Origin of the sequence: Roseomonas sp. KE2513, assembly GCF_016107305.1 — a bacterium.
Taxonomy (GTDB): Bacteria; Pseudomonadota; Alphaproteobacteria; order Acetobacterales; family Acetobacteraceae; genus Roseomonas.
Genome location: NZ_RCVR01000001.1, coordinates 1 through 222,030, shown reverse-complemented (window position 1 = coordinate 222,030; position 222,030 = coordinate 1). Strand labels below are relative to the sequence as shown.

General features: G+C 71.0%; 221 protein-coding genes and 1 other RNA gene (1 of these 222 only partly in view). 124 read left to right on the top strand and 98 right to left on the bottom strand.

The window, feature by feature from the left end; translation table 11 throughout:
• The 14 genes from D9599_RS01110 to D9599_RS01045 form a co-directional block, all read left to right on the top strand.
• Positions 1–346 carry the 3' portion of a hypothetical protein gene (locus tag D9599_RS01110; RefSeq protein ID WP_198379354.1) on the top strand. The gene continues 5 nt to the left of window position 1, outside the view, so 346 of the gene's 351 nt are visible here — the last part of the coding sequence; its start codon lies off the left edge, out of view; its stop codon occupies positions 344–346.
• A 279-nt stretch (positions 347–625) separates the two neighbouring features.
• A complete protein-coding gene (locus D9599_RS01105) occupies positions 626–994 on the top strand; it encodes a hypothetical protein (RefSeq protein ID WP_198379353.1) in 369 nt (122 codons plus the stop codon).
• Between the two features lie 333 nt (positions 995–1,327).
• Positions 1,328–3,361 (top strand): methyl-accepting chemotaxis protein, encoded by a 2,034-nt coding sequence (locus D9599_RS01100; protein WP_198379352.1) that lies wholly within the window; start codon positions 1,328–1,330, stop codon positions 3,359–3,361.
• Between the two features lie 209 nt (positions 3,362–3,570).
• On the top strand, positions 3,571–3,699 hold the full coding sequence (locus D9599_RS32380; RefSeq protein ID WP_198379351.1) for a DDE-type integrase/transposase/recombinase: 129 nt from the start codon (positions 3,571–3,573) through the stop codon (positions 3,697–3,699).
• 361 nt (positions 3,700–4,060) lie between these two features.
• Positions 4,061–4,321 carry a hypothetical protein gene (locus D9599_RS01090; protein ID WP_198379350.1) on the top strand — a complete coding sequence of 87 codons (261 nt, stop codon included), beginning with the start codon at positions 4,061–4,063 and terminating at the stop codon, positions 4,319–4,321.
• 47 nt (positions 4,322–4,368) lie between these two features.
• A complete protein-coding gene (locus tag D9599_RS01085) occupies positions 4,369–4,929 on the top strand; it encodes a hypothetical protein (protein WP_198379349.1) in 561 nt (186 codons plus the stop codon).
• A complete protein-coding gene (locus D9599_RS01080) occupies positions 4,926–5,378 on the top strand; it encodes a hypothetical protein (RefSeq protein WP_198379348.1) in 453 nt (150 codons plus the stop codon). The genes D9599_RS01085 and D9599_RS01080 overlap by 4 nt, the downstream gene beginning before the upstream one ends.
• Positions 5,379–5,542: 164 nt before the next feature.
• Positions 5,543–6,364: an aspartyl protease family protein gene (locus tag D9599_RS01075; RefSeq protein ID WP_309228504.1), complete on the top strand. Its 822-nt coding sequence runs from the start codon at positions 5,543–5,545 to the stop codon at positions 6,362–6,364.
• Between the two features lie 255 nt (positions 6,365–6,619).
• Positions 6,620–8,251 (top strand): sensor histidine kinase, encoded by a 1,632-nt coding sequence (locus D9599_RS32190; protein WP_198379346.1) that lies wholly within the window; start codon positions 6,620–6,622, stop codon positions 8,249–8,251.
• A gap of 10 nt (positions 8,252–8,261) precedes the next feature.
• Positions 8,262–8,885: a response regulator transcription factor gene (locus tag D9599_RS01065; RefSeq protein ID WP_232480007.1), complete on the top strand. Its 624-nt coding sequence runs from the start codon at positions 8,262–8,264 to the stop codon at positions 8,883–8,885.
• A gap of 103 nt (positions 8,886–8,988) precedes the next feature.
• Positions 8,989–9,477, top strand: a complete 489-nt coding sequence (locus tag D9599_RS01060; protein WP_198379345.1) for a heme-binding protein — start codon at positions 8,989–8,991, stop codon at positions 9,475–9,477.
• Positions 9,478–10,810: 1,333 nt separating this feature from the next.
• Entirely contained in the window at positions 10,811–12,700 is a 1,890-nt protein-coding gene (locus D9599_RS01055; RefSeq protein ID WP_198379344.1) for an ABC transporter ATP-binding protein/permease, read from the top strand.
• Between the two features lie 709 nt (positions 12,701–13,409).
• On the top strand, positions 13,410–14,135 hold the full coding sequence (locus D9599_RS01050) for a DUF2270 domain-containing protein (RefSeq protein ID WP_198379343.1): 726 nt from the start codon (positions 13,410–13,412) through the stop codon (positions 14,133–14,135).
• A gap of 517 nt (positions 14,136–14,652) precedes the next feature.
• Positions 14,653–15,657, top strand: coding sequence for an SDR family oxidoreductase (locus D9599_RS01045; protein ID WP_198379342.1), 1,005 nt, complete (start codon positions 14,653–14,655; stop codon positions 15,655–15,657).
• 129 nt (positions 15,658–15,786) lie between these two features.
• Here the strand turns inward: D9599_RS01045 and D9599_RS01040 are convergent, their stop codons facing one another.
• The 5 genes from D9599_RS01040 to purC form a co-directional block, all read right to left on the bottom strand.
• Positions 15,787–16,866 (bottom strand): SMP-30/gluconolactonase/LRE family protein, encoded by a 1,080-nt coding sequence (locus tag D9599_RS01040; RefSeq protein ID WP_198379341.1) that lies wholly within the window; start codon positions 16,864–16,866, stop codon positions 15,787–15,789.
• A gap of 144 nt (positions 16,867–17,010) precedes the next feature.
• Complete coding sequence (purQ, locus tag D9599_RS01035; RefSeq protein WP_198379340.1) at positions 17,011–17,685, bottom strand: phosphoribosylformylglycinamidine synthase subunit PurQ; 675 nt, start codon at positions 17,683–17,685, stop codon at positions 17,011–17,013.
• Complete coding sequence (locus tag D9599_RS01030; protein ID WP_232480006.1) at positions 17,682–17,915, bottom strand: hypothetical protein; 234 nt, start codon at positions 17,913–17,915, stop codon at positions 17,682–17,684. The genes purQ and D9599_RS01030 overlap by 4 nt, the downstream gene beginning before the upstream one ends.
• Before the next feature lie 40 nt (positions 17,916–17,955).
• The gene (gene purS, locus D9599_RS01025; RefSeq protein WP_198379338.1) at positions 17,956–18,201 is read right to left on the bottom strand and encodes a phosphoribosylformylglycinamidine synthase subunit PurS; all 246 of its coding nucleotides are present in this window, start codon (positions 18,199–18,201) and stop codon (positions 17,956–17,958) included.
• A complete protein-coding gene (gene purC, locus D9599_RS01020) occupies positions 18,198–18,962 on the bottom strand; it encodes a phosphoribosylaminoimidazolesuccinocarboxamide synthase (protein ID WP_043829083.1) in 765 nt (254 codons plus the stop codon). The genes purS and purC overlap by 4 nt, the downstream gene beginning before the upstream one ends.
• Before the next feature lie 293 nt (positions 18,963–19,255).
• Between purC and D9599_RS01015 the strand changes: the two genes are divergently transcribed.
• Together D9599_RS01015 and D9599_RS01010 are read left to right on the top strand one after the other, a co-directional pair.
• Positions 19,256–19,786: a hypothetical protein gene (locus D9599_RS01015; protein ID WP_198379337.1), complete on the top strand. Its 531-nt coding sequence runs from the start codon at positions 19,256–19,258 to the stop codon at positions 19,784–19,786.
• A gap of 145 nt (positions 19,787–19,931) precedes the next feature.
• A complete protein-coding gene (locus D9599_RS01010; RefSeq protein ID WP_198379336.1) occupies positions 19,932–21,020 on the top strand; it encodes a general stress protein in 1,089 nt (362 codons plus the stop codon).
• Positions 21,021–21,336: 316 nt separating this feature from the next.
• On the opposite strand, the gene D9599_RS01005 is transcribed toward D9599_RS01010, so the two are convergent.
• The 3 genes from D9599_RS01005 to purB all read right to left on the bottom strand — a co-directional run bounded on the left by D9599_RS01005 (position 21,337) and on the right by purB (position 24,453).
• Positions 21,337–22,587, bottom strand: a complete 1,251-nt coding sequence (locus D9599_RS01005; protein ID WP_198379335.1) for a hypothetical protein — start codon at positions 22,585–22,587, stop codon at positions 21,337–21,339.
• A 52-nt stretch (positions 22,588–22,639) separates the two neighbouring features.
• Positions 22,640–22,942: a hypothetical protein gene (locus D9599_RS01000; protein WP_198379334.1), complete on the bottom strand. Its 303-nt coding sequence runs from the start codon at positions 22,940–22,942 to the stop codon at positions 22,640–22,642.
• Positions 22,943–23,097: 155 nt separating this feature from the next.
• Positions 23,098–24,453 (bottom strand): adenylosuccinate lyase, encoded by a 1,356-nt coding sequence (purB, locus tag D9599_RS00995; RefSeq protein WP_198379333.1) that lies wholly within the window; start codon positions 24,451–24,453, stop codon positions 23,098–23,100.
• 302 nt (positions 24,454–24,755) lie between these two features.
• Here purB and D9599_RS00990 point away from each other — a divergent pair, with 302 nt between their 5' ends.
• From D9599_RS00990 to D9599_RS00980, 3 genes are all read left to right on the top strand, one after another.
• Positions 24,756–25,406, top strand: coding sequence for a TerC family protein (locus D9599_RS00990; protein ID WP_198379332.1), 651 nt, complete (start codon positions 24,756–24,758; stop codon positions 25,404–25,406).
• Positions 25,407–25,622: 216 nt separating this feature from the next.
• Positions 25,623–26,264 (top strand): TerC family protein, encoded by a 642-nt coding sequence (locus tag D9599_RS00985; protein ID WP_198379331.1) that lies wholly within the window; start codon positions 25,623–25,625, stop codon positions 26,262–26,264.
• Positions 26,265–26,274: 10 nt separating this feature from the next.
• Positions 26,275–26,874: a hypothetical protein gene (locus D9599_RS00980; protein WP_198379330.1), complete on the top strand. Its 600-nt coding sequence runs from the start codon at positions 26,275–26,277 to the stop codon at positions 26,872–26,874.
• Positions 26,875–26,952: 78 nt separating this feature from the next.
• Here the strand turns inward: D9599_RS00980 and D9599_RS00975 are convergent, their stop codons facing one another.
• The 4 genes from D9599_RS00975 to D9599_RS00960 all read right to left on the bottom strand — a co-directional run bounded on the left by D9599_RS00975 (position 26,953) and on the right by D9599_RS00960 (position 30,553).
• The gene (locus D9599_RS00975) at positions 26,953–27,093 is read right to left on the bottom strand and encodes a hypothetical protein (RefSeq protein WP_198379329.1); all 141 of its coding nucleotides are present in this window, start codon (positions 27,091–27,093) and stop codon (positions 26,953–26,955) included.
• 97 nt (positions 27,094–27,190) lie between these two features.
• Entirely contained in the window at positions 27,191–28,171 is a 981-nt protein-coding gene (locus D9599_RS00970) for a S1C family serine protease (protein WP_198379328.1), read from the bottom strand.
• Positions 28,172–28,233: 62 nt separating this feature from the next.
• On the bottom strand, positions 28,234–28,959 hold the full coding sequence (radC, locus tag D9599_RS00965) for a RadC family protein (RefSeq protein ID WP_309228510.1): 726 nt from the start codon (positions 28,957–28,959) through the stop codon (positions 28,234–28,236).
• A gap of 211 nt (positions 28,960–29,170) precedes the next feature.
• Entirely contained in the window at positions 29,171–30,553 is a 1,383-nt protein-coding gene (locus tag D9599_RS00960) for a sensor histidine kinase (RefSeq protein ID WP_198379327.1), read from the bottom strand.
• Positions 30,554–30,801: 248 nt separating this feature from the next.
• On the opposite strand from D9599_RS00960, the gene D9599_RS00955 reads away from it, so the two are divergent.
• Positions 30,802–31,344 (top strand): DUF1003 domain-containing protein, encoded by a 543-nt coding sequence (locus D9599_RS00955; protein ID WP_198379326.1) that lies wholly within the window; start codon positions 30,802–30,804, stop codon positions 31,342–31,344.
• Between the two features lie 8 nt (positions 31,345–31,352).
• On the opposite strand, the gene D9599_RS00950 is transcribed toward D9599_RS00955, so the two are convergent.
• From D9599_RS00950 to D9599_RS00940, 3 genes are all read right to left on the bottom strand, one after another.
• Positions 31,353–32,021 carry a carbonic anhydrase gene (locus D9599_RS00950; RefSeq protein WP_198379325.1) on the bottom strand — a complete coding sequence of 223 codons (669 nt, stop codon included), beginning with the start codon at positions 32,019–32,021 and terminating at the stop codon, positions 31,353–31,355.
• Positions 32,018–32,824: a type I methionyl aminopeptidase gene (gene map, locus D9599_RS00945; protein ID WP_198379324.1), complete on the bottom strand. Its 807-nt coding sequence runs from the start codon at positions 32,822–32,824 to the stop codon at positions 32,018–32,020. Before map ends, D9599_RS00950 begins: the two co-directional genes overlap by 4 nt.
• Before the next feature lie 112 nt (positions 32,825–32,936).
• On the bottom strand, positions 32,937–33,548 hold the full coding sequence (locus tag D9599_RS00940; RefSeq protein WP_198379323.1) for a helix-turn-helix domain-containing protein: 612 nt from the start codon (positions 33,546–33,548) through the stop codon (positions 32,937–32,939).
• A gap of 76 nt (positions 33,549–33,624) precedes the next feature.
• On the opposite strand from D9599_RS00940, the gene bdcA reads away from it, so the two are divergent.
• The 5 genes from bdcA to D9599_RS00915 all read left to right on the top strand — a co-directional run bounded on the left by bdcA (position 33,625) and on the right by D9599_RS00915 (position 42,726).
• Positions 33,625–34,338 (top strand): SDR family oxidoreductase, encoded by a 714-nt coding sequence (bdcA, locus tag D9599_RS00935; protein ID WP_198379322.1) that lies wholly within the window; start codon positions 33,625–33,627, stop codon positions 34,336–34,338.
• 198 nt (positions 34,339–34,536) lie between these two features.
• Positions 34,537–35,994: an MFS transporter gene (locus D9599_RS00930; protein WP_232480004.1), complete on the top strand. Its 1,458-nt coding sequence runs from the start codon at positions 34,537–34,539 to the stop codon at positions 35,992–35,994.
• 97 nt (positions 35,995–36,091) lie between these two features.
• Positions 36,092–41,212 (top strand): alpha-2-macroglobulin, encoded by a 5,121-nt coding sequence (locus D9599_RS32100; protein WP_198379321.1) that lies wholly within the window; start codon positions 36,092–36,094, stop codon positions 41,210–41,212.
• A 16-nt stretch (positions 41,213–41,228) separates the two neighbouring features.
• Positions 41,229–41,744, top strand: coding sequence for a hypothetical protein (locus tag D9599_RS00920; protein WP_198379320.1), 516 nt, complete (start codon positions 41,229–41,231; stop codon positions 41,742–41,744).
• A 49-nt stretch (positions 41,745–41,793) separates the two neighbouring features.
• Positions 41,794–42,726 carry a fatty acid desaturase gene (locus D9599_RS00915; protein ID WP_198379319.1) on the top strand — a complete coding sequence of 311 codons (933 nt, stop codon included), beginning with the start codon at positions 41,794–41,796 and terminating at the stop codon, positions 42,724–42,726.
• Positions 42,727–43,281: 555 nt separating this feature from the next.
• Here D9599_RS00915 and D9599_RS00910 read toward each other — a convergent pair.
• Positions 43,282–43,581, bottom strand: a complete 300-nt coding sequence (locus D9599_RS00910) for a hypothetical protein (protein WP_198379318.1) — start codon at positions 43,579–43,581, stop codon at positions 43,282–43,284.
• Entirely contained in the window at positions 43,578–44,042 is a 465-nt protein-coding gene (locus D9599_RS00905; protein ID WP_198379317.1) for a hypothetical protein, read from the bottom strand. Before D9599_RS00905 ends, D9599_RS00910 begins: the two co-directional genes overlap by 4 nt.
• Positions 44,043–44,316: 274 nt before the next feature.
• Between D9599_RS00905 and D9599_RS00900 the strand changes: the two genes are divergently transcribed.
• A complete protein-coding gene (locus D9599_RS00900; RefSeq protein ID WP_198379316.1) occupies positions 44,317–44,787 on the top strand; it encodes a hypothetical protein in 471 nt (156 codons plus the stop codon).
• Between the two features lie 132 nt (positions 44,788–44,919).
• On the opposite strand, the gene D9599_RS00895 is transcribed toward D9599_RS00900, so the two are convergent.
• Positions 44,920–45,831 carry a DMT family transporter gene (locus tag D9599_RS00895; RefSeq protein WP_198379315.1) on the bottom strand — a complete coding sequence of 304 codons (912 nt, stop codon included), beginning with the start codon at positions 45,829–45,831 and terminating at the stop codon, positions 44,920–44,922.
• 322 nt (positions 45,832–46,153) lie between these two features.
• Positions 46,154–46,720: a TetR/AcrR family transcriptional regulator gene (locus D9599_RS00890; RefSeq protein WP_232480003.1), complete on the bottom strand. Its 567-nt coding sequence runs from the start codon at positions 46,718–46,720 to the stop codon at positions 46,154–46,156.
• A gap of 125 nt (positions 46,721–46,845) precedes the next feature.
• Here D9599_RS00890 and D9599_RS00885 point away from each other — a divergent pair, with 125 nt between their 5' ends.
• On the top strand, positions 46,846–47,523 hold the full coding sequence (locus D9599_RS00885) for an NAD(P)H-dependent oxidoreductase (protein WP_198379313.1): 678 nt from the start codon (positions 46,846–46,848) through the stop codon (positions 47,521–47,523).
• A 14-nt stretch (positions 47,524–47,537) separates the two neighbouring features.
• On the opposite strand, the gene D9599_RS00880 is transcribed toward D9599_RS00885, so the two are convergent.
• Together D9599_RS00880 and D9599_RS00875 are read right to left on the bottom strand one after the other, a co-directional pair.
• Positions 47,538–48,266, bottom strand: a complete 729-nt coding sequence (locus D9599_RS00880) for a hypothetical protein (RefSeq protein WP_198379312.1) — start codon at positions 48,264–48,266, stop codon at positions 47,538–47,540.
• Between the two features lie 9 nt (positions 48,267–48,275).
• Positions 48,276–48,695, bottom strand: coding sequence for a hypothetical protein (locus tag D9599_RS00875; protein WP_198379311.1), 420 nt, complete (start codon positions 48,693–48,695; stop codon positions 48,276–48,278).
• 103 nt (positions 48,696–48,798) lie between these two features.
• Between D9599_RS00875 and D9599_RS00870 the strand changes: the two genes are divergently transcribed.
• Together D9599_RS00870 and pbpC are read left to right on the top strand one after the other, a co-directional pair.
• Complete coding sequence (locus tag D9599_RS00870) at positions 48,799–49,584, top strand: class I SAM-dependent methyltransferase (RefSeq protein WP_198379310.1); 786 nt, start codon at positions 48,799–48,801, stop codon at positions 49,582–49,584.
• Positions 49,585–49,588: 4 nt separating this feature from the next.
• Complete coding sequence (gene pbpC / locus D9599_RS00865; protein WP_198379309.1) at positions 49,589–51,619, top strand: penicillin-binding protein 1C; 2,031 nt, start codon at positions 49,589–49,591, stop codon at positions 51,617–51,619.
• Positions 51,620–51,652: 33 nt separating this feature from the next.
• Here the strand turns inward: pbpC and D9599_RS00860 are convergent, their stop codons facing one another.
• The 6 genes from D9599_RS00860 to D9599_RS00835 all read right to left on the bottom strand — a co-directional run bounded on the left by D9599_RS00860 (position 51,653) and on the right by D9599_RS00835 (position 57,901).
• Positions 51,653–52,483, bottom strand: a complete 831-nt coding sequence (locus D9599_RS00860; protein ID WP_232480001.1) for a class I SAM-dependent methyltransferase — start codon at positions 52,481–52,483, stop codon at positions 51,653–51,655.
• A gap of 134 nt (positions 52,484–52,617) precedes the next feature.
• Positions 52,618–53,175, bottom strand: coding sequence for a cytochrome b (locus D9599_RS00855; RefSeq protein ID WP_232480000.1), 558 nt, complete (start codon positions 53,173–53,175; stop codon positions 52,618–52,620).
• Positions 53,176–53,257: 82 nt separating this feature from the next.
• Complete coding sequence (locus D9599_RS00850) at positions 53,258–53,926, bottom strand: glutathione S-transferase family protein (protein WP_198379308.1); 669 nt, start codon at positions 53,924–53,926, stop codon at positions 53,258–53,260.
• 14 nt (positions 53,927–53,940) lie between these two features.
• A complete protein-coding gene (locus D9599_RS00845; protein ID WP_198379307.1) occupies positions 53,941–54,972 on the bottom strand; it encodes a D-cysteine desulfhydrase in 1,032 nt (343 codons plus the stop codon).
• A gap of 94 nt (positions 54,973–55,066) precedes the next feature.
• Positions 55,067–57,079 (bottom strand): sensor histidine kinase, encoded by a 2,013-nt coding sequence (locus tag D9599_RS00840; RefSeq protein WP_198379306.1) that lies wholly within the window; start codon positions 57,077–57,079, stop codon positions 55,067–55,069.
• 75 nt (positions 57,080–57,154) lie between these two features.
• Entirely contained in the window at positions 57,155–57,901 is a 747-nt protein-coding gene (locus D9599_RS00835; protein WP_198379305.1) for an RluA family pseudouridine synthase, read from the bottom strand.
• On the opposite strand from D9599_RS00835, the gene D9599_RS00830 reads away from it, so the two are divergent.
• Together D9599_RS00830 and D9599_RS00825 are read left to right on the top strand one after the other, a co-directional pair.
• Entirely contained in the window at positions 57,900–58,877 is a 978-nt protein-coding gene (locus D9599_RS00830) for a PfkB family carbohydrate kinase (RefSeq protein ID WP_198379304.1), read from the top strand. The genes D9599_RS00835 and D9599_RS00830 overlap by 2 nt on opposite strands.
• Before the next feature lie 118 nt (positions 58,878–58,995).
• Positions 58,996–60,144 (top strand): 2OG-Fe(II) oxygenase, encoded by a 1,149-nt coding sequence (locus D9599_RS00825; RefSeq protein WP_198379303.1) that lies wholly within the window; start codon positions 58,996–58,998, stop codon positions 60,142–60,144.
• Positions 60,145–60,202: 58 nt separating this feature from the next.
• Here D9599_RS00825 and D9599_RS00820 read toward each other — a convergent pair whose 3' ends face one another.
• A complete protein-coding gene (locus tag D9599_RS00820) occupies positions 60,203–60,970 on the bottom strand; it encodes an SPFH domain-containing protein (RefSeq protein WP_198379302.1) in 768 nt (255 codons plus the stop codon).
• 186 nt (positions 60,971–61,156) lie between these two features.
• Here D9599_RS00820 and D9599_RS00815 point away from each other — a divergent pair, with 186 nt between their 5' ends.
• Positions 61,157–63,133: a hypothetical protein gene (locus tag D9599_RS00815; protein ID WP_198379301.1), complete on the top strand. Its 1,977-nt coding sequence runs from the start codon at positions 61,157–61,159 to the stop codon at positions 63,131–63,133.
• Positions 63,134–63,222: 89 nt separating this feature from the next.
• Here D9599_RS00815 and D9599_RS00810 read toward each other — a convergent pair whose 3' ends face one another.
• Positions 63,223–64,086, bottom strand: a complete 864-nt coding sequence (locus D9599_RS00810) for a branched-chain amino acid aminotransferase (RefSeq protein ID WP_198379300.1) — start codon at positions 64,084–64,086, stop codon at positions 63,223–63,225.
• A 74-nt stretch (positions 64,087–64,160) separates the two neighbouring features.
• On the bottom strand, positions 64,161–64,628 hold the full coding sequence (locus D9599_RS00805; protein WP_198379299.1) for a hypothetical protein: 468 nt from the start codon (positions 64,626–64,628) through the stop codon (positions 64,161–64,163).
• Between the two features lie 126 nt (positions 64,629–64,754).
• Between D9599_RS00805 and D9599_RS00800 the strand changes: the two genes are divergently transcribed.
• Complete coding sequence (locus D9599_RS00800) at positions 64,755–65,507, top strand: RNA methyltransferase (RefSeq protein WP_198379298.1); 753 nt, start codon at positions 64,755–64,757, stop codon at positions 65,505–65,507.
• Here D9599_RS00800 and D9599_RS00795 read toward each other — a convergent pair.
• Positions 65,504–65,737 carry a DUF1289 domain-containing protein gene (locus D9599_RS00795; RefSeq protein ID WP_198379297.1) on the bottom strand — a complete coding sequence of 78 codons (234 nt, stop codon included), beginning with the start codon at positions 65,735–65,737 and terminating at the stop codon, positions 65,504–65,506. The two genes, D9599_RS00800 and D9599_RS00795, sit on opposite strands and share 4 nt — an antisense overlap.
• Positions 65,738–65,845: 108 nt before the next feature.
• Between D9599_RS00795 and D9599_RS00790 the strand changes: the two genes are divergently transcribed.
• Positions 65,846–66,850 (top strand): tripartite tricarboxylate transporter substrate binding protein, encoded by a 1,005-nt coding sequence (locus tag D9599_RS00790; protein ID WP_198379296.1) that lies wholly within the window; start codon positions 65,846–65,848, stop codon positions 66,848–66,850.
• A 469-nt stretch (positions 66,851–67,319) separates the two neighbouring features.
• Here the strand turns inward: D9599_RS00790 and D9599_RS00785 are convergent, their stop codons facing one another.
• Positions 67,320–68,096: an SDR family NAD(P)-dependent oxidoreductase gene (locus tag D9599_RS00785; protein ID WP_198379295.1), complete on the bottom strand. Its 777-nt coding sequence runs from the start codon at positions 68,094–68,096 to the stop codon at positions 67,320–67,322.
• Between the two features lie 157 nt (positions 68,097–68,253).
• Here D9599_RS00785 and D9599_RS00780 point away from each other — a divergent pair, with 157 nt between their 5' ends.
• The 7 genes from D9599_RS00780 (at position 68,254) to D9599_RS00750 (ending at position 75,090) form a co-directional block, all read left to right on the top strand.
• Complete coding sequence (locus D9599_RS00780) at positions 68,254–69,246, top strand: tripartite tricarboxylate transporter substrate binding protein (RefSeq protein ID WP_198379294.1); 993 nt, start codon at positions 68,254–68,256, stop codon at positions 69,244–69,246.
• A gap of 83 nt (positions 69,247–69,329) precedes the next feature.
• On the top strand, positions 69,330–70,649 hold the full coding sequence (locus D9599_RS00775; RefSeq protein ID WP_198379293.1) for an NAD(P)/FAD-dependent oxidoreductase: 1,320 nt from the start codon (positions 69,330–69,332) through the stop codon (positions 70,647–70,649).
• Positions 70,646–71,833 (top strand): ABC transporter permease, encoded by a 1,188-nt coding sequence (locus D9599_RS00770; protein ID WP_309228503.1) that lies wholly within the window; start codon positions 70,646–70,648, stop codon positions 71,831–71,833. The genes D9599_RS00775 and D9599_RS00770 overlap by 4 nt, the downstream gene beginning before the upstream one ends.
• Positions 71,833–72,627, top strand: a complete 795-nt coding sequence (locus tag D9599_RS00765; RefSeq protein ID WP_198379566.1) for an ABC transporter ATP-binding protein — start codon at positions 71,833–71,835, stop codon at positions 72,625–72,627. Before D9599_RS00770 ends, D9599_RS00765 begins: the two co-directional genes overlap by 1 nt.
• On the top strand, positions 72,628–73,656 hold the full coding sequence (locus D9599_RS00760) for an MlaD family protein (protein ID WP_198379292.1): 1,029 nt from the start codon (positions 72,628–72,630) through the stop codon (positions 73,654–73,656). It abuts the gene before it with no gap.
• Positions 73,653–74,282, top strand: a complete 630-nt coding sequence (locus D9599_RS00755) for an ABC-type transport auxiliary lipoprotein family protein (RefSeq protein ID WP_198379291.1) — start codon at positions 73,653–73,655, stop codon at positions 74,280–74,282. Before D9599_RS00760 ends, D9599_RS00755 begins: the two co-directional genes overlap by 4 nt.
• 139 nt (positions 74,283–74,421) lie before the next feature.
• Positions 74,422–75,090 (top strand): hypothetical protein, encoded by a 669-nt coding sequence (locus D9599_RS00750; RefSeq protein WP_198379290.1) that lies wholly within the window; start codon positions 74,422–74,424, stop codon positions 75,088–75,090.
• 103 nt (positions 75,091–75,193) lie between these two features.
• Here the strand turns inward: D9599_RS00750 and D9599_RS00745 are convergent, their stop codons facing one another.
• From D9599_RS00745 to D9599_RS00730, 4 genes are all read right to left on the bottom strand, one after another.
• Positions 75,194–77,533 (bottom strand): xanthine dehydrogenase family protein molybdopterin-binding subunit, encoded by a 2,340-nt coding sequence (locus D9599_RS00745; RefSeq protein WP_198379289.1) that lies wholly within the window; start codon positions 77,531–77,533, stop codon positions 75,194–75,196.
• 70 nt (positions 77,534–77,603) lie between these two features.
• On the bottom strand, positions 77,604–79,544 hold the full coding sequence (locus D9599_RS00740; RefSeq protein WP_198379288.1) for a DUF4214 domain-containing protein: 1,941 nt from the start codon (positions 79,542–79,544) through the stop codon (positions 77,604–77,606).
• Between the two features lie 74 nt (positions 79,545–79,618).
• Complete coding sequence (locus D9599_RS00735) at positions 79,619–82,783, bottom strand: efflux RND transporter permease subunit (RefSeq protein WP_198379287.1); 3,165 nt, start codon at positions 82,781–82,783, stop codon at positions 79,619–79,621.
• A gap of 18 nt (positions 82,784–82,801) precedes the next feature.
• The gene (locus D9599_RS00730; protein WP_198379286.1) at positions 82,802–84,250 is read right to left on the bottom strand and encodes an efflux RND transporter periplasmic adaptor subunit; all 1,449 of its coding nucleotides are present in this window, start codon (positions 84,248–84,250) and stop codon (positions 82,802–82,804) included.
• Positions 84,251–84,524: 274 nt separating this feature from the next.
• On the opposite strand from D9599_RS00730, the gene D9599_RS00725 reads away from it, so the two are divergent.
• Together D9599_RS00725 and D9599_RS00720 are read left to right on the top strand one after the other, a co-directional pair.
• Positions 84,525–85,346: an IclR family transcriptional regulator gene (locus D9599_RS00725; protein WP_198379285.1), complete on the top strand. Its 822-nt coding sequence runs from the start codon at positions 84,525–84,527 to the stop codon at positions 85,344–85,346.
• Positions 85,347–85,456: 110 nt separating this feature from the next.
• Positions 85,457–85,615: a hypothetical protein gene (locus tag D9599_RS00720; protein ID WP_198379284.1), complete on the top strand. Its 159-nt coding sequence runs from the start codon at positions 85,457–85,459 to the stop codon at positions 85,613–85,615.
• Positions 85,616–85,719: 104 nt separating this feature from the next.
• On the opposite strand, the gene D9599_RS00715 is transcribed toward D9599_RS00720, so the two are convergent.
• Positions 85,720–86,958 (bottom strand): MFS transporter, encoded by a 1,239-nt coding sequence (locus D9599_RS00715; RefSeq protein WP_232479999.1) that lies wholly within the window; start codon positions 86,956–86,958, stop codon positions 85,720–85,722.
• Positions 86,959–87,028: 70 nt separating this feature from the next.
• The gene (locus D9599_RS00710; protein WP_198379283.1) at positions 87,029–88,420 is read right to left on the bottom strand and encodes an FAD-binding oxidoreductase; all 1,392 of its coding nucleotides are present in this window, start codon (positions 88,418–88,420) and stop codon (positions 87,029–87,031) included.
• A gap of 216 nt (positions 88,421–88,636) precedes the next feature.
• Between D9599_RS00710 and D9599_RS00705 the strand changes: the two genes are divergently transcribed.
• Positions 88,637–89,410, top strand: a complete 774-nt coding sequence (locus D9599_RS00705; RefSeq protein ID WP_198379282.1) for an HpcH/HpaI aldolase/citrate lyase family protein — start codon at positions 88,637–88,639, stop codon at positions 89,408–89,410.
• A gap of 385 nt (positions 89,411–89,795) precedes the next feature.
• On the opposite strand, the gene D9599_RS00700 is transcribed toward D9599_RS00705, so the two are convergent.
• The 5 genes from D9599_RS00700 to D9599_RS00680 all read right to left on the bottom strand — a co-directional run bounded on the left by D9599_RS00700 (position 89,796) and on the right by D9599_RS00680 (position 96,970).
• Positions 89,796–90,989 carry an acyltransferase gene (locus D9599_RS00700; RefSeq protein ID WP_198379281.1) on the bottom strand — a complete coding sequence of 398 codons (1,194 nt, stop codon included), beginning with the start codon at positions 90,987–90,989 and terminating at the stop codon, positions 89,796–89,798.
• 482 nt (positions 90,990–91,471) lie between these two features.
• Positions 91,472–93,052, bottom strand: a complete 1,581-nt coding sequence (locus D9599_RS00695) for a Na+/H+ antiporter (protein ID WP_198379280.1) — start codon at positions 93,050–93,052, stop codon at positions 91,472–91,474.
• Between the two features lie 229 nt (positions 93,053–93,281).
• Positions 93,282–94,703 carry a mannose-1-phosphate guanylyltransferase/mannose-6-phosphate isomerase gene (locus D9599_RS00690; protein WP_198379279.1) on the bottom strand — a complete coding sequence of 474 codons (1,422 nt, stop codon included), beginning with the start codon at positions 94,701–94,703 and terminating at the stop codon, positions 93,282–93,284.
• A gap of 116 nt (positions 94,704–94,819) precedes the next feature.
• On the bottom strand, positions 94,820–96,322 hold the full coding sequence (locus tag D9599_RS00685) for a tripartite tricarboxylate transporter permease (RefSeq protein WP_198379278.1): 1,503 nt from the start codon (positions 96,320–96,322) through the stop codon (positions 94,820–94,822).
• 30 nt (positions 96,323–96,352) lie between these two features.
• Entirely contained in the window at positions 96,353–96,970 is a 618-nt protein-coding gene (locus D9599_RS00680; RefSeq protein ID WP_198379277.1) for a tripartite tricarboxylate transporter TctB family protein, read from the bottom strand.
• 303 nt (positions 96,971–97,273) lie between these two features.
• Between D9599_RS00680 and D9599_RS00675 the strand changes: the two genes are divergently transcribed.
• The gene (locus D9599_RS00675) at positions 97,274–98,449 is read left to right on the top strand and encodes a M20 family metallopeptidase (RefSeq protein ID WP_232479998.1); all 1,176 of its coding nucleotides are present in this window, start codon (positions 97,274–97,276) and stop codon (positions 98,447–98,449) included.
• Entirely contained in the window at positions 98,446–99,432 is a 987-nt protein-coding gene (locus tag D9599_RS00670; protein ID WP_198379275.1) for a ketopantoate reductase family protein, read from the top strand. The genes D9599_RS00675 and D9599_RS00670 overlap by 4 nt, the downstream gene beginning before the upstream one ends.
• A 36-nt stretch (positions 99,433–99,468) precedes the next feature.
• Here D9599_RS00670 and D9599_RS00665 read toward each other — a convergent pair whose 3' ends face one another.
• The 3 genes from D9599_RS00665 to D9599_RS00655 form a co-directional block, all read right to left on the bottom strand.
• Positions 99,469–99,810: a hypothetical protein gene (locus D9599_RS00665; protein ID WP_375373023.1), complete on the bottom strand. Its 342-nt coding sequence runs from the start codon at positions 99,808–99,810 to the stop codon at positions 99,469–99,471.
• Positions 99,811–99,991: 181 nt separating this feature from the next.
• A complete protein-coding gene (locus tag D9599_RS00660) occupies positions 99,992–100,870 on the bottom strand; it encodes a hypothetical protein (protein WP_309228502.1) in 879 nt (292 codons plus the stop codon).
• A gap of 62 nt (positions 100,871–100,932) precedes the next feature.
• Positions 100,933–101,190, bottom strand: a complete 258-nt coding sequence (locus D9599_RS00655) for a hypothetical protein (RefSeq protein WP_043829164.1) — start codon at positions 101,188–101,190, stop codon at positions 100,933–100,935.
• A gap of 141 nt (positions 101,191–101,331) precedes the next feature.
• Here D9599_RS00655 and D9599_RS00650 point away from each other — a divergent pair, with 141 nt between their 5' ends.
• Complete coding sequence (locus D9599_RS00650) at positions 101,332–101,664, top strand: DUF1491 family protein (protein WP_198379274.1); 333 nt, start codon at positions 101,332–101,334, stop codon at positions 101,662–101,664.
• Positions 101,665–101,950: 286 nt separating this feature from the next.
• On the opposite strand, the gene D9599_RS00645 is transcribed toward D9599_RS00650, so the two are convergent.
• The 7 genes from D9599_RS00645 to D9599_RS00615 all read right to left on the bottom strand — a co-directional run bounded on the left by D9599_RS00645 (position 101,951) and on the right by D9599_RS00615 (position 109,841).
• Positions 101,951–103,648: a peptidoglycan -binding protein gene (locus tag D9599_RS00645; RefSeq protein ID WP_198379273.1), complete on the bottom strand. Its 1,698-nt coding sequence runs from the start codon at positions 103,646–103,648 to the stop codon at positions 101,951–101,953.
• 25 nt (positions 103,649–103,673) lie between these two features.
• The gene (locus D9599_RS00640) at positions 103,674–104,813 is read right to left on the bottom strand and encodes a MotA/TolQ/ExbB proton channel family protein (RefSeq protein ID WP_198379272.1); all 1,140 of its coding nucleotides are present in this window, start codon (positions 104,811–104,813) and stop codon (positions 103,674–103,676) included.
• The gene (locus D9599_RS00635) at positions 104,810–105,553 is read right to left on the bottom strand and encodes a hypothetical protein (protein WP_198379271.1); all 744 of its coding nucleotides are present in this window, start codon (positions 105,551–105,553) and stop codon (positions 104,810–104,812) included. Before D9599_RS00635 ends, D9599_RS00640 begins: the two co-directional genes overlap by 4 nt.
• A 186-nt stretch (positions 105,554–105,739) precedes the next feature.
• Positions 105,740–106,573, bottom strand: coding sequence for an inositol monophosphatase family protein (locus tag D9599_RS00630; RefSeq protein WP_198379563.1), 834 nt, complete (start codon positions 106,571–106,573; stop codon positions 105,740–105,742).
• Positions 106,574–106,634: 61 nt separating this feature from the next.
• A complete protein-coding gene (gene efp / locus D9599_RS00625) occupies positions 106,635–107,204 on the bottom strand; it encodes an elongation factor P (RefSeq protein WP_043829172.1) in 570 nt (189 codons plus the stop codon).
• A gap of 463 nt (positions 107,205–107,667) precedes the next feature.
• Positions 107,668–108,651 (bottom strand): tripartite tricarboxylate transporter substrate-binding protein, encoded by a 984-nt coding sequence (locus D9599_RS00620; protein WP_198379270.1) that lies wholly within the window; start codon positions 108,649–108,651, stop codon positions 107,668–107,670.
• 131 nt (positions 108,652–108,782) lie between these two features.
• Complete coding sequence (locus D9599_RS00615) at positions 108,783–109,841, bottom strand: lysine-2,3-aminomutase-like protein (RefSeq protein ID WP_198379269.1); 1,059 nt, start codon at positions 109,839–109,841, stop codon at positions 108,783–108,785.
• Positions 109,842–109,918: 77 nt separating this feature from the next.
• Here D9599_RS00615 and epmA point away from each other — a divergent pair, with 77 nt between their 5' ends.
• Together epmA and D9599_RS31045 are read left to right on the top strand one after the other, a co-directional pair.
• Positions 109,919–110,974: an EF-P lysine aminoacylase EpmA gene (gene epmA / locus D9599_RS00610; RefSeq protein ID WP_198379268.1), complete on the top strand. Its 1,056-nt coding sequence runs from the start codon at positions 109,919–109,921 to the stop codon at positions 110,972–110,974.
• Positions 110,975–111,028: 54 nt separating this feature from the next.
• Positions 111,029–112,288, top strand: coding sequence for a tellurite resistance TerB family protein (locus tag D9599_RS31045; RefSeq protein WP_232479997.1), 1,260 nt, complete (start codon positions 111,029–111,031; stop codon positions 112,286–112,288).
• A 1-nt stretch (position 112,289) separates the two neighbouring features.
• Here the strand turns inward: D9599_RS31045 and D9599_RS00600 are convergent, their stop codons facing one another.
• The gene (locus D9599_RS00600; protein ID WP_198379267.1) at positions 112,290–113,003 is read right to left on the bottom strand and encodes an FkbM family methyltransferase; all 714 of its coding nucleotides are present in this window, start codon (positions 113,001–113,003) and stop codon (positions 112,290–112,292) included.
• Between the two features lie 106 nt (positions 113,004–113,109).
• Here D9599_RS00600 and D9599_RS00595 point away from each other — a divergent pair, with 106 nt between their 5' ends.
• Together D9599_RS00595 and D9599_RS00590 are read left to right on the top strand one after the other, a co-directional pair.
• On the top strand, positions 113,110–113,589 hold the full coding sequence (locus tag D9599_RS00595; RefSeq protein ID WP_198379266.1) for a hypothetical protein: 480 nt from the start codon (positions 113,110–113,112) through the stop codon (positions 113,587–113,589).
• Positions 113,590–113,724: 135 nt separating this feature from the next.
• A complete protein-coding gene (locus D9599_RS00590) occupies positions 113,725–113,979 on the top strand; it encodes a hypothetical protein (protein WP_198379265.1) in 255 nt (84 codons plus the stop codon).
• Positions 113,980–113,983: 4 nt separating this feature from the next.
• Here the strand turns inward: D9599_RS00590 and thiE are convergent, their stop codons facing one another.
• The 3 genes from thiE to D9599_RS00575 form a co-directional block, all read right to left on the bottom strand.
• Positions 113,984–114,655, bottom strand: coding sequence for a thiamine phosphate synthase (gene thiE, locus D9599_RS00585; RefSeq protein ID WP_198379264.1), 672 nt, complete (start codon positions 114,653–114,655; stop codon positions 113,984–113,986).
• 46 nt (positions 114,656–114,701) lie between these two features.
• Positions 114,702–115,640, bottom strand: a complete 939-nt coding sequence (locus D9599_RS00580) for a class I fructose-bisphosphate aldolase (protein ID WP_198379263.1) — start codon at positions 115,638–115,640, stop codon at positions 114,702–114,704.
• Between the two features lie 79 nt (positions 115,641–115,719).
• Complete coding sequence (locus tag D9599_RS00575; RefSeq protein ID WP_198379262.1) at positions 115,720–116,157, bottom strand: hypothetical protein; 438 nt, start codon at positions 116,155–116,157, stop codon at positions 115,720–115,722.
• A 184-nt stretch (positions 116,158–116,341) separates the two neighbouring features.
• Between D9599_RS00575 and D9599_RS00570 the strand changes: the two genes are divergently transcribed.
• The 6 genes from D9599_RS00570 (at position 116,342) to D9599_RS00545 (ending at position 121,371) form a co-directional block, all read left to right on the top strand.
• Positions 116,342–116,707, top strand: a complete 366-nt coding sequence (locus D9599_RS00570) for a hypothetical protein (RefSeq protein ID WP_198379261.1) — start codon at positions 116,342–116,344, stop codon at positions 116,705–116,707.
• A 3-nt stretch (positions 116,708–116,710) separates the two neighbouring features.
• Positions 116,711–117,070, top strand: coding sequence for a cell division protein ZapA (locus D9599_RS00565; RefSeq protein WP_198379260.1), 360 nt, complete (start codon positions 116,711–116,713; stop codon positions 117,068–117,070).
• A gap of 61 nt (positions 117,071–117,131) precedes the next feature.
• Positions 117,132–117,286, top strand: a non-coding RNA gene (ssrS, locus tag D9599_RS00560) — 6S RNA.
• 36 nt (positions 117,287–117,322) lie between these two features.
• On the top strand, positions 117,323–117,898 hold the full coding sequence (locus tag D9599_RS00555) for a 5-formyltetrahydrofolate cyclo-ligase (RefSeq protein ID WP_198379259.1): 576 nt from the start codon (positions 117,323–117,325) through the stop codon (positions 117,896–117,898).
• A 37-nt stretch (positions 117,899–117,935) separates the two neighbouring features.
• A complete protein-coding gene (locus D9599_RS00550) occupies positions 117,936–118,757 on the top strand; it encodes a TIGR00282 family metallophosphoesterase (protein WP_198379258.1) in 822 nt (273 codons plus the stop codon).
• Positions 118,758–118,914: 157 nt separating this feature from the next.
• Positions 118,915–121,371, top strand: coding sequence for a mechanosensitive ion channel family protein (locus D9599_RS00545; RefSeq protein ID WP_198379257.1), 2,457 nt, complete (start codon positions 118,915–118,917; stop codon positions 121,369–121,371).
• A 37-nt stretch (positions 121,372–121,408) separates the two neighbouring features.
• Here the strand turns inward: D9599_RS00545 and D9599_RS00540 are convergent, their stop codons facing one another.
• The 4 genes from D9599_RS00540 to D9599_RS00525 form a co-directional block, all read right to left on the bottom strand.
• On the bottom strand, positions 121,409–121,972 hold the full coding sequence (locus D9599_RS00540; RefSeq protein ID WP_198379256.1) for a DUF4337 domain-containing protein: 564 nt from the start codon (positions 121,970–121,972) through the stop codon (positions 121,409–121,411).
• Between the two features lie 85 nt (positions 121,973–122,057).
• Positions 122,058–123,041 carry a tripartite tricarboxylate transporter substrate binding protein gene (locus D9599_RS00535; RefSeq protein ID WP_198379255.1) on the bottom strand — a complete coding sequence of 328 codons (984 nt, stop codon included), beginning with the start codon at positions 123,039–123,041 and terminating at the stop codon, positions 122,058–122,060.
• 220 nt (positions 123,042–123,261) lie between these two features.
• Positions 123,262–123,687, bottom strand: a complete 426-nt coding sequence (gene arfB, locus D9599_RS00530; RefSeq protein ID WP_198379254.1) for an alternative ribosome rescue aminoacyl-tRNA hydrolase ArfB — start codon at positions 123,685–123,687, stop codon at positions 123,262–123,264.
• A 1-nt stretch (position 123,688) separates the two neighbouring features.
• The gene (locus D9599_RS00525) at positions 123,689–124,345 is read right to left on the bottom strand and encodes an MSMEG_1061 family FMN-dependent PPOX-type flavoprotein (RefSeq protein ID WP_232479996.1); all 657 of its coding nucleotides are present in this window, start codon (positions 124,343–124,345) and stop codon (positions 123,689–123,691) included.
• A gap of 221 nt (positions 124,346–124,566) precedes the next feature.
• Here D9599_RS00525 and D9599_RS00520 point away from each other — a divergent pair, with 221 nt between their 5' ends.
• The 3 genes from D9599_RS00520 to ruvA are packed head-to-tail and all read left to right on the top strand — an operon-like array spanning position 124,567 to position 126,433.
• Positions 124,567–125,316, top strand: coding sequence for a YebC/PmpR family DNA-binding transcriptional regulator (locus D9599_RS00520; RefSeq protein ID WP_198379253.1), 750 nt, complete (start codon positions 124,567–124,569; stop codon positions 125,314–125,316).
• Positions 125,313–125,828, top strand: coding sequence for a crossover junction endodeoxyribonuclease RuvC (gene ruvC / locus D9599_RS00515; protein ID WP_198379252.1), 516 nt, complete (start codon positions 125,313–125,315; stop codon positions 125,826–125,828). The genes D9599_RS00520 and ruvC overlap by 4 nt, the downstream gene beginning before the upstream one ends.
• Positions 125,825–126,433 (top strand): Holliday junction branch migration protein RuvA, encoded by a 609-nt coding sequence (gene ruvA / locus D9599_RS00510; RefSeq protein ID WP_198379251.1) that lies wholly within the window; start codon positions 125,825–125,827, stop codon positions 126,431–126,433. The genes ruvC and ruvA overlap by 4 nt, the downstream gene beginning before the upstream one ends.
• A gap of 1 nt (position 126,434) precedes the next feature.
• Here ruvA and D9599_RS00505 read toward each other — a convergent pair whose 3' ends face one another.
• Positions 126,435–126,584 (bottom strand): hypothetical protein, encoded by a 150-nt coding sequence (locus D9599_RS00505; RefSeq protein ID WP_198379250.1) that lies wholly within the window; start codon positions 126,582–126,584, stop codon positions 126,435–126,437.
• Positions 126,585–126,742: 158 nt separating this feature from the next.
• Between D9599_RS00505 and ruvB the strand changes: the two genes are divergently transcribed.
• Complete coding sequence (gene ruvB / locus D9599_RS00500) at positions 126,743–127,795, top strand: Holliday junction branch migration DNA helicase RuvB (protein WP_198379249.1); 1,053 nt, start codon at positions 126,743–126,745, stop codon at positions 127,793–127,795.
• A 190-nt stretch (positions 127,796–127,985) separates the two neighbouring features.
• On the opposite strand, the gene D9599_RS00495 is transcribed toward ruvB, so the two are convergent.
• Positions 127,986–128,336, bottom strand: a complete 351-nt coding sequence (locus D9599_RS00495; RefSeq protein ID WP_198379248.1) for a hypothetical protein — start codon at positions 128,334–128,336, stop codon at positions 127,986–127,988.
• Between the two features lie 209 nt (positions 128,337–128,545).
• Here D9599_RS00495 and D9599_RS00490 point away from each other — a divergent pair, with 209 nt between their 5' ends.
• The 12 genes from D9599_RS00490 to thiD all read left to right on the top strand — a co-directional run bounded on the left by D9599_RS00490 (position 128,546) and on the right by thiD (position 141,736).
• Positions 128,546–128,977, top strand: a complete 432-nt coding sequence (locus D9599_RS00490; RefSeq protein ID WP_198379247.1) for a YbgC/FadM family acyl-CoA thioesterase — start codon at positions 128,546–128,548, stop codon at positions 128,975–128,977.
• 119 nt (positions 128,978–129,096) lie between these two features.
• A complete protein-coding gene (gene tolQ, locus D9599_RS00485; protein ID WP_198379246.1) occupies positions 129,097–129,870 on the top strand; it encodes a protein TolQ in 774 nt (257 codons plus the stop codon).
• Positions 129,871–129,874: 4 nt separating this feature from the next.
• Entirely contained in the window at positions 129,875–130,393 is a 519-nt protein-coding gene (gene tolR, locus D9599_RS00480; RefSeq protein ID WP_375373022.1) for a protein TolR, read from the top strand.
• A gap of 9 nt (positions 130,394–130,402) precedes the next feature.
• Complete coding sequence (locus D9599_RS00475; RefSeq protein WP_198379245.1) at positions 130,403–131,983, top strand: hypothetical protein; 1,581 nt, start codon at positions 130,403–130,405, stop codon at positions 131,981–131,983.
• 118 nt (positions 131,984–132,101) lie between these two features.
• Positions 132,102–133,436 (top strand): Tol-Pal system beta propeller repeat protein TolB, encoded by a 1,335-nt coding sequence (gene tolB / locus D9599_RS00470; protein WP_198379244.1) that lies wholly within the window; start codon positions 132,102–132,104, stop codon positions 133,434–133,436.
• Positions 133,437–133,479: 43 nt separating this feature from the next.
• A complete protein-coding gene (pal, locus tag D9599_RS00465) occupies positions 133,480–133,977 on the top strand; it encodes a peptidoglycan-associated lipoprotein Pal (RefSeq protein ID WP_198379243.1) in 498 nt (165 codons plus the stop codon).
• A gap of 98 nt (positions 133,978–134,075) precedes the next feature.
• On the top strand, positions 134,076–134,987 hold the full coding sequence (locus D9599_RS00460) for a hypothetical protein (RefSeq protein ID WP_232479995.1): 912 nt from the start codon (positions 134,076–134,078) through the stop codon (positions 134,985–134,987).
• Positions 134,988–135,008: 21 nt separating this feature from the next.
• The gene (gene tilS, locus D9599_RS00455) at positions 135,009–136,196 is read left to right on the top strand and encodes a tRNA lysidine(34) synthetase TilS (RefSeq protein ID WP_198379242.1); all 1,188 of its coding nucleotides are present in this window, start codon (positions 135,009–135,011) and stop codon (positions 136,194–136,196) included.
• A 91-nt stretch (positions 136,197–136,287) separates the two neighbouring features.
• Entirely contained in the window at positions 136,288–138,213 is a 1,926-nt protein-coding gene (gene ftsH, locus D9599_RS00450; protein WP_198379241.1) for an ATP-dependent zinc metalloprotease FtsH, read from the top strand.
• Between the two features lie 133 nt (positions 138,214–138,346).
• Positions 138,347–139,399: a dihydropteroate synthase gene (folP, locus tag D9599_RS00445; protein ID WP_198379240.1), complete on the top strand. Its 1,053-nt coding sequence runs from the start codon at positions 138,347–138,349 to the stop codon at positions 139,397–139,399.
• Positions 139,400–139,553: 154 nt separating this feature from the next.
• Positions 139,554–140,933 carry a phosphoglucosamine mutase gene (gene glmM / locus D9599_RS00440; RefSeq protein WP_198379239.1) on the top strand — a complete coding sequence of 460 codons (1,380 nt, stop codon included), beginning with the start codon at positions 139,554–139,556 and terminating at the stop codon, positions 140,931–140,933.
• Positions 140,930–141,736: a bifunctional hydroxymethylpyrimidine kinase/phosphomethylpyrimidine kinase gene (gene thiD / locus D9599_RS00435; protein ID WP_198379238.1), complete on the top strand. Its 807-nt coding sequence runs from the start codon at positions 140,930–140,932 to the stop codon at positions 141,734–141,736. Before glmM ends, thiD begins: the two co-directional genes overlap by 4 nt.
• Here thiD and D9599_RS00430 read toward each other — a convergent pair.
• Positions 141,733–142,764 (bottom strand): AI-2E family transporter, encoded by a 1,032-nt coding sequence (locus D9599_RS00430; RefSeq protein WP_198379237.1) that lies wholly within the window; start codon positions 142,762–142,764, stop codon positions 141,733–141,735. The two genes, thiD and D9599_RS00430, sit on opposite strands and share 4 nt — an antisense overlap.
• Positions 142,765–142,897: 133 nt before the next feature.
• Between D9599_RS00430 and D9599_RS00425 the strand changes: the two genes are divergently transcribed.
• A complete protein-coding gene (locus D9599_RS00425; protein WP_198379236.1) occupies positions 142,898–144,094 on the top strand; it encodes a phosphoserine transaminase in 1,197 nt (398 codons plus the stop codon).
• 63 nt (positions 144,095–144,157) lie between these two features.
• Positions 144,158–145,603 (top strand): MFS transporter, encoded by a 1,446-nt coding sequence (locus tag D9599_RS00420; RefSeq protein ID WP_198379235.1) that lies wholly within the window; start codon positions 144,158–144,160, stop codon positions 145,601–145,603.
• On the opposite strand, the gene D9599_RS00415 is transcribed toward D9599_RS00420, so the two are convergent.
• Both D9599_RS00415 and D9599_RS00410 read right to left on the bottom strand, forming a co-directional pair.
• Entirely contained in the window at positions 145,604–147,685 is a 2,082-nt protein-coding gene (locus D9599_RS00415) for a tetratricopeptide repeat protein (protein WP_198379234.1), read from the bottom strand.
• Between the two features lie 60 nt (positions 147,686–147,745).
• Entirely contained in the window at positions 147,746–148,264 is a 519-nt protein-coding gene (locus D9599_RS00410; RefSeq protein WP_198379233.1) for a hypothetical protein, read from the bottom strand.
• 165 nt (positions 148,265–148,429) lie between these two features.
• On the opposite strand from D9599_RS00410, the gene D9599_RS00405 reads away from it, so the two are divergent.
• Positions 148,430–149,596: an ATP phosphoribosyltransferase regulatory subunit gene (locus D9599_RS00405; protein ID WP_198379232.1), complete on the top strand. Its 1,167-nt coding sequence runs from the start codon at positions 148,430–148,432 to the stop codon at positions 149,594–149,596.
• Between the two features lie 4 nt (positions 149,597–149,600).
• Positions 149,601–150,890 (top strand): adenylosuccinate synthase, encoded by a 1,290-nt coding sequence (locus D9599_RS00400; RefSeq protein WP_198379231.1) that lies wholly within the window; start codon positions 149,601–149,603, stop codon positions 150,888–150,890.
• A 22-nt stretch (positions 150,891–150,912) separates the two neighbouring features.
• Here the strand turns inward: D9599_RS00400 and D9599_RS00395 are convergent, their stop codons facing one another.
• A complete protein-coding gene (locus D9599_RS00395; RefSeq protein WP_198379230.1) occupies positions 150,913–151,092 on the bottom strand; it encodes a hypothetical protein in 180 nt (59 codons plus the stop codon).
• A gap of 136 nt (positions 151,093–151,228) precedes the next feature.
• On the opposite strand from D9599_RS00395, the gene glcF reads away from it, so the two are divergent.
• The 4 genes from glcF to D9599_RS00375 all read left to right on the top strand — a co-directional run bounded on the left by glcF (position 151,229) and on the right by D9599_RS00375 (position 155,004).
• Positions 151,229–152,590: a glycolate oxidase subunit GlcF gene (gene glcF / locus D9599_RS00390; RefSeq protein WP_198379229.1), complete on the top strand. Its 1,362-nt coding sequence runs from the start codon at positions 151,229–151,231 to the stop codon at positions 152,588–152,590.
• Positions 152,591–152,595: 5 nt separating this feature from the next.
• A complete protein-coding gene (locus tag D9599_RS00385; RefSeq protein ID WP_232479994.1) occupies positions 152,596–153,213 on the top strand; it encodes a tetratricopeptide repeat protein in 618 nt (205 codons plus the stop codon).
• A gap of 58 nt (positions 153,214–153,271) precedes the next feature.
• Entirely contained in the window at positions 153,272–154,357 is a 1,086-nt protein-coding gene (locus D9599_RS00380) for a methylated-DNA--[protein]-cysteine S-methyltransferase (RefSeq protein WP_198379227.1), read from the top strand.
• Positions 154,358–154,749: 392 nt separating this feature from the next.
• Entirely contained in the window at positions 154,750–155,004 is a 255-nt protein-coding gene (locus tag D9599_RS00375; RefSeq protein WP_198379226.1) for a hypothetical protein, read from the top strand.
• 31 nt (positions 155,005–155,035) lie between these two features.
• On the opposite strand, the gene D9599_RS00370 is transcribed toward D9599_RS00375, so the two are convergent.
• The 5 genes from D9599_RS00370 to D9599_RS00350 all read right to left on the bottom strand — a co-directional run bounded on the left by D9599_RS00370 (position 155,036) and on the right by D9599_RS00350 (position 159,972).
• On the bottom strand, positions 155,036–155,422 hold the full coding sequence (locus D9599_RS00370; protein WP_198379225.1) for a hypothetical protein: 387 nt from the start codon (positions 155,420–155,422) through the stop codon (positions 155,036–155,038).
• A gap of 53 nt (positions 155,423–155,475) precedes the next feature.
• Complete coding sequence (gene pyk / locus D9599_RS00365; protein ID WP_375373021.1) at positions 155,476–157,107, bottom strand: pyruvate kinase; 1,632 nt, start codon at positions 157,105–157,107, stop codon at positions 155,476–155,478.
• A 134-nt stretch (positions 157,108–157,241) separates the two neighbouring features.
• Entirely contained in the window at positions 157,242–158,183 is a 942-nt protein-coding gene (locus tag D9599_RS00360) for a DUF4394 domain-containing protein (protein WP_198379556.1), read from the bottom strand.
• 195 nt (positions 158,184–158,378) lie between these two features.
• Positions 158,379–158,528 (bottom strand): hypothetical protein, encoded by a 150-nt coding sequence (locus D9599_RS00355; protein ID WP_198379224.1) that lies wholly within the window; start codon positions 158,526–158,528, stop codon positions 158,379–158,381.
• A 100-nt stretch (positions 158,529–158,628) separates the two neighbouring features.
• Positions 158,629–159,972 (bottom strand): glycerate kinase, encoded by a 1,344-nt coding sequence (locus D9599_RS00350; RefSeq protein WP_198379223.1) that lies wholly within the window; start codon positions 159,970–159,972, stop codon positions 158,629–158,631.
• Between the two features lie 160 nt (positions 159,973–160,132).
• On the opposite strand from D9599_RS00350, the gene D9599_RS00345 reads away from it, so the two are divergent.
• The 6 genes from D9599_RS00345 to D9599_RS00320 all read left to right on the top strand — a co-directional run bounded on the left by D9599_RS00345 (position 160,133) and on the right by D9599_RS00320 (position 164,228).
• On the top strand, positions 160,133–161,212 hold the full coding sequence (locus D9599_RS00345; RefSeq protein ID WP_198379222.1) for a tartrate dehydrogenase: 1,080 nt from the start codon (positions 160,133–160,135) through the stop codon (positions 161,210–161,212).
• A 72-nt stretch (positions 161,213–161,284) separates the two neighbouring features.
• On the top strand, positions 161,285–162,265 hold the full coding sequence (locus D9599_RS00340) for a tripartite tricarboxylate transporter substrate-binding protein (protein ID WP_198379221.1): 981 nt from the start codon (positions 161,285–161,287) through the stop codon (positions 162,263–162,265).
• Positions 162,255–162,683, top strand: coding sequence for a GFA family protein (locus D9599_RS00335; RefSeq protein ID WP_198379220.1), 429 nt, complete (start codon positions 162,255–162,257; stop codon positions 162,681–162,683). Before D9599_RS00340 ends, D9599_RS00335 begins: the two co-directional genes overlap by 11 nt.
• A 50-nt stretch (positions 162,684–162,733) precedes the next feature.
• Positions 162,734–163,039, top strand: a complete 306-nt coding sequence (locus D9599_RS00330; protein ID WP_198379219.1) for a DUF1244 domain-containing protein — start codon at positions 162,734–162,736, stop codon at positions 163,037–163,039.
• Between the two features lie 6 nt (positions 163,040–163,045).
• A complete protein-coding gene (locus D9599_RS00325) occupies positions 163,046–163,723 on the top strand; it encodes an EI24 domain-containing protein (RefSeq protein ID WP_198379218.1) in 678 nt (225 codons plus the stop codon).
• 193 nt (positions 163,724–163,916) lie between these two features.
• The gene (locus D9599_RS00320) at positions 163,917–164,228 is read left to right on the top strand and encodes a DUF2312 domain-containing protein (RefSeq protein ID WP_043829248.1); all 312 of its coding nucleotides are present in this window, start codon (positions 163,917–163,919) and stop codon (positions 164,226–164,228) included.
• Between the two features lie 256 nt (positions 164,229–164,484).
• Here D9599_RS00320 and D9599_RS00315 read toward each other — a convergent pair whose 3' ends face one another.
• Positions 164,485–166,164 (bottom strand): long-chain fatty acid--CoA ligase, encoded by a 1,680-nt coding sequence (locus tag D9599_RS00315; protein ID WP_232479993.1) that lies wholly within the window; start codon positions 166,162–166,164, stop codon positions 164,485–164,487.
• A 149-nt stretch (positions 166,165–166,313) separates the two neighbouring features.
• Between D9599_RS00315 and D9599_RS00310 the strand changes: the two genes are divergently transcribed.
• From D9599_RS00310 to D9599_RS31875, 3 genes are read left to right on the top strand one after another with little or no spacing between them, the layout of a single operon-like run.
• Positions 166,314–168,173 (top strand): M3 family oligoendopeptidase, encoded by a 1,860-nt coding sequence (locus D9599_RS00310; RefSeq protein ID WP_198379216.1) that lies wholly within the window; start codon positions 166,314–166,316, stop codon positions 168,171–168,173.
• Complete coding sequence (locus D9599_RS00305; RefSeq protein ID WP_198379215.1) at positions 168,166–169,533, top strand: AarF/ABC1/UbiB kinase family protein; 1,368 nt, start codon at positions 168,166–168,168, stop codon at positions 169,531–169,533. The genes D9599_RS00310 and D9599_RS00305 overlap by 8 nt, the downstream gene beginning before the upstream one ends.
• Positions 169,530–170,024: a GNAT family N-acetyltransferase gene (locus tag D9599_RS31875; RefSeq protein WP_198379214.1), complete on the top strand. Its 495-nt coding sequence runs from the start codon at positions 169,530–169,532 to the stop codon at positions 170,022–170,024. Before D9599_RS00305 ends, D9599_RS31875 begins: the two co-directional genes overlap by 4 nt.
• On the opposite strand, the gene D9599_RS00295 is transcribed toward D9599_RS31875, so the two are convergent.
• A complete protein-coding gene (locus D9599_RS00295; protein ID WP_198379213.1) occupies positions 170,011–170,778 on the bottom strand; it encodes a DUF3891 family protein in 768 nt (255 codons plus the stop codon). The genes D9599_RS31875 and D9599_RS00295 overlap by 14 nt on opposite strands.
• Before the next feature lie 179 nt (positions 170,779–170,957).
• Here D9599_RS00295 and D9599_RS00290 point away from each other — a divergent pair, with 179 nt between their 5' ends.
• Genes D9599_RS00290 through D9599_RS00280 form a run of 3 tightly spaced genes read left to right on the top strand, consistent with a single transcriptional unit; the run spans position 170,958 to position 173,941 of the window.
• On the top strand, positions 170,958–172,103 hold the full coding sequence (locus D9599_RS00290) for a Re/Si-specific NAD(P)(+) transhydrogenase subunit alpha (protein ID WP_198379212.1): 1,146 nt from the start codon (positions 170,958–170,960) through the stop codon (positions 172,101–172,103).
• A 13-nt stretch (positions 172,104–172,116) separates the two neighbouring features.
• Positions 172,117–172,521 (top strand): NAD(P) transhydrogenase subunit alpha, encoded by a 405-nt coding sequence (locus D9599_RS00285; protein WP_198379211.1) that lies wholly within the window; start codon positions 172,117–172,119, stop codon positions 172,519–172,521.
• Between the two features lie 4 nt (positions 172,522–172,525).
• The gene (locus tag D9599_RS00280; RefSeq protein WP_198379210.1) at positions 172,526–173,941 is read left to right on the top strand and encodes an NAD(P)(+) transhydrogenase (Re/Si-specific) subunit beta; all 1,416 of its coding nucleotides are present in this window, start codon (positions 172,526–172,528) and stop codon (positions 173,939–173,941) included.
• 67 nt (positions 173,942–174,008) lie between these two features.
• Here the strand turns inward: D9599_RS00280 and D9599_RS00275 are convergent, their stop codons facing one another.
• Positions 174,009–174,770, bottom strand: coding sequence for a gamma-glutamylcyclotransferase (locus D9599_RS00275; RefSeq protein ID WP_198379209.1), 762 nt, complete (start codon positions 174,768–174,770; stop codon positions 174,009–174,011).
• A 127-nt stretch (positions 174,771–174,897) separates the two neighbouring features.
• Between D9599_RS00275 and D9599_RS00270 the strand changes: the two genes are divergently transcribed.
• A complete protein-coding gene (locus D9599_RS00270; protein ID WP_198379208.1) occupies positions 174,898–176,481 on the top strand; it encodes an ABC transporter substrate-binding protein in 1,584 nt (527 codons plus the stop codon).
• Between the two features lie 91 nt (positions 176,482–176,572).
• Here the strand turns inward: D9599_RS00270 and rpsU are convergent, their stop codons facing one another.
• Positions 176,573–176,776 (bottom strand): 30S ribosomal protein S21, encoded by a 204-nt coding sequence (rpsU, locus tag D9599_RS00265; RefSeq protein ID WP_043829268.1) that lies wholly within the window; start codon positions 176,774–176,776, stop codon positions 176,573–176,575.
• 219 nt (positions 176,777–176,995) lie between these two features.
• Between rpsU and def the strand changes: the two genes are divergently transcribed.
• The 3 genes from def to D9599_RS00250 all read left to right on the top strand — a co-directional run bounded on the left by def (position 176,996) and on the right by D9599_RS00250 (position 178,817).
• The gene (gene def / locus D9599_RS00260; protein ID WP_198379207.1) at positions 176,996–177,523 is read left to right on the top strand and encodes a peptide deformylase; all 528 of its coding nucleotides are present in this window, start codon (positions 176,996–176,998) and stop codon (positions 177,521–177,523) included.
• Positions 177,520–178,101, top strand: a complete 582-nt coding sequence (locus D9599_RS00255) for a COQ9 family protein (protein WP_198379206.1) — start codon at positions 177,520–177,522, stop codon at positions 178,099–178,101. The genes def and D9599_RS00255 overlap by 4 nt, the downstream gene beginning before the upstream one ends.
• 173 nt (positions 178,102–178,274) lie before the next feature.
• Complete coding sequence (locus D9599_RS00250; RefSeq protein ID WP_198379205.1) at positions 178,275–178,817, top strand: hypothetical protein; 543 nt, start codon at positions 178,275–178,277, stop codon at positions 178,815–178,817.
• A gap of 155 nt (positions 178,818–178,972) precedes the next feature.
• On the opposite strand, the gene D9599_RS00245 is transcribed toward D9599_RS00250, so the two are convergent.
• From D9599_RS00245 to D9599_RS00230, 4 genes are all read right to left on the bottom strand, one after another.
• The gene (locus D9599_RS00245; protein ID WP_198379204.1) at positions 178,973–180,118 is read right to left on the bottom strand and encodes an OmpA family protein; all 1,146 of its coding nucleotides are present in this window, start codon (positions 180,116–180,118) and stop codon (positions 178,973–178,975) included.
• Positions 180,119–180,298: 180 nt separating this feature from the next.
• A complete protein-coding gene (locus D9599_RS00240; protein WP_198379203.1) occupies positions 180,299–181,432 on the bottom strand; it encodes a 5-(carboxyamino)imidazole ribonucleotide synthase in 1,134 nt (377 codons plus the stop codon).
• Positions 181,429–181,884, bottom strand: a complete 456-nt coding sequence (gene purE / locus D9599_RS00235; RefSeq protein ID WP_198379555.1) for a 5-(carboxyamino)imidazole ribonucleotide mutase — start codon at positions 181,882–181,884, stop codon at positions 181,429–181,431. The genes D9599_RS00240 and purE overlap by 4 nt, the downstream gene beginning before the upstream one ends.
• 44 nt (positions 181,885–181,928) lie before the next feature.
• A complete protein-coding gene (locus D9599_RS00230; protein WP_043829277.1) occupies positions 181,929–182,129 on the bottom strand; it encodes a YdcH family protein in 201 nt (66 codons plus the stop codon).
• Between the two features lie 169 nt (positions 182,130–182,298).
• On the opposite strand from D9599_RS00230, the gene D9599_RS00225 reads away from it, so the two are divergent.
• Positions 182,299–182,481 carry a YdcH family protein gene (locus D9599_RS00225; protein WP_043829279.1) on the top strand — a complete coding sequence of 61 codons (183 nt, stop codon included), beginning with the start codon at positions 182,299–182,301 and terminating at the stop codon, positions 182,479–182,481.
• Between the two features lie 88 nt (positions 182,482–182,569).
• Here D9599_RS00225 and D9599_RS00220 read toward each other — a convergent pair whose 3' ends face one another.
• Positions 182,570–183,124 (bottom strand): DUF1013 domain-containing protein, encoded by a 555-nt coding sequence (locus tag D9599_RS00220; RefSeq protein WP_198379202.1) that lies wholly within the window; start codon positions 183,122–183,124, stop codon positions 182,570–182,572.
• Positions 183,125–183,251: 127 nt separating this feature from the next.
• Here D9599_RS00220 and D9599_RS00215 point away from each other — a divergent pair, with 127 nt between their 5' ends.
• Positions 183,252–183,455 (top strand): DUF1192 family protein, encoded by a 204-nt coding sequence (locus D9599_RS00215; protein ID WP_198379201.1) that lies wholly within the window; start codon positions 183,252–183,254, stop codon positions 183,453–183,455.
• An 80-nt stretch (positions 183,456–183,535) separates the two neighbouring features.
• Here the strand turns inward: D9599_RS00215 and D9599_RS00210 are convergent, their stop codons facing one another.
• Both D9599_RS00210 and rpmE read right to left on the bottom strand, forming a co-directional pair.
• On the bottom strand, positions 183,536–184,027 hold the full coding sequence (locus tag D9599_RS00210; RefSeq protein WP_198379200.1) for an Hsp20 family protein: 492 nt from the start codon (positions 184,025–184,027) through the stop codon (positions 183,536–183,538).
• 217 nt (positions 184,028–184,244) lie between these two features.
• A complete protein-coding gene (gene rpmE, locus D9599_RS00205; RefSeq protein WP_043829287.1) occupies positions 184,245–184,472 on the bottom strand; it encodes a 50S ribosomal protein L31 in 228 nt (75 codons plus the stop codon).
• Between the two features lie 223 nt (positions 184,473–184,695).
• Between rpmE and D9599_RS00200 the strand changes: the two genes are divergently transcribed.
• From D9599_RS00200 to D9599_RS00180, 5 genes are all read left to right on the top strand, one after another.
• Positions 184,696–184,920, top strand: coding sequence for a hypothetical protein (locus D9599_RS00200; RefSeq protein ID WP_198379199.1), 225 nt, complete (start codon positions 184,696–184,698; stop codon positions 184,918–184,920).
• Between the two features lie 76 nt (positions 184,921–184,996).
• Positions 184,997–185,740 (top strand): glucose 1-dehydrogenase, encoded by a 744-nt coding sequence (locus D9599_RS00195; RefSeq protein WP_198379198.1) that lies wholly within the window; start codon positions 184,997–184,999, stop codon positions 185,738–185,740.
• A gap of 93 nt (positions 185,741–185,833) precedes the next feature.
• On the top strand, positions 185,834–186,682 hold the full coding sequence (pdxY, locus tag D9599_RS00190; protein WP_198379197.1) for a pyridoxal kinase PdxY: 849 nt from the start codon (positions 185,834–185,836) through the stop codon (positions 186,680–186,682).
• An 83-nt stretch (positions 186,683–186,765) separates the two neighbouring features.
• Complete coding sequence (locus tag D9599_RS00185) at positions 186,766–187,749, top strand: TAXI family TRAP transporter solute-binding subunit (RefSeq protein WP_198379196.1); 984 nt, start codon at positions 186,766–186,768, stop codon at positions 187,747–187,749.
• A 43-nt stretch (positions 187,750–187,792) separates the two neighbouring features.
• On the top strand, positions 187,793–189,646 hold the full coding sequence (locus tag D9599_RS00180; RefSeq protein ID WP_198379195.1) for a TRAP transporter fused permease subunit: 1,854 nt from the start codon (positions 187,793–187,795) through the stop codon (positions 189,644–189,646).
• Here the strand turns inward: D9599_RS00180 and D9599_RS00175 are convergent.
• Genes D9599_RS00175 through D9599_RS00160 form a run of 4 tightly spaced genes read right to left on the bottom strand, consistent with a single transcriptional unit; the run spans position 189,643 to position 192,179 of the window.
• Positions 189,643–190,062 carry a DUF3574 domain-containing protein gene (locus D9599_RS00175; RefSeq protein ID WP_198379194.1) on the bottom strand — a complete coding sequence of 140 codons (420 nt, stop codon included), beginning with the start codon at positions 190,060–190,062 and terminating at the stop codon, positions 189,643–189,645. The two genes, D9599_RS00180 and D9599_RS00175, sit on opposite strands and share 4 nt — an antisense overlap.
• A 7-nt stretch (positions 190,063–190,069) precedes the next feature.
• Positions 190,070–190,405, bottom strand: coding sequence for a multidrug transporter (locus D9599_RS00170; protein ID WP_198379193.1), 336 nt, complete (start codon positions 190,403–190,405; stop codon positions 190,070–190,072).
• Positions 190,402–191,439 (bottom strand): glycosyltransferase family 2 protein, encoded by a 1,038-nt coding sequence (locus D9599_RS00165; protein ID WP_198379192.1) that lies wholly within the window; start codon positions 191,437–191,439, stop codon positions 190,402–190,404. Before D9599_RS00165 ends, D9599_RS00170 begins: the two co-directional genes overlap by 4 nt.
• A 14-nt stretch (positions 191,440–191,453) precedes the next feature.
• Positions 191,454–192,179: a class I SAM-dependent methyltransferase gene (locus D9599_RS00160; protein WP_198379191.1), complete on the bottom strand. Its 726-nt coding sequence runs from the start codon at positions 192,177–192,179 to the stop codon at positions 191,454–191,456.
• A 200-nt stretch (positions 192,180–192,379) separates the two neighbouring features.
• On the opposite strand from D9599_RS00160, the gene D9599_RS00155 reads away from it, so the two are divergent.
• The 5 genes from D9599_RS00155 to D9599_RS00135 are packed head-to-tail and all read left to right on the top strand — an operon-like array spanning position 192,380 to position 197,623.
• Positions 192,380–194,050 carry a hypothetical protein gene (locus tag D9599_RS00155; protein WP_232479992.1) on the top strand — a complete coding sequence of 557 codons (1,671 nt, stop codon included), beginning with the start codon at positions 192,380–192,382 and terminating at the stop codon, positions 194,048–194,050.
• Positions 194,051–194,079: 29 nt separating this feature from the next.
• Complete coding sequence (locus D9599_RS00150) at positions 194,080–194,913, top strand: MaoC family dehydratase N-terminal domain-containing protein (RefSeq protein WP_198379190.1); 834 nt, start codon at positions 194,080–194,082, stop codon at positions 194,911–194,913.
• Positions 194,900–195,835, top strand: a complete 936-nt coding sequence (locus D9599_RS00145) for a DMT family transporter (protein WP_232479991.1) — start codon at positions 194,900–194,902, stop codon at positions 195,833–195,835. Before D9599_RS00150 ends, D9599_RS00145 begins: the two co-directional genes overlap by 14 nt.
• Positions 195,835–196,737 (top strand): DMT family transporter, encoded by a 903-nt coding sequence (locus tag D9599_RS00140; RefSeq protein ID WP_198379189.1) that lies wholly within the window; start codon positions 195,835–195,837, stop codon positions 196,735–196,737. Before D9599_RS00145 ends, D9599_RS00140 begins: the two co-directional genes overlap by 1 nt.
• Positions 196,727–197,623 carry an MBL fold metallo-hydrolase gene (locus tag D9599_RS00135; RefSeq protein WP_198379188.1) on the top strand — a complete coding sequence of 299 codons (897 nt, stop codon included), beginning with the start codon at positions 196,727–196,729 and terminating at the stop codon, positions 197,621–197,623. The genes D9599_RS00140 and D9599_RS00135 overlap by 11 nt, the downstream gene beginning before the upstream one ends.
• A gap of 21 nt (positions 197,624–197,644) precedes the next feature.
• Here D9599_RS00135 and D9599_RS00130 read toward each other — a convergent pair whose 3' ends face one another.
• Positions 197,645–198,322, bottom strand: coding sequence for an NUDIX domain-containing protein (locus D9599_RS00130; RefSeq protein WP_232479990.1), 678 nt, complete (start codon positions 198,320–198,322; stop codon positions 197,645–197,647).
• Positions 198,323–198,533: 211 nt separating this feature from the next.
• Between D9599_RS00130 and D9599_RS00125 the strand changes: the two genes are divergently transcribed.
• Genes D9599_RS00125 through D9599_RS00090 form a run of 8 tightly spaced genes read left to right on the top strand, consistent with a single transcriptional unit; the run spans position 198,534 to position 205,044 of the window.
• Complete coding sequence (locus D9599_RS00125) at positions 198,534–199,019, top strand: SUF system Fe-S cluster assembly regulator (protein WP_198379187.1); 486 nt, start codon at positions 198,534–198,536, stop codon at positions 199,017–199,019.
• A 10-nt stretch (positions 199,020–199,029) separates the two neighbouring features.
• Positions 199,030–200,529, top strand: coding sequence for a Fe-S cluster assembly protein SufB (gene sufB, locus D9599_RS00120; protein ID WP_198379186.1), 1,500 nt, complete (start codon positions 199,030–199,032; stop codon positions 200,527–200,529).
• Positions 200,530–200,554: 25 nt separating this feature from the next.
• The gene (gene sufC / locus D9599_RS00115) at positions 200,555–201,304 is read left to right on the top strand and encodes a Fe-S cluster assembly ATPase SufC (RefSeq protein WP_198379185.1); all 750 of its coding nucleotides are present in this window, start codon (positions 200,555–200,557) and stop codon (positions 201,302–201,304) included.
• Positions 201,301–202,590, top strand: coding sequence for a Fe-S cluster assembly protein SufD (sufD, locus tag D9599_RS00110; RefSeq protein WP_198379184.1), 1,290 nt, complete (start codon positions 201,301–201,303; stop codon positions 202,588–202,590). Before sufC ends, sufD begins: the two co-directional genes overlap by 4 nt.
• Positions 202,590–203,831 carry an aminotransferase class V-fold PLP-dependent enzyme gene (locus tag D9599_RS00105; RefSeq protein ID WP_198379183.1) on the top strand — a complete coding sequence of 414 codons (1,242 nt, stop codon included), beginning with the start codon at positions 202,590–202,592 and terminating at the stop codon, positions 203,829–203,831. Before sufD ends, D9599_RS00105 begins: the two co-directional genes overlap by 1 nt.
• Positions 203,831–204,292, top strand: coding sequence for a Fe-S cluster assembly sulfur transfer protein SufU (gene sufU, locus D9599_RS00100; protein ID WP_198379182.1), 462 nt, complete (start codon positions 203,831–203,833; stop codon positions 204,290–204,292). Before D9599_RS00105 ends, sufU begins: the two co-directional genes overlap by 1 nt.
• Positions 204,285–204,659 (top strand): SUF system Fe-S cluster assembly protein, encoded by a 375-nt coding sequence (locus D9599_RS00095; protein WP_198379181.1) that lies wholly within the window; start codon positions 204,285–204,287, stop codon positions 204,657–204,659. The genes sufU and D9599_RS00095 overlap by 8 nt, the downstream gene beginning before the upstream one ends.
• A 13-nt stretch (positions 204,660–204,672) precedes the next feature.
• Positions 204,673–205,044 carry an iron-sulfur cluster assembly accessory protein gene (locus tag D9599_RS00090; protein WP_198379180.1) on the top strand — a complete coding sequence of 124 codons (372 nt, stop codon included), beginning with the start codon at positions 204,673–204,675 and terminating at the stop codon, positions 205,042–205,044.
• Between the two features lie 19 nt (positions 205,045–205,063).
• On the opposite strand, the gene D9599_RS00085 is transcribed toward D9599_RS00090, so the two are convergent.
• The 6 genes from D9599_RS00085 to D9599_RS00060 all read right to left on the bottom strand — a co-directional run bounded on the left by D9599_RS00085 (position 205,064) and on the right by D9599_RS00060 (position 211,019).
• On the bottom strand, positions 205,064–206,032 hold the full coding sequence (locus D9599_RS00085; protein WP_198379179.1) for a tripartite tricarboxylate transporter substrate binding protein: 969 nt from the start codon (positions 206,030–206,032) through the stop codon (positions 205,064–205,066).
• Positions 206,029–206,631: a glutathione S-transferase family protein gene (locus D9599_RS00080; protein ID WP_198379178.1), complete on the bottom strand. Its 603-nt coding sequence runs from the start codon at positions 206,629–206,631 to the stop codon at positions 206,029–206,031. Before D9599_RS00080 ends, D9599_RS00085 begins: the two co-directional genes overlap by 4 nt.
• Before the next feature lie 10 nt (positions 206,632–206,641).
• Positions 206,642–207,028, bottom strand: coding sequence for a RidA family protein (locus tag D9599_RS00075; RefSeq protein ID WP_198379177.1), 387 nt, complete (start codon positions 207,026–207,028; stop codon positions 206,642–206,644).
• Positions 207,029–207,041: 13 nt separating this feature from the next.
• Complete coding sequence (locus D9599_RS00070) at positions 207,042–208,187, bottom strand: LVIVD repeat-containing protein (protein WP_198379176.1); 1,146 nt, start codon at positions 208,185–208,187, stop codon at positions 207,042–207,044.
• On the bottom strand, positions 208,180–209,331 hold the full coding sequence (locus D9599_RS00065) for a cupin domain-containing protein (RefSeq protein ID WP_198379175.1): 1,152 nt from the start codon (positions 209,329–209,331) through the stop codon (positions 208,180–208,182). Before D9599_RS00065 ends, D9599_RS00070 begins: the two co-directional genes overlap by 8 nt.
• 80 nt (positions 209,332–209,411) lie before the next feature.
• Positions 209,412–211,019 (bottom strand): GMC family oxidoreductase, encoded by a 1,608-nt coding sequence (locus tag D9599_RS00060; protein WP_198379174.1) that lies wholly within the window; start codon positions 211,017–211,019, stop codon positions 209,412–209,414.
• A 102-nt stretch (positions 211,020–211,121) separates the two neighbouring features.
• Between D9599_RS00060 and D9599_RS00055 the strand changes: the two genes are divergently transcribed.
• The 4 genes from D9599_RS00055 to D9599_RS00040 are packed head-to-tail and all read left to right on the top strand — an operon-like array spanning position 211,122 to position 214,602.
• Positions 211,122–211,778 (top strand): FadR/GntR family transcriptional regulator, encoded by a 657-nt coding sequence (locus D9599_RS00055; protein ID WP_198379173.1) that lies wholly within the window; start codon positions 211,122–211,124, stop codon positions 211,776–211,778.
• A 3-nt stretch (positions 211,779–211,781) separates the two neighbouring features.
• Complete coding sequence (locus D9599_RS00050; RefSeq protein WP_198379172.1) at positions 211,782–212,294, top strand: TRAP transporter small permease; 513 nt, start codon at positions 211,782–211,784, stop codon at positions 212,292–212,294.
• Complete coding sequence (locus D9599_RS00045; RefSeq protein ID WP_198379171.1) at positions 212,291–213,559, top strand: TRAP transporter large permease; 1,269 nt, start codon at positions 212,291–212,293, stop codon at positions 213,557–213,559. The genes D9599_RS00050 and D9599_RS00045 overlap by 4 nt, the downstream gene beginning before the upstream one ends.
• Positions 213,560–213,588: 29 nt before the next feature.
• Entirely contained in the window at positions 213,589–214,602 is a 1,014-nt protein-coding gene (locus tag D9599_RS00040; RefSeq protein ID WP_198379170.1) for a TRAP transporter substrate-binding protein, read from the top strand.
• A 158-nt stretch (positions 214,603–214,760) separates the two neighbouring features.
• Here the strand turns inward: D9599_RS00040 and D9599_RS00035 are convergent, their stop codons facing one another.
• A complete protein-coding gene (locus D9599_RS00035; RefSeq protein WP_198379169.1) occupies positions 214,761–216,299 on the bottom strand; it encodes an FAD-dependent monooxygenase in 1,539 nt (512 codons plus the stop codon).
• A gap of 255 nt (positions 216,300–216,554) precedes the next feature.
• On the opposite strand from D9599_RS00035, the gene D9599_RS00030 reads away from it, so the two are divergent.
• The 3 genes from D9599_RS00030 (at position 216,555) to D9599_RS00020 (ending at position 219,262) form a co-directional block, all read left to right on the top strand.
• Positions 216,555–217,187, top strand: coding sequence for a GNAT family N-acetyltransferase (locus D9599_RS00030; RefSeq protein WP_255531455.1), 633 nt, complete (start codon positions 216,555–216,557; stop codon positions 217,185–217,187).
• Between the two features lie 195 nt (positions 217,188–217,382).
• Positions 217,383–218,186, top strand: a complete 804-nt coding sequence (locus tag D9599_RS00025; RefSeq protein WP_198379167.1) for a class II aldolase/adducin family protein — start codon at positions 217,383–217,385, stop codon at positions 218,184–218,186.
• A gap of 62 nt (positions 218,187–218,248) precedes the next feature.
• Positions 218,249–219,262 carry a tripartite tricarboxylate transporter substrate binding protein gene (locus D9599_RS00020; RefSeq protein WP_198379166.1) on the top strand — a complete coding sequence of 338 codons (1,014 nt, stop codon included), beginning with the start codon at positions 218,249–218,251 and terminating at the stop codon, positions 219,260–219,262.
• A gap of 6 nt (positions 219,263–219,268) precedes the next feature.
• Here the strand turns inward: D9599_RS00020 and D9599_RS00015 are convergent, their stop codons facing one another.
• From D9599_RS00015 to D9599_RS00005, 3 genes are all read right to left on the bottom strand, one after another.
• Positions 219,269–220,369: an Ldh family oxidoreductase gene (locus D9599_RS00015; RefSeq protein ID WP_198379165.1), complete on the bottom strand. Its 1,101-nt coding sequence runs from the start codon at positions 220,367–220,369 to the stop codon at positions 219,269–219,271.
• Positions 220,359–221,291: an NAD(P)-dependent oxidoreductase gene (locus tag D9599_RS00010; protein WP_198379164.1), complete on the bottom strand. Its 933-nt coding sequence runs from the start codon at positions 221,289–221,291 to the stop codon at positions 220,359–220,361. The genes D9599_RS00015 and D9599_RS00010 overlap by 11 nt, the downstream gene beginning before the upstream one ends.
• A partial coding sequence (locus D9599_RS00005) for an HpcH/HpaI aldolase/citrate lyase family protein (RefSeq protein WP_198379163.1) occupies positions 221,288–222,030 on the bottom strand: 743 nt, incomplete at its 5' end. The genes D9599_RS00010 and D9599_RS00005, both read right to left, overlap by 4 nt.

Genomic DNA, 222,030 nt, shown 5'->3' with positions numbered 1-222,030 from the left:
GATCAGCGGACGCTACCGCCTGGAATACGACCCGGCGGATCCGAATGGTCGCAACATGCAGGCCTACTTCGGCGATGGCGCGGCGCAGTACTCCAATCGATCCCCGATCACCCATCTTCGCGGTGGCGCAAGGGTGCCAACATTTCTGGTTATCGCCGAGTACGACAATCCTGGCCTGGACGTGCGCGGCGCCGAGCTGCTGGCCGCCTTGTGCGAGCGCGACGGCGCCTGCCCTCGCTTCCTGCGCCTGATGGGCCATAACCACCTTTCGGAAGTTGCCGCCTTCAACACGCCTGACGAGCAGCTCGGCCGCGAGGTGCTGAGCTTTATGAGCCAAGGCCGGTAGCGGAATGCACCTGCTGGACTAGGTGCCTACACGCGCTGTTCCCTTTGTCGCAGGTGCGGAGTGCGCCGCTTATCTCCGCACGGTCCTGGATGATGTTGTAGCGCACGCCGGCATGGAGGGTGCTGGCGCTGAGCACCGCGGCGTTCCGCGTCATGTCTGTTTCGCGGCCGACGATGGTCTGTTGGCAACGCGACGCCTGGGATCCAGCGGCCTCCGCTTCCAGGTACAGGGGACGGGCCGCCACTCCCGTGGCGTGACCCGGCATGGCAAGCTGGCGGCATGATCGAGCCCACCCTGACCCGCTCTCTTCGTGTCCGCTCCTACCGGGAGGTGGTCCGCGATGCCGGTCGAACCTTCCGACTGGCACCCGGTGTCGACGTGCGGACCGGGCTGAAGCGGGCTGCCCTGGCGGCCGTCCCGAAGGTGGAGGGCTGGACCATGCGCGTCTTCACGGTCGAGCGGACTGGAGCGGGCGAGCGTGTCGCGACCTTGCTGGATCACCTCGCACGCCGGGAGATGGGCGGTCCTGATTTCACGGCCTCCCTGGCTGCAACCCTCGATGGAGCCTGTGCCGTCCTGGCGATCTCGGCGAAAGACGCCCGGCGCGTCGAACGGGTGAGTTCCGCGCTCAGCGGGGCGGGGGGATAGTCCAGTCCGACCTGGTACAAGCCGCAAGAAAGGCAGGGAGTCCGGCCCAAGGCCGGCCCTCCGGAGCATACTCACGCAGTATGAGCCCTCATTGGCGTGCCCAAGGGGAGGAGGCGGTTGCCACTCTCCTGGAGAACGACGGGCCGTCGCCCTCTCGGGATCCTCATCCACCCAGACCGTCAGCCGGACCCGCCGGATGTCAGGCCAGGAATTACCCGAGGGCGACGGTTGAACATGTTAAGCTGTTCTTAGAACGTGCATGACAAGCTGATGCCCTTGGCTCCCCCCTCGTCCGGGGTGCTTTGCAGCTCATCCAGCCAAAGGCTTTCCTGCATGCGCTACCTGGCACAGAGCCTCGGAAAGGCTCGTGATTACACGCGTCGCGTCGGCATCGTGCCGCGCCTGCTGGTGACGTCGTTGTTGGCCGTAGTGGTGGCGGTGGTGGCGGTGCAGGCCTGGACCCTGCGGGTGGCCTATGACGCACAAATGCAGGCGGTCCAGGGCGCCCTGCACACCAACCTGGCGGTGATGCGCAACGAGTTGAGTGCGATGGGCAGCGACTGGCGCCTGGCTGCAGACGGCAAGCTCTTCCTCGGAGGTCAGCCGCTCAGCGGGCGAGACGACCTCGTGGACAAGATCGGCCGCATGACGGGCGGCGTCGCCACGATCTTTGCCGGTGACACACGGGTCGCGACCAACGTCCGCGGGCCGGACGGCCGGAGGGCGGTCGGCACCAGGCTTGGCGCCGGGCCCGCGCGGGAGGCGGTAATCGGCCGGGGTGAGACGTACCAGGGCACGGCGGAGATCCTGGGCGCCCCGTACCTGACGATCTACGAACCCATCAAGGATGTGGCCGGCCAGCCCGCGGGCATCCTCTTCGTGGGTGTGCCCCTGACCAACCTTCAGGGTGCAGTGACGAGGATGGTACGTGAGGGGCTGCTGGCCGGACTGCTGGTGATCCTTGTCGTCGGGACCGTGCGCTGGCTGGCGCTCCGTTCCTCCATGCGCCCCCTCAGCGGGCTCGCTGCCAGCGTTCGGGACATCGCGGCCGGCAAGCTCGACCAGCCCGCCCCCTGCGCTGATCGTACCGACCAGCTCGGCCAGATCGGGCGTGCTATCGAGGTGCTCCGGGACGGGGCTCTGCGGGCGCGTCAGGCCGAGAAGGAGGCCGCGGCGGAGCGGGCGGCGAAGGACCGCCGAGGCGAGGCCATGGAGCGGCTGACCACGGACTTCGGCACCACAGTCTCGGGCGTCCTCGTCAAGCTGACCGGTTCGGCCGATGGCATGCGCTCTGCCGCCGCCGGCATGGCCGAGGCCGCCGAGAAGACCATGGTGGAAATGGAGAGTACCGTCTCCGATGCGAATGCCTCCTCGCAGAGCCTTGCGACCGTGGCGGCGGCCACGGAGCAGCTGACCGCCAGCGTGAGCGAGATCTCCCGTCAGGTGGGCCAGGCCGCAACTGCGGCTCAGGATGCGGTGGTGCAGGCGAAGAGCACCGACACGACGGTCGCCGGCTTGAGCGACGCGGCCGGCCAGATCAGCGAGGTGGTGCGGCTGATCTCGGACATCGCCGGGCAGACCAACCTGCTGGCGCTGAACGCGACCATCGAGGCGGCGCGTGCCGGGGACGCCGGCAAGGGCTTCGCGGTCGTGGCGGCGGAAGTTAAGCAACTCGCCAACCAGACGGCGCAGGCAACCAGCCGCATTGGCGCTCAGGTGAGTGCGATCCAGTCCGCAACCGGCGAGGCGGTGGAGGCAGTCCGCGGTGTCGCTGCGGCCATCGATCAGGTGAGCGAGATTGCGGGCGCCATCGCCGCCGCGGTCGAGCAGCAGGGCGCAGCCACGCGGGAGATCGCAATCCAGGTGCAGGCTGTCTCCAAGGTGACGGACAGTGCCACCCATGCCATGCGCGATGTGTGCGCGACGGCCGAGCAGTCCGGCACAATCAGCGGCAGGGTTCTTGAGGCGGCCGATCAGGTGGCCGGGCAGTCCGACGGGCTTCGCCAGGACGTGGACCACTTCCTCAACGCCATGCGTGCCGTCCAGGAGGGCGATGGCCGCGGCAGGTACGAGCGCATCCCCGCTGCTGGTGCGCCGGCAAGGCTAAAGTGCGCGACCTACGGCACCGGCTCAGCGATCCTGCGGGACATCTCGCTCGGCGGGGCCTCGCTCGCCTGCGACTGGCCCTGCGATGTCGGTGCTGAGGTCCTGGTCGGTCTTCCCGGGGAGAGCGACTTTGCCTGGGCGCGCATCGTCAACTCGCGAGGAGGGGTGCTGGACGTTGCCTTCCGGCAAGACGTGCCGACACAGGCACTCGTCACCCGCACCATGGAAGGCCTGGTGAACCGCTCGGGCAAGGCTGCCTGAGGCGGTTCCGCTTCTCGGCGGGTCAGCATCCACAGGTCTGCGTTACCGGAAGAGGGCTCTGTCTGGATGCCTCCTGACCTACTTCCGGGTGGCCGCCTGGTTGAGCCTCGCCCGCTGACCCGGAAGTGGCCTTGTCGGTCCTTCCTTGACGCTGCCGAGGGTTCTGTCAGCCCTCGCGCCAGGGAGGGGCTGGACGGCGTTCCTGGCCCTTGGACGACAGATATCTGAAGGTCCGCGGACGTTGGTGCATTCTCCAACGAGCCATCGGCCGCCGCGGTAACCTGGTCAGGGCCATGCTCAGCGAACACCGAGACATGCGGGTTCTTAGGTTAGGGTAAGTCGGTCAAGCGCATGACGTCCGAGCGGGTCACCGCGAGCAGTCAGCGCCCTATCCTGCAGGCGATCCGCTCGACGCTGAGCCGCCATGTGAAGGGCCGTACCAGCCGCCGCAGAAATCGCGGACTGGAGCAAGATCATCGCGGTATTGACCAGATCCTGCAGCAGGTTCTCCCGGCTGCATGAGGCCTGCAGCAGCAACGTTATGAGCGGGGCACCATTTCCACTCCAAGCCATTCCCCAGGTCAAATGATCATGCTATCCAAGTGCTCGCGTTTTCGTGAAAACAGGCCGGGTATGGTTCGACTTCTCTTGCTCACCGCGATCGCTGCGCTCACCTTTCCTCTTGGGGGATGCATCAGCATGCCCCTTACCGGGAGCAGCGGAAGCGGCTTCACGAGCGTCACCGAGGCCGGCGCCCGGCTCACCTCCGTCGAGGCTGGGAACACCGCGGCCTGCCAGCGTCTGGGGCAGGTCGAGGCTCACCCGCCTTACATGCTGCCGACCGACGCGCCGAACACGCTGCGCAACAGGGCGGCGGATCTCGGCGCCGATACCATCGTCTACACCAACCTGCTCGTCGGTACTGCAAAGGCTGACGCCTTTCGGTGCGGCGCACGGTGAGTGCCGCCGTCGATGGCCAAGCTGAACCGCTCTTAAGGAAACCGCTTGTGCTCACTCTCTTGCCGCGGATCGCCATGTGCACCGCATTGGTAATCTCCCTCTCCGGCTGTGGCGGAGCAAACGGCATCGCCATGCGAGGCAACCCGTCCGCGAGGGAGCTCGTCGAACGTCGCGAGCGGGAGACCCGCACGTACGCGCACAACGAGGCTGCTGTCCTGACTGCGGCGGGCCAGGTGGCCCAGGAAGATGGCTGCCAGATCGTCGTGGAGGAGCAGGCGATCGGGGTCGTGGGGGGGCTTAACCGTCGTGAGATGAGCGATGGGCAGATGGCAGGGCAGGTTGCCGCCGGAATTGCGCTCGCCGTTCTCCTCGGACCGGCAAGTGCCGGACCTGTCGTGGCTCGCACGGACCGGCGCTACACGATTGTCTCCACACCGCTGCCAGGCGGCGGAACACGTCTCCGCCTCACCGTGGAGGGCCGGGAGCAGCACACCAGCGGCAGTGAGCTCGTGATGATATCCGGCACAAACTCTGCGTACAGCAGCTTCTTCGACCGCGTCGCGGCACGGCTCGCTGCCCAACCAGCCCTCAACGGAGGACGCACATGAGCCGGACAATCCTCCGAAACGCCACGCTTCTCCTCGCACTGGCCGGTACAGCGTGCGTCATGCCACCGGCGGAAAGGGCGGCGCTTCCCGTCGAGCGCAGTACTGCTGACGTCAGCGGCATGCAGAACCGGCTTTTCGACACCTCCGACGCCACCCGGGTCATGCGCGGCATCGTGTCGACCTTGCAGGACCGCGGGTACCGCATCGCTGAGGTTGACCGGGCTCGTGGTCGGGTCACCGCCACGCGCGGTTCGGCCACTCGCCTTGTCGTCCAGCAGCAACCCGCGGGTGAGGGTCGTATCCGTGTCACAGCCGACAGCTATGCCCGCTGGGACGCGAAGGACCAGCAGGTGGATGCGGCCGAGTACTACGAGGTCAACCTCTTTGCTCCGCTCGGCGAAGCTCTAGGACTGCCCGCTTTGGGAGTGCCTGCCGGCGCCTCTTCCTGAGTGCATCGTTCATCGCGGTCAGGGTGCCAGTCGGGATGCGCATGAGGCGCTGTACCGAAGTGCCCCAGCAGGCACTCAGGCTGGCCGTCCTCGGTCACTTGGTTCTGCTGGGAGCTTGCTCGACCCCGGCGGATGGCGCGACGCGCCGGGTACAGCCGGAGTGCGTGTTCGATGAAAGCGCGACCGCCCCATTACAGGGTAGCTCAAGCCTGAATGTGGCGGACGAGATCAATGGTAAGCCGGTGGTCCTTGAGGTGAGTACCGGCCTCGGGCTGACCAGTCTTCTTCCCGACGTCGCCAAGCGGCTTGGATTACCGGAGGACCCGCGCCGGCAGTCCAGCTACCCGAGCCCTGGAGGGCCGGTAACCCAGCGGAACGTACTCAGCAGGAGCATCCTGGCGTTGGACCATGAGTGGTCCGGGCGCAGCTTGGCGGTGCGCCCCTTCTTCGGTCATGCCGGTGGGCGGCCCGGCTTTGACGGTGTTCTCGGCGCCGACCTGCTGCGGGAGGCGGAACTGGAGATTGATCTACCTGCCCACCGCATCGCGTTTCACCGGCCCCTGAACTGCCGCCCTGGCGCCCCGCCTTGGGCACCCGCAGCGAGCGCACCGGTAGAGCTCCGCGGCCTCGGGGTGCCGGTGATCACTGTCCGGGTGAATGGCCAACCTGTGAGTGCAAGGATCCAGTCAGGCGATAATGCCACCAGCATGACGGAGGCGCTCGCGAGCCGCCTAGCGCTGGGAAATGCAACTGGGCGTCGGACGCGTTCCTTCGGCTCCGATCCGGCCGGACGCGCAGGGCGCGAGTATCGTCTCGACGAGATCGCCGTTGGGGATGAGGTGCTGCGCGACCAGCTCGTCGTCGTCACTCCGGGCCTGGGAGGTTCAGAGGAGCAGATGATCCTCGGTCAGGACTGGCTGCAGCGCCGCAAGGTCTGGTTGTCATTCATCAACCGCTGGCTGTTTCTCGGGCCCGTCTCCAAGTGATGCTGGGTCTGGCAGGACCAGTTGCTGAACGCGGTCCTGCTCCGCGCTGCCAATCCGAGACCCAGCGAACCCGATAAACCAGGCCAGGCAAACCCGGTCGGCCGCTCCGCCTCCGGGCTGCTCTCGCGAGCACCCTCGTCGCTGGGCTGGAACTTGCTCCGGATGCAGGGATCGTGGTCACGTGGTCCTGGCCGTTTGGCGCTATTGTTCTTCACGCAGCAGCCGCCTGCCGATGGCATATGATGGAACGCTCCTGTGAATGACGCCGCCCATCCGCAGACCTTCCCGGACAGGCGGCTTGGAAGGAAGGCATCGCGGCCACGCCAGGCAGGTGCAGGTCGCGGCGCCGTTGGTCGTCTGCTTGCGTCCTGGCTGACCGTCCTCGCTGCAGGACTGGCGTTCACGGCAACGGCTTCCTACTCGCAGCTCTCCAGTAGCTTCGAGGCGGAGGCCCGGACGCTGCACCGCGTGGTGTCCCAGCGGGCCGATCAGCACGACGCCTTCCTGACCAGCTTCTCGGCCGTGCTGGTTTCCCCTGACGCCCCCCTTCAGGTCGCGCGCGCGGTCGCCGAAGCGGTTCAACGGTTCTACCCCCGCATCACGGCAGTCGGGGCCATCGCCTTCGCCGACGTGCCCCGCCACCTCTTCTCCACGCAGGAGGCCCTTTCGGGCAACCTCGTTCCCGGCACGGTCGCCGATGCGGTGCGGCCGCTCGCTCCGGGCCAGTCTGGCCTGGTCACGCCCGAATGTGGGGAGAGGGGACATTATACCCTCGTGAAGCGGCTCCCTCCAGCGGCCGGGGCGGATGCGCTGACGATGCGGGTGGATGCGGCGCGCCTGGTCGAACCGGAGGCGCCCTTTGCCGAGGGGACCGCGCTGACCCTCCGGGATCCGCAGGGCCGCCCCTGTTTCGAGGGGCAGGCGGGGGTGGCGAAGGCTTCGGGCTTGCCCCCATTCGTCTTCGAGAAGCCGCTCGGCAGCCGCTCGCAGCCGCTGGTGCTGCGCGTTACCCGTACGCCGTCCCTGGCCGAGCTCCTCTCGCCTGCGTCGCTTCTCCTGGTGGGGCTGGGTGGCACGGCGGCGGTTGGGGTTGCCGTGCTCGTCCTGCGAGCGCGGCGTCTGGCGCGTGAGGCGGTGCAGCGTGCCCAGTTGGGCGAGCATGAGGTGAGGCTCGCCCATGCCATGCGCGTGAACGCCGTGGGCGAGATGGCTTCGGGCATCGCGCATGAACTGGCGCAGCCGCTCACGGCCGTGCTGAGCCAGAGCCAGGCCGGGCTGCGGTTGGCCCGTGCCGCGCCGGAGACGCCCGAGGCGGTAACGGGGGTGCTGGAGGCCAATGTGCGTCATGCCAAGCGCGCCGGCGCCATCCTTTCCCGCCTGAGCGCCTATGTGTCGCGCCGGGAGCCGCAGGCACGGCCGATGATGGTCAATGCCTGCGCGCAGGGTGTTGCGGAACTCATTCGGCGCGATCTGGATGAGCGGGGCATCTCCCTTGTTCTGGAACTCAGCCTGGCGGAGCCCTGGTGCCTCGCCGATCCGATTTCCATCGAGCAGGTCGTGCATAATCTGGTCCGCAACGCCGCCGATGCCGTGCGGGATCTGCCGGAGGAGCGTCGGGTGATCCGCGTCTCGACCTCTACCGAGGGCCAGGAGGCGGTGATCCGCGTCGTGGATGGAGGGAAGGGCATCGCGCCCGAGCACCTGCCGCGCGTGTTTGAGCCGTTCTTTACGACGAGGCCCGATGGCATGGGGCTCGGCCTACCGCTCTGCGAAAGGCTGGTGGAAGCCGCGGGCGGGCGTATCGCGGCGGAAAGCCTGCCCGGCGCTGGCACGACGCTGACCGTTCGGCTGCCGTTGATCGCGCAGCCCGCCGAGGTCGTGGCGTGACGAGAAGAGGATGACGAAGCCGATGCGGCGCGTGTTTCTGGTCGACGACGATGACGACGTGCGCGATGCGCTCGGGCTGCTGCTGCGCACGGCCGGCTTCACGGTCGAGACCTATGCGAGCGCGCTTGCCTTCCTCGGGCGGCCCGACAGGAGCGCCCTGGGATGCCTTGTCGCCGATGTGCGGATGCCGGGCCTGTCCGGCTTGCAGCTCCTGGAGCGGCTGGCGGCCGAGGGAGACCGGCTGCCGACCGTGGTGATCACCGGCCATGGTGATATCAGCGCCTGCCGGCGCGCGTTTCGCAGCGGTGCCGTGGATTTCCTGACCAAGCCCGTTGACGAGCAGGCCCTGATCGAGGCCGTGGAGGCTGGTCTTGCGCGGCTTCAGGCGGAGCGCCCGGGCGGGGGGGGCGACGACGAGATGCAGGTGAGATTGCGGCAGGTGACGCCGCGCGAGCGGGAGGTTCTCGACATGGTTGCCGCCGGATGGAGCACCAAGGAGATTGCGCGCGCGCTTGAACTCTCCCCGCGCACCGTGGAAACCCATCGGGCCAATCTTGGCGCGAAGCTCGGCACAGGCTCGGTTGCGGAGATGGTGCGCATCGCGCTGGCCTATCCGGGGCCGGCCACTCCGTAGAACTACGGAGCGAAGCTACCGAGACGCACCGATGCCGCGCGGCCGCAGGGAACGGTATGAGGAGATCCCACGCCGGAACCAACCGGCCAGATCAGGGTGTCCCATGCTGAACATTCGGCTTGCTGTCGCCGCCGCGGCTGCTCTTTTCCCCGCCCTGGCAGGCGCACAGGCGCTTCAGGAACGCAACATGCCGCTGGCGGCCGCGCAGAGCATTGCGCAGGGTGCAGTCGAGGCTTGTGCCGCCAAGGGCTTCAACGTCGCCGCCGCGGTGGTGGACCGGGCCGGGGTGGTGCGCGCGCTGCTCCGCGCCGATCGCGCAGGGTCGCACACGCCGGACGCGGCTCGAGCCAAGGCCTTTACCTCCGCCTCGCTCCGCAACGGCACGGCGGCGGTCGCCGATGCCGTGGAGAAGAACCCCGCCCAGCGTAACCTCGGGCAGATCCAGGGCTTTCTGTTGCTTGGCGGCGGGCTGCCCATCCGGGTTGGGGACGAGGTGATCGGTGCAGTGGGCGTGGGCGGGGCGCCCAACGGGCAGCTTGACGAGGAATGCGCGAAGGCCGGGATCGACAAGGCCCAGGCAAGCCTCGGCTGAGGCAGCGGCATCAGCAGGGCCAGGGTTTTCGGCATCGCCGTCATCCTGGCCCTGGTGGCTGCCTGTCCCGCCGCCCGGCAGGGCAGAGTTGGATGCCCATCGGGGCTTGCGCGCTGCCGCAGCCAGGGATGACGCGGCGGAGATTGCGCGCCTTGCCGGGGCGGGCGTGGGTCTGGATGCTTGAGCCCCAGCCGGGCGAACGGCCCGATTGCTACCGCCTGAACGTCTCCCCGGGCCAGGCGATCATCCGCGACACGGCTTTGGTGCTCACCTGCGCCCTTTTGCGGCATGAGAAGGCGGATCCAGATTTACCGCGGGTTCCGCCACCGCTTGGCGGGTTCGGGCGTCGGCCTGGACGTGGTGGCCGGCGCCGGACTGAACCAGGGCACTCCTCGCTTCCAGGTCGCATGGGCTGTGCCGTGGGCGTTCAGCCAAGGCGGGCCGTGAGGACTAGGAGCGGCAAAGGGCCAGACGCCGAGCTAAGCCCCAAGGAAGGATACCGTACCCTCCCGGCATGCAGCTTGAGCTCTCCCGCTGCGTTCCCTAGTGCAACGAAGGTGGAGTGCCAGTGCCGTGGTCCTGTCGCTGAGGTGCGCCAATCCTGCGGCGGCCCGCTCATACGCAAGCCTGCCTGTGCTGTTGCTGTCGGTCATCGCACTGACCTGTGCGAGTGCTCCCTGCTTCGCGCAAGCCCGGCCCGACACAGGCAGCAGTGGTCAGTTGTGGTTCGATGCAACTCAGCTGCCCTCGTTCACAGGAGTCGTGGAGCGCTTCCTGGTGAACCCACGTGGCGAAGTGGATGCTCTGCTTCTTCGCGAAGGGCCACAAGTCTCCTTCCCCCCTGATGCGGCCGACGAACTCCGCCACGTCGCGGTACCGGGGCGCCCCCTGATAGTCTGGGGCGTCCGGGCCCGCAGCGCGCCCGTCATCACCATGCTTGCGTTCGCACCCAACGCCGAAACCACGCCGATGGTCCTCGAGCGCTTCTACTGGAGACGGTCTGGACCAGGGGTAAAGGAGGGGGCGACGCGCCTGTCAGTCGCTGGTGCTGTTCGCTCCCCCTACTATGCACCACAGGGGGAGGTCATTGGTGCGGTTCTTGAGGATGGAACGGTGGTGCTGTTGCCGCGCGGCGCCATGACGGCGGACATAGCTCGTCGGCTGTTCAAAACGGGTCTCCGTCTCGAAGCCGAAGGTTTGGGATACCAAGGCGAGGTTGGCCGTGCCGTGCTGGCGGATCGGCTGGGGGAGCCGGGCGCCGTGCAAGCTGTGCCTAGTGCCGAACCTGGGGCGGGTCCCGCCTCCGAGCCGCCCCAGATGAATCGTTGATGCCATGAGCGAGCGCGATAAAGCTCCGGGCGAGATGGAAGATGAGGAGGGTGTCAATCGGGAGGGCTTCATTCGGCGTTTCTGGCGTCTGGCTCGCGGCTACTACACAGGAGACGAGCGCCGTTCCGCCTGGTTGCTCACCGCAGGGGTCATCGGGCTGACGCTGCTGCAGATTGGCATCCAGGTCAGGTTCAATCTCTGGAACCGTGACTTCTTCAATGCCTTGGAGGCGCGCGACAGGTCCGCCTTCTACGGCCAGATGGGTACCTTCCTGCTGCTTACCACCGCCAGCATGGTGGTCGCCGTCTTTCAGCTCTACGTCCGCCAGATGTTGCAACTTCGCTGGCGGGAGTGGTTGGTCTTTCGCCTGCAGGCGCGCTGGCTGGCGGGTAGCCGCCACTACCAGATGAACTTCCTGCCGGGCAGCGCCGACAACCCCGACCAGCGGATCAGCGAGAACACGCGCTGGGCGACGGCCATGGCCGTCGACATGGCAGTGGGGCTCTTCCAGTCGGCGGTGATGCTCATCTCCTTCGTGGGCATTCTTTGGACGCTGTCCGGCCCGCTGATCGTCGCCTTCGGCAGCAATGAGTTTGCGATCCCGGGCTACATGGTGTTCGCCGCGCTCATCTATGCGCTGATCGGCTCGACCCTGACCTACTTCATGGGTCGGCCCATGGTGGACATCAACATCCGCCGTAACGAGGCGGAATCCGACCATCGCTTTGCCCTCATCCGCATTCGCGAGAACAGTGAAGGCGTCGCCCTCATTCGAGGGGAAGGAGACGAGGATCGCGGCCTGCGCCGGTCGTTCTCCCACGTCGTCTCGGTCATGAAGGACCTCATGCGAAGCGAGCGGCGGCTGATGTGGCTCACCTCGGCCTATGGCATGGTGGCCGGGGTGTTCCCGATCCTGGTCGCCAGCCCGCGCTACTTCGCCGGGGCGATCACGCTCGGTGTTCTTATGCAGATCGGTTCCGCGTTTGCGGAAGTGACGCGAGCCCTGAACTGGTTCGTCGACAACTTCCCGCGCATCGCTGACTGGCGATCCCACCTTGAGCGCGTGGTCGCGCTTGAGGACAGCCTCGATGCAGCCGACGTCCTGGACGCAGGGGAGGTTCGGATCAGCGTCATCGAGGGCCCTCTGCCGGATGGGCGAGAGGTTCTGGCCTTCCGTGATCTCCAGATCGCGCAGGCCGACGGCAACATCCTGGTCGGTGAGGCGAATGCGGAGATCCAGGCCGGCGAGAAGGTCCTGATTGTTGGGGAAAGCGGTACCGGCAAGTCGACCCTGTTCCGGGCCATCTCCGGCGTGTGGCCCTGGGGCTCCGGTGAAATCCGGGTGCCGCCGCGGAACCACATGATGTTCATGCCACAGCGTCCCTACCTGCCGCTCGGGACACTCCGCGGCGCCATCGCCTATCCTGCTGCCCCCAAGAAGTTCCCGGACGCGGCCGTGATAGCTGCCCTGGAGCGCTGTGGTCTGGCGCACCTGACAGGCCGCCTGGACGAGGACGAGCGGTGGGACCGGATGCTTTCTCTGGGTGAGCAGCAGCGGCTTGCCTTTGCCCGCCTGCTTCTCCATCGCCCGCGCTGGGTCTTCATGGACGAGGCCACGGCCGCGCTGGACGAAACCAACCAGGACGCGATGATGGGCCTGTTTCGGGAGGAGCTTTCCGGATGTGCCCTTGTCTCGATCGGCCACCGGCCGGGCCTTGATCTTTTCCACGACCGTACGCTGACCCTCATGCGGTCCCCCGATGGCGCCAGGCTGACGGCGCCGCAGCAACAGCGCATGGTCAGTGCACGCCGGCGGCGTGGCGGCGCGGGTCCGGTGACCGTGGCGCGCCGCGGAGTGGCACGCATCCTGAGAGGCCGCCCGCGGCGAACATGACCTTTCGGGAAGGCGAAGTTGCCTCTGCTCCAGGGCAAGGCAATTCCGTTTCTCCGATCGCCGGCGAGTGCTGGGTTTAGAGTGCTTTCGTCTCCTGACTCATATCGTGGCGTTGGAGCGGCCTACGCTCTTGCCGCGAGGTGGCTGCGGAAAGTGGCTTGCACCAATTTTCTGGGTGACGATGCAAGGAGGCGGCGCGGCGGAACTGTACCGCCCAGCGTCAACGGTGCTTGCTGATGGTATCGTGTCGCAATCTCGTTCCAGAGGTCCAGCATCAACGCTGGTGAGCTTCACCATGGAAAGGCTAGACCGGTACGCGCGGCCGTTCACCTCAGCGCGCACACCACGAGCGGTTGGCACCGTGCGTGCGACTGCACGACGCCGCATGGTCGTGACACCGGCGCCAGTCGGCTGGAAGCGAACCACTTCACGGTGCTTGAAGCGGTTGAGAATTTCGAGCCACGCAAGCGCACATAGTCGAGGGGTGACTGCACAACGGCTCGTGCGGTCGCTCACCGCCGCGTGGAGGCGTTCCAGGATTGCAGGGGTTAGTTGAAATGAGGGGCTGTGTTGCGTTGATCGGTTTGGCGGTCTGGGTGGGTCAGGTTCCTGGGGAGGCAACCCGTCCTCCTCCCGCACAGCGCTGCTCGCCGGTTCGGCCAAGCTGCCCCTCGCAACCTTGCTATTTGGCAACGTGGGGGAGAGAGTGATGGACAGTGTGCAAAACGGGCAGGGAGGCGCCGGGGATCCGGGGCGGCGCGCTCATCCGCCACTTCCCTCCACGCCCGGGGAACTTGTCACCGTCGTGGCCCACTTTCACCGGGCTGAGATCGCGCGGATGGCAGGGTGGAGGTCGCGCATCGACCTGACCACCAACTGGGCCATTACGGTCGTCGCAGGCATGCTCTCCGTCTCGCTCTCGACGCCGAACGCGCACCACGGCGTGCTCCTTTTCGCCATGGTGCTTGTTCTGCTGCTGCTCTCCATCGAGGCGCGGCGCTACCGCTTCTTCGACGTCTACAGGACGCGCGTGCGGCGGCTGGAGCGGAACTACTACGCGCAGGTCTTCGCTCCGCGGCCGGATGCGGAGGACGAGTGGGCGGGGCAGATTGGGGAGGACCTCCGCGAGCCACGCTTCCAGATCTCGCGCAGGACGGCGATGTCGCGCCGGCTCCGCCGGAACTACTTTCCGATGTTCCTGGTGCTGCTGGCCGCCTGGGTCCTGAAGATATCCTCCTCCTGGCTGTTGCAGGACGCAGCGCCGGTGGACCCGGCCAGACCCGTGCCAGGCTTCATCCAGAACCTGGCGCTCGGGCCAATCCCCGGCTGGGCGGTGCTTGCCGCGGTGGCCGCGTTCTACCTGTGGCTCACCCATGAAACCTTCCGGAGCGGGAGGAAATCCGGCGAGCTGCTGCATGGGGATGTGCATGTCTGACCCTGGACGCTCGTAATGCAGGCCCGCGCGCCCGCGGCAGTCTAGCGTCGCGACATGCGCGCGCGGGATCGCTCAGGAGGGGCGCACTGCCTCGCACCGATTGCTACGAGGCGCCGTCGTTGCCTCAGGATGTTTGTTGAGCGCATCCGGTGGAGGCGCGGGTTCAAGACCTTCCCCTCGGCCGAGCGCTTCTGTCGCTTCAACGACGAATGGAGCGACCAAATCCGTCCTCGCATCCGTCACGACCAGCATGTTCCTGCCAGCCGCCTTCGCATGCTTCATCTTCGTCGTGCGGCCACCGCGCTCGCCATCCTTGAGGCAGCCTGATCCGACAGCATCAGCCGGCGTGCGGATGCATCTCTGGTGCGAGCGCTTACAGGACCATCGGGAGACGTTCCTGGACGCTCGGGGTGCTCGTTCTGTCTTGTGGAACGATTGCGGCCGTTGGGAGTTTGATCGGCAGGAGCACCGAAGCCCGGGCTGCGGTCGGCGGGTTTCCTGGGTGGAGGGCGCGGGCATGGTGTGGCTGCGGTGGGCGGCGGTGGTGGTGCTGGGGGCGCTGATAGCAGGGTGTTCGGCGCCGCCCGACCTGCCGACGGGGGAGCGGGCGCTGGTCGCGGGACGGACCTATGTCGTCACGGGGGCGTCGAGCGGCCTCGGGCGCGGCGTGGCGGAGAAGCTCGGCACCTACGGGGCGAATGTCGTGCTGGCGGCACGGCGAGGGGCGGTGCTGGAGGAGGTGGCCGCGAATGTGAGGGTGGGGGGCGGGCAGGCCGTGGTGGTGCCGACGGATGTGAGCGACCCTGCGCAGGTGGAGCGGCTGGCGCGGGCGGCGCTGGATCGGTTCGGGCGGATCGATGTCTGGGTGAACAATGCGGCGGTGGCCTCGATCGGGCGGTTCGAGGAGGTGCCGCTGGCGGATCATGCGCGCGTGGTGGATGTGAACCTGAAGGGGTCGATCTACGGGAGTTACGCGGCGCTGCGGCAGTTCCGGGCGCAAGGGGCGGGGGTTCTGGTGAATGTCTCCTCGGTGGAGGGGCGGGTGCCGGTGGCCTATCACGCGAGTTACGCGGCGACGAAATCGGCGCTGATCGGGCTGGGGGCGGCGATCAACGAGGAGTTGCGGCAGGCCGGGTTGGACGGAGCCATCCGGGTTTCGACGGTGGAGCCCTGGGCGGTCGATACGCCGTTCTGGGACCATGCGGGGAACTACACGGGGCGGGCCTCTCGCATGACGATGATGGATGGGCCGGAGGCGGTGGTGGATTCGATCATCTGGATGTCGGTGCATCCGGAGGCGGAGTACCCCGTGGGGTGGAAGGCGCGGGGGGCGGTGCTGGGGAGCCGGGTTGCGCCACGGCTGGCGGAGCGGCTGGCGGGCGGGGTGGTGCGGCGGGCGCAGTTCGAGGAGGCGCCGGCCGCGCCGGTGGGGTCGGGGTCGGTGCATGAGCCGATGGCGGCGGGCACCGGCGTGGATGGGGGCGTGCGGGCGCGGATGGCGGTGGAGGGCAGGGGAAGGTAGGCAGCCTGCCGGCGGCGAGGGTTTCCCGAGGATTCGGATGGCGGCGCTGGCTTGGCTTCGCCGTCCTGGTTCTGGGGTGTCCGGCTTCGTGCGGTCGGTGGGGTAGCCGGGCTTGCGCCCGGCGCCCGGTCAGACTGCGCCGTGGGCCTCCACGTAGAGGGCGTAGAGGGAGTGGGAGGCCGTCATGTAGAGGCGGTTGCCCTTCGGGCCGCCGAAGCAGAGGTTGGCGCAGCGCTCGGGCAGGCGGATATGGGCCAGCGGCTTGCCCTGGGGGCTGAAGACGGTGACGCCGTCGAGTTCCTCGGGCTTGCCGCGGAGATTGTAGACGCTGCGGTTGCCCGTGCGGGTGGGCTCGGCCTCGAGGTTGCCGTCGCTGCCGTAGCCGACCCAAAGGTTGCCATCGCGGTCCACGCGGAAGCCGTCGAGGGCGGCGGAGTCGGTGGCGTCGATGAGCTTGACGCGGTTGGAGAGGGTGCCGTCCGGGCCGACGTCGTAGGCGAAGATGGAGCGGGCGGGGGCGGGGTTGCGTCCGACGACGTAGAGCTTCTTCTCGTCCGGGGAGAAGGCAAGGCCATTGGGCAGGGCGAGGTCGGTGATGACGGCGGTGAGCTGGCCGTCCGGCGTGAGGCGGTAGACGTTGGTGGTGGGCTGCTCGGGCGTGGCGCGGCTGCCTTCCCATTCGCCGGCGATGCCGAAGGTAGGGTCGGTGAACCAGATGCTGCTGTCGGATTTCACGACGATGTCGTTGGGGGCGTTGAGGCGCTTGCCTTCGAACTTGTCGGCGAGGACGGTGACGGAGCCGTCCTTTTCGGTGCGGGTGACGCGGCGGGTGACGGAATGCTCGCAGGTTACCAGGCGGCCTTGGCGGTCGCGGGCGTTGCCGTTGGCGAAGTTGGCGGGGTGGCGGAAGACGGTGCAGGTGCCGTCCTTCTCGCTGTATTTCATGATCCGGTTGTTTGGAATGTCGCTGAACAGGAGGTAGCCGCCGTCGTCTGGAAACCAGACGGGGCCCTCCGCCCAGCGGAAGCCTGTGGCGAGCTGTTCGACGGTGCTGCTGTAGAGGCGGTACTTCGCGAAGGACGGATCCAGGATCTGGATGGCGGGATCGGGGTAGCGCTGGTTCGGCGTGAAGGGGAAGGACTGGGCCGCGGCCTGGCCGGCGGCGGCGATGCCGGCGGCGCCCAGCAGGGCGCGTCGGGTGGTGGTCATGCGTGTTTCCTCTCTGGCGCAACGGGTCGGTGCGCCTGCGAGAGGAAGATGGGCATGGCGGGTGCGGGGTTCGCAAGCCCGTGGGCGGCGCAATGTGGCGCGCCGCGGCACGGATACTCGCGGGCGGGGCGCCCCGGCCGTGGGTCAGGCTGAGACGAGGGTCTCGGCGAGGGAGGTGAAGAGGGGGAGGCCGTCCTCGCCGCCCATGAGGGGGTCCACCAGGTCCTCGGGGTGGGGCATGAGGCCGAGGATCCGCAGGTTGGGGGAGAGGATGCCGGCGATGTCACGGGCGGCGCCGTTGCGGTTGGCGTCGGCGTAGCGGAAGGCGACGAGGCCCTCGCCCTCCAGGCGGTCCAGCGTCTCGTCGTCGGCGAAGTAGTTGCCGTCGCCGTGGGCCATGGGCGCGCGGAAGGTGGCGCCCTTCTGCCAGCGGGAGGTGAAGGGGGTGCCGGCGCGCTCGACCCGCAGGACGCAGTCCATGGAGAGGAAGCGGAGGTTGGCGTTCTGCAGGAGGGCGCCGGGGAGGAGGCCGGCCTCGCAGAGGATCTGGAAGCCGTTGCAGACGCCGAGGACGTGGCCGCCCTTCGCCGCGAAGTCGCGGACGGCGGGCATGATGGGGGACTGGGCGGCCATGGCGCCGCAGCGGAGGTAGTCGCCGTGCGAGAAGCCGCCGGGGAGGACGACGAGGTCGGTGCCGGGGGGCAGCTCGGTCTCGCGGTGGAAGGTGATGGAGGGCTTTCGGCCGGTCGCGCGCTGCAGGGCGATGGCCATGTCGCGCTCGCGGTTGGTGCCGGGGAAGAGGAGGATCGTGGCGTTCATCGCTGGAAGACCCTGAGCCAGTGGAGGCCGCCGAGGACGGCGATGGTGAGGATGGCCGCGATGGCGGCGGCGGTGACCCAGCGGTCGAGGCTGACCTTGCCGCGGGCGAGGAGGCCGGGGGGGCGCGCCGGGCGGCGGCCTTTCGCGGGCGGGGCCGCCGGCCGGGCCGCGGCGAGGCGGCGCTCCCGCCAGGAGAGGAGCATGGAGATCAGGACCGTCAGGACGGTCATGATCAGGAGGCTGGCCTTGATCACCGGCTGGGAGGGCTTTTCAGGCGATCTCGACGCGGAAGGACTCGATCACCGTGTTGGCGAGGAGCTTCTTCGCCATCGCCTCGGCCGCGGCCTTGGCGGCGACGGGGTCGGTTTCGGCGAGTTCCAACTCGATGACCTTGCCGGTACGGACCTCGCCCACGCCCTCGAAGCCGAGGGTGCCGAGGGCGTGGCCGATGGCCTTGCCCTGAGGGTCGAGGACGCCGTTCTTCGGCATGACGAAGACGCGGGCCTTGGTGGTCATTGCATCAGCTCCGGACCCTTGAGGTCGCGCACGCCGGCCTCGGGAAGGATGCCGAGGCGGCGGGCGACCTCCTGGTACCCCTCCTCGACCTTGCCGAGGTCGCGGCGGAAGCGGTCCTTGTCCATCTTCTCGCCGGTCTTGGCGTCCCAGAGGCGACAGTTGTCGGGGGAGATCTCGTCGGCCAGGACGATGCGCATCTCGTCGTTCTCGTAGAGGCGGCCGAATTCGAGCTTGAAATCGACGAGGGAGATGCCGACGCCGAGGAAGAGGCCGGTGAGGAAGTCGTTCACGCGCAGCGCCAGGGCGACGATGTCGTCGAGGTCCTGCGTCGAGGCCCAGCCGAAGCAGGTGATGTGCTCCTCGGAGACCATCGGGTCGCTGAGGGCGTCGTTCTTGTAGTAGTACTCGACGATGGAGCGGGGGAGGCGGGTGCCTTCCTGGATGCCGAGGCGGGTGGCGAGGCTGCCGGCGGCGATGTTGCGGATCACCACCTCGAGCGGGATGATCTCGACCTCGCGGATGAGCTGTTCCCGCATATTCAGGCGGCGGATGAAGTGCGTGGGGACGCCGATATCCGCCAGCTTCATCATCAGGTGCTCGCTGATGCGGTTGTTCAGCACGCCCTTGCCGGTGATGACGCCCTTCTTCGCGCCGTTCCCGGCCGTCGCGTCATCCTTGAAATACTGGACGAGGGTGCCGGGCTCCGGGCCTTCGAAGAGGACCTTCGCCTTGCCTTCGTAGAGCTGTCGCCTGCGGGCCATGAGGAGTTCCGAAACCTGTGCGGCCGCTTCGCGCACGGAACTCCCGTCCCGACCGCGGCGGCGATGAAGCGCCATATAACAGGGGGCGTGGGGCAGGGCCACCGCCGGACGCGCGGGGTTGCCGCGTAACATTCCGCAAGCTCACGGCTGCGTGAGGGAGCGCAGTCGTTTCGGCTTCCACGGCGTTAACCGATAGCAAGGCACGAAACGACCGGCCCAGCTTGGGCCGGAACCGCATCGAGCCTTCAGTCCGACGAGAGAACCCGGACAATCCATTCTTGGGAGCGATCGCGATGCGCACAAGTCTCGCCACCACCGTTGGCACCCTGGCCCTTGCCGCGACCCTGGTGGCTCCAGCCTTCGCCCAGCAGGGCAACACGAGCAACCCCGGTTCGCAGGGCACGACCGGCGGTGCGCCGGCCATGACCATGGCACCGGCCACCCAGGCCCCCGGCGGCACGGCCGCTCCGGGCACCACGACCGGCCCCGCTGCTTCGCAGACCCGCCCCGGCACGGCAACGCAGGGCAATGCCGGCGGCGTGCCGGGCGGTGCCACGATCGACACCAACCGCCAGTCCGCCACCCGCGGCGACAATTCCGGCAATGCGCCGGCCACGACGTCGACTCCTGCCCAGGGCGCGAACTCCTTCACCGAGGGTCAGGCGCGCAGCCGGATCGAGGCGGCGGGCTACACCGGCGTGCAGGAGCTAAAGAAGGACGAGTCCGGCGTGTGGCGTGGCCGCGCGATGCGCGGCGGCCAGACCGCGGATGTCGGCCTCGACTACCAGGGCAACGTGGTGACGGGCGCGGCGCCCGCGCGCTGAGCCTGCAGTGAAGGCGGCGGGCCTTTGGGCCCGCCGGATACCAGCGCCGAGGCCCGATCCTCTCTCCGGGCCGGAGCCTGACTCCCCTCAACGGCCGGCAGGCCGACGCCGCGAGAGCGGCGCACGAACAACAAGGACCGATCCGATGGCCATGCGTACGATTGCGCGCCTCTACGACAGCTACGCCGATGCGACGGCGGCGGTGAACGCGCTCGAGGCGGCGGGCTTCCGCCACGACGATGTCAGCATCGTCGCCAATGACGGCTCCTCCAACGCCGGCAGCGTGACCGGCCATACCATGGGCGCCACCACCGGCACGCCGACCGGCGCCATGACGAGCGGCACTATGGGCGCGGGCACCATGAGCACCGCGACCATGGGCGATGCTGCCGGCAGCGACATCCAGCCGACGGTCGATACCGACGAGGCCGCCAGCGGCGCCGGCACGGGTGCGACGATCGGCACCGTGCTGGGCGGCGGCGCGGGCCTGCTGGCCGGCATCGGCGCGCTGGCGATCCCGGGCCTCGGCCCTATCGTGGCGGCGGGCTGGCTGGTCGCGGCGCTGACCGGCGCGGGTGCCGGTGCGGCGGCGGGCGGCCTGCTGGGCAGCCTGACCGGCGCGGGCGTCGAGGAGCGCGACGCTCATGTGTACTCCGAGGGCGTTCGTCGCGGCGGCAGCCTGGTGACCGTGCGCACGGACGATGCGCGCGCCTCCGAGGCCGAGGCCATCATGGCGCGCTACAACCCCGTGGACGCGACCTCCCGCGAGGCCGACTACCGCGCCGGTGGCTGGACGACCTACCAGGGCGACGCCGTCGTGGGCGACGCGCCGGACGGCACGCCGGGCAACCCCCCGGGCACCATGGTCTCCCGCGGGCTCGACGAGGTGGCGGGCACCAACATCTCCGGCGCGCACCCGGAGAATGAGACGAGCCGCGCCGACACGACGGTCTATCCGAAGTCCGGCACGACGACGGGTGCGGGGCTGGGCTCGACCGCGGGCGCGGACATGTCCCGCAGCACGGGGATGAGCGCCGGCGCCGACGTAAACCCCCCTGGCACGGCCGCCAGCCGCGCCTTCGACAAGGCGGCGGGCACCAACGTCTCCGGCGCCTATCCGTCCCAGTCTGACGGCACGGCCGCCAACCCGCCGGGCACGGCGGCGGAGCGGGCGCTGGACAAGACGGTGGGCACCAATACTTCCGGCGCCAACCCGCTCCACAAGACGCTCTGAGCGATCCTTAGCGACCGGCGTGAACGGGGCGGCTCCTTCGGGGGCCGCCCTTTTTCTATTGCTGCCGACGCTGGTGGCGCCGGGGAGAGGAAGTAGGAAATCCTCCTCTCCCCAAGCTCCCCTCCATCATCCTCATTCTCAAGCTGGAGCTGTTCGGTGGCCGGTGCGCCTCGGGTCGCGGACCCGAGGCAAAGACATGTTCAGGAAGGTTACGGGATAGAAGGACGCGGCCAGGAGGGGCAGACCCGTTGCGGGACCGGATGAACACGGTGCGCTCAGCCGGGGAGGGCACCACTTCTAGGAGCCACAGAAGAATTCAGCGGCTGTTCCGGCCTCGTGCCGGGGTTGACGGCTTGCGCTTGGCCGCGGTCCGGGCGGTACGAGGCGCACTGCGGGCAGGGGCGGCATGGCGCGGCGGGGGACTGGCGCGCGGGACGGCAGGGGCAATGGCCGCGGGGCTGGCGGGCGCGATGTCCACGGGTGTGGCGGGGCAGCGGGCGAGGGTGGTGTTGAGAGTGACGCCGCGCTCGGCCAGGGCTGGGGGGATCGTGCCGGAGAGCCGGAGGGAGCCGTCCTGCAGCACCTCGATCACGCGGGGCTGGCCGCCGCGAGGGAGGAGATAGATGCGGTCCCCGTTGGTGCTCTCGGTGCCGTAGATCTCGTAGCCGGCCTCTCCGGGGACCGGCTGGTTGCCGATGAGCATGCCGCGGCCGAGCCAGGTGACCGTGGGCTCGGAGCAGGTGGTGACGGCGTAGTGGTCGGCGAGCACGGGCGGGAGGGTGGAGACCCAGAAGGCCTCGGGCGGCAGGCCGGAGGGGTTGCTGCGCGTGGGCGCGGCGGCCGGAGGTGCCGGGACTGTTTGCGGCGCCGGGGGCGGCGAGCGGGTGAGGAGGATGGCGGTCCGGTCGTCGATGAAGCCGCTGGGGGTGAGGCCGGCGCCGCGCTGAAGGGCGACGATGGCCTCGCGGCGGCGGGACGCCGGCTCGGCGGGAATGCCTCGGGCGGCGAGTGCGCGGGCGACGGCGGCAGTCTCGGCGGGGTCGCGGTCGGCTTCCTCGCGCGCCTCCGGGAGGAGCCAGCGGCGAAGATCCTCGCGCTTGGCCTCCTGGGCGCGGGTGAGGCAGGCGAGGTCGGGCGCGGGCTGGGCGCAGTTGGCGGCGAGGAACTCAGCGAAGGCGCGGGCGTCCGCTTCCAGCGCGGGGCGCTGGGCGGGGGGAAGCTGGTCGATGAGGGTGTCGTAGGCCTGTGCGCGGCGGCGATCGGCCAGGCGCGCACCGGGATCGGCGCAGGCGGCGGCGAGGAGGGCGTCGGGCGGCGGGTCGCAGGCCATGGCGGCGCCGGGCCGGGGACCGGGCGGCGAGGGGCGGAAGCTGGGTGGAGCGGCTGCGGCAGGCGGGGTCGCAGGGTGGAGCGGCGCGGCCCCGGGCGGTTGTTCCATTGCCGCCGCGGGCAGATCTTGCTGCGTGGTCGCGGGGGGACCCTCCTGCGCCGCCGCGGGCGGGGCCGGTGCGGCGGCGAGCAGCCCGAGAGCCATGGCGAGCAGAAGGCGCTGCGGACGGGTGCTCACCGCCAGGGTGTTCCGGCGGTGGCGCAAGGGGGCGGTCCGACCCGGTACGGTTTCAGTAGCGGTAGTACCTGTAGGGCCGTGGCGCGTAGTAGCGCGGCGGCGGGGGCGGCGGCGGCGCGAAATAGACCGGTGGCGGCCGGTGCCAGTAGCGCGGCCGATAGTAGGCGGGCGGTGGCGGGGGCGGCGGCGCGTAATAGCGCGGCGGCGGGTAGTAATAGTACTGCACCGCGAGCGCCGTGGGGGCGGCAGCCAGGGCCGGGTGAGGCGTGGCGGCCGAGGCCGGTGCCGCGAGGGCGAGGGTGGTGACCAGGGCCGCGGCGAGGGCGGCGGGCCCGGTCCGGGGGGAATGGGTCATGGTTCCGGCCTCCTTCGTGGGCCGATCCGCGGCGGGGCTTCAGGCGGCCTTCGGGGGAGAAGGCGGCGTCCCGCTCCCGCCGGGGGCCACCGGGAAGATGGGGGGTCATCCCGGCGGAACGGTGGCGGCGCGCGCCGCAATGCGGCGGAGGAGCTTCACGCTTGCGCGAAGACGCGGGCGAGGGTGTCCCGCACATGGGTGAAGTCGCGTTGCGGGTCCATCACGCCGTCCAGCGCATCGGGCGAGATGAGGCGGGTGACGGCGGGATCGGCCAGGAGGTTGTCGCGGAAGGAGCGGCCCTCGGGGGTGCCGAGGTTCTCCCAGGTGGCCATGGCGGAGCGCTGGACGGTGGCGTAGGCGTCCTCGCGCGACATGCCGGCCTGGGTGAGGGCGAGGAGCACCTTCTGGCTGTGCACGACGCCGCCGAGGCTCTCGAGGTTGGCGCGCATGCGGTCGGGGTAGATGACCAGCTTCTCGACCATGCCGGCGGCGCGGGCGAGGGCGAAATCCAGCGCGATGGTGGCGTCGGGGCCGATGACGCGCTCGACGCTGCTGTGACTGATGTCGCGCTCGTGCCAGAGGGCGACGTTCTCGAGGGCGGGCGTCGCGTAGCCGCGGACGAGGCGGGCGAGGCCGGTGAGGTTCTCGGACAGCACGGGATTGCGCTTGTGGGGCATGGCGCTGCTGCCCTTCTGCCCCGGGTGGAAGTACTCCTCGGCCTCGCGGACCTCGCTGCGCTGGAGGTGGCGGATTTCCACCGCCAGGCGCTCGATGCTGCTGGCGATGACGGCGAGCGCGCAGAAAAAGGCGGCGTGGCGGTCGCGGGGGATGACCTGGGTGGAGACGGGCTCGGGGCGGAGGCCGAGCTTCGCGGCGACGTGCGCCTCGACCGAGGGGGTGACGGAGGCGAAGGTGCCGACGGGGCCGGAGATGGCGGCCGTCGCCACTTCCTCGCGCGCGACGAGGAGACGGTTGCGGCCGCGGGCGAACTCGGCCCAGTGGCCGGCGAGCTTCAGGCCGAAGGTGGTGGGCTCGGCGTGGATGCCGTGGGAACGGCCGATGGTGGGGGTGAGGGCGTGTTCCTCGGCGCGGCGGCGGAGCGCGTCGAGCAGGGTGTCGAGGTCCTCGATGAGGAGGTCGGCGGCGCGGACGAGCTGGAGGTTGAGGGTGGTGTCCAGCACGTCAGAGCTGGTCATGCCCTGGTGCATGAAGCGGGCGTGCTCGCCCATGCCGCTGCCATCGGGGCGGGTTTCGCCGAGCCAGGTGAGGAAGGCGATAACGTCGTGGCGGGTGACGCGCTCGATCTCGTCGATGCGGGCGAGGTCGGCCTCGGTCATGGCCTCGATGCGGCGGCCGCCTTCCTGGCGGATGGCTTCCGCGGATTCGCGGGGAATGGTGCCGGCCTCGGCCATGGCTTCGGCCGCCAGGGCCTCGATCTCGAAGAGGGTGCGGAAGCGTGCCTCGGGGGACCAGATCGCCGCCATCTGGGGGCGGGTGTAGCGCGGGACCATCGGGGCCTCCTTCGGGGCGGGCGGTCGGGGAGACGCCGCGGCTCTTCGGTGCGGGCGGTATCCGGGGGGCGCGGGCGCGTCAACCGCCGTGGGCGCCGTGATCGCGGCGGCGTGCGCGCGATGCGCGAGGAAGGTCTCGCATCGTGTGTTGCCGCGGCATTGCCGATTGTTTATGCGCGGACTTCCCCGGCATGACGCCGGGCAGGCCGCGACGGCGCGGCCGGCGTTACTGTCCCCCGGGATCAGGGCGTCTTATCTATGGCCGCGACCCCCGAGGGGGCCGGCGGGGAGACTCATCGACGATGGGAGCGGATTGGTTCATCGCCCTTGGGCAGGTCCTGCTGATCGACCTCGTGCTCGCGGGTGACAACGCCATCGTGGTGGGCATGGCGGCGGCGGGGCTGCCCGCCGACCAGCGACGCAAGGCGATTCTCTGGGGGATCGGCGCCGCGACGCTCATGCGGATCGGTTTCGCGGCGATCACGACGCAGCTTCTGGCGATCGTCGGCCTGACCCTGATGGGTGGCCTGCTGCTGCTCTGGGTCTGCTGGAAGATGTACCGGGAGCTTCGCCAGCCGCACGGGCAGGCCCACGGCGTGGACGAGGTCACGGGCGAGACGGCCGACAGCCAGGGCGCGCCGAAGAAGACGCTTCGCCAGGCGATTCTGCAGATCCTGGTCGCCGACGTGTCCATGTCCCTCGACAACGTGCTGGCCGTCGCCGGCGCGGCGAAGGAGCACCTCGACGTGCTCGTCATCGGGCTTGCGATCTCGGTCGTGCTGATGGGCCTTGCCGCGACCTTCATCGCAAGGCTGCTGGAGAAGCACCGCTGGATCGCCTGGGTGGGCCTGCTGGTCATCCTGTACGTGGCCGCCGACATGATCTGGACGGGCTGGGGCGATGTCGGGGCTTGGTGGGCGGGGACGCCCACCGCGCCCGCCGCACCGCACTGAGGGGCTCCCCCGCCGGCTACATGGCGGGGGCGTTACCTCCTTGTCATTCAAGGTGTTTTCGCCGCCCGGGCAACCGGGCGGCGCTTTCGCGTTCAGGGGGGCGCGGCTAAGGGACCGAGAGCGCGCGGCGCCTGACAGGGGGCCGTGGACGCGCCCTTAGCAGAGATGAGGCCGTGCGGCGCCCGGTGGCAAAGCGACGGCCGGCCGGAGACGCCCATGGAATCGATCACCAGTTCGCTGCCGCAGCTCCTTGAGATCATGTGGCTCAACATCATCCTCTCGGGTGACAATGCGGTGGTGATCGGACTGGCGGCGGCGGGGCTGCCGGAGAGCCAGCGGAACAAGGCGGTGCTGTTCGGCATCGCCGCGGCGGCGGTGCTGCGGATCGTCTTCTCGCTCATCGCGCAGCAGCTTCTCGCGCTCTGGTGGATCGACATCGTGGGCGGCCTCGCGCTGCTCTACATCGCCGTCAACTTCCTCATCGAGCTGCGGAAGTCGCAGAAGGAGGAGGAGGCCGAGGGGCACTCGCACCACGACAAGACGCTGATGGCCGCGCTGTGGCAGATCATCGTGGCGGACGTTTCCATGAGCCTCGACAACGTGCTGGCGGTCGCCGCCGTCGCGCGCTCGAACGTCACGCTGCTGATCGTGGGCCTGGCGATCTCCATCGTGATGATGGGTCTTCTCGGCGGCCTGCTGGCGCGGGTGCTGGATCGCTACAAGTGGATCGCCTATCTCGGCGTGGCGCTGATCGCCTATATCGGTTTCGAGCTGCTCTGGGAGGGTCTGGTGATCTCGAACGCGACGCTTAACCTCGGGCTTCCGCTGCCCGCGCCGCACGCGGCGGCGCCGCATTGAGCGCGGCGGAATGAGGCCGCTGCCGGAAGCGGCGGCGCGCCCGCTCCTCGCCCTGCTGGGCTGCGCGGTGCTGCTCGGTCTCGCGGGTTGTGTTGCGCCCGAGGGGGCGGCGCCGGCCGCGCCGGTGCGTCCGCCCTCGGCCGAGGTGCTGGCGCGGTTGCCGGCCCAGGCGGCGGGCTTCGACCGCTTCGGCGTGCAGGACGTGGCGGCCGAGGATCCCGGTGCGGGGAAGGTGGTGGAATACGCCACCCCCCGGCGCGTCGCGGTGGCGCAGGTGTTCCTCTACGACCTTGGACAGCCGGTCGTGACGGCGGCGGACCTGCCGGCCGAGGCGGAGCGGGCGATCTCGGAGGCGACGGCGCTGCCGGTGGACCGGACGGGGCGGCAGCTCTCGGTCGCTTCGCGCTCCCCGCTGTTGGTGCCGGGGGGGGATTTCTCCTGCGCGGCGCTGAGCGGGACTTTCGGGCGCAACCAGGTGGAGCGGCAGGTCTGCCTCGGCGTCGTGGCCGGGCGCTTCATGCGGGTGCAGGTGACGATGCCAAGCCGCGGGGCGGCCCTGGCAGATCCGCGGGCCTTCGTGCAGGCCGTGGCGGGGGCAGCGCGCGGCTAGGCGGGCTTCCCGGCGGCCCTCCCGGGCGGCCGGTGGTGGTGAAGGGCGGTACGGCGGCGCTCTACGCGCGGGCCGCGGTCAGGATTGCACCTTGCTCGCGACCTGCCCGTGGTTCAGGGCGGCGACCGGGGTCGGGCCGCCGATGACGTTTCCGAGCAGCGTCGGCGTGAAGAAGCGCCTGAAGTAGTCAGCGGCACCCGCCTCGCCGGAGCCGGGCATCGGCCAGACCAGCAGCGCGGTCAGCCAGCCCGCGAAGATCCCTTTCAGAGCGGTGCTTCTGAAGGGAGGCCGTGCCGCGGCCGGCGCGGCGCGGGTGTTAGCCGAGGCAGCGCATGAAGAGGACGGAGGGGTGGACGGTCTCGCCGACCTCCACCGCCGTGTGCGGGGCGCCGCTGCTGGCGGTGCGGGGGCGGACGCGGTTCTCCCGCAGGAAGGCGAGAATCTCCTCGCCCTTTACCGCGAAGTTTACGTTCTGTGGGATGTCGCCGATGCGCTGGGCCACGCGCTGGGCGTTCAGCTTGCTGGTGATGATGCCGACGACGTTGCCGGAGAGGTCGAGCAGCGGGCCGCCGGAATTGCCGGGCTGCACGGGCGCGCTGATTTGGAAGTGCATGCGGTTGTTGGCAAGGCCGGCGAGCGCGGAGACGTCGCCGGTGGTCAGCGTCGGGTCGGAGGCGAGCATGCCGGCAAGGGGGAAGCCGTAGGTCATCACGGATTCGCCGCGGCGGACGTCGGGGCCGTTGCGGAAGGTGAGGGGCGGGCCGGCGGGCTCGCGGAATTCCAGCAGGGCGAGGTCGCGGTTGGCGTCGCGGGCGCGGACGGTGACGGCGATGTCGCGGCCCTCCGCGTTGCGGGCGCGGACGGTGCGGCACTCGCGCACGACGTGGTCGTTGGTCAGCGCCTGGCGCTCGCCGATGATGAAGCCGGTGCCGGTGGAGACCTCGCGCTGCGGGGCAGCGGGGGCCTCACCCGGGGCGAGCGGCGGGGGCTTGCCGGAGGGCACGCCCGCGGGCGGTGCGGGCTGCGGGCCGGGACGGGAGGGCGGGCCGGCGCGGCGCGGGGCCGGGTCCGGCATGTCGTAGAGCGGCGGGGGCTTGCCGGCGAGGCCGGGCTGGCCCGGCTGCGGTGTGGCGGGCTGGGTTGGCCCGACCTGCGCTCCAGCTCCCGGGGAGCCGCGAGGGCTGGCCTGGGGGGCGCCAGCGGCCGGTGGCTTGCCGGGGTCCGGCACCAGCTGGGCCATGACCGGTGCCGCGGCGAGGAGGAGGGCGGGGAGAACCACGGCGAGGGGGGCGCGCATACCGTTACGGTGGGATCGCGGGGCGGGGAGGTCAACCAACCCCTTCGCGAGGGGCCGCCGCGTCAGAGCAGGCCTTCGCGCCGAAAGGAGAGGTGGCGGCCGTTGCCGACGATGATGTGGTCGTGGACCGCGATGCCGAGGGTGGCGGCCCCGGAGGCGATCTCGGCCGTCATCTCGATATCGGCGCGCGACGGGGTGGGGTCGCCCGAGGGGTGGTTGTGGACGAGGATGAGGGCGGTGGCGCCGAGTTCGAGGGAGCGCTTGACCACCTCCCGCGGGTAGACCGGCGTGTGGTTGACCGTGCCGCGGGCGAGGGCCTCGTCGGCGAGGAGGCGGTTCTTGCTGTCGAGGAAGAGGACGCGGAACTGCTCCACCGTCTCGCGCGCGAGTGCGGCGGTGAGATAGGCGGTGAGGCGCTCGCCATTGCTGAGGATGGGGGCCTCGCGCACCTCCTCCGCGAGGAGGCGGATGGAGGCGGCCTGGACGAGGCGGAGGGCGGCGACGGCCGTTTCGCCGATGCCTTCCACCAGGCGCAGCTCGCTCTCGGGCGCGCTGATGGCGCCGGCGAAGCTGCCGAAGCGGGCGATCAGGCGCTTCGCATGGGGCTTGGTGTCCACCCGCGGCAGGGCGAGGAAGAGGAGCATCTCCAGCAGCTCGTAGTCCGCGAGGGCGTCGGGCCCGGCGCGGAGGAGCTTGTCGCGGAGGCGCTTGCGGTGTCCCTCGGGGCCAGGCGCGGCGGGCGGGTTCTCCGTCGTGGCGCGGGGGCGGGCGGTCCTGGCGCGGGGCACGCCTTCCCGCAGGGCCGCGCCCTTTGCGGGGCCGGCTGGGGACAGGCCGCCCTGTGAGGCGGCGTCGAAGAGGGAGGCGAAGGAACCGCTCGCTTCCTCGAGGCCTGAACCGGCGGCCAAGGGCGAATCCTTTTGTCGTGCCTGGGCAGGATGTGGCGCGGCACGGGGGATTGTCCACCGCGCGGTGGGTGGCGCTGCTGCCGCCGGTCCGTCAGGCCGGTTCGGCGGCCTGGGGGAGGACGGGCAGCTCGATCGTGCAGCGAACGCCGTCGGGCCCGAGGGTGAAGCTCGTGCACGCGCCGAGCTGATAGGGCAGGGCGCGCTCGATCAGCTCGCGCCCGTACCCTCCGTCGCGGGAGGGGGCGGGATCCTGCGGCATACGGACGCCGCTCTCGCGCCACTCTACCTTCAGGTGGGCGGCTTCGGATTCCGCTGGCGGGCTGTGGGTGCCTTGCGGGTGGAGGCGCCAGCGGATGGTGAGGCGGGCGGCGGGCTGACTGAGAGCGCCGTGCTTCACCGCGTTTGTCGCCAGCTCGTGCAGGACGAGAGCCAGGATCTGGACGGCATTCGCACCGAGCATGATGCCGGAGGGGCCACCCGTTTCCACCTGCGCGCTCCGGCCGTGGGCGTGGGCGGCAAGTTCGGCGGCGAGGATCTGGTCGAAGGCGGCATGGCCCTCGGGAGAGCGGGAGGCGAGCGCCTGGGCGCGGGCGAGGGCGTCGAGACGGCGGTGGAAATCCCGCTCGAAGACCTCGGTGGAGCGGCTGGCGCTGAGCGTCTTCCGCGCGAGGGAGCGGACGAGGGCGAGGAGGTTGCGGGTGCGGTGCTGCAGCTCCGACACCACAAGATCCTGAAGCTGCTGGCGCTGCTTCATCTCGTGGATGTCGGTGGTGGTGCCGACCCACTCGGCGAGGGCGCCGGCCTCGTCGTACAGGGGTGCGGCGCGGATCATGTGCCAAGCATGGCGGCCGTCTGCGGCGCGGCGGATGCGGAGTTCCACCTCCAGGCGGCCGGCGGCGGCGGCCTCCTCCCAGGCGCGGAGGGCGGCTGGGCGGTCCTCGGGGTGGACGGGGGCGAGCCAGCCCTCGCCGAGGCTTTCCGTCTCGGTCTGGCCGGTGAAGCGGGTCCATTGCGGGCCCGCCCAACTCCAGCGGCCATCGGCGCTGGCGCGCCAGACGAGGAGGGGAACGCCCTCTGCCACGGTGCGGAAGGCGGGATCCTCCGGGCGCGATGACGGTTCGGACCGGGTAGGGAGGAGGAGGACGAAGGCGGCGAGGACGGCGTCGGCCTCGTCGCGGAGCGGGCCGAGGCTGATGTCGAAGCGGCCTCCTGCCCCGCTCGGAACGGGAAAGGAGAAGTTCGGGAGGAGGACGGTCTCGCCGCCCAGGGCGCGGGTGAGGGCGGCGGCGAAAGGGGCGGGGAAGGGCGTGCCTTCGGGATCGGGGGCGAGCAGGCGGTGGAAGGGGGTGCTCATGGCGAGCAGGCTGGGGCCCCTCCCGACGAGGAGGGCGGGGAAGGCGAGGGAGCGGGTGATCGCGGAGGCGCCGAGAAGGTTTGGAGGCCAACCATCCGACCGCGTGGGGGGCGTTTCCACCGGGGGCAGCCACTTCGCCTCGCTTTTGGGAGGGCCCCGTGCAGGGCCGCCCAAGGGATCGACGGTCATTTCTCAGTAAGGCACCGTCGCAGGCGCGAGGTGTATTCACCGTTTCGTGCTGGCGCCGCGGCTGCTTCGAGGAGCGGAACGCGGGTGCCATGACGCGGTGCAGGGGGACCTTGGGGGAGGCCCGGGCGTTAGGTTTCCGTGAAAGGCCCGGGCGCGGGCCGGGCGGAGGGGAGATGGAGATGGTGGCCGAGGCAACGCCGACCTTGCCGAAACTGAATCCGAACAGCCTGAACAGGTCCCTTCGCCGCAACATCGCGGCCCTGGAGGAGCGGCGCCGGGCGGAGGCGGCGGCGGCAACGCGGGAGGAGCGGGTCGCGGGGGCGATCACCGCCTTCACCGGCAGCATGCGCTTCGTCTACCTGCACCTGGCCTTTTACGGGGCCTGGATCTCGGTGAATCTCGGGCTGGTGCCGGGGGTGCCGAAGTTCGACCCCTCCTTCGTAATCCTCGCGATGGAGGCGTCGGTGGAGGCGATCTTCCTCTCGACCTTTGTGCTGATCAGCCAGAACCGGATGGCGGCGGCGGCGGACAAGCGGGCGGACCTGGACCTGCAGATCAGCCTGCTGGCGGAGCACGAGCTAACGAAGCTGTCGGAGGTGGTGGTGAAGATTGCGGAACGGCTGGACGTGCGGGTGGCGGCCGACCCGGAGATCCAGGAGGTGGGGCGGAACGTCTCGCCGGAGGCGGTGCTGGACGAGATCGAGGCGCAGCAGGAGCGGTGACGCGCCCCTCAGACGGCGAGCGGGTCCTCGAGGGCGGTGAAGCCGCCGCTAGCCTCGTCCAGCACGCAGAGGGTGCCGTCGGCCACGTCGAACCAGAGGCCGTGGAGGGAGAGCTCGTCCGCGCCCTCGCGTGCCGCCAGCCAGGGGAAGGTGCGGAGGTTGGCGAGCGACTGGCGGATGGCGGCGCGCTCCATGGCCGTCTGGTCCTGCAGCGGGTCCACGCCGTCGCAGGTCAGGGCTAGGCGGGTGGCGGGGGCGGCGATTTCCATCCACTGGGCCACGAAGTCGCCGTCGCGGATGTCCACCCCGTTGAGGTGGTTCTGGCGGAAGGCGTTGATGCCGCCGCAGGAGGCGTGGCCGCAGACGACGATGTGCTGGACCTTGAGCTGGCGCACCGCGAATTCGATGGCGGCCGAGGTGCCGTGGTAGTTCGCGTCCGGCTGGTAGGGCGGGACGAGGTTGGCGACGTTGCGGACCACCAGCATCTCGCCGGGGTCGGCGTCGAAGACGACCTCTGGCGCCACGCGGCTGTCCACGCAGGCGATCATGAGCGTGGTGGGCTGCTGGCCGGCCTCGGCCAGGCGCGCGTAATGGTCGCGCTCCCGGCGGAAGCGGGTGTGGCGGAAGCCGCGGTAGCCCTCTGCGAGGCGGGAGGGAATAGCCTGCCGGCCGCTCATGCCGCGTAGGGCGGCTTGTGCAGGCCGGCGGGGGAGAGGGTGAAGATCTCGCAGCCGGTTTCGGTCACGCCGACCATGTGCTCGAACTGCGCGGAGAGGGAGCGGTCCCGCGTCACGGCCGTCCAGCCGTCGTCGAGCACCTTCACCTCGGGGCGGCCGGCATTCACCATCGGCTCGATCGTGAAGAACATGCCTGGCTTGAGGGTGGGGCCTTCGCCGGGGCGGCCGAAATGGAGGATGTTCGGCGGCGCGTGGAACTTGCGGCCGACGCCGTGGCCGCAGAAGTCGCGCACGACGGAGAAGCGGTGCTTCTCGACATAGGTCTGGATGGCGTGGCCGATGTCGCCGAGGGTATTGCCGGGCTTCACGGCGGCGATGCCGCGCATGAGGCTCTCGTAGGTCACGTCCATCAGCAGGCGCGCCTTCGTGGAGGGCGTGCCCGCCACGTACATGCGCGAGCTGTCGCCGTGCCAGCCGTCGAGCAGCGGGGTGACGTCGATGTTGAGGACATCGCCCTCCACCAGCATGCGGTCGCCGGGGATGCCATGGCAGACGACATGGTTGATGCTGATGCAGGAGGACTTCGTGTAGCCGCGGTAGCCGAGGGTAGCGGGCACGGCGCCGCGCTCCACCATGAAGTCGTGGCAGAGCTGGTCCAGCGCGCCGGTGGTGACGCCGGGGCGGACATGAGGGGTGATCATATCCAGGCACTCGGCCGCGAGGCGGCCGGCGCGGCGCATGCCCTCGAAATCCTCGGGCGCGTGGAGGGGGATGCGGCGGGATTCCCCGGCAGACTGGTCCATCGCCGGAAAATGCGCGCGCGATCCGGCGGTTGCAAGACGTGGCTGGCTCGCGCAGGGCGGGGTTGCACGCGGCGGGAACATGCGCGGCGCAAGGGTGCGCCGCGCGGACGCGTCAGGGTGTGAGGGCGGCCCTGACGGCCCGCTCCGCGAGCGCGGCGGTGGCGAGCAGTCGTTCGCGGCCATGCCCGGCGCGCGCGGCGGTGGAAAGGCCGGTCAGGACGGCCACGACGTAGTCGGTCAGCGCCTCGGCCTGCGCGGGATGGCGGGCGGCGATGAAGGCGCGGATGGCCTCGACCGCGGCGGCGTTCAGGGCGCTGGCGGCGTCGCGCGCGGTGGGGTCGTTGCAGCGCTGGCCTTCCAGCACGAGGCATCCCCCGGCGGCGGGGTTCGCGGCATCGGCGGCGTAGCGGTTGGCCGCGTCCTCGAGCAGCGCGGCGAGGGCTTCCTCCACCGGGCGGGCGGGGCTGAGGAGGGTGTCCAGCGGCAGCGCGTTGCAGCGGTTGTAGCGCTCCAGCACGCGGGCGAAGAGGCCGGCCTTGCTGCCGAAGGCGGCGTAGAAGCTGGGCGGGTTGATGCCGAGCGCCTCGGTGATGTCGGCGACGCCCAGGGCGTCGTAGCCGCGCGCCAGGAACAGGGCCTGCGCGGTGGCGACGGCCTGGTCAGGATCGAACTTGCGCGGGCGTCCCCTGCGGCGCGGCGGGGGACCCGACGAATTTGTAGTCATGGATACAAAATGCCTTGACGGCCGGGGGTGCCGCTTTATGTAGCGAACGGTACATTTGGTATCAAGGAGAAGGCCGATGGCGGGACTGGATGGCAAGCGCGCGCTGGTGCTCGGCGGAAGCCGGGGGATCGGGGCGGCGATCGTGCGGCGCCTGGTGGCGGATGGAGCGGCGGTGAGCTTCACCTTCTCCGGCTCACGCGAGGCGGCGGAGAAGATCGCGGCGGAGACCGGCGCGACGGCCGGGCAGACGGACAGCGCGGACCGCGAGGCGGTGGTCGCGCGGGTCCGGGAAAGCGGGCCGCTCGACGTGCTGGTGGTGAATGCCGGGGTGGCGATGTTCGGCGACCCGCTGGAGCAGGATGCCGACGAGGTGGACCGGATGTTCCGCATCAACGTCCACGCGCCCTATCACGCGGCGGTGGAAGCGGCGCGGCGGATGCCGGAGGGCGGGCGTATCGTCGTCATCGGCTCGGTGACCGGTGACCATGTGGGCTTCCCGGGGGTCGCGGCCTATGCGCTCACGAAGTCGGCCGTGCAGGGAATGGTCCGGGGCTTGGCGCGGGATTTCGGGCCTCGGGGGATCACGGTGAATGCGGTTCAGCCGGGGCCCGTGGACACGGACATGAACCCGGCGGACGGGCCGCTGCGGGACATGCTGTACGGCATGATGCCGATGAAGCGCCACGGGCGGCCGGAGGAGGTGGCGGCCATGGTGGCCTTCCTCACCGGGCCGGAGGCCGGCTTCGTGACCGGGGCGCTGCACACGATCGACGGCGGCTTCGGGGCCTGAGCCGGCCGGGCGGCCCGGGCGAGGGCGGGTTGGCGCGGGGCAGGCCGGGATGCCGGCGGCCCCGCGGGCTTTTTGTTGCCTGCCCCGCCCGTGCAGGGTTTCGCGCGGGCCCGACCGGGCGCAATACGGACGCGACAAGGGTTCGGCCAGGGCGCCGGCCGGGCGGCGTGCGGGGGCGACGGGGTGGCGGTTTCGGGGTTGGACGCGGCTGAAGGGGTGGCGGCCGCGGCGGGCGACCCGGTGCCGCGCCCGCCCGCGAACACGCGGCTGGTGGCGCTGATCGTCGCCTCGGCGCTGCTGATGCAGAACCTCGATTCGAGCGTTATCGCGACCGCGCTGCCGACCATGGCGCGGGAGCTGGGAACGGAGCCGCTGCATCTCTCGGCGGCCATCACCTCCTATCTTGTGGCGCTGACGGTGTTCATCCCCGTCTCGGGCTGGGTGGCGGACCGCTTCGGGGCGAAGCGGGTCTTTATGGCGGCGATCGCGGTGTTTGCCTTCGCCTCCATGCTCTGCGGCCTCTCGCGCGGGTTGGGGGAGCTGGTGGCGTCGCGCGTGCTTCAGGGGCTGGGCGGCGCGATGATGGTGCCGGTCGCGCGGCTGCTGCTGATGCGGCGGATCCGGCCGGAGGAGATGGTGCGGGCGACGACCTGGCTCTCGATGCCGGGGCTGCTGGGGCCGATCCTCGGGCCGCCGATCGGGGGGCTGCTGACGGACAACGTGTCCTGGCGGGCGGTGTTCTGGATCAACCTGCCGATCGCGGCGATCGGGCTGCTGATGGTCTGGCGCTTCGTGCCCGCCTCGGACGAGGCGCGGCCGCCGCGGCTGGACCTGGTGGGGGTGACGCTGATCGGGGCCTCGCTGGCGGCGCTGATGTTCGGGGCGGAGACGGTGGGGCGGGGGGTGGTGCCGGAATGGCTCTCGGTGCTCGGCTTCGCCCTCGGGGTGGCGCTGGGCTGGGCGGCGGTGCGCTGGGCGCGGCGGGCGCCGCATCCGGCGCTCGACCTCGGGCTCTTCTCCATCCCGACCTTCGCGGTGGGCGTGGGGGCGGGAAGCCTGTTCCGGGTGGGGGCGGGGGCGGCGCCGTTCCTGCTGCCGCTGTTCCTGCAGCTCGGCTTCGGGGCCTCGGCGACGGTGTCGGGCATGGTGACGCTGGCGACGGCGCTGGGCGCCTTCACGATGAAGCCGATGACGACCTCGGCGCTGCGGCACTTCGGCTTCCGCAACGTGCTGACCTGGAACGCGGTCGTGGTGGCGGTGACGCTGGCGGCCTGCTCGGCCTTCGATCCGTCCTGGCCGCTCGCGGCGGTGTTCGTCGTGCTGGCGGCCGGGGGGCTGGCGCGGAGCCTGCAGTTCACGGCCTCCAATGCCATGAGCTACGTGGATATCCCGGCGGGGAAGCTCTCGGCGGCGACCTCGATCGCGGGGACGGCGCAGCAGCTTTCCATGGCGCTGGGCGTGACCTGGGGGGCGTCCTGGCTCGCGGCCTCGGCGGCGCTGGCGGGGCGGGCGGAGCCGGGGGTGCCGGATTTCGCCATGGCCTTCCTCGGGGCGGCCTTGCCGCCGCTGCTGGCGGCGCCTTTCGCCGCACGGCTACCGCAGGATGCGGGCGCGGCGGCCTCGGGGCATGGGAGGGGCGGGGCGGCGCAGGGCTGAGGGGGCGCGCTGCGCCGATTTCTCCGCGAGGCCACTGAAACATTCGCGGATCCTGTGCGAGGCTCGGTGCGGAAACAGTCCGGACCGGGTGATGCCCATGCGCGTGCTTCGTCTTTTTGCGGTCCTGCTCGCGTTGGCGGGGGCGGTGCCGGGCCTGGCGGTGGCGCAGGACCTCGGGATGCCCGGGCTCTCGGCGGAGGCCTCGCGCTACGCCGCCTCGCTGTCGCGGCGTTTTCCGGCAGGGGGCACGCCGCAGCAGCGTGCGGCGGCGGAGGCGCGGGCGGCGCAGGCGGAGGGGCGGGGGGATTCGGCGGCCGCGGCCTCGGCCTGGGAGGAGCGGCTGGGCATGGGGAGCGTGCGGCCCGAGATGTGGCTGTCGCTCGCCCGCGCGATGATGGCGCGGGTGCCGCCCGACCCGGTGAAGGCGCTCTCGGCCGCGCGGATGAATTTCGACCTTGTCGGCGCGGGGGAGCCGGAGGTGCCCTCGCTGCGGGTGATGGCCGAGGCGCTGCGGGCGCAGGAGCGCTGGGCGCTGGCGATCGGCGTGCTGGAGGCGGTGGTGGAGCGGCTGCCGGGCGATGAGGCGGCGCGCACGCAGCTGGCGGATGTGCGGCGGGCGGCGGGGATGATGCTGCGGCGCGTGCGGACGGAGCCCGAGGCCGAGCCGGCGCGGGCCTGCCTTTCCTTCACCGTGGCGCCCCAGCGGGGCGGGCGCTGGCAGCCGGAGGACTGGGTGCGGACGGAGCCGCCGATCCCCGGGCTGGCGGTGACGCGGGAGGAGGACGGAATCTGCGTGGCTGGGCTGCCCTGGGGGCGGCGGACGCGGCTGGTGCTGCGCGCGGGGCTGCCGGGGGAGGACGGGGCGAATCTCCGGGCCGACCTGCCGGTGGAGGTGGCGATGCCGGATCGGGCGGAGCGGATCGCCTTCGACCAGCGCGCCTTTATCCTGCCGCGCGGGGCGGCGCCGCGGGTTTCGGTGGCCACGATGAACGTGGAGCGGCTGCAAATCCGCCTCGTGCGGGTGAGCGAGCGGAACCTCGTGCCGATGACGCGGGACACGCGGCTGGGCGAGGCGATGAGCGGGTACCAGGCGGAGGACCTGCCGGAATCGCGCGGGCGGGTGGTCTGGGAAGGGACGGCGGAGGTGCCGCGCTTCCAGCGCAACGCGACGCAGCGGACGGTGCTGCCGCTGCCCGAGGCGCTGACGGGCTCCGGCCCCGGGCTGTTCGTTCTGCTGGTGCGGAACGCGGCGGAGGCGAGCGGTTCCGGCAACTCCGTCGCGCTGCCGATCATGGCGACGGATATCGGGCTGACCGCCTGGCGCGGGAGCGAGGGGCTGGCGGTGCAGGCGCGGGGGCTGGGGGATGCGCGGCCTAAGCCGGGCGTGCGCGTCTCGCTGATCGCGCGGAACAACGACGTGCTGGCGGAGGCGGATTCGGACGCGGAGGGGGTGGTGCGCTTCGCGGGGCCCTTGCTGCGGGGCGAGGGCGGGGTGGCGCCGGTGGCGCTGCACGCGCAGCAGGGGGAGGACCTCGTTTCGCTGGACCTGGAGGCGGCCTCCTTCGACCTCTCGGACCGGGGGGTGACGGGGCGGGATTATCCAGGGCCGGTGGATGCCTTCATGTGGCTCGACCGCGGGGTGTACCGGCCGGGGGAGGTGGTCCGGCTCTCGCTGCTGCCGCGGGATTCCGCCGGGCGGGTGGTGGACCTGCCGATCCGGCTGCGGCTGAAGCGGCCGAACGGGCAGGTGGCGGCCGAGGCGGTGCCGGAGCGCGGGCCGGAGGGGGTGGTGCTCTGGGCGCCGCAGCTCTCGGCGGGGGCGCCGGCGGGGGGATGGACGATCGAGGCGCTGGTCGATCCGAACCGGCCGCCGATCGCGAGCATCGCCTTGCAGGTGGACGCCTTCGTGCCGGAGCGGCTGGAGGTGAAGGCGGGGCCGGCGCCGGGGCCGCTGGTGGCGGGGGCGCCGCTGGTGCTGCCGGTAGAGGCGCGGTTTCTCTACGGGGCGCCGGGGGCGGGGCTGACGGGAGCGGCGGAGATGCGGCTTTCCGTCGATCCCGAGCCCTTCGAGGCGTGGAAGGGATGGCGCTTCGGACTGGCGGAGGAGCCCTTCGACGGCGGGCTGCAGAGCTTCGATATCGGGGAGACGGACGCGCAGGGGCGGGGATCGGTCTCGCTGACGCTGCCGAACCTGCCGGATACGTCGCGGCCGCTGCGGGCGGAGGTGACGGTGACGATGGCCGAGCCGGGCGGGCGGGGGAGCAAGGCGGTGGCGGGGGTGCCCGTGCGCTCGGCCGCGCCCTTCGTGGCGCTGCGGCCCGCGTTCCGCGACGGGAGCGTGGATGACGGGGCGGAGGCGGCGGTGGAGGCGGCGCTGGTTTCCCCGACCGGGGCGGCGCTGTCCGGGCGGCTGCGGGCGCGGCTGGTGCGGGAGCGGCCGAGCTGGCGGCTGGCTGTCGTCAACGGGATGGCGCGCTACGAGACCGTCTGGCGAGACGAGGCGGTGGATGCGGCCGAGCTGACGGTGGCGCCGGGCCGGCCCGGGCGTTTCGCGCGGCGCGTGGGGTTCGGGCGGTATCGGCTGGAGGTCTCGCAGGAGGGCGGGCTGGCGATCGCCACGCTGCGCTTCCGCTCGGGCTGGACGGGCTCGGACGATCCGGCGGTGCCGGACAAGGTGGATGTGGCGGCGGACCGGCGGGCCTATGGCGCGGGGGAGGTGGCGCGGCTGCGGGTGAGCCCGCCCTTCGCGGGGCGGGCGAGCGTGGCGGTGCTGACGGACGGGGTGCTTTCCGTGCGGGACATCGACGTGCCGGCGGGCGGGGCGGAGGTTGAGGTGCCCGTCGAGGCCGGCTGGGGGCCGGGGGCCTGGGTGGCGGTGACGGTGTTCCGGCCGGGGGAGGGCGCGGCCCAGGGTGGCGCGCTGCCGCGGCGGGCGATCGGGCTGGCCTGGATCGGGCTCGACCCGGCGCCGCGGACGCTGGAGGTGGCGGTCGAGGGGGAGGCGCTGCTTCGGCCGGGGCGGCGGGTGGAGGTGCCGGTTCGGGTGGGGAATGCCGCCGGTTCCGCCTGGTTGACGCTGGCGGCGGTGGATGAGGGGATCCTGCGGCTGACGCGGTTCCGCTCGCCGGAGCCGGTGGCGCATTTCCTCGGGCGGCGGAAGCTGGGGCTGGATATCCGGGACGACTATGGGCGGCTGATCGGGCCGGCGGAGGGGGAGCCGACGCTGCTGCGGCAGGGCGGCGACGACAATTTCGACACCTCGGGGGTGCAGCCGCCGCAGCGGATCGTGGCGCTCTTCTCGGGCGTGGTGGCGGTGGGGGCGGATGGGCGCGCGGTGGTGCCGCTGGAGTTGCCGCCCTTCAACGGCGAGCTGCGGCTGATGGCGGTGGCCTGGTCGGGGGAGCGCGTCGGGTCGGCTTCAAGGCCGGTGACGGTGCGGGACCCGGTGGTGGCGGAGGCCTTGCTGCCGCGCTTCCTGGCGCCGGGGGACGAGGCGCGGCTGCCGGTGCTGCTGCACAACCTCGATCTCGGCGGGGGCGGCGTGCGGGCGACGGTGACGGTGGAGGGGCCGCTCTCGGTGGAGGGCGGGTCCGGGCTGGGCGGGGAACTGGCGCAGGGGCAGCGGGTGCTGCCCTTTGCCACGCTGCGGGCAACCGGGGCGGGCGAGGGGGTGGTGCGCGTGGCCGTTACAGGGCCCGGTGGGTACTCGGCTGATCATGAAAGCAGGATCACGCTGCGCTCGCCGCGGCCGCTGGCGCGGGAGGTGATGGTTTCCTCGCTGCCGGTGGGCGGGGCGGCGCAGGTGGGGCCGGACCTGTCGCGCTTCTTCGCGGGCACGGCGGTGGTGAGGGCGAGCTGGGGTCAGCCGGTGCGGTATGATCCGGCGGCGCTGATGCGGGCGAATGTGGATTTCCCCTTTGCCTGTTCGGAGCAGTCGGCAAGCCGGCTGCTGTCACTGGTCGGGTTTGAGGGGGAGCCGGAACGGGACGCGAAGTTGCAGCGCTCGGTGGCGCAGTTGCTGGACAAGCAGCGCTATGACGGGAGCCTCGGGCTCTGGTCGGCCAATGGGGAGGCGGATGCCTTCGTCACCGCCTATGGGGCGGAGGTGCTGCTGCGGGCGCGGGCGGCGGGGGTGACTGTGCCGGAGGCGCCGATGGAGGCCCTGCTGCGGAGCATCCGGGAGGAGGCGGACAATGCCTCCACCTCCGAGCCGATCGAGCGGGCGGCGCAGGCCTATCGGATGCACGTGCTGGCCATGGCCGGGCGCGGGTTGCCGGGGGCGGCGCGGCGGTTGTTCGAGAGCCTCGATCAATTGCCGACGCCGCTGGCCAAGGCGCAGCTCGGCGCGGCCTTCGCACGGATGGGGGATGTGGCGCGGGCGGAGGAGTCCTTTGCGGCGGCGCTGGCGGCGCCCTCGCGGCGGGTCTGGTACGCGGATTACGGCAGCGCGGCGCGGGATTCTCTCGCGGTGACGCTGCTGTTGAAGGAGAGCGGGGTTCTCGTGGGGCGGCTGGCGGAGGCGGTCGGGCGGGTGCCGGGGGCGGAGTTGACGCCGGAAGTGGCCTCCACGCAGGAGGCGGCCTGGGGGGTGGTGCTGGCCTCGGCGCTGGGACGGGACGGGCGGCCAGTTCGGCTCTCGCTGGCCGGGCGTCCGCTGAACGTGGCGCCGGTGGTTTCCGCCGTGGTCGAGGGGCGGGCGGAGGTGCGGAACCTCGGTGACCGGGTGGTGCCGCAGGCGGTTTCCGTCAGCGGGCTGCCGGTGCAGGCGCCCTCGGCCGGGCGGCAGGGGATGCGGATCGCGAGGCGGTTCTTCAACCCGGATGGGTCTGCGCTGAACCTCGACACGCTCAGGCAGAACCAGGTTTTCCTGATGCAGGTGGAGGCGCGGGCGGAAACGGGGGAGACGCACCGGTCGATGGTCCAGCAAGGGCTGCCGGCAGGCTGGGAGATCGTCGGGCGGCTGGCCGAGGGTGAGGTGGCGGGAATGCCGTTCCTCGGCGAGTTGACGGCGGCGGAGGCGTTTCCGGCACTGGACGACCGCTTTGCCGCCGCCGTGACCCTGACGCCCGAGGCGGCGGTGGCGCGGTTTGCCGTGCGGGTGCGGGCGGTGACGGCGGGGCGCTTCGAATTGCCGGGGGCGGAAGTGCGGGACATGTACCGCCCGTCGATCTTCGCGCGGCAGAATACGGGGCGGGTGGTGGTGGCGCCCGTGCCTTGAGGCGGGGCGGTGGCGCATGGACCTTGCCGGTATAGGAGAATGGGCCTGGGCCCGGCACCACAACGTGCTGAGCTGGTATGTGCGGCCACTGTTCCTCCTGCCCTTCTGCTTCTTCGCCTGGCGGCGGAGTGGCCTGGGTATCGCCGCTACGCTGGTTGCCCTCGCGACGAGCATGGCCTGGTTCCCGGTGCCGGCTGAGGTGTCGCCGGGGGTGAGGACGATGCTGGCGGCGGAGCGGGATTACCTGCTCGGGCCATGGGCGGCATGGAAGGTGGCCCTGGCGCTGCTTGTTCCGCTGACCCTTGCCGCGCTGGGTGCGGCCTTCTGGTGGCGTGCCTGGGGCCTGGGGCTTGCGGTGGTCAATGCCACGGTGCTTGCGAAGATCGGGTGGAGCTTCGCCTTCAGCCCCTTGGAGGGCGCGCTCGCACACCTTCCCCCCGCGTCGGTGGGGTTGGTCGTGGTCAATGTCGGGTTGCTGCTCGGCCTGCGGTTCCGGGGCTCGATGGGAACTGGCTACCAGGGCAGGGAGTAGCGCGGCGCGGCGTTTGCTTGCCGTTCCTCCGGCAGGGATGGAGGACGCGATGAGCGCGACGATGGCTGGGCCCGCGCTGCGGGATGGGGCGGCGCCGAAGCCGCGGGAGATGATGCATCTGAATACCCGCTCCGATGCGCGCGGGGCGGTGCGGGCGGCGGTGCATCTCGGGCTGATCGTGGCGAGTGGGGCACTGGTCGCGGTCTCGCCGTGGTGGCTGGTGGTGCCGGCGATGGTGCTGGCCGGGGTGGTGCAGGCGGCGCTCTTCGCGCCGCTGCACGAGACCTGCCATTACACGGCGTTCAAGTCGCGGCGGGCGAATGCCGTGGTGGGGTGGTTGGCGGCGCTGCCGGCGCTCCGGAACTGGCATTTCTACCAGCAGTTCCACCTTGCCCATCACAAGCACACGCAGAACCCGGAGCATGATCCGGAGCTGTCTCCGCCGCCGCCTGGGGATTTGGCGGCCTATGTCTATCGCGTTGTCGGGGTGCCCTATTGGGTGGCGCAGCTGACGGTGTGGGCGCGGGGGTGGCGGGGGGACCTCTCGGCCTATTGGTTTATTCATCCTGCCTCGGCGCCGCGCGTGGTGGCGAGCATCCGGGTGGGGTCGGCGCTGACGGTGGTGCTGGCGGTGGTGGCGGGACTGGTGTTCGGGTGGTCCTCAGTGCTGCTGTTCTGGGTGGGGCCGCAGCTTCTCGGGCAGCCGTTGCTGCGGCTGTATCTGCTCACGGAGCACACGGGCTGCACCGAGGATGCCAATGGGCTGACCAACACGCGCACGATGCTGACGGCAGCGCCGGTGCGGCTGTTGATGTGGGAGATGCCCTTCCATGCGGAGCATCACCTTTATCCGTTCATTCCTTTCCACCGGCTGCGGGACGCGCATGCGGTGCTGCGGGACCGGCTGGCGCATGTCGGGACCGGCTATGCGGCCTGGCACGTGGAGCACGTGCGGGAGTTGCGGCAGGCGCGGCGCGGCTAGGGCGTTTGCCGTGGCTCACCTCAGACCTTCAGCACCTTGCCTGAGAGCTTGGGCATTCCAACGATGCGGGAGAGGTCTCGTGATCGTCAGGAGGGAAGCAGTCAGGGAGGCTTGAACGCGCGCGGCAGCCGGCACGTAGCCTCTCCGAGGTTCGTGTTCAGTGAAGGAGGACGCGACTAGCTTCCTTACCGGAAGTCCGCCGCCAAAGGCTGGTTCTTGTGGGGAACAGCGCGCGTTCCGCAGGCGTGACCGCTTGCAAAGCAGGGTGCTGGGCCAAGCGGTTCCATGCTCGATCCACGTCGGCAGCAGTGCCCGGCCGTGACCTCGTGCGGGCGGCCCTGTCCCGCTCTCGCTCGGCTTTCAGTTGTTGGCGGCTGCACCATATTGCCTTGTGATTACTGAAGCGGTCGGTGCTCATGGCGACCCTCCTCGCCTATGTCGCTGCGGCCGTGGCGGGAGGCCTGCTGTGCAGGCGTCCCCGACCGAACGTCAGTGGACAACACGGACCGAGCCTGCTCGGCTTGGCTTGGCCGCTTTATCGAAGATGGGCTCGCTTTATTGCAGGGAGCCGGCTCGCGGCAGGATCTCAATGGCGATCTGCACGCGGGACCGCCCGTAGGCCGGGATCAGGCCCCGCACCCGCGCCGTGGCGAGGGCGCCGTTGTCGAGGAGGTCGGAGACCATCTGGGCATCCTCGGGCGGTAGCCATCCGAGCGGGTGCCCATCGGGTGTGCGGACCTCGACGCGGTTGCGCCCGTCAGGCTGCAGGCTCAACCGGGCGCCGACACGCATCGTGTCGAGGGACATGGGTTCCCGAACCGTGGTGCCCGAATAGAGCAGGAAGCTGTGGATCATGGGGTGGGCGCTCCGTCGGACCTGCTGCCGGCCAGCATGGCCGGGGCGCGCTTCAGAGCCTTGAAGGCTGCGCCGGATGCTGTCTGGGTGACCTCCAGCCCTGCACGGTAAGCCTCGGCGTAACCCACCATCATCCTCTTCCAGGAGGCATCTGGTTCCTGGGCACCACCGCCCGGCAGCTCAGCGGTGCAGGCGTCGAGAGTGGTCCGCGCGATGTTGAAGGTCATCTCCTGCTGGCGCCGGGCCGCATTGTAGAACGCCTCTGCTGCCACCTGATTGGCCATGAACAAGGTGCGGAAGGCCTGGAGTGCATGTTCTGCGGCACGCGATGTATCGGCGGAAACGGGAAAAGGCCAAAAACTGTTTGTCCATAAGTTGAGAAGGTCAGTCCCGTTCGGTGACGATACTTGTTTGTTATTGGAATAATTATCATCATTATTGCGAACGTCATGTGCATTCATCGGACTGCACTCTTTCCTTAATTTATGAGAACTATTGGCGTGGGGCGTTCTACTATCGACCGCGCACTTCTTCTTTATTCCCCTTCATTCACTTTGAACAAACATAATGTGTGCTGTCTTCTCGATCTAACAAGAAATTAATGGATGCGAGCGAGATATTAATGAAACCAAAACGTAGGCGGCTCGTCCGAGAGCGAGGGTAAGCTCGGCGGAAAGTCGGGTGCCGACGACGTGACTTTCCAAAAGCGCAGACTTGCCCATCTAAACCGCTGTCATGTCCGAAGCCGATCAACCATCCAGCCCCGGTGCTGCCGCAGGCCAGGCTTCGTCCGCGTCCGAAACTGTCGTTGCCCTGCACCTCGCGGCTCTTCGGCGTCAGTTCGCGGCCATTCGCGAGATCTTCGGGGTGGAACCACCTCACCGGTCCCGGGAGGCGCTTTGGGTTGGCCTTGAGGTGATCCAGGCCGAGCTGCGCGGCGAGTCAGTTGCTATACGGGATCTTGTCATCCGTGCCGAAGGGCTGCTGAGCGCGCCGACCCTGTCGCGGGTGGTGTCGGAACTGGAGCAGGGCGGGCTTCTCGTGTCCCAGTTGATTTCGTCTGAACAGGGACGCCTTAAGCTGCTGCGTCCCACTCAGCGCGCGCGGGATCTCCTTACGGCGCGTGCGGACGCCGCCCTCTCCGAGTTCACCGGGATCATCCGCCAGGGAGAAGCGGGCCGGACCCTGAATCTGGGTGAAGCCTGAACGCGCGGATTGTACCAGTTGAACCGACGTCGGCTTGCGCGGGCCCCGATTTGTCGCGTCCGGAAATTCTGTGGAAGCTTGGCCATGGCTTGGGGGGGGCGCAAACCTCCCGACGATAGGGGTCGGGCCTGACTAGCTGCGTTCCGGGGATCTGAGTGTCTGTGCCAGCACGCCGCCGCCGATGACAAGGAGGGCGCCGAAGAGGCTGCTGGGCGTCGGCGTGGCGTGCAGGACGATGGCATCGAGCGCCATGGCCCAGAGCAGCCCGGAGAACTGCCACGGCGCGAGGCGCGATGCCTCGCCCCGGTGCAGTGCCGCCGCGATGCTCGCCAGCGCGGCGGTCTGAACGGCGGTCACCAGCACGATCAGTCCGGCCGCCACGGTGCTGACAGGGTGCCAGTCCGCAGCGACCGGCACGGCCAGCAGGACGACCCCGACAAGGGCGACCTGCATGATCGTGTCGAGCGTGGTGGCGACGTCGCGGAGGCGGCGGATGAGGATCTGGTAAACGGCGTAGGTGAGCGCGCCGGCGAAGGCCGCCGCGATGCCGTACAGGCTGGCCTCCCCGCCTGGCTTCACGATCAGCAGCATGCCGGCGAAGCCGACCAACGTCCCGAGCCAGCGGCCGAGCGAGACCTTCTCCCGCAGGAAGAGGCCGCCGAGCAGGGCGAGCAGGAGGGGCGCGGTGAAGCCGAGAGCCGAGGCGGCGGTGACGGAAAGGAGGGTGTAGGCGAGCACCGCAAGCGCGTTCGAGACGACGAGCGCCGCCGCCGCCGCTCTCTGCTGCCACGCTCCCTCGGGCCGGAACAGGCGGCGCCACGTCATGCGGTTTCCAGGCCAGGCGGTTGCGGCCAGGCCGACGAGAAGGATCACGACGCAGCGGAGGAAGGTCACCTGCAGGGGGCTCAGGCTGTGATCGGTGACCAGGATCTTGGAGAGCGCGTAGCCGAGGACGTAGAGGAGCCCTGAAAGGACGGTGAGGCCGATGGCGGCCGAGGTCATCGAGCCCTGGTGGGTATTCGTGCCCGTCTTCAGCGCGTCCAAGCCATTCTCTCCACCTTTCCGGGACTGGCCCGTTGCTGCGCCGTCACGGCGGCACCCGTGGTTTGGATAAGTCCGGAGGGAATACCAGGTTGTCCGTTGCTTTCAGCCGGGCGCGGCCCCCCCCCCCCCCGGAGGGGGCGGCAAGCACTGTCGGAGGCGAATGGGATGGTTGCGCCCTCTCGCGGTGATGAGGCCTGGTCGGGGTTTGCTCTGGAGCGTGTTACGGACCTAATGAGCGGTTGTGCGGACGGCCAGCGGCAGGACCGCTTTGGGTGGGAAGCGTATCTACGAGCGTGCCGTCCATGCTGCCTTCGGAAAGGCGTCAGGCCCGGTGGCGATCCACCATGGAGATGATGTTGCGGCACAGTTCGTCCGTCGCCTCTCCCGCTCTGATCTCACCGCGCGCCGCTGCATCGGAGACGGCGTCCGCCGCTCCCAGCATCGCCCAGAGGCTTGCCAACGTAAGCCTTCCACCCCCAGCGAACGGCTCGAGCACGCGGCGGCACTTCGCGATGAAGTCCGTCTGGTAGCCTCGCTTCAGGGCATCCATCCCCGGGGCACCAGCCAGTGCGGCCGCCACGCCGGGGATCTCCTGTCCCTGCGTCAGGACGCATCTTACGTAGGCCGAGGCGATGACCTCCGCCCGCTCCGCCAGGCTGGGGCTGCAGGCCGCTAGCGCGGCGTCAAGGGCGGCATTCTGGAGGGCGTCGTAGTGGCGGTACAGCGCGACGAGGAGGCCATCGCGCGTGCCGAAGTGGTCGTAGACCACGGGCTTGGTCACGCCGGCCTCCTGAGCCAGCCGCCCCAGGGTCAGCGCATCCGTCCCTTCCTCCCGAACGAGGCGTTGGGCCGTATCGATCAGCTGTGCCTGCCGCTCCTCGCGGGACAAGCGGCGACGAGCCGGGGAGTGGGCGGTCCCGGTGTGTGACGTACTTGACATTTTATATACCATTAGTAGGTTACTTTTAGTATATCGAGCCGCCACCCCTTCGCAAACCTGTCCCGAGGCCTCTCATGCACGCCCTCATCGTCACCTCACACCCTGATGCCTCCTCCTTCACCCACGCGGTCGCGCACCAAGTGGCCAAGGGCTTCGGAGGGGAGTCGGGGCGTACGACGGAGATGGCCGATTTGGCGGCCGAGGGCTTCGACCCGCGCTTCAACGCGGCAGATCGCGCGTTCTTCAACGGCCACGTTCCCGCCGCGGCCGATATCCTGGCCGAACAACGTCGCATCGACCGGGCCGATCTGCTGGTGCTTGTTTATCCCGTCTACTGGTGGTCCATGCCCGGGCTGATGAAAGGGTGGATAGACCGCGTCTTCACCCAGGGCTGGGCCTACGACGACGCGTCCGAAGGGCCGACCGTGAAAAAGCTCGGCCGCTTATCCGTGCAACTCGTCGGCATCGGCGGTGCGGACGGGGGAACCTACGCCAGGCACGGCTACACGGATGCCATGCGGACGCAGATCGATCATGGGATCTTCGGCTATTGCGGCGCCCCCGTGGTAGGATCGGACATCCTGCTGAGCGTCGATGCCCCTGCCAGGGAGAAGGCGCTGCGCCGCGCCGCCGAGATCGGCAGAAACCTTGCTGCAGCCGTCTTCCCCCGCCCTGGCGCGTCGAACGGGTCAGGGTCGGTACCGGCGGGAGGGGGCGAAGCCACCTTTCGTCCTTCCGCAACCGCCGGTTAGGTCCGCAACACCCTCTAGGCCGGGCTGATCAGCGGGAGCCAGGCGGCGATGGCGGGGGGCGGGGTTCCGGCGTCGCGGATGTCGTAGAGGCCGGCGGCGCCGAGCTGGATGCGGCAGACGGTGAAGGCCTGGCGGGGCGCGCGGCTGTTGTCGGTGAGGATGGCGGCGTCGGCGACGCGGAGCGCCTCGGCGATGGCGCGCTGGGTGCGGGGGAAGCGGCGGCGTAGGGTGGGTTCGTCGATGCCGTGGCCACCCGCGGCGACGCGGGTTTGCACACGGAGGATGGAGAGGTCCGCGCTTTCAAGGCCGACGAAGATCAGCAGCACGAAGTAGCCGGCGCGCTGCATGTCGCGGATGAGGTCGATCTTGGAGGCGGTGGTGCCGTCCGGGCGCGGCTGCCAGTGGGAGAAGACGGTCTCCATGGCGAAGGGGACCTTGGCGCCCATGGCCTGAGCGACGAAGGCCTGCACTCCTTGCTGAGCCACGGCCATCCAGCCGCGGTCGGTGTCGCGCAGCGTCGCGGCCCAGGGCGTGAGGTGGCCGTCCGGCCCGGGTTCGGGGAGGATGGAGAGCATCAGGCGGTCGGCGTTGACCAGCGGAATGCGCAGGCGGTCGGCCAGCAAGCGGTACCACAGGGTGGACTTGCCGGAGCCGTTATGGCCGGCGAGGACGACGGCGAGCGGCTTCCTGGTCCGGGCCTGGGCGAGGCGGACGAGCTCGGTGGCGGCCCGAAGCGAGGTCAATCAGGCTCGTCAATCGGTGACGGTGAAGCGGCCGTTCTCGAGGATGCCGCGCTCGGTGCGGCCGTTCAGCCTGCGGAGGAAACCGCCGGGGCGGTCGGGGTCCGCCTCGAAGAGGGGGACGTTCTTGCGGGCGGGGAGGCGGATGCCGGGGCGGGCGAGGCGGTCGCCGGCGCGGCGAAGGGCCTCGGTACTGGCCTCGACGTTGTGCTCGACCTCGGCGCGGGCGGGCTTGCGGGTGGTGACGGTGGCGGTGCCGAAGGTGACGCGGGTGCCGCCGGGTTCGCGGCGGATATGCGTGGCGCGGGGCGGGCGCGGCGGGGCCTTCGCCGGCTTCGGCGTGGACGATGCTGCCTGGGGGTGCATGTCCGAGAGGGGCATGGCGGGAAAGATAGCGATCGGCGGGGCGCGGTGCCAGGGGCGTGGTGTCATGGCGATGTCGCGCGGAAATCTTTGCGGCGGCGGGGCGGCTGCGCGAGGCTGCGGGCGTGTATCGGCGCGGTGGGCGCCGCACGGTGCGGGAGGAAGGACGGCCATGGCCGAGAGCGCGATCCGCTTCGTGGACGGCGGTGCCTATGAGCGGTCCATGGGGGTGTGGAGCCGGATGGCGGGGGAGGTGTTCCTCGACTGGCTGGCGCCCGCGCAGGGGCTGGAATGGGTGGATGTCGGCTGCGGCAGCGGGGCCTTCACGGAGCTGATCGTGGAGCGATGCGCGCCCCTGGCGGTGGAAGGGGTGGATCCCTCGGAGGAGCAGCTTCTCTTCGCGCGGGGGCGGCCGGCGGGGCGGCTGGCGCGGTTCGGGCGGGCGGATGCGATGACCCTGCCTTTCGAGGATGCGCGCTTTGACGCGGCGGTCATGGCCCTCGTGATCTTCTTCGTGCCGGAGCCGGCGCAGGGGGTGGCGGAGATGGTGCGGGTGGTGCGGCCGGGCGGGCTGGTCGCGGCCTATGCCTGGGACATCCTCGGCGGCGGATTTCCCTACACGCCCGTGCAGGCGGCGCTGCGCGAGATCGGCGTCGTGCCGCCATTCCCGCCGAGCGTGGAGGCCGCGGGCACCGAAGCGCTGCGGGGCTTGTGGGAGCGGGCGGGGCTGGCCGGGGTGGAGACGCGGGAGATCCGCGTGCGGCAGAGCTTCGCGGATTTCGAGGCGTATTGGGCGACGGTGCTGATGGCAGGGAGCGTGGCGCAGCCGCTGGCGGGGCTGGGGGCGGCGGAGTTGGAGCGGGTGCGGCAGGGGGCGAGGGCGCGGCTGGTGGAGGCGGATGGAGGCCTTGTCTGGGAGGCGCAGGCCAACGCGGTTCGCGGGACCGTGCCGGGCTAGGCGCGTGGAGGAGGCGGAAGCGGCGGCCGGCGGCGGTGGCGCTGGGCGGGTAGGGCCTGCTCGGCGCATCGGGCCGCTTGGGCGGATCGGGCTGGGGTTGGGCGGAGCGTTGGCGCTGCTGCTCGGGGCGTTGCTGGTGCTCGACCGGGTGTTTCCACCGGATCTCTCGCGGCTGGAGGCGGTGGGGCGGGTGGTGGTGGACCGAGAGGGGCGGGTGCTCTCGGCCCTGCCGGCGCCGGGCGGGGTTTGGCGGCTGCCGGTCTCGGCAGAGGAGGTGCCGCGGATGCTGGTGGACCTGCTGGTGGCGGCGGAGGACCGGCGGTTCCGCTGGCACTTCGGCGTCGATCCGATCGCGGTCGCGCGGGCGGCGGTGGGGTGGGCGCGGGCGGGGCGGGTGGTCTCGGGCGGTTCCACGCTGTCCATGCAGGCGGCGCGATTGCTGGAGCCGCGGCCGCGGACGCTGCGGAGCAAGGCGATCGAAGCCTTCCGGGCAATGCAGCTGGAGTGGCGGCTGGGAAAATCCGGGGTGCTGCGGGCTTGGCTGACGCTGGCGCCGATGGGGGGGAACCTGGAGGGGGTTCGGGCGGGAGCGCTCGCCTGGTTCGGGCGGCCGGCTGAGCGTGTGGGGGTGGCGGAGGCGGCGCTGCTGGTGGCGGTGCCGCGGCGGCCGGAGGCGTTGCGGCCGGATCGGCAACCCTCCGAGGCGCTGGCGGCGCGGAATGCGGTGCTGCGGCGACGCGGGGCGGCGGCGCTGCCTGAGGTGGAGCGGGTGGCGGCGCTGGCGGAGGCGGCGCCCTCCGCCCGGCGGGCGATGCCGAGGCTGGCGCCGCATCTTTCGCGGGAGGTGGCGCGCGGGCCGGCCGAGGTGGTGCGGACGACCCTCGATGCGGGCTTGCAGCGGGGAATGGAGGGGCTGGCGGCGGAGGTGCTGGCCGGGCTGCCGGCGCGAGGGTCGGTGGCGATCTTGGTGGCGGACTTGCGGACGCGGGAGGTGCGGGCGCTGGTCGGCGGGGAGTGGCTGGCGGAGGGGCGAGCGGGGGCGATGGACCTGACGCGGGCGGTACGCTCGCCGGGTTCGGCGCTGAAGCCGCTGCTCTATGCCATGGCCTTCGAGCGGGGGCTGGCGCGGCCCTCCAGCGTCATGGAGGACCTGCCGCGGCGCTTCGGCGACTGGGCGCCGGAGAACTACGCGCGGGGCTTCTCGGGGCGGGTGACGGCGGCGGAGGCGCTGCGGCAGTCGCTGAACCTCCCGGCCGTCGCGCTGATGGAGGCGCTGGGGCCGATCCGCTTCGCCTCCTCACTGAAGGCGCTCGGCGCGGTGCCGCGGCTGCCGGCGGGTGCGGGGGCGGCGCTGCCGCTCGCGCTGGGTGGTGTCGGGATCACGCTGCGGGAGCTGGTGGGGGTGACGGCCGCGATGGGGGATGGGGGGCGAGCGGGGGCGTTGCGCGTGCTGCCGGGGGGAGGGACCGCCGCGGAGCCGGTGGTGCGGCCCTGGGCGGCGGAGATGGTGGCGAGGATTCTCGTGCAGGGGTTTCCGGGCGGCGGACCCTCCGGGGTGGGGTGGAAGACGGGGACCTCCTGGGGCGGACGGGATGCCTGGGCGGTGGGGTTCGACGCGCGGCACGTGGCGGGCGTCTGGGTAGGGCGGCCGGACGGGACGGCGATCCCGGGGGCAACGGGGCGGTCGCTCGCGCTGCCGGTGCTGGCACGGGTGTTCGGGGTGCTGCCCTCGGCACCGCGGGCGGGAGCGGAGGAGCGGGTGGGGGCCTCGGGCGGCGGGCCGCGGGCGGTGGACGGGCTGCGGCTGCTGTTCCCGCCGGCCGGTGCCGTGGTGGAGGAAGGGGCGGTGACGATCCGCGCCGCCGGGGGGCAGCGGCCGCTGGTCTTCCTCGTGGACGGCGTGCCGCTGGCCTCCGGCGCGGCACGGCGGGAGGCGGGCTGGGTGCCGCCGGGGCCGGGCTTCTACCGGGTGACGGTGCTGGACGCGACGGGGGCGGCGGTGAGCGCGCCGGTTCGGGTGCGGGCGGGGGAGTAGGCTTCGGGCCCTCTCCGCCCGCCCAGGCCGGGATCAGGAGTCGTGCGGAAGGCGGATGACCGCCTCGATGTAGTCGGAGGCGACGACGAGGCCTGTGCCGCCGCCCCGGTCGAAGCGGCCGAGCAGGTCGAACACGCCTTTCTCGAGCCGCGACTGCGCCTCGGGGTCGAGGGCCTGGAAGGCCTTGTGCAGGGGGCCGTAATAGCTGCGGAAGACCTCCAGCCAGTGGGCGGCCGAGCGGTAGCGGAAGTGGAAGATCCTCGGCGTGACCTCGACGGCTGCCCCGGGGAAGAGTTCCCGCAGCCGCTCCTCGGTGCCCCAGAGAGCGGGGGAGCGGACCCCGGCCGGGGGCGGGAGGAAGGTGCCGAGCAGCTTGAAGAGCTGGCCGACGAAGCCCGCGGGCGTCCAGTTAGCCAAGCCGATGCGGCCGCCGGGGCGGCAGACGCGGCGCATCTCCGCCGCGGCCTTCTCCTGGTCCGGCGTGAACATGACGCCGAAGGTGGAGAGCACCACGTCGAAGTGCGCGTCGGCGAAGGGCAGGGCCTCGGCATCGGCGACCTCGAAGCGGATGGGCAGGCGGTTCGCCTCGGCGCGCAGGCGGCCCTGGTCGAGCAGCTCGGGCACGTAGTCAGAGGAGGTGACGGTGGCGAAGCGGCGGGCGGCGGCGAGGCTCGCATTGCCGTTGCCGGAGGCGACATCGAGCACGCGCTCGCCGGCGCGGAGGTCGAGCGCCTCGCAGAGGCTCTCGCCGACGATCTGCAGGGTGGAGCCGATGAGGGCGTAGTCGCCGGAGGCCCAGGTGCCGCGCTGTCGTGCCTTCAGCGCGGCGAGGTCCGGGGTGGCGGGGGTGGGTTCGGTGGGCATGGGCAGGATCCAATCCATTTCGAGATTGTTACCGCTTAGCCATCTTGACATGTGGATCGGCTGTCAGGGTGACACGTTCCTGCGATTCGTCGGCCGTTCCCCAGTGTCGCCAAGCACTGCCCTGCGCCTCGGGTTCAGGTCATCCGGTCCAGCGTGCCGTCGCGGCGGACATACTGGTCATAGAGCGCGCCGGTGACGTGGAGCGCGATCATGCCGAGGAGGATCCAGCCGGCGACGGCATGGATGCGGGTGAGGATTTCCGCGAGCGGCACGTTCTTGCCGACGGGGTCGGGCAGGGGGATGAGGCCGTAGAGCTTTACGGGAAAGCCCCAGGCATTGGTCGCGACGAAGCCGACGACGGGCATGGCGAGGAGCCAGGCGTAGAAGGCGACGTGGTTGGCGCGGGCGAGGATGCGCATGGGGGCGGGCATGTCGGCGGGGAGCGGGGGCGCGGGGTGGCCGATGCGCCAGGCGAGGCGGAAGAGGGTGAGGGCCAGGATGGTCAGGCCGATGCTCTCGTGGATGTCGTAGAGGGTGTATTTCGTGGCCTCGTCCTTGGGGGCGGCGTGGGCGATGGCGAGGCCGAGGGCGGCGCCGGCGAGGACGAGGAGAGCAGTCAGCCAGTGGATGGCGCGTGACGTCGCGTCGTAGCGCACGGGGCGGAGGGGGCCTGAGGTCTGGCTCGCGGACATGGGGAGCTCCCTGGGCTCCCCTTCATGAGACGACGGCGTGGGCGGGTTCCTCAATCATTTCCCGCGGAGAATTCCGGCGGGCTCAGGTGAGGGGCGGGGCGATGAACTCCTGGAAGGCGGGGCGTTCCTCAAGGCGCGCGTACCAGGCGGCCATGCGCGGCAGGTGCGGGCGGTCCGGCACGTCGATGCCGTACCAGCGGCGGGCGTAGGAGCCGAGGGCGATGTCGGCGAGGGTGACGTTGGGGCCTTCGACGAAGGGCAGGTCGTGGGAGAGATAGCCGTCCACGATCGTCCAGAGCTTGCCGGTGGCCTCCGCGGAGGCGGCGATCGCGGCGGCGTTGCGCTTCTCGAGCGGGGTGCGGACGGTGCCCCAGAAGAGGTCGCGCTCGGCGGGCTGGAGGGTGGAGAGGGTCCAGTCGAGCCAGCGGTCCACGCGGGCGCGCTCCACCGCCGCCTCGGGATAGAGGAGGCCGGCGGCGGCGCGCGGGTCGGTCTCGATGCCGCGCAGCGCGAGGTAGCGCATGATGGAATTCGACTCCCAGAGGACGAAGTCGCCGTCCTGGAGGGTGGGCACGCGTCCGTTGGGGTTGAGGACACGGTAGGCGGGGGTGTCCACCTGGCCGTACTGCATCCCGGCGTCGATCCGGTCGAATGGGAGGCCGAGTTCCCGCGCGCACCAGAGGACCTTCTGCACGTTCACGGAGTTCGCGCGGCCCCAGATCTTGAGGCGCGCGGGTTTATGGCTGGGCATGGCTGCCTCCTCTCTCAGGCGGCGGCGTCCGCCGGCAGGTCGAAGGCCTCGGGGTAGCCGAAGAGGCCGACCGCGCCGCCGGTGTGGATGAAGACGACGTTCTCGCCGGGCTTGAAGTGGCCGCGGCGGACGAGATCGATCAGGCCGGCCATGCCCTTCCCGGAATAGACGGGGTCGAGGAGAATCCCCTCCTTTTCCGCAACGAGCTTCACGGCGTCGGCCATGCCCTGCGTGGGAATGCCGTAGCCCTGGCCGACGTAGTCGCAGTTGGCGCGCACGTGCTCGGCGCGGATCGTGCCGGGGGGAAGACCGAGCTGGTCGGCGGTGCGCTGTGCGAGGGCGAGGACGTTGGCCTCCTGCTTCTCGCGCGGGGCGCGGACGCCGATGCCGAGGACGGGGATGCCGCTGTTGAGGCCGACGAGGCCGGCGACGAGGCCAGCCTGGGTGCCCGCGCTGCCGGTGGCGTGGACGACGTGGTCGATGCGCAGGCCCATGTCGGAGGCTTGCGTCACGAGTTCCTGCGCCGCGTTGACGTAGCCGAGGGCGCCGATGGGGGTGGAGCCGCCGCCGGGGATGACATAGGGGCGGCGGCCTTCGGCGCGGTACTTATCGGCGAGCGCCTCCATCTCGGCCTGCATGTCGGCGCCGCCGGGGCGGCGGGAGACCTTCGCGCCGTGGAGCTTGTCCATCATGACGTTGGCGGATTGCGTGTAGGCAGCGTCGGTATAGCCGGTGCGGTCCTCCAGCAGGAGGTGGCACTCCAGGCCGAGCTTCGCGGCGGCGGCCGCGGTCTGGCGGGCGTGGTTGGACTGGGTGGCGCCCTGGGTGATGACGAGGTCGGCGCCCTGGTTGCGGGCGTCGGCCATCAGGAATTCGAGCTTGCGCGTCTTGTTGCCGCCGGTGGAGAGGCCGGTGCAGTCGTCGCGCTTGACCCAGAGGTTGGGGCCGCCATCGGGGCCGGCGAGCGCGCGGGAGAGGTTCTCCATCGGCTCCAGCGGCGTGGGCATGTGGCCGAGGCGGATGCGGGGGAAGCGGGCGAGGTTCATTCTTCGGTGGCCTTACCGGGACGTGCTGGCGGCAAGGGTAGGACGGATCGGCCGCCTCCGGGAGGCGGGGTGGGCAGGAAAGCCGCGCTCCGGGTCAGGGCTGGGGGAGGGCGAGCGGATCCTGCAATGCGCGCGGGGCGTCGTGCACGGGGCTCCATGCGATGACGAAGGCGGTGCCGGGGCCGGGCAGGCGCTCGATCCGAGCGTCGATGGAGCGGACCAGCGTGTCCACGACGGTCATGCCGAGGCCGCGGCGGCCCTCGGGCGCCATGCCGATGCCGTCGTCGGCGATGTGGAGGATGAAGCCGCCGGCCTCTCCGTCCCGGCGGAGCGTGATGCGCACGGATCCAGGGGGAGCGCTGACGAAGGCGTATTTGAGGGCGTTCGTCGCCAGCTCGTTGACGACGAGGGCGATCTTCACGGCGATGTCGGCCGGCACTTCCAGGGATTCGAGGTCGGTGATGACGCGGTTGCCGCCGCCCTCGGTCGTGTCGCGGGCCGCGAGGGCACGGGCGAAGCGCTCGAGCATCCCGTCGAGGGCGACGGTCTGGCCGGTACCGTCCTGCAGCAGCTCGTAGGTCATGCCGATGGCGACCATGCGGCCCTGGGCGGCGCGCAGCGCCTGGAGGGCCGCGTGATCGGAGAGCTGGCGCTCCTGCAGGCGGAGGAAGGAGGCGACGAGGGAGAGGTGGTTCTTGATGCGGTGGTGCGCTTCCCGCAGGAGGGTGTCGCGCAGGCGGATGGCCTCCTCGCGCGTCTCCCGGGTGGCGCCCAGGCGACGGATGAGGTCGGCGACGTCGGCAGCGCCGCTCTCGGCCCCACTGGCGGGCGGGGGGATGTCGCCGGCGGCCTCCAGCCGCTGCGTGGCGACCTCGAGCGGGGCCACGACGAAGCGCTGGGCGGACCAGAAGAGAGCGCCCATGCCGACGAGCAGCACGCCGACGAGGAGAAGCGGCGGAAGGATGATGTCGGCGCGGTTGCCGGCCTCGACCACGCCCGAGGGGATGGAGGCGAGGAGACTGAGGTCGTCGGTCGCGCGCACCTGGATCAGCAGGCGCCCGTTTTCGCTCGCGATGCCCGCATCGACGGGGATGGGGGCGAGGTAGGAGGCGTGGAGGTCGTCCGGTAGAGGGGGGGGCGGCGCGTCCGGGCCGACAAGGCTGGCGTTGCTGCCCGAGGCGTCCAGGAGCCAGACCCGCAGGCCGTCGATCTCCGGCAGGAGGTGCCTGCTGGCGTTGCGCAGGCCGTCGAGGGAGACGGTGGCCGCGACGACGCCGGCGGCAGTTCCGCCGAGCGGCATGCCGGGCGCTTCCCCCTGCGTTTCGCGGCCCCGCGGCCACTCGCGGCGAATCGGGTCGGCGAGTTCGATCATCTGGCCGGGGCCGAAGGCGCTGGTGCTCAGCGCGCCCGTGAGCCCGCGGCCGGTGAGCTCCGCAGTCAGAATGCTGAGCGAGGCGACCCGCTGGCCGACGGTCCCGGGAAGGGTGGAGCAGGCGATGATGCGGTCCGACCGCACGGCGAAGAGATGGCTGACGCTCGCGTCCATGCGCAGGTGGGCGGCGTTGAGGAGGGCGGTGCAGCCCTCTGGGCCGAGGGCGAGGGGATCGGCGGCGGCCAGGACGGCCGTACCCTGCCGGGCCTGGGCGAGTGCGCCGGCGACGCGGCCGGCCATGCGGCGAGTTTCGGCGAGGACGAGCTCGGTGTTGCGCGCCGAGAGGGCCGCGGCCTGCCACCAGGTGAAGATGCCGGCGCCGAGGAGGATGACGAGGGCGACGGCGCCGTAGACGAGGGCGAGGCGCTGGCGGAGGGTCCAGCGGCGGGGCTGCGCCTCGATGGAGGCGGGCTGGCCGTCACGGGCGCCCGGCTCCTCGTCGTGGGTGGTCGGATCGGCGCCGCAGCCGGCGCGTTCCTGGTTGCGGAAGGGCGGCGTTACCCCGCGTCCTCCAGTCGCTTCGGCGCGCCCGGCATGGATGCCGCCGCGGGCGCTCTGCGCGCCATGCGCATTGCGCCGGGCCTGTCGGCTGATCAGCGGCAGAGTGGGCAGCGTAAAGGAACTGCCGGTCCGCCCGGCGGGTAGCGCTCCCGGCGGACGATTCCCATCCAGCATGGCGTTGCATCCTCGATAACGAGGGTTTGGCAGGCCCGTGACTAGAAAGTCAAAGCTTTGTGAATGAACTCGAATTTATTCTCCTGTGTGCCGCGAGGCACCGGAGGCCCCGCAGAGCGCGAAGGCGGCAGCCATCGACTCCGGCACGGGCGCCGTGGCCAGCAGGGGCGGGTCGAGTGGCAGGGAGAGGGAGCGGGCGAGCAGGTGCATCACGCCGCCCGCCCGCCCGTTGCCGGAGGGCATGCCGCCATAGACGGGGTCGCCGAGGATGGGGCAGCCGAGCAGGGCGCAGTGGACACGGAGCTGGTGCGTCCGCCCCGTTTCCGGGCGCAGCTCGAGCCAGGAGAGGGTGTCGGCCCCGCTGCTGGCGGAACCGGCCAGGCGCCAGGCAGTGCGGGCGGGCTGGCCCTCGTGGTGGGTTTCGATGCGCCAGCCGCCCTCCCGCGTGCTCGTCTTGCGGAGCGGGGCGTCGAGGGTTCCGGCCTCCCCGTGCGGGCGGCCCACGACGACGGCCCAGTAGGTTTTCGCGGCGCGCTTCTCCGCGAAGAGGGCGCCGAGCGCGCCGAGGGAGGGGCGGGTGCGTCCGAGGAGGAGGCAGCCGGCCGTGTCGGTGTCCAGGCGGTGGATCGGTTGGGGCGGGTGGCGGCGGCCGAGCTGGAGGAGGGGCAACCAATCCTCGAGGCTGGGCTTGGGTGGACGGCCGGGCCGCGGGCGGCCGGGATCGACGGGCAGTCCGGCGGGCTTGTCGATCACCATGGCGTCGGGCCGGATGTGAAGGATTCGCGCGGCGAGCCAGCCGGGCAGGGAAGAGGGGTCGCGCATGGCGGTTGGGGGTGTTTCCGGTGGGGCTGGCGTGAAGGGGCGGGGTGGCGCGCTGGTGATCTGCGTGGGGCAGGTGGTGACGGACCATACCTTTCGCGTGGACGAGGTGGAGCCGCCGCCCTCCAAGACGACGGCGCGGGCCTATTCCATGAGCGTCGGCGGGATGGCGGCGAACGCGGCGATCGCGGTCGCGCGGCTCGGCGGGCGGGCGGTGTTCTGGGGCCGCGTGGGGCGGGACGAGGCAGGGGAGGAGTTGCGGCACGCGCTGGAGTCGGAGGGGGTGGATGCCTCCGGCCTGGTGATGGCGGAGGGGGCGCGGACGCCGCTCTCGGCCGTGATCGTGGACAAGATGGGGGAGCGGAGCATCGTGACCTATCGTGGGGAGCGGCTGCCCACCGACCCCTCCGCCCTGCCGCTGGAGCGCCTGGCGCAGGCGGGCTGCGTGCTCTGCGACCCCCGCTGGCCCGAGGCGGCGGAGCTGGTGTTCCGGCGCGCGAGGGAGACGGGGGTGCCGAGCGCGATGGATGCGGAGAAGAGCGAGGAGCGCATCCTGCGCCAGCTCGTGCCGCTGACCGACCACGCGATCTTCGCCAAGACCGGGCTGACCATCTTCGCGCCCGGCGTGCCGCCGGAGGAGGGGCTGGCGCGGGCGCTGCGGACGGGTCCGCTGAAGGTGGCCGCGGTGACGCTGGGGGAAAAGGGGACGCTCTGGCTTTCGCCGGGGATGGAGGCGCCGGTGCGGCGGCCGGCCTTTCCGGTGGATGCGACGAACACGACGGGGGCCGGGGACGTGTTCCATGGCGCCTTCGCCCTGGCCATCGCGGAGGGGCAGGGGATGGAGGAGGCGCTGCGCTTCGCCTCGGCGGCGGGGGCGCTGCGGGCCAGGGACGGGCGGACGCCGGACCGGGCGACGCTGGAGGAGCTGCTGGTGGGGGAAACGGACGTGCCGCCGGTCCGGGTGCGGCGGAAAGCCTGAGGGGCCTGCGCTCCCTCCGGCGTACCTTACGTTGGCCTTTCGAAAAGGGACCGTGTCGAAACGGCAGACGCGGGCTGGTATGGTCCGGCCTTCCGACGCCGATCGCAAAGTCTTGGACATGTCCGACGCCGAAGCCCTGCCGCGCCCTTCCCGCATCCCTCCCTTCGAGCGGTTCCGGCCGGGCGATCCGGTCCCGGTCTTCCGGGCGGCGACGGATGGGAACCCGCGCTACGCCTTCGACAGCGTGGCGGGGCGCTATGTGCTGCTCGCCTTCCTCGGGTCGCGGGCCCATCCGGCCTCGGCCGCGGGGTGGGAGGTGCTGCGGCGGGCGCGGTCGGCGGGGCTGCTGGACGATGCGCGGGCCTGTGCCTTCGCGGTGACGGCGGATCCCGGCGATGCGGCGCCGGCGATGGCGGATGCGCTGCCGGGGCTGCGGGTGATCCGCGACCATGATCTCGCGGTGAGCCGCGCCTACGCGGCCTTCGTCGCCGCGCCAGCGGGGGAGCGGCCGGGCTATGCGCCCTTCGCCCTGCTGCTGGACCCCTTGTTGCGGGTGCTGGATTCCGCGCCCATCGCGGAGATCGGGCGGCTGGTCGGGGTGCTGGAGGGGCTGCCGGCACCCGGGCTGCACGCGGGGATGGAGGTTCCGGCCCCTGTTCTGGTGCTGCCGAGGGTGCTGGAGCCGGAATTCTGCCGGGATCTGGTCGCGCTCTACGACCGGCTGGGGGGCAACGAGAGCGGCTTCATGCGGGAGGTGGGCGGGCGAACGGTGGCGATGCTGGACGCCCACCACAAGCGGCGGAAGGACCTCATCATCGGGGACGAGGGGGTGCGGGCGGCGCTGCGCGAGCGCCTGACGCGGCGGCTGGTGCCGGAGATCCACCGCGCCTTCCAGTTCCGGGCGACGCGGATCGAGCGCTACATCGTCGCCTGCTACGACGCGGCCGATGGCGGGCATTTCCGCGCGCATCGCGACAACACCACGCGGGGCACGGCGCATCGGCGCTTCGCGGTCAGCATCAACCTGAACGACGATTTCGATGGCGGGGACCTGTGGTTCCCCGAGTTTGGCACGCGCCGCTACCGGCCGCCGATGGGGGGCGCGGTGGTCTTCTCCTGCTCGCTGTTGCACGAGGCGGGGCGGGTGACGCGCGGGGTGCGCTACGCCACGCTTCCTTTCCTCTACGACGAGGCGGCGGCGAAGGTGCGGGAGGAGGGGCGCCGGTTCATCGGGGCCGCGGGGGAGGAGGCGGCCGCAGAGGGATGAGCGCGGCTTTGCGCGGTGGGGAGCCGCGCGGCCGGTCCCTCCCGCAAGGGCCAGCCGGTCAAGGCGCCGCGCGGGCGGGTAACTCCGGGATGACTCCGCGTCCGTCCCAGCGGCGGATGCGTTCCACCTCGACCGCGTTGGGGTTGTCCCCGGTGACGGCGGGCGACGCCGCGATGGCCGCGGCGCGGGCCCGGCCGAGCTCGCGTTCGGCGACGACCTGGCGATAGGTCTCGCCGGGGTCAAGGCGGGTGATGGCGAAGCTGGCGACCTCGATGCGCAGCAGGGCGCGGGCGCGGGCGCGGAGGTCGTCGGTAAGAGCGGCCTGGAGGGCGGCGGCGTCGCGAATGGCGGCCTCCATGGGGGTGCGGCCGAGGACGGCGGCAACGGAAGCGGCCATGAGGGGAGGCATGAGGTCGGCGTCGCCGCGGATATGGCTGAAGCGCCAGCGGAGGTCGGCTTCCTCGCCGTGGTGCCAGAACGCGGTGCCGTAGAGGGTGACGGGAAGGCCCTCGGCCGTGAGGGCGGGCATGCCGCGGTCGGGGGCGCTCCGGTCGGTGTTGGAGAGCGACATCTCGACCACCGCCCGGGTGTCGGTCCAGGGATTGGCGAAGCCGTGCTGGCCGGGTCCGTAGAGGGCAACAACCTCGCCGCCTCGGCTGACGATGATGCGCTGGGTGGCGCCGGGGCGGATGCTGATCGTGCGATCGGCAAACACGCCGAGGACGAGGAGGGCCGCGATGCCGAGGAGGATGGGCAGGGCGCGCGGGCGCCGCTTCGCCTGGTGGTCCGTGCTCGTGGTGGCGGGGTCGTGATTGTCCCGGGGCATGGCGGCGGCGCGCGCTCCAGTTGTCCGCACGGGTGATCGGTCCGGGCGGCGGGTCGGTTGAGGTACGTGGCATCAACCCCCGGCGAGAGGATGTGTTTCATGTATGCAATGAAAGCTGGCCGTAATGTTACGAAGAATTGGAGCGGGACGACTTTTTGAGCCATTGGGCAGGTGGTAGCGGGGTTCATGCGCCTCTGGCCCGAACCTTCCGGTCTCGCCCCCAGCGCGGTGAGGCCGGTCGTGCGGGGCGTCCCGCTCGCCGTGCCGCTCTTGCCGCAGCGGCTGGGCGTGCTGCTGCTCGACGCGGTGCTGCTTGCCTTTGCGCTGCTTCAGCTTTCCCCTTTTCTTGCTGCCTTCCACCAGACGGCGGACGACAATTTCTGGCAGTACGCGGTGCTCAGCAACGCCGGCCGCCCTGAGGCGCTGGGGGAGGCCATCCACCAGCTGGCGAAGGCCCAGGGGCGGATCGGGCTCTACCCGGCCATGCCACTGGTGATGCTCGGCGCGATGCTGCCGGAATATGCGTGGGGGCGGGTGCTGGTGGTTGGGCTCTTCGGCGGGCTGATGCTCGCCTTCGGCCATCTGCTCGCCCGGCGGCTGGGCGTGCCTCTCACGCGGGCGGGGCTGTTGATGGCGCTCTGCCTCGCCCCTGTCGCGGCTCACCACATGCCGCCGAACGCCTACCCGCTGATGCTCACCCTGCCGCTCGCGGCGCTGGTCGGGCTGCACATCTGGATGGGCGAGGTCAGGGCGCGGTCAGGCATGGCGCTGCTGGCCGGGGCGGGCGGCCTGGCCGCGCTGATGCTGATGCTCGAGTACAGTCTCGTTGCCGGGGCCGGCCTCGCCGCCCTGGTGGTGCTCTCGGCGCCGGAGGGGCAGCGCTGGCGGGCGGTGCGGCTGCACGCTCCTCCGATGCTGCTGGCCGCCCTGGCCTACGTCGCCTATCGCATGGTCCATCCGAGCGCCTATGGCGGCAACATGATGGCGTGGCCCGGGCTGTGGAATGTCGTCCGGCTGCAGGCGCTGCACGCTTTCCACGGGACGAGCCTTCCGGTGCTCGGCGCTCCCTGGCGCGGCTTCTCCGCGCTCGGGCGCAGGGACATGGCGATGGCGGTGGGCGTCCTTGCTTGCGGGACCTGGCTGGCGTGGCGGCTGCTGCCGGCCTTGGCGGCGAGGCTGACCGCGGGCCTGGCCGTCCGGGTGGTGCTGGCCTGCTTGGCCTGGGCCTGGCTGAACACGCTCCCGCACGCGTTGACCGAGAAGTATCAGAGCTGGTGCCGAGCCGGAGACTGCACCTACGTTGATTCGCGGATCGCTGCGCTAGGCGTGGGTGCGGCCGCGGCGGTGGGGCTCGCGGCTCTCCTGCGCGCCGTATGGGCAAGGCCGGGGGCGCGGCGGGCCGTCTCGCTCCTTTGCGCGCTGGGCGTGGGGGGGCTGGGGACCTTCAGTTTCCTGCAGAACCGGCTGGCGGCGCGTGAGATGTTTGTTCGGGAGCGGCCCTTCGCCCTGCTGCGGGAGGCTGCCTGCCAGCCCTCGGAGGGGCTGGGTACGAACGCGGTGGCGATGGCGATGCTTGGCCGGGAGATCTGGTGGCACCGGCCCCCAGCCACCGTTCTTCCGCCCGAGGTTTACCTGGCTGCGTACCGGGACGGCTTGGCGGCGTTCGGGCTGGCCTGCCGGCCGATGCCCTTCGCGCCGCCGGCTCGCTCGGTGGAGTTCCTGGGGTGGTCCGGGGCGGAGGAGCGGGGACGCTGGACGGTGGGACCGGGCGGATTGCTGGTGCTGGCAGGGCAAGAAGGGAGCCGGGGGATGGTGCTGACCCTCGCGGCCTATGTGCCCACCGCGGGTGGAGCGCAGCGCGTGGTGGCGCGACTGGGCGACGGCACGGCCTGCGAGATGCGGTTGGGCAGTGAGCCGCTAGACCTGCTGGTGCCCTGGGACGAGGGCGCCCTTGGGTGGGTGGGGTCCGGCGGCCGGGAGGCGGTGCTGGTCCTGGAGACGCCGGACGCGGTGAGCCCCCTGACGGCGGGAGTGAGCGAGGACCGGCGGCCGCTCGGCGTGCTGCTTTCCGCCGTCAGGTCCTGGCAGGCGGAGGGGGCGGTGCCGCGAGGGCTGGACATGCGCGAATGCGCGCGGGCAGGCGGGACGGCGCGGCCCGGGTGATGCGCCGCCCGGCCGACAAGGGCCGCGGTGGTGGGAATCCGGAGGCCGGGCGGACGCGGCGGAGGGAGGATCCTCCCCCCGCCGGGTGGTCAGGCAGCCTTGGGCAGAATGCGGGCGGTCTCGGCCCAGTCAAAGTAGAGGCGACGGGCCTCGGCGGCGACGGGGCCAGGCTGCATGTGGTTCTCGGCGTAGCGGGTGCAGGGCTGGACCTTGCCGAAGTTGCCGGTCGCGAAGATCTCGTCCGCCGTTTCGAGCATGGCCGTCGTGACCGTGCATTCGCGCACCTCGCGGCCGGATTTGCGCAGCAGGTCAATGATGCGGGCGCGCGTGATGCCGGCGAGGAAGGTGCCGTTGGCGGCGGGGGTCATCACCACGCCGTCCTTGACCATCATGATGTTGGCGGAGGCGAATTCCGCGACGTTGCCGGCCTCGTCCAGCACCACGGCCATGTCGAAGCCGTGCTTCTTGGCCCAGGCGGTGGCGCGGGCGGAGTTGGGATAGAGGGCGCTCGCCTTGCTGTCGGTCGGCGCCATGTCGGCGGCGGGGCGGCGGAAGGGGGCCGTGATGGCCGAGAAGCCGATCGCGGGCGGCAGGGGCGCGTCGTAGACCGAGAGGATGAACTCGGTGCTGTCGGGGTCGGGCTGGGCGGCGCCGAGTCCCTTCCTGACGAAGAACATGGGGCGGATGTAGAGCTCGGCGTCGGGGGGCATGCGGCGCACGCCCTCGCGGCAGAGTTCCTCGATTTCCTCGGCTGTCATGGTGGGTTCCATGAGCATGTTGCGCGCGGACTGGACGCAGCGGCGGCAGTGGAGGTCGAGGTCGGGTACGGTGCCGCGGATGGCGCGCGCGCCGTCGAAGATGACGGAGCCGAGCCAGAAGGCGTGGTCCATGGGGCCGAGGATCTTGGGCTCCTCGGTGGACCAGTTGCCGAGATGCCAGAAGACGCCCGCCATGTTCTCTTTCTCCGTGCCGCCAGAAGGGGGGGCGGAACCTGCCACGACGAGGGGTGGGCGGTGAACCCCGCCGTTCAGAGGAGGCCGAAGTTCTTGGCGGCGATGCCCGCGGCGACCACGAGGATGAGGGTGCATCCGGCGACCACGAGGGAGGCGGCCCAGGCGGGGAGGGCTGAGGCGGGGGCGACGGCCGTGTTCACGACGACGCGCTGGGTGGTGCGGGGGTTGAGGGACCGCGTCTCCTGTCTTGCGCGCGGCTGGTCCGGCAGCTCGGCGAGGGCGCCGTTGGCCTCGCAGGGGAGGACGATGCTGCGGGGGACGCCGACGAGGCGCGGCAGCATCGAGGTCTTCGCCTCGGAGTAGCCGGCGAGCTGGATGTCGAGGGCGCCGCTCGGTTCCGCGGCGACCGCGGTGACGCGGCCCCACTGGCCGGCGCGGCCCACGGCGCCCTCGCCGGCCTCGTCCACGCGCAGGCGGACGAGGTCGCCGACCTCGTAGCGGAAGACATAGGCCCTTTCGTTGGCATTGTGGCGGATCTTCACCTGTCCCCCCTTCCTGGCTGAATCGGCTTTGAGTCGCAGGATGGCGGAGCAAGCTTAAGGATCGGTTTTGCAAGGTGCCGTGCGCAGCGGCTTGACCGATGCCGGGGGGCGGTGTGGATGCGCGGGATGGATCGTCCGCCCCCTTCCTCCAGGCGGCCGCCGGAGCCGGACCGGCTCTGCGGCCTGGCTGCCGTCTCGGCCGTCTTCGCGCGGCGGCCGCGGGACGTGCTGCGGCTGTTCCACCTGCCCTCCCGCCGGCGGGAGGCGAATCCGTTCTGCGCGGTGCTGGCCGGGATGCGCCGTCCCTACCGCGAGGTGGGGGAGGAGGAGCTGGCGCGGGTGGCGGGCACCGTTCACCACGGGGGGATCGTGGCGGTCGCCACGCGGCGGAGGGTGCCGGAGCTGGTGCTGCCGCTGGCGCCGGCGCTGCGGGTGGCGCCCGTGCTGCCGGTGCTGGACGGAGTGTCCAACCCGCACAACCTGGGGGCCATCGCGCGCTCGGCGGCCTTCTTCGGCTGCATCGGGATGGTGCTTTCAGGCGATCCCCGAGGGGCGGGGCTCTCGGATGCGGCCTTCCGGACGAGCGAGGGAGGGCTGGAGGTCCTGAGCCTGTGGCGGGCGCCGGACCTTGTTTCCACGCTGCCGCGCCTCGGGGTGATGACGGTGGCGGCGGTGGCGGCGGGCGGGGTGGCGCCGGAGCGGCTGCCGGCGGCGGCCTGCCTCGCGCTGGTGCTCGGGAACGAGGAGGAGGGGGTTTCCGAGGCAGTGGCTGCCGCCTGCGACGCGCGGGTGACGCTGCCGGGCTCGGGGCGGGTGGAGAGCCTGAACGTCTCGGTCGCGGCGGCGGTGCTCATCCACGCGCTTTCGGCGCGGCGCTAGGCCTCGGCGGCTTCGCGGCGCTTGCCGCGGGCGGCGGCCAGGCCGGTGCGGTGACCCTCGGCCGCGAGAGCGAGGAGGCGGGCAGGCAGGGACTGGCGGATGGCAGCGCGGTAGCCGGGAAAGCGCTTCCAGGCCTTGCGCTCCGGCTTCGTCATGCCGCAGGCGAAGCACCAGCCGGTGGCGTTCTCGTACTCGCAGATCTTGATGCAGGGGCGCTCGTTCGGGTCCATCGGGGTGCTTCTGCCGGTTCGCGGAAGGAAGGCGCGACGGGGGCGGGGGTTGCCGCGGCCGACCCGTGGGGCGAAATGCGGGGCATCGAAGACCCGGAGTCCCGCCCCATGACGATCCGTCGCCGCAGCTTTCTCGGCGCGGCCGCCCTGCCGCTCGCCGTTCCGGCCCTGGCCCCCCACGCCCTGGCCCAGGCGCCCTATCCCAACCGTTCCCCCCGCCTCGTGGTGCCCTTCGCGCCGGGTGGGGCGGTAGACATCACTGGCCGGGTGCTGGCGGAGCGGCTGCAGCCGGCGCTCGGCCAGTCCGTGGTGGTGGACAACCGCGGCGGCGCCGGGGGGAACATCGGGGCGGAGTTCGTCGCGCGGTCGGAGAAGGACGGCTACACGCTGCTGCTCGCCGCCGTCTCGATCATGGCGGCGAACAAGTACCTCTATCGCCGCTCCATGCCGATCGACCCGGTGCGGGACCTCGCGCCCGTGACGCGGGTGACGACCGGGACGGTGCTGCTGGTGGTGAACTCGCAGCGGCCCTGGCAGAGTTTCGCCGATCTCGTCGCCGCGGCGAAGAAGGACCCGGGGAAGATCACCATGGGTTCCTCGGGCACCGGCACGGTGAGCCACCTGACGCTCTCCTCCGTCTGCCGGGCGGCGGGAATCGACATCACCCACGTGCCCTATCGTGGCGGCGGGCCGGCCATCTCGGACCTCGTCTCGGGCAATATCGACATGATGTTCGACGTGATCCCGGCGCTGATGCCGCATGTGCGCGAGGGGCGGTTCCGGGCGCTGGCGGTGGGAAGCGCCGAGCGCGTGGGCTACGTGCCGGAGCTGAAGGACGTGCCGGGCATGAAGGAGCTGCTGCCGGGCGCGGGGATCGACATGCAGAGCTGGTACGCCGTGAACGTCCCGACCGGCACGCCGGCCCCGGTGATCGAGCGGCTGCACACGGCGATCCTGCAGGTGGTCAAGTCGGACGACTTCCGCTCCCGCTTGGAGCCGCTTGGCTTCACGCCGGTCTGGGACGAAACGCCGGCGGCCTATGCGGCCTACCTCGCGCAGCAGGATGCGGTGTGGAAGGGGCTGGTGGAGGCCTCGGGGGCGACACTGGACTGAGAAGGCGCTGCCCGCCCCGCGCGTGGCGTGGCTTCGGGTCATCGGCCCGGGGCGCGCCGGCCGCGGGGTGATCCCGATTCGAAGAAGAGGTTGATGGTGAGGTGTCCGGGAGGGGGAGAGTTCTTCCTCCCTATTCCCGAAGTCGACGGCGCCGGCTGGTCAGCCGGGTCGAGAAGCTGCGGAGGAGGGTGGCCAGGGCGGTGTTGCCCTGGGTCTCCGCGCTATGAGCGAGATCGAGGACAATGCGGGCGGCGCGGCTGTTCTCGCCCGGTCCCCTGGAGGCCGGGCGGGAGGGTGCGCTCAGGGGGACGGACTCTCGCCGCGGCGGGCGAGACTCGCTGGGAGAGGCGTCGGGGCGAGCCTGTCCTCGCGATGTTTTGTTCATTCCTTCAGCGATAGACATTTCCCCTTGTCTTGACCAGCGGCAAACGGGCACCGGACAGAAAGATCTGTCTGGTGTGTGCGGGCGTTACGCACCCAGCAGCTGTCCGCCATCCACGATCAGGGTCTGGCCGGTGATCCAGCTCGCGCGTGGGGAGGCGAGGAAGAGGACGGCCTCGGCCACTTCCTCGGGCCGGCCCATGCGACCGAAGGGGATGGAGGCGAGGGTGGCGTCGTAGAGGGCGGGGTCCTCGGTGCGGCGGCGTTCCCAGGTGCCGCCAGGGAATTCAACGGAGCCGGGGGCGACGCAGTTGGCGCGGATGCCGCTCGCCGCGAGGATGCGGGCCTGGCTGGAGGTGTACTGCATCACCGCCGCCTTGGCGGCGCCATAGGGCGGGTTGCGCTTCGTGGCGCGCAGCGCCGAGATGGACGCGATGTTGACGATGCCGGTGCCACCCGCTTCGCGGGCCGGGGAGGCCTCGAGGTAGGGGCGGGCGGCGGCGCTGGCGCGGACGACGGCCAGGATGTCCACCGAGATGGAGGCGGCCCAGCTCTCCTCGTCGTCCCGGCGGCCGAAGCCGGAGGCGTTGTTGACGAGGATGTCGATGCCGCCGAGCGCCTCGGCCGCGGCGGGGACGTAGCGGGCGATGGCCTCGGCGTCCGCGAGGTCGCAGGGGGCGGCGTGGGTGAGGCCGCCGAGGGAAGCGATCTCGGCACGGGCGGCCTCCAGCGCGTCCGCGCCGCGGGCGCAGAGGGAGACGGCGGCGCCGGCCTTGGCGAGGGCGAGGGCGATGGAGCGGCCGATGCCGCGGCTGCCGCCCATGACGACGGCGCGGCGGCCGCTGAGTTCCCCGGTGGTGGCCATGGGTCGTTCCTTCTTCTGCCCGTGGATGATGGCGTAGGCGGGCGGCGGTGTCGCCCCGGCGGGACGCGGGTGGTCGCTCCGGGTGGGGGCGGCCGATTGGCATGGCGTGGCGCGCGCGTCCCGGCCAAGCTGGGCGCGGATGGTGATGGAGAGAGCGATGATGCGGCGCCGGGACCTGGTGGTGGGGCTGGCCGCGATGCCGGCGCTGCCAGCGATGGGGCAGCCCGTAGCCGGCGGCCGGGTCGTGCGGGTGGTGGTTCCCTTCCCGCCCGGCGGGGCGATCGACCTGCTGGGGCGGCTGGTGGCGGAGCGGCTGGGGCCGGTGCTGGGGCAGAACGTGGTGGTGGAGAACCGCGGAGGCGCGGGCGGCATCCTCGGCACCGACGCGGTGGCGAAGGGGACGCCGGACGGGACGGTGATCGGGGTGATCGGGGGGGTGACGATGACGGCCTATCCCACCCTGTACAATCGCCTGCCCTTCGACCCCGTGAAGGATCTCCAGCCGCTGAGCCTGATCACCTCGGGCGCGCTGATCTGCGTGGTGAACGCGGAGGTGGCGCAGCGGCGGGGCTGGACGGATTTCCGGGCGCTGGTCGCCTACTCGAAGGCGCACCCGGACGAGGTGAAGATGGGGTCCTCGGGGCCCGGGACCTCGTCGCACCTGGTGATCGGGGCGGTGAACGAGCTGGCGGGGGCGCGCATCCTGCACGTGCCCTATCGCGGGGGCGGGCCGGCGATCGCGGACCTTCTCTCGGGCACGATCGACATGATGTTTGACGTGACGCCAGCGCTGATGCCGCAGGTGGCGGCCGGGAAGTTCAAGCCGCTGGCGCTGTCCTCCCGCGCACGGATGGATTTTGCGCCGGATGTGCCGGGGATGGGGGAGTTCGCCGATCTCGGGCTGGGGGAACTCGACCTTCTCGCCTGGAACGCGCTGATGCTGCCCGCGGGCACGCTGGAGCCGGTGGTAGCGCGGCTGTTCCAGGCGGTGCGGCAGGTGGCGGCGGACCCGGTGCTGATCGAGAGGCTGCGGCCGCTGGGCTACGAGGTGATGGTGAGCGAGAGCCCGGCCGCGCTGGCCGAGCTGGTGGCGCGGGAGACGCCCGCCTGGAAGCGGCTGGTGGAGATGTCGGGCGTGAAGCTCGACTGATCGGGGCGATCCGACTTGCGTCGGAATGAAACAGTTGGGGGTGCGAGGTGGCAACCTACGCCGGGAGGACCCATTAGCACCGCATGAGCACGGGTGCGGTCGATCTTCTGGTGGTGGGCGCGGGGGCGGCGGGGATCGCCGCGGCGCGGGAGGCGCTCCTCCTCGGCCTGTCGGTGCGGGTGCTAGAGGCGCGGGGGCGGGTTGGCGGGCGCGCGGTGACGAGCCGCTCGCTGGGCGCGCCGATGGACCTCGGCGCCACCTGGCTGCATGCCGCGCAGTCCAACCCGCTGGTGCCGCTGGCCGAGGCGGTGGGGCTCGAGTTGTTCGACCATGACGCCGTGCGGAGTTCCCGCACCTGGATGGGCGGGCGCTGGGCGGATGGGGCGGAGATGGCTGCCTATGAGCAGGCGGAGCGGGCCTGGGGCATCGCGGTGCGCTTGGCGGCCGCGCGGGCGGAGGGGCGTGCGCTGAGCTTGGCCGATGCGGCGCCGCGCGGCGGGTTCTGGGATGCGACGCTGACGCATTGGGAGGGGCCTGTGATCGCGGCGACGGAGGCCGCCGAGGTCGATCTCGAGGACTATCTTTCCACCCTGCTGAACGGCTCGAACCTGCTGCCGCGCGAGGGCTGCGGGCATGTGCTTGAAAGGCTGGCGGAGGGCCTGCCCATCGTGCTGGGCGCGCCGGTCGAGCGGATCGACTGGGGCGGGGCGCGGGTGAGGGCGGAAGGGCCCTTCGGCGTGGTGGAGGCGCTGGGCGCGGTGGTGACGGTCTCGACCGGCGTGCTGGCCGGCGGCGGCATCGCCTTCTTCCCGGCGCTGCCGGTGGAGGTGGAGGGGGCGGCGCATGACCTGCCGCTGGGGCTGCTGGAGAAGGTGGGGCTGCCGGCCGCGGGCGCGGACCGGCTGGATTCGCTGGCTTTCGGCGGGATCGAACGGCGGCTGGAGGAGGGAGAGCGGGCAATGACCTTCGTCGCCTGGCCCTTCGGACGGGACCACCTGGAGGGCTTCGCCGGGGGCGCGCTGGCCTGGGACCTGTCGCGGGAGGGAGAGGCAGCGATGACCGATTTCGCGCTGTCCGAACTGCGGCGGATCTACGGCGCGCGGGCGGATCGCGCCATCCGGTGGGAGGGAGCGGTGGTTTCCTCCTGGGGGCGGGATCCCTGGGCGCGGGGTTCCTATTCGGCGGCGAGGCCGGGGCGGGCGGGGGCGCGGCGGCTGCTCTCGACGCCCGTGGGCGGGGGGCGGCTGCGGTTGGCGGGCGAGGCCTGCCATGTAAGCCTCGCCGGCACCCTGGCCGGGGCCTGGCTGAGCGGGGCCGAGGCGGCGCGGGAGGTGGCGGCCTCGCGCGGGTTGCTGCGGGCCGGTGCCCAGGCGCGGGGGGCCGGAGCCGGCGCTTCGGCGTGACGGGGGCGCGGGAGGCGCCGCTGGGCGGGGAGCCCGCGGCCGAGGCACCGGCGACGGGCGTGGAGACGCCGCCCCTGATTGCGAGACCGTCCGCGGCGCGGCCGACCGTGGCGCGGGATGGCGAGGTGCTGCGCTTCGCCGGCCGGCTGACGAGCATGGGCGCCGGGCGGATCTGGCGGGAGGCGCTGCGGGCGGCGGAGGGCGCGCGGCGGATCGACCTCTCGGGGCTGGAGGTGTTGGACACGAGCGGGGCGGCACTGGTTCTGGCGGCCCAGGCGGCGGCGGGCGCGGAGGTGCCGGTAGAGGGCGCCTCGCGCAAGGTTGGCGCGGTTCTCGAGCGGTCACGCGGGGCGGTGCGGTCCCCGGCGAAGCCCGGGCACGCGCTGCCGCGGTTGGGGCCGGTGCGGGCGGTGGGCGCCTGGGGCGTGGGGCGAATCGCGGCCATGGCTGGCGCGGCGGCGTTTCTCGGCGAGGCCTCGGCGACGATCGTGAACGCGGCACGGCGGCCGCGCGACCTGCGGGTGGCGGACGTGCTGCGGCACCTGGACGAGGTGGGCACGCGCGCCTTCGGGCTCACCCTGCTGCTGGGCGTGCTGATCGGCGTGATCCTTGCGTTCCAGTCCTCCATCCCGATGCGGCAGTTCGGGGCGGAGATCTTCATTCCGCGCCTCGTCGGCCTCTCGCTGCTGCGGGAGCTTGGGCCGCTGCTGGCAGGGGTGGTGCTGGCGGGGCGCACCGGCTCGGCCTATGCGGCGGAGCTGGGCACCATGACGGTGAACGAGGAGGTGAGCGCGTTGCGCATCATGGGCATCGACCCGATGGTGCTGCTCGTGCTGCCGCGGCTGGTTGCGGCGACGGTCGCGATGCCGGTTCTCGCGCTGCTGATGGACCTGGCGGGGCTGCTGGGTATGTCCGGCGTGATGCTGAGCCTCGGCTTTCCCGTGCAGCTCGTGCTCAACCAGCTCCATGTGGGGGTCGATCTCGGCGATCTTCTGGGGGGGCTGGGCAAGGCGGCGGTGTTCGGGCTGGTGATCGCGGGGCTGGGCTGCCGGGCGGGGCTTTCCGCGGGCAGCGGGCCGCGCGCGGTGGGCGATGCCGCCACCTCGGCCGTGGTGGGCGGGATCGTGGCACTGGTGGTTCTGGACGGGATTTTCGCGGTGCTGTTCTTCCGGTTGGGCTGGTGATGGGAACCGTTCTCGCGGATCGGACGGAGGCGCCCGCGGCGACGCGGCGCGAGGCGGTGATCGAGGTGCGCGACCTCGCGATGGGGTTCGGCGGACGCACGCTGTTCCGCCACGTGACCTTCGAGGTGTCGCAGGGCGAGGTCTTCGTGATCCTCGGCGGCTCGGGCTGCGGCAAGTCCACGCTGCTGAAGATCATGATCGGCCTCTACGAGCCAACGGCGGGGGAGGTGACCATCCTCGGGGGGCACCTGGCGCGCGCGTCCGGGGAGGCGCGGCGAGCGCTGCTGCGGCAGCTCGGGGTGATGTGGCAGTCGGGCGCGCTGTTCGGCTCGATGACCTTGCTGGAGAACGTGATGCTGCCGTTGGAGGCGCATACAGACCTGCCGCGCGAGGCGCGGGAGAGCGTGGCGCGGATGAAGCTCGGGCTCGTGGGGCTGGGGGACGCGGAGTCGCGGCTGCCCGCCGAGATCTCGGGCGGGATGGCCAAGCGGGCGGGGATCGCGCGGGCCATGGCGCTCGACCCGCCGGTGCTGTTCCTCGACGAGCCGAGCGCGGGGCTCGACCCCGTGACGTCGGCGGGGCTGGACCGGCTGATCCGCGACCTGGCGCGCGACCTCGGGACGACCTTCGTGGTGGTGACGCACGAGCTGCAATCGATCCTCGCGATCGGGGACCGCTGCGTGATGCTCGACAAGGAGGCGCAGGGAATGATCGCGCAGGGCGATCCGCGGGAACTTCGCGACCATCCGCCGAACGACACGGTGCGGCGCTTTTTCCGGCGGGAGGCGGAGTAGATGCCGGCGACGTCCCGCAGGCTCTATCTTCGCGTCGGGCTCCTCATCATCGTGGGGCTGGCGGTGGGGCTCGGCTTCATCCTCTTCTTCACGGCCGGCAAGCTCGGGCGGAACCGGCAGACTTTCGAGACCTATGTGCGCGAGAGCGTGACGGGGATGGATGTGGGCGCCGCCGTGCGCTTCCGCGGCGTGCAGCTCGGACAGGTGACGGAGATCAACCTCGTCGCGACCTCCTATCCACCGCCGAGCAACGATTTCACCGCGGCCTTCCAGCGGGTGATTGTGCGGTTCGCGCTCGATCTCTCGCGCCTGCGGGACACGCCGAACGTGCAGGGGGCGGTGGAGAACGGGCTGCGCGCGCGGCTGGCGACGACGGGCATCACGGGGGTCGGCTATCTCGAGCTCGACTTCGTGGACAAGGACCGGTTCCCCGCGGAGACGCCGCCCTGGAAACCGGATTACCCGGTGATCCCCTCCATTCCCAGCACGGTGGCGCAGGTGACCTCGGTCGCGGAGGCGCTGGCGCAGCGGGTGAGCGATCTTCCGATCGAGCAGATCCTGGGCGACATCTCGGGGCTGCTCTCGGATCTCCGGCGGCAGGTGAACGACGGCGACCTCGCGCGGACGGCGCGGGCGGCGACGGAGACGTTGGATACGGTGCAGCGGACGGTCGCGGAGCTGGACCTGCCGCGGCTTTCCGGCGAGCTGCGGGCGACGGTGGCCGAGGTGCGCGGGCTGGTCGGCGGGCCGGAGGTGCGGGGCGTGCTGCGCAACGCGAACGCGGCGATGGAGCGGCTGCAGCAGGGCATGCAGCGGCTGCCGGCGGCGGTGGCGCAGGTGGAGTCGGCGGCACGGTCGGTGACGAACACGGTCGGCGACATCAACGGCGATCTGGCGCCGACGCTCAGGGATCTGCGGGCGGCCTCGGGCAGCCTGCGGGAGACGACGGAAGGGCTGCGGCGTTCGCCGGGGGCGTCGCTGCTGGCGCCGCCGCCGCCGGTGCCGGAATGGGCGAGAGGGAGACGATGATGCGGCGTCGCGGATTGCTGGCGGCCCCCTTGTTGATGGCTGGGGTGCTCGGCGGCTGCTCGGTGGTGAACCAGAGCTATGTGGAGCCGCGGCGTTACCCGCTGCTGCCGGTGCGGCCGGCGGCGCTCCCGCGGCGGCGGGGGACGAAGACGCTGCTGATGCGGCTGACGCGCGCGGCGCCGGGGTTGGACGGGCGGCTGCTGCGGTCCATCCGCGCGGATGGGACGGAGGCTACCGAGTACTACGCTGAGTGGACGGCGCCACCCGCTGAGGCTGCGGAAGATGCGCTGCGCCGCTGGCTGATGGAGTCCGGCACCTTCGCGGCCGTGCTGGCGCCGGGGACGCGGGGGAATGCGGACCTGGTGATGGAGAGCGAACTGCTGGCCCTGCATGTCGATCTCGGCGCCGGGCAGGCGGTGGCGGCGATGAGCGCGCTGCTCATGCGCGAGACGAGCCAGTTTGGCACGCGGGTGGTGGCGCAGTTCAGCGAGCGGGCGATGGTGCCGGTGCCGGTGCCGGTGCCGGCCGACCGGCCGCTGGGGCCGGACGCGCAGGCGGCGGGGATGGTGGCAGCGCTCGGGCAGGTGCTCAGGCGGCTGGAGGCGGACCTCTCCCGTTACGGCTAAGGCAAGGGGAGGTCTCAAACAAAAGAGATCGTCTCACTAGTAGAGACATTAACCTTCCAGTGAGATTCATGCGGGCAGTCTCAAAACCAAGACGTGTCGCATTTTGCGAGCACGTCCCGGGTTTGATGGGACGAGCGCCATGGATGCTATTCGGCGGGCCGAGATTTGGGACGAGGTCTGGGCCGAGTACGACGCGCGACAGGCAGCGCAGTTCCGCCTGATGCCGCACGGGAGTGGCGGCCTCACGGAGACGGCCGCCAGGAACACGGTGGCGCGAAGGGTTAGGCCGGTCGTGCAGGTTTCAGTGGCGCTGGGCGCGGGGCTGCTGCTTCTGGGGCTCTGGCTCGCAGCCCCCTGGCTGCTGGCAATGCGGATCTCGGCGTCCATGGGGCAGGGCGACGCCCCGGCCCTTTTGCGGCAATTCGATTCACCTGTGGCCATGGCGAGCCTGCGGGCGGGCATGGAGGCGGAGATCGCGGCGGAGGAGGGGGGCAGTGCCCGCCGTTTCCTCTCGGGCATGGCGGACCGCATGACAGCTTCCTGGGAGCAGCCGGAGCGGGTGGCGGCCTGGATGCAGGCGCGGGCCCGCGGCGCGCGCGGGGAGGGAAGCCTGGTGGCGCTCTCCAGCTTGCGGGCGGCGCGGCCGCTGGGGCTGGCAGCCTTCCGGCTGGAATACGGGCCGGCGGGGGAGGAGGCCGGGGTTTCCTTCGACCTCGCCTGGCAGGGGGATGGATTCCGGGTGACGGCGCTGCGCTTCCTGGATGCGCCGGTCGCTTCGGGCGCCGGCACTGTGGTGGCGATGCGCTAAAGGAAGGGCCCGCGCCGGCGGAGATGCCGGGGCAGGCCCTTCTCTGTGCATCGGCGGAGGGACGGGGGCGGTTGCCGGGCGCGGGGGCCGCCCCCGGCCCGGTTCAGGCGGCCCGGGCGGTCTCGAGCGCCTTCCAAACGATCTCGGGGGTGGCGGGCATGTCGAGATGGGTGATGCCGTCGGCCGAGAGGGCGTCCACCAGCGCGTTCATCAGAGCGGGCGGCGAGCCGACCGCACCGGCCTCGCCCGCGCCCTTCACCCCCAGCGGGTTGGTCAGGCAGGGGATGGAGACGAGGGACACCTCGATGGGCGGGAGGTCGCCCGCGCGGGGAAGGGCGTAGTCCATGAAGGAGGCGGAGAGGAGCTGGCCGCTCTCCTTGTCGTAGACGGTGTTCTCCAGCATGGCCTGGCCGATCCCCTGGGCGACGCCGCCATGGACCTGGCCCATGACGATCATCGGGTTCAGGGCGTGGCCGACATCGTCCACCACGAGGTAGCGGGCGACGTCGATATGTCCGGTGTCGGGGTCCACCTCGACCTCCGCCACGTGGCAGCCATTGGGGAAGGTGTGGGCGGGGATGCCCGCGACCTCCGCGGCGTCGAGCAGGGTGACGGTCTCGCCGCGGGCGGCGCGGGCGTGCTGCTGCTGCGCGAGTTCGAGGATGCCGATGCCGCGGTCGGTGCCGGCGATGGCGAAGCGGCCGGCGGCGAACTCGATGTCGCCGGGTGAGGCTTCCAACGCCTCGGAGGCGGCCGTCTTGCCCTTGTCGATCACCGTCGCGGTGGTGGCGAGGATGGCCGTGCCCTCGGAGTAGAGGGAGCGGGCGCCGCCGGTGCCGCCGCCGGTCGGGATCTCGTCGGAATCGCCCTGGATGATGCGGATCTTCTCGACCGGAACGCCGAGCTCATTGGCCGTGATCATGGCGTAGGCGGTCTCGTGGCCCTGGCCGGTGGATTGGGTGCCGACCAGCACCTCCACCATGCCATCGGCGGCGAAGCGGACCTCCGCGCGCTCGCTGTCGGCGCCACCGGTGGCCTCGAGGTAGTAGGCGAGGCCGATGCCGCGGCGGCGGCCCTTCGCGGCGGAGGCGGCCCGGCGGGCGGAGAAGCCGGGCCAGTCGATGGCGGCGAGCGCGTGGTCGAGCACCTGGGTGAAGTCGCCGGAGTCGTAGGTCTGGCCCACCGGGGTGGTGTGCGGCATCGCGGAGGGCGGGACCATGTTGCGGCGGCGCAGCTCGACGCGGTCGATCCCGGTTTCGCGCGCGGCGGCGTCGATTAGGCGCTCCACCATGTAGTTCGATTCGGGACGGCCCGCGCCGCGATAGGCATCGACCGGCACCGTGTTGGTGGCGACGCCGATGACGTTCGCGTGGATGGCGCGGAAGCCATAGACGCTGGCGAGCACCTTCGTGCCCGCGGCGGTCGGGATGAAGGGCGCGTAGGTGGAGAGATAGGCGCCCATGTTCGCGATATTGCGCGTGCGAAGGGCGAGGAACTTGCCGTTCGCGTCGAGCGCGATCTCGCCGGTGGTGATGTTGTCGCGGCCGTGGGTGTCGGAGAGGAAGGCCTCCGTGCGCTCGCTCGTCCAGCGGACGGGGCGGTGCAGGCGGCGGGCGGCCATCATGCAGAGGGCGTATTCGGGGTAGGTGAAAATCTTCATCCCGAAGCCGCCGCCGACATCGTGGGTGACGACGCGGATCTTCTCGGGCGGGATGCCGAAGGTGGCGCCGGCCAGCGTGCTCTTCAGCGGCCAGGAGCCCTGGGTGCCGGCGTGGAGCGTGAAGCGCTCGGTCGCGGGGTCGTAGTCGGCCAGGGCGGCGCGGCCCTCCATGGAGGCGACGACGACGCGGTTGTTCACGATGGTCAGGCGCGTGACATGGGCGGCCGTCGCGAAGAGGCGCTCGGTCTCGGCGGGGTCGCCGGTTTCCCAGTCGAAGACGGTGTTGTTGGTGATCTCCGGCCAGACCTGAGGCTGGCCGGGGGCGGTGGCGGTCGCGAGGTCGGTGACGGAGGGGAGGGTTTCGTACTCGACCTCTACCGCCTCGGCCGCGTCGCGGGCGGCGTCGTAGGTCTCCGCGACGATGAAGGCGACGGGGTCGCCGACATGGCGGACGAAGCCGTCGGCCAGGGCGCCGCGGGGGGTGTTGCCGCGGGGCGAGCCGTCGCGGTTCTTCATGGGGACGGCGCAGGGGATCTCGCCCAGGCCTTCCTCCTTCCAGTCCGCACCGGTCAAGACGGCGAGGACGCCCGGAAGCGCCTTTGCCGCCGCCGTGTCGATCGACAGGATGCGGGCATGGGCGTGCGGGGAGCGGAGGATGTAGCCTCGCGCAGCGCCCGCCGCGACGCCGTGGGCGGGCAGGTCGTCCGTGTAGCGGCCGCCGCCGATGAGGAGGCGGGGATCCTCGATCCGCCGCAGGGGCTGGCTCAAGCCGAACTTCGCCATGGTCGCGTCCCTCTGATCCGCCGTTCGGCGCATCATGTGCGATGCGGCAGGGGATCGGGAAGGGGGGGCTTCAGGCGAAGACGATGCCGCCCTCGATCCAGCTCGCTGTCGTGGTCTTGAACTCGGTGCTCTCGGAGAAGGCGAGCACGAGGTCGGTGCGGGTCAGCGTGCCGGCGTCGATGCCGGCTTTCCAGTAATTGAAGCCTGTGGTGTCAGGCGCGCGGCCGAGGACGTTCACGTAGAGCTGGTTGATGAAGCCGGCATTGTCGGGGCTGCCGAAGCGCGCCGTGAACTCGTTGCTGGCGGTGAAGGCGCCGGCCATGTCGCGCAGCGAGAGCCCGTTGTCGAAGGCCGTGTCCCAGTAGCGCAGCCCGGTCTCGTCCGGGTGGCGGCCAAGGGTGGCCTGATAGAGGCGCGCGATGGAGGCGGCGTTCTCGTCCGCGTCCCAGAGGCCGTTCGGGAGGGTGGCGGCGACGCGGGCCTTGAACTCGGAGGATTCCGAGAAGTTGACGACCACGTCCTGCCGGGTGGCGCCGTGGGAGAGGTTGTTCAGCCAGTAGTTGAGGCCTGTCGCCTCGGGCGCGCGGCCGAGAACGTTCTTGTAGGTAAGGTTGACGAATCCGGTGTCGTCGAGCGCGCCGAAGCGGGCGGCGAACTCCGTGCTATTGACGAAGCCGGCGGCGACGTCGGCGAGGCTCTTGCCTGCCTGCAGCTCGGCCGTCCAGAAGTTCTGGCCGACGCTGTCGGGAGCACGGCCGAGGGCAGCCTGGTAGAAGCGATAGACCTGCATGGCGGGGTCGTTGGAGGCGTAGACGAGGCGACCGTCGAGGAAGGCGAAGTTCTCCACCGTGTAGAAGGTCGTCATCTCGTCGCCCGAGCGGATTGTTCCGCCGAAATAGGGCACGCGGCCGCCGTCGATGGTCTGCGTGCCACTGGCGCTCGGGGTGATTGTGATGGTGGTTGCGCGGCGGCCGTGCTCGACGGCCAGCGTGTCGATGCCGGCGCCGGCATTGACGGTGTTGATGCCGCTGCCGGCCGCCAGCCAGTCGTTGCTGGTGCCGCCGAAGAGCGTATCGTTCCCGGCGCCGCCGAAGAGGAAATTCCTCCCGTTGCCGCCGGTGATGCTGTCGTTGCCGTCCTCGCCGAAGAGGCGCTCGTCGCCGGCGCCGCCGAGGATCGTGTCGTTGCCGCCGCCGGCGAAGACGACAGAGCGGCGGTTGGTGTCCCAGATGATCTCGGCGCTCGCGTCGCCGGTCATGACGACGGAATCGGTGCCGGCGTCGTAGTGCGCGCTCGTCGCCCAGGCCGGTTCCTGCGCCTGCGAGCCGTAGATGTAGGAGATGGTCGCGAGGTCGAAGGGCTGAAGGCCGGTCGGGTTCGGGGAGGAACGGTCGTAGGACATGACCGTGTTCGCCAGTTTGTCGAGGGCGGCGGGCAGGACGGTCAGGTTGCCGGCGGTCATGTCGAAGGGGTGCTTCAGGCCCAGCGTGTGGCCGATCTCGTGCAACAGGACGAGGTAGCCGTAGGAGCCGGGCGCCATGCTGTCCGCGCCGTTGCCGTAGAGGGCGGAGGAGAGGCGGATCGTACCGCCCATCGGGTACTCGCCGGTGCCGGCGTAGGCGGAAGACATGTTCTCGTGCATGAAGCGGATGTCGATGCCGGCACCGCCGGCATGGTCGGGCACCTCGACGAATGTGAGGCCGGAGGCGCCGGCCCAGGCGCCGAGGGCGAGCCTGGCCGAGGCCATCTGACCGGCGCTGAGCGGGCTGAAGCCGTTGGCCGGGGTGCCCGCCTCCGGTGATTGGGCGAAGCTGAAGTTCACCACGCCGCCGCGCCCGATGGCGCCGTTCCAGCCGGGATTAGAGCTGGCCAGCAGGGCCTGGATCTCGACCGGAAGGGCAGCGGCCGCAGCTTCGTCCGGCGCGCCAGGCTCGCCGGGGCCGTTCTCGTCAGGGATGACGGAGCAGCCGAAGCCCGCGGCAAGTCTGGCAGGATCACACAAGGCGCACACGGGCCGACTCCAGGACTTACAGCGACGTTACGATGCTCGTCCGTTCTCCTGTGCGCAAGGACAATCCGCCGGCTCTACTCCGCCGGGCCCGTGCTGGGCACCGCAGCGGGCGTGCCCGGCGGCTTGGCGCCGAACCAGCCCTTCACGCGTTCCCGCGTGGCCTGGAAGACCACGTAGAGCATCGGGATCATGAAGATGCCGATGATGGAGGCCGCAAGCATGCCGCCGAAAACCGGCGTGCCCACCGCGCGGCGGGAGACGGCCGCCGCGCCCTCGGCCGTGACCAGCGGCACGAGGCCGAGGACGAAAGCGATGGAGGTCATCATCACCGCGCGGAACCTCAGGCGCGCGCCCTCGGCCGCGGCCTCGCGGATGGGCATGCCGCGCTCGCGCGCCTCCTTCGCGAACTCGATGATGAGGATGCCGTTCTTGGCGGCCAGCGCGATCAGCACGACGAGCCCGATCTGGGCGTAGATGTCGAGCGACAGGTTGGCGAGCAGGATGGCGCCGAAGGAGCCGAGCACGCCCACCGTGATGGAGAGGAGGACCGGGACGGGAATGGTCCAGCTCTCGTAGAGCGCGACGAGGAAGAGGTAGGCGAAGAGGACGGCCAGCGCGAGGATATAGGCCGTCTGCCCCGTGGCGAGCTTCTCCTGGTAGGCGGTGCCGGTCCAGGCATAGCCGTAGCCGCTGGGCAGCACGCGGTCGGAGAGCTGCTCCATGGCGGCGAGGGCTTGGCCGGAGGAGATGCCAGGCTTGGGCGCGCCGTTGATCGAGATGGCGCGGTAGTTGTTGTAGCGGAAGATCGTCTGCGGCCCGAGGACGGTGCGGATGTCGGCGAGGGCGCGGAGCGGCACCATCTCGCCGCTGTTGGAGCGGACCTGGATGCGCCAGATGTCGTCGATGTCGTTGCGGTCCGCTGCCTCGGCCTGGATGTTCACCTGCCAGACGCGGCCGTAAAGGTTGAAGTCGTTGACGTAGATGCCGCCCAGCGCCGCCTGGAGCGTGGAGAAGATGTTGGCGATGGGCACGCCGAGCGCCTGCGCCTTGTCGCGGTCCACGTCGAGGTAGAGGGACGGGTTGTTGGCGGCAAAGGTCGAGAAGACCGCCGTCAGGTTCGGGTCCTGGTTGGCGGGCACGATCAGGCCGAGCATGGCGGCGGAGAGGGCGTTGATGTCGCGGCCCTCGTAGTCCTGCAGGATGTACTCGAAGCCGCCGCCGGTGCCGAGGCCGATGATGGGCGGCAAGTTGAAGGCGAAGACGTTGGCCGTGCGGATCCCCTGCGTCGCGCCGAAGACGCGGCCGATGGCGGCCTGGACGGAGTTCGCCACGCCCTCGCGGTCCGCGAAGGGCTTCATGCGGATGACGAGGAAGGCGGAGTTGGACTGGGCGCCGCCGTCGATGAGCGAGAAGCCGACGATGCCGAGCGTGCCCTGTACGGAGGGAATGGGGCGGACGATGTCCTCGATCTGGCGCACCACTTCGCGCGTGCGGGAGACGCTGGCGCCGGGCGGGAGCTGGGCCTGGACGAAGAAGGCGCCCTGGTCCTCCTGGGGGAGGAAGCCAGTGGGGGTGACCTTGCTGATGGACCAGATGCCGAAGGCGAAGCCGGCGGTCAGCAGGAGCGAGAGGAAGGAGACGCGCACCAGGCGGCGGACGCCGCCGGCGTAGCGGTCCCGCGTCCAGTCGATGCCGCGCAGCACGTAGCCGATCGGGCCGCGGCGGGGGCCGTGGTGGGGCTTGAGGATGATGCCGCAGAGCGCGGGGGAGAGTGTGAGCGCGTTGATGGCCGAGATGACCATGGCGGCGGAGATCGTAACCGCGAACTGGCGGAACAACTCGCCCGAGAGGCCCGGGATAAAGGCAATGGGCACAAAGACCGATAGGAGGACGAGCGTGATGGCGATGATCGGCGCCGTGATCTCGCTCATCGCCTTCTTGGTGGCGTCCTTCGTCGATAGCTCCGGGTGGTCCTCCATCACGCGCTCGACGTTCTCGACCACCACGATGGCGTCGTCCACCACGATGCCGATGGCGAGAACCATGGCGAGGAGCGAGACGGTATTCGCGGAGTAGCCGAGGCCGAGCAGGATGATGAACGCGCCAATAAGCGAGACCGGCACGGCGATGGTCGGGATGATCGTCGCGCGCCAGCTGCCGAGGAAGAGGTAGACAACCACGACGACGAGGGCGAAGGCCTCGAGCAGGGTCTTGATGACCTCGTGGATCGTCTCGTTCACGAAGTCCGAGCTGTCGTAGAAGACGGTGTAGTCCACGCCCGCGGGGAAGCGGGTCTTCAGCTGCTCCAACTGGGCCTTCATGGCGTTGGAGACGGAGACCGCGTTGGCGCCTGGGGCGAGGTAGACGCCGAAGGCGATGGCGGGCTGACCGTTGAAGCGGTTCTCCGTGTCCATGTTGGCCGCGCCCATCTCGACGCGGGCGACGTCCCTCACGCGCAGCACGGAGCCGTCCTGGTTGGCGCGGACGACGATGTTGCCGAATTCCTCGGGCGTGGTGAGGCGGCCCTTTGTTTCGAGGTTAATCTGGAAGGACTGATCGTCGCCGATCGGACGGCCGCCGAGGCGGCCCACGGCGGCCTGGACGTTCTGCGCCTGGATGGCGGCGATGACGTCCTGCGGGGTCATGTTGAGGGAGATGAGGCGGTCCGTCTCGAACCAGACGCGCATGGAGTAGTCCTGCGCGCCGAAGACGTTCACCTGGCCGACGCCCTGCACGCGGGCGAGGTCGTCGAGCATGTTGATGGTGAAGTAGTTCGAGAGAAAGAGCGGGTCGAGGTTCGTGGTCGAGTAGACGAAGCCGAACATGAGCACGGCCGAGGACTGCTTGCGGACGACGACGCCGGTGCGCTGCACCTCCTGCGGCAGGCGGGCCAGCGCCGCCTGGACGCGGTTGTTGACGTTCACCGTGGCCAGGTCGGGGTCGGTGCCGAGGGAGAACGAGACGTTTAGCGTGTAGCTGCCGTCGTTGGCGGAGTTGGAGCGCATGTAGATCATACGATCCACGCCGTTGATCTGACCTTCCAGCGCCTGCCCCACGGTTGATTCCACCACGGCCGCGGAGGCGCCGGGGTAGCGGGCCGTGACCGAGACCTGGGGCGGGACGATGTTCGGGAACTGTGAGACAGGGATGCGCAGAAGCGAGATCGCGCCCGCGATGAGGGTCAGGATCGCGATGACGATCGCGAGCCGCGGGCGATCGACGAATGTGCCGGAGATCATGGTTTTCTACCCGGCTTTCTAACGGGCCGTGCCGGACTGGTTGGCGGGCGGATTGGCCGCCGAGGGCTGGCTGGTGCCAGGGTTGCCAGCCGAGGTCGCGGCCGGTGCGCCGGGGGGAGAGGCGCCGGCACCGCCGGGCGCGCCCTGGGCCCGGCCCTGGTTCGTCCCGCCGGGCGCGGCGGAGGCGGGGCTGTTGCCCGCGGCGGCGGGCCGGTCGCCGGCCGAGCTGCCCGAGGCGCTGCCGCCCGGGGCGGGGGCGCCGCCGCCGGGGGAGGAGCCGGGAGCGCCGGGCTGGCCGGGGCCGGGGGCGACAGCGGCGGCGTTCACCTGCTGGCCGGGGCGCACGCGCTGGATGCCCTCGACGATGACCTTGTCGCCGGGGTTGAGGCCTTCCTCGATCACCGCGACCTCGGGGGTGCTCTTGCCGAGCCGGAGGTTGCGGCGCTGGGCCTTGCTCTCGGCGTCCACGACGAAGACGTAGCTGCCCTGCTGGTCCTGCAGGACGGCGGCGCGGGGGATGGTGATGGCGAGCACCGGCTCCACGCCCTGGACGTAGACGTTGACGAACTGGCCGTCGATCAGGTCGCGGTCGCCCTCGTTCCCGGTGGGCGGGTTGGGAACGCGGGCGCGGATGAGGATGCTGTCGGTCGCGCGGTTGATCTGGTTGTCGATGAAGTCCACGCGGCCGATCTGGGGGGAGAGGCGGCCGTCGGTGGTGCGGAAGCGGATCTGCACGGCATCCGCCCCGCCGCGGGAGGCGTAGCGGTCCCTCAGCTCCAGCGCCTGGCGCTGGGAGACGGGGAAGGCGACGCGCATCGGGTCCTGGCTGACGATCGTGGCGAGCGTGCCCGTATTGGGGCCGACGACGTTTCCGACGGTGACGTTGGTGCGGCCGATCTTGCCGTCGATGGGCGAGGTGATCTCGGTGTAGGCGAGGTTGATCTCGGCCGAGCGGGCGGCGGCGCGGGCCGCGAGGAGCTGGGCGTTGGCCGTGCGCTCCTGGGCGGTCGCGTTGTCGAGCGTGACGCGGGTGCCGGCGCCGGTGCGCTGAAGTTCCTGCGCGCGGGAGAGGGCGACGCGGGCGTTGGTCAGCTCAGCCTCGGCGGAGGCGATGTTGGCCTGGGTGCGGGCGACCTCGGCCTCGAAGGTCTGGCGCTCGATCCGGTAAAGGACGTCGCCGCGCTTCACCTCCTGGCCCTCCCGGAACACCACCTCCTGGAGGAAGCCGGTGATGCGGGCGGCGATGTCCACGCGCTGCACCGCCTCCACCCGTCCGACAAACTCGGTGCTCTCGGTCACGGGGCGGCGGGCCGCCTCCTGGACGCCGACGGCCGGCGGTCCCTGCGGACCGAACTGCGCCAGGACGGGCGCGGGCGCGCCGCAGGCCAGGCCCAGCGCGACAGCCAGGAGGAGGGCGGGGGCGGCCGGCCGTGCCGGACGGATTGTGCGACGCGTCATGGCGCGCATGTGGCGGAGCCTTCCCGATGCTGCAAGCGGGCTGAACCGTTTAGTTCAGTGCTGAGCGCTCCCTATAGCGCCCTGAGGAACGTTTTCTGTCGACTGAGAATGCAACTAACGCGCGGTTCCGTATCGCGCTACAAATTTTCCTTCGCATATGTTTAAGTCACCTCTGCTAGTGTGATGTGCGGCCGTAGAATTATGGTGAGCTTGGCCTTGACGCGGGTTGAACCATTTCGGCTGGAATAACGGCGCGCTGGCGCCAGGAACGGGAGCTAAGCCTTTGGATTCGAATGTGCTGACCGACGAGGCGGCAACGATCCGGACGGATGTTTCCCCTCGGCCTGCAGCCTCGGGCGGGGATTGGGGGCGTTCCAAGGCACCCAAGGGACGCCTGCTGTCGCCGCCCTCCACCGCTTCGGGCGTGGCCGCGGTCGGGCGGGCGATGACGGTGCTCGGGGCCTTCCGCCCCGGCGACACGGCGCTGCCGCTGCGGGTGCTCGCGGCGCGGACGGGCCTCTACAAGAGCACGATCTTACGGCTGCTGGCCTCGCTGGAGCGGTACTGCTGCGTGCGCCGCAATGCCGACGGGTCCTGGTCTCCGGGGCCGATGCTGCTGCACTGGGGGTCGCTCTACGTGCGCGGGCTCGGGCTGGAGACGCTCGTGCAGCCGGTCCTCGACTCGCTGACCGAGGCGACAGGGCAGGGGGCGACCTTCTGGGTGAAGCTCGACGACGAGCGGCGGATCTGCCTCTACCGCGCGGCGCCGCCGCGGACGCTGCGGGTGGCGGTGCAGGCGGGCGACATGATGCCGCTCGGCTCGGCCGCGACAGGCCGGGTCTTCGCCGTGTGGGATCCCGCGGCCGGCGAGGCGGCGGAGGTAGCGCCGGAGGTGCCCGCAGGCGGCTACCCGGTGATCGCGACCCAGGGCAGCCGGGAACTCGATGCGGCCGCCGTCTCGGCACCGGTTTTCCAGCCGGGCCGCGTGCTTTGCGGGGCGCTGACGCTCTCGGGCTCCAATGAGCGGCTCTGGCCTGAGGTAGAGCGGGTGAAGCCGCTTGTGGCCGAGGCAGCGGCGGGGCTTACCCGGGCGTTGGGAGGGTAGGAGCGCTGCTGCCCCTCACCGTCAGCCAGTTGTAAGATTCGGGATCGTTCACAACTTGTTATTGCATTCGGCGGATAATCTTGCTCTCATTGTCGTGAGGGAGATCACTGATGTCGACTTCGATCACGAGCCTGAAGACCGAGATTGCGGATGCCGCGAACGCCACGCCTGAGCGGCTTCGGGTCGGGACGAGCGTCGCCGTGATCGGCCTGCTCTCCGGTGCGCTCTGGTACGGCATCTACGCCGCGGCGGCCTTTCTGTTCGACTGAACCCTCCCACACGGCCCATCCCGGACGGGTCGGGAGGGCTTCTCTGGATATCGGCGGGCCCCTGAGGTCCGCCGTTTGCGTTTACGGCACCCGGAGCCGCCGCGTCAGGCAGGGCGGCGGGTCAGCAGGATGAAGGCGGTCGTGCTGGCGACGATGGCCAGCGCGAAGAAGACGAGGCCGGAGCCGACTCCTCCGGCGGCCACCACCGGTCCGGAGGCGGCCTGCAGGAGTGCCGCGCCCGCGAAGAAGGCGAGGTTGATGGCCGACATGGCCTTGCCCGCGCTCTCCGCCGAGACCGCAGTTCGCGCCATCGCGAAGACGAGCGGCTGGACCGAGATCATCAGGTCGAAGCCGAGCAGCATGGCGCCGTCCCAGGCGGGGTGGAGGGTGCCGAAGGGACCGCCCGGGCCGCCGAGGGCGACGAGCGCCAGGCAGAGGGCGGCGCCCACATGGCCGGTGGTCAGCAGGGCGCGGCGGCGGCCCAGGCGCCGGTCCGCGATGCCCCAGAGCGCGGGTCCGACCACAAGGGCTGTGGTGGCGAGGAGGAGGATGTTGCCAGCCTCCACGCGGGGCAGGCCCTTCACCTCCATCAGCCAGGGCCCGCCCCAGAGGCCGCGCACGCCGATGACGGCGGCGAAGGAGGAGAAGGCGAGGATGGCCGCGCCGCGAAGGGGGCGGGAGGTCATGAAGCGAAGGACATCCCGCGCCTCGCGCAGGGGGCTTCGGCCCTGGGCCGCGGAGGGGCGGTCGTGGACGAGGAGCGCGACAAGAGCGATGGCCGCGAGGGCGAGGGCGGCGGAGGCCCAATAGCCGGCGCGCCAGCCGGCTGCCTCCACCAGCAGGGCGAGGGGGCTGGCCGAGAGAAGCATGCCGCTGTTCCCGATCGCCTGGATGAGGCCGGACCAGAGGCCGAAGCGGGCGGCGGAGAGGTTCTTCGCGGCGTAGGTGACGGGACAGATGAGCATGCCCGCGCAGCCCAGCCCGAGCACGACCTGGCCGAGCAGGAAGCCCGCCGCCCCGCCGGCGACCGCGGCGAGCACCGCGCCGAGGGCGATGACGGCGATGAGCACGAGGGCGGTGCGGCGTACGCCGAAGCGGTCCAGCGCGACGCCGATCGGGATCTGGGCGAGGGCGAAGGAGAGGTTGTAGGCGCCGGTAAGGGAGGCGAGTCCCTGGGCGGTCACCTGGAGGTCCCGGCCCAGCATGTCCGCGGTGATCGCGGGCAAGGTGCGGACGGTATTCGAGATCACGTGGCCGAGGGCGAGGGCGACGATCGGGGCGGTGAAGGCGAGTGAGGTTTCCCGGACGTCGGGTGACGCCAAGGGGGCACCGGATGAGGCCATGGGAAGCGTTCTCTCCGCGCCCCGCCCGGCGATGGGGCGGGGTCCTTTTGTTTTGTGAGTGCCCGGGAGACTAGTTCCGGAAAATCTTGCCAGGGTTGAGGATGCCCTTGGGGTCGAGGGTGGCCTTGATGCTGCGCATCACAGCCAGGGCCTCGGGACCGTGCTCGGTCTCGAGGAACTCGGCCTTGCCGATGCCGACACCGTGCTCGCCGGAGCAGGTGCCGCCGAGCGAGAGGCCACGGGCGACGATCTTGCGGTCGAGCGCCCAGGCCTGCTCGATGGCGGCGGGGTCGTCCACGTCCACGAGGATGACCGTGTGGAAGTTGCCGTCGCCGACATGGCCGACGGTCATGCAGGTGAGGCCGGAGGCGTCCACGTCCTCCTGCGCGCCGAGCAGGGCCTCGGCGAGGCGGGAGATGGGGACGCAGACATCGGTGGTGATGCCGCGGGAATTGGGCCGGCTGGCGATGGCCGCCCAGTAGGCGTTGTGGCGGGCGGTCCAGAGCTTGTTGCGGGTCTCCTGGTCGGCCGCCCAGGCGAAGCCGAGGCCGCCCATCTCGGTGGTGATGGCCTGGACCGACTCCGCCTGCTCCTTCACGCCGGCCTCGGTGCCGTGGAATTCGAGGAAGAGCGTGGGCAGCGGCTCCAGTCCCTCCAGCTTCGAGTAGGCGATGCAGGCGGTCATCTGGGCACGGTCGAGCAGCTCGATGCGGGCCACGGGGATGCCGAGCTGCATGACGGCGATGACGGATTCGACGCAGCCCTTGAGGTCGGGGAACTGGACGACGGCGGCCGAGGTGGCCTCGGGGATGCCGTAGAGGCGGAGGCGGATCTTGGTCACGATCCCCAGCGTGCCCTCGCTGCCGATGATGAGGCGCGTCAGGTCGTAGCCGTTGGCGGCCTTGCGGGTGCGGCTGCCGGTGTTGATGACGCGGCCGTCCGCGAGGACGACCTCGAGGCCCATGACGTTCTCGCGGATGGTGCCGTAGCGGACGGCGTTGGTGCCGGAGGCGCGGGTGGCCACCATGCCGCCGAGGGTGCAGTGGCTGCCGGGGTCCACGGGAAAGAAGAGGCCCTGGTCGCGCAGGTGGTCGTTGAGCTGGTGGCGGGTGACGCCGGGCTCCACGAGGCAGTCCATGTCCTCCTGGCTGACGTCGAGGATGGCGGTCATGCGCGAGAGGTCGAGGGTGATGCCGGCGCGGACAGGGGTGACGTGGCCCTCGAGGCTGGTGCCGGCGCCAAAGGCGGTGATGGGCACGCCGTGGCGGTGGCAGAGGGCGAGGAGCTGGGAGACCTCCTCAGTGGTCTCGGCGAAGGCGACGGCGTCGGGCTGGACGGGAGTGGTGGTGTCCTCGCCGCGCGAGTGCTGCTCGCGGATGGCCGCGTTGGTGGTGATCCGGTCGCCGAGGAAGGCGCGGGCCTGCGCGATGACGTGGTCGACGGGACGGGTTTCGGCGGTCATGGCGGTTGGCTCCGGCCGGGATGGTCTGGAAGGGTCGTAGGAGCTTCGCCGGGCGCTGGGAAGGAGGGGCCGCGCCGATCCCGAAGCCGTGCGGCGGCGCATTCCCGGTGTGGGGCGGATTGCGCCTGCGGGGCGGCGGGGGAAGGATGCCGACGCAGGCCGCGCCACTGATTCCCGTACCGGGAACGGGGGCGGGCTGGGATGGAGGAGCGCCGGATGGCGAACAAGCTCAAGGATGCCTGGAAGGCCGGGAAGAAGACGGTGAACGGCTGGCTGGCCTTTCCCACCGCCTTCTCGGCCGAGGTGATGGCCAGCCTGGGCTTCGACAGCCTGACGGTGGACCTCCAGCACGGGGTGCAGGACTACCAGTCCGCGGTCGCCTGCTTCCAGGGGATGCAGGGGCAGGGGCCGGCGGCCTCCCCCACCGCCATGGCGCGGGTGCCGTGGAATGAGCCGGGGATCATCGGCAAGCTGCTCGACGCGGGGGCGCAGGGGCTGATCTGCCCGATGGTGAACACGCGGGAGCAAGCGGAGGCCTTCGTCGCGGCCTGCCGCTACCCGCCGCACGGCACGCGCTCGAACGGGCCGATCCGGGCGGCGCTTTACGCGGAGCCGGGGCGGTACTTCTACAATGCCAACGACGAGGTGCTGTGCCTGCCGATGATCGAGACGAAGGAGGCGCTGGACAACCTCGACGCCATCCTCGACGTGCCCGGCGTGGACGGAATCTATATCGGGCCGAGCGACCTTGGCATCTCGCTGGGCATCCTGCCGCCGATTATGGACCGCGAGGAGCCGGAGATGCTGCGGACCTACGAGCGGCTGGTGCGTGCCGCGACCGACAAGGGACTCGCGATCGGCATCCATTGCACGACCGGCGCCTATGTGAAGCGCATGCACGGGATGGGCTTCACCTTCGGCACCATGGGCAGCGACATGACGAACATGGTGATCGGCGCGAAGGCGCAGATGGCGGCGCTGAAGGGCTGAGCGGGCAGGGCTCGTTTCGGGCTCTCGTCGCTTTTCTACTTGGGCAGGGGAAGAACGACTTCTTCCTCTGCCCACCCCTGACAATCACCTGTTTTCACCCGTCGGATCGCTTTGCGGCGGGAGGGCCTTGGGTCTGGAGCCGCGGTGGGACCTTCCGCCGCGGACGCCGCGCTGGCCTGCACCTCGCCTCGCGCCAATCGCCTTCGTTGTCTGGCTGTGTCCCCCCTCCGGGTTCTCTCCTTGCCGGGAAATCGGCCAGCGGTCTTTCTTGCCCATCCAAGCGCAGTGCCAGCAGGGCAGTCCACGCCTGGATTTACCTCAAAAATCATCATCTCGGCGGGCTATGGCGTTGTGCGTTCCGGATGGATCTCTCGGACGCCTCTCCTCAGCTGGTTCCAGTGGCCACCTGAGAGGCCGCAACAGGTACGGTGCGAGTTCCGTTGGAAGCGCGGCCTCCCTGCGCCCATCTCAGCACCGGACGCTCGATCTTCAGGTGAATGACCGCCGCCGCTGCGATGGAAGCGGTCAGCGTCCCGGCGGCCAGGACAGGAACTGGCACGTGTTCGATCATGCCGGATTTCGCCAACAGCCACAGCGTGTTCGCGATAACCGTCACATGGACCAGATAGAGTGCGTAGGACACGTCGCCGAGGAACATTGCAGTGCGCCCGACGCGTAGCCTGCCCGTCCGTTCAGCCGCGGCCAGACCGATGATGATGGCCATCGACGAGAACCCGTAGAGGAGCCGACCGGTAAGGTCGTTCACTTGAAAAAGCCCTGCGTTCTCTGTCCAGCCCGCACCAAGAAGTGCGCAGAACCCGCCAAGCGCCCAGAGCAAGGGACGTGAGACGCTGACGCGAAGCACGATGTGTGCTGTCAGCAGACCGATCATGAACAGCAGATTATAGTTCGACGCCAGGTGCCGCAGAATCAGGCCTTCAGGTGGGATGAAGGTGCCGGCTACGATGATGGCGAGCCACGTCAGGACCACCACTGATCCGACGCGGCGCGAGGCGATCCCGATCGCGAAGAGCACGTAGAACACGACCTCGTGGACAAGCGTCCAGCCGACGGTAAGGACCGGCTCGGTCGCCTGAGGTAGGAGGATCAGCGAGCCCAGAACGTGCTGAATGGGGAAGCGGTCGGTCCAGTGCGGGACGACAAGGGCTGTCGTCAGAATGACGAAAGCGGTGACGAGCCAGTAGGCCGGGTAGATGCGGGTCGCGCGGCGCCAGACAAACCGGGATAAGGCCGCAGGGACGCCGAGGTCGCGATGATGAACGTAGTAGATGATGAAGCCGCTTAGGACGAAAAAGAAGTCCACGCCGGCGTGCCCGAACCCGAAGACACCGTCGAAGGCCATTCGTCCCAGATACTGATCGGGCTGCGTCAGACGCTCCAGGTGGTAAATGGCGACGAGCATGGCAGCGAAGCCGCGGGCTGCCTGGATGCTCGTCAGTTTTCCTCCCAAGGGAGGTCGCAGTTCGCAGCCCTGCTCAACTCGTCGTCGCCATCGGAAGCCGGCCAAGCCCAAAGCCAGTAGGCCAGGAAGTACCAGGACCTCGTTACTGAGCATCATGACCTCAAACTATTCCGGATCAGTAATGCTAGTGTGAATGAGGTCTCAAGAGGAGAATTTTTCCAGATATTGAGACATAACTTTCGTAAAATAACCGTTACAATCGTTCCGTGATTCGAAGACGTTGTGACCGAAACAGAGTTCGCTTAGCGGGGAGCCACGAACAGGATCTCAACTGATGGCACGATAGTTCACGACACGGGCGAGCGTTACCGGGGCAAAGTAGATCCTAGCGCGGCGTTCGACATTGGCGGATCGGCGCTGACAGCGGGCAAGACAGGCGAAGTTGCGCCCCCTGTCCGGCGGGCACGGCCGAGTTGGGCGCTGCTCTCAGCCCTGCCATTGGCCATGCGGGGACGGCAGCGGCTCAGCCACCGTCCAGGCATCGCCAGCAGCGAAGAGCACCATCGCCACCCGCCACCCCGACTCGAGGCGGGTGCCAAGCCCCAAAGCGGCGCCGGACGATGCGCTGTTCCGTGGTGTCAGCGGGTTTGGGAAATCTGGCGCATCAGCCGCAGTTCCTCATGGTCGGTTTCCGCGAGGAGGCCGGCGAGCATTTCCTCGGAGGTGGTGCTCCCGGCCTCGTGCTCGATCAGGGCACGGCGGGCGCTGCGGATGGCGGCCAGGCGGATTTGAAGGCGGGCGAGCATTTCCGCCTGGGCGCCGCCGGCGGCCACGCCGGAGTAGACGCGGTCGATGTCGCGGAACTCGCCCACCAGGTCGCGGGCGATGGCGCCGTCGAGCGGGCTGTCGAGCCGGCCCTGCACCTCGCCGAGGGCGGCGCGGGCCATGGCGCGGCGGGCGGCGGCTTCTTCGCGGTCCATGCCGTCGCGGCCGGGGAGGGCGACCTTCAGCCGCATGATGACCCAGCCGAGGGTGGTGCCCTGGACCACGAGGGTCGCGAGGATGGCCACGAAGGCGAGGAAGACGAGCAATTCGCGGTGAGCGGTGTCGTTGGGCAGGGCGATGGCGGTGGCCAGCGAGACCACGCCGCGCATCCCGGCCCAGCCGATCACCACAGCTTCCCGCGGGAGGGGCAGGCCGTCCTTCGTGGCGATGAAGCGGGAGGTGGCGGGAAACAGGGCCGGCAGCAGCGCGAAGGGCATGACCCAGGCAAGGCGCGAGAGGATGAGCGTGGCCGAGAGGGCGGCGGCGGCGACGGCCAGGAAACCGGTAGAATAGGGGCCTAGCCGCTCCAGGATGCTGTTCAGCTGGAGCCCGACGAGGATGAAGACGAGGCTCGTGAGGGCGAACTCGACGAAGCCCCAGGTGGCGCGCGCCTCCGTCCGCGTGCGCGCGCTGAGCAGGTTGCGCTGACCGCGGACGAGGAGGATGCCGCAGGTGACGACAGCCATGACGCCCGAGACCTCGAGGGCCTCCGCCGCGAGATACGCGACATAGGCGGTGAGGAAGGTGAGAGCGACCTCCAGCAGGGTGTCGCCGAGGCGGGGCGTGAGGCGGCCGGCGACCCAGGCGACGGCCCAGCCGACCGCCATGCCGCCGAGGCCGACACCGAGGAAGGTGAGCGCGGCCAGCGCCGGGGAGACGCTGCCGGCCGCCAGTGCTCCGACCGCGAGGCGGAAGAGCACGAGGGCGGAAGCGTCGTTCATCAGGCTCTCTCCCTCCAGCACGGTGATCACGCGCTGGGGCAGGGGAAGGCGCTTGAGGATGGAGGCGGCGGCGACGGCATCGGGCGGCGCGACGACGGCGCCGAGCGCGATGGCGGCGGCCCAGGGCAGGTCCGGCAGCAGGAGGCGGGCGACGACGGCGACGCAGAGGGCGGTGAAGATCACGGCGCCGAAGGCGAGGAGGAGGATGGGCCTGATGGAGGCGCGGAACTGGCGCCAGTCCGTGCGCCAGGCGCTGGCCTGCAGGAGCGGGGGGAGAAAGGCGGCCAGCGCCAGTTCGGGGTCCAGCCGGAGATGCGGCAGGCCGGGGACGAAGGCGAGGCCCATGCCGCCGAGAACGAGGACCACCGCGTAAGGCAGGCGTGTGCGGCGGGCGAGGACCGCGAAGGCGACGCAAGCCGCCATCAGGGCCACGGTGATCTCGAGCAGGTGCATGGCCCCAGTGTGGGGCTGGCGGGCTGACGGCGGAAGCGGCGCGACTTGCGGGCGGGACGTGCGAGGACGACCACCACGAGGGCGATCAGGCCACCGGCGGCCATGCCCCGGACGACCATGAAGTTCTCCGCCTCACGCGAGGCGATGAAGAGGATGCCGAGCCGCGTGGTGATCGGCTGATCCCGCGCGTGAGGGGGCCGCCAACGGCGCCCTCCTAATGGCGTGCCGGTCAGGCCCGGCCGTAGGTGTCCTCAAAGCGGACGATGTCGTCCTCGCCGAGATAGGCGCCGGCCTGCACCTCGATGAGGGTGAGCGGGATCATGCCCGGATTCTCGAGGCGGTGGACGCAGCCAAGCGGGAGGTAGACGGACTCGTTCTCGCGCAGCAGCAGGCGCTCGGCATCGCGCTCGACGATGGCGGTGCCGTTCACCACCACCCAGTGCTCGGCGCGGTGATAGTGCTTCTGGAGAGAGAGCTTCTCGCCCGGACGGACGAGGATCTTCTTTACCTGGAAGCGGTCGCCCTGGATGAGGCCCTCGTAGTGGCCCCAGGGGCGGTACATGCGGCGATGGGCGCCAGCTTCCGGGCGCTTCTGGGCCTTAAGCTGGTCCACCAGCTTCTTCACGTCCTGGGCACGGTCGCGGTGGAGGGCGAGCACGGCGTCCTCGGTCGCGACCACGATCACGTCCTCAAGGCCGACGACGGTGGTGAGGATGCCCTCGGAGCGGACGTAGCAGTTCTTTGCATCAACCAGGGAGGTGGGGCCGTGGGTGGCGTTGCCCGCGGCATCCTTGGGCGAGACCTGCCAGAGCGCGTCCCAGGAGCCGACGTCGGACCAGCCCATGTCGGCGGGGACCACGGCGGCGTGGGCAGTGCGCTCCATCACGGCGTAGTCGATGGAGATGGAGGGGGCCTCGGCGAAGGCGGCGCCGAGGCGGACGAAGTCGAGATCGCGGCCGGCGGTCTCGACAGCGGCGCGAACGGCCGAAACGAGCTCGGGGGCGAGGCGCTCCAGCTCGGCGAGCAGGGTGCTGGCGCGGGCGACGAACATGCCGGCGTTCCAGAGGTGGCGGCCGCCGGCGAGGAATTCGGCTGCACGGGCGGCGTCGGGCTTCTCGACGAAGGAGGCGATGGCGGAGGCGCCCTCGAGGCCGGGCAGCGGGGCGCCGGCCTCCATGTAGCCGAAGCCGGTTTCGGGCGTGGTGGGGCGCATGCCGAAGGCGACGATGTGGCCGGCGCGCGCCGCGGCGGCAGCGCGGTCGAGGGCCGCGTGCAGCGCCGGCAGGTCCTTGATCGCGGCGTCAGCGGCCATGATCCAGAGGAGGGCTTGCGGGTTTTCCTCCACGGCCAGGATGGCGGCGGCGGCGATGGCCGGGGCCGAGTTGCGGGCCGCGGGCTCGAGCACGATGCGGCCGCCCGCGACGCCGGCCTCGCGCAGCTGCTCGGCGACGAGGAAGCGGTGCGCCTCCGCGCAGATAATCATCGGCGGGGCGAAGCCGGGGCCGGTGGCGCGGCCGACCGTCTCCTGAAGCATGGTGGAGGACCCGACCAGCGGCCAGAACTGCTTCGGGAATCCCTCGCGCGACAGTGGCCAGAGGCGCGTGCCGACACCGCCGGACAGGATCACGGGAACAACACGATCGTCGGACATGGGCTCTCTCTGCGGACGCGGGACAGGTAACGGAGAGGGGAGCAAAAGAAAAGCCGCCCTGGTTTCCCAGGGCGGCTTTGGCGGAGCCTGTTGTGGCCCGGCTACTCGGAAAGTTCCTACTCGGCCAGGGCCTTGTCCTTGCCCGAGCGCAGGCCCGGCAGGAGCATCGCGGCGAGCGCGATGAAGGCAATGCCGAGCAGGGTGGCGCTGATGGGCCGCTCGACGAAGACCGTAATGTCGCCGCGGGAGAGCAGCATGGCGCGGCGCAGATGCTCCTCCATCATCGGGCCAAGCACGAAGCCGATGAGGAGCGGCGCGGCCTCCATCTTAAGCTTGGAGAAGATGTAGCCGAGGATGCCGAAGAACAGGGTCTGATAGACGTCGAAAACCGAGTTGTTCAGCGAGTACACGCCGATCGCGCAGAATACGAGAATGGCGGGGTAGAGGTACTTGTAAGGCACCTGCAGCAGCTTCACCCACATGCCGATAAGCGGCAGGTTGATGACGAGCAGCATCAGGTTACCGACCCACATGGAGCAGATGAGGCCCCAGAAGAGGTCGGGCTGGGCTTCCACCATGCGCGGGCCCGGCTGGATGCCCTGGATGATCAGGGCGCCGACCATCAGCGCCATCACGGCGTTGGCCGGGATGCCGAGCGTGAGCAGCGGGATGAAGGAGGTCTGGGCAGCCGCGTTGTTGGCGGACTCCGGACCGGCCACGCCCTCAATGGCGCCCGTGCCGAACTCGTGGCGGTGGGACGAGACCTTGCTCTCGAGCATGTAGGAGCCGAAGGCCGCGAGGGAGGCGCCGCCACCGGGCAGGATGCCGAGGACGGAGCCGAGCAGCGTTCCACGAAGGACCGGCGCAACGCAGCGCTTGGCCTCTGCCCGGGTCAGCATGAGGCTGCCGACCTTGCCGGACATCACCGACCGCGCTTCAGGGCGCTCGAGGTTGAGGATGATCTCGCCGATGCCGAAGATACCCATGGCGATAGAGACGAAGCCGAGGCCGTCGGACAGTTCCGGCACGCCGAAGGTGAAGCGCTGCTGGCCGGTCTGCACGTCCGTTCCGACGAGGCCGAGGGTGACACCAAGCACCACCATGGCGATCGACTTCAGCACCGAGCCCTGCGCGAGCACGGCCGATATGACGAGGCCGAGCAGCATGAGGGAGAAGTAGTCGGCTGGGCCGAAGGAAAGCGCGACCTGCGTCAGTGCCGGACCGGAGGCCGCGACGAGCAGGGTGGAGAAGCTGCCAGCAATGAAAGAGCCGACGGCCGCGATGGTGAGCGCCGCGCCGGCCCGCCCGTTGCGGGCCATCTTGTAGCCCTCGAGCGTCGTGACGACCGAGGAGACCTCGCCGGGCAGGTTCAGCAGGATCGAGGTGGTCGAGCCGCCGTACTGCGCGCCGTAGTAGATGCCGGCGAGCATGATGATGGCGGTGGTCGCGGGCTGGCCGAAGGTGATCGGCAGCAGGAGCGAGATGGTGGCCACGGGGCCGATGCCCGGCAGCACGCCGATGGCGGTGCCGATCAGAGCGCCCAGCAGCGCGAAGAGCACATTGTTCAGCGTGAGAGCGACGCCGAATCCGTGTGCGAGGTTGGAGAGAAGCAGTTCCATGGTGTCTTGGCCCTTCCTATGCCCGTCGGTTCAGAAGCTACCCGGCCAAACCGGCACACGGATATCGAGCTCGTAGATGAAGACGAACCAGCAGAGGGCGCAAAGGAAGACGCACATGCCGGCAACGCCCAGCGGCCGATGTTCGCGGTCCGCGAGCGAGGCGATGAGGCAGAGAGCGACGATCGACACCATCAGGCCGAGCGGCTCGAGCAGGAGCCCGAATACGGCGAAGGAGCCGAGCACCATGCCGAGCGGCCGCCAGGCCGGGGAGATGGCGAGGAGGAGCAGGCCGATGAGGCAGGCAGCGCCCACCTGGATGTAGTTCGTGTTGTAGCCCGTGGCCTCCATCACCCGCCAGATGAGGATGCCCACCGCGATGGCGACGGCGAGGGTGACGAAGTCGAGCTTCTTCCAGTCCTCAAGGTCGTCCGGGCCGCCACGCAGGCCAAGGACAAAGACGAGCGCGCCGAGCGCCATTTGGAGCCAGAGCACCAGCATCGGCATGTAGCCGGGGCCCATGCGTCGGGCGGTGCCGAGGGTGTGCTGCTCGAGGCCGAGCCCGAGGAAACCGCCGTTGATCCACAGGCCGATGAAGGCCAGGAACATGAGCAGAAATCCGGCCCAGAGATCCTTCTGACTTATTTTCATGAACGCTCCACCCTTTGCAGGCCCTCGTCAGTTGCTGATCCGACCAGGCGGCGCGACGCGGGGGGGGGAGGTGAGGGCCATGCCGACGCCGACCGAGCACCCAAGGTGTCGGCCGCCACGTCGCCTGCTCTCCGTCCCTTCTTCCCTGACGCGCCTCCCAGTACGCGGAGTCCCGGCAAACTATGGGGCACGGCGCGGCTCCACAAGCGGCAGATTCGCTGCGGCCTTGTCATGGATGCTTCTTCACCTAGGTTGCGGCGCAACATACTTGCGATAACCAGGGGCATGGCGGAGCCTAACAGCATGAGAATCAATGATCCTGACCGCAAGATCGCCGAGGCCGCGGAAGCATTGGCGCCCGGGCTCGTCGCCATCCGCCGCGACATCCACGCCCATCCCGAACTCGCGATGGAGGAGGTGCGGACGGCCGGAATCGTTTCACGAGAACTGGAGCGGCTCGGCATCGCGCACCGCACGGGGCTCGGGCGGACCGGAATCATCGGCATGATCGAGGGCGGGCGCCCGGGCCCGACGCTCGCAATCCGAGCGGATATGGACGCGCTGCCGATCCACGAGGAGACGGGACTGCCCTTCGCGAGCACCGTGGACGGGAAGATGCATGCCTGCGGGCACGACATCCACACATCGACGCTGCTCGGCGTCGCCTCCGTGCTGAAGGATCTCGCGCCGATGCTCGCAGGGCGCGTGGCGCTCGTGTTCCAGCCGGCGGAGGAGACGCTGGAGGGCGCGGCCGCGATGATCGCGGACGGCGCGGCCGAGGGCTTCGACATGGCGCTCGGCTTCCACAACCATCCCGACATGCCCGTGGGCGAGACGGGTTTCGTGCGCGGCGCCTGCCTTGCGGCCTCTGACCGCTTCGACCTCGTGCTCCGCGGGAAGTCGGGACATGCGGCGCATCCGGAATCGGCCGTCGATCCGATCGTGGCGGCCGCGCATTTCGTCTCGCAGGCGCAGACGGTGGTGAGCCGCGAGGTTGATCCGTTGAAGCCTGCGGTGGTCACCATCGGCATGATGGCGGGCGGTGCAACCTACAACATCATCCCCGAGCGGGTGGCTCTGAAGGGAACGGTGCGGACGCTCGACGCTGGCACGCGCGACATCGCGGAGGGCGCGCTGCGCCGGCTCGTTGCGGGTCTCGAACTGGGATTCAGGGTGCAGGCGTCGCTCGATTACCGGCGCATGGTGCCGGCGCTGGTGAACGACGACGGCGTGCTGGAGCGGGTGGTGCCGGCGGTGGCCGCCCAGCTGGGCCGTGCGCCGGTGGAGGGACTGCCGAGCATGGGCAGCGAGGATTTCTCGGAGTTCGCGGCGCTCGTGCCGTCCATGCATCTGAGGGTCGGTTCCGGCGCGCCCGGCCGGGCGGACCGGCTGCACAATGCCGGCTACCAGCCGGACGAGGGCTGCATTTCCGTCGGCGTGCAGGCGCTGAGCCGGGCTGCTCTGGAGTTGCTCGCATGAAGGTCTGCGTTTTCGGGGCCGGGGCGATCGGCGGGCACGTGGCGGCGCGGCTCGTCCGCGGGGGCGCGGAGGTAAGCGTGGTGGCGCGCGGCGCGAACCTCGCGGCGATCCGCGAGCATGGGCTGACGGTGGTGGCGCGGGACGCGACCTTCACCGCGCGCCCGGCTGCGAGCGCCGACCCGGCGGAGTTGGGCCCGCAGGACGCGGTGGTGGTGACGGTGAAGGGGCACCAGCTCGGCGGTGTGGCGGAAGGGATCGCGCCGCTGCTGCGGCCGGACACACCCGTCGCCTTCGTGATGAATGGCATCCCCTGGTGGTATTTCGACCGGCACGGCGGCGCGCTGGACGGCACGGCGCTTCCGGCGCTGGATCGCGGCGGCGCGGTGCGGCGCGCGGTGGGCGTGGAGCGGACCGTGGGCGGCGTTGTCTACTCCGCCTGCACCATCACCGCGCCCGGACGGATCGAGGTGGAGAACGAGCGGAGCCGGGTGGTGCTCGGCGGGCTGGACGGCCAAGTGGGGGAGCCGGTGCGTGCCCTTTCCGCCGCGCTGGAGGCGGGAGGAATGGGCTGCCCGATCGTGCCGGACATCCGGCGCGAGGTTTGGGCGAAGCTCGTCTCGAACCTGTCGAACGGGCCGCTCTGCCTGCTGTCGCGCCAGGGGCTGGCGGCGACGCTGGTCGATCCCGCCATTCGCGAGGCGGCGCGGGCGGGATTGGCGGAGGGGGTTGCCATCGCGCGCGGGCTCGGGATCGAGCTCGATGTCGATCCGGCGGCACGTGTGGAGGCTTCGCGCTCGACCGTGCACAAGCCGTCGATCCTCCAGGACATGGAGGCGGGCAAGGCGATCGAAATAGAGGCGATGCTGTTGCAGCCGCTGGCCCTCGCGCGGATGGCGGGGGTGCCGACGCCGGTGCTGGACCTCGTGGTCGGGCTGGCGCGGAAGGCGGCGGAGGCGACGGGGCAGTACGTACCCGCCGCCTGAATTTATAGGGGCCGGTGTGTCCGGCCCCCGTTTCACTCAGTAGCGGTAGTAGGTCGGCGCCGGAGCGTAATAGGCGACCGGCGGCGGCGGCGCGTAGTAGGCGCGCGGCGGCGGGGCGTAGACGACCGGCGGTGGCGCGTAATAGGCCGCGGGTGGAGCGTAGTAGACGGGCGGCGGTGGCGGCGGGTAGTAGGCGGGAGGCGGGGCCGCGATGGCTGCGCCCGCGATGGCGCCGAGCGCGAGGCCGCCGATGATGCCGCCGGCGATCGCGCCGCCACTCGGGCCGCGCCGGTGCCAGCCCTGTGCCTCCGCGGGGACAGCGGCCATGAGGGCGGCGGCGGCGATGCCGCCCAGGACGAGACTGCGGAACCTGTTCATCGACTTGCCCTCCAGGGGCTGTTGAGACTTGTTCTGTCTCAGGGAAAGTATCGGGCGATCATCGCCGTATTGTGGCGGCGGCGGGGTCACATCGTGGCCGCTCCGCAGGCCGGAAGTCCACCGTGGAAAGCGCGCGGGCCCCGGTCCGATGCGTAACAAATGATGGCCCGTGGGCACCGGATCAAGCGGGGCGGGGCAGGGCGGTCTGGCCGAGGACCCAGCCCTCCCAGCGGCGGACCCAGGGGTCCTCGGGGATGAAGTCGGCGCGGGCGCCGTCGAGCACGGAGATGACGCAGAGGAGCCCGAGGAGGCTGTCGATCCGGTCCTCCCCGGCCGCATCGGGGCCGAAGCCGTCCTCAATGGATCTGGCCAGTGCGAGGGAGGGGGTGACGGAGAGGCGGTGCATCGCTTGGCGCAGGGCAGGGGCGGCGGCGCGGCGGGCGGGCTGGGCGCGCTTGCTGCCGGGGAAGCGGACGCCGAGGTGGCGCATGGCCTCGGCGGGGTAGGTTTCGGCGAGGGCGACGGTGCCCGGGGCGAGGAGGGTGGCGAGCGGGCCCTCGAAGGGCCAGAGGCGGAGCGGGGCGCCCGCGGCCAGGGCGGGCGCGATCCAGTCCCGCCAGGCGGCGATGGCGGCCTTGCCCGTCTGGTTCGCGCCGAGGGTCCAGAAGAGGGGCGCGCCGGCCGGCCGCTCGGCGGTCGCGCGGTCGCAAAGGCGGGAGAGGTCAGCAGGGCCCGCGAAGCCGAGGGCGGCGGCGTGGGCGGCGCGGGTCATGCCGCGCAACCCACGGGCAGGATAGAAGGGACGGTCGGGGGAGACGGTCTCCAGCGTTTCGCTCACCCGCAGGAAGTCGGGGTTGCCGGGCAGGGCGCGGAGGAAGGCGGGGAAGTCCGGTTCGGGACGCGAGGCGGCCCAGGCGCGGGGGAGGCCGAGCGGAAGGTCGAGACCCAGCGCGACCGGCGCGCCCTCCCCGACCAGGGCGGCCGCGAGGGTGGCGGGGTCGCCGACAGGCCGAGGGGCCTCGGCGCGCCATGCCCCGCCCTGCCGGCGGGCGATGCTCACCCAGCGCTTGGCGGGGTGGGCCGACCAGTCGGCATGGGCGGCGAGGAGCGCGCCTCGCGGGCTCAGCGGGAGGGCTTGAGCGGCTGTTGCGCGCGGTCCAGCAGGCGGCGGAAGAGGTTCGGCTTCTTCGGCGGGGCCACCTCGGCGGTGCGGCGGGCGGTCTCGGCCGTGGTGGCGCGGCGCTCCTCCTCGCGCTCCTTCTCCTTCAGGGCGAGCCACTTTTCGAGGCTCATGCCGTTCTTGGCGGCGCGCTTGGCCTCGTAGGCGCGCTGGGCGTCGGTCATGCGCGGGGCCGCGTTCGGCTTGGGGCTGGTGGCCATGGGAAATTCTCGCGGGCGTGTGAGGCGTGGTGAATGGCGCGGCGGGGCGCGGGCAGCAAGCCCCTGTTCAGATGCGCCCGCCAGCCGGCTCTTGCCAGGGCCGGCGCGCGGGGGCAGGGCAGCGCTGGAAGGGACGGTGGCATGGAAGCGCGGGTGAAGGCGGGGCTATGGGCCTCCATGGCGATCCGGATGGGGGACCAGGCCGGGCGGCCCGGTGTGGTCTTGCGGAAGGGCGACCCGGATAGCGGCGGCATCCTCTGCGTGCTGCGCGGGCGGGAAGGCCTCGTCGTGCTCTCCCAGACGCGGGACGCACGGGGACGGCCGGCCTGGATGCGCGGCACCGGGGCGGCGCCCGTGGACGACGCGGCGGCTGACGCCTACGTGGCTCGGCAGGTGAAGCGCGACCCCGACCTCTGGGTGCTGGAATTCGAGGCGCCGGACCTGCTGCCGCCCTTCGAGGCGGTGATCGTCTAGGGGACGGCGCGGGTGGCCCCGGAGAGGGCACCCCCCTCTCCGGACCTCGCCCGCCAAGGGCCTGAGGCCCTTGGATCGCCGTCTGGCTGTCGCGGCCTCAACGGCCAAGGCGGGTTCCGTGTCATGGCGCCCCTTCTGAGCGTGCAGTCGCCTCGGGTCCATGACCTGCGGCGCACCGGCCGCCAAGCAACTCAAATCGAAAGAAAAAGATGGTGGCGGGGGGGCTGGGTGGAGTAGGAATTCCTTCTTCCTCTCCCCAGGAGTCACCAGCACCGGCCCAGCAGGATCAGCGATCCGTCAGCCGCAGCTCAATCCGCCGGTTGCGGGCGCGCGCGGCCGGAGTGTCGGCCGTGTCGATGGGCTGAAATTCGCCGAAGGCGGTGGCGGCGACGCGGTTGGGTGGCAGGCCGTCCTGAATCATGAGTTGGGCGACGGCGATCGCGCGGGCGGCGGAGAGTTCCCAATTGCTGGCGAAGCGGGGATTGCCGCGGATGGGCAGGTTGTCGGCGTGGCCGTCCACGCGGAGGACCCAGTTCGTGCCCTCAGGGATGCGGCGGGCGATGTCGAGGAGGAGGTTGGTGACACTGGTCACCTGCTCCTTGCCGGCATCGGAGAGGTCGGCGCTGCCCTGGGGGAAGAGGACCTCGGATTGCAGGACGAAGCGGTCGCCGACGATGCGGATTTCGGGGCGGTCGCCGAGGACGTCGCGCAGGCGGCCGAAGAAGTCGGAGCGGTAGCGCTGGAGTTCCTCCACGCGGGCGGCAAGGGCGGCGTTGAGGCGGGTGCCGAGGGCGGCGATCTGGACGTCCTTCTCGCGGCCCGTGGCCTCCTGGGCATCGAGGGCTGCGGCGACGCGGCGGAGTTCGGCGCGGAGCGCGTCGAGCTGCTGGTTCAGAAGGGCGGCCTGGGCGCGGGCGCTTTCCGAGAGGCGCGCATAGGCGCCGGCGCCGGCCTGGAGTTCGGCCTCGGCGGCGCGCCGGGCCTCGGCCTCACGGGTGGCGTTGCGTGAGGCCTCGGCAGTGGCCGCTTCGGCGGCCTGGCGCGCGCGGGTGGCGTCGGCGGTGGCAGCCTCCGCGGTTTGGCGGGCGCGAGCGGCTTCGGTGGTGGCGGCCTCGGCGGCCTGGCGCGCGCGGGTGGCGTCGGCGGCGGCGGCTTCGGCCTCGCCGCGGCGGCGATCGGCGGCCTCTGCGCGGGCGAGGGCTTCCTGGGCGGACTTCTCAGCCTGATCGCGCAGGGCCGCGAGGGCGCGGAGCTGGTCGTTCAGGCGGGCGATGTCGGAGAGGCGGGCCTCGATGGTGCCGCGGTCCACCGCGACCTGCCGATCGAGGGCCGCAGTCTGCTGCTGGACGGCGGCGAGGTCGCGGCGGGCGGCCTCCAGGGCGGCGCGGGTTTCGGCGAGGTTCTGTTCCGCGCCCTGGCGGGCGGTCTGCTCGGTGGCCAGCGCCCGGCGGGTCTGGGTCAGGCCGCGGACGGTGCGGGCGGCGTCGGTGCCGGCGGCGTCGAGGCCGCCGAGGGCTTCGGTCAGGCGGGCTTCGAGGCCGGCGATGCGCTCGGCATTGCCGCGAGCGGCGAGGTCGGCGTCGGAGAGGCGGGCGGCGAGCCCGTCGCGCTCCTCCCGTAGGGCATCGCGGGCGGTGGCGGCGCGGGCGGCCTCGGTGCGCAGGCCGGCGAGGTCGCGGCGGGCGGCATCGCGCTCGGCGGCGGCGGTGCGGGCTTCCTCCTGGCTGCGGCCGAGATTGGCGCGCAGGTCCTCGGCGCCGGCGCGCTCGAGCGAGAGGAGTTCGGCCAGTTCGGCCACCTGTCGGTTCAGCCGGTCTAGCGCGCGGTCGCGGGATGAGAGGGCGACGGAGAGGAAGCCCTGCGCGAGCACGAAGACGAGGAGGACGAAGATGATGATGATGAGCAGTGTGGCGAGGGCGTCCACATAGCCCGGCCAAGCATTGGCGGACTCGCGCACGCCACGGCGGCCGTTCCCTAGCGCCATGGGCGGCCCCCTCGCGCGGTGTCGCTCATGGCGGGGGCGGGGCCTCGGCCAGGGCGGCGATGGTGCGGGCGAGCACCTTGATCTCCGAGCGGATCTCCTGGGTGGACTGGGCGCGGCCCTGCGCGGATTCCTCGAGCATGCGGGCGAGGTAGAGTTCCACATTGCGCATATGGGCGCGGGTGGCGGATTCGTGCTCGCCGGGCTCGGCCATGCGGTGGAGAAGGGGGGCGAGGCTCGCCTGGGCCTCGGCCACGCGCTGCATGAGGTGCTGGCTGGCCCGCATCTGGTCGGTGAGGACGGAGAGGCGTTCCGTCAACGTTTCCAGCGAGCGGGAGGAGTGGCCGCTGCGCTCCTCCCCGCGGGCGAGGAGGCGCTGGAGGCCCTCCAGGTTCTCGGCGGTCTGCTCCAGCAGGGCCTGGACATAGGCGGGGACGGAGCCGCCCTCCCCTGCGTCGCCCCCGAGGACGCCCGAGGAGAGGCGGGTGGAGCCGGCGAGCCACTCCTCCAACTCGTTGTAGAAGCGGGCCTGGGCCTGCCCGGCCGTGAGGTCGAGGAAGCCGAGGACAATGGAGCTGGCGAGGCCGAGCATCGAGGAGGAGAAGGCGACGCCCATGCCCTGGAGCGGCTGGGCGAGGCCGGACTTGAGCTGGTTGAACAGGTTCGTCACGTCGCCGGTGCCGACGGACATGTTCTGGATGACGTCCGAGACGGAGCCGATGGTGAGGATCAGGCCCCAGAAGGTGCCGAGCAGGCCGAGGAAGATCAGCAGGCCGGTCATGTAGCGGGACAGTTCCCGGTCCTCATCCAGGCGGGAGCCGATGCCGTCGAGCACGCTCCGCATCGCACCCGTGGAGAGGGAGAGGTGGTCCGTGCGGCGGCTGGCCAGCATGGAGGCCATGGGCGCGAGGAGGCGCGGCGGCGGCTGGGCGGGCTGGCCTGGCTTGGGGGAGCGGAAGGCGTTCAGCCAGGCGGCCTCGCGCTTCAGCAGGACGACCTGGCGGATGCACCAGGCGGTGCCGAGGGCGAGCACGGCGAGGATGAGGGAGTTCAGCACCGGGTTGACCGCGAAGGCGTGCTGCAACTCGCCGAAGAGGAGGGCCGCGACCAGCGCCACGAGAGCGAGGAAGAGGACCATCCGAAGGAGGTAGCGGGTCGGGTTCGTCATCGGCTCGGCCCTCCTCCTGGCCCGGCATTGGCGGGGGTGCTGGCAGGGCTATTCGCGCGGCGCTGGGCGGGCGCGGGGGCCGGCCTCGCCTGGGGCGAGCCGGCCCTTCCGGCGCGGGGCGCGGGCTCGGCGGGGGGCGGGGGGATCGGCGGCGGCTCCGGCGCGGGGGGTGGGGGTTCGTCCTTCGGTGGGCGGGCCGCGGGGGCGATGATGTCGAGCGCGTCCCGCCCTTCGGGCGTGCGGCCCAGGGGGCGGAGGTCGATGCGTGTGCCGGGCAGGCCGCCGCCGGTGAGAGCGGACTTCACGGTGATCGCACGGGCGAGGCTCGTGCGGCGGGCGATCGAGGGGTCGTCGGCCGGGCCGGAGACCTGGGCGATGACGGTGACGCGGCCGGTGGTCTGCTCCGCGAGGTAGCGGCCGATGGTCTCGATGGACATGCGCGCGCCGTGGTCGGCCTCGCCCTTGCCGGGGCGGCCGGTGATGCGCCAGCCGCCGATGGGCAGGCGCGCGAAGCTCGGGCCGAGCTGAAGGTCGGGGAGGACCGGGATGTTCGCGCGCAGCGGGCCGGTGGCGAGGCTCGCCGGAGCAGGGGCGGATTCGGCGGGGCCGGCGGGCGCCTCGGGCTCGGCGGCCGCAGTCGTTTCCTGAGCGCGCGCGGCGCCCGGCAGGGCCGCAGGCGCGGCGGCGAGCAGGAGAGCGAGAGCCGTTGCAGCGGCGCGTCGGATCGGGGGAAAGGTCACGCGGCGCAGGCTAGCCCAGGAAGGGCCCCCGTTGAAGCAAGCGGCGTCACGGGGGCGGGCGTTTCGTGGCGGGCGGGGCGGCCACGGCGGTGTCCCACGGGTTTGCGCAGGGAGGCGACGGCGGTGCCGAGGGCGTCGGTGCGGCGCACGGACGTGGTTCAGGCGGGACAGTGCCCGCGCGGCCCCTCAGGCCGGGCCCGCCGCCTCGGTGCCGGCGCGGCGGCCGGCGACATAGGTTATGCCTTCGGCCACCGCCTCGCGCAGCTTAGCGTGGAGGAAGGGGTTGGCGGCCACGATGTTGCCGGTGGCGTAGGGGTCCTCGTCGCCGGGGCCGGTGACGTAGCCGCCGGCCTCCTTGACCATGATGATCCCCGCCGCGCAGTCCCAGCGGTTCAGGCCGAGTTCCCAGTATCCCTCGTAGCGGCCGGCGGCGACCCAGGCGAGATCCAACGCCGCGGAGCCGAAGCGGCGGATGCCCGCGACCTGGGGCATGAGCTTCGCGAGCGTCGTCGAGAACTCCGCGCGGTGCGGCACCTTGGCGAAGGGAATGCCCGTCGCGAAGAGGGCCGCGTTCATGTCGCGGCGGCCGGAGACGCGGAGGCGCTTGTCATTGAGGAAGGCGCCACGGCCCTTCTCAGCCCAGAAGAGCTCGTCGGTCGCGGGGTTGTAGATGACCCCCGCGACGACCTCGGTCGTGGTGGGGCTGAGGCGGTGCTCGATGCCGACGGAGATGCACCATTGGGGGATGCCGTGGAGGAAGTTTGTCGTGCCGTCCAGCGGATCGACCACCCAGCGCCATTCCCAGTCCTCGTTCCCGCTCTGGCCGCTCTCCTCCATGAGGAAGGAGAAGCCGGGGCGGGCGCGGCGAAGTTCTTCGCGCAGCGTCTCCTCGGCGCGGAGATCCGCCTGGGAGACGAAGTCGCCCGGGCCCTTGCTGCTGACCTGGAGGTTCTCGACCTCCGCGAAGTCGCGCAGCAGGCGCCGGCCGGCCTTGCGGGCGGCGTTGACCACGACGGTCATCGCGGGGGAGAGACGCGAGGAGGGCTGGGCGCCGGACATGCTCGTTTTTCCTGGAAGGGCCTCAGCCCTTCGCCCGCTCCAGGTAGGTCGCGTCCTCGGTGCGGACGACGATCTTCTCGCCGGCGGTGATGAAGGGGGGGACCATGACCTTCACGCCGTTGGAGAGCACGGCGGGCTTGTAGGAGGAGGAGGCGGTCTGGCCCTTCACAACGGGGTCGGCCTCCACGACTTCGAGCACGACGGTGTCGGGCAGCTCCATGCCGACGGGCTCGCCCTCGATGAGGCGGACGTTGACGGTCATGTTCTCGACGAGGAAGGGCAGGCGGTCGCCGAGGATGGCGCCGGGAACGGTGGTCTGCTCGAAGGTCTCGGGGTCCATGAGCACGATGTTGTCGCCCTCGGCGTAGGAGTAGGTGAACTCCTTGTCCTCGGTGTTCAGGCGCTCCACCGTGTCGGCCGTGCGCCAGCGCTGGTCCTTCTTCGCGCCGGTCTTGATGTTGCGCATGTCGACCTGGATGATCGCGTTCCCCTTGCCGGGGATCATGATGTTCTGGCGCAGGATCGTGTAGCGCTGGCCCTCGAACTCGATGACCATGCCGGCGCGCATCTGGTTGGCCTGCATCTTCGCCATGGGCGGGGCGTCCTGTTCGTCTTCTGTGGGCGCGCCGTCGGGCGCGCCTGGGGAGCGCGCCGGGGGCGCGCCGGTGGGGCACGCCGAGGGCGTGCGGGAACTGGGGATTGGGCGCGGGCCATACACGCGCGGCGGGGGTTCTGGCAACCGTGCCGGGCGCCCGGTCTGACCTGCGGCTGGGCGGTGGGCTTCGCCGGTGGGCGGGGTTCCTCGCGCCTGCAACAAAATCCACAAGCTGCTCACGGCACTGGGAGGAAACTTGCGGGGAAAAGCTGTGGTTCAGGCTTCGGCCCGGCCGCTAAAAGATTGAGTTAAAGCACCTTTTTGGAAGTCAAGCCTGTGGAAAACCCTGTGAGGAACCTGTGTCCGCCCTGTGCCTTCATGGGGAAGTGGCTTGGCCGGAAGGTTATGCACTGTGCCTTTGAGGCAGGCGGCGCGGGGGCGGATCGCGCCCCCGGCGAGGTCAGTCGGCGTAGCTGTTCGTTGCCTCGATGATCGGCTTCCACTTCGCGATGTCGGCGGTCCAGAAGCGGCGGTGGGCCTCGGGTGTCGCGTCCTCCTGGGAGACGGGGGCGGTGCCGATTTCGGTGAAGCGCTGGACGATGCGGGGGTCGCGCAGTGCGGCCTGGAGGGCGGCTGTGAGGCGGGCGCAGACCGGCGCCGGGGTGCCCCGGGGCGCGTAGAGGCCGTGCCAGACCGTGATTTCGAAGCCGGGCAGCCCGGCCTCGGCGGTGGTGGGGATTTCGGGTAGGGTGGCGATGCGGCTGCGCGACGGGGTGGCGAAGACCCTCACCGCGCCGCCACGGATATATTCGGTGGTCTGCGTCGTCTGGTCGCAGAGGAGGTCCACGCGGCCGCCGAGGATTTCCTGCATGGCGGGGCCTGTGCCGCGGAAGGGCACGACGGTTGGCTTCGCGCCGATGGCGTTGGCGAGGAGGGCGCCACAGAGGGCGGAGGAGGAGCCGATCCCGGCATCGGCGAGGTTGAAGCGGTCGCCGCTCGACTTCATGAGGGCGACGAGTTCGGCGAGATTGGCCGCAGGGAGTTCCTTGCGGCCGACGAGGGTCATCGGCACCTCCGTCACCAGGCCCAGCGGTTCGAAGCCGTTGACGGGATCGTAGGCGAGGCGGCGGTACATGGTGGGGATCACCCCCATGCCGATGTGGTGGAGCAGGATGGCGTAGCCGTCCGGGCGGGCCGTTGCTACGCGCTGGGCGCCGAGGGTGCCGCCGGCGCCGGTGGTGTTCTCCACGACGACGGGCTGTCCGAGTTCGCGCGACATGCTCTCGGCCAGGAGGCGGCCGACGATGTCGGTGGGGCCACCCGCGGCGAAGGGGATGGTCATGGTGATCGGGCGATTCGGAAATCCGGCCTGGGCGCGCGCGGAACGGGCGGCAATGGCGGCGAGGCCGGCCGCCGCGAGGCTGCGGCGCGTCGTCTTGGACATGGATGGTCTCTCCCTGTGCGGCGCCCTTTTCGCGGGGCCGCTTGCCGGGAAGTCTGGCGTGCCCGCCGGCCGGCGGGAAGACGTTCCGTGGGCGCGCGGCTTCAGGGGGCGATGCGGCGTGGCAGAGGGGGCTACGCAGCCCCGTCCGGGTGGAAGTGGTCTCCGCCAAGAGGGCCGCGGACGTGCCAGCCGCCCTCACGGCGCTCGGCGAAGTCGGGGCCGATGGGGGCCTTGCCCTGGCCCTCCGGCAGGTCGAGCGCGTAGGTCGGCCAAGCGAGGCCGGTGACGCGGCCGCGCAGGCTTTCGAGCAGAGCGCGGCCCTCGGCGATGGGCACCTCGAAGCGGGCGGTGCCGGGCGCGCGGTCGAGCTGGTGGAGGTAGTAGGGCTTCACGCGGTGAGCGAGCATCGTGCGAAGCAGGTCCTCCATCGCCTCCGCCGTGTCGTTCACGCCGCGCAGGAGGACGGACTGGCCGAGGAGGGCGACGCCCGCGCGGGAGAGGCGGCGGAGGGCGGTCCGGGCTTCCCCGGTGAACTCGCGGGCGTGGTTGGCGTGGAGGCAGAGGAAAAGGGCGGTCTCGGTGTCGAGCGCTTCCGCCATTGCCTCGGTCACGCGGGAGGGGTCGGCGACGGGCACGCGGGTGTGCAGCCGGATGATCTCGATATGCGGCATGGCCGAGAGGCGGGCCACGATGTGCCGCAGCCGGCGCGGCGAGAGCATCAGCGGGTCGCCGCCCGTGAGGATGGCTTCGCGGACCGCCGGGTGGGCGGCGAACCAGTCGAGGGCGGTGTCCAACTCGGCCTCGGTCAGCACGCCGCCGGCGGGGCCGACCTGTTCGCGGCGGAAGCAGAAGCGGCAGTAGACGGGGCAGGCGAGGAGGGGCTTGAGCAGGGCGCGGTCGGGGTAGCGGTGGGTGACGCCCTTCACCGGCGTATGGGGGGCGTCGGCGATGGGGTCCTCGCGCTCCTGGGCCGTGGCGTCGAGTTCGGCTGCCTGGGGAACGTATTGCGCGGCGATGGGGTCCGCGGGGTCGGTGGGGTCGACCAGCGCGGCCATGGCCGGGGTGATGGAGACCGCGTAGCGGGCCGTGACCGCGCGCAGGGCGGGCAGGGCCTCGGGCGGGATCAGGCCGACGGCGGCCAGGGCATCGGCGTCGCGCAGCGGACGGGGGGAGAGGGAGCCATCGGGCATGGCGCGGCTGGTAGCCCCATCCGGGGCGTTGTGTCACGGAGCGGGCGATCCCGTCCCCCTTCCCGGAGGCCCCTGCGGTGCCGCACCAGCCGCTTCCCCCCTGGCATCCCGACGCGCTTTCCGCCCGGCTTCCCGCGCTGCGGCGGCGGGGGGCACTGGTGCGGGACACGCGCGCCTTCTGGGAGGCGCGGGGCTGCGCGGAGGTGGAGACGCCCTGCCTAGTGCCGGTGCCGGGGATGGAGGTGCACCTGCACGGCTTCGCCTCCCGCTTCGAGGCGCATCTCGGGCGGGGGGAAGGGATGGACCTCTGGCTGCGCACCTCGCCCGAGCTGGCAATCAAGCGGCTGCTGGTGGGCGGCGCGGGGAGCGTGTTTGAACTGGCACGGGTCTGGCGGAACGGGGAGGTCTCGCCCCGGCACGCGCCGGAATTCACGATGCTGGAGGTCTATCTGGCCGGCGAGGGGCTGGAGGCGCTGATGGATGCGGTGGAGGGCTATCTTCGCGCCGTACTGCCCCCCGTGGTGGCGCACGCGGGCGTGGAGACGGACCTCTCACCGCCCTTCGAGCGGGTGACGGTCGCGGAGGCCTTCGCGCGGGTGGGGGTGGACGTGCTGGCCTCTGTCGATGCGGCCACGGCGGAGGGGGACGGGGCGGCGCTGGCGGCCTCCGCGCACGCGGCGGGGCTCGCGGTACCGGCGGGGCTGGGCTGGGAGGACCTGTTCTTCCACCTGATGCTGGAGCATGTGGAGCCGCATCTTGGGCGCGGACGGGGCACCTTTCTCACGCATTGGCCGGCGCCCCAGGCGGCATTGGCGCGGCGTGACCCCCGGGAGCCGCGGGCGGCGCTGCGCTTTGAGGTTTTCGCGGCGGGGCTGGAACTGGGCAACGCCTTCGACGAGCTGCGCGACCCCGCGGAGCAGCGGGCGCGCTTCATCCGAGACGTGGCGGAGCGGGAGGCGCTGCACGGGCCGGGCTGGGGAGTGGACGAGGACTTCCTGGCGGCGCTGGACGAGGGAATGCCGGCCGTCTCCGGCATCGCAATGGGATTTGACCGGCTGGCGATGCTCGCGGCCGGGGTGCCGGACCTCGATGGGGTGCGCTGGCTCGGCGGCTGGCCCTTCGGGGGCAGCTAAGCGCATCGAAGCGGGCCAAGAGGCGTTGTGAGCGTTCCAAAGGAGGATACTCACATGGTCGATACGAGGTCGTTGCTGGAGGGTTTCCTGGGCGGTGGGTCGCGCGGCGGCGGGATCGGCAGCCTGGGTAGCGGATCGGGCGGGGGCGGCATCGGCAGCCTCGGCGGGGATGATCGGGGCAGCGGGGGCGGTGGCCTCTTCGGCGGCTCGGGCGGTGGAATCGGCAGCCTTGGCGGCGGCGGCGGCGGCGGGTCGCTGCGCGACGTGCTGGGGGGGCTCTTCGGCGGCTCGGGCGGGGGCATTGGCAGCCTCGGCGGTGGCAGCGGCGGCGGAGGAGGAATCTTCGGCGGGCCGATCGGTAGCCTGGGCGGCGGTGATCGCGGCGGCGGGGGCCTGTTTGGCGGCGGCGGGATCGGCAGCCTCGGCCGCGAAGGGACGGTCCAGCCGCCCTCGCAGGAGGATGACCGTGGCGGCGGCGGGCTCTTCGGTGGCGCGATCGGCAGCCCGGGCACGGGCGGCATGGGCGGGGGCGGCTTCGGCGGCGGCCTCGGCGGGATGCTGGGCGGTGGCCTTGGCGGCGGCCTGGGCTCGATGGCCGCGGGCGGCATCCTCGGCTCGCTGCTAGGCGGTGGGCGGCGGCGGAGCGGCGGCGGCAGCTTGATGCAAATGGGCGGGATGGCCGTGCTCGGTACGCTGGCTTACCGCGCCTGGCAGAAGTTCCAGGAGTCGCAGGGCGTGCCCGAATCGGCCCGCGCGGGTGCGGGCACCGCTCCCTCCGCGCCGCCGTCGTCCGGCCCCTGGGCCGGTGCGGCGCCGGCCGCCGCCGGGGCGCCGGTCGGCGCGCGGGGAGGCGTGCCTGACGCGAAGGAATTTGCGCAGGAGGAGGTTCCGGCCGCGGACGGGCAGCCCTTCGGGCTCTCTGTCATCAAGGCCATGATCTCGGCCGCGAAGGCGGACGGGCACATGGACAACGACGAGCGGAACCGGATCTTCGACGAGGTGGAGAAGCTCGGCCTCGACGCGGAGGCCAAGGGATTCGTCTTCCAGGCGATGGACGCACCGACCGATCCGGGCGCGATCGCGGCGCTGGCCCGGACGGACGCGCAGAAGGCGGAGATCTATCTCGTCTCCCGCATGGTGGCGGAGCCGGATACGGCGGCGGAGCGCGCCTATCTCGACGCGCTGGCGCACCGGCTGGGGCTGGCGGCAGGGCTGCGGCAGTCGCTGGATGCCCAGGCGGCCGAGGCGCATGAGTTGGTGCAGTCCGGCGCGCTGGAGTCGACCCAGCAGGGGGGCGCCACGCCGCAGCTCTGATCTAGTCGGGCAGGAGCGCGCGGGCCTCCGCCGCGCGCTCCACCGGCCAGGCGTAGAAGTTGAAGATATAGGGGTCCGACGCCTCGAAGACGGAGGGGTCGGGACTGGCGCGCTGCATCGTCGGGCGGTGAAGGGCGGGCATGGGGTTCCAGCGGCCGCCGTGCTCGAATGCCGTTTCGTAGCCGAGGGCGTCGAGGAAGGCGGGGACGGACCAGGTGCAGCCCTCCGCGTGGCGTTCCTCCAGTTCGAGGGTGATGATCGGGCGGCAGCGGGCGAGGGTGGCGCGGGCGCCGCGGAGAATGGCGTATTCGGCGCCTTCCGCGTCGATCTTGATGGCGGTGAGGTCGGGAAGGCCGAGGCTGTCGAGCGTGACGACGGGCACCGTCTCTCGCCGGACGGCGACGCGGGGCGATTCGTGTGCGGCGTAGGTCTTCGCGGTGCTCGCCCATTGCCACTGGGGCACGCCGTCGAGCAGGGGTAGGGAGAGGTCGAGCGTGCCGGGCGCGTCGCCGAGCGCCTCGGGGCGGAGGGTGATGGCGGGGTTGCCGGCGGCGGCGCGGGCGAGGGCCTCCCGCGCTTCGGCGAGCGGCTCGAAGGCGATGACATGGGCGCCGGGAAGGGCGGCGAGGGGCAGGGTGAGCAGCCCCTCATGCGCGCCGACATCGACGATGGTACCGGGGCGGTGGAGGGCGGTGAGGAAGGCGAGCTCGTCCATCGGGCCTCTCTGCCGGCGATTCGGGACCGGTCCGCTGGCTGTAGCCGCTGCGGCGGCAACCGGGCAGGGCGGGAGGGCGTTTCATCCGGCGCGAACGACACATCCGATGAGGCTTGCGATGCGGTTTATAACCCTTGCGGCAGCGATGGTGCTCGCCGCCACCCCGGCTTTCGCGAACCTGTATGACGGGCGCAGCTCGACCGGGCGCTCTCCCGGCGCGCCGCTGGACCGCGGGCCCTATTCCTCCGCCGCGGACGGCGCCTATGCCGGCGGCGGGCTGGTGCTGGAGGGCGCGCCCGGCGCCCCGGCGCCGGTACCCTACCAGACCGCGCCGGCGGGTTCGCTGATGCCGGATCGTGGCTTCCGTGACCGCGCGGCCTCGGGGATGCCTGAGCGGATGGATGACCGGACGGCCTCGCGCTCCCCCTACGGGGGTTACGGTGCCATGCCCTCGCGCCCGATGGAGCCTAGGTCGGCGCCTGGTCCCTATTCCGGGGGGATGAGCAGCGACATGACGAGCCGGGGCATGATGCAGGAGAGGATGCCTGGCGCTCAGCCGATGCCGATGCCCGTGCCGATGCGCTGAGCGGCGCGTCCCGAGGTTGGCGCCGCGGGCCGCGCCCTCTCCCGGGTGCGGCCCGCTTGCTTGAGGGGCTGCCCGCTGGCGCAACGGTCCGGCGGGCAGGCGCGTTTCCCCGGTGCAACGACACGGAGAGCCGCCATGCGTATCGCAACCCTTGCCGCCGCCCTGGCGCTCGTCGCCGCGCCGGCGTTCGCGGATTTGAACGATGGGGTGAGCACGACAGGCCGCTCGCCCGGACCGCCGCTGGATCGCGGGCCGACCTCCTCCGCGAGCGACCGCGCCTACTCGGGCGGTGGCGCCGTGCTGGAGGGGGCGCCGGGCGCGCCGGCGCCGGCGCCCCTGCCGACGGCGCCCGCCGGGTCCACGCGGCCGCAGGACATGCCGGCGCGCTGAGCGCCTAGCGCGCCGGGCGCGGGGCGGCGGCGATGGCGGCGTTCATCGCGCGTAAACCCGCGGCCGGGCCTTTCGGGTGGTTCCAGACGGCGCCGACGACCGCGAGGAAATCGGCGCCTGCCTCGACGAGCGGCGCGCAATTGGTCGCGTTGATGCCGCCGATGGCGACGCAGGGGATCTCGAAGATCGAAGACCACCACTCGAGGATCTCGGGATCCGGGTGGTGCTGCGCTTCTTTCGTGGTTGTCGGGAAGAAGGCGCCGAAGGCGACGTAGTCGGCGCCTAACTCGCCCGCGCGCATCGCGAGGTGGCGGCTGTCGTGGCAGGTGATGCCGAGCGTCGCGTCGCCGAGCAGGGCGCGGGCCTTCGCGTGGTCGCCGTCCTCCTGGCCGAGATGCGCGCCGTCGCACCCGGTCTCGGCCGCGAGCTGCGCGTCGTCGTTGAGGATGAAGGCGACGTCACGGGATTGCGCGACAGGGCGCAGCGCGTCGATCGCGCGGCGCACCTCGTCGCGCGGGGCGTCCTTCAGGCGGAGCTGGAGGCAGGCGCAGTCGCCGGCATCGAGGGCGCGGGCGAGCTCGTCCGGGAAGGTTGCGAGGTCGATGCGCGGCGGGGTGATGAGGTAGAGGCGGCAGTCATTCGCGCCGGGCGCGGCGTCGGGCGGCGTTCGGGCCAAGCTGGTGGTTCCTTCTGGTGGCCGGAGCGCGCCGCCCTGCGCCTGTTCAAGCAGGGTTCGCCGCGGCCTCGGCCTTGTAGGTCTCGATGATGTCGGAGAGCAGCGCCAGCGCCTCGGCTCTGGGGCGCTGAAAGGTGTTGCGGCCGATGATGGAGCCGTTGCCGCCGCCCTGGTGGATGCCGCGCGCCATGGCCATCATCGCCTCGTTCGTGCCGGCCTCTCCGCCGGAGAAGACGACGAGGCGGCGGCCGTTGAAGCATGCCTGGACGACGTGGCGGATGCGGCCGGCGAGCTCGGTGATGTCGGGGACGGGCGCCTTCTCGTAAGTCTTCTTCGCGGCGTCGAGGAAGATTGCTTCCGTCGGCGGCTTCACCTTGATGATGTGGGCGCCCATCAGTGCGGCCATGTGCGCGGCATAGGCGCAGATGTCGAGCGCGGTCTCGCCGACCTTGTCGAGCATCGGGCCGCGCGGGTAGCTCCAGACGACGACGGCGAGGCCGACGGACTTCGCCTCCTCCGCCATCTCGCGCAGCTCCTCCATCATCTCGAACTGGTATTCGGAGCCGGGATAGATGGTGAAGCCGATGGCCGAGCAGCCGAGGCGCAGCGCGTCCGACACCGATCCCGTCACCGCCTGGTCCTTGGTGGTGGAGAGGGAGTTGGAGGAGTTCACCTTCAGGATTGTCGGGATGGCGCCTGCGAAGGTCGAGGCGCCGGCTTCGATCATGCCGAGCGGCGCGGCATAGGCGTTCAGCCCGGCCTCGATCGCGAGCTCGAAGTGGTAGCGCGGGTCGTAGGCGGCGGGGTTGGGGGCGAAGGAGCGGGCGGGGCCGTGCTCGAAGCCCTGGTCCACCGGCAGGATGACCATGCGCCCCGTGCCGCCGAGGCGTCCCTGCATGAGGATGCGGGCGAGGTTGCCCTTCGTGCCGGGGTTGTCGCTCTCGTACCAGGAGAGGATTTCCCGGACCTTCGGCGTCAGCTGCATCGGCGTGCTCCCTCTTCTCCGGCCCCTGCCCTGGCGTCGCGGGGCCTTCCCCTGGAGGTAGCCGAGGGCGCCGCGGCTGTCACGGCTGCGGGGGCGTGCCGCGCAAGTGGCGGGCGAGGATGGCGCGGCCGCCGTGCTTGCGGAGATCGAGGGCGGAGAGGTCCAGGGCCGGGGGCGGGGCCGGGAGGAGGGTGGCGCCGGCCTCCGCCGCCGCGCCTGCGACAGCGGGGAAAGCGGGGTGGGCGCCGTCCAGCACCAGGAGGCGCCAGCCCTGGCGGAGGGCGTCGAGCGCGAGGCCGGGCGCGCTGCCGCAGTCGAGGGCGGCGGTGAAGGGGATGTCCGGGTGGCGTGCGGTGGCCTGGGCGAGCATGGCCGCGACCACGGCGGCGCCCGGCCAAGCGGCGGCTGCGGGGGCGGAGAGGAGGAGAAGCCCCCCCGGCGGCGGCGTGGCGGCCGCTTCCTCGAGCGCGGCGGCGGCCTCGGCGGCGCTAAGGAAAAGGATCGCGGCGGGCGTCACGGTTGACCCTCTTGCGGGTGGATGCGTAAAGCCCCCAGGTTCGCCGGTCGCGGAATGGGGTGCCCCTTGGGCCCTGGCTTCGGGCCGTCACAGCTTGGCACAGGTCGGGTCCCGCTGTTACGGCATGGGCGTGATGAAGGCGGAACGACCCCTGGGCAAGGGGACGGGCGGAGGTTGGCACGGCATGTCTGAGGGCCTTTCGGAGGCGATCGGAAAGCTCGAGGCGGCGGTGGAGCGCCTCGCGGAAGTCGCGCGCGGAGTCGCCGAGGAGCGGGCTGCCCGCGCGCGCGGCGACGTGGAGCCGGCCGGCGTGCCGCCCGCGGAGGTGGCCGCCCTCTCTGCCCGGCTGGAGGCGACCATCGCCCGCCTGCGCGCCGCGCTGCCCGAAGGGGCGGAGGCGGGTGCCGAGGTGGACGAGCTCGGGCTGCCGGAGGACGGGGCAGAGGACGGGACCGAGGATGGGGCGGACGACGCCCTGGACGAGAGCATCGACGAGACGGGCCGCGGAGGCACGGCTTCCGGCGCGCCGCGCGGCGCCGGGGAGGGTTGAGTCTTGGGACAGGTCACGGTTCGCGTCGGCGGATACAGCCATCCGGTCTCCTGCGAGGACGGGCAGGAGGCGCATCTCATCGCCCTGGCGGCGGAGGTGGACCGGCGGGTCGCCTCCGTGAAGACGATGGGCGGCAGCTACGGGGAGCCGCGGCTGCTGCTGCTGGCCGCCCTGCTGCTGGCGGACGAGGTTCACGACCTGAAGGTTGAGGTGGCGCAGGCCAGGGCGGGGATTCCCGCTTCTTCGGTGCCTGCGCCGGTGGCCGCGGCGCCGGCTCCCGCGGCGGACCCGATGCTGGCCGAGCGGCTGGCACGGGTGGCGGAGCGGATCGAGGGGATCGCGACCGATCTCGGCAAGGGCTGAATCCGGTCTCTTTGGCGGTCATCCACTGGTGCCGGGGGGTGGGAAGGCCTACATGGGTCGGGCGGGGCTGCCTTTCGCGCCAGGCAAATCATCCCCAGGGCCAATAAGCATCCTCCGGGAGCTGGCTCTGTCCGGACCCTGGTCCGGGTATCTGGCGCCCACCTGCGCTAGCAGGCCTTGGGAGGACGAATCGCCAGCGGTCATGGCGGCTCCGCACCCTTTCCCCTTGCGGCCGGATCGGCGACCCCGCGCATGAGCGGGGGCGGCGAGGATCCGCGCCTGCGCGCGGCCAAGGTGGTGGCGCGCGAGGAGGCGCAGGCGCGCCGGGCTTCCGCGCAGGCTGCAGGGACCGGGCCGGCGCTGTGTGCGCATGTTCTGCGCGAGGCGCCGCCGCCCGCGGGCGCGGTGGTGGCGGGCTTCTGGCCTATGGGGCACGAGATCGACATCCGGCCGCTGCTGCGGGCCCTGGAAGGGCGCGGGCACCGGCTCTGCCTGCCGCGCACGCCGAAGCGCGGCCTGCCGCTCGACTTCCGCGCCTTCGCTTTCGGGGACGCGATGGACAAGGGGCCCTTCGGCACTTTGCAGCCCTCGGCGGAGGCGGCACCTCTCACCCCTGGCTTCGTCATCGTGCCGCTGCTGGCCTTCGACCGGGCGGGGCGGCGGCTGGGCTATGGCGGCGGGTACTACGACCGGACCCTCGCCGCGCTGCCGGGGGTGCCGACGCTCGGCGTGGCCTTCGCTTGCCAGCAGATGGACGAGGTGCCGGCGGGACCGCTCGACGCGCCGCTGGACGCCGTTGCGACGGAAGCGGGGGTGATGCGGTTCTGATGAGGCGGGTGCTTGTGACTTCTGGAGGGTGTTCGGGTTGAGGATCCTGTTCCTGGGCGACGTGGTCGGGCGCACGGGCCGCGACGCGGTGGTGGAGCGCCTGCCGGACCTTAGGGCGGAGCTGCGCGCCGACCTCGTGGTGCTGAATGCCGAGAACGCCTCCCACGGCTTCGGCCTGGCGCCGGACATGGCGCGGGCCTTCCTCGCGGCCGGGGCGGATGTGCTGACGCTCGGCAACCACGCCTGGGATCGCAAGGAGATCATCCCCTATATCGAGGGCGAGCCGCGTCTGATCCGGCCGATGAACTACCCGCCGGGCACGCCGGGGCGCGGGGCGACCGTGGTGGAGGTGCCGGGCGGGCGCCGGGCGCTGGTGATGCAGGTGATGGGGCGGCTGTTCATGGAGCCGCTGGACGATCCCTTCCGCGCCGCCCAGGCGGAGCTGGCGCGGCACTCGCTGGGCGCGCACGGCTCCGTGCAGGCGGTGGTGGTGGACATCCACGCGGAGGCGACGAGCGAGAAGCTCGGCTTCGGCCACTCCTTCGACGGGCGGGTGAGCCTCGTGGCGGGCACGCACACCCATGTGCCGACGGCCGACCACCAGGTGCTGGAAGGTGGCACGGCCTATATTTCCGATGCCGGGATGTGCGGGGACTACGACAGCGTGATCGGCATGGCCAAGGCGGGCGCCTCGATCCGCTTCTGGCGGAAGGTGCCGGCCGAGCGGCTGGCGCCGGCGGAGGGGCCGGCGACGCTCTGCGGCGTGCTGGTGGAGACGGACGACGCGACGGGGCTCGCGCAGAGGATCGGGCCGCTGCGGGTGGGCGGGCAGCTCTCCGCGATGCTGCCAGGCTTCTAGCGGGCATCACGTCCGGGCGCGGGGGGAAACCACTCTGGCCGGGGACCGCTTCGGAGAGGGGGCTCGTGGAAGGCTGATGGCCGACCGCGCCTTCGGCTTTGGTGGCGCCGTGTCTACCAGGGACCGGTGAGCCCGCCAGCCCGGAGTACCCCGACGCATGCAGCAGCCCTGCCGTTCCGATGCCGCTCGCCCGTGGTCGCTCTTCGCGTGGCCAGCACGGGTCCTGCGCGGCGGCTGGCTGGCGGTGCTGCTGGCGGCCGCGCTGCTGGCAGGGCCCGCGCGGGCGCAGGACGCGGCCTCGCTGACGCCGGCGGAGGCGCGGCAGGCGCTCGAGGTGCTGCAGGATGCGGGGCGGAGGCGGCAGGTGATCGAGGTGCTGCGCGCGATCGCGGCGGCGGGGCCGGAGGAGGCGGCGGGGCGTGCGGCTCCGGCCACGGGCGCTGCCGCGCCGCCGGCCCGGACCGCCCCGGCGGCGGGCGCGGCGGCTCCGGCGGCGGAGACGGTCTCGCTGACTTCGGACAGCCTGCTCGGCGCCATCATCGCCTCCTCCTCCACCTGGCTCTCGGGGCTCTCTGGGGTGCTGGCGGCGGCGGGGAGCGTGATCGGCGGCGCGCCGCTCGTCTGGAACTGGCTGGCGCGGACGGCGACGAATCCCTTCGCGCAGTCCGCCGTGCTGGATGTCGCCTGGCGGCTGGTGGTGGTGGTCGGGCTGGCCTGGGTGCTGCGCTGGCTGCTGGCGCGCGCCCTGCGACGGGCCGTGCGGGCGCTGGAGCGGCGGGCCGAGGCCCGGCGGGCGCGGCGGCTCGCGTCGCCGGAGGTGGCGCCGGGCATCGCGAGCCGGCCGGAGCGCCGGCTGCTGCACCGGGTGCCGCTGGCGGCCCTCTGGCTGCTGCTGGAACTCGTGCCGCTCGCGGGATTCGCGGCGGCGGGGAACCTTCTTGTCACCACGCCGCTCGGGGGCACGGGGGGCGTCGCGCCGCTGATCATCCTCGTCGCGGTGAATGCCTTTGTCGTGCAGCAGGCAGTGATGGCGATCGGCCGGGCCGCGGTGTCGCCGGAGTCGCGGGAGCTGCGGTTGTTCCGGCTCTCCGACGAGAGCGCGGCCTATGTGGAGGTTTGGCTCGGCCGGGTTACGGGTGTCGCGATCTACGGGATGGCCGGGCTGGATGTGGCGCGGCTGCTCGGCCTCTATCCCGCGGCCTACGACTCCGCGGCCAAGCTGCTGATCCTGATGAACCACCTGCTGCTCGCGCTGGTAGTGATGCAGTGCCGGCACGCGGTGGCGGTGGCCATCGCGCCGGCAGGCCATGCGAGCGGGACCGTCGCGGTGCTGCGCCACTGGTTCGCGCGCATCTGGCACGTGGTCGCGATCTTCCTGCTCATCGCGGTCTGGTTCGTCTGGGCGCTGCGGATCGACAACGGCTACGCGCTGCTGCTGCGCTACGTGGGCGCGACGGTGGTGGTGCTGGTCCTCGCGCGCCTGGCGGCGGTGGCGGTGCTCGGGGCGCTGGACCGCGTCTTCCGCATCCGGGAGGCGACGACGCAGCGGCTGCCCTCTCTGGCGGGGCGGGCCAACCGCTACGTGCCGATCCTGCGGCACGCTGTCTCGGGCGTGATTGGGGTGCTGGCAGCGCTGGCGCTGCTGCAGGTCTGGGGGCTCGATGTCACGGGGTCCTTCCACGACGGCGGGCTCGGGCAGCGCGTCGCGGGCTCCGCCATCGTGCTTCTCGTCGCGGCCGTGCTGGGCGTCGTGATCTGGGAGGGCGTGGATAGCTGGATCAGCCGCAAGATCGCTGGCCTTACGGCATCCGGCGAGTACGCGCGCGCGGCCAGGCTGCGGACGCTGCTGCCGCTGCTGCACTCCACGCTGCTCGTCGCGATCGTGCTCGTGGTGGGCTTCACGGCGCTCTCGCAGCTCGGCGTCAACATCGCGCCGCTGCTGGCGGGGGCGGGGATCATCGGCGTCGCCGTCGGCTTCGGCTCGCAGAAGCTCGTGCAGGACGTGATCACCGGCATCTTCCTGCTGCTGGAGAACACGATGCAGGTGGGAGACTGGGTGACGGTCTCGGGCCTCTCGGGCTCCGTCGAGAACCTTTCCATCCGCACGATCCGTCTGCGCGCGGGCGACGGGTCGGTGCACGTGATCCCGTTCAGTTCCGTCAGCACCGTGACGAACACCAACCGTGGCATCGGGAACGCGGCCATCTCCGTCACCGTCGCCTTCTCGGAGGATCCGGACCGGGTCGGCTGGGTGCTGAAGGAAATTGGCGCGGAGATGCGGCGCGACCCGGCTTTCCGCGACCTCATCCTCGACGACTTCGCGCTCTGGGGCGTGGACAAGGTGGACGGCGCGACCTTCACCGTGCTCGGGCAGATGAAGTGCACCGATGTGGGGCGCTGGGGCGTGCAGCGGGAGTTCAACCGCCGCATCAAGGGTCGCTTCCAGGAGATGGGGATCGAGATCGCGCTTCCCGCGCAGTCGGTCATCCTTTCCCGCGCGCCGCGTCCGGGCGATGCGGGGGATGGGCACGCGGCGGAGGAGATGGTGACGGGCACGGCCTCCGGGGCGCAGCGCCACTCGCCGCCGACCGCGGCCCTGGGGAACACCCAGTAAGGGGCGCCCCTGCGCCTCGGCGCCCCTCCCCGTGGGTTCAGAGGTGGAGCAGTTCCGGCGCGAAGAAGCCAAGGCCGGCGAGAACGGTGCCCAGCACACCCAGCAGGGCGCCGCCGAGGGCAAGGAGGGGCACGCCGGTGACGATGCTGGCCGAGGCGATGACGATGGCGACCTGGAAGGCGGCGGAGCCGTACTCGTACATGTGGTAGGCGGCCATGGAGCGATCGCGGATGCGTTCGGCGGCCTTGGCGCGCTCGGCGAGTTCGCGGCGCCCCTCGCCGGTGGAGGGTTCGCTTTCGTAGCGCTGCGCGGTGGCCTGCCAGGCAGCTACCTGGCGGGAGTTGGTGGCGCGGCGGGTCTCGTCGCCGGTATCCGGCAGGAGGGCGGCGGTTTCGGCGGCGGTGCGGAGGGTGGTCTGGCGGATGGTGCGGGCCTGGAAGAAGGCCCAGAGATTCGACGCCTCCACGTTGCGCGAGAGGGCTTCGGTCTGCGCGCTCTTCGCGCCCGTCTCGGCAAGGGCGAGGAAGAGGGCGAGGACGGCGATGAGGAGCGCGACGCGCTTGTTCTCGCCGCTGTGGTCGACATGGCCGTGGCCGGTCATGAGGGATCCTCTGACATGAAAAATCCTCCATGCCATCGGCTCTCGGGGCTGTGAAGGGGCCCAGCCTGCCTTGATGACCCCCGCGCTATTCCGGCTTGATGCCCACCTCCGCGACGAGGCGTTCGTTCGCCGCTCGCTCGCTCTGCATGAGCGCCTCGAACCGCGCGGGCGTCTCGACGACGGGGCGAAGCCCGAGCTCCTGCATGCGGCGGGTGATCGCGGCGTCCTCGACGCCCAGGCGTATGGCCTCCGCAAGGCTGTCGCGCAGGCTCGGTGACATCCGCTTCGGTCCCCAGATGGCAAGCCAGTCCACATTGGACAGGCCGGGGAAGCCGCTTTCCGACAGCGTCGGCACGTCCGGCAGCGCGGGTAGACGCTCCGCTGTTGCCACGGCAAGCGCCTTCACCTGCCGGTTGCGGATCAGCTCGATCGCGGGAGCCATCGGCGCGACCATGAGGGCGATCGTTCCCGCGATAAGATCGCTCATGGCGGGGCCGGTGCCGCGATAGGCGATCGTCAGCGGCTCGATGCCGAGGCTCTTTCCCATCGACGCGGCGACGAGGTGGCTGACCGAGCCGAGGGAGGGATAGCCGAAGGCGTACCTTTCCGGGTTGCTCCGGAGGGCAGCGATCAGGGCGGCAACGTCGTTCGCTTCCACCGCCCGCGGATTGGCGATGAGGACGTAGGGTTCCTCGGCAAGCCGGGCGATGGGCGTGAAGTCGGCGTAGGGATCGTAGCTCACGGCCTTGATCACGTAGCGCGCCATCAGGTGGACCTTCGGGCTGATCAGCAGCACCTGCCCGTCCGGGGCCGCCTGCGACACGAACTCGCCGCCCACGACGCCGCTCGCCCCCGAGCGGTTCTCCACCACCCAGGTCTGGTTCAGGCGCTCCGACATCTTTGGCGTGATGAGGCGCGCCAGCGTGTCCGTGGTTCCACCGGGCGCGAAGGGGACCACGAGGCGGGCCGGGCCGCGCTGCGCGGTTTGCGCACGAAGCTCCGCGCCCGGCGGGAGGGCAGCGGCAGCACCGAGACCCAGCGCCAGCCTTCGCGTGATGACGTGACGCATCTGTAGGCGTGTCCTTCAGATTGCTCGACTTACGCGAGGTCGTTCTTCTTCGTGGCACGTGATGAAGGCACGCGCTGCCGACGAGGAAAACGCCTCTCCAGGAACTCTGGCAGGGCGGTCGGCCCGCTGCAACCGCATCGGGGACGCAGGGGGCGCCGCCTCTGCCGGTGGCCCGTGAGTGGGACCCTCGGCCCGCGCGGCGCCGTGCGGTTGCCTGCGGCTAGTCTTCGCTCACGCGGCCGCGGTTCCGCTTGATCCCGGAGCGCACGCCCTTGGCGGCGAGGCGCCGTTCCTGGCTACCCTTGGTGGGGCGCGTGGGGCGGCGGATCACGGGGGCGACGAGCGCGTCTCGCAGGAGCGTGGCGAGGCGCGCACGGGCGGCCTCGCGGTTGCGCTCCTGGGTGCGGTGCTCGCGGGAGATAAGGAGGAGCGCCCCCTCCTCGGTCATGCGGCGCCCGGCGAGCGCCCGTAAGCGGGCGAGGACCGGCTCTGTCAGGCCGGGGACGCGGGTGGTGTCGAGGCGGAGCTGCACCGCGGTTGCCACCTTGTTGACGTTCTGCCCGCCTGGGCCGGAGGCGGCGATGAAGCTCTCCTCCAGCGCCTCGGCGGGGATGGTCAGGCGGTGTGTGACGCGGATCGGGTCCAAGCTAGTAGAGTTCGGCCGCGCACTGCGGGGCGACGACGTTGTCGTAGTGGTTCCCGCTCAGGCGGCCGGCGGTGTGCTCGGCCAGCAGCTCGCCGCCCGTGGGCGCGCCCTCGGGGCGGGGGGCGCCGGACCAGAGGGCGCCGCGGAGAAGGGCGCGCGGGCACTGGATGTAGACCTCGGTGACGGAGACGACGAGGACCGTGGCGGGGGTGGTGCGGCCCATCATCAGCCGCTCGCGCAGGGAGGGATCGGTGGTGATGCGGGCGGTGCCGTGGACGCGCAGCGTCTCGTTTACGCCGGGCACGAAGAAGAGGAGGGCGACGCGGGGATCGTCGATCACGTCCCGCAGGGCGTCCAGGCGGTTGTTGCCGCGGCGATCGGGCAGGGCGAGGGTCCGCTCGTCCAGCAGGGCGACGAAGCCGGGGGCGTCGCCGCGCGGGGTGGCGTGGGGGCCGCGCCGGCCGATGGTCGAGAGAATGAAGAAGGGGGAATTGGCGATGAAGGCGGCGCTGCGGCCCTCGAGCCGGTCGCCCATCTTCGTCAGCACCCGTTCGGTGGGGGTGGGGTAGAGGGCGGACAGGGCCTCGTGCGTCGTGACGTCGAAGGGGTGGGCGGCGGGGTTGGCGTCCATCGCGGGCGGCTCCGGGTTCGAGGGCATGGTGGACTCAGGCAAGGGGCGCGCCAAGCGGTTCCGGACGCATCGCCGCGGGTGGCGCGGCCCGGCCCGGCCGATTATCATGATTCTCCCGAGCCCCGCCGCGAGGGCCGCCCCGGAACCCTCCGAGGCCTGGTCCCGGCGGGCCGGCGCGCGGCCTGCGGGCCCCTTCGGGGCATCCCGGCCGGCGTGCCGGGACCCGAGAAGGAACAGGAACGCCGACCATGGCCGGCCATTCGCACGCCAAGAACATCGCCCACCGCAAGGCCGCGCAGAGCGCCAAGCGCGCCCAGGCCTGGGGCAAGCTGATCCGCGAGGTCACCGTCTCCGCCAAGCAGGGGATGCCCGATCCCGCGCATAACCCGCGCCTGCGGGCGGCGGTGAAGGCGGCGCTGGTGGCCAACATGCCGCGCGACACCGTGGAGCGCGCGATCAAGCGCGTGGCCCAGGGCACGGACACCGAGAACTACGACGAGGTGCGCTACGAGGGTTACGGGCCGAACGGGGTCGCCATCATCGTCGAGGCGCTGACGGACAATCGCAACCGCACGGCCTCCGACCTGCGCTCGATGTTCTCGAAGAACGGCGGGGCGCTGGGCGAGAGCAATTCGGTGGCCTTCCAGTTCGAGCGGGAAGGGGTGGTGCGCTACCCGCCCTCCGCCGGGGATGCGGACACGGTGCTGGAGGCCGCGATCGAGGCCGGGGCCAACGACGTGGAGAGCGACGAGGACGGGCACGCGATCCGCACGGCGGTCGAGGACCTTTTCACCGTGCGCGACGCGCTGGAGGCGAAGCTCGGCCCGGCCGAGAGCGCGAAGCTGGAGTGGCGGCCGAACGCGACGGTGCCGCTGGACGAGGAAGCGGCGCGCGGCGTGCTGAAGCTCGTGGACGCGCTGGACGAGCACGACGACGTGCAGAACGTCTACGCTAATTTCGACGTGCCGGACGACGTGCTCGATCGGCTGACGGCTTGAGCCTCTCCGTTCGCATCCTGGGGCTCGATCCCGGCCTTCAGCACACGGGCTGGGGGCTGGTGGAGAGCACGGGGTCGCGGCTGCGCCACCTCGGCGACGGGGTGGTGAGCACCAAGGCCGACCTGCCGCTGGCGGAGCGGCTCTGCATCATCCACCGCGCGCTCTCGGCACTGATCGAGGAGCACCGGCCGGATGAGGCGGCGGTGGAGCATACCTATGTCAACAAGAACCCGGGCGCGGCGCTGAAGCTAGGGCAGGCGCGCGGGGTGGTGCTGCTGGCGCCGGCGATGCTCGGCGTGATCGTCGCCGAGTACCAGGCGATGGAGATCAAGCGCGCCGTGGTCGGCACCGGCCATGCCGACAAGATCCAGGTGCAGGACATGGTGCGGCGGCTGCTGCCGGGCGCCGTGATCAAGCGGGCGGACGCGGCGGACGCGCTGGCGATCGCGATCTGCCACGCTAATCATCGCTCCACGCGCAACGCGCTCGCGCGGGGCTATGTGCCGGCATGATCGGGAAGCTCACGGGGCGGCTCGATTCGGTGCACGAGGGGGGCTGCATCCTCGACGTGAACGGAGTGGGCTATCTTGTCGCGGCCTCCTCGCGCGCGGTCGCGGCGCTGCCGGCGGATGCGAAGGGCACGCTCTGGATCGAGACGGTGGTGCGCGAGGACGCGATCACCCTCTACGGCTTCGCGGACGCGGCGGAGCGGGACTGGTTCCGGCTGCTGACGGGCATCCAGGGCGTGGGGCCGAAGGTGGCGCTGGGGCTGCTCTCGGCGATGTCGCCGGGTGATCTGGCGGCGGCGATCCTGGCAGGGGACCGGGGAAGCCTGACGCGGGCACCGGGCGTGGGGCCGAAGCTCGCGGTGCGGCTGCTGAGCGAGCTGCGCGAGAAGGTCGGCGGGATGCCGACGGGGGATGCGGGCTTCGTCGTGCCCGCCGCGCCGGTGCCCGAGCGCGGAGCGGCGGCGGATGCCGTCTCGGCGCTGCTGAACCTTGGCTGGCGGCGGCCGGAGGCGGCCTCAGTCGTCGCGCGGGTGATGGACCGGCTGGGCGAGGGCGCCGAACTGAACACGCTGATCCGCGAGAGCCTGAAGGAAATGGCGCCGCGCTAGGTCACGCGCCCGGCCCGCCACGCTTCTTCGCGGGCAGGTCGGGCAGCGGGCAGAGGGCGCGCGACAGCAGCGGCAGGGCGGCGCAGGCGACGGCGGCCAGGGCCGGCAGCGAGAGAAGAAGCAGAGCGGGCGTGGTCAGGCCAGTGAGCATGGCGGTCTCGTAAGCGGGCTTTCGGGCTACGGAACTCCTTTCCTGCGCCGGCATCCCCTGTTTGGGGCAGGGCATCATCTGGCGGATTAGGTAAAGGAGGGATTGATGCGGCGCTCCTGCGGGGCGACAGGGGCAGGCGGTCACGCTATGTTCCGGTGATGAGCGCCTCTTCGAACCAGGATCGGATCACGGCCGGCAGTCGGCAGGAGGAGGACGCGGCCGAGGCCACGCTGCGCCCGCAGACGCTCGCCGACTTCACAGGCCAGCCGGCGCTGCGGGAGAACCTTTCCGTCTTCGTCCGTGCCGCGCGGGACCGCGGGGATGCGCTGGACCACGTGCTGCTGTTCGGCCCGCCTGGCCTGGGCAAGACGACGCTCGCGCAGATCGTGGCGCGGGAGCTGGGGGTGGGGTTCCGCGCGACCTCCGGCCCCGTTCTCCAGCGGGCGGGGGACCTGGCGGCGATCCTGACGAACCTGCAGCCGCGTGACGTGCTGTTCGTGGACGAGATCCACCGCCTCCAGCCTGCGATCGAGGAAACCCTCTATCCCGCGATGGAGGACTTCCAGCTCGACCTCATCATCGGCGAGGGGCCGGCGGCGCGGACGGTGCGGATCGACCTGCCGCCCTTCACCCTCGTCGGCGCCACGACGCGGGCGGGGCTGCTGGCCACCCCGCTGCGCGACCGTTTCGGCATCCCGCTGCGCCTCCAGTTCTACTCGCCGGAGGAGTTGGAACTGATCGTGGCACGCGGGGCGCAGAAGCTCGGCTTCGTGCTGACGCCGGACGGGGCGCGGGAGATCGCGCGACGGGCGCGGGGAACGCCGCGGATCGCCGGGCGCCTGCTGCGGCGGATCCGGGACTTCGCGGCGGTCGCCGGGCGGCCGGCGGACAAGAAGCTGGCGGATTCCGCGCTCGAGCGTCTGGAGGTGGACCGGCTGGGCCTGGACGCGATGGACCGGCGTTATCTGCGCCGCCTGGCCGACCACCATGGCGGCGGTCCTGTGGGTGTGGAAACCCTGGCGGCGGCCCTCGCGGAGAGCCGGGACACGCTGGAGGAGGTGATCGAGCCCTACCTCATCCAGGAGGGGCTGATCCTGCGGACGCAGCGTGGGCGCGTGCTGGGGCTCCCGGGATGGAAGCACCTGGGCATGACGCCGCCGCGCAACGCGCTAGCCGCGCAGGGGGATTTGCTGGACGATCCGGAGGTCTGACGGTCTGGTCCGATGCCGGGGCGCCGCTGATCCGGGGAGGGGAAGAAGGAAATCGCCCTCTTCCCAGCCCCATCAGAGGCGGTGCCTCTGACCCAGATCCAAGAGCCCTAAATCCTCAGCCCGGCGGGATGAACGCTGCGCGTTCACCCGGGAGGTCCGGAGAGGACAGCGCCCTCTCCGGTCCCGGCCCTCAGCGCGCCTGGGTGGAGGTATTCCCCGGCGCCGTCGAGCGGCCGGCGACGGAGGGCCCGGCCGGGCCGGTGCCGATGTCAGAATTATTGGGCATAGGGTTGCCGCGGCCGGTTGTGCCCCTGCTGCTGCCATTGGTGCCGGTGCCCGCGAGGCTGTCGTCATTATGGCCGGCGCGGCCGGTGGAGGTGGGTGCTCCGCCGGAGCGCGGCATGGCGCCGACGGAAGTGCCGCCGGAGGTGGAGCCGACGGCCGGGCTGCCGCTCATGCCGCCACTCGTTTGGGCCTGCGCACTGAGGGCGGTGCCGGCGAGGAGGGCGAGGGCGAGGGTGGCGTGCTTCATGGCCGACATGGGCTGTCTCCCGTTCTTCCGTGCGGCCGGTTCGCGGGACCGCAGGATGGATAACGGCCGAGGCGGACATTCTTTGGCACGGAACCGGCTGGCCGATTCACGTCTTCCGGAGGCAAGGCGTGGTACGGCGGCCATCGCGCCGCTGAAACCCTTTCGAATCCTGCGTGAACCCCTGGCCGAGGAGCGCGAAGGGCGCTAGGGCGCGGCTCATGGAAGTGCACCGCTTCTCGCTTCGCGTCTATTTCGAGGACACCGATGCGGGCGGCGTGGCCTACCATGCGAACTACCTTCGCTGGGCGGAACGGGCGCGGACGGAATCCTTGCGCGACATTGGGTTGCCGCATTCGCTTATGATGGAGCGTCACCGTTCGTTGCTTGTGGTGCGGCGCATCGAAGTAGCGTATTTGCGGCCCGCGCGGCTCGATGATGCGGTGGTGGTGGAGACGCGGGTGCTGAAGGCCGGCGCTGCCTCGGTTGACGTGGGGCAGGACGTTGTGGCGGCCGATGGCGGGATGCTGGCGCGGCTGAAGGTCGGGCTTGTCTGCGTCTCGCAGGACACGCTGCGGCCAGCGGCGCTGCCGGAGCCCTGGCGTTCGGCCCTCAGGCCGGCGGTGGGGCCGGTGGAAGGGCGGGGCGGCTAGCCGCTTCGCCCTGTGACTGCGCCGTGGGGACGGCGCGCTGCGGGCTCGTGGGCCCGGCGGGTGATGAATGACCGCTCCCGGGGGGGATGCGGTGGTGGCGCCCCGATTGGGGCGAGGGGATGAGGAGACCGCCCGTGGGTGGTGTGACTGCGCAGAACCTGGCCGCGGCCGGGCACGACCTCTCTCTCTGGGGGCTCTTCCTCCAGGCAGACTGGGTGGTGAAGGCCGTGATGATCGGGCTGCTGATCGCCAGCGTCTGGGTCTGGGCCATCGTCTTCGAGAAGTGGAACACCATGCGGCGCGTGAACCGCGCGGCGGACGCCTTCGAGGACAAGTTCTGGTCGGGCGGCAGCCTGGAGGACCTCTACCGCACGGACGGCGAGCGGCCGACGCACCCGATGGCCGCCGTGTTCGGCGCCGGCATGCGGGAGTGGCAGCGCTCCGCGGACGGCGGCGCGACCGGCGTGCTCGCGCTCACCGGCATGAAGGAGCGGTCTGAGCGGGCGATGAACGTGGCGGTGGGGCGCGAGATGGACGGCCTGGAGAAGTGGATGACCTTTCTCGCTTCCGTCGGCTCCGTCGGGCCCTTCATCGGTCTGTTCGGCACGGTCTGGGGCATCATGAACTCCTTCTCGGCCATCGCCGGGATGAACAACACGAACCTCGCCGTGGTGGCGCCGGGCATCGCGGAGGCGCTGTTCGCGACCGCGATCGGCCTCGTGGCCGCCATTCCGGCCGTGCTCGCCTACAACAAGATCAACGTTGACCTGACGCGCTTCTCCGGCCGGCTGGAGGCCTTCTCGGCAGAGTTCGGCGCGATCCTCTCCCGCCAGGCCGAGGAGGCGCCGGCCTCCGTGCCGACCTCCGGCGCCCGCCAGACGGCCCAGGTCTGAACCGGTGGCCGTCTCCCTGAACGCGGGCGGCGGGCGCGGCGGACGCCGCCGCCACCGGCCCATGGCCGACATCAACGTCACCCCGATGGTGGACGTGATGCTCGTGCTGCTCATCATCTTCATGGTGGCGGCGCCGCTGATGACCGTCGGCGTGCCGGTGGACCTGCCCAAGACGAACGCGGCCGCGCTCAACCAGGAGCAGGAGCCGCTGACGATCACGGTGAACCCCGAGGGCAAGATCTTCCTGCAGGAGACGGAGGTGCAGGCCGAGAACCTCGTGCCGCAGCTCCAGGCGATCATGGCGAACCAGCCCCAGGGCCAGCCGGAGCGGCGCATCTTCGTGCGCGGCGACCGCAGCATCGCCTATGGCCGGATCATGGAGGTGATGGGCATCGTCTCCTCCGCCGGCTTCTCGCGCGTGGCGCTGCTGGCCGAGCAGCCGGCGGGCCAGCCCGCCCGCGGCACCGCGCCCGCCCGCCCGGCGGCCGTACCGGCTCGCCCCGCGGGCACGCCGCAGCGCTAGGACCCCTCCATGGCGTCGGAGATGACAGTCTGGGCGGATGGCGGCACCTCGGAGAGCCGCCTCCGGAACTGGGTGGCGGCCTCGCTGCTGCTGCACGCCCTGGTGGCGGCACTGCTGATGGCCGAGCTGCCCGGCCGCAAGATCCCCGAGCCATTGGAGGAGGCAATCCCGGTCGAGGTGGTCGTGCCGGAGGTACCGCAGCTCTCGGAGGCGCCCGAGCCGCTGCCGCTGCCCGCGCCGCCCGTGCCCGCGCCGCCGACGCCGAACGCGGCGCCGACCCCGCCCGAGCCGCCCCGCACCGAGGCCCCCGCGCCGCTGCCGCCGCCCCCGCCGCCGAACCCGGCCGCACCGGCCCCGGCCGCGCCGCCGCCCGCCGCGCCGGTGGAGGCCCTGCCGATGCCCGCGCCGCCGCCGCCTCCTGCGCCGAGCCAGGCGGCAGCCCCGGCGCCCACGCCGCCGATGCCGACTCCTCCGGTCCAGGCCGCGGCGCCGACGCCCCCGACCCCGGCGCCTGCGCCTACGCCGCCGGTGCCGACGCCGCCGGTTCAGGCCGCGGCGCCGCCCGCGCCCACGCCGCCCCCGCGCCCTGCCACGCCCGCTCCCGCGCCGCAGCCGGCGCCGGTCCAGGCGCAGCCGGTGGCGCCGCCGCTTCCCCTGCCGCTGCCGGCCGCGCCGCCGGCGCCTGACGCGATCCGGCAGGCCCAGCCCGCGCCGGCGCCGACCCCGCCGCAGCAGCAGGCCGCGGCGCCCGCGCCGACACCGCCGCCTGCTCCGACCCCGCCGCGCCCGGTGCCGCAGCCCCAGGCTGCGCCCGCGCCGACTCCGCCCGCGCCGCCGGCACCTCCCGCCCCGTCTCGCCCTGCGCCGGCACCGGCTCCTGCGGCGACGCCGGCACCGGCGCGGCCGAGCCCGGCGCCGCCGCAGCAGGCTGCCGCACCCGCGCCGCCGGCACCGCCCGCGCCCGCGGCGGCGCCCTCCCGGCCGGCGCCCGCGGCGGCGCAGCAGCACGCCTCGGCGGCGACGCCTTCGCCGGCACCGGCGGCGCCCGCGCGGCCGAATGCGGTGGCGAACCAGGCGCCGGTTCCCCCGGCGCGGGAGAGCAACGCGCGGCCCGGCACGGGGCAGACCCCGCCGGTGGCCAACCCGGCCGAGCACAGCAATTCCGTACAGAGCACGCTTGAGCGCCTGCGCGCCCAGGCGGCGGCTTCCGCAGCCGCGCGGCCGCGGCCCAGCGTCCCGGCTGCGGCAGCCCCGGGCGGCGGTGCGCCGACGGGCGCGGCGCAGCTCACGGCCGGGGAGGTGCGCGGGGTGGCCGACAAGATCAGCGAGTGCTGGTCGGTCGATGCCGGCGCGCCGGGCCTCGAGAGCATCGTGGTCGAGCTTCGCGTGGAGGCCGATGCGGCCGGCGTGGTGCGCGTGGTGCGCCCGGCCGGCAGCGTGCCGACCGAGCCCCGGGCGCGGGCGGTGTTCGAGGCCGCACGGCGGGCGCTGATGGACCCGAAATGCTCCCCGCTGCCCTTCCCGCGGGACAAGCTGGCAGCCATCAACACCGCGACCTTCCGCTTCAACCCGCGCGGGCTGACGCGGTGAGGCAGCACGCCCGCGCCATCAATCCGGAAGGCGGCCGGGGTGAGCTGTGCCGGGGCGGGTTGCGTCCCGCCGCCGCATCGGCTTCATCCGCCCTCCGCAACCCCGAGGTTTTCCATCCATGATGACGACCCCCCGGCGTGGCCTGATTTTGGGCGGGGCCGCGCTCCTCACGGTGCCGGCGGCGGCCCGTGCCCAGGGAAGCAGCCAGGGCGCGGTGATCGACATCACCCGCGCGCGGACGGACCCGATCCCGATCGCGGTGCCGGCGCTGGCGGGCGGTGGCGGACGCGGGGCGGATATCGCGCGCGTCATTCAGGCGAACCTGCGCAACTCCGGGCTGTTCCGTCCCGTGGACAACGCGGCTTTCATCCAGAGCGCCGAGGCCGCGGCCGCGACGCCGCGCTTCCAGGACTGGCGGGTGATCGGCGCCAATGCGCTGGTGACCGGCCGGGTGGAGGATCAGGGCGGGCGGCTGCGGGTGGAGTTCCGGCTGTGGGACGTGCTGCCGGAGCAGCAGATCCAGGGCACCGCCTTCACCGCCCCTGCCGCCCAGTGGCGCCGCATCGCGCACCTGATCTCCGACGTGATCTACGAGCGGCTGCTGGGCGAGAAGGGCTACTTCGACACGCGCATCGTCTACGTGGCCGAGAGCGGGCCGCGGGACCGTCGCACGCGGCGGCTGGCGATCATGGACCAGGACGGGGAGAACAACCGCTTCCTGACGGACGGTTCCTTCCAGGTGCTCTCGCCGCGCTTCCATCCGAACGCGCAGCAGATCGTGTTCATGTCCTACTTCCAGAACACGCCGCGGGTTTACCTGTTCGACCTGAACAGCGGGCGGTCCGAGGTGCTTGGGCAGTTCCCGGGGATGACGCTCTCGCCGCGCTTCAGCCCGGACGGGCGGACGGTCGTGCTCTCCTATGCCCGCAACAACGACGCGAACATCGTGGCGGTGGACGTGGGCTCGCGCTCCCAGCGGCAGCTCACCTCGGGCAACGGGCTGGACGTCTCGCCCTGCTACAACCCGGACGGCACGCAGATCGTGTTCAACTCCGACCGGGGCGGCGACCAGCAGCTCTATGTCATGGACGCGGGCGGGGGCGGGGTGCGGCGCATCTCCTTCGGGCGCGGGCGCTACGCGACGCCGGTCTGGTCGCCGCGCGGGGACCTCATTGCCTTCACGCGCATCTCGGGCGGGCAGTTCGGGATCGGCGTGATGCGGCCGGACGGCTCCGGGGAGCGCATCCTTTCCGAGGGCTGGGGGATGGAAGGGCCAACCTTCGCGCCGAACGGCCGGGTGCTCGCCTTCTACCGGGAGAGCCAGGCGCGCGGGGCGCGCGGCGAGGGTTACTCGGCCCGTCTCTCCCAGATTGACATCACCGGCTTCAACGAGCGGCAGATCGTGACGCCGACCGACGCGACCGACCCGTCCTGGTCGCCGCTGCTTGCCTGATTTTTGCTACACACCTTCAACGATTTCAGGGGAAGTTAGAGAGATGAACGCGAAGATCCTGGGTGCGCTCGGCGCTCTGGCCCTGCTGGCGGCCTGCTCGTCCGACGACGCGAGCAACGCGGCGGCGACGGGTGCTGGCGGCTCCGGTGGGCTGGCCGGCGGCGCCGGCATGGGCTCCGCGCGCCCGGGCAGCCAGGAGGACCTGGTGGCCAATGTCGGCGACCGCGTGTTCTTCGACACGGACAGCACCCAGGTGCGCGCCGACGGCCGCTCCACGCTCGAGCGGCAGGCCGCCTGGCTCGCCCGCTACCCGCAGGTGAGCGTCTACATGGAAGGCCATGCGGACGAGCGCGGGACCCGCGAGTACAATCTCGCCCTCGGCCAGCGCCGCGCCAATGCGGCGCGCGACCTGCTGGTGGCGAGCGGCGTTTCCGGCCAGCGCATCCAGACCGTGTCCTACGGCAAGGACCGGCCGGCGGCGCTGGGCTCGGATGAGGCGTCCTGGGCGCAGAACCGGCGCGCGGTGACGACGGTCCGCTGAGACCGCGATTGGACGGCCTTCGGGCCGGCGCGCCCTTTGCGCGCCGGTTCCGGGGCGATGACACGGGGCCCGGCGATCCGGGCCGTGGAGGGGTGAGGATGCGCGGACGCGGGTCTTGTCGCCGGGGCGGGGTTCTCCCGCTCCTGCTCGCAGGCGTGGCTGTGGCCGGGCTGATGCCCGGTGCTGCCTGGGCGCAGGCGGAGAGCCGGGAGGGCCTCTACCTCCAGAACCAGATCCTGCAGCTTCGGCAGGAAATGGAGCTGATGCGGCGCGCGGGGCCCGTCGCACCGCAGGTGGCAGCGCCGTCGCGTGGCGGCGTGCCCGCGGGCGGGGGGGAGCTGGTCGCCCAGCTCCTCGAACGCGTGGCGGCGCTGGAGGACGAGGTGCGGCGCCAGCGGGGTCTGGCCGAACAGGCGGAGTTCCGCAATCGCACGCTCCAGCAGCAGGTGGAGAAGCTTCAGGGCGACGTGGAGTACCGCTTCAACCAGATCGAGAGCCGGGGCGCGGCCGGGGCTGGATCGGCGGGGCGAGCCGGGGGCGGGCAGCAGGGCGCGCTGAACCCATCGACACCCTCCGCGCCCGCGGCACCGCCGGCACCGGCCGGGCAGCCGGCCGCGCCCACGCCGCGCACGCCGGAGGTAGCGTTGCGCGAGGGGCAGACGGCGCTGGAGCGGCGTGACTACGCGGCGGCCGAGGCGGCGGCCCGGGAGGTGCTGGCCGCGCGCGCGCCGACGCGGGCGCAGGATGCCGGGATCCTTCTCGGCGATTCGCTGATCGGCAAGCGGGACTACCAGAACGCGGCGCTCGCCTATGACGACGCCTATCGGCGCGCGAAGACCTCCGGCCGGGCGCCGGAGGCGATGGTGGGGCTGGCGAATGCCTTCAACGGCTTCGGCGCCAAGCGCGAGGCCTGCCAGACGCTCGATGACCTTCGCAGCCAGTTCCCGCGCGTGCCGGCGAGCCTCGCGGAGCGCGTGGCGGGGGCGCGGCAGAGGGCCGGCTGCCGCTGAAGGCGGTTGCTGGCTAGCCGGGTGGCTGGCCTGGAGGCCGGGTTCGCGGTTGCCATGGCCGGGCTGGGGCCCTTCGGGCCGGCGCCGGTGCTGGGCATCGGGGTTTCGGGCGGGCCGCACAGCTTGGCGCTGGCGGTGCTGGCGCGTGGCTGGGCAGCGGCGCGTGGCGGACGGGTGATCGCCCTGGTCGCGGATCATGGCTTGCGGGAGGGCAGCGCGGCGGAGGCGGACGGAGTGGTCCGGCGCCTGTGCGGCATGGGCATCGGGGCGCGGCTGCTTTCCCTGGGGCTCTCCCCCGGACCGGGGCTGCACGAGCGGGCGCGGGCTGCGCGGCTGGCGGCTCTGGCCGAGGGCTGCGAGGCGGCAGGGGCGCCCTGGCTGCTGCTGGGCCATCACCGCGCGGACCAGGCGGAGACGGTGGCTTTCCGCGCGCTCCGTGGTTCCGGCGAGACGGGGCTGGCAGGCATGGCGGCGGCGCGGCCGGCGGGTGGGGTGCTGGTACTGCGGCCGTTGCTGGGAATGGGGCCCGGGGAAATCGAGGATTTCCTTGCCGCGCAGGGGCTGGTGCCGGTGCGCGACCCCTCCAACGGCGACCCGCGCTTTGCCCGGGCGCGGCTGCGGGCGGTGCTGGGAGATCCCGACGGGCCTGGCGTCGCGGCGCTGTCCGAGACGGGCGCAGGATTTGCGGCGCGTCGGGAGAGAATGCGAGGGCTGGTAGCGGCGCGGCTGGCGCAGGCCGTGCGCTTCGAGCCGGAGGGCTGGGCGCGGCTGGACCGGGGCGCGCTGGGAACGGATGCGGTGGCAGAGGCGGCGCTCTCAGCCCTGGTCCGGGCCTTGGGCGGGGGTGGGCACCCGCCGGGGCGCGGGGCGGTCGCGGCGATGCTCGCGCGAGGCGGGGGCAGCCTCGGCGGCGCGGTCTGGCGGGGCGCGGTGCTCTGCCGGGAGCCGGCCCGCTGCGCGCCGGCGGCGCCGGCCCTGCCGGGTGTGATTTGGGATGGACGCTGGCGGGTGGTCACGGCACCTGAGGGGGCGGCCGTCGGGGCGCTCGGCGAGGTGGCGGGACGGGGCCGGATGCCCGCGCTGGTGGCGGCGGGTCTAGCGGCGGTGAGGGATGCCGACGGGCGGCTTCTCGCCGCCCCAGGTCTCCCTGGTGGGCGCCACGAGGGTGTGAAGGTCGAATTCCACCCGATTACTGGACCAGTCGCGTGAAACCCGGTTCATCTGGTGGTTCCCTGTTAGCCATCGCATCCCTATCTTGTTGTGCGTGCCGGTTTCGCCGGCCAAGGATCGGGACCTCCAAGTGAACAATTTCGGTCGCAACCTCGCGCTCTGGGTCATCGTGGCCCTGCTGCTCGTGGCGCTGTTCAATCTGTTCCAGCCGTCGGGCACCTCCTCCGCGCGTGGGATGCAGGTGGCCTATTCGGACTTCCTCAACGAGGTTCAGCAAGGGCATGTGCGGGACGCCACCATCCAGGGGCGGATCGTCTCTGGCCAGCTCCAGGACGGGCGGACCTTCAGCACCTACACGCCTGAGGACCCGCAGCTCGTCCAGCGGCTGACGGAAAAGGGTGTACGCGTTGTCGCGCGGCCCGAGGAGAGCGACGTCAACCCGCTCTTCCAGATCCTCATCTCCTGGTTCCCGATGCTGCTGCTGATTGGCGTCTGGGTCTTCTTCATGCGGCAGATGCAGGGCGGCGGAGGCCGGGCCATGGGCTTTGGCAAGTCCAAGGCGAAGCTGCTGACGGAGAAGTCCGGCCGCGTGACCTTCGAGGACGTGGCGGGCATCGAGGAGGCGAAGGGCGAGCTCGAGGAGATCGTGGAGTTCCTCCGCGACCCCCAGAAGTACCAGCGCCTCGGCGGCAAGATCCCCAAGGGCGTTCTGCTGGTCGGACCTCCGGGCACGGGCAAGACGCTGCTCGCGCGCTCGGTCGCGGGTGAGGCCAACGTGCCCTTCTTCACCATCTCGGGCTCGGACTTCGTGGAGATGTTCGTGGGCGTGGGTGCTTCCCGCGTGCGCGACATGTTCGAGCAGGGCAAGAAGAACGCCCCCTGCATCATCTTCATCGACGAGATCGACGCGGTCGGCCGGCACCGCGGTGCGGGCCTGGGCGGCGGCAATGACGAGCGCGAGCAGACGCTGAACCAGATGCTCGTGGAGATGGACGGCTTCGAGTCGAACGAGGGGGTGATCCTTATCGCGGCGACGAACCGGCCGGACGTGCTCGACCCCGCGCTGTTGCGCCCCGGCCGCTTCGACCGCCAGGTCGTGGTGCCGAACCCCGACGTGAACGGGCGGGAGAAGATCCTGCGTGTCCACATGCGGAAGGTTCCGCTGGCCTCCGACGTGGAGCCGAAGGTGATCGCGCGCGGCACGCCGGGCTTCTCGGGCGCGGACCTCGCCAACCTCGTGAACGAGGCGGCGCTGCTCGCGGCCCGCACCGGGCGCCGGACGGTGGGGATGCACGAGTTCGAGCAGGCGAAGGACAAGGTGCTGATGGGCGCCGAGCGTCGCTCGCTGGTGATGTCCGAGGCCGAGAAGCGGATGACCGCCTATCACGAGGCCGGCCACGCGCTGATGGCGATGAGCGAGGAAGAGTGCGACCCCGTCCACAAGGCCACCATCATCCCGCGCGGCCGCGCGCTGGGCTTGGTGATGTCCCTGCCGGAGGGTGACCGCTATTCCAAGCACAAGTCCAAGATGAAGGCCGAGCTTGCCATGGCCATGGGCGGCCGGGTCGCGGAGGAGATCATCTTCGGCCCGGATAAGGTGTCCAACGGCGCCTCGGGCGACATCAAGATGGCGACCGATCTGGCTCGACGGATGGTCACCGAGTGGGGCATGTCGGACAAGATCGGCATGGTCGCCTATGGCTCGAACGACCAGGAGGTCTTCCTCGGGCACTCGGTGACGCAGTCGAAGAATGTTTCCGAGGCGACGGCGCAGGCGATCGACGGGGAGATCCGCTCGATCATCGACACGGCCTATCAGCGGGCGAAGAAGACGCTGACGGACCGGATCGAGGAGCTGCACCTGCTGGCCAAGGGGCTGCTGGAATACGAGACCCTCTCGGGCGACGAGATCCGGCAGGTGCTGCGGGGCGATCCAGTCGTGCGGGACCGGCCGGACGAGCCGGTGAACCAGGGGCGCGGCAGCGTGCCGACCTCCGGCCGGCCCAACCCGCGGCCCGACGCTGGGGGGATGCAGCCGGCTCCCTCCGGAGCCTGAGGCGGGGCTTTCCGCCCACGCCCCCTGGCGCTGGGGACCACGAAACGCTTGAATGGAACGGGGGCCCTCAGTGGCCCCCGTTTCCGTGCGTGACCCCCCGATGCGCCGGATGGCACGGGGGAGGGAGGGACCGATGGCGCGCTGGGTCGAACCGATGGGTCTCCTGCACGGACGGGGCGCCTTCGCCGCCGTGGCCGCCGGGGCTGCCCTGCCGCTGGAGGGCGGGTCGGCGGCCTTTACGCTGGTGCGCCTGATCGAGGACGGGCGCGCGGCCGGGCTGATGCCCGCGGTGGAGACGCCGGAGGACTGGCAGGAGGCGGTGTTGGCCCTGACCCGGCCGCCCCGCCCCTTTGCGGGCCTGCCCGACACGGCGAGCCTCGGGCGGCCACTGGTCATGGGGGTGCTGAACGTCACGCCCGACAGCTTTTCCGATGGCGGCAAGCATTTCGACCCTCGCGCGGCGCTGATGGCGGCCGATGCCATGCTGACCGCGGGTGCCGACATGATCGATGTGGGCGGGGAGAGCACCCGCCCCGGTGCGCTGCCGGTGGATGCCGAGACGGAGATGGCGCGGGTGCTGCCGGTGATTCGTGCGATCGCCCGCGACGCGCCTGTGAGCGTCGACACGCGCCACGCCGCCACTATGCGGGCGGCGCTGGAGGCAGGGGCCGAGGTGGTGAATGACGTCACCGCCCTTCGCCACGATCCGGAGGCGCTGGCGGTAGCGGCGGAGGCCGGCTGCTCGGTTGTGCTCATGCACATGCCCGGCACCGAGCCCGCGACCATGCAGGAGCACGCGCAATACGCGGACGTGACACTGGAGGTGACCGAGTTCCTGGCCGGGCGGATCGCCGCCTGCGAGGCGGCCGGCATCCCGCGGGAGCGGATCGCGGTCGATCCCGGCATCGGCTTCGGCAAGACGATGGAGCACAACCTCGAACTGCTGGACCGCCTGCCGATTCTGCTGGGGTTGGGCTGCCCGATCTTGGTGGGGGCCTCGCGCAAGCGCTTCATCGGCACGCTTTCCGGGGTGAAGGCACCGGCGGACCGGATGGCGGGCAGCCTCGGGGTAGCGGTCTCGGCCGCGACGCGGGGAGCGGCCATGCTGCGGGTGCACGACGTGGCGGAGACGGTGGCCGCGCTGCGACTTTGGCGTGCGAGTGTCGCAGGGGTGCCGCAATCCTAAGGCAAGGCTTGCGCCGCGAAGTGGTGCTAGGGATGGTTTCGGCGCGGCAGCCGGACGCACGGCCGGAACGGTAGCGGTACAACCTCTCGTTTCATTGCAGAGCCGTGTTGCCTGTGCCGCGTTATGATGGCGCGTCGAGTGAGGTGAGGTTTTGATGACGAACGCGCAGCGGCGTCTTTTCGGTACCGATGGCATCAGGGGTGTCGCGAACCGCGCGCCGATGGACGCGGCCACTGCCCTTCGGCTGGGCCAGGCGGCAGGGCGCTACTTCAACCGGGGCCAGCACCGGCATCGGGTGGTGATCGGCAAGGACACGCGGCTTTCGGGCTACATGCTGGAGCCGGCGCTGACCGCGGGCTTCGTTGGCGCGGGGATGGATGTCGTGCTGCTCGGCCCGCTGCCGACGCCGGCCGTCGCGCTGCTGACGCGGAGCCTCCGGGCGGATCTCGGCGTCATGGTCAGCGCCTCTCACAACTCCTACGAGGACAACGGGATCAAGCTCTTCGGGCCGGACGGGCTGAAGCTCTCGGACGAGCAGGAGATCGCGATCGAGGCGATGATGGAGGGTGACCTCACCTCCGCGCTGGCCGCTCCGTCGAAGCTCGGCCGCGCCTCGCGGCTGGAGGGCGCACAGGGGCGCTACATGGAGGCGGTGAAGGCCAGCTTCCCGCGCGGCCGGAGCCTGGAGGGGCTGCGGATCGTCGTCGATTGCGCGCATGGCGCCGCCTATCGCGTGGCGCCGACCGTGCTGTGGGAGCTGGGGGCGGAGGTGGTCTCCGTCGGCGTCGCGCCGGATGGCTTCAACATCAACGACGGCTGCGGCAGCACGGCGCCGGGGCAACTCTCGGCCCTCGTGCGGGAGAGGCGGGCCGATCTCGGCATCGCGCTCGACGGCGACGCGGACCGGGTGGTGCTCGTGGACGAGACCGGGGTGGTCGTAGACGGGGATCAGCTTCTCGCGGTGGTGGCCGAGTCCTGGGCGGCGTCCGGGCGGCTGAACGGGAAGTGCGTGGTGGCGACCGTGATGTCGAATCTCGGGCTTGAACGCTTTCTCAACGGAAAGGGGCTCAATCTGCACCGCACGAAGGTCGGCGATCGGTATGTCGGCGAGGCGATGCGCGAGCGGGGCTGCAACCTCGGCGGCGAGCAGTCGGGGCATCTCATCCTCTCTGACCACGGCACGACCGGGGACGGGCTGGTGGCGGCGTTGCAGGTGCTGGCCGTGCTGGTCGAACAGGGGCGCCCCGCGAGCGAGGTGCTCCGCCGCTTCCGGCCGCTGCCGCAGAAGCTGGTGAACGTTCGCCATGCCGGCGGGTCGCCGCTTGAGGACGAGCGGGTGGTCGAGGCGGTGGCGGCCGCCGAGGCGGAGCTGGGATCGCGCGGGCGGGTGCTGATCCGCCCGAGCGGGACGGAGCCGCTGATCCGGGTGATGGTCGAGGCGGAAGAGGATTCGCTTGTGGAGATGCTGACGGCGCGGCTGGCCGATGTTATCCGGAGGGCGGCGGCCTCGCCCTCGCGGGTGGCGGCGGAATGAAGGGACGCGTGCTGATCGTCGCCGGGTCTGATTCCGGCGGCGGCGCGGGCATCCAGGCGGACATCAAGGCGGTGACGGCCATGGGGGCCTATGCGGCCACCGCCGTCACGGCGCTGACGGCCCAGGACACGGAGGGCGTCCGGGCCGTGCACCCGGTGCCGCTCGATTTCCTGCAGCTGCAGATCCGCATGTCGCTCGAGGATATCGGGGCGGATTGCATCAAGACAGGGATGCTAGCGGATGCCCCGACCATCGATGCCGTCTGCGATGCGCTGGCGGGTGCGGGCCTGCCGCTGGTCGCCGATCCGGTGATGGTGGCCAAGGGTGGCGCGCGGCTGCTCGACCCGGCCGCAGTCGAGACGCTGAAGCGACGGCTGATGCCGCTGGCGACCGTGCTGACGCCCAATCTGCCGGAGGCAGAGGTGCTGTCAGGGATGGAGATCCGCGATGTCGGGACGATGCACCACGCGGCGGAGGTGCTGATGACACTTGGCGTGCCGGCCGTGCTGCTGAAGGGCGGGCACCTGGAGGGACCGGTGGTGACGGACGTGCTGGCGACCGAGGAGGGGGTGGAGGTCTTCGAGAGCCCGCGCATCGAGACGCGGCACACCCATGGCACGGGCTGCACCCTGGCCTCCGCGATCGCGGCGGGGCTGGCGCAGGGCATGGGGCTGCGGGACGCGGTCCTGCGCGCGCGGGGGTATGTGGCCGCGGCGATCCGCTCCGCGCCCGGCTACGGGCGCGGGCACGGGCCGCTGGACCATGGCGTGACGGTCGATCCGGCGCGGGTGGCTGCGGTCTAGGGCCGGATCAGGGGCTTTCGGGTCGCGTCGGCGGGGTCCTCAACCCAGCCCTCCACGTAGGAGACGCGCACGGCGGCCAGCGCCGCCGCCGCGACGGGCGCGGCGAGTAGGACGCCGAGGAAGCCGAGCCCCGTGCCGAAGATCGCCTGGGCGCCGAGCAGCACCGCCGGCGGTACGTCCGCGGACTGCTTCTGCACCATGGGCGTGAGGAAATTGCCCTCGATGTTCTGGGAAGCGAAGAAGAGCGCGACCACCCAGGGCACGAGGGAGGGATCCTGCGAGGCCGCGATCAGCACGGCCGGGACCGCGCCGATCACCGGGCCGATATAGGGCATGAAGCCGAAGATTGCGGTGAGGATCGCCAGCAGCGCGGCGAGCGGGACGCCGAGCGCCCAAAGACCCAGGAAGGTGAAGACCCCGGTGAAGGTCATGCCGAACATCTGGCCGAGCAACCAGCCGCGCAGCGAATCCGCCATCGCGTTCAGCGTGGCCTCGCCCCGCGGGCGGAGCCCCGGCGAGAGGAGCGCGAGCGCGCCGCGCCGGTAGAGGGTCGGGTCGGCACCTATGTAGAGACCCAGCAGCAGGACGAGCAGCACGTTGCCCAGGGCGCCGAGCAAGCCGCCGATCCCGGCAAGCGCGAAGTTCGCCGCGGCCTGGGCAGAGGGCTCCATGGACTCGGGCGAGGTGTTCCGCTTGAGCCATTCCGCGCCGGGCAGGCCGTTGAACAGCTCGGCAAGGCTGCGCAGCACGCGCGGGGCGGCCTCCGTGAACTCGCGCACCTGGCCGGCCAGGGTGGCGAAGCCGAACCACACGACGAGGCCGATCACGATGAGCGCGAGGAGGGCCACGATCATGACGCCCCAGTGCTCGGCGATGTTGAGATACCGGGCCAGGGGGACACCGGCAGCCCGGAGGGCCACCGCGAGCAGACACCCCGCGAAGAAGATGAGCAGCACGTCCGGCACCAGCAGGCCGACGAGCGCCAGGGCGGCCAGGGCGATCAGGAGGGTGGCTGTTTCGTGTCGCATCGCGGGCGCAACGGGGCGTCGTTCCGGAGGTTGCTTCCGGTCATTCGGGGGCGGGCGCTTGACCCGCGGAACGAGCGGTAGCAAGCGCAGGGTCCTGGGCCGCGGCGCGGTCTGCGGGCAAGGGGCGAGGCACATGGGTGCGACGATCGAGCTGGGCAGGGCGAGGCCTTCGGTGCGGCCGGCGAATCCGTGCTTCTCCTCCGGCCCCTGCGCCAAGCGGCCGGGCTGGTCGCTGGCGGCGCTGGAGGGGGCGATGCTCGGGCGCAGCCACCGGGCGCCGGGGCCGAAGGCGCGCATCAAGGAGGTGATCGACCGGTCGAAGGCGATCCTCGGCATGCCCGCGGACTGGCGGCTGGGAATCGTGCCGGCCTCCGATACCGGGGCGGTCGAGATGGTGCTCTGGTCGGTGCTGGGCGCGCGGGGCGTGGACGTGCTCGTCTGGGAGTCCTTCTCGAAGGAATGGGCCAAGGACGTCGTCACGCAGCTGCGGCTGGCGGATGCGGTGGTGCGGGAGGCGCCCTACGGGCAGCTTCCGGCGCTCGATCCTGTCGCGCCCCATCGGGATGCCGTGTTCGTCTGGAACGGCACGACGAGCGGCGTGCGGCTGCCCCATGCGGATTTCATCGCGGACGAGCGCGAGGGGCTGGCGATATGCGACGCTACCTCGGCGGCCTTCGCGATGCGGCTGCCCTGGGAGCGGCTCGATGTCGTCACCTGGTCCTGGCAGAAGGTGCTTGGCGGGGAGGCGGCGCACGGGATGCTGGCGCTCTCGCCCCGCGCCGTTGCGCGGCTGGAGGGCTACGAGTCCGGGCGGCCGCTGCCGAAGATCATGCGGCTGACGAAGGGCGGAAAGCTCATCGAGGGGATCTTCGAGGGGGATACGATCAACACGCCCTCGCTCCTCTGCGTGGAGGACGCGCTGGACGGGCTGCGCTGGGCGGAATCGGTCGGCGGGCTGGACGGGCTGATCGAGCGGTCGGAAGCGAATTTCGCGGCGGTCGATCGTTGGGTTTCCGCCAGCGGCTGGGCGGACTTCCTGGCGGAGGATCCGGCGACGCGGTCGCCGACCTCCATCTGCCTCAAGATCACGGTGCCCTGGTTCCGCGCGCTGGACGGGGCGGCGCAGGCGCGGGTGGCGAAGCGGCTGGCGGCGATCCTGGAGGCGGAAGGAGTGGCGCTCGACATCGCCTCCTACCGCGACGCACCGCCGGGGTTGCGGATCTGGGGCGGCGCGACCGTCGAGACCTCCGACATCGAGGCGCTGCTGCCGTGGCTCGACTGGGCCTTCGCGGAGGTGGGGGTGGAGATGGCGCACGAGGCGGCGGGCTGACGCCGCTGTAACCTTCGGGCCTCTTTGCGGTTCCGCTCCGGCGCGTCCTTCCGGGGAGGAACCATGTCGAGCAGCCAGAGCACCGCCAGCTTCCAAACGGATGTGCCGAACCGGCTGGACCGGCTGCCCTGGTCCCGTTTCCACTGGCTGGTGGTGGTGGCGCTCGGCGTCACCTGGGTTCTGGACGGGCTGGAGGTGACGCTGGTGGGCTCGCTCGCCGGCGCGATCCGCGAGAGCCCGCGGCTACAACTGACGGAGACGCAGGTGGGGCTGACGGCATCGGCCTACCTGCTCGGCGCCGTCTCGGGGGCGCTGTTCTTCGGCTGGCTGACGGACCGGCTGGGGCGGAAGAAGCTGTTTACGCTGACCGTGCTCGTCTACCTCGTGGCCACGATCGCGACCGGCTTCTCCTGGGATTTCTGGTCCTTCGCGATCTTCCGCTTCCTCACGGGCGCGGGGATCGGGGGGGAATATTCAGCGGTGAACTCCGCGATTCAGGAGCTGATTCCGGCACGGCGGCGAGGGACGACGGACCTCGCGGTGAACGGGACCTTCTGGGGAGGCGCGGCGGCCGGCGCCGCCTCCTCGCTGCTGCTGCTCGATCCCGCGGTGATCGACCCCGAGATCGGCTGGCGCTTGGCCTTCGGGGTCGGGGGCGCGCTGTCGCTCTCGGTGCTGCTGCTGCGGCGCTACATTCCCGAGAGCCCGCGCTGGCTGATGACGCATGGGCGGAAGGAAGAAGCGGAGAAGATCGTCAGCGGTATCGAGGCGCGGGTAGAGCGCGAAAAGGGACCGCTGCCGCCGATCATGGGGCGGCCGATCACCATTGACCCGCGCACCCACACGACGCTGGGGGAGGTGGCAACGACGCTGTTCCGCACCTATCCGCAGCGGGCGGTGCTGGGCATCGTGCTGATGGCCTGCCAGGCCTTTTGCTACAATGCGGTGTTCTTCACCTACGCGCTGGTGCTGACGCGCTTCTACGACATTCCCTCCGCGCATATCGGCTGGTACATGCTGCCCTTCGCGCTGGGGAACCTCGCGGGGCCGCTGACGCTCGGGCATTTCTTCGACACGGTCGGGCGGCGGGTGATGATCACCGGCACCTACGCGCTGGCGGGGGTGCTGATGGCGGCGACGGGCTTCGCCTTCGCCCAGGGTTGGCTCTCGGCCTGGGAGCAGACGCTGGCCTGGACGGTGATCTTCTTCTTCGCCTCGGCCGCCGCCTCCGCGGCCTATCTGACGGTGGGGGAGAGCTTCCCGCTGGAGATGCGGGCCATGGGGATAGCGCTGTTCTACGCCTTCGGCACGCTCGTCGGCGGGGTGGTGGGTCCCGCGCTTTTCGGCGTGCTGATCGAGGGCGGGGAGCGCGTGAACATCATGTGGGGCTACCTGCTCGGGGCCGCGCTGATGCTCATTGCCGCGGGGACGGAGTGGAAGCTCGGCTTCGCGGCGGAGGGGAAGTCGCTGGAGGACGTGGCGCGGCCCCTCTCCCAGGCGGCGGAGTAGTCAGGCCGCGAGGCGCCTTTCCGAGGCCAGAGCGGTGGGGATGCGGGCAATCACGTCCTCCCACCGCTCCGACCGGGCGCGGCGGTGCAGGCGAAGGCTTGGGTACCAGGGGGTGTCCACGCGGTCGAGCAGCCAGCGCCAGTCCGGCAGGGAGGGGAGCAGCAGGTGGACCGGGCGGCCGAGCGCGCCGGCGAGATGGGCGACGCTGGTGTCCACGCAGACCACGGCATCCATAGCCATGAGGACGGCGGCGGTCTCGGCAAAGCTGGTCAGGCGTGGGCGCAGGTCGGTGAGGCCGGGGGTGGAAGCCAGGAAGGGCTCGTCCGAGGGGCGGACCTGCGTTTGAACGAGGAAGGCCTCTACGCCTGGGCGCAGCAGGGGCGCGAAGAGGGCGAGCGGAACGGAGCGGTGCCGATCACCGGCGTGCTCCGGGTTGCCCGAGCAGGCGATGCCCAGGCGGAAGGCCTCGCCCGGCAGGTCGCGCGCCCAGGCGGCGGCGCGTGCGGGGTCGGCGCGGAGATAAGGGATGGGCGCCGGGATGCTGTCGAGCCGCGTGCCGAAGGCGAGGGGCAGGCTGAGCAGCGGGCACTGCGCGTCGTGCGGCGGGGCCTCTTCGTCGGCACCGATCAGTGCGGCGATGCCCGGAAGGTCCGACAGCAACGGGTGAAGGGCGCGCTGCGCCTCCAGCACCACGCGCGCGCCGCGCTTGGCCGCTAGTGGGATGTAGCGGGCCATCTGGATGGTGTCGCCCAGACCCTGCTCGGCATGGAGGAGCAGAGTGCGGCCCTCCATCGCGTTCCCGGCCCAGAGGGGGGATGCGGCGTGGCGGTGGGGGCGGCAGCCCTTGCGCTGCCAGCGCCACTCGTAGCCGCGGAAGCCCTCCTCCAGCCGTCCGAGGGCGAGGGCGCTAAGGGCGGTGTTCCAGTGGGCGTCGGCGTAATCCGGATCGACGGCAAGGGCCTCGCGGTAGAGGGCGATGGCGTCCTCGTGCCGGCCGAGGCCACGGAAGGCGTTGCCGCGGTTGAAGGGGATGCTGCGGTTGCCGGGGTGGAGCTCGGCGGCACGGTCGAAGCAGCTCATCGCCTCCTCGAAGCGGCCGAGCTCGGTCAGGGCGATGCCGCGGCCGTTCCAGGCCTGGCCGGAGGCGGGGTCGGCGTGCAGGACGAGGCGATCCTCCGCCTCGGCCTCCGCGTGGCGGGCGAGGCGGGTGAGGACCTCGGCGCGGTTGCGGTGGCCGGCGGCGTTGTCGGCCAGCGAGAGGGCGCCCTCGGCACTCTCGAGCGCTTCCTCGTGGCGGCCCAGGTCGCAGAGGGCGGCGGTGCGGTTGGCCAGCGGGTCGGCGAGCTGCGGGGCGAGGGCGATGGCGCGATCAAAGCTCGCCAGCGCCTCCTCCGGCCGATTCAGGGCGCGGAGGACGACGCCCTGGGTGTTCAGGAAGCCCGGATCGTCGGGGCGGAACATGAGGGCAATACCGATGCTCGCGAAGGCTTCGGTGTCCCGGTGGAGGTCGGCCAGGGCGGTCGCGCGATTCGCGTGGGCGCTGGCGTAGTCGGGCTTGCGGGCGATGGCGAGGTCATAGGCGGCCAGCGCCTCGGCGGGGCGGTGAAGGGCGCGCAGTGCGTTGCCGCGGTTGTTGTGGAGTTCCGCCATGTCAGCTCCAAGGGCGCGGGCCTCTTCCAGGGCGGTCAGGGCATCGGCCGGGCGGTTGAGCGCCTGCAGGGCGTTGGCGCGCCCGATGCGGGCCTCGGCGAGCTTCGGGTCGAGGGCGATGGCGCGGTCGAAGGTATCGAGCGCCTCCGCGGGCTGGCCGTCATCGACGAGGGCGTTGCCGAGGTTGCTGTGGACGAAGCCGTGGCGCGCGTCCTCCGCCAGGGCGCGGCGGAGGAGGGGGATAGCGTCCGCGGGGTCCCCGCGCATGGCGCGCAGCAGGCCGAGCAGGTGCAGGGCCTGGAAGTGGCGCGGGTGCTCCGCCACCACCGCGCGGTAGAGGGGCTCGGCGGCCGCGAGGTCGTCCGCGCGGTGGAGCGCGAGCGCTTGGGCGGTGCGGCGCTCGGCCTCCGCCGGGCTGCTGTGCTGGGGCAAGTTCTTCGCTCCGACCATCCTGGCGGGGCGGAGTTTGCGCCGGCGATGGTGAAGGCGCGGTTACCCGCGGCCCTGCCGGCCGGGCTGGTTCGACTCGATGGCGACGGCCTGCGCCGCTTCCTCGACGCGAGGCAGGCGGGGGAGGTTCGAGAGGCGGGCGAGGGTGGCGGCGCCGCCGAGTGGGGCCAGGGCCTGGGCGGCTGCGGCGCTGTCCGCGCGGTCGAGCGCGATGGCCGCGCCGTTGAGGGACCGCACCGCGACGAGAGGGGGCGTGGTGGCGGGGATGCCAAGGGCCTCACGGAACTCGCGCCGCGCGATCTGGAGCTGTGGCAGGAGGAGCGCGTTGCGCGGGTGGGTCCAGAGCGGGTCCGTCTCGGCGGCGTTGGTGAAGGCCTCGATCTGGGCGGCGGCGCTGGCCGCGGCGGCGGGGCGGCCGGTGAGGCGCGTGGTGTCGCCGTACTCGAAGGGAGCGGCGCGGGCGGGGCCGCGCAGCGGGTCGGCGAGGCCGATATTGCCGATGAGGTTGCCGCCGCCGCAGGCCGTGAGGAGCAGGGGGAGGGCGAGGAGGGCGCGGTTCATGGGGATGATCCTCTCCGGCGGGACGGGGCGATCATGGTAGCGCATCGTGCTTACGGCGTGCTGGCGTTCGGCAGGGGGCGGGGCTTGCGGCGCGGGGCCCCGGCTGGCATCCACCCCGCGCAAGAGAGCGCGGGCGATCCCCCCACCAGCCGATGACCCCTTCCCGTGACTGACGACCCCCCGAACCCGGCGCTGCTGCCGGTTGGCCTTTCCGACCTGCTGCCGCCCGAGGCGGCGCGGGAGGCGGCGCTGGTTGAGGCGATGATGGCGGTCTTCGCGAGCCACGGCTACGAGCGGGTGAAGCCGCCCCTGCTGGAGTTCGAGGAGGGCCTGCTGCAGGGCTCGGGCGCCGCGCTGGCCGACCAGACCTTCCGGCTGATGGACCCCGAGAGCCAGCGCATGATGGGGCTTCGCGCGGACACCACGCCGCAGGTGGCGCGGATCGCGGCGACGCGGCTGCGGGATGCGCCGCGGCCGCTGCGGCTCTCCTATGCCGGGCAGGTGCTGCGGGTGCGCGGCACGCAGATCGCGCCTGGGCGGCAGTTGCCGCAGCTCGGCGTGGAACTGATCGGCGTGGACAGCGCCGAGGCGGATGCGGAAGCCGCGGCGCTGGGCGTGGAGGCGCTGGCGGCGGTGGGCATCGAGGATGTCGGGCTCGACATCACCCTGCCGCAGATGTCACCCGCGCTGCTGGACGCGGCCGGGCTGGAAGGAGCGGCGCGCAACCGCCTGGCGCGCGCGCTGGACCGCAAGGATGCGGCCGAGGTCTCGCGCCTGGCCGAGGAGGCGGGGCCGCCCGCAATCTTCCTGGTGGGACTGCTGGCGGCGGCGGGGCCGGCAGATGGCGCGCTGGCGGCTTTGCGGGCGGCGCCGCTGCCCGAGGGGCCGCGGCGGATTGCCGACAACGCGGCTGAGGTCGTCGCGGCGCTGCGGCGCCGGCTGCCGGGGCTTCGCATCACGCTCGACCCCGTGGAGTTCCGGGGGTTCCGCTATCACACGGGCGTTGCCTTCACGCTCTACGGACCCGGGCGTACCGGGGAACTGGGGCGTGGCGGACGCTACGTGAGCGGCGAGGAGCCGGCGACGGGGCTGAGCCTCTATCCGGATGCGGCGATGCGGGCGGCACCGGCCGTGGCCGCACCGCGCCGGGTCTTCCTGCCGGCGGGGCACGATCCCGCGCGCGCGGCGGCGTTGCGGCGGCAAGGGATGGTGACGGTCGCGGCGCTCTCGCCGGCAGACAAGGCGCGGGCGCTCGGCTGCACGCACGAGCTCCGCGGCGCGGATGTTGTTGAACTGGGCGGCGCGGATGCCGCGCTGGCTTTGAAGGAGTAGGGCCGTGGCCAATGTCGCCATCATCGGCGCCCAGTGGGGCGACGAGGGCAAGGGCAAGGTGGTGGACTGGCTGGCCAGCCGCGCCGACATCGTCGTGCGGTTCCAGGGCGGGCACAATGCTGGCCACACGCTCGTGGTGGGCAACCAGACCTACAAGCTTAGTCTGCTGCCCTCCGGCGTGGTGCGCGGGAAGCTTGGCGTCATCGGCAACGGCGTGGTGCTGGATCCGGACGCGCTGCTCTCCGAAATCGAGAAGGTGACGGCGCAGGGGCTGAGCGTTACGCCTGAGAACCTGCGGATCGCCGAGAATACGCCGCTGATCCTCCCGCTGCACCCCGCGCTGGACAAGGCGCGCGAGGCGGCCCGCGGGGGGGACAAGATCGGCACCACCGGGCGCGGCATCGGGCCGGCCTATGAGGACAAGGTGGGGCGGCGCTCCATCCGGCTCTGCGACCTCGCCGAGCCGGAGACGCTGTCGAAGAAGCTCGACGAACTGCTGCTGCACCATAACTCGCTGCTCCGCGGGCTGGGCGCGCCGGAGTTCGAGAAGGCGGCGCTGGTGGAGAAGCTACTCGGCTGGGCGCCGAAGCTGCTGCCCTTCATGGAGGCGGTGTGGGAGCGGCTCGACGCGGCGCGCGCCGAGGGCAAGCGCGTGCTCTTTGAGGGCGCGCAGGCTGTGATGCTCGACGTCGATCACGGCACCTTTCCCTACGTGACCAGCAGCAACACCGTGGCCGGCAACGCCGCGGCGGGCGCGGGTGTCGGGCCGCACACGGTCGGCAACGTGCTGGGCATCGCGAAGGCCTACACGACGCGCGTTGGGTCCGGTCCGTTCCCGACGGAGCTGTTCGACGATACCGGCAAGCTGCTGGGCGAGCGCGGGCACGAGTTCGGCACGGTCACGGGCCGTCCGCGGCGCTGCGGCTGGTTCGATGCCTGCCTCGTTCGGCAGGCGGTGAAGGTTGGCGGCGTGCAGGGGCTGGTGCTGACGAAGCTCGACGTGCTCGACGGGCTGCCGGAGCTGAAGATCTGCACGGGCTACGAGATCGGCGGTGAGCGCGTGCGGCGCCTGCCGGCGGGGATGCAGGCGCAGGCGGCGGCGAAGCCGATCTACGAGACGATCGAGGGATGGTCGGGTAGCACGCGCGGCGCTCGTTCCTGGGGCGAGCTGCCGGCGCAGGCGATCAAGTATGTGCGCCGCATCGAGGAACTGGTGGAGGCGCCGGTGACGCTTCTCTCCACCAGCCCGGAGCGGGACGACACGATCACGGTGAGCGACCCCTTCGCCGGGTAAGGGCGCGAGGTAGCGTCGTCGGCTAGCCCTTGCGCGGGGCGCTTCCCGCAAAGGGCAGGGCGCGGCCGCCGTCACCGGGGAAGCGGCCCGGGCGGCTGGCGGGCTTGTTCATCAGCATGGCCTGACGCTCGGCCTCCGTCCGACCGAGGCGGTGCGCATCGCCGCGCACGGGCCGGGCCTGGGTGTTCGGCAGGATCGGCATGCTGGGCTCCCGTTCTCTTTTCTGGCGGGTTTCTGGTGGAGCCCTTGAACTTCGGGTCTCAGATGTTCTCTTTGTGAGCCAACGGCGAGGGGCGAAAAGAGTGCCGCCGGCTTAAGGGCGATGCCAGGGGGAATGGATGCGCACCGAGTTCACCGCGGAGCAGCTCGCCGATCCCGAGATCCGGGAGTCGAACAAGATCCTGCGGACCTGCGTGCATTGCGGGTTCTGCACGGCCACCTGCCCGACCTTCGTGCTGCTGGGCGACGAGCTAGATAGCCCGCGCGGGCGCATCTACCTCATCAAGGACATGCTGGAATCCGGCCGCGCGGCCTCTGAGCAGGAGGTGCGGCACGTGGACCGCTGCCTCTCCTGCCTCTCCTGCATGACGACCTGCCCGAGCGGGGTGCATTACATGCACCTTGTCGATCACGCGCGGCACCACATCGAGGAGACCTATCAGCGGCCGCTCATGGAGCGGGCGATCCGGGGCGTGCTGGCGCTGGTGCTGCCCCGGCCGGGGCTGTTCCGGGCGGCGCTGATCGGGGCGCGGCTGGCGCGGCCGCTGCGCGGGATGTTCGGCGGCGCCTCGATGACGGCGAAGCGGCTGCGGGCGATGCTGGACCTGGCGCCGGCCGCGCTGCCGCCGGCGAGCAATTCGGCACGGGCGATGGTGCACCGGGCGGAGGGCCATCGGCGCGGCCGGGTCGCTCTGCTGACGGGCTGTGCGCAGACGGTGCTCGCGCCCTCCATCAACGAGGCGACGATCCGGCTGCTGACGCGCATGGGCCTCGACGTGGTGGTGACCGCCGGGCAGGGCTGCTGCGGCGCGTTGACGCACCACATGGGGCGGCAGGACAGTTCCCACGCGCAGGCACGCGCCAACATCGAGGCCTGGGCGGCGGAAGCAGAGGGCGAGGGGCTGGACGCGGTGGTGATCAACGCCTCGGGTTGTGGGACCACGGTGAAGGATTACGGCCACATGTTCCGCGAGGCGGAGCCGGTGCTGCGCGACCGCGCGGCGCGCATCGCTGGGCTGGCGAAGGACGTGTCGGAGGTGCTGGCGCGCTTCGACTACGCGCCGCTGCGCGACCGGCCGGGACTGACGGTCGCCTATCACGCGGCCTGCTCGCTCCAGCATGGGCAGGGGATCACGGCGGTGCCGAAGACGCTGCTGGAACGCGCGGGGTTCGACGTGCGCGCCCCGGCCGAGGCGCATCTCTGTTGCGGCAGCGCGGGCACCTACAACATCCTCCAGCCGGAGATCGCGGGGCGGCTGCGGGAGCGGAAGCTGGAGAATCTGGAGCGCACGGGGGCGGACCTTGTGGCCTCCGGGAATATTGGCTGCCTGACCCAGCTCGGCGGTGATGGGCTGCCGCTGGCGCACACGGTGGAACTGCTAGACTGGATGGCCGGCGGCCCGGCTCCACCGGCGGTGGAGGCGGCGAGGGCGCGACGGGCCGCCAGCGTCGCAGCAGCGACCGGGGTGGCGGCGGAATGAGGCGGTTGGTCCTTCTCGCTGTCCTGGCGGCGGGTGGGGCCGGTGCGCAGGTGCTGCCGACGCCCGGCGCGGGGCCGGGGGTGGGCCCGGCCGTGCCGCCGCTCGCGAGCCCCATGCCGCGCGCGGGGGCGGCCGAGGCGCGGCGGGCGGAGCTGGACCGGCTGCTGGACGCGCTTGCCTCCGCGCCGGACGAGGCCGCGGCGGGGCCTATCCAGGGGCGTATCCAGGCTCTCTGGGCGGAGGGCGGTTCCCCGGTGGTGGGGCTGCTACTGAGGAAGGGGCTGCGGGCGCTCGGCGCGAACGAGGCGGGCGACGCGGTTGAGGACCTCGATGCCGCTATCACGCTCCAGCCGGATTTCCCGGAATCCTGGGTGCTGCGGGGCCAGGCCCAGGCGGCGGCGGGGGATCCGGCGGCGGCGGCCTCGGACCTGCGGGAGGCGCTGCGGCTGGAGCCTCGGCACTATGGGGCGCTGGTGGCGCTTTCCGAACTGCAGGAGGAGGCGGGCGATCCGGCGGGCGCGCTGCGAAGCCTCGATGCGGCGCTGACGATCAATCCCTGGCTGCCGGGCGGGGGGCAGAGGCGGCGGGAGCTGTCGCGCCGGGCGCTCGGGGACCAGACCTGAGGCATTCGGGCGCAACGGCCGGATGGCCCTGTGCCCGCGCGGCGAGCGAGATGGCGGCATGAGCGACGCAGCCGAACCCCTGATCGACCATGATGCTGGCGAGGAGGCGCTGTGGGCGGCCCTGCTTCGGCGGGAGCCCCTGCCCGGGCGCTTCTACGCGGTGACGACGCAGGGGGTGGTCTGCCGCCTCGGCTGCCCCGCGAAGCCGCCGCTGCGACGAAACGTGCGCTTCTTCGACAGCGTGGCGGAGGCAGTTTCGGCTGGCTTCCGCCCCTGCCTGCGCTGCGATCCGCAGGGAGCGAGGGCTGGGATCCACGCCGCCGCCGTACGCGCGGCCTGCGCCGATATGGAGGCGGCCGTCTCGGCCGGGGATGCAGTGCCGCCGCTTGCCGCCCTGGCCGAGCGCGCCGGCTATGCGCGCCACCATTTCTTGCGGCTGTTCCGGCAGGTCGCGGGCGTGACGCCCGCTTCCTACGCGGCGGCGCTGCGGGCGCGGCGTCTGGGCGAGGCGCTGGCCGCGGGGGAGCGCGTCGCCGATGCGGTCGCGAGCGCCGGATTCGGCAGCGAGAGCCGGGTCTACGAGGATGGCGCGCGGGTGCTGGGAATGACGCCGGGTTCGGTGCGGCGCGGAGGCGCTGGCGAGGTGATCCGCACGGCCTTCGGGAGTAGTGCGCTCGGCCCCCTGATGGTGGGAATGACCGGCCGAGGGGTCTGCTCGATCGAGTTCGGTGAGGACGAGGCCAGGCTGCGGGCGGGGCTGGCCGCGCGCTTCCCGGCGGCGCGGATCGAGCCCGCGGACGAGGCGGCGTCCGAGGCGGTGGCGCGCGTGCTGGCCTGGGTGGAGGAGCCGTGCGGGGCGCTTGACCTGCCGCTGGATCTGCGCGGCACCGCCTTCCAGAAGCGGGTCTGGGAGGCGCTGCGCCTCATTCCGGCCGGCGGCACGGTGGACTACGCGGAACTCGCGGCGCGGCTGGGAATGCCGCAGGGGGCGCGGGCCGTGGCGCGGGCCTGTGCGGGCAACGGAGTCGCGCTCGCCGTGCCCTGCCACCGCGTGGTCGGGCGGGATGGGGCGCTCCGGGGCTACCGCTGGGGCATTGCGCGGAAGGCCGCGCTGCTTCGCCTAGAGGGAGCACGGCGGGGCTGAACCTCCGCTTCAGATCGCGGGTTGGGTGTACGAGCCGGCGCGGCTGCACCGGCTTCTCACACCTCCATGCGTCGGGCTGTCCGTCTGTTGGCGCATGTACCCTTTCGCACTTGTTGGCCCGCCCGCCTTGAAGATGATGCGAGTACGCAACAGTGTTAACACAACTTAAAGAGGAGGTTGGCCGAGGCCCGGTTGTAGGCGGAAACGCTCTTGGGTCTTTTCGAAAAGCGATCGACAAAGAGGGGCTATTACAAGGTTCTGAACGGGCTCGGTGCTGTGACGCATTCGTGAGATGCAATTGTGGCGCGCACGAAACAGGCTTGCTTGGAGAACGTTGAACACGCGCCCGTTGCCGGGGTCTCTCCCGGCCGGTGGAGGAGGAGGAGGCGCCGGTGCTTCGGCATTCGACCTATGACGACCCGTTCCGCAAGCGCGCGGCGCGGCCGAGGCGTGAGGCAGCGATCGATCGCTTTCCCGACCTCGAGCTCGAGCCCTATGACCCGACCCTTCCCTGGGAACAATGGACTGAGGAGCAGCGCATGGGCGCCGCGGTCCTCAATGCCGTCCGCGCGCTGCTCCTGGTTGCGGTCCTGGGCAGCGCAACGGCCTTCGCGGTGATGCTCTGGCGGATCTTCATGGCCGCCTGAGCCAGTTCCACCTGAACGGGGGCAGAAAGCCTCAGCGCGGCGTCAGGTTTTCGGTCCCGATGGCGCTGCTGCCGACCAGGGTCCACTGGCCAGACATGCCGCCATCAGGGGCGACCTCGTAGATACTCATGCCCGGACGGTCCCCGACGACGAAGCCGACGGAGAAGATGGGGCCGACGGACATGGCGTAGCCCTCCACCTGTGCCTGTCCGATCTGCCAGCGCACCCGCCAGGAGGCGAGGCCGACCTGCTGGATGGTCATCATCCCCGTGTAGGTGGAGCCGTCCGGATTAGTGCCGTTCACCTCGTAGTTGCCGTTCCGCTGGGCCTTGGCCGGAGGGGCGAGACCGGCGAGGAGCAGCAGCCCGAGGGCTGGGGCAAGGAGCGCGGAACGGAGGGAGGGCGCGAGGCGCTTCATCGGGAATCCCGTGGTTTTCAAGGCAGCCGCGCCTCTTAGACCTCCTGCGCCGCTCATTCCACTATCGCCACACGGAGCGCGTTGGTGGTGCCGGGAGTGCCGAAGGGCACGCCGGCGACGACCACCACCTCATCTCCGCGCGTAGCGAAGCCCTCGGTAGCGGCGGCGCGAAGGCCCTTGGCGACCATGTCGGACATGCTCGCGGGCTCCTTGCCCGGCACGGGATGCACGCCCCAGACGAGGGCCAGGCGGCGGGCGGTCTCCTCACTGGCAGTCAGGCCGATGATCGGCGGCGTCGGGCGTTCGCGCGCGACGCGCAGCACGGTGCTCCCCGTCGAGGTGAAGCAGGCGATGGCCTCGGCCTCGATCGTGGTGGCCACCTGGCGGGCGGCGGCGGCGATGGCGTCGGAGGAGGTGTGGCGCGGCTCGGGGCGGGCGGCGTCGGTCATGGAGCGCCAGCCCGGGTCCTGCTCGGTGCGGGCGATGATGCGGTCCATGATGTTCACGGCCTCATACGGATATTGGCCGGCGGCGGTCTCGGCCGAGAGCATGACGGCGTCGGCGCCGTCGAAGACCGCCGTGGCCACGTCGCTCGCCTCGGCGCGAGTGGGCGTGGGGGCGTTGATCATGCTCTCGAGCATCTGCGTCGCGACCACGACGGGAATGCCGCGGGTCCGGGCGCCGCGGATGATGCGCTTCTGGATGAGCGGCACCTCCTCGGGCGGGCATTCCACGCCGAGGTCACCGCGGGCGACCATGACGGCGTCGGCGAGGTCCAGGATCTCGTCCATGTGCTCGACGGCCTGAGGCTTCTCCATCTTCACCATGATCCAGGCGCGGCCGGCGGCGATCTCCTTCGCCTCCGCCACGTCCTCGGGGCGCTGGACGAAGGAGAGGCCGATGAACTCGACGCCCTGCTCCAGCACGAAGGCGAGGTCGGCGCGGTCTTTCTCGGTCAGCGCGGGGATGGGAAGCGCCACGTCGGGCACGTTCACGCCCTTCCGGTCGGAGAGGGCGCCACCGACGAGCACCTCGGTCTCCAGGTGGTCTTCCCGCTGGCGGGTGACGCCGAGGCGGAGCTTGCCATCGTCGAGCAACAGGCTGGTGCCGATGCGGGCGGCGGAGATGATCTCTGGGTGGGGGAGCTGGACGCGGCGGACGTCGCCCGGGACGGGGGAGAGGTCGAGGCGGAAGGGCTGCCCGGGCTGGAGCTGCACGCGCCCGCCCGCGAACTTGCCGACGCGGAGCTTCGGCCCTTGCACGTCCGCAAGGATGCCGATGGGGCGCCCGGTGCGGCGCTCGAGGTCGCGGATGGTCGCGATACGAGCCGCGTGGTCGTCATGCGAGCCGTGGGAGAAGTTGAGGCGAAAGATGTCGGCACCGGCACGGAAGAGGCGCTCGATCACCTCCGGGCTGCTGCTGGCCGGGCCGAGGGTCGCGATCATCTTCGTGCGGCGGCGGCGGCGGATGGCGATCTTGGGGGCCAAGCGGGGCGCTCCTGCGATGGCGGCAGTCGGGAGAAGGGTGTCGGGGGCGACCTCCATGATGCGGGCCACCTCCTCCACCCGTTCTGGGGGAATGCGACGCCACTGCGAAACGGCGGCGGTGGAGATGCCGAGGCCGGCGGCGATGCGGGTGACCGCACCGCGCCGGGCAAGAAGGGCTTCGAGAGCTTGGTCGCGCATGCGAATAAGTTAGTGATGTTAAGTTGGATGCGCGAGGGGGTGGGCGACCTTAGTTTTGTTAAGTATTTAGGATGGTGGATCTGCCTGAGCATTGGGAGCCGAAGGAAGGATACCTCGGCTCCCAAGCTCCTTCTTCAGGCGGCCGGTGCGCTCAGCCGACGCTTGCGCGCCATGGCCAAGCCGAGGAGCCCCAGGCCGAAGAGCGCCATCGAGGCGGGTTCCGGCACGGCGACCGGGCCGATGCTGCCGAAGGCGATGTCGCTGACCGCATTCGGCCCGAAACCACCGAGGAAGGTGGCCCCGCCGGTGGCGAGATTGATCGTGTAGAGGCCGGTTCCACCGGTCAGGCTGGTGAGCGAGACGAGAGCCAGGCCGGAGAGGCCGTCTATGTCAAAACCGATGCCACTGGAGGAGAAGCTGAGGCCAAGCGAGCCGATGGTGGTGAGTGTGCCGTTGTTCGGCGGGTTCTGAAGGACCAGGGAACCCGTCGCCGCGTCGATGCCGTAGAGCGTCGTGGCAGTGACCGTGCCCGGCACCTGGTTCGTGTAGGCGACCGCCGTCATGTTGGGGTTGGCGCCGGCATTGGCATCGCCTGTCGCGTAGGCGAGCGTCCCGTCGATGGTGGTGGTCCCGGTCGTCGGGTTCACGCGCAGGTTCTGGTCGGTCGCGGTGACGACGCGGATCGCGTCGGGCACCGGGTTGAAGGCCATGCCGAAGTCGAGGTCGCCGCTGTTCACGGGAATGCCGGGCCCCGCCACCCGCGTCGCTGCCCCGCTGGTGGTGTCGATGGTGAAGAGGCCACCGGACTGGCCGATCGCGTAGAGCTGCCCGTTGGAAGGGCGCACATCGATGCCGCGGATCGCCTCGCCGTTCAGGCCGGTGACGCTCAGCGTTGAGGTGACGGTGGAAGGGGCGGCCGAATCGAAGCCGATGAGGGTGTTCGACCCGGCCAGGCCAGTGATCGGCGCGGCGATGGCGGTGGATCCAGTGGCGGCCAGTACGAGGAAGGATCCAAGGGCCAGCGCCTTCCGGAAGGAGGGCGCCCGGACAGAGTGCTTGAGTGTCGGAGGATGCATGGTGGTGCCTCTCGGTTGTCGGCAACCGGGTTCGGCCCAGGCTGCTCGGGAGAGCTTTCAGCAAACATCATGCCCTAAATTAAAAAATTGTAATTGCTATAGATAATTGCTCCCTTTTTGCAGGCTGTTAATTTTCTTGACAACTGGGAGAATATAAGGTGCGCAACCGTTATATCCGGATGCAACACGACTTTATCAAATTTCAGCCTGATTAATGGCTTGCTGAAGGGTGGTGCGGAGAATTTTTCGGGTTTGTTTGTTGAGCATCATCCCGCGCAGCGAAAATCTGGCGGGAAAGGGGCACGGTTTTGCAGGCTGCTTTTTGTGCCCGCGAGATTGCGGCACGTTCATCTCCTGGCCGGGCGGAACCCCCGCACGTGGATCGGAAAGCGATCGTCCGTGCAGGGTCGCTCCCAGCCGGAATGGCCCCACGCGGCAACTTGGCTCAAGGACGGGCTGCGGCGGGCGCCCCTGCGATAATGACGGCACGGAAGTCGTTCACGTTGGTCAGGGTCGGGCCGGTGATGATGAGGTCATCCAGGCCGGCAAAGACGTCGTGGCTGCGATGGGCGAGGAGCGCCGCGCGGGGATCGACGCCAGCGGCGGCGCTGCGGGCGAGGGTGTCGGGGCCGGCGATGGCGCCCGCGTTGCTCTCGGATCCGTCGATCCCGTCCGTGTCGGCCATGAGGGACCAGATGCCGGGATGGCCGGCGAGCGCCACGGCGAAGCCGAGCAGGCACTCGCCGTTGCGGCCACCGGCGCCCTTCGCCTCGCCGAGGGTGACAGTGGTTTCCCCGCCGGAGAGGAGGACGGCCGGGGCACGCAGCGGGTGGCCGTGGGCCGCGACGGAGCGGGCGATGCCGGCGAGAAGGGTGCCGGCCTCGCGCGCCTCGCCTTCCAACGCATCGCCGAGGATGAGGGGCGTGAGGCCCAGCGCCTCCGCTTCCTTCGCGGCGGCTTGGAGAGCCATGAGGGGGGTGGCGATGAGGTGGTACTCGGCGTGGGCGAGGCGGGGGTCACCGGGCTTGGGGGTTTCCTCGGCGGCGGCGTCCAGATGGGCGCGCACGTGGTCGGGGAGGGGGATGGCGTAGCGGGCGACGATCTCGCGCGCCTCGGCGAAGCTGGTGGGGTCGGGCACGGTGGGGCCCGAGGCGATGGCGGCGGGGTCGTCTCCGGGTACGTCGGAGATGGCGAGCGTCACCACCCGGGCGGGGTGGGCTGCGGCGGCGAGGCGGCCGCCCTTGATGGCCGAGAGGTGGCGGCGGACGGCGTTCATCTCGTTGATCGTGGCGCCGCAGGAGAGCAGGGCGCGGTTGACGGCCTGCTTGTCGGCCAGCGTCAGACCGGGGGCGGCTAGCGGCATGAGGGCGGAGCCGCCGCCGGAGATGAGGGCGAGGACGAGGTCGTTTTCGGTCAGGCCCTGCACCATGGCCAGGATGCGGGCCGCGGCGGCCTCCCCGGCGGCGTCGGGGACGGGGTGGGAGGCCTCGACCACCTCGATACGGTCGTTCTCGCCGCGGCCGGTGCGGATGCCATGGCCGTAGCGGGTGATGACGAGGCCGGTGAGGGGGATGCGGGGCCAGGCGGCCTCCACCGCCGCGGCCATGACGGCGGCGGACTTGCCGGCACCGACGACGATAACCCGGCCGCCGGAGCCGAGGGCGGGCGGCTCGGGCAGGTGGGCGGCCAGGACCACCCGCGGGTCGGCGCTGGCGATGGCGGCGTCCAGCAGGCGGCGGAGGGCGGCACGGGCCGTCGTGTCGTCCAGCTTCCCGGGTTGCGCGTCCATGCTCTCTCTCCTGGCGTCGGCGGCATCTTCACCGGGCGGGCGGTGCGGGCAAGCCCGCCGGGTGAAATGGCGCGCGGGGTTGCCGCGGGGGCGGGGCTGTGGAATGCGCTGGGGGAAGCGGCCCGGCCGCGGCGAACAGGAAGAGGAAGGCCCAGGAACCATGCGACGCCACCGGATCGCCGCCATTCCCGCCGACGGCATCGGCAAGGAGGTCATCCCCGCCGGGTTGCGCGTGCTGGAGGCGCTGGCGCGACGGGACGGCGGCTTCGCCTTCGATGTCGAGACGCTGCCCTGGGGGAGCGATTACTACCGCCAGACCGGCGCGATGATGCCCGAGGACGGGCTGGAGACGCTGCGCGGCTTCGACGCGATCTATTTCGGCGCGGTCGGTGACCCGGACCTGCCGGACAGCATCACGCTCTGGGGTCTGCGCCTGAAGATCTGCCAGGGCTTCGACCAGTACGCGAATATCCGCCCAACGCGGGTGCTGCCGGGGCTGACCAGCCCGCTGCGCGCGGTTGAGCCGGGTGACATCGACTGGGTGATCGTGCGGGAGAATTCCGAGGGCGAGTATGCCGGCCATGGCGGCCGCGCCCATCGCGGGCATCCGGAGGAGGTTGCGACCGAGACCTCCATCTTCACCCGCGCGGGGGTGGAGCGGATCATGCGCGTGGCCTTCGACATAGCGCGCGCGCGGCCGCGGAAGCTGCTGACGGTGGTGACGAAGTCCAACGCGCAGCGGCACGGCATGGTCATGTGGGACGACATCGCGGCCGAGGTCGCGAAGAACTACCCGGACGTGACCGTGGAGAAGGAGCTGGTGGACGCGATGGCCGCGCGCATGGTGCGCAAGCCCGCGAGCATCGATACGGTGGTGGCGACTAACCTCCATGCCGATATCCTCTCGGACCTCGCGGGAGCGGTGGCGGGCTCGCTCGGCGTGGCGCCGACGGCGAATCTCGATCCCTCGCGCCGTGCACCCTCGATGTTCGAGCCGATCCACGGCTCGGCTTTCGACATCATGGGCAAGGGGATCGCGAATCCCGTCGCGACCTTCTGGACGGGGGCGATGATGCTCGAGCACCTCGGGGAGCCCACGGCGGCGGCGGCGCTGATGACGGCGGTGGAGCGGGTTTGCGCGGATGGCGTGTTCACGGCTGATCTCGGTGGCACGGCGGATACGGAGACGGTGACGCGGGCGGTGATCGCGGCGATCGAGGGCGCGAACAAGGCGGGGTGATCGGGCGAGAGGTGGGCTGACGCCCGGCGCGGGGCAGTCCACACTCCTGGGAAACGACACCCGGGAGTGACCATGTCCAAGCTGCCCCGCCGCGCGATCCTTGCGGCACCGCTGGTGCTGGCGGCGCCGGCCGTCCGCGCGCAGGCCCAGGCGTTTCCGAATCGACCCATCACGGTCACCGTGCCCTTCACGGCGGGCGGGCCGACCGATGTCATTTCGCGCCTCGTGGCGGAGGGGATGGCGAAGGACCTCGGCCAAACCGTGGTGGTGGAGAACGTGACGGGGGCGGGGGGCACGATCGCGGCGGCACGCGTCGCGCAGGCGCGGCCGGACGGCTACACGCTGCTTTCGCACCACATCGGGCACGCGACGAGCGCGACCTTGTACCGTTCGCTGTCCTATGACGTGGAGAAATCTTTCGCGCCGCTCGGCCTCGTCTCGGACGCCGCGATGACGATCGTGGCACGTCCGGATTTCCCGGCGAATGACCTTGCGGGCTTCATGGCGGAGGTGAAGCGGCAGGGTGACAAGCTGAACCTCGCGCATTCGGGGCTGGGGGGTGCCAACCAGCTCTGCGGGATGCTCATCCAGCACGCGGCGGGGACTGCGCTGACGACGGTGGTGTTCCGCGGCTCCGCGCCCGTGCTGACCGAGATGATGGCCGGGCGCATCGACGTGTTCTGCGACCAGGCAACGAACACGGCGCCCTTCATCCGCGACAACCGCATCAAGAGCTATGCCGTGACGCTCGACCGCCGGGCGGAGGGGCTGGACCTGCCGACGACGGCAGAGGCCGGGCAACCGGCGATCGCGATGAGCACCTGGCACGGCCTCTACGCGCCGGCCGGCACGCCGGAGCCGGTGCAGGAGCGGCTTTCCGCCGCGATCCGCGCAGCGCTGCGGGAGGAGCGGCTGAAGCAGCGCTTCGCGGAGCTGGTGACGGAGGTGGCGACGCCCGAGCAGGCGACACCCGCCTTCCACCGACAGCACCTGGCGGCGGAGGTTGCGCGGTGGCGGCCGATCATCCAGGCGGCGAACGTCTATGCCGACTGAGGCGCCGCCGCTCACGGGCGGCTGCCACTGCGGCGCCGTGCGCTACGAGGTGCGGGGCGCGCCCTTTCACCGGACGATCTGCCACTGCGCGGATTGCCGGCGGGCGGCGGGGGCGCCGATGGTTGCCTGGATCAGCGTGGCGCCGGAGGGGTTCCGCGTGGTGGCCGGCGAGATGCGGCTCTACACCTCCAGCTCGCGGGCCGAACGTGGCTTCTGCGGAGATTGCGGCACGGCGCTGACCTATGCCGCGCATGAATCGCCGGGCGAGATCGACGTGACGACCGCTAGTCTGGACGACCCGGCGCTGATGCCGCCGGAGGATCATGTGCAGTTCGCCTCGCACCTGCCCTGGGTGACGCCAGGGGACGGATTGCCGAGGTTCCGCGGGAGCCGGGCGGAGGGCCAGCGGGAGAGGTAGCGCGAGCGCGGCCGCGTCCCCATTTCGGTGCGGAACGAGGAGGTTCCGGCATGACCGAGATCGACGACAAGACGCGCACGGAGCTTGAGGCCGCGGCCTTCCGTCGGCTGGTACAGCATCTGCGCGAGCGAACCGACGTGCAGAACATCGACCTGATGAACCTTGCTGGATTTTGCCGGAACTGTCTGAGCCGCTGGTACCGCGAGGCGGCCGAGGGGCAGGGGATCGCGCTGCCCGATCCGGAGGCGCGGGAGATCGTTTACGGCATGCCCTACAAGGAGTGGCAGGCGAAGCACCAGCGCGAGGCCACGGCCGAGCAGAAGGCGGGTTTTGCCGCGGCCAATCCGGGGCACTGAGCGCGCGTGACAGCGGTGATCGCGAGCCTGACGCTGCCCTTCGATCAGGTCTTTGAACGCGGGTTCCGTGGGCCGCTCATTAAAGGGCTGCTCGGTGCCGTGCTGGCGTTGGCGGGACTCATCTGGCTGTCCTCCTGGGGCGTGGCGGCGCTGGCGGGCGGGACGGGGTGGCTGGCCACGGCCGCGGAGGTGCTGGGCGGCGTGGCCGCGCTGTTCGCCGCCTTCTGGCTCTTCGTGCCCTTCGCGCTGGCCATCGCCGGGCTGTTCCTCGACGAGACGGCGGAGGCGGTGGAGCGGCGGCACTATCCAGGGCTGCCGCCGCCGCGCGGGGCCTCGCTCGCGGCTCAGGGCGTTTTCAATGTGACGCTGGCGCTGAAGGTGCTCGCGCTGAACATCGTGCTGTTGCCGCTTGCGCTGCTGGTGCCGTTCGTGGGCGGCGTGCTGCTCTGGCTCGTGGCGGCGATCTCGCTCGGGCACGGGCTCTTCGAGGGGGTAGCGCAGCGGCGATTGACAGTCGCGCAGGCGCGGGTGCTGCGGAAGCGGCGCGAGTTCTCGGTCTTTGCGGTGGGTGCCGTGATGGCGGGGCTGGCGGTGGTGCCCTTCGCGAACCTGCTCGTGCCGGTGCTCGGGACGGCGGCGATGACGCATCTGCTGCACCGGGGGGCGGACGGTCCCGTGGCCTGAGGGCCACGCCGTTCCCGAAGGGTTCCCTTCACGCGCCGCAGGGCATTGAGGCGGGCAGGGCGGAAGGGGTAAGACCCCCGGCTCCACCCGGGGGGGTGGTGGATCGGCGGATGCCCGGGACACCGTCGGCAGCCCCGCGCGGGCTCGCGACCGAACCCCCTATCGCCTTCCGACCAGAAGCACCGAGAGATCCATGTCCGACGTACCCTTCGACATCGACGATGAGGCTGCCGCGAGCCGTGAGAGGCAGAAGGCTGATCCGGACCCCGATGTGGGCGGCATCGCGGCCGACCGGCTGCGCTCGATCATCGAGCGGGTGGAGCGGCTGGAAGAGGAGCGCAAGGCGCTCGCCGACGACATCAAGGACATCTTCATGGAGGGCAAGAGCGCCGGCTTCGACGTGAAGGTGATCCGCCAGATCATCCGCATCCGGAAGCAGGAGCCGGCCGAGGTGGAGGAGCAGGAGACGCTGCTCGACCTCTACCGCCGCGCGTTGGGGATGTGATGCGCTGGGGCGCCGGTCTGGGCGTTCCACGCTGGTGACTTCCGGAGGAGGAAGACGGAACTCTCCCTCCTCCGGCCCCCACCATCATCTTTTTCTTCAGGTTTGAGATGCTTCGCGGCTGGTGCGCCTCAGGTGATGCGTCCGAGGCGACGGCACGTTCAGGAAGGTTCCGCGACAGCGGGATGGAGGTCCAGGGGCCTCAGGCCCTTGGCGGGTGAGGTTCGGAGAGGGCGGAGCCCTCTCCGGCGCCGGCCCATCAGGAATAGAGCCCCGCGATATCCGCGGCGTGGCGCTCCAGCACGATGCGGCGCTTCACCTTCATCGTGGGGGTGAGCATACCGTTCTCGACGGTGAACGGCTCGACGACCGCCCATTTGCGCACGCGCTCGATGCCCGAGAGTTTGCCGTTGATCCGCTGGATGGCGCGCTCGGCGGCGTCGGGGGCGGCGTTCTCGGCGGGAACGACGAGGGCGACGATGCTCGGACGGCCCTCGCCGGCGATGACGGCCTGGGCGATCTCGGGCTCCGCCATCAGCAGGCCCTCGATGCGCGCGGGGCTGACCATGTCGCCGCCGAGGGTCTTGATGAAGTCCCGCTTGCGGTCGGTGATGGTCAGGCGGCCGGTCTCGTCGATGGTGCCGACATCGCCCGTGTGGAGCCAGGGCTCGCTCTCGCCGGGCGGCACGGCGAGGGTGCGGGCGGTGGAGGCGGGGTCGCCCCAGTAGCCGTCCATGACGAGGCCGCCGCGGACGAGCAGCTCGCCGTCCTCTGCGATGCGGGCCTCGACGCCCGTGACGGGCAGGCCGACGGTGCGGCGGCGGTTCTCCCAGGGAAGGTTGACGGCGATGACGGGGCCGGCCTCGGTCTGGCCGTAGCCCTGCAGCACGTTGATGCCGAGGGCGAGGAAGAAGCCCGAGAGGTCCGGGTCCAGCCGCGCGCCGCCGGAGACGATGGCGACGAGGCGCTTGCCGAAGCGGGCGCGGATCTTGGCGCGGACGAGGCGGTCCAGCACGGCGTCCTGCAAGCGTTCAAGGATGTTGAGCGGCGGGCCATCCATCTTGCGCAGGCCAAGGGCGATGGTGCGCTCGAAGAGGGCGCGCTTGAAGGGTTTCTCCTTCTCCAGCCCCGCGAGGATGCGGCCGCGCAGCACCTCGAAGAGTCGGGGGACGGCGGTGACGAGGGCGGGCTGGATCTCCTGGAACTCGGCGGCGATACGGTCCGCCCCGCGGGAGAAGACGATCTCGATCCCGTAGGAGGGGAGGAGGGAGCCGCCGACCGTGTGCTCGTAGGCGTGGGAGAGGGGCAGGAAGGACAGGTAGCAGGCACCGGACCATTCGAGGCCGAGCTGCTGGATGAGCGGCAGGACACCCTTGCGGTTGGCGAGCATGGCGCGATGGGGGAGCATGACGCCCTTGGGCGCGCCGCCGGTGCCGGAGGTGTAGATCAGGCAGGCGAGGCGGCCTTCCGGGATGTGCTGCACCTCCGCAACCAGCATCGCCAGATCGCCGGGATCGGCCGAAAGGGCGGCCCAGGAGACGGTGTCGGGCGCCTCCTCCATGCAGATGAGGAGGTCGAGGCCGCCGGACCCCGCGGCCTCGCGCAGGCGCGCGGCGAGGCGGGCGGAGGAGACGATGGCGGCCCGCGCGCCGCTGTCGCGCAGGATGTGGGCGTGGTCGGCCACCGTGTTGGTCGTGTAGGTCGGTACCGTCACTGCACCGATCGCCATGATGGCGGTGTCGGCGATGAGAAATTCCGGTCGGCTGTCGCTGACCAGGGCCACGCGGTCCCCGGGCGAGACGCCGCGGGCGCGGAGGCCGGCGGCGATGCTGGCGACCGCGAGGGCAAAGTCGCGCCAGGTCGTGCTCCGCCACGCGCCGCCGGACCAGTGGCGGATCATCGGGCGGGTGGGGTTGCGGGCGGCCAGGCCCAGCATCATCCCGGGCAGGCTGGTCCAGGCGGGCGCTTCCTGAATCGTCTCTCTCCTGGTGTCGTGCTTGGGGCCTCGACGTGCCGTGGCCTTGGCTCGCACGGCCCGGGGCATATATCGGCAGGGAACACATCGAATCCACAAGGCGCCCCGTCCGAATGAAGTCGCATCCGTCCGTTTTCCCCGGCGACCCCCCTCTGCGCGACACGGAGGCCCGCCTGGGGGCGGCGCCCATGGCCGAGGCCCTGCCGGAATGGGACCTGCGCGACCTCTATGAGCGCCCGGACGACCCGCGGCTGGTGGCGGACCTCGAGGAGGCGGAGCGGGCGGCCCGCGCCTTCGAGGCAGCCCATGCCGGGCGGCTCGGCTCGCTTTCCGGGGATGCACTGGAGGCGGCGCTGCGCGAGTACGAGCGGCTGGAGGAGGTGCTGGGGCGGGTGATGTCCTACGCCCAGCTCCTGTTCAGCGCGGACGCCCAGGATGCCGGGAACGGGCGCTTTTACCAGACGATGCAGGAGCGGGTGACGGTCATCGGCAGCCACCTGCTGTTCTTCACGCTGGAGCTGAACCGGCTGGACGATGCCTTCCTGGAGGGGCGGATGGCCGGTTCCCGGGCGCTGGCGCGCTGGCGGCCCTGGCTGCGGGACCTTCGCGTGTTCCGTCCGCACCAGCTTTCCGACGAAGCGGAGAAGCTGCTGCACGAGAAGGAGGTGACCGGGCGATCCGCCTGGAACCGGCTTTTCGACGAGACGATCGCGCATATGCGGGTGCCGGTGACGCGGGCCGGGCGCGAGGAAGAGCTGACGGTATCGGCGGCGCTGAACCTTCTTTCGGACGGCGACCGCGGCGTGCGCGAGGCGGCGGCGGCGGGGATTTCGAAGGCCTTCGGGGATAATATCCGGCTCTTCTCCCTCATCACGAACACGCTCGCCAAGGACAAGGAGATCGTGGACGGCTGGCGGAACTATCCGCGGCCGGGCACCTCGCGCAACCGCGCGAACATGGTCGAGGACGAGGTGGTGGACGCCCTCGTCGGCGCCGTGGTGGAGAGCTTCCCGCGGCTGTCGCACCGCTACTATGCCATGAAGGCGAAGTGGCTCGGCCTTGAGAAGATGAAGCACTGGGACCGCAACGCGCCGCTGCCGGGGGATGTGGACCGCAACATCCCCTGGTCCGCGGCGCGTGACCAGGTGCTGAGGGCCTATGCCGCCTTTAGCCCGGATCTGGCGGAGATGGGGCGGGACTTTTTCGAGAAGCCCTGGATCGACGCGGCGCTGCGGCCGGGCAAGGCCTCGGGCGCCTTCGCCCACCCAACGGTGCCCTCGGCCCATCCCTATCTGCTGCTGAACTACCACGGGAAGTCGCGGGACGTGATGACACTGGCTCATGAGCTGGGCCACGGCGTGCACCAGCGGCTCGCGGCCAAGCAGGGCTACCTCATGTCCGGCACGCCGCTGACGCTGGCGGAGACGGCGAGCGTGTTCGGGGAGATGTTGACCTTCCGCGCCATGCTGGACGCGGAGAAGGATCCCGCGCGGCGGCGGCTGATGCTCGCCTCCAAGGTGGAGGACATGCTGAACACGGTGGTGCGGCAGATTGCCTTCTACCGCTTCGAAACGCTGGTGCATGACGAGCGCCGCGATGGCGAGGTTTCCTCGGAGCGGCTGGCCGAGATCTGGATGTCGGTGCAGCACGAGAGCCTCGGGCCGGCCTTCGACTTCACACCGGATTACGGCGTCTACTGGTCCTACATCCCGCATTTCGTGCACACGCCCTTTTACGTCTACGCCTATGCCTTCGGGGACTGCTTGGTGAACGCGCTCTATGGCGTTTACCAGGACGGGAAGGTGCCGGACTTCGCGCGGAAGTATCTCGACCTGCTGCGCGCGGGCGGCACGCTGCGGCACAAGGAGTTGCTGGCGCCCTTCGGGTTGGATGCCTCTGACCCCGCCTTCTGGAAGCGAGGGCTCGACGTGATAGCGGGCTTCATCGATGAGCTTGAGCGCGCCGATGGCTGATAACCGCGAGAACACGCTGTTCGGCGAAATCCGCCGGATGGCCCGCACCTCGGGTGCGGTGGGCGGCATTGCGGCGCGTGTGGCGGGAGAGCGGTTCCTCGGCATCAAGACCGACAAGTCCGCCCATGCGGAGGACCTGAAGTCGATCCTTGGCGGCCTGAAGGGGCCGCTGATGAAGGTGGCGCAGTTCCTCTCGACCGTGCCGAACGCGCTGCCGGAGGAGTACGCCCAGCAGTTGGCTTCCCTGCAGGCGAATGCGCCGCCGATGGGCTGGGCCTTCGTGCGGCGGCGGATGGGCACGGAGCTTGGGCCGGCCTGGGAGACGAAGTTCCGAGAGTTCGAGCGCGAGGCGGCGGCCGCGGCCTCGCTCGGGCAGGTGCACCGGGCGACGCTGCCGGACGGGCGCCGCGTGGCCTGCAAGCTGCAGTATCCGGACATGCCGAGCGTGGTGGAGGCCGATCTTCGCCAGCTGCGGATGGCGATGGGCCTCTACGCGCGGATGGACAACACCATCCAGCACGACGAGGTTTATGACGAGCTGCGCGACCGGCTGCGCGAGGAGTTGGACTACGAGCGCGAGGCCGCGCAGATGGCCATGTACCGCATCATGCTGCGCGACACGCCGAGCGTGCACGTGCCGACGCCCGTGCGCGAGCTGACGACGAAGCGCCTGCTGACGATGAGCTGGCTGGACGGGCGCTCCATCCTCACGCGGCTGGAGGAGAATCCGTCGCTGGAGGAGCGGAACGCCTATGCCTCCGCGCTCTTCCACGCCTGGTACGTGCCGCTCTACCGCTACGGCGTGATCCATGGCGACCCGCATCTAGGGAACTACCAGGTGCGGCCGGACGAGGGCGGGATCAACCTGCTCGACTTTGGGGCCATCCGCGTCTTCCCGCCACGCTTCATCACCGGGACGCTTGCCCTGTACGAGGCGGTGCGGGACGGGGACAACGACAAGGCCGCGCACGCCTTCGAGCTATGGGGCTTCAAGGACCTCAAGCGCGAGACGATGGAGGTGCTGCTGCGCTGGGCACGCTTCCTCTACGAGCCGCTGCTGCAGGACCGGGTGCGCCCCGTGCAGGAGACGAATGACCCCCAGTACGGCCGCAAGGTGGCCGAGGAGGTCCATGCGGGGCTCAAGCGCGTGGGCGGTGTGCGCCCTCCGCGGGAGTTCGTGCTGATGGACCGCGCGGCCGTGGGGCTGGGCAGCGTGTTCCTGCGGCTGCGCGCCGAGATGAACTGGCACGACATGTTCCACAAGCTGATCGACGATTACCGCGAGGCGGATCTCGCCGCTCGACAGGCGGCGGCTCTGGCGGATGCGGGGGTGCCGGCGGCGGCCTCGACCTCGGGGTGAGCGTGGGCGGGAGCGGGCGCATTGAGGGCGTCCGCTCCGCTGATGACCTGCGGGCGGCGGCCGGGCTGATGGCGGCCTATGGCGCCTCGCTCGGGGTCGATCTTTCCTTCCAAGACTTCGGGGCGGAACTGGCGGCGCTGCCGGGAAAGTATGCGCCGCCCCGTGGCGTCATCCTTCTCGCCCGCGGCGGGACTGGGGAGGCGCTGGGCTGCGTTGCCCTGCGGCCGATGGCCGCGCCGGAGCTTGGCGAGATGAAGCGGCTCTTTGTCGCGCCGGAAGGGCGGGGCATGGGGCTCGGGCGCGCCCTGGTGGAGGCGGCGCTGCGGAAGGCCGGGCGGATGGGCTACGCGGGCGTGCGGCTGGACACGCTGCCCTTCATGACTGAGGCGATCACCCTTTATCGCCGCTGCGGCTTCCAGCCGGTGGAGCCCTATTACGAGACGCCGGTGGCGGGGACGATCTTTCTCGGGCGCAGCCTCAGCCCGGGGTGAGCGTCTCCACGAGGTTCATGCGCGGGGCAGTGCGGAGGTCCCGGCGCATGGTCGCCTCGTCGGTCCAGCGCATCTCGGCGGGCAGGCGGATCACCTCGCAGCGGAGGGTCACGGAGCGCTCGCGGAAGGGCCAGGGGCTGAGGGACCACTGCGCCGCGCCGCGCTTCGCGAGGGTGAGAGGGGCGAAGCTTCCGTCCTCCATCGGCGCCTCTCCGGCCGGGCCGGGGTGGGCGAAGCAGACGGCTAGGGAGATGGCGTCGGCCACTGCGACGAGAGCGGCGTTGCGGTCCACCCTCTCGGGCGGGGCTGCCAGGGCCTCGGCCCAGGTGCGCTGCAGGGCACCCTGTTCCTCGAGGTAGCGGGCGGCGGCGGCTTTGTCCTCCGCGGTGTCGCGCGCGGGGTTGGCGTAGCGCGTGTAGATGAGCGTGCCGTGGCGCGAGATGAGCAGCGCAGGCCAGAGGCCCCAGGCGGCGCGGGCCAACTCGACCGCCGCCGCCCAGCGGGGCGCGTGGGTGGCCGGGCCGAAATCGGTGAACTGATGGGGCCGGCCCTTCTCTGGGTCGATGCTGGGCGCAGCCTCCCAGGCCATCCAGGCAAGGTCGTGCTGCCCGGCGGCGAGGACGACCTCGGCGATTGGATCGGGGCGGGCGAATCCAGGGGCACCCCAGGCCGCCATCATCTGGCCCGCGAGCAGCGCGTGGGCGGGCTGGGGGATGAAGAGGCGTGTGGCCCCGGGGGCGTCGCGGAAGATCATGGCGGCCTCGCGCAGGGTCGTCGGCGATAGTGAGCACCGGCGGCCGTGCCGGTCCAGCCCAGCGTGTTACGGCCGCCGCAATCGATTGTGGTCGGGTGGGCAACGAGCGCCGGGGCGGGCTTGCGCCTTTCTCGCCATCCCGCAATGTTGCGGACACAAGTGTCGACGGGATTGTGAAGATGCGGCTTGCCGTTCTGAAGGAGCGCCGGGCGGACGAGGCCCGCGTGGCCGCGGTTCCGGAGACCGTGCGGAAATTCATCGCGCTCGGGCTGACGGTGGCGGTGGAGAGGGGCGCGGGCCTTTCCGCGGGCGTACCCGACGCGGCCTATGCGGAGGCAGGGGCTGAGGTGGCGCCGGACGCCGCCGCCGCGCTGGCCGGGGCCGGGATCGTGCTGAAGGTGCGCGCGCCACTCGCCGCCGGGGAGGGCGAGCTGGACGAGCTGGCGCTGATCCCGCGCGGCGCGCTGCTGATCGGCACGCTGGGCGCGGACAAGGACGCGGCGGGCCGGTATGCGGCGGCGGGCGTTGATGCGGCGGCGATGGAGATGCTGCCGCGCATCACGCGGGCTCAGAGCATGGACGTGCTCTCCTCCCAGGCGAACCTCGCGGGGTATCGCGCGGTGGTGGAGGCCGCAGGGGCCTTCGACCGCGGCTTCCCGATGCTGATGACGGCGGCCGGCACCATCCCGGCGGCGAATGTCATCGTGATGGGCGCAGGTGTCGCGGGGCTGCAGGCGATCGCGACGGCCCGGCGCCTCGGTGGGCGGGTTTCCGCGACCGACGTGCGGCCGGCGGCGAAGGAGGAGATCAAGTCGCTCGGCGCGAGCTTCGTTGGCTACGAGGACGAGGAGAGCCGCGCGGCCCAGACCGCCGGCGGCTATGCGAAGCCGATGAGCGCGGAATTCCTGGCAAAGCAGGCCGAGGTGGTCGCGGGCGCCATCGGTAAGATGGACATCGTGGTCTGCACGGCGCTCGTTCAAGGCCGGAAGGCGCCGATCCTCGTGACGGAAGCCATGGTGGCCTCGATGAAGCCGGGTTCGGTGATCGTGGACATCGCCTCCGATGCCGGCGGCAACTGCGCCGTGACGAAGCCGGGCGAGATGGTGGTGACGCCCAACGGGGTGAAGGTGCTGGGCTACCGCAACTGGCCTGCGCGCATCCCGGCGGCGGCCAGCAATCTCTACGCGCGCAACCTGCTGACCTTCCTGACGACCTTCTGGGACAAGGACGCCTCCGCGCCGAAGCTGCCGGCCGAGGATGAGCTTGTGCGCGGCGTGATGCTGACCCGGGGCGGGCAGGTCGTTCACGCCAACTTCGCGGGCTGAGGGGAGATACGAGATGCACGCCGAGGAACTCGCGATCCGCGCCCAGGCCATGGCCGAGCGCGCCCTTTCCCTCGCCATGGAGGCGCGGGCGGCGGCCAGCGAGGCCATGCCGATGATCGAGCACGGGGCGGCCGCGGCCGAGCCCTTCCTGTTGATGCTGACGATCTTCATGCTCGCCTGCTTCGTCGGCTACCACGTGGTGTGGTCGGTGACGCCGGCCCTGCACTCGCCGCTGATGGGCGTGACCAACGCCATCTCCTCCGTGATCGTGGTGGGCGCGATGCTCGCGACGGGCCTTGGGGAATCCTGGCTGGCCCAGGCCTTCGGCTTCCTGGCCGTGACGCTGGCCGCCGTGAACATCTTTGGCGGCTTCCTAGTGACCCGGCGGATGCTCGCCATGTTCCAGCGAAAGGGCTGAGACGATGGCGCATACGCTCTCGACGCTCGCCTATCTCGTCGCCTCCATCCTGTTCATCCTGGCGCTGAAGGGGCTTTCGCACCCGAGCACCAGCCGCCGCGGCAACATCATGGGCATGGTGGGCATGGGGATCGCGATCGTCGCGACCCTCGCCCAGCCCGGAATGAAGGTGGGCGGGATCGGGCTCATCGTCGCGGGGCTGGCCATCGGCGGCGCAATCGGCGCGGTGGTGGCGAACCGGATCCAGATGACCTCGCTGCCGCAGCTCGTCGCGGCCTTCCACTCGCTGGTCGGCCTGGCCGCGGTCTTCGTGGCGGCCGCCGCGCTCTACGCGCCGCAGAGCTTCGGCATCGGCGTGCCGGGGAACATCCACGGGCAGTCGCTGGTGGAGATGTCGCTGGGGCTGGCCATCGGCGCCATCACCTTCTCGGGCTCGGTGATCGCCTTCGCGAAGCTCGATGGGCGGATGTCGGGCGCGCCGATCCTGTTCAACGGGCAGCACCTCCTGAATGCGGGCCTGGGCATCCTGCTGATCGTGCTGATCGCGGCCTTCGTCTGGACCGGTGGCAACCTCGCACTGTTCTGGCTGATCGCGCTGCTGGCCTTCGGGCTCGGCTTCCTGCTGATTATTCCGATCGGCGGGGCGGACATGCCCGTGGTGGTCTCGATGCTGAACAGCTACTCGGGCTGGGCGGCGGCGGGCATCGGCTTCACCATCGGGAACCTGCTGCTGATCGTGACCGGCGCGCTCGTCGGCGCCTCCGGTGCCATCCTGTCCTACATCATGTGCAAGGGGATGAACCGGTCCATCCTGAACGTGCTGCTCGGTGGCTTCGGGGCGGAAGCGGGCGGCGGGGCGGCCGCCGCTGGCGGAGCGGCGCAGCCCGCGCGGCCCGTGAAGTCCGGTTCGCCGGAGGACGCGGCCTACATCATGAAGAACGCGGGCAAGGTCATCATCGTGCCGGGCTACGGCATGGCGGTGGCCCAGGCGCAGCAGGTGGTGCGGGAGATGGCGGACCTTCTGAAGAAGGAGGGGGCGTCGGTGGAGTACGCCATCCACCCCGTGGCCGGCCGCATGCCCGGCCACATGAACGTTCTGCTGGCCGAGGCGAACGTGCCCTATGACGACGTGCACGAGCTGGAGGAGATCAACCCTGAGTTCGCCGAGGCCGACGTCGCCTATGTGATTGGGGCGAACGACGTGACGAACCCGGCGGCCAAGACCGACAAGGCCTCGCCCATCTATGGGATGCCAATCCTGGAGGTGGAGCGGGCGAAGACAGTGTTCTTCGTCAAGCGCGGCATGGCCAGCGGTTACGCGGGCGTGGAGAACGAGCTGTTCTTTCGTGACAACACGATGATGCTCTTCGGGGACGCGAAGAAGGTGACGCAGCAGATCGTCCAGGCGCTGCAGAAGTAGCGCCGGCGCCGGCGCCGATCGTGGGATGGGCCGGGGAGGGATCCCCGGCCCTTCTCGTTCGTGGGGCTCAGCCGGGTGCGGCGCCGCGGGCAGCCCTGGCGCGGCCGGCCTCGATTGGGGAGCTGTCGGTCGGGGCGTGGAGGGTTGGCGGCGCGAGGCGCTGGGCGACCTCGGCCTCGAGGCTCTCCAGCAGGGCGTCGCGCATGCCGTGGCGGCGCACCGTCTCCGCCGCGTCCAGCAGGTAGGCGGCGGCAGTGCCGTTCTTCCCGCGCGCGCGGGCGAGGGTGTCGGCCACCGTGCCAAGCGGCTTCTCGCCCGCGTAGAGCGGATGGTCGTGCCTCGCGACGAAGGCGAGGGTGCGCACCGGGGCGCCGCTGCCGTCATGGGCGCGGGAGAGGAGGGCGTCGCGCCATTGCGGCTCGTAGAAGCCGCCGCTCATCTCCTGCTGCCAAATCGGCCAGAGATGGTCTTCGACCTTCGGACCCGGCAGATGCACCAGCAGACCCGCGCAGGCGAGGGCCGGAGCCTCCTCGAGCGCGAGGGTGAGGCTTGGCGCGTCGGGTGTGCCGCGGTCCTGGATATCGCTGACGGTGTAGCGGCGGGCGAGGCCGGGCAGGCGGGCAGGGGCGACGATGTCGGGCGCGGCCTCGGCGAACTGCCACATCAGGGCACCGTAGGCGAAGACCCAGAGGCCGAGTCCGGGATCGCGGCCATGAAGGAAGACGAGCATTTCCGCGCGCAGGCGGTACTCGTCGGGCAAGGGCGCCTCACGGCCGGGCTGGAGCGGCGGGACGGCGCGTTCGATCAGGTCGTGCGTCAGCTTGGGCATGGGGTGGTCCGGGATGTCGCGGGCGCAACGCCGGAGCGGGGCGGGGGTTCGCAGGGCCGATCAGGAAGGATTTTGCGGAAACGAGTTGCCGTGCTGCCATGGGCACCCCTCCATGAGGCGAATCCCCATGAAGCGTCGCTCGCTCCTTCTCGGCACGGCTGCCGCCCTTTCCCTGTCGGCCCCTCGGCTGGGATCGGCGCAGGGGGCGCGGGTGCTGCGCTTCATCCCACAGGCGGATCTCTCGACGCTCGATCCGCACTGGAACACCGCTTACGTCACCCGCAATCACGGGTTCATGGTCTTCGACACGCTCTATGGCACCGACGCCAACTACGAGCCGCGGCCGCAGATGGTGGAGGGGCACGCTGTCGAGGAGGACGGGCGGCGCTGGACGCTGACGCTGCGCGAGGGGCTGCTCTGGCATGATGGGACGCCCGTGCTGGCGCGGGACTGCGTCGCCTCCATCCGGCGCTGGGGCAGCCGGGACGGGTTCGGCGGGACGCTGCTGGCCGCGACCGACGAACTCTCCGCCGCAGATGACCGGCGGATCGTCTTCCGGCTGAAGCGGCCCTTCCCCATGCTGCCGAATGCGCTCGGCAAGTTCGGGGTCTTCATGCCCGCGATGATGCCGGAGCGGCTGGCCTCCATTCCCGCGACGACGCAGGTGCCGGAGATTGTCGGCTCCGGTCCCTACCGCTTCCTGGCGGGGGAGCGGGTGCCGGGGGCGCGCGCGGCCTATGCGCGGAACGAGCGCTACGTGCCGGCGCCGGGCGCGCCGAGCGGCACGGCGGGGGCGAAGGTGGTGAACTTCGACCGCGTGGAATGGCTGACGACGCCCGACCCCGCGACCGCCGCCGCCGCGCTGCAGGCCGGCGAGGTGGACTGGTGGGATTTCGCGACGCCGGACCTGCTGCCCCTGCTGAGGCGGAACCGCAACCTGACGGTGGGAGTGCTAGACCGGGCCGGGTATGCCGCGAGCTTCCGGATGAACCACCTGCACCCGCCTTTCGACAACCAGGGGGTACGGCACGCTGTGCTGGGGGCGATCGACCAGTCCGACCTGATGATCGCCTGCGCCGGCAGCGACCCCGCGATGTGGATGGTGCCCTGCGGCGTCTTCACCCCCGGCACGCCGCTAGCGAACGACGTAGCGCTGGACGTGCTGAGCCGGCCGCGGGACCTGGAGCGCTCGAAGCGCGAACTGATGGCGGCGGGTTACAAGGGGGAGCCGGTGGTCTTCATCGTGCCGACCGACCTGCCCCATGTGAACGCCATGAGCGAGGTGATGGCGGACACGCTGCGCAAGATCGGCATGAACGTCGATTACCAGGCGACGGACTGGGGAACGGTGCTGTCCCGCCGTGGCAGCAGGGCCGCGCCGGGGCAGGGGGGCTGGAGCGCCTTCGTGACCTTCAGCGCCGGGGCGGACAACGCGACGCCGGCCGCGCATACGCTGCTACGGGCGAATGGCGGAACCGGCTGGTTCGGCTGGCCCGATGACCCCGACCTGGAGGCGCTGCGGGACGAGTGGTTCAACGCGCCCGACGCAATCGCGCAACGGACGGTGGCCGGGCGGATCCAGCGACGCGCCTTCGAGACGGTGCCCTATGTGCCGCTGGGCCAGTATTTCCAGGCAACGGCCTATCGGAACACGCTGACCGACGTGCTGCCGAGCTTCGCGACCTTCTGGAATCTCAAGAAGTCGGCCTGAAGACGCACCAAAGCCGCGGACCGCGGGATGGCTCCCGCGCCGCGGCATCCGGCGTCTTCGGTGTTCCCCTCCGCGCGGGAGGGGAGAGGGCTCAGAAGCCCTCGCGCTCCAGGCGCTTGCGCTCGACCTTGCGGGCGCGGCGGACGGCCTCGGCGGCCTCGCGCGCGCGGCGCTCGGAGGGCTTCTCGAAGTGGCGGCGGAGCTTCATCTCGCGGAAGACGCCCTCGCGCTGCAGCTTCTTCTTGAGCGCCTTCAGCGCCTGGTCGATGTTGTTGTCCCGAACGACGACTTGCACGCGGCAACGTCCTCCTTGCCTGAGGATGGATGATAAGGATGGCCGAACGGCCGGACGGACGAATCCGACCGGCGAAGGTTCGGCGGTCTAGCACGTGGCCGGTTCCGGGTGGAAGCCCGAAAGCCGCGGCCCCTGGTGACGAATCCGGGTCGTGCCCCAACATGCGGGCGGGCGCGGGGTTTCACCCGGCGGGCGGAAGGCAGGACCAGCGGAATTGATATGGCCATTCTGAAGATTGCCCGGCTGGGCCATCCGGTGCTGCTGCAGCGGGCCGAGCCGGTGCCGGACCCGACGGCGCCGGCCATGCGGCGCCTGGTGACGGACATGGCCGAGACGATGCTCGACGCCAATGGATTGGGGCTGGCGGCGCCTCAGGTGCACGTGCCGCTGCGCGTTTTCGTCATGCGGGACGGCAAGCGCGTCTTCGCGCTGTTCAACCCCGAGATCACGCCCCTGACCGAGGCGCGGGAGCCGGCTTGGGAGGGGTGCCTCTCGATCCCCGGACTCAGGGGGGAAGTGACGCGACCGACCCGGATCGCCTGGCGGGGGCTGGACGCCGAGGGGGCGGCGGTCTCGGGCGAGGCGGACGGGCTGGCCGCGCGGGTGATGCAGCACGAGTTCGATCATCTGGAGGGAATGCTCTACCCCATGCGGATGGAAGACCTCTCCCGCCTTGGATTTGTCGAGGAGCTGTCGCGGTTCCTGGCGAAGCCGACGGTGGCCGACGTGAAGGAGGAGGCGCCTTGATCGAGCGGAGCGAGGAGCGGGACGCGGCCGTGCTGGCCGCCCTGCCGCATGTGCCGCGCCTGGGCTGGACGGTGGCAGCGCTCGAGGCTGGGCTGCGCGACATCGGCGGGGAGCCGGCGGCGCATCGCTGGCTATTCCCCCGCGGGCCCGTGGAGGCCGTGGAGGTCTGGATAGATCTCGCCGATCGCCGGATGGAGGAGGAAGCGCAGGGGGAGGAGTTGGAGGCGCTACGGATCCCCGCTCGCATCCGCCGCCTGATCGGCATCCGGCTGCGGCAGGCTGCTGGCGAGCGGGAGGCGCTGCGCCGGGCGCTGGCGCTGATGGCGCTGCCCTGGAACGCCGTGGCGGGCGCAAGGAGCCTGGCGCGGAGCGCGGACGCGATCTGGGCGGCGGCGGGCGACCGCTCGGCCGACTTCTCCTGGTACACGCGGCGGGCGACGCTGGGTGCGGTCTATGCGGCAACCCTTGCCTATTGGCTGCGCGAGCCCGTCGGGGTCGAAGCGGCGCTGGAGTTCCTCGATCGGCGGTTGGCAGGCCTTTCGCGGCTACGGCGGTCGGTTCCGGCGGGAGGTGCCTGAGCGCCCGCCGTGGGCGTCCGGCCTTGCCATGGCATTTCCGCCACGGGCCCTAAGCCTCTGAGAGATTTAATACGTTGTCGTGAACTTGCCGCGTGCATCGCCGGGCGCGACTGGCTAGATGTGCGGCGGGGCGGGGTCGCCGCCTCGAATGCTTTCGGGAGAACCCGGTTAAGATGTCGTCTCGCTTCCTTGCCGCGGGTCTCGCGGCTGCCCTCCTGGCCTCGCCGGCCGTCGCGCAGACCTGCATGCGCCCCGCCGAGAAGACCGCCTTCGAAGTGCGCGCCCTGCAGAGCCAGCTTATGGTCGCCGCCCTGCTGTGCAAGCAGGACGAGCAGTACAACAGCTTCGTGCGCCAGTATCAGGGTCAGCTCTCTGGCGCCTGGGAGGGCATGTCTACCTATTACCGCCGCGCCAACGGCGCCGTGGGTGTGCGCTCGCGCGACAACTTCGTGACCGAGCTGGCGAACGTGCAGCAGATGGACAGCGGCCGCCAGGGCTCGAACTTCTGCCAGAACGTCGCGCCGCTCTTCACCGCCGCGATGGCCGCGCCGCGCACCTCCGAGGCGCTCGCGACGCTGGCGGTGCAGAACAACATCTCCAACCCGCATGGCAGCAGCGAGTGCAGCGCCACGACGACGGCGGCCGCGACCCCGTCCCGTTCGGCGCCGGAGCGCCGCCCGACCGCCGTGCGTCAGGTCTCCACCCGCTCGCGCTGAAGCCTTCTCCCCCCTCTCTCCCCCCGAAGCATCCCGAAGGGCGCCGCAAGGCGCCCTTCTTCGTTTCTGGCGCCCTGGCTGGCGTGCCGCAAAGAAGAAGGGGCGGGACCCTGCGGTCCCGCCCCCTCCTGTTCTCCCGGTGAGGGATCGCCTGCTCAGCGCAGGACGATCTCCACGCGGCGGTTCTGCGGCTCGCGCACGCCGTCGGCGGTCGGGACCAGCGGGCGGCTCTCGCCAAAGGCCTGGATCGACATCTGGCTGCGGGCGATGCCACGGCGCGACAGCTCGGCCGCAACGGCCTCGGCGCGGCGCTGGGACAGGCGCTGGTTGTACTGCGGGGTGCCCGAGCGGTCGGCGTGGCCGGCCACCTCGATGCGGGTGGTGCCGGTCGTGTTCACGGCCTGGGCGGCCTCGGCGATGATCTGGCGGGCGCGGTCCGTCAGGTCGGCGCGGTCGAAGTCGAAGAACACGAGGTAGGTGCGGGCAGGCGCAGGCGCCGCGGCCGGCGCGGGGGCAACCGCAACCGCCGCCACCGGGCGCGGCGCGTTGAACGCGTAGCGCAGGCCGACGAGGATGGAGTGGTTGAAGTTGTCGGCCTCAAGGCGGCTGTTGGCGGCGATGTTCGTGCGCGCGCCGACGGCAGCCTGAGCGTTCGTCTGCGTCTGCAGGCGAGCGTCGAACTGCGGGGACAGCGTGCCGAGGAAGCGGTACTCGGCGGTCAGCGCGAGGCCGGGGACGCCAAGCGGGAAGGCCACGCCCGCGATGCCCTGGTAGGCGAAGCGGCTGTCGACGTCGTCGACGAGCAGGCGGCGGCCGTTCGGGCCGGTGTAGTCCACACCGCTCACGCCGTCATACTCGGACCAGGCATAGCCGGCGCCGGCGCCGACATACGGCATCACGGGCACGCCCGGGATGACGAAGTCGTACAGCACGTTGCCCATCACACCGTAGGTGCGGCTGCGGCCGGACTGGAGGCGCGGGTTGACGTTGCCGAAGCGGAAGTCGGAGACGTCGTTCTCGCGGAAGTTGCCCTCGACCTCGAGGCGCAGGCCGTTGCCGAAGCCGTAGCCGATGCTGGCCACGCCGGCCCAGCCGGGCTCGAACTTCGTGACGACACGGTCGCCACCGGGGTTGCCGGCGCGCAGGAAGGCACCAGCGGCGCCGCCGACGCTGTCCTTGGACTCCTGCTTCAGGTTAACGCCGGCGCCAGCGGCGATGTAGAGGCCGGTGACAGGCTGGGCCTGCGCGGCAAGCGGCAGCGACAGGATCGTCGCGGCCAGAAGGGCCTTCTTCAGGCTCATGAGATTTAAACTCCCGATCCACCAGGGCGGCGCTGCGCGAGGGTCAGGTGAGTCCCGATTCCGGCGCCGCGTCGACGCTATGTATCATCCGGGCCGCTCTCGTGGAGTGCGCAGACGGGTGTGGCGGCAGGGTTTCAGAGCGCTGTGGCGCGACGGCCACAGGATACTCTGGCATTTCGGTCACAGATGGGAGAGCAGGATCGATTCGGGACTGGACGAGAGAGTCCCGGGCGGAAAGAGCCGTGTTGCGTGGCCCATTTTCCGGCCCGGCCGAGCCTCCGCCTTGCCGTAGAGATGCAGCGACAAGCCCGGCGCGGCGGCCAGGGCCGGCCAAAGGGACATGCCTTCAGGGCCGACGAGGTTTCGCATCACGGCGTCCGCATGGCGCTCGGTAGGGGCGAGCGGCAGGCCAGCGACGGCGCGGGCGTGCTGGTCGAACTGGCTCGCCTGACAGGCGTCGATCGTCCAGTGGCCGGAGTTGTGCGGGCGGGGGGCAACCTCGTTGCCAAGCAGGCTTCCATCCGCCAGCAGGAAGAACTCCACGGCGAGCACGCCGACGAGGTCGAGTTCCCTCGCGACGGCACTCGCGTGATGACGAGCGGCCTCGGCGGCCGACTCCGGCACGCGGGCGGGGGCGAAGGAGAGGTCGAGGATGTGGTGGGCGTGGCGGTTCTCGACCGCGTCGTAGGTGACGGTGGTGCCATCCACCCCGCGCGCCGCGACAGCGGAGATCTCCGCCACGAAGGGAATGAAGGCCTCGGCGATCAGCGGATGGGGTGAGAGGCGGGCGAGGGCAGCCTCCGCTTCCTCGGCCGTGCGGACGATGGCCTGGCCACGGCCGTCGTAGCCGAGGCGGGTCGTCTTGAGCACCGCGGGCAGGCCGACCCTGGCGAGGGCGGCGGGGAGGTCGGCGGCCGAGTGGATGGCGGCCCAGGGGCCGACTGGGACGCCGGCGCGCTCCAGGAAGGCCTTCTCCACCAAGCGGTCCTGGCAGGTGGAGAGGGCACGGATACCCGGGCGGCAGGGGCGGCGCGCAGCGAGGCGCTCGACGGTCGTGGCTGGGACGTTCTCGAACTCGAAGGTGACGACGTCCACGGCCTCGGCGAAGCGGTCGAGGGCGGCGGCGTCCTCGTAGGGGGCGATGGTGCTGGCGGCGGTGACGAGAGTGCCCGGCTCCCCCGGCGTGGGGGAGAAGACGTGGCAGCGGTAGCCAAGCCGGGCGGCGGCGAGCGCCGTCATGCGGCCGAGCTGCCCGCCGCCGAGAATGCCGATCGTCGCGCCGGGTGGGAGGGGCCCGGTGAGGGCGCCGGTCACGCCGGGAGGTCCGGGACTGATTCGGTCTGCGCCATGCGGTAGGCGTCCAGGCGTTCCGCGAGGGCGGGATCGGAGAGGGCGAGGATCGCGGCGGCGAGGAGGGCCGCGTTCACCGCACCGGCCCGGCCGATGGCCAAGGTGCCGACGGGGATGCCGGCGGGCATCTGGACGATGGAGAGAAGGGAGTCCTGCCCGCGCAGCGCGTGGCTCTCGACGGGCACACCGAGGACCGGGAGGCGGGTGAGGCTGGCGGTCATGCCCGGCAGGTGGGCGGCGCCGCCGGCCCCCGCGATGATGACCTTCAGCCCGCGCCCGGCAGCCGCGCCAGCGTAGTCCACCATGCGGTTCGGGGTCCGGTGGGCGGAGACGACGCGGCACTCGTGCGGGATGCCGAGGGCGGAGAGGGTCTCGTCCGCGTGGCGCATCGTCTCCCAGTCGGAGCGCGAGCCCATGATGATGCCGACGAGGGGCAGGGCTCCGGCAGTATCGGCGGTGCTCAAGCGATGATGTCCGGGACGAGGCGGCTCTCGAGCCAGGAGATCTCGTCCTTCAGCTTCAGCTTCCGTTTCTTCAGCCGTTGGAGCTGGAGTTGGTCGTGCCGGCTGTCTTCAAGGCGCGCGATCACCGTGTCGAGGTCGCGGTGCTCGCTCCGCAACTCCGTGAGGCGGCGGAAAAGGCTGTCGCGTTCGGCCAGCATGGTCCCCCGGATCGGTCGGGTGGCCCAGCCCCGGCAGGAAGGGGCGGGCGGGTTGATAAGGGCGTGAGAATTCTCGTGCCCCCTTTGCGGATTGCCATATCATCTCCCGCGCGGCGGTGACAGACGCCGCGCGTCATCGACCGAAACTGGCAGGAATAGGATAAAGCGTATGCTGAACCCGCACCGGCTCCAGTCGCTCAAGGACCGTCACAACGCGCTCGACGCGCGGATTTCGGAGGAGGATGCGCGTCCGATGCCGAACAGCCTCGAACTGGCCCGGCTGAAGCGCGAGAAGCTGCGACTGAAGGAGGAGATGGAGCGGTTCGAGGCGCAGCGGGCGAGGCCGCAGTAGCGCCGCCTGCCCTGCCAGACGGCGGGTAAAGGAAAGGGCGGGTCCCTGAGGGGACCCGCCCTTTTTATTCCCGGCGAGGCGGTGCGGCTCAGGCCGCGTCGTCCTCCACCGCTGTCGGCACCGGCTGGGCACCGATGGAGATGATGAGGGCGTTCAGGTCGCCCTGGGTGCAGAGGCCGAGGATGACGGGGTCGCGCGGCTTGATGTTGGCCGAGTTCCAGTGGCTGCGGTCGCGCACCTTGGCGATGGTCTCCTTCGTGGTGCCGAGGAGCTTGCCCACCTGGGCGTCGGTCAGCTGCGGGTAGTTGCGGAGCAGCCAGGCGATGCCGTCCGGCCGGTCGTTGCGCTTGGCCACGGGCGTGTATTTCGCACCCTTGCCGCGCACCTTCGGCTGGGGAAGGCTGGACTGCATCATCACGAGGCGGGCGTTGGGATCGGCCTCGCAGCGGACGATCTCCTCGCGGGTGAGTTGGGCATTGGCGACCGGGTCGTAGCCGACAATGCCCTGTGCCACCTCGCCGTCCGCGATGGCCTGGACCTCGAGGGGGTGCATGCCCACGAAATCGGCCACCTGGTCGAAGGTCAGGGAGGTTTTGTCGATCAGCCACACGGCAGTGGCCTTGGGCATCAGGGGCGTGGACATATGGGGCCTCGTCGCGCCCCGGGAGGGGCGATCGTCGCGGAGAGGGCGGCGGGGGAGCGGGTCCCCTGCCGGGTTGGGCGGGATATAGAGACGGGGATGAGGCCGGTCAAAGCCGGAAAGGGGGAAGATGATGTTCGAGGACGAGCCGCGCCCGCGGGCAACACCGGGAAGCTTTACCCCCGCCGCATTGGCGGAATGGTCGGAGGAGACATTGCGCGCCTATATCGAGGCGCTGCGGACGGAAATCGGGCGGGCGGAGGCGGCGATCGCGGCCCGGGCAGCGCAGCGGGCGGCAGCCGACTCCTTCTTCCGGAAGCCTCCGGGGACATAGAGAAAGGGCCGGCGGATCGCTCCGCCGGCCCCTCCGTCACTCACGCGACCTAGGTATCTACCGAGGTAACTACCTTGGGGTCAGGCCGCCTGGACCTGGCCCTCTTGGGTGTTGGCGGCCTCGGCGCGGCCCTCGAGCGCGGGCTGCTGCGGGCGGCTACCAATCGCAATGCGGCGCGGCTTCAGGGCCTCGGGCACCTCGCGGCGGAGCGCGACGTGGAGGAGGCCGTTCTCGAGGTTCGCACCCTCCACGCGGATGTGGTCCGCGAGGACGAAGCGGCGCTCGAAGGCGCGACCGGCAATGCCGCGGTGGAGGTAGCGGCCCTCATCAGTGGCCTGCGGGGCGCGGCCGGCGATGAGAAGGACATTGTCCTGCGCCGTGATCTCGATGTCGTCCTGACCGAAGCCGGCAACAGCCATCGTCAGCGTGTAGGCGTCGTCCGCCGTGCGCTCGATGTTGTAGGGCGGGTAGGACGGAGCATCGGCGGCAACGCGGGCCGTGTCGACGAGCCGCGCGAGGCGGTCGAAGCCGATGGCGGTGCGGAAGAGGGGGGAGAAGTCGAAGCTGTTCACGAGAAACCTCCTGCTGGAGCAAGGTCATCGATGGACAATGCGTGGTATCCAGGCCTTTGCACCCCCGACCGGGCCGTGCGTGCCGTTCCACCCCGCGCCGGCGACCCCGTTGGGCATCACCGACAGCCGTGACATGGGAAAAGGGCCCCGGCGCTTCAAGCGCCGGGGCCCTTTCCGATATGCATCCTGTGCAAACCAGCCTTTCGGCCGGTGCAGATCAGCCCTTGCGGGCGCCGATGCCCGCGAACTTCTTGTTGAACTTGGCGATCTGGCCGCCCGTGTCCATCACGCGCTGCACGCCGGTCCAAGCCGGGTGGGACTTCGGGTCGATGTCCAGGCGCAGCGTGTCGCCGGCCGCGCCCATGCAGGAGCGGGTCTTGTAGGTGGTGCCATCGGTCATGATGACCGTGATCTCGTGGTAGTCGGGGTGGATGTCGGGCTTCATCGGGCGGGTTCCATGACTTGTGGCGCCGCCGATGCCGACCGGAAGCGCGAGGGGCCGCGTTTAGCGGGCGCGGGCAGAGCGCGCAACTATTCCTGGTGGAATCTGCCACCGTGGATCGGTGGCGGAAGGCGCGGGCGTTAAATCCGGCAAAGCTTCGCGTCGGAGGCAGCGATCCGGCCGCCCTGCGCGTTGAATTCGGCGAATTAACCTATGAGGCGATGCAATGCCGCTCCGCCCGCGACCCCCGCGCGCCGAGGAGCCCTCGGCCGATCCGTTCGACCTGTGGCTCCGCCGTAGCGTTCACCAGGCCTATGACGCGGTGCTCGAGGAGCAGGTGCCCGAGGACCTGCTGCGGCTGTGCAGCGACAGCCGGACGGAATGGGTGGCCATGAAGGAGCGCTGGCTGAAGGACCCTCCCGTGGCCAAGGCGCGCGCCCGGCAGCGTTGACCCGCCGCCTGCCGGTTTCCAGACTGCCGGGAATCAGCGGGCCGATCGCCGGGACCGCGGGCGGAGGGAACAAGGCATGCGGCTCCAGGGCAAGGTCGCGCTCGTCACGGGCGCGGCGTCTGGCTTCGGCGAGGGGATCGCCAGGGAATACGCGGCGCAGGGGGCGAAGGTCGCGGTGGCGGACCTGAATCTCGAGGGTGCTCGGCGCGTGGCCGAGGAGATCGGCGGGGCGGCTTTCGGCGGCGATGTCTCCCGTGCGGCGGATATCGAGGCGATGGTGAAGGGGACGGTGGAGGCCTTCGGTGGGCTCGATATCGTCGTGAACAATGCGGGCTGGACGTATAAGAATGGGGACTCGCTGGGAGTGAGCGAGGAGGAGTTCGACCGGGTCTTCGACACCAATGTGAAGTCGGTGTTCCTGATGGCGCGCGCCGCGCATCCGGCGCTGCTGGCGCGGGGCGGCGGGTCCTTCATCACCATTTCCTCGACCGCGGGTCTTCGGCCGCGGCCGGGGCTGACCTGGTACAACGGCACCAAGGGGGCGGTGAACGTTTTTACCCAATCCCTCGCGCAGGAATGGGCGCGGGGGAATATCAGGGTGAACGCGGTATGCCCGGTGATGGGGGTGACAGGGCTGACCTCAGCCTTCATGGGAATGGAGGACACGCCAGAGAACCGGCAGCGCTTCCTCGCGACCATTCCGCTCGGGCGGCTCTCGACGCCCGATGACATCGCCAATGCCTGCGTGTGGCTGGCGGAGGATTCCTCCTCTTTCATCACCGGCGTGCTGCTGCCGGTGGATGGCGGGCGCTGCGCCTGACCGCTTTCCGGACAGGTAGGGCGGGTCTAGGGAAGGCGTGCCGCCCCGGCCCGCGCGGGTGGTGATTCGAGGCAGCGCGGGCGGGGTGCGGCGATGAACATCCTCTCGATCCAGTCATGGGTCTCCTACGGGCATGTCGGCAACGCGAGCGCGGTGTTTCCGCTCCAGCGGCTGGGTGCGGAGGTCTGGGCGCTGAACACCGTGCAGTTCTCCAACCACACGGGCTACGGCGCCTGGCGCGGGCAGGTCTTCGGGGCGGAGCTGATCGGGGACCTCGTGCAGGGGATCGAGGAGCGCGGGGTTCTCGCGCGCTGCGACGCTGTTCTTTCCGGCTATATGGGGGATGCCGCCATCGGTGAGGCGATCGTTGACGCCTTCGCGCGGGTGCGGGCGGCCAATCCGGCGGCGGTGTGGTGCTGCGACCCCGTGATCGGCGATGTCGGGCGCGGGGTTTTCGTGCGGCCCGGCATTCCGGAGTTCATGCGGGATCGCGCGGTGCCGGCGGCGGAGATCGTGACGCCCAACCAGTTCGAGCTGGAATGGCTGACCGGGCGGCAGGTGGTGTCGCTGGACGACGCGAAGGCGGCGGTGTCGGAGCTGCAGCGGCGCGGGCCGCGGACGGTGCTGGTGACCAGCCTTCAGGTGGAGGACACGCCGGAGGATTCGGTGGACCTGCTGGCCGGGGAGGAGGGGCGGTTCTGGCGGGTGCGGACGCCGAAGCTGCCGATCTCCGTCAATGGCGCCGGCGATGCGATGGCCGCGCTGTTCCTCTTCCACCGGCTGCGCTGGGATGACTCGCGCCTCGCGCTCTCGGCCGCCACCTCCTCCATCTTCGGGCTGCTGCGGCGGACGGCGGAGGAGAAGTCGCGGGAGATCCTGACGGTCGCGGCGCAGGAGGAGTTCGTTACGCCGTCCCGGGTATTCGTGGCGCAGCCCTGCTAGGCACGGGCATTGCAGGAGGCGCGGCGACGCGCCCATCATCGCGGCCTCGCTAAAACCGCTCCTCTCGCCCATTGGAGGTCCCCATGCTGCCCATCCTTCCCCGCCGCCTCGTGCTCGGCGGCGCGCTGGCGATGCCCTTCATCCGCACGGCCAGCGCCCAGCAGACCTTCGAGTTCGTGGCCGGCTCGCTCGGCGGCGGGTGGTACACGATGGGCGCGGGCATCGCGGCGCTGGCGAAGGACGAGGCGGACCTGCAGATCCGGGTGGTGCCGGGGGGCGGGCTTGCGAACCCGACCCGCATCAACAACGGACAATCGCAGATGGGATGGGGGATCGACGCCTTCACCGCCGCCGCCGTGCGGGGCGAGGAGCCCTATCGGGCCAAGCACGACAAGATCCGCACTCTCGGCACCGGCTACTCGCCCACCGAGCACAATTTCGTCCGCGCGGCGGAGAAGCCGACGGAGGACATGCGGGCGATCCTGACGCAGCGGGGCATCCGGATCGGCTGCCCGCAGCGCTCCTCGACGGACGAGATGACGCTGCAGCGGATCCTCAAGTTCTTCGGCACCTCGCCCGAGAAGATCCGGGCGGAGGGCGGGACCTATCTCAACGGATCCTACAACGACATCGCGGCCGCCTTCGGGGACGGGCAGGTGGATTACCTCTATGTCGCCCTGGCCAAGCCGGCGGCGATCCTGACGGAGCTGGGCACGGGGCGGCGGGCGGCGCGGCTGGTGGCCTTCCCCGAGGATGTGCGCAAGCACCTGATCGACGCCTATGCCTATAACCAGGGCGTGCTGCCGGCCTCGGCCTATCCGGCGCTGCAATCGGCCGATGTGCCGGTGACGACGATGGACAGCGTGATCGTGGTGCACGAGACGGTGCCGGACGAGGTCGCCTACAAGCTGACGAAGGTGCTGATCGCGGCCAAGGGGCCGCGGCTGACGCAGATCCACGCCTCCATGGCGAGCTACGACCCGGCCGTGGCCTGGAAGTATGCGGGCGCGCCGCTGCACCCGGGGGCGGCGAAGGCCTATCGCGAGGCTGGCGTGATGCCGGCCTGAGCGAACCCTCTTGCGCGCGTTGAAGGGTCCGCTGGGCCCGGTCTTGTCGGGGTGGCTGGCGCTGGCGGCTGCGGTCCACCTGTATTTCGGTGGCGTCGGATTTCCCGAGCCGGTGGGGATGCGCGCCTTCCACCTGCTGGCCTTCGTACCGCCGATCTTCCTGCTGTGGCCGGCGCGGGCGTCGAGCCCGGCAGCGCGGCCGAGCGTGGTGGACTGGGCCTGGTTCCTGGCCGCCGCCGCGCCGCATCTCTGGGTATGGTGGAATGCCGGCGCGGTGTCGGACCGCATGGAATACGTGGACGAGTTCACGCCGCTGATGTCTGCCATGGCCGTGCTGGCCATCGTGACGCTGCTGGAGGCGACGCGGCGGGCGGTGGAACCGGGGCTCGCCTGGATGGTGATCATCAGCATCGCCTACATGGCGTTCGGGCACCTGCTGCCGGGGGTGTTGAACACGCGAGTCTTCTCGACGGCCGAAATTCTCGAAGCCTCCTGGCTGGTGCCGACGGCGGGGGGCGTCTACGGGCCGCTGACGGGGATCGTGGCGACGACCATCGCGGTCTTCATCATCTTTGGCTCCTTCATGGCCGGGAGCGGGACGGGGCGGTTGTTCAGCAACCTCGGGGCCGCGGCGGCGGGGCGCTTCACGGGCGGGCCGGCAAAGGTGGCGGTGATCACCTCCGGGCTGTTCGGCACGATGAGCGGGTCCTCCGTTTCGAATGTCATCACCACGGGGGCGATGACGATCCCGCTGATGAAGCGGATCGGCTACCGGCCGGCGGTCGCGGGAGGGATTGAATCCGCCGCGAGCGTAGGCGGAGCGATCATGCCGCCCGTGATGGGGGCGGCCGCCTTCGTCATGTCGGAAATCACGAATATCGCCTATGGCGAGATCGTCGTCGCCGCGACGCTCGGGGCGGTGCTCTACTACTTTGCGATCCTCGCCGCCGTTCATTTCGAGGCGAAACGCATGGGGATCGCGCCGATGCCGGTGGCCGAGGTGCCGCCCTGGCGCGAGGTGCTGGCGGACGCGCATCTCGTGATCCCGATGGGCGTGCTGGTTTACCTCATGATGGAGCGCTGGTCAGGCAACTACGCGGCCTTCTGCGCGACGCTGGCGATGATCGCCATCGCCATGCTGCGGCGCCGGACGCGGATGACGCCGCGCGCGATCTTCGAGGCGCTGGTGAATGCGGGGCTGACCATGGCGCCGCTGGCGGTCGCCATCGCGGGCGCGGGGATCGTGGTTTCCGCGCTGACGGCCACGGGGATGGTCGTGGCCTTCGGGGGCATTATCAAGGACATCGCGGGCGGGTCTCTTCCGCTGCTGCTGATCCTTCTGGCGCTGACGGTGCTGGTGCTTGGGATGGGGCTGCCGACCACGCCCTCCTACATCATCGCGGCGGCGATCGGGGTGCCGCAGCTCGTCGCGATGGGCGTGGGGCTGCTGCCGGCGCACCTGTTCCTGTTCTATTTCGCGGTTCTGGCGGATGCGACGCCTCCCGTGGCGGCCGCGGCCTTCGCGGCGGCCTCCATCGCGGGCGCGGGGCCGACGATCACGAGCCTGCACGCGACTCGCTTCGGCATCGCGGGCTTCACCGTGGGCTTCGCTTTTGTCTATGACCCTGGGATCATGATGCAGGGTGGGGTGCTCGACATCCTGCTGGCCACCGCCATCCAGGTGGCGGCGCTGGTGGCGATCACGGCCGCCTACGCCGGCTTTTTCCTGGCGCCGCTCGGGCCAGTGGCGCGGGGGGTGCTGGGGCTGGCAGGGCTCGTTGCGGCCTTCGCGCCGGTGGTGCCGGGGCCGGGGCGGCTGGCACTGGCGGTGGCGGCGATGGGGCTTGCCTGGGCGCTCTCGCGAGCGGGTGCCGGGGCGGGGCGGCGCTTCGCCTAGAAACCGGCGCAGCCGGGGCGGAAGCTGCGCAGGACGCTCTCCTGGCCGAAGCGGATGCGGTAGGCCTCGGCGAGCGGTTCCGTGCGGGCGGCGGCCTCCGCAAGGGTGGCGCCGGGCAGGACGAGCAGGAGGAGCTTGGAGGGTTCGCGGAGGATCCGGCCGTCGGAGGCGCGCCATTGGCCTTCGGCGTCGAGGGCGGTCAGGCCTTCGGGGAAGCGGGGGGTGGCCTCCTCGGCCAGGAAGGCGGACCAGTCCGCGTCGGTGACGCGCAGCCGGCCGGCGCTGCTGCGGCCGAGCGCGATCTCGGCGATGGCGGCGGAAGCGGTGCCTGCCGGGCAGGCCGGTGGGACGGCGCAGGCGCCGAGAAGGAGCGGCAGCAGAAGGGTGCCGGTGCGCAACCGGGCAGGCGAGCGCAAGCTGCGCTCAGGCGCTGGCGAGCATGACGACGCCGAGGCTGATGAGCGCGACGGCCGCAATCTTCTGGGCGCCGAGCGCCTCCCCGAACGCGAAGTGGCCGATCATCACCGCCACGACGTAGGAGGCGGCGGTGCAGGGCAGGGCAACCGACATCGGGATACGGCGCAGCGCCACGATGTAGAGCAGGGCGGCGCCGCCGTAGAGGCCGAGGCCGACGACGGTATGGGGGCGGAAGAGCTGGGCGAAGAATCCGCCGTCTCCGGTCGCGCCGTATTTCAACAGGATCTGCCCTGCGAGCGAGGTGGCGATCGCCGCGGCGAGCGCAACCCAGTGGGCGCTCATCGGCTGTCCTCCTCCTCGGCGGGGCGAGCGCGGACGACGTCGCGCACCACGCCCTGCGGTGTGCCGTTCGCCGAGAGGAAGGCGCGGCCGACATACTCGCCGAGCACGCCGAGGATGAGGAACTGCACGGCCGAGAGCAGCAGCGTGACCGTCATGGTGGAGGCCCAGCCGGAGGGGGTCTCACCCGTCATGGCTTCGGCCATGACGAAGAGGGAAGCGACGATGCCGAGGAAGCCCATGGCCAGACCCGCGAAGGTCGCGAGGCGCACGGGGAGGAGGGAGAAGTTCGTGGCGAGGTTCAGCCAGAGGCGGACGAGGCGACGGAGGGTGTAGTTGCTGCGGCCCTCCACGCGCTTGAGGTGGCGAACCTCGATGGAATCGATGCGCTGGGTGACCTGCATGACCAGCCCGTCGATATAGGGGTAGGGGCCGGCGTAGCGGGCGACCTCCCGCACGACGAGGGCGCTCATGCAGCGGAAGGAGGAGAGATAGAGGCCGCGGGGCTTATCGAGCAGCAGGTCCGCCACGCCGTTGGCGAAGCGGCTGCCGAGGTTGCGCCAGCCCTCGTGCTCCTTCACGGCGTAGCGGGTGTAGACGACGTCCCAGTTGCCGAGGCGGGCGTGGTCGTAGAGCTTCAGCACCTCCTCCGGCGGGTTCTGGAGGTCGTCGTCCATGGTGATGACATAGCGGCCGCGGGCGACGCGCAGGCCGGACATGACCGCGTTGTGCTCGCCGAAGTTGCGGGCGTGCTCGACATAGGTGAGCGGCACGGTGGCGCGGGCGGCGAGCTCGCGGCAGACCTCGGCGGAGTTGTCGGGAGAGCCGTCGTTGACGAGGACGATTTCGATTCCACCCACAGGCCGGAGCGCCGAAAGGGCCGCGACGAGGGTGCCGATGGTGGTCGCGCCGCGATAGACAGGCACCACGATCGAGAGGCCGACGCCCTCCGTTGAGAGAGCCTCCCCTGTGAGCGAGGCGGGCAAGGGGGCGGCCAGAGGGGTGGTCAGAGGCGCCGTCAGGGCATCGGGGCGCATGGCGTTCGGGTCCTTCAGGGTCGGTTCGCTACCAGCAGCACGGAGCCGCCGGCGGGGAGGGGAAGGGCGATTCGGCGCTCGAACTCGCAGACGCCGTGCAGGAGGCGGTCCAGCAAGGGCGGGAAGTCACCGACGTCGCTCGCGTGGTTGTCGCCGCGCGCGAGGACCTTGCGCTGGAGGATCATGAGCGGGAGCAGGAAGCCGTTCCAGTAGCGGGTGGTGACATCGGCGAAGCCGGCGGCGCGCAGGAGGGCGGCGGCGCGGCGGGCGGTGTAGCGGCGGGCGTTGTGCACCCGCACGTCGTGGGCCGAGAACATCCACTCATAGGCCGGCAGGTTGAGTACGAGGGTGGCGCCGGGGGCGAGCACGCGGTGCAGCTCCGCGAGCGCGCGTTGCTGGTCGGCGCCGGCGTGGGAGAGCACGTCCACCGAGACTGCGGCGCCGAAGGAGGCGTCGGGGAAGGGCAGGTCGTTCACCGTGCCGGCGGTGACGGGCTGGCCGGACTTGGCGCCTGCCCGCGCTGCCGCTCGGGGGTTGTAGTCGAGGCCAAAGGCGGGGCGGGGGGAGCTTTCCGCCAGGCGGCGGAGGAAGCCGCCCGTTCCGCAGCCGGCGTCGAGCAGCGGCAGGGAGGCGACGCCCGGGCGGGCCGCGAGGGTCTCAAGGAGGCGGGCGTGAACGGCGCGGTACCACCACATCCCGTCCTCCGCTGCGTCCATCAGGGCGTATTCGGCGTCTTCCACTCGGGACCTGCTCGGGAGGCCCTTCCGGTGCGGCGCGCCGGGCGGGCTGGGTGATGAAAGGGCTTGTGGCAGCGGCTTGGGGCGTGGACAAGGCAGCCTCGCCCAGGGGCCGCCGCAATCTGTGGCTAGAAGATTCTGGTACGCGGCTGCAAGGTCGCGGCCACGCTGCCCCAACAGGATCCTGTCTCGAACTGGCCGGCATGAACGCACCGCTCTCCTCCTCTCCCCCGGCCGAGCCGGTGGCGGTGACCCTCGATGCGCCGGGCGGCGCCGGGCGGCTGGGTGCGGCGCTCGGTCACGGATTGGCCGGAGGTCTGGGCGGCGGGCTGCTGGCCGGGGCGGAAACCTCGGCGCGGCTCTGGAGGCTGGTGGCGCTGCTGCCGGCGGCGCTGTTCCTGCTGACGGTGCTTTCCCCGCCGCTGAACCATGACGTGGCGGCGGTGCTGAACTTCTCCATGCGCTGGCTGGGCGGGCAGCGGCTCTATTCCGAGCTGATTGACGTCAACCCGCCTCTGATCTTCCTTTTTAACCTGCCGGCGGCCTGGCTGGCCTCCGTCACGCCGCTGGACGGGCCGCGGGCGCTGCTCCTGCAACTCGTGCTGTTCTGCGGGCTGGTCTGGCGACTGAGCGCGCGGCTCCGGGAGGGGATGGCGGAGGGGCCGGTGGAGTCGGCGGCGCTCTCCGCTCTCATTCCTCTGGCGCTGGTCATGCCCGGGTATGATTTCGGGCAGCGCGAGGTGCTGATGGGTACGGTCGCCATTCCCTACGCACTGCTCGCCTCAAGGCGGATGCAAGGTTTGCCGACCGGCGGCTGGCTGCTCTTCGGTGTGGCGGTGCTCGCGGCGCTTGGCTTCGCGCTGAAGCCTCATTTCCTGGCGGTGCCGCTGCTGGTGGAGGCGGCGGTGGTGACGCGGCGGGGCTGGCGGCGGATCGGGGTTTCGCTTGCCGATCCGGTACCCTGGATCATGGCGGGGGTCTGGGTGCTCTATCTTGCCTCCATCCCGGTCTTCTTCCCGGACTTCTTCGGGCACGTCGTGCCGCTGGTCTGGGACTACTACGTCGATCTCGGGGGCATGTCGGCTTTCGGGGTGCTGCTGACGCCGAACATGGGCGCGGCGGGGGTGCTACTGGTGCTGGTCTCGGTGCTCTGCCTGTTCGGGCGCTTCGGGCCGCTGGTGCTGGCGCTCTGGGCGGCAACGGCGGGGGCCTTCGTCTCGGCGGCGGTGCAGCACAAGGGCTGGACCTATCACGTGGCGCCGATCTTCATGCTGGCCGGGCTCTCGATGGGGCTGATTGTCGCGCGCTGGCTGGACGGGGCGTTGCCGCCGGCGCGGGCGAGGATCTCTGCGCCCGCGCTTTCGGCCGTGATGGCGGGGTTGCTGATGCTTGGCATGATCCGGGGCGGCGAGGCGCCCTTCCGCGAGATCGGCTACGAGAGCGACAAGGGCGGGCGGTTGACGGCCTGGTTGCAGGAGCACGCCTGGAACGAGCGGCTGCTGATCCTGACGCCCGACATCTGGCCGATCTATCCGGCGCTGAATTATTCCAACAGCCAATCGACGCTTCGCTTCATGAACCTTTGGCTGCTGCAGGGGGTAAACCAACGCTGCCCGGAGAGCGGCGAGCGCTACCGCGAGCCCTGGGAGATGTCGCGGGCGGAGTTCTTCGTCTATCGCACCGTGGCCGAGGATTTCGCCTCGGCGCCGCCCTCGGCGGTGCTGGTCACGCGCCACGTGGGCATTCCCTGGTGCGGCAAGGAATTCGACTTCATCGAGTATTTCAGCCGCCACCCCCTCTTCGCGGAAGCTTTCAGGAGCTACCACCAGCAGGGCGAGATTGAGGGTTACAAGCTCTACGTCCGCGAGGACTAGGGCGCCCCAGTAGGGGCGGGGGGAAGCGCATGGCGTACGAGGAGTATGTGGGCCGCGAGGAGGTGCGGGAGGACCGCGCCGATTCGAGGCTGGCCGTCGGATTGTCGGCGACGTTGGGACGGCCGCTGCAGGGGGATGAATGGGGACCCCTCTGGCACTGGATGCTCTTCCAGGACTGGCGGATGCCTGGCGAGATCGGGCCGGACGGCCATCCGCGCCGCGGCGGCTTCCTGCCGCCGGTGCACGACCTGCCGCGGCGGATGTGGGCGGGCGGGCGCGTGACCTTCCGGGCGCCGCTGCGGACCGATGATGCGGTGCGGCGGGTGAGCACCATTCTTTCCGTGAAGGAGAAGTCGGGCGGCTCCGGGCGGCTGGTCTTCGTCACAGTCGGGCATGTGCTGCACGGCCCGGCGGGCGTGCTGGTCGAAGAGGAGCAGGATATCGTCTATCGCGGGGCGGAGGGCGCCGCGGTGAAGGCGGCGCCAGCTGCCCCGGTCTGGGAGGGAGCGCTGGAGGCGTCCCTGGTGCCGGACCCGGTGATGCTGTTCCGCTACTCCGCGCTGACGGGAAACGGGCACCGCATCCACTACGACCACCCCTATGTGACGGGGGAGGAGGGTTATCCGGGGCTGGTGGTGCACGGGCCGCTGCAGGCGACGCTGCTGGCGCGGCACGCGCTGGACCTGGCAGGGCCCGGTGCCGCTCTGGGACGCATCGCCTACCGCGGGAAGAGGCCCTGCTTCGACGGGCGGCCGCTGCGGCTGCTCGGGCGCCGGGACGCGGAGGGCGTGGTCCGGCTGGAGACGCGGGACGAGACGGGCGCGACCTGTCAGGAGGCCGAGGCCGTCCTTGTCGGGCGATAAGGCGGCCGCGCCCGCCAGCTTCGCGGCAGGTCTGCCCGAGGAGGCGTTGCGGGGGATCGGCCTGATCGCGGCGGGATTCGGGATCGTCACGATCTCGGATGCCGCCGTGAAGTGGGTGCTGCCGGAGATCGGGGTCGCCGTCGCGATGATGGTGCGCGGGGCGCTGGGTGCGGTGACCGTGCTGGTCCTGGCGGGCGGGCTGCGGGTGCGGGCCGTGAACAAGCGGCTCGTGGCGGCGCGGAGCCTGCTGCATTGCGCGGTGACTGTGACTTTCTATCTTGCCTGGTCGCGGGGGATGCCGCTCGGGGACAGCTACGCGGTGGCGGCCGTGGCGCCGCTGGCCATGACCGTGCTGGCCATTCCGTTGCTGGGGGAGAGCGTGGGATGGCGGCGCTGGCTCTCGACCCTCGTCGGCTTCGGGGGCGTGCTGGTGATGGCGCAGCCGGGCGGCGACCTCTGGCGCTGGGAAGCGGCGGTGCTGCTGGGCGGCGTCGTCTTCATGGCGGTGACGCGGATCTGGACGCGGGTGCTGGCCCTGACGGACCGGCCGGCGACGATCGCCTTCTGGCTGATGGTGGCGCATATCCCCTTCGGCGTCGCGGTGCTGCCCGTGTTCCCGGCGATCGGCTGGCCCTCGCTCAGCGGCTGGATCGCGATACTCTTCGTGGGGATAGGGAACGGCTCGGCGCATTTCCTCTTTGCGCGGGCTTTCGCGCTGGCGCCGGTCGGGGTGCTGGCGCCTTTCGAGTACTCGACGCTCGTGATGGGCACCTTCGTGGGCGTGCTCGTCTGGGGGGACGTGCCATCCTGGGCTACGGTGGCCGGGGCCGCCGTGGTGGTGGCTGCGGGGCTCTATAACCTGCGACGGGCGCAGATCAGGGCGCGGGAGGCGAGGGCCCGGGCGGCCGTCGCGCGCGGCTGATGGTGCTGCGACACGACATGCGCCGCGGGGCGCTGCTGATGCTGGGCGCGACCGCCTGCTTCGCGCTGATGGGCGCGGTGGTGAAGGTGCTGAGCGCGCGGCACGCCTTCCTGGAGCTGATGTTCTTCCGCAATCTTTTCTCCCTGCCGATCGTGCTGGTGGCGGGGCTGCGGACGGGGGCGCTGCTGCGGACGCGGCGGCTGGGCGGGCACGCGGTGCGTGCGCTGTCCGGCATGGCGGGGATGGGCTGCGCCTTCCTCGCGCTGTCGATGCTCCCGCTCGCGGACCAGACGGCGCTGAACTACACGCAGCCGCTTTTCATCATTCTGCTGGCCATTCCCTGGCTGGGGGAGCGGCCGGGGCCGGCGCGCTGGGCGGCGGTGCTGGTCGGGTTCCTCGGCGTGCTGGTGGTCGCGGCGGGGCAGGGGCTGGGGCAGGGCGCGGCGGCTGGGTTGCTGGCGGGCTACGGGGTTGCGGCGCTCGGCGGGTTCTTCGGGGCGCTCTCGACCATGCTGGTGCGCCAGCTCTCGGCGACGGAGGCCAGCACGACCATCGTGCTGTGGCAGGCACTGCTGATGACGGGAATGGCGGCGATCGCGCTGCCCTTCTTTTGGACGACGCCGGGTTGGGCGGATCTCGCGCTGCTGGTGCTGATGGGCGTGATCGGCGGCGTGGGCCAGGTGCTGAACACCGAAGCCTTCGCGAGCGCGCAGGTCTCCTCCCTCGGGCCTTATACCTACACGGGGCTGCTCTGGGCGGGGCTGCTGGGCTGGATGATCTGGGGCGAAGCGCCAGGGGCTGCGATGCTGCTCGGCAGTGCGCTGATCGTGGGGGCGGGGTTCCTCGTGCTGCGCGGCGAGTACCGGGGTAAGAAGCCCCGCGGAGGAGAGCATGGGTCCTGAGTTCCGGCGCGATGATTCCCTGGCACCCGGAGAGGTGGAGTGGGTGGCACCGGGGGTCCGGCGCATTCTCTGCGGCAATCCCGGACCCTTCACCTATCGCGGCACGAACACCTACCTTCTTGGCCGGGGAGAGGTGACGGTGCTGGACCCAGGGCCGGTGGATGGCGCGCACCTGGCGGCTATCCTGCGGGCCGTGGAGGGGGAACGGGTAGCGCGCATTCTTGTCTCCCACACGCATCGGGACCACTCGCCGGGGGTGGCGCCGCTTGTGGCGGCCACGGGCGCGGAGACGCTCGGTTTCGGGCCCCATATGACCCCGCCGGGGGAAGGTGGAGAGGGCGGCGACCACACCTTCATGCCGGACCGGTGGCTGGCGGATGGCGATGCGGTGGAGGGCGACGGGTGGCGCGTCGTGGCGCTGCACACGCCCGGCCACTGCGCGAACCACCTCTGCTTCGCGCTGGAGGCGGACCCGGCGCTGGCGCCCGAAGGGGTGCTGTTCAGCGCGGACCACGTGATGTCCTGGTCCACGAGCATCGTCTCGCCGCCCGACGGCAACATGGCGGACTACATGCGCTCGCTGGAGCGGGTGGCGGAGCGGGGGGACCGTCTGCTGCTGCCGGGGCACGGGCCGACGCATGACGATCCCGTCCCCTTCGTCGCGGCGCTCCTCGCTCATCGGAGGGAGAGGGAGGCGACGGTGCTGGAGGCGCTGCGGGCGGCAAGCGGTGCCACGGCCGCGGCGGCACTGGTGCCCACCGTCTATGGGCCGGCTCTGGAGCAGCGGCTGGTGCCTGCGGCGGCGCGGAGCCTGCTGGCGCATCTGCTGAAGCTGGCGGAGGAGGGCCTGGCGGTGCGGGAGGGGGAGCTGTTCCGGCGGGCCTGAGGCGTGCTGGTCGGTCGCGGGCTACCCCATTCTCTCCAGCCGCCGGGTATCGCGGCCCTGGTACCAGACGAGGGGGCGGGTTTCGCGCTCGGGTTCCGGCAACGCCATCAGGTCGCGGAACTCGGCGAGTACCCGGGCGGTGATGGGGGCGAGGTCGTGGGGCGGGGTTTCCGCCACCGGGTAGTAGGCGAGGTGCTCCAGTTCTCCGCTGCCGCCAAAGGTGCCGGTCGCGGTTTCGGCCGGGGCCATGAGGAAGCGGGCATTGAAGCGCACCGGACTCATGGCGGGGGTGAGGGCGCGGCAGAGATAGCGCAGGGGCGCGAGTTCCGCGCGCAGGCGCCCGGCCTCGAAGTTGCCGAGGAGAAGGCCGGTCTCCTCGTGAAGTTCGCGGACAGCAGCGATGGCGATGGCGCGGGCGAGGCGCGGTGCGGCGCGGTGCTCGAGCGCGCGGCGGGTCTGGGGGTGGAGTTCCGAGGCGGCAGGGGCGCTGCGATCCTCCCGGTCCACCCGGCCGCCGGGGAAGACGAGGCGGTTGGGCATGAAGCGGTGCTTCACGCTGCGGACGCCCATCAGGACCTCGAGGCCCCCCGCGCCGTGCCGCCATAGAAGGAGCGTGGCGGCATCCCGCGGGCGCACCACCTTTTCCGGCCGGGCCTCGCCGGTTGCGGTGAAATCGGTGGGACGCATGGGTTCGGGCAAGGTGCGTCCTCTTTGATGGGGCTGGCGCGGTTCTAAGGCGGGGCGGTGGGCGGGGGAAGCGGGGGCGCCTAACCGCGAACGCCTCGCAAGTGGTTGTTTTCGGATGTTGCGCGGGCCTTCCCGCCTTGACACGAAAGGGGGGCGGACGCATTTCCTGCCCATACCGGACCGCGGGGGTCGGGTATCCATCCAGTGGTTGGGATCGCCCACCGTGTTGCGTCTTTCCAAATTGGCGGATTACGCGGTCGTCCTTCTTGCCCGGCTGGGGCAGGAGGATGGGCTGCACACCGCGCCGGCGCTTTCCTCGGCGACCGGCATTGCCGAGCCGACGGTTGCGAAGGTGCTCCGGATGCTCTCCCAGGCCTCGCTTGTCGAAGCGCAGCGGGGCGCGCGGGGCGGGCACCGGCTGGCCAGGCCGATCTCGTCTATCCCGCTCTCGGATGTGATCGTCGCCATGGATGGGCCGATCGCGCTGACGGCCTGCGTGGATGGCGCGACCGGCGGCTGCGAGGCCGAGGGGCACTGCCCCGTGCGCGGCCGCTGGGACCCCGTGAACGAGGCGGTGCGCGCCGCGCTCTCCGCCGTGACGATCGCCGACCTTGCGCGGCCGAGCTGCAACGAACTGCACCGCCGCACGCCCGTTTTTCCTCCTGCCACGGGACCGGCCCTGGGGCCCTCCCCTCTGGCCGCCGAGTAAGGGACAGAGAATGCCCGCCGTCGAAGAGACCCTCGATACCGTCCGTGACGCCACGCAGGGCGCCTATAAGTGGGGGTTCGAAACCGACATCGAGATGGAGTTCGCCCCCAAGGGGCTGAACGAGAGCATCGTGCGCTTCATCTCCGCCAAGAAGGGCGAGCCGGAATGGCTGCTCGACTGGCGGCTGCGCGCCTTCGAGGCCTGGAAGGGCATGGAGGAGCCGCGCTGGCCTTCCGTGACCTATCCGCCGATCGACTACCAGGACGCCTACTACTACGCGGCGCCGAAGGAGAAGGCGAAGCCGAAGTCGCTCGACGAGGTCGATCCCGAGCTGCTGAAGACCTATGCCAAGCTGGGCATTCCGCTGCGTGAGCAGGCGATCCTCGCGGGGGTCGAGGGGGCGGGGCAGGTGCCGGCCGAGGGCGGGCGCATGCCGGTGGCCGTGGACGCGGTGTTCGACAGCGTCTCCGTCGCGACGACGTACCGTGAGCGGCTGGAGAAGGACGGGATCATCTTCTGCCCGATTTCGGAGGCCGTGCATAAGCACCCCGAGCTGGTGAAGCGGTATCTTGGTTCCGTCGTGCCGCACACGGACAACTTCTTCGCGGCGCTGAACAGTGCCGTGTTTACCGATGGCAGCTTCGTCTACATCCCCAAGGGCGTTCGCTGCCCGATGGAGCTTTCCACCTACTTCCGTATCAACGCGAAGAGCACGGGGCAGTTCGAGCGGACGCTGATCATCGCGGACGAGGGCTCGACCGTCTCTTACCTCGAGGGCTGCACGGCGCCACAGCGCGACGAGAATCAGCTGCACGCGGCGGTGGTGGAGCTGGTGGCGCTCGACGACGCCTCCATCAAGTACAGCACGGTGCAGAACTGGTACCCCGGCGACGAGAACGGGGTTGGCGGCATCTACAACTTCGTCACCAAGCGGGCGGCCTGCCGCGGCAAGCGAAGCAAAGTTTCCTGGACGCAGGTGGAGACAGGTTCCGCCATAACCTGGAAGTACCCGTCCTGCATCCTGCAGGGCGAGGAATCCGTGGGCGAGTTCTACTCCGTCGCCATCACCAATAATCATCAGCAGGCCGATACCGGTACGAAGATGATCCATTTGGGCAAGAACACGCGCAGCACGATCGTGTCGAAGGGGATCTCGGCCGGCAAGGGGCAGAACACCTATCGCGGCCTCGTTCGGATCAGCCCGAAGGCGGCGAATGCACGGAACTTCACGCAGTGCGACAGCTTGCTGATCGGCGATCTCTGCGGGGCGCACACGGTTCCCTATATCGAGAACCGCTGCATGTCCGCGAAGACCGAGCACGAGGCGACGACGTCGCGCATCGCGGAGGACCAGCTCTTCTACTGCCGTCAGCGCGGGCTGTCGCAGGAGGACGCGGTGGGCCTGATCGTGAACGGCTTCTGCCGCGAGGTGCTCAAGGAACTTCCGATGGAATTCGCGGTCGAGGCGCAGAAGCTGCTTCAGATCAGCCTGGAAGGGAGCGTCGGGTGAAGGCCCGCAACGAAGGTATCTAATCATGCTGCGCATCGAGAACCTCACCGCCGAGATCGAGGGCAAGGAGATCCTCAAGGGGATCACCCTGGAGGTGCCGGATGGCGAGGTGCACGCCATCATGGGGCCGAACGGCGCGGGCAAGTCCACGCTTTCCTACGCGCTTGCGGGGCGCGAGGGCTATGAGATCACCGGTGGCTCCGTGACGCTGAACGGCCAGGATCTGCTGGACATGGAGCCGGAGGAGCGAGCCGCTGCCGGCCTGTTCCTCGCCTTTCAGTACCCCGTGGAGCTGCCGGGCGTCGGAAACGCCAACTTCCTCCGCACCGCGCTCAACGCGATCCGCCGCACGCGCGGCGAGCCGGAAGTAGACGCAATGCAGTTCCTGAAGCTGGCGCGCGCCCGCATGAAGGAGCTGTCCATGCCCGAGGACATGCTCAAGCGCGGCGTGAACGTAGGCTTCTCCGGCGGCGAGAAGAAGCGGAACGAGGTTCTGCAGATGGCGTTGCTGCAGCCGAAGATCGCGATCATGGACGAGACGGACAGCGGGCTCGACATCGACGCGCTGCGGATCGTGGCCGATGGCGTGAACGCGCTGCGCGGGCCCGGCTTCTCGGCCCTGGTGATCACGCACTACCAGCGTCTTCTGAACCATATCGTGCCCGACCGGGTGCACGTGCTGGCCGATGGCCGCATCGTGACCTCCGGTGGGCCGGAGCTTGCGCAGCGGCTCGAGGCCGAGGGCTACGCGGGCGTGCTGGACGAGGCCGCATGAACATCGATCTCCCCCAGGGCAACGCGGCGGCCTTCCTGCACCGTTACGACGGGTTGGCGGAGCGGCTGCCGGGCGCGTCCATTCCGACGGTGCGCGCGCTGCGCGATGCCGCGGCGGAGACGCTGCGCGCGGGCGGGCTGCCGAACCGGCGCGTGGAGGCCTGGCGCTACACCGACCTCTCCCCGATGCTGCGCGCGGAGTTCCGCGAGGCGCTGACGGCGGTGGACCGGGCTGTGCCGCTTCCGCCGGCGCGGGTGGAGCGGCGCGCGGTCTTCGTGGACGGGCGGTTCCGCGAGGATCTGTCCTCGCTCGACGGGCTGGTCGCGGCCTCGCTCGCGGAAGTGATCGCGACGGTGGCGGGGCGGCTGAACACGGTCGCCTCCGCCTCTCAGCCGATGGTCACGCTCAATACGCTGCTGTTCGAGGACGGGCTGGTGCTCGAGGTGCCGGAGGGCGTCGATGCGGGGCGGCTTGAGCTGCTCTCGGTCGCCTCCGGCGAGACGGCGAGCACGGTGCATCCGCGCCACCTCGTCCGCCTGGGGCGCGGCGCGCGGCTGGTGCTGGTGGAGACGGCATTGTCGAGCAGTGGCGCGCGGCACCTGCACAACCCCGTCTTCGAGATCGAGGTGGCCCAGGACGCGAAGCTCACCCATGTGCGCGTGCAGCGAGAGGCGGCGAATGCCTATCATCTCGCGCATCTCGGCGTGCGCGTGGAGGAGGGCGGGACCTATGACGGCTTCGTCCTCAACGCGGGCGGGCGGATCAGCCGGAGCGAGACGCATCTCGCGCTGCTTGGGCCGCGGGCGGCGGCGCATCTGAACGGGGCGCAGCTGGTGGCGGACGGGCAGCTTGCCGATACGACCACGGCGCTGGACCACACCGCGCCGAACTGCGCCTCCCGCCAGACGGTGAAGACGGTGCTGGCGGGGCGCTCGCGCGGCGTGTTCCAGGGCAAGATCCTGGTGCGGCGCGAGGCGCAGAAGACCGACGGCTACCAGATGAACCAGGCGCTGCTGCTGTCGGAAGAGGCGGAGATCGACAGCAAGCCGCAGCTGGAGATCTATGCCGACGACGTGAAGTGCAGCCACGGCGCGACTGCCGGGGCGCTGGACGCGGACAGCCTGTTCTACCTGCGTGCCCGCGGCATCCCCGCGGATGTGGCCCGCTCCATTCTCGTGCGCGCCTTCCTTCAGGAGGCAGTCGAGGTGGTGGAGGACGAGCCCGCGCGCGAGGCGCTGGAGGAGGCGGTGGCGGGCTGGTGGGACCAGCATGGGAAGGCTGCGTGATGGACGGCACTCTTCGCCCGGCGCTCGACGTGCAGCGGGTGCGGCAGGACTTCCCGATCCTGTCGACCAAGGTGCACGGCAAGCCGCTGGTGTTCCTTGACTCCGGTGCCTCCGCGCAGAAGCCGCGCGTGGTGCTCGACGCGATGTTGCGGATGATGGAGACCTCCTACGCGAACGTGCATCGCGGGGCCTATCACCTCAGCGAGGCCTCGACGGCGGCCTACGAGGCGGCGCGCGAGGCGGTGGCGCACTTCCTAAACGCGAGCGATGCGCGGGAGGTGATCTTCACCACAAACAGCACCGCCGCGATCAACCTTGTCGCGCATTCCTACGGGCGTGGGGTGCTGCGGCCGGGGCAGGCGGTGGTGGTTTCCGAGATGGAGCACCACGCGAACTTCGTGCCCTGGCAGATGCTCTCCCAGGCGCACGGGATCGAGCTGCGGATCTGCAACGTGCTCGACTCAGGCGAGCTGGACATGGCGGACCTTGAGGCGAAGCTCACTGACGGGAAGGTGGGGCTGGTCGCGGTCACGCATATGTCCAACGTGCTGGGCACGGTGACGCCGGCCGCGCGGATCGCGGCGCTGGCACACGCGCATGGCGCGAAGGTGCTGTTCGACGGGTCGCAGGCGGTGGTTCACCGGCGTGTTGACGTGCGGGCGCTGGACGCGGATTTCTACGTCTTCACGGGGCACAAGCTCTACGGCCCCACGGGCATCGGCGTGCTCTGGGGGCGGATGTCGCTGCTCGACGAGATGCCGCCCTTCATGGGTGGCGGCGACATGATTTCGGAGGTGACCCGGGAGGGCTTCAAGCCCGCCCCGGTGCCGGCGAAGTTCGAGGCGGGTACGCCGGCGATTGTTGAGGCGGTGGGGCTGCACGCGGCGATCGACTACGTCACAAGCATCGGCATGGAGGCCATCGAGGCGCATGAGCGCTCATTGGTGGACCATGCCATGGCGAAGCTCTCGGCGATCGAGGGCCTGACGGTCATCGGCCGGGCGCAGGACCGGGGCGGAGTGTTCTCCTTCGCGCTGGGCAACGCGCACGCGCACGACCTTTCCACGTTGCTCGACCGGGTGGGGATTGCGGTGCGCGCGGGGCGGCACTGCGCGGAGCCGCTGCACGTGCGGATTGGGCATGACAGCACCTGCCGTGCGTCCTTCGGCATGTACACGACGCATGAGGAGGTCGATTTCCTGGCGGAGGCGTTGAACTCCGCGCGGAGGTTCTTCACCTGATGTTCGACGACCTGCGGGACCTCTATCAGGAGGTCATCCTCGATCACGGGCGCAAGCCGCGGAATTTCCGCCGGCTGGACAGGCCTGACCTTTCGGCCCGCGGGGACAACCCGATGTGCGGTGACCGGATGGAGCTGTTCCTCGACATGGAGGGGGATCGCATCGCCGACGCCGCCTTCCAAGGCAAGGGCTGCGCAATCTCGATGGCGAGCGCCTCGCTGATGACCGAGACGGTCAAGGGCAAGACGCCGGACGAGGCGCGCGAGATGGCTGCGCGCTTCCGCGAGATGGCGATGACCGGTACCTGCCCGGATTGCGGCGGAGCGCTGGAAGACGAGATGGACCGGCTGCAGGCGCTGTCGGGCGTCCATGAGTTTCCCAGCCGCGTGAAGTGCGCGACGCTGGCCTGGCACACCCTCAACACCGCCCTTTCCGGCGGGAAGGAGGCTTCGAGTGAGTGAACCGATCACCGCACAGGGCGGCACGCACGAGGCCTGGTCGCCGGACGGGCCAATTCCGCCGACGCGCGTGAGCGAGGTCGCAGTTCTGGACGCGATCAAGACCGTCTTCGACCCGGAGATCCCCGTCGATATTTACGAACTCGGCCTCGTCTACGCCGTGGAGATCACGGACGAGGGCGCGGTGCGTATCGAGATGACCCTCACCACCCCTTCCTGCCCCTCGGCGCAGGAACTGCCGGGGATGGTTGAGGAGGCGGTAAAGGTGGTGCCGAACGTCTCCTCTGTTACGGTCGAGATTGTCTGGGACCCGCCCTGGGATCCGTCGCGCATGAGCGAGGACGCGAAGCTCGCGTTGAACATGTATTAAAGAAGGGCCGGAGATGAGCACGACCACCACCGACGCCCCGAAGCCGCGCCGGGCGTTGCCGCCGCTGATGTCGCTGTCGGATGCGGCGGCGGAGCGGTTGCGCGCGCTCTACGCGAAAGGCGATGGCGGGAAGCTGCTGCGCGTCGCCGTTTCCACCAAGGGCTGCTCGGGCATGTCCTATCAGATCGACTGGGTTGACGGGGCGGGGCCGGGCGACGAGGTCGTCACGGATAAGGGTGTAACGGTGCTCGTCGACCGCAAGGCGACGCTATTCCTGATCGGCACGGTGATGGATTACGAGAAGAAGGCGATGTCGGCCGGCTTCACCTTCACCAATCCGAACGAGAAGGGCCGCTGCGGCTGCGGCGAGAGCTTCCACGTCTGACGAGGCGTGAAGCCGCGGCTCAGTCGATTGAGCGCCCGGCTAGGCGGGTGCGCCAGGACGCGATCTGACCACTGACCTCCTGGGCGGTGCGGAGGGCGTCGAAGCTGATGGGCTCCACCGAGAGCTTCTCAAGGCGGCTCGACCAAGTGGGGTCGCGCCCCAGCTCGGCGGTGGCGGCTGCAAGGCGTTGGACGGCCGCGGCATCCAGGCCGGGCGGGGCGAAAAGGCCCCACCAGGGGACGAGATCCACGGAAGGGAAGCCGAGTTCCGTCGTGGTGGGAACATCCGGCAGGTCGGTGTGGCGGTGCGGGCTCGTCGTCGCGAGCGCGCGGGCGCGGCCGTCCTCCAGCAGCGGCTTCGCAACCCCTGTGAGCGCGGGGAGGAAGGCTACCTCGCCCGTCATTAGGCCGTTCAGGGCAGGTCCGCCACCTCGATAGGGCACGTGGGTGAGCGCGACGCGAGCAGCGTCCGCGAGGGCGAGCCCGGCGAGATGCGGGTCCGTGCCGGCGCCTGGCGTGCCATAGGGCAGCGCCGTCGCTGCTGCCGCAGCCACGAGGTCCTGCAACGTTTTATGAGGTGAGGCCGCGGGGACGACGAAGAGGATGGCCTGTCGCGCGATGGTTGCGATGGGTGTCAGGTCCCGCTCCGGATCGTAGGGCGGGGGTGGCTGCAGCGCGGGCAGAACGACGATGGCCGGCGACGAGGTGAACAGGAGTGCGTAGCCGTCCGGCTTGGAGCGCGCGACGGCGGCGGTGCCGATGGCTCCCGACGCGCCCGCGCGGTTCTCGACGACGACGCTGCCGCCGAGGATCTCGCCCAGCCGCACGGCGAGGATGCGCGCGATGAGGTCGGTGCCGCCACCCGGCGCGAAGGGCACGACGAGGCGGATAGGACGCGAGGGATAGGGCTCCGGCTGCGCGCGCGCCGCGCCCGCCACCCCTGCCGCGAGGCCACCGAGGAGGAAGGTGCGGCGTGCGGCGCGGGTCACCCCGCCGTGGCCTTCGCGAAGGCGGGGCGGGCAGCGATGCGGGTGCGCCAGGCTTCCAGCGCGGGGAGCGGCGGGCGCTCGATCGGAAAGTCGAGGCAGCGGGCGACGATAGGGGCCAGCGCGATGTCGGCCAGCGTCATGCGGCCGAGGGCGAGCCACTCGGCCGCCGCGAGCTGCCCGTCGAGGATCGTGAGCAAGGTGTTGATCTCCGCAAGCTGGGCGGCGAACTCAGGTGCACGCTCGTCCGGCGCCTTCTTGGCCTCGCGGAACATGACGAGGTAGGGGGCGTTGAGCTGGGCGAGGAGCCAGTCCATCCAGCGCTCCACCTCGCTGCGCTCCGCGGGCGTGGTGCCGTGCATCTCCGGCGCGTGGCCGGCCGCGAGATAGCGGAGGATGGTGTTGGATTCCCAGACCATGACCTCGCCGTCCACGAGTGTCGGCACCTTCGAGTTCGGGTTCATCGCCTTGTATTGCGGCGTGGCGGTGTTGCCGAACTGGCGGCCATAGTCCTCGCGCTCGTAGGAAGTGCCGGTCTCCTCGAGGAGGAAGAGGACCTTCTGCACGTTACCGGAGGTCGCGCGTCCCAGCAGCTTCAGCATCCTGTTCCCCTCACTTGGCCCGCGGCGCGTAGGCAATCGCGTCCATCTCGATCTTTGTGCTGATGACGGCCTGTGCCTGCACGGTGGTGCGGGCGAGCGTCGCGTCCTTGAAGTGCTCGGCGAAGACCTTGTTGTAGCGGCCGAAGTCGCGCGTATCCTCGAGATAGGTCGTCACGCGCACGACGTCGGCGAGCGTCAGGCCTTCGGCCTCCAGCACGCGGGCGATGGAGAGGCAGGTCCACTTCGTCTCCTCCTCGATCGTGCCGGAGATCATGTTGCCCTCCGCGTCCTTGGCGACCTGGCCGGAGACGAAGACGAAGTCGCCCGCGCGCACGGCGGGATGGAAGGGCAGGTTCGGGTTCTTCTTCCCGATGGGGTAGACGTCTTCGCGCGGCACCTTGCGGTTCCTCTCAGCGGATAAGGGGGGATTCGAGGATCTGCACCCCGGCCACGCGGTCCACGAGGTAGATCAGGCCGCGGTCGTCGATGGTGACGTCGTTGGATGAGGCGCGGTCTGCGCCCGGGGCTGGGGCTGGCACGTGGTGGCCGACCTCGCGCGGAGCGAAGGGGTCGGAGAAGTCCACGATGCGCAGGCCCATGGCGAACCAGGCGCAGGGCAGCACCGTGCCGCGGAAGGCTTCGGAGGGCTGGTGGCAGCCGGTCATCGCCGGTTGCGGTGATCCGTCGAGGTCAAGGCCGGGCACCTGGAAGGTGGAGATGACGGTAGGGTTCGTCTCGTCAGTGATGTCGTAGAACCAGAGGAAGGAGGGCGCGGCGGGGTAGAGCTTCGCCACGTCCTCATCGGCGACGATGAGGATGCGGCGGCCCTTCACGGGCTCGGGCACCGGCATGCAGGTATGGGTCGGGTGCGGGAAGGCGGCGGAGGTGTTGACGTGCGCGACCGGGCGCGGGTTCGCCATGTCGGAGATGTCGAGCGTCCACATCCCGTGGTGCCAGTAGGAAAGGTAGAGGCGATCGCCAAGGCGCATGGGGTGGTGGCAGCGGGGCGTCGGCCAGCCTTCGGGCATGTCATCGCGCTCGCCGCCGGCAGCATGCTGGCCGGGCGCCCACCAGCGCATGATCTCGCGCGGGCGTGCGGGGTCGGAGAGATCGAGGACGGCAGGAAAGTTGCCGACATAGCCGGCCTCCGTCGCCGAGACATAGGCGAGGGTGCCGTCGAAGGTGAAGCGGTGTACGCCCTTGCCGGACATGGCGACCTTTGTGAGCTCGCGCGGGTTCGCGGGGTCGCGAACGTCGTAGATCATCATTCCGGCGCCGAACTCCTCGTTGCCGGGGCCGAACTTCTCGTGGTTCACGAGCATCAGCCCGTTGGCGGCGCGCACTTTGTGCGAGTGCCAGCCGGCGGGGATCGGGATGTGGTGGAGCACGCGGGGGTTCCGCGGGTCCGCGATGTCCACCACCGTGGTGCCGTGCGGCGGGCGCATATGGGCGACGTAGAGCGTGGTTCCGTCCACCCAGACCTGCCCGCCGCCGGGGAGGTCGAGGTGGGAGAGGAGCGAGACGTTCCGGCTGCCGGAGAGAACGCTTTCAGGCAAGCCGGGACACCTCGCCATCAGCGGCACGGCCCCATTTCCGATAGAGGGAGAAGGCCTTCTGCGCCGGCTCGTCGCTGGCGACGAAGAGGATCGCGGGTTCGGTCGCGGAGCCGTTCACGTGCTCGCACCAGGAGCCGCCGGGGACAGCCATGGTGTCGAATTCCCGCCAGTCGAGCCGCTTGCCGTCCACGATGGAGTGGCCGCTGCCACGGAAGGGCGCGACGAGCAGGCTGGCGGTCTGGCGCAGCGGCAGGGTGCGCTCGCCGGGGCGGAGCATCTGCGCGAAGAAGGTGATCGTCTTGAACACGGGGCCGCCAGTGGTGGGATCGACGTACTCCACCATGATCGCTTCATGCGGGTCGCCGTCCCAATCGGCGTGGCGGTCCAGCAGGGCCTGCATCGCCTCCCAGCGATAGACATACATGGGTGAGGAATGGCCGGCGCCGCGGATATGGTTCACGAAGCGCGGCCGCATGCCGCCGGTGCCGTAGATGCGGTGGGAGTAGTCGTCGGGGAAGCGGGCCGACTGCTTCTTCACCACCGCGTCGTCCTCGACGTAGTGGTGGTCGAAGGAGACGGCGTTGAGCGTCTCGACCAGCGGCAGGTCGAGGACGGAGAGGTTGATCGCGGGCTCGTCGCCGACCGTGCCGTGGTTATGCCACGTGTCGATCGGTGTCAGCACCATGTCGCCGGGGCCGAAGACGATGTCCTCGCCCTCCACCCCCGTGAAGTTGCCCTTGCCCGTCAGGCCGAAGCGGATGGCGCTCGGCGTGTGCTTGTGGGGCGGCATGATCTCGTTGGGGTCGTTCAGTCGGTAGGCCGTGTACATCGTGGAGACCGAGGCACGCTGCGGGGCAAGGCCGGGGTTCACGAGGATGACCGAGCGCCGGTCGCTGTCTGCCGTGGAGACGAGCTCGGCGGAGCGGCGGAGGATCGGCTCGATGTCGTCAGCGAATGACCAGAGGTGCGGCACCGCCTTCCGCGTCGCCATGAGCTGGCGGATTTCGTCGTGGTCCGTGTCCTTGGACGTCGCCCAAAAGGGGAAGAGGTTATGCCGCGCGAGGTCATCATAGAGGCCGCGGAGCGCGGCTTCCCGGTTGGCGTCTGGCTCCTGAGAGGAAGCCGGGGGAAGGTTCGTGTCCATGGGACCTCCGCGAAGGGGTGACCGCCAAGCGACCGTAGATCCAACCCATGATGACCGGCAAGCGGAAATGGTTGCTCCGCTCAGAGCACCGCGCGCGGCTCCGTTGGGCGCCCGAGAATGAGGTCGGAGGCGCGCTCCGCGATCATGATGACAGCCGCGTTGATGTTGCCGGAGACGGTGGTGGGGATGGCGGAGGCGTCCACCACGCGCAGCCCCTCCACGCCGCGCACGCGCAGGTCGCCGCCGAGGACTGCGCGCCCGTCGGTGCCCATGGCGCAGGTGCCGAGCGGGTGGTGAACAGTGATGGCGGTGGCACGGACATGGGCGTCGAGATCGGCATCAGAGGCGCGCCCCTCGCCGGGCACAGCCTCGCGCGCGCGGAAGGGCGCCATTGAGGGCTGCGCCATCGTTTCGCGGATCATGCGCAGGCCTTCGCGCAGGCGTGCGCGGTCGCGCTCGGTGGAGAGAAAGTTCTGGCGGATCCGCGGCGGGGCAAAAGGGTCGGCGGAGAGGAGCGCAACCTGGCCCTCGCTCTCGGGGTGGAGGAGCACGGCGCGGCAGCCGAAGCCGTCCGGGAAGGGGCGGCGGAGCCAGGGCTGGGCCGTGAAGGGCGCGGCGGTGAGGAGGAATTGGAGGTCCGGCGCCGCGCCGGCCGTGCTGCTACGCAGGAAGGCGGTGACGCCGCCGGGCACGTCGCTCGCGATGCCGGTGCCGCGAAGGTAGGCGCGGGCGACGGAGAGGCCGATGCGGTCGGCGCGCATGGCCCGTGGGAAGGGACCGGGGACGCCGCGTGCATAGGGCAGCATGACCGAGACGTGGTCCCGCAGGTTGCGGCCGACGCCGGATAGTGGGACGCGAACCTGGATGTCGAGGCGCCGCAGCGTCTCCGGATCGCCGAGGCCCGAGAGCATCAGGAGCTGCGGCGAGTTGATGGCGCCGCCCGAGAGGATCACCTCCCGCCCTGCGCGGGCGGTGCGGGTTTCGCCGCCCTGGCGATAGGTGACACCGACGCAGCGCCCGCCCTCGAAGGCAAGGCCGGTGGCGTGGGCGCGCACGAGGATGCGGACGTGTCCGCCCCGCAGCGCCGGCCTGAGATAGGCGGTGGCGGCGGAGGAGCGGCGACCATTGCGGATGGTCATCTGCAGGGTGCCGAAGCCCTCCTGCCGCGCGCCGTTGTAGTCGTCGGTCCAGCCGAAGCCGGCGTCTCGGCCTGCCGCGGCAAAGGCGTCGAGCAGGGGGTCGGCGTAGCCGCATGGCTTCGTGCCGAGCGGGCCCTCGCCGCCGCGATAAGCGTCCGCGCCACCCGACCAGGTCTCCTGCCGGCGGAAATAGGGGAGGACGGAGGCGTAGTCCCATCCCGGTAGGCCGCGCGCGCCCCACCCATCGTAGTCGGCGCGGTTGCCGCGCACATAGGCCATGGCGTTCGTGGAGGATGACCCGCCGACAACCTTGCCGCGTGCGCACTCGACAGCGCGGCCGCCGACGGATTCCTCGGGCTCGCAGTCGTAGCCCCAGTCGTGCTTGCGCTGCTGGAGGATGCGACCCCAGCCAAGGGGGATGTGGATCCAGGGATCGCGGTCCCAGCCGCCGGCCTCCAGCAGGAGGACGCTGGCGCCGCCCTCCGAGAGGCGCCGCGCGAGGGTGCAGCCCGCCGAGCCCGCGCCAACGATGACATAGTCCTGCTCCAACCGACCACTCCCGACAGGTGCTGAACGGGACCATCCACCGCAACCACTTGTCAACCAAAGCCGTGAATGGTTAGCGTGGTGGGGAAGAAGGAAGGGGCATGAATGAAGGGCTCGGACCCGACGGAGGCCGACAGCGCACTGGTCGCGAGCCTCCGCTCCATCGTTGCCTCGGGCGGGCCGCTTCCGGCGGAGCGCGTGCTGGCGGAGAGGCTGGCCGTGAAGCGCCACCGGCTTCGCAGCGCGCTCGAACTCCTGCGCAACGCTGGCGAGATCGAACCTGCTCGTCCGGGTCGGCGGGGGAACTTGCGGTCGGACGACCTCGTGCCGCTGACCAATCCCGTAGAGGTGACGGAGCTTCGGCTTCTGCTTGAACCGGGCCTCGCGCGGCTGGCGGCCGTGCGCGCCTCGCCCGTCGAGGTCGCGCGCGTCCTGCGGGCCGCGACGACGCCGAGCGGGGAGGGGGCGGGGAAGGTCGATCTTGCCTTCCATCTTGCCGTGGCGGCGGCGGCGCGCAACGCGCTGGCGGCGGAGCTCTACGCCCTCGTCAGGCGGGTAGGGCGCGACGTGCGGGTGGCGATCGCGGGGCGGGCTGCCGCCTGCCCAAGCGCGCTTCGCCAGCGCGACGCGGAGCACCAGGCCGTCGCCCAGGCCATCGCAGCACGAGATCCAGACGCGGCGGAGAGTGCCATGCGGACCCATATGCTCGCGGTGCAGCGGCGGGTAGTCGAGCGCCTCTCGCCCGGCCTGACGGCGGCCTGAGCGGTGGACGCCACGCCTCCCCCCCTCGTCGAGGCTCATGGGGAGGTGCGGCTACCGCGGGCCGCGCTGATCGTGGAGCGGGCCCTCGTCGGGCTTCTTGGCGTGCTGATGCTGTTCATCGTCGGGCTGAACGTCGCCAATGTCGCCGGGCGCTACATCTTCTCCATGCCCGTGCCGGCGGCGGACGAGATCATGACCTTCGCCATGGTCTGGGGCGTCTTCCTGGGCGCGGCCGTCGTCACGCTGCGTGGCACGCACCTCACGATGGACCTCGTGGCGGGCCTCTTGCCCAGGCGCGCGCGCCGCGTGGCCGAGGCCGCCGGGGCGATCGCCCTGGTGACGATCCTCGGCTTCATCGCGCTGCAGTCACTCGAATACCTCGACGTGATCGGGACCATCGGCCTGACCAGCATGGCCGCGGGCCTGCCAATGGCGTGGGTGCATGCGGCGATCCCCGTGGGCTTCGGCCTGATGGCTCTTGCCGCGCTGCTGCGGCTGTTCGGGCGGCGAGCGTGACGGCGGCCCTTGTCGCCCTCCCGCTCGCGATGCTCGGCGCGGGCTTTCCGGTCTTCCTCGTGCTCCTCGCAGCGGCCACGGCCTACGCCGTCTTCGTCTCCGACGTGCCGCCGACGGTGCTGCACCAGGCGATGTTCGGTGGCGTCGATTCCTTCGCGCTTCTCTCCATCCCCTTCTTTCTCTTCGCGGGGGAACTGATGACAAGCGGCGTGATCGCCCGCCGTATCGTGGCGCTCGTCGTCGCGGTGGTGGGGCGGCTGCCGGGTTCCCTCGCCCTGGCGACGGTGGGAACCTCTACCATCGTGGGCGCCATCTCCGGGTCCTCCGCGGCGGCTACGGCGACGGTGGGGCGCATCCTGTACGGGCCGCTCCAGCAGGCCGGCTACTCGCGCCGTTTCGCCACCGGGGTGATTGCGGCTTCCGCCGGCATTGATGTCGTCATTCCGCCCTCCATCGCGATGATCCTCTACGGCGTGGTGGCGGAGGTTTCGGTGCCTAAGCTCTTCCTGGCGGGCGTGCTGCCGGGGCTGCTGCTGGCGGGATTTATGGCACTGTTCATCGTGGCCCATGCGGCGATCGCGCGGGTGGGCGGGACCTCGCCCTTCAGTCTCGCCGCGATCGGGACCGCGCTGGTCCGGGCCCTCTGGGCTCTGGGCATGCCGACGATCGTCTTCGTCGGCATCTATGGCGGCGTCTTCTCGCCGACTGAGGCGGCGGGGATCGCCTGCGTCTACGCGGCGCTCGTCTCGGCGCTGGTGTACCGCGACATCGGGCCGCGCGCGCTGCTGCAGCTGGCAGCGGATGCCATGGTGCTGACGGCGCAGATCATGGTCATCGTGGCCGCGGCCGGCGTCTTCGCCTGGATGCTCACGACCTCGGGCACGCCGGCGCGGCTCGTCGCCTGGATCGCGGCGATGGATCTCTCGGCCTGGCAGGTGCTGCTGGTGATCAACATCGTGCTGTTGATCGCCGGCTGCTTCATCGACCCGACCTCGGCGATCCTCGTTCTCACGCCGTTGCTGCTGCCGATTGTGAAGCACGTGGGGATCGATCCCGTGCATTTTGGGATTGTCATGACAGTGAACCTCTCCATCGGGATGTTCACGCCGCCCTTCGGGCTGAACCTCTTTGTCATGCAGTCGCTCTTCAACGTACCGACCGGTGATCTCTACCGCGGCGTAGCACCCTTCATTGCCGTTCAGGTCTCGGCCCTGGCTGTCGTGACCTATGTTCCCGCGATCTCGCTCATCCTCGTCGGGGGCTAAGGCCCGGCGAGACGAACAGGAGGCGTGACATGACTCGCATCACCCGCCGTGCCTTCGGCCGCACGGGACTTGGGGCCCTCGCGGCCCTGTCCCTGGCCAGGGCCACCCACGCGCAGGGGACGGCCATGAAGATGGCGAGCGCGACCGTGAACGACGTGCAGCACGAGTGGCTCCGCCGCTACGACGCCGCGCTCCGGGCGCGGTTGGGTGACCGGGTGAACGCCGAGATCTACCCCGCGAGCCAGCTCGGCGCGATACCACGGATGGTCGAGGGGCTGCTGCTCGGCACGATTGAGTCCTTCGTCACGCCAACCTCCTTCGTCGTTCCGGTGGACCCGCGGATGCAGGTCTTCGATGCGCCGGGGCTCTTCCGCTCGCCCGAGCATCTTCAGCGCGTCATCACGGACACGGAGACGCGCGCCCGCTCCCTCGCGCTGCTGGAGGGGCGGGGCGTGAAGGGGATCGGAATCTTCTACAACTCGCCCGTCGTCGTGCTCTCGCGGAAGCCGATCAGGAGCCTCGCGGATTTCCGCGGGCAGAAGATACGCACCTTCGCCTCGCCGTTGCAGACGCGGCCGATGGAGCATTTTGGCGCGACGCCGGTTCCGATGGCGCTTTCGGAGGTGATGCCGGCGCTCCAGTCGGGGGCGATCGATGGGCTGCTCGCGGGCATTCCGGTTCTTTCGGCGCTTCGATACTACGATGTCGCCAAGACGGTGACAGAGATCCATCCGGCGATCGTCGTCTCGGTCTTCCTCGTGAACAAGCGCTGGTACGACCGGCTTCCCGCCGATGTGCGGACCGCCATGGCGGAGGAGGGCGCACGGGTGGACCGCGATATCTTCGCCTGGACGACGGGCGCGATCGACGAGGCGAACAAGGCATGGGCCGCGGGCGGGGGCGAGATCGTGCGGCTGCCACCCGAGGAGCAGGAGCGCATGATGCGAGAGCTTTCCATTCTAGGCGAGGGCATCCTCGGGACCTCGGCGCCGGTCAAGGCGGAGTACGAGGCGCTGCGCCGCGTGGCCGAACGCCTGGCCTGAGGATAGGAGCCCTTGTGCGACGGCTGCGACGCCGAGCCCATCCGGGCCGGGCTTTTCTCCCCCGCCGATCTGCGCCGCGTCTCGGTGGCGCGGGCGAGCCTGCGACGGGTCTGTTCCGCGCCGGCTCTGCCGATGGCGGTGACTGACGGCGCCCTCGCTCAGCCCCGAGCCGAGAGTGGCGGGGCGGAGGAGCGGCCGAAGCGGAGCCCATGCTTCCTGGCATAGGCGCGCAGCCGCCCGGTGGCACGTGGCTCCATCGCGAGCGCAATGTGGCCATCCGGGCGGACGAGATAGGCCGCGCCGCGCGCGAAGCCCGCCCGTTCCGCGCCGTCGCTCCAGTCGAAGCGGTGGAGAGGGAGCGATAGTTCCTCCGCCTCGGCGGCCAGGGCCGCGTGAGCTTCACCATGGACCTGGACGTGCCAGTCAAGGGTGGTGAGCGGTGCGAAGTTGTCCGGACCGTCGGCCCAGGGCAGCCGGTCGCCGCCGGCGATGTCGCCTGCCCGCCCCTCGGAGAGGGCGCTGCCTGGGTAGCGGATGCGGATCTGCGAGGCGAAGCGGAAGAGGGCCCGGCGGCCCGCGGCGAAATGCGTGGCGGCGGGCACGAGCATCGGCATCACGGTGGTGCGGAAGACCGACCCCGCGAAGCCCTCTGCAACGACGGCCCTGAACATCCGGTCCGTTGTCGCGACGAGCTCGCGCGCGAAGGCGATACGCTCGGGCTCATACGTATCGAGCAGGGTGGGCGGGGCGCGGCCCAGGAGCACTTCCGCCAGCTTCCAGGAGAGGTTCACCGCGTCGCCGATGCCGGTGTTCATGCCCTGGCCACCGACAGGGCTGTGCAGGTGCCCGGCGTCGCCCAGCAGGAAGGCGCGTCCCTCGCGGAAGCTGCTCGCCACGCGGTGATGCACGCGATAGGTCGAGAACCAGTTCACCTCGGCCACCTTCACACCCAGCAGGTGCTCCGCGCTGCCACGCACCGTCTCGAAGGTCGGCTGCTCGATACCGTCGGGCACGAAGCCGATCAGGCGTTCCATGTCGCCCTTCCGGGCGGGCAGGCGCAGCGCGAAGGTTTCAGGTCCGGTGGCGAGATGGACGTCCCTGCCGCGATTTGGGATGTCGAGCCGCACGTCCGCGACGTAGTAGAGGTGCTGATAAGTGCCGCCGTCGAAGCCTGTCCCCATGCCCTCCCGCACCTTGCTGCGCGCGCCGTCGCAGCCGAGGAGGTAGTCGAAGCGGGCGGTTTCCGCGTGTCCCCTGGCGGTGGAAATGGAGGCCTCCACCCCGGTCTCGCCCTGCGTAAAGGAGAGGAGGGAGGTGGCGCGCTCTACCTCCACGCCGCGCTCGCGCAGCCAAGCCACGAGGAGGTGCTCGTGCTCGTCCTGGGGCAGGTCGAGAATGAAAGGATAGGGGCTGAGGCCGCGCCCGATGTCCTTTATGTCGACATAGGCGCGCTCTTGCCCACCCTCGTGCATGCGGATGCCCTGCACCTCGGTGCCGGCGGCGACGAGCGCCTCGGCGAGGCCGAGTTGCCGGTAGTATTCGAGCGTGCGGGCATGGACCGCGAGGGCGCGTGATTCCTGCGCCGGGGCCTCGTGCTGGTCGATGAGGCGGAAGGGCACGCCGTGCTGGGCCAGGCGCAGTGCCATGTTGAGGCCGGTTGGCCCGGCGCCAACGACGAGCACGGGGGGAGGGGACATGGCGGCTCTTCCTCAGTTCGCCAAGCATAGGATCGGGCTGGCAGGGCAGGGTAGAATTGTGCGCCGGAAGCCCCGGCGACCCTGCTGCAACATTATCGTCACTTGCAAGCAGCTCCCGGGCGCCAGATATGTCAGCCCATGGAAAAGGAACACCGCCCGGTTCGCACCCGGGCCTGCGACTAGGGAACCGGCCAAGCTACTGAGTCGGTCCGTGCCCTCGTACGGCCATTTCCCCAGTCTCTCCCGAAGGGTCCTATGACTTCCCTCAGCGGCCAAGCGCCGCTTCTCTTTCCGCGGATTGGTCGCGATGACCTTCCGCGCGTGCTGCAGCTTGAGCTCGACCCCGATCAGGTTGAACGCTTCCTCGGTCCGCTGCCCGAGATCCTCGCCGAGGTGCGGCGAGGACCAGCCCATCTCATGTTCGGGATAGAGGCCATGGGGCGCCTCGCCGGCTTCTTCGTCCTTCACCCCGACCGGCGGGATGGCAGGACGTGGTGGCTCGGCTGGCTCGCCCTGGACCGCCGTTTCCAGGGACTCGGCCACGGCCGGCGCGCGCTGGAGGAGGCCCTGCGGCGCCTCCGCGCTGCCTCGGCTTGCGATCGCGTGCGGCTTTTCGTGGCGCGGGAGAATGTGGGCGCGCTGAGGCTCTATGAGCGGGCGGGCTTCTGTGCGCTCGGCTTCCTGCGCGAGACCGGCGAGCTGATCCTCGAATGCGTCCTGCGCGCCGGCCACTGGCTGGAACGGGGAGCGGAGCCCATGCTGGTGAGCGTGGTGGCGAAGGTGAAGCGCGCCTCTGGCCATCGGCGGCTCCGCGCCTCCATCGGGCCGCACGCCGCCTGGGTCATCGGGGTTGAGCGCGGGCCTCCTGGTCCTGCAGCTTCCGCGTAAGCGCCGCTGTCGCGAAACAGCAGGGCATAGGCTGCCACCCGGTCCACCCGCCGGTCGCCATTGGCGCCGTCAATGGGCTGCGCAAAGCTGCCTATTAGACGGACCGGGCAAAAAGCTGCGAGGCTAGGGGAAGATTGCGGCTTTCGGCCGGCGCCTTCCCTGCCGCCGCCGGAACGCCGCCGAAGGAGCACCCCCATGGACAACGCCGCGCCGCGCTTCGGCACCAGCTGGCCCTCGATCCGCGACCAGGTGAGCGAGACGGAATGGCAGGCGCGCCTGGAACTTGCCGCCTGCTACCGGCTCGTCGAGGCCTATGGCATGACGGACATGATCTACAACCACATCACGCTCCGCATCCCCGGCACGGAGCACCTGCTGATCAACCTCTACGGGCTTCTCTACAAGGAGATCACGGCGACCAGCCTCGCGAAGATCGACGTGGAGGGAAACATCATCTGGAAACCGGACACCGACTACGGGATTAACAAGTCCGGCTACGTGATCCACGGCGCGATCCATAAGGCACGGCCGGATGTCGCGGCGGTGCTTCACACCCATACGCGGGCGGGCATGGCGGTCGCGGCGATGAAGGAGGGGCTGCTGCCGCTGAACCAGACGGCCATCCGCTTCGTCGGCCATCTCGGCTACCACGCCTACGAGGGGCCGGCGATCGACCTTTCGGAGCGCGAGCGCATCGTGCGCGACCTCGGAACGCACGACGCCATGGTGATGCGCAACCACGGGCTGCTGACCTGCGGGGCGACGATCCAGCAGGCTTTTAACACGATGTACCAGCTCGAGATGTCCTGCCGCGCGCAGGTGGACGCGATGGCCGCGCGCACGGAGTTGACGCTGCCCTCCGCCGAGGTGCTTGAGCGGACCGCGCATCTCTACCAGCCCGGCGCGCGGCGGCCCTACGGCGTGCTGGAGTGGCACGCGATGCTGCGGCTACTGGAGGCGGAGGCGAAGTCCTCAAATTTTCCGCCCTACTGGGTCTGACGCACTGATCGCGGCGCAGCCCGCCGGCAGAGCGGGCGCCGCGGCATGGGGAGGAGAGGTGCATGAACCGGTCCATCACGGGGCGGCGTGGCTTGCTGGCATTCGCGGCCCTCCTGCTGCCCGCCACCGCGGGCGCGCAGGCCCCGGGCGGCGCACCCGCTTCCGGCGCCTGGCCGAACCGGCCGATCCGCTTCATCGTGCCCTTCGCCGCGGGCGGGAACAGCGACGTGACGGCGCGGCTCTTCGCGGCCCGCATCTCGCCGCGCCTCGGGCAGCCGATCGTGGTGGAGAACCGCAGCGGCGCGACGGGGGCGATCGGCACCGAAGCGGTCGTGCGAGCCCGGCCTGATGGCTATACCCTGCTGATCGGCAGCCCGGGCTCCATCGTCAACGGGCCTTTGCTGATGGCGGCGCCGCGTTACGACCCGATGACGGACCTCGTGCCAGTCGCGCTGCTCGGGCAGGTGCCGATGGTGATCATCGTCCGGCCGGAGCTGCCGGTGCGGAACCTGGCGGAGCTGGTCGCCTTCTCGAAAGAACGGCCATCCGGCGTCACGATCGGCACCTCGGGGGTGGGCGGCGCGAACCACCTGCCGCTGGAGCTGTTCAAGGCGGCCACCGGCGCCAACCTTGTGCACGTCCCCTATCGGGGCGGCGGCTCGACCCTGCCGGACTTCGTGGCGGGCAATGTGGACGGCATCCTGATCGAGTTGCCGAGCGTGCTCGATCTTCAGCGTGATGGTCGCGGGCGGATCCTTGGTGTCGCCGCTGTCGCCCGCTCCGCGCAGGCGCCGGAAGTCGCGACCTTCATCGAGCAGGGCCTGGAAGGCTTCCTTGCCGCCTCCTTCGTCGGGCTCTTCGCGCCGGCGGGGACGCCGGAGGCGGTGCTGGGAATCCTACAGGCAGCGCTGGCAGAGGCGGCGGCGGATCCGGAGGTGCTGGCACGCCTCGCCTCCTTCGGAGCCGATCCGCCGACTGGCGTGGAACTCACCACGCCGGGCGTTGCGGCCTTCCTGCAGGGGGAGGTCGCGAAGGCGCGGCAGGCCATCGCGGTAGCCGGGCTGAAGCCGGAATAGGCGCCGCTACTCCAACAGATAGGGGGCGCCGCACCCGAGGCAGACGGCGCGCAGTTGCGCGGCCAGGCTGCGGGGTATGGGAATGCCCTCGCGCAGCCGCCGCTCGCGGGAGGCCGCCTCGGGGTCTCCAGGGACGAGCACGGGAAGGGCGGGGTCCACCGGCGGCGCCGCGTGCAGCACGTCCACGACCTCGTCGAGATCGGCCTCGAATTCGCCCTTGTCGCGGAAGGCGTCGGGGTCGAGGGCAAGGAAGAAGTGGCCGAGATTGTCGGGGTCCTCCGGGCGCTGGGTCCGCACCCGAAGCGGCGAGAAGGAGGCGCCCGAAAGGACGCCGCCGAGGATGTGGACCATCATCGCGAGGCCGTAGCCCTTGTGCGAGGCCGTCTCAGGTTTGCCGCCGAGGGGCGTCAGTCCGCCCTCCTCGCTGCTGCGAATGATGCGCCGCGCTTCCTCCGGATCGCGCACGGGGTTGCCGGCGCCGTCCACGGCCCATCCCTCCGGCAGCGTGCGGCCGTTCAGGCCGTAGACGCGCACCTTGTTCGCGGCGGTGGTGGTGGTCGCCATGTCCAGCCGGAAGGCGCGGTTGCGCGCGGCGGGGGCGGAGAAGGCGATGGGATTGGTGCCGAGCAGCGCCTTGCGCGCGCGGGTGGGCACCATGCTGATCGTGCGCGTCGCGCTCGTGACGAGGCCCACCAGTCCCTCGGCCGAGGCGAGGGAGGCGTAGTAGCCGGCCGCGCCGAAATGGTGCGAGTTCCGCACGGCGACGACGCCGACGCCCGCGGCCTTCGCCTTCTTCATCGCCAGTTGCATGGCCATGACCGAGGCAGGGTGGCCGAGACCGGCATCCGCGTCCAACAGGGCCGTAACAGGGTTCTCCCGCACGACGCGCGGGCGGGCCTGGAGGTTCAGCTTCCCGCTCTGGCGCGAGGCATCGTAGTCCATCAGCATCGAGACGCCGTGGCTGTCCACGCCCGCGAGGTCGGTCTCGACCATCACTTCGGCCGTGGTGCGGATCAGGCCGGGCTCCATTCCCCAGGATGTGAGGACGGCGGTGATCTGTGCGCGGACCGTCTCCGCGGGGACGAGGATCGGCGGTTCAGGCGACACGGGCCCAGGGCTCCTTCCCGGCGAGGACATCGAGAAGCTGCCGCGCCACGGCGAGGGAGCTGTTGCGCTGCGTGTCGAGCGTGCCGCCCGCCGCGTGAGGGGTGCAGACAACGTTGGGCAGGCCAGCCAGCGGGTTCGCGGTGCCCGGCGGCTCCACCGCGAAGACGTCGAGACCCGCGCCGAAGAGGCGGCCGGAGACGAGCGCGGTGTGGAGCGCCGCCTCATCCACGATGCCCCCGCGCGCGGCGTTCACGAGGATCGCGCTTGGCTGCATGAGGGCAAGCGCGCGCTCGCCGATCATGCCGCGGGATTCCGGGGTGAGGGGGAGGTGCAGCGTGAGGAGGTCCACCCTCGGTAGCATCTCCTCCAGGCTCGCGGCGCGGGTGTGGGGAATGTCCGGCCAGTGATCGGCGGGGACGTAGGGGTCGTAGGCGATCAGCTCGCTCGCGAAGGCGCCGTGCCATTTGCGCGCGACCTTCGTGCCGATATTGCCCATGCCGACGATCCCGACCTTGCGGCCCCAGCTCTCCACGCCGAGGAAGTTCTCTCGTAGCACGGGGCTCCCGGAGCGGACCGCACGGTCCATCTCGGCGATGCGGCGGCCGACGCATAGGCCGAGGGCGAGGGCCATTTCAGCTACCGCCTCGCTGTTCACGCCGGGGGTGTTGCAGATCGTGATGCTGTGGGTCTTGGCCGCCGCGAGGTCGATGCTCTCGACGCCCACGCCCTGCTTGCAGACGGCGCGGAGCCGCTTCGCCCGGGTGAAATCCTCCGCCCTCAGCGGAGTCAGGCGGACCATCAGGCCGTCCGCCTCCTCGTGCCAGCTCGCGATACGGGGGTCATTACAGCGGATGAGCTCGGCGTGCTGCGCCACGAGTTCGAGCCCGGCTTCGTCGAATTGGTCGAGCGCGTAGATCTTCACGCCGCCGGTTCCGCGAGCGCGCGGCGGATACCGCCCGTCCAGGTGTTCGCAGAGGCGGCGAGGAAGGCGACATCGGTTTGCGTGGTCACGAAGAGGGCGCCGCGGCGGATCGCCTCGGCTTGGCGGGCCACATCGCGGTTGCCGCCGCAGCCTGCATGGATACCGCACGCGCGGGCGGCCGCGATCACCCGGTCTTGAGCCGCGACGATGTCTGGATCATCGAACTGGCCGGGCTTGCCCATGTTCATGAGCAGGTCGTTCGAGCCGACATGGAGCACGTCGATCCCCGGCACCGCCGCGATCTCCTCCACGTTCTCCAGCCCCTCCACAGTCTCGATCATGAGAACGAGAAGGGTGGATCCCTGAAGCTGCGGCACGCTCTCGGTCAGCGGCACGGCACGGTAGTCGAAATGCGGGTAGCCGCCGCCGACCGAGCGGCGGCCGGTGGGCGGGAAGCGCACCGTTTGCACCGCGCGCCGCGCCTGGTCGGCGGTGCCGATATCGGGGAAAACGATGCCCGTGACGCCGTTGTCGAGCAGGAGCGACACGTCGGGGTCGTCCACGCCGCGCACGCGCACGAGGGGTGCGATGCCGATCGCGAGCGCGGTGTGCGCGATGTTCGCGATCGTCTCCAGGTCGAAGATCGAGTGCTGCGTGTCGATGAAGAGGAAGTCGTGGCCGGTGGCCTTGGCGACGCGCGCGATGTCGGGGGAGCGCGCGAGGCGGACGCTCATGCCTA

Bases quoted from the DNA above. Each gene is read 5' to 3' on its own strand.
- D9599_RS01105 (WP_198379353.1), top strand. From the start codon at position 626: ATGATCGAGCCCACCCTGACCCGCTCTCTTCGTGTCCGCTCCTACCGG.
- D9599_RS01100 (WP_198379352.1), top strand. From the start codon at position 1,328: ATGCGCTACCTGGCACAGAGCCTCGGAAAGGCTCGTGATTACACGCGT.
- D9599_RS01090 (WP_198379350.1), top strand. From the start codon at position 4,061: ATGCCCCTTACCGGGAGCAGCGGAAGCGGCTTCACGAGCGTCACCGAG.
- D9599_RS01080 (WP_198379348.1), top strand. From the start codon at position 4,926: ATGAGCCGGACAATCCTCCGAAACGCCACGCTTCTCCTCGCACTGGCC.
- D9599_RS01065 (WP_232480007.1), top strand. From the start codon at position 8,262: ATGACGAAGCCGATGCGGCGCGTGTTTCTGGTCGACGACGATGACGAC.
- D9599_RS01060 (WP_198379345.1), top strand. From the start codon at position 8,989: ATGCTGAACATTCGGCTTGCTGTCGCCGCCGCGGCTGCTCTTTTCCCC.
- D9599_RS01055 (WP_198379344.1), top strand. From the start codon at position 10,811: ATGAGCGAGCGCGATAAAGCTCCGGGCGAGATGGAAGATGAGGAGGGT.
- D9599_RS01050 (WP_198379343.1), top strand. From the start codon at position 13,410: ATGGACAGTGTGCAAAACGGGCAGGGAGGCGCCGGGGATCCGGGGCGG.
- D9599_RS01045 (WP_198379342.1), top strand. From the start codon at position 14,653: ATGGTGTGGCTGCGGTGGGCGGCGGTGGTGGTGCTGGGGGCGCTGATA.
- D9599_RS01040 (WP_198379341.1), bottom strand. From the start codon at position 16,866: ATGACCACCACCCGACGCGCCCTGCTGGGCGCCGCCGGCATCGCCGCC.
- purQ (WP_198379340.1), bottom strand. From the start codon at position 17,685: ATGAACGCCACGATCCTCCTCTTCCCCGGCACCAACCGCGAGCGCGAC.
- D9599_RS01030 (WP_232480006.1), bottom strand. From the start codon at position 17,915: ATGACCGTCCTGACGGTCCTGATCTCCATGCTCCTCTCCTGGCGGGAG.
- purS (WP_198379338.1), bottom strand. From the start codon at position 18,201: ATGACCACCAAGGCCCGCGTCTTCGTCATGCCGAAGAACGGCGTCCTC.
- purC (WP_043829083.1), bottom strand. From the start codon at position 18,962: ATGGCCCGCAGGCGACAGCTCTACGAAGGCAAGGCGAAGGTCCTCTTC.
- D9599_RS01015 (WP_198379337.1), top strand. From the start codon at position 19,256: ATGCGCACAAGTCTCGCCACCACCGTTGGCACCCTGGCCCTTGCCGCG.
- D9599_RS01010 (WP_198379336.1), top strand. From the start codon at position 19,932: ATGGCCATGCGTACGATTGCGCGCCTCTACGACAGCTACGCCGATGCG.
- D9599_RS01000 (WP_198379334.1), bottom strand. From the start codon at position 22,942: ATGACCCATTCCCCCCGGACCGGGCCCGCCGCCCTCGCCGCGGCCCTG.
- purB (WP_198379333.1), bottom strand. From the start codon at position 24,453: ATGGTCCCGCGCTACACCCGCCCCCAGATGGCGGCGATCTGGTCCCCC.
- D9599_RS00990 (WP_198379332.1), top strand. From the start codon at position 24,756: ATGGGAGCGGATTGGTTCATCGCCCTTGGGCAGGTCCTGCTGATCGAC.
- D9599_RS00985 (WP_198379331.1), top strand. From the start codon at position 25,623: ATGGAATCGATCACCAGTTCGCTGCCGCAGCTCCTTGAGATCATGTGG.
- D9599_RS00980 (WP_198379330.1), top strand. From the start codon at position 26,275: ATGAGGCCGCTGCCGGAAGCGGCGGCGCGCCCGCTCCTCGCCCTGCTG.
- D9599_RS00975 (WP_198379329.1), bottom strand. From the start codon at position 27,093: ATGCCCGGCTCCGGCGAGGCGGGTGCCGCTGACTACTTCAGGCGCTTC.
- D9599_RS00970 (WP_198379328.1), bottom strand. From the start codon at position 28,171: ATGCGCGCCCCCCTCGCCGTGGTTCTCCCCGCCCTCCTCCTCGCCGCG.
- D9599_RS00955 (WP_198379326.1), top strand. From the start codon at position 30,802: ATGGTGGCCGAGGCAACGCCGACCTTGCCGAAACTGAATCCGAACAGC.
- D9599_RS00950 (WP_198379325.1), bottom strand. From the start codon at position 32,021: ATGAGCGGCCGGCAGGCTATTCCCTCCCGCCTCGCAGAGGGCTACCGC.
- map (WP_198379324.1), bottom strand. From the start codon at position 32,824: ATGGACCAGTCTGCCGGGGAATCCCGCCGCATCCCCCTCCACGCGCCC.
- D9599_RS00940 (WP_198379323.1), bottom strand. From the start codon at position 33,548: ATGACTACAAATTCGTCGGGTCCCCCGCCGCGCCGCAGGGGACGCCCG.
- bdcA (WP_198379322.1), top strand. From the start codon at position 33,625: ATGGCGGGACTGGATGGCAAGCGCGCGCTGGTGCTCGGCGGAAGCCGG.
- D9599_RS32100 (WP_198379321.1), top strand. From the start codon at position 36,092: ATGCGCGTGCTTCGTCTTTTTGCGGTCCTGCTCGCGTTGGCGGGGGCG.
- D9599_RS00920 (WP_198379320.1), top strand. From the start codon at position 41,229: ATGGACCTTGCCGGTATAGGAGAATGGGCCTGGGCCCGGCACCACAAC.
- D9599_RS00915 (WP_198379319.1), top strand. From the start codon at position 41,794: ATGAGCGCGACGATGGCTGGGCCCGCGCTGCGGGATGGGGCGGCGCCG.
- D9599_RS00910 (WP_198379318.1), bottom strand. From the start codon at position 43,581: ATGATCCACAGCTTCCTGCTCTATTCGGGCACCACGGTTCGGGAACCC.
- D9599_RS00905 (WP_198379317.1), bottom strand. From the start codon at position 44,042: ATGAATGCACATGACGTTCGCAATAATGATGATAATTATTCCAATAAC.
- D9599_RS00900 (WP_198379316.1), top strand. From the start codon at position 44,317: ATGTCCGAAGCCGATCAACCATCCAGCCCCGGTGCTGCCGCAGGCCAG.
- D9599_RS00885 (WP_198379313.1), top strand. From the start codon at position 46,846: ATGCACGCCCTCATCGTCACCTCACACCCTGATGCCTCCTCCTTCACC.
- D9599_RS00875 (WP_198379311.1), bottom strand. From the start codon at position 48,695: ATGACACCACGCCCCTGGCACCGCGCCCCGCCGATCGCTATCTTTCCC.
- D9599_RS00870 (WP_198379310.1), top strand. From the start codon at position 48,799: ATGGCCGAGAGCGCGATCCGCTTCGTGGACGGCGGTGCCTATGAGCGG.
- D9599_RS00860 (WP_232480001.1), bottom strand. From the start codon at position 52,483: ATGCCCACCGAACCCACCCCCGCCACCCCGGACCTCGCCGCGCTGAAG.
- D9599_RS00855 (WP_232480000.1), bottom strand. From the start codon at position 53,175: ATGTCCGCGAGCCAGACCTCAGGCCCCCTCCGCCCCGTGCGCTACGAC.
- D9599_RS00850 (WP_198379308.1), bottom strand. From the start codon at position 53,926: ATGCCCAGCCATAAACCCGCGCGCCTCAAGATCTGGGGCCGCGCGAAC.
- D9599_RS00845 (WP_198379307.1), bottom strand. From the start codon at position 54,972: ATGAACCTCGCCCGCTTCCCCCGCATCCGCCTCGGCCACATGCCCACG.
- D9599_RS00840 (WP_198379306.1), bottom strand. From the start codon at position 57,079: ATGCTGGATGGGAATCGTCCGCCGGGAGCGCTACCCGCCGGGCGGACC.
- D9599_RS00830 (WP_198379304.1), top strand. From the start codon at position 57,900: ATGGCGGTTGGGGGTGTTTCCGGTGGGGCTGGCGTGAAGGGGCGGGGT.
- D9599_RS00835 (WP_198379305.1), bottom strand. From the start codon at position 57,901: ATGCGCGACCCCTCTTCCCTGCCCGGCTGGCTCGCCGCGCGAATCCTT.
- D9599_RS00825 (WP_198379303.1), top strand. From the start codon at position 58,996: ATGTCCGACGCCGAAGCCCTGCCGCGCCCTTCCCGCATCCCTCCCTTC.
- D9599_RS00820 (WP_198379302.1), bottom strand. From the start codon at position 60,970: ATGCCCCGGGACAATCACGACCCCGCCACCACGAGCACGGACCACCAG.
- D9599_RS00815 (WP_198379301.1), top strand. From the start codon at position 61,157: ATGCGCCTCTGGCCCGAACCTTCCGGTCTCGCCCCCAGCGCGGTGAGG.
- D9599_RS00810 (WP_198379300.1), bottom strand. From the start codon at position 64,086: ATGGCGGGCGTCTTCTGGCATCTCGGCAACTGGTCCACCGAGGAGCCC.
- D9599_RS00800 (WP_198379298.1), top strand. From the start codon at position 64,755: ATGGATCGTCCGCCCCCTTCCTCCAGGCGGCCGCCGGAGCCGGACCGG.
- D9599_RS00795 (WP_198379297.1), bottom strand. From the start codon at position 65,737: ATGGACCCGAACGAGCGCCCCTGCATCAAGATCTGCGAGTACGAGAAC.
- D9599_RS00790 (WP_198379296.1), top strand. From the start codon at position 65,846: ATGACGATCCGTCGCCGCAGCTTTCTCGGCGCGGCCGCCCTGCCGCTC.
- D9599_RS00785 (WP_198379295.1), bottom strand. From the start codon at position 68,096: ATGGCCACCACCGGGGAACTCAGCGGCCGCCGCGCCGTCGTCATGGGC.
- D9599_RS00780 (WP_198379294.1), top strand. From the start codon at position 68,254: ATGATGCGGCGCCGGGACCTGGTGGTGGGGCTGGCCGCGATGCCGGCG.
- D9599_RS00775 (WP_198379293.1), top strand. From the start codon at position 69,330: ATGAGCACGGGTGCGGTCGATCTTCTGGTGGTGGGCGCGGGGGCGGCG.
- D9599_RS00765 (WP_198379566.1), top strand. From the start codon at position 71,833: ATGGGAACCGTTCTCGCGGATCGGACGGAGGCGCCCGCGGCGACGCGG.
- D9599_RS00760 (WP_198379292.1), top strand. From the start codon at position 72,628: ATGCCGGCGACGTCCCGCAGGCTCTATCTTCGCGTCGGGCTCCTCATC.
- D9599_RS00755 (WP_198379291.1), top strand. From the start codon at position 73,653: ATGATGCGGCGTCGCGGATTGCTGGCGGCCCCCTTGTTGATGGCTGGG.
- D9599_RS00750 (WP_198379290.1), top strand. From the start codon at position 74,422: ATGGATGCTATTCGGCGGGCCGAGATTTGGGACGAGGTCTGGGCCGAG.
- D9599_RS00745 (WP_198379289.1), bottom strand. From the start codon at position 77,533: ATGGCGAAGTTCGGCTTGAGCCAGCCCCTGCGGCGGATCGAGGATCCC.
- D9599_RS00735 (WP_198379287.1), bottom strand. From the start codon at position 82,783: ATGATCTCCGGCACATTCGTCGATCGCCCGCGGCTCGCGATCGTCATC.
- D9599_RS00730 (WP_198379286.1), bottom strand. From the start codon at position 84,250: ATGCGCGCCATGACGCGTCGCACAATCCGTCCGGCACGGCCGGCCGCC.
- D9599_RS00720 (WP_198379284.1), top strand. From the start codon at position 85,457: ATGTCGACTTCGATCACGAGCCTGAAGACCGAGATTGCGGATGCCGCG.
- D9599_RS00715 (WP_232479999.1), bottom strand. From the start codon at position 86,958: ATGGCCTCATCCGGTGCCCCCTTGGCGTCACCCGACGTCCGGGAAACC.
- D9599_RS00710 (WP_198379283.1), bottom strand. From the start codon at position 88,420: ATGACCGCCGAAACCCGTCCCGTCGACCACGTCATCGCGCAGGCCCGC.
- D9599_RS00705 (WP_198379282.1), top strand. From the start codon at position 88,637: ATGGCGAACAAGCTCAAGGATGCCTGGAAGGCCGGGAAGAAGACGGTG.
- D9599_RS00700 (WP_198379281.1), bottom strand. From the start codon at position 90,989: ATGATGCTCAGTAACGAGGTCCTGGTACTTCCTGGCCTACTGGCTTTG.
- D9599_RS00695 (WP_198379280.1), bottom strand. From the start codon at position 93,052: ATGCACCTGCTCGAGATCACCGTGGCCCTGATGGCGGCTTGCGTCGCC.
- D9599_RS00690 (WP_198379279.1), bottom strand. From the start codon at position 94,703: ATGTCCGACGATCGTGTTGTTCCCGTGATCCTGTCCGGCGGTGTCGGC.
- D9599_RS00685 (WP_198379278.1), bottom strand. From the start codon at position 96,322: ATGGAACTGCTTCTCTCCAACCTCGCACACGGATTCGGCGTCGCTCTC.
- D9599_RS00680 (WP_198379277.1), bottom strand. From the start codon at position 96,970: ATGAAAATAAGTCAGAAGGATCTCTGGGCCGGATTTCTGCTCATGTTC.
- D9599_RS00675 (WP_232479998.1), top strand. From the start codon at position 97,274: ATGAGAATCAATGATCCTGACCGCAAGATCGCCGAGGCCGCGGAAGCA.
- D9599_RS00670 (WP_198379275.1), top strand. From the start codon at position 98,446: ATGAAGGTCTGCGTTTTCGGGGCCGGGGCGATCGGCGGGCACGTGGCG.
- D9599_RS00665 (WP_375373023.1), bottom strand. From the start codon at position 99,810: ATGAACAGGTTCCGCAGTCTCGTCCTGGGCGGCATCGCCGCCGCCGCC.
- D9599_RS00655 (WP_043829164.1), bottom strand. From the start codon at position 101,190: ATGGCCACCAGCCCCAAGCCGAACGCGGCCCCGCGCATGACCGACGCC.
- D9599_RS00650 (WP_198379274.1), top strand. From the start codon at position 101,332: ATGGAAGCGCGGGTGAAGGCGGGGCTATGGGCCTCCATGGCGATCCGG.
- D9599_RS00645 (WP_198379273.1), bottom strand. From the start codon at position 103,648: ATGGCGCTAGGGAACGGCCGCCGTGGCGTGCGCGAGTCCGCCAATGCT.
- D9599_RS00640 (WP_198379272.1), bottom strand. From the start codon at position 104,813: ATGACGAACCCGACCCGCTACCTCCTTCGGATGGTCCTCTTCCTCGCT.
- D9599_RS00630 (WP_198379563.1), bottom strand. From the start codon at position 106,573: ATGACCGTCGTGGTCAACGCCGCCCGCAAGGCCGGCCGGCGCCTGCTG.
- efp (WP_043829172.1), bottom strand. From the start codon at position 107,204: ATGGCGAAGATGCAGGCCAACCAGATGCGCGCCGGCATGGTCATCGAG.
- D9599_RS00620 (WP_198379270.1), bottom strand. From the start codon at position 108,651: ATGTCCAAGACGACGCGCCGCAGCCTCGCGGCGGCCGGCCTCGCCGCC.
- D9599_RS00615 (WP_198379269.1), bottom strand. From the start codon at position 109,841: ATGCCCGATGGCTCCCTCTCCCCCCGTCCGCTGCGCGACGCCGATGCC.
- D9599_RS31045 (WP_232479997.1), top strand. From the start codon at position 111,029: ATGGTCGATACGAGGTCGTTGCTGGAGGGTTTCCTGGGCGGTGGGTCG.
- D9599_RS00600 (WP_198379267.1), bottom strand. From the start codon at position 113,003: ATGGACGAGCTCGCCTTCCTCACCGCCCTCCACCGCCCCGGTACCATC.
- D9599_RS00595 (WP_198379266.1), top strand. From the start codon at position 113,110: ATGAGGCTTGCGATGCGGTTTATAACCCTTGCGGCAGCGATGGTGCTC.
- D9599_RS00590 (WP_198379265.1), top strand. From the start codon at position 113,725: ATGCGTATCGCAACCCTTGCCGCCGCCCTGGCGCTCGTCGCCGCGCCG.
- D9599_RS00580 (WP_198379263.1), bottom strand. From the start codon at position 115,640: ATGCAGCTGACGCCGAAGGTCCGGGAAATCCTCTCCTGGTACGAGAGC.
- D9599_RS00570 (WP_198379261.1), top strand. From the start codon at position 116,342: ATGTCTGAGGGCCTTTCGGAGGCGATCGGAAAGCTCGAGGCGGCGGTG.
- D9599_RS00555 (WP_198379259.1), top strand. From the start codon at position 117,323: ATGAGCGGGGGCGGCGAGGATCCGCGCCTGCGCGCGGCCAAGGTGGTG.
- D9599_RS00545 (WP_198379257.1), top strand. From the start codon at position 118,915: ATGCAGCAGCCCTGCCGTTCCGATGCCGCTCGCCCGTGGTCGCTCTTC.
- D9599_RS00540 (WP_198379256.1), bottom strand. From the start codon at position 121,972: ATGACCGGCCACGGCCATGTCGACCACAGCGGCGAGAACAAGCGCGTC.
- D9599_RS00535 (WP_198379255.1), bottom strand. From the start codon at position 123,041: ATGCGTCACGTCATCACGCGAAGGCTGGCGCTGGGTCTCGGTGCTGCC.
- D9599_RS00525 (WP_232479996.1), bottom strand. From the start codon at position 124,345: ATGCCCTCGAACCCGGAGCCGCCCGCGATGGACGCCAACCCCGCCGCC.
- D9599_RS00520 (WP_198379253.1), top strand. From the start codon at position 124,567: ATGGCCGGCCATTCGCACGCCAAGAACATCGCCCACCGCAAGGCCGCG.
- ruvA (WP_198379251.1), top strand. From the start codon at position 125,825: ATGATCGGGAAGCTCACGGGGCGGCTCGATTCGGTGCACGAGGGGGGC.
- D9599_RS00505 (WP_198379250.1), bottom strand. From the start codon at position 126,584: ATGCTCACTGGCCTGACCACGCCCGCTCTGCTTCTTCTCTCGCTGCCG.
- ruvB (WP_198379249.1), top strand. From the start codon at position 126,743: ATGAGCGCCTCTTCGAACCAGGATCGGATCACGGCCGGCAGTCGGCAG.
- D9599_RS00495 (WP_198379248.1), bottom strand. From the start codon at position 128,336: ATGTCGGCCATGAAGCACGCCACCCTCGCCCTCGCCCTCCTCGCCGGC.
- D9599_RS00490 (WP_198379247.1), top strand. From the start codon at position 128,546: ATGGAAGTGCACCGCTTCTCGCTTCGCGTCTATTTCGAGGACACCGAT.
- tolQ (WP_198379246.1), top strand. From the start codon at position 129,097: ATGAGGAGACCGCCCGTGGGTGGTGTGACTGCGCAGAACCTGGCCGCG.
- D9599_RS00475 (WP_198379245.1), top strand. From the start codon at position 130,403: ATGGCGTCGGAGATGACAGTCTGGGCGGATGGCGGCACCTCGGAGAGC.
- tolB (WP_198379244.1), top strand. From the start codon at position 132,102: ATGATGACGACCCCCCGGCGTGGCCTGATTTTGGGCGGGGCCGCGCTC.
- pal (WP_198379243.1), top strand. From the start codon at position 133,480: ATGAACGCGAAGATCCTGGGTGCGCTCGGCGCTCTGGCCCTGCTGGCG.
- D9599_RS00460 (WP_232479995.1), top strand. From the start codon at position 134,076: ATGCGCGGACGCGGGTCTTGTCGCCGGGGCGGGGTTCTCCCGCTCCTG.
- folP (WP_198379240.1), top strand. From the start codon at position 138,347: ATGGCGCGCTGGGTCGAACCGATGGGTCTCCTGCACGGACGGGGCGCC.
- glmM (WP_198379239.1), top strand. From the start codon at position 139,554: ATGACGAACGCGCAGCGGCGTCTTTTCGGTACCGATGGCATCAGGGGT.
- thiD (WP_198379238.1), top strand. From the start codon at position 140,930: ATGAAGGGACGCGTGCTGATCGTCGCCGGGTCTGATTCCGGCGGCGGC.
- D9599_RS00430 (WP_198379237.1), bottom strand. From the start codon at position 142,764: ATGCGACACGAAACAGCCACCCTCCTGATCGCCCTGGCCGCCCTGGCG.
- D9599_RS00425 (WP_198379236.1), top strand. From the start codon at position 142,898: ATGGGTGCGACGATCGAGCTGGGCAGGGCGAGGCCTTCGGTGCGGCCG.
- D9599_RS00420 (WP_198379235.1), top strand. From the start codon at position 144,158: ATGTCGAGCAGCCAGAGCACCGCCAGCTTCCAAACGGATGTGCCGAAC.
- D9599_RS00410 (WP_198379233.1), bottom strand. From the start codon at position 148,264: ATGAACCGCGCCCTCCTCGCCCTCCCCCTGCTCCTCACGGCCTGCGGC.
- D9599_RS00395 (WP_198379230.1), bottom strand. From the start codon at position 151,092: ATGCCGATCCTGCCGAACACCCAGGCCCGGCCCGTGCGCGGCGATGCG.
- glcF (WP_198379229.1), top strand. From the start codon at position 151,229: ATGCGCACCGAGTTCACCGCGGAGCAGCTCGCCGATCCCGAGATCCGG.
- D9599_RS00380 (WP_198379227.1), top strand. From the start codon at position 153,272: ATGAGCGACGCAGCCGAACCCCTGATCGACCATGATGCTGGCGAGGAG.
- D9599_RS00370 (WP_198379225.1), bottom strand. From the start codon at position 155,422: ATGAAGCGCCTCGCGCCCTCCCTCCGTTCCGCGCTCCTTGCCCCAGCC.
- pyk (WP_375373021.1), bottom strand. From the start codon at position 157,107: ATGCGCGACCAAGCTCTCGAAGCCCTTCTTGCCCGGCGCGGTGCGGTC.
- D9599_RS00360 (WP_198379556.1), bottom strand. From the start codon at position 158,183: ATGCATCCTCCGACACTCAAGCACTCTGTCCGGGCGCCCTCCTTCCGG.
- D9599_RS00350 (WP_198379223.1), bottom strand. From the start codon at position 159,972: ATGGACGCGCAACCCGGGAAGCTGGACGACACGACGGCCCGTGCCGCC.
- D9599_RS00345 (WP_198379222.1), top strand. From the start codon at position 160,133: ATGCGACGCCACCGGATCGCCGCCATTCCCGCCGACGGCATCGGCAAG.
- D9599_RS00340 (WP_198379221.1), top strand. From the start codon at position 161,285: ATGTCCAAGCTGCCCCGCCGCGCGATCCTTGCGGCACCGCTGGTGCTG.
- D9599_RS00335 (WP_198379220.1), top strand. From the start codon at position 162,255: ATGCCGACTGAGGCGCCGCCGCTCACGGGCGGCTGCCACTGCGGCGCC.
- D9599_RS00330 (WP_198379219.1), top strand. From the start codon at position 162,734: ATGACCGAGATCGACGACAAGACGCGCACGGAGCTTGAGGCCGCGGCC.
- D9599_RS00320 (WP_043829248.1), top strand. From the start codon at position 163,917: ATGTCCGACGTACCCTTCGACATCGACGATGAGGCTGCCGCGAGCCGT.
- D9599_RS00315 (WP_232479993.1), bottom strand. From the start codon at position 166,164: ATGATGCTGGGCCTGGCCGCCCGCAACCCCACCCGCCCGATGATCCGC.
- D9599_RS00310 (WP_198379216.1), top strand. From the start codon at position 166,314: ATGAAGTCGCATCCGTCCGTTTTCCCCGGCGACCCCCCTCTGCGCGAC.
- D9599_RS00305 (WP_198379215.1), top strand. From the start codon at position 168,166: ATGGCTGATAACCGCGAGAACACGCTGTTCGGCGAAATCCGCCGGATG.
- D9599_RS00295 (WP_198379213.1), bottom strand. From the start codon at position 170,778: ATGATCTTCCGCGACGCCCCCGGGGCCACACGCCTCTTCATCCCCCAG.
- D9599_RS00290 (WP_198379212.1), top strand. From the start codon at position 170,958: ATGCGGCTTGCCGTTCTGAAGGAGCGCCGGGCGGACGAGGCCCGCGTG.
- D9599_RS00285 (WP_198379211.1), top strand. From the start codon at position 172,117: ATGCACGCCGAGGAACTCGCGATCCGCGCCCAGGCCATGGCCGAGCGC.
- D9599_RS00280 (WP_198379210.1), top strand. From the start codon at position 172,526: ATGGCGCATACGCTCTCGACGCTCGCCTATCTCGTCGCCTCCATCCTG.
- D9599_RS00275 (WP_198379209.1), bottom strand. From the start codon at position 174,770: ATGCCCAAGCTGACGCACGACCTGATCGAACGCGCCGTCCCGCCGCTC.
- D9599_RS00270 (WP_198379208.1), top strand. From the start codon at position 174,898: ATGAAGCGTCGCTCGCTCCTTCTCGGCACGGCTGCCGCCCTTTCCCTG.
- def (WP_198379207.1), top strand. From the start codon at position 176,996: ATGGCCATTCTGAAGATTGCCCGGCTGGGCCATCCGGTGCTGCTGCAG.
- D9599_RS00250 (WP_198379205.1), top strand. From the start codon at position 178,275: ATGTCGTCTCGCTTCCTTGCCGCGGGTCTCGCGGCTGCCCTCCTGGCC.
- D9599_RS00245 (WP_198379204.1), bottom strand. From the start codon at position 180,118: ATGAGCCTGAAGAAGGCCCTTCTGGCCGCGACGATCCTGTCGCTGCCG.
- purE (WP_198379555.1), bottom strand. From the start codon at position 181,884: ATGGGCTCGCGCTCCGACTGGGAGACGATGCGCCACGCGGACGAGACC.
- D9599_RS00230 (WP_043829277.1), bottom strand. From the start codon at position 182,129: ATGCTGGCCGAACGCGACAGCCTTTTCCGCCGCCTCACGGAGTTGCGG.
- D9599_RS00225 (WP_043829279.1), top strand. From the start codon at position 182,299: ATGCTGAACCCGCACCGGCTCCAGTCGCTCAAGGACCGTCACAACGCG.
- D9599_RS00220 (WP_198379202.1), bottom strand. From the start codon at position 183,124: ATGTCCACGCCCCTGATGCCCAAGGCCACTGCCGTGTGGCTGATCGAC.
- D9599_RS00215 (WP_198379201.1), top strand. From the start codon at position 183,252: ATGATGTTCGAGGACGAGCCGCGCCCGCGGGCAACACCGGGAAGCTTT.
- rpmE (WP_043829287.1), bottom strand. From the start codon at position 184,472: ATGAAGCCCGACATCCACCCCGACTACCACGAGATCACGGTCATCATG.
- D9599_RS00200 (WP_198379199.1), top strand. From the start codon at position 184,696: ATGCCGCTCCGCCCGCGACCCCCGCGCGCCGAGGAGCCCTCGGCCGAT.
- D9599_RS00195 (WP_198379198.1), top strand. From the start codon at position 184,997: ATGCGGCTCCAGGGCAAGGTCGCGCTCGTCACGGGCGCGGCGTCTGGC.
- pdxY (WP_198379197.1), top strand. From the start codon at position 185,834: ATGAACATCCTCTCGATCCAGTCATGGGTCTCCTACGGGCATGTCGGC.
- D9599_RS00185 (WP_198379196.1), top strand. From the start codon at position 186,766: ATGCTGCCCATCCTTCCCCGCCGCCTCGTGCTCGGCGGCGCGCTGGCG.
- D9599_RS00170 (WP_198379193.1), bottom strand. From the start codon at position 190,405: ATGAGCGCCCACTGGGTTGCGCTCGCCGCGGCGATCGCCACCTCGCTC.
- D9599_RS00165 (WP_198379192.1), bottom strand. From the start codon at position 191,439: ATGCGCCCCGATGCCCTGACGGCGCCTCTGACCACCCCTCTGGCCGCC.
- D9599_RS00155 (WP_232479992.1), top strand. From the start codon at position 192,380: ATGAACGCACCGCTCTCCTCCTCTCCCCCGGCCGAGCCGGTGGCGGTG.
- D9599_RS00150 (WP_198379190.1), top strand. From the start codon at position 194,080: ATGGCGTACGAGGAGTATGTGGGCCGCGAGGAGGTGCGGGAGGACCGC.
- D9599_RS00140 (WP_198379189.1), top strand. From the start codon at position 195,835: ATGGTGCTGCGACACGACATGCGCCGCGGGGCGCTGCTGATGCTGGGC.
- D9599_RS00135 (WP_198379188.1), top strand. From the start codon at position 196,727: ATGGGTCCTGAGTTCCGGCGCGATGATTCCCTGGCACCCGGAGAGGTG.
- sufB (WP_198379186.1), top strand. From the start codon at position 199,030: ATGCCCGCCGTCGAAGAGACCCTCGATACCGTCCGTGACGCCACGCAG.
- sufC (WP_198379185.1), top strand. From the start codon at position 200,555: ATGCTGCGCATCGAGAACCTCACCGCCGAGATCGAGGGCAAGGAGATC.
- sufD (WP_198379184.1), top strand. From the start codon at position 201,301: ATGAACATCGATCTCCCCCAGGGCAACGCGGCGGCCTTCCTGCACCGT.
- D9599_RS00105 (WP_198379183.1), top strand. From the start codon at position 202,590: ATGGACGGCACTCTTCGCCCGGCGCTCGACGTGCAGCGGGTGCGGCAG.
- sufU (WP_198379182.1), top strand. From the start codon at position 203,831: ATGTTCGACGACCTGCGGGACCTCTATCAGGAGGTCATCCTCGATCAC.
- D9599_RS00090 (WP_198379180.1), top strand. From the start codon at position 204,673: ATGAGCACGACCACCACCGACGCCCCGAAGCCGCGCCGGGCGTTGCCG.
- D9599_RS00080 (WP_198379178.1), bottom strand. From the start codon at position 206,631: ATGCTGAAGCTGCTGGGACGCGCGACCTCCGGTAACGTGCAGAAGGTC.
- D9599_RS00065 (WP_198379175.1), bottom strand. From the start codon at position 209,331: ATGGACACGAACCTTCCCCCGGCTTCCTCTCAGGAGCCAGACGCCAAC.
- D9599_RS00055 (WP_198379173.1), top strand. From the start codon at position 211,122: ATGAAGGGCTCGGACCCGACGGAGGCCGACAGCGCACTGGTCGCGAGC.
- D9599_RS00040 (WP_198379170.1), top strand. From the start codon at position 213,589: ATGACTCGCATCACCCGCCGTGCCTTCGGCCGCACGGGACTTGGGGCC.
- D9599_RS00035 (WP_198379169.1), bottom strand. From the start codon at position 216,299: ATGTCCCCTCCCCCCGTGCTCGTCGTTGGCGCCGGGCCAACCGGCCTC.
- D9599_RS00030 (WP_255531455.1), top strand. From the start codon at position 216,555: ATGACTTCCCTCAGCGGCCAAGCGCCGCTTCTCTTTCCGCGGATTGGT.
- D9599_RS00025 (WP_198379167.1), top strand. From the start codon at position 217,383: ATGGACAACGCCGCGCCGCGCTTCGGCACCAGCTGGCCCTCGATCCGC.
- D9599_RS00020 (WP_198379166.1), top strand. From the start codon at position 218,249: ATGAACCGGTCCATCACGGGGCGGCGTGGCTTGCTGGCATTCGCGGCC.